This is a genomic window from Sphingomonas spermidinifaciens, from assembly GCF_002351485.1.
Classification (GTDB): domain Bacteria; phylum Pseudomonadota; class Alphaproteobacteria; order Sphingomonadales; family Sphingomonadaceae; genus Sphingomonas; species Sphingomonas spermidinifaciens.
Genome location: NZ_NWMW01000001.1, coordinates 617,220 through 846,781, shown reverse-complemented (window position 1 = coordinate 846,781; position 229,562 = coordinate 617,220). Strand labels below are relative to the sequence as shown.

Annotated in this window: 201 protein-coding genes, 4 tRNA genes, 1 other RNA gene, 1 pseudogene and 1 riboswitch (2 of these 208 cut by a window edge); of the genes and pseudogenes, 117 read left to right on the top strand and 90 right to left on the bottom strand. The window is 68.6% G+C overall.

All coding sequences use genetic code 11. The features are described 5' to 3' along the window. The 3 genes from COC42_RS03980 to proS form a co-directional block, all read left to right on the top strand. Positions 1-1,622, top strand: partial view of a S9 family peptidase gene (locus COC42_RS03980; protein WP_096341942.1) — the 3' portion only. 613 nt of this gene lie to the left of the window's left edge; 1,622 of the gene's 2,235 nt are visible here — the last part of the coding sequence; its start codon lies beyond the left edge, outside the window; it ends in the stop codon at positions 1,620-1,622. Continuing rightward, positions 1,619-3,061 carry an ATP-binding protein gene (locus COC42_RS03975; RefSeq protein ID WP_096341941.1) on the top strand — a complete coding sequence of 481 codons (1,443 nt, stop codon included), beginning with the start codon at positions 1,619-1,621 and terminating at the stop codon, positions 3,059-3,061. Before COC42_RS03980 ends, COC42_RS03975 begins: the two co-directional genes overlap by 4 nt. Before the next feature lie 109 nt (positions 3,062-3,170). Beyond that, entirely contained in the window at positions 3,171-4,700 is a 1,530-nt protein-coding gene (proS, locus tag COC42_RS03970) for a proline--tRNA ligase (RefSeq protein ID WP_096341940.1), read from the top strand. Positions 4,701-4,728: 28 nt separating this feature from the next. Here proS and COC42_RS03965 read toward each other — a convergent pair whose 3' ends face one another. Together COC42_RS03965 and glpD are read right to left on the bottom strand one after the other, a co-directional pair. Next, the gene (locus COC42_RS03965) at positions 4,729-5,202 is read right to left on the bottom strand and encodes a DUF892 family protein (RefSeq protein WP_096341939.1); all 474 of its coding nucleotides are present in this window, start codon (positions 5,200-5,202) and stop codon (positions 4,729-4,731) included. 48 nt (positions 5,203-5,250) lie between these two features. Beyond that, positions 5,251-6,711 (bottom strand): glycerol-3-phosphate dehydrogenase, encoded by a 1,461-nt coding sequence (gene glpD, locus COC42_RS03960; RefSeq protein WP_096341938.1) that lies wholly within the window; start codon positions 6,709-6,711, stop codon positions 5,251-5,253. A gap of 121 nt (positions 6,712-6,832) precedes the next feature. Between glpD and COC42_RS03955 the strand changes: the two genes are divergently transcribed. Genes COC42_RS03955 through rnr form a run of 3 tightly spaced genes read left to right on the top strand, consistent with a single transcriptional unit; the run spans position 6,833 to position 10,473 of the window. After that, on the top strand, positions 6,833-7,690 hold the full coding sequence (locus COC42_RS03955) for a hypothetical protein (RefSeq protein WP_096341937.1): 858 nt from the start codon (positions 6,833-6,835) through the stop codon (positions 7,688-7,690). Between the two features lie 43 nt (positions 7,691-7,733). Next, positions 7,734-8,168 (top strand): hypothetical protein, encoded by a 435-nt coding sequence (locus COC42_RS03950; RefSeq protein WP_141395776.1) that lies wholly within the window; start codon positions 7,734-7,736, stop codon positions 8,166-8,168. A gap of 46 nt (positions 8,169-8,214) precedes the next feature. Further along, positions 8,215-10,473: a ribonuclease R gene (gene rnr, locus COC42_RS03945; RefSeq protein WP_096341935.1), complete on the top strand. Its 2,259-nt coding sequence runs from the start codon at positions 8,215-8,217 to the stop codon at positions 10,471-10,473. A gap of 39 nt (positions 10,474-10,512) precedes the next feature. Here the strand turns inward: rnr and COC42_RS03940 are convergent, their stop codons facing one another. The 4 genes from COC42_RS03940 to COC42_RS03925 form a co-directional block, all read right to left on the bottom strand. After that, positions 10,513-11,112: a L,D-transpeptidase family protein gene (locus COC42_RS03940; protein WP_096341934.1), complete on the bottom strand. Its 600-nt coding sequence runs from the start codon at positions 11,110-11,112 to the stop codon at positions 10,513-10,515. Between the two features lie 119 nt (positions 11,113-11,231). Then, entirely contained in the window at positions 11,232-11,750 is a 519-nt protein-coding gene (gene moaB, locus COC42_RS03935; protein ID WP_245843829.1) for a molybdenum cofactor biosynthesis protein B, read from the bottom strand. A 130-nt stretch (positions 11,751-11,880) separates the two neighbouring features. Further along, positions 11,881-13,653, bottom strand: coding sequence for a lytic transglycosylase domain-containing protein (locus COC42_RS03930; protein WP_096341932.1), 1,773 nt, complete (start codon positions 13,651-13,653; stop codon positions 11,881-11,883). After that, a complete protein-coding gene (locus tag COC42_RS03925; RefSeq protein ID WP_176484551.1) occupies positions 13,653-14,357 on the bottom strand; it encodes a uracil-DNA glycosylase family protein in 705 nt (234 codons plus the stop codon). Before COC42_RS03925 ends, COC42_RS03930 begins: the two co-directional genes overlap by 1 nt. Positions 14,358-14,474: 117 nt before the next feature. On the opposite strand from COC42_RS03925, the gene COC42_RS03920 reads away from it, so the two are divergent. From COC42_RS03920 to COC42_RS03885, 8 genes are all read left to right on the top strand, one after another. Beyond that, entirely contained in the window at positions 14,475-16,136 is a 1,662-nt protein-coding gene (locus COC42_RS03920; protein WP_096341930.1) for an electron transfer flavoprotein-ubiquinone oxidoreductase, read from the top strand. 22 nt (positions 16,137-16,158) lie between these two features. Continuing rightward, positions 16,159-17,733, top strand: a complete 1,575-nt coding sequence (locus COC42_RS03915) for a tetratricopeptide repeat protein (RefSeq protein ID WP_096341929.1) — start codon at positions 16,159-16,161, stop codon at positions 17,731-17,733. A 1-nt stretch (position 17,734) separates the two neighbouring features. Next, the gene (locus COC42_RS03910; protein ID WP_096341928.1) at positions 17,735-18,559 is read left to right on the top strand and encodes a 4-(cytidine 5'-diphospho)-2-C-methyl-D-erythritol kinase; all 825 of its coding nucleotides are present in this window, start codon (positions 17,735-17,737) and stop codon (positions 18,557-18,559) included. A gap of 203 nt (positions 18,560-18,762) precedes the next feature. Next, a complete protein-coding gene (locus COC42_RS03905; RefSeq protein WP_096341927.1) occupies positions 18,763-19,494 on the top strand; it encodes an enoyl-CoA hydratase/isomerase family protein in 732 nt (243 codons plus the stop codon). Then, positions 19,491-20,204, top strand: a complete 714-nt coding sequence (locus COC42_RS03900) for an N-formylglutamate amidohydrolase (RefSeq protein ID WP_096341926.1) — start codon at positions 19,491-19,493, stop codon at positions 20,202-20,204. Before COC42_RS03905 ends, COC42_RS03900 begins: the two co-directional genes overlap by 4 nt. Beyond that, the gene (locus COC42_RS03895) at positions 20,201-20,623 is read left to right on the top strand and encodes a hypothetical protein (protein WP_245843827.1); all 423 of its coding nucleotides are present in this window, start codon (positions 20,201-20,203) and stop codon (positions 20,621-20,623) included. The genes COC42_RS03900 and COC42_RS03895 overlap by 4 nt, the downstream gene beginning before the upstream one ends. Continuing rightward, complete coding sequence (locus tag COC42_RS03890) at positions 20,610-21,974, top strand: NAD(P)H-hydrate dehydratase (protein ID WP_096343079.1); 1,365 nt, start codon at positions 20,610-20,612, stop codon at positions 21,972-21,974. The genes COC42_RS03895 and COC42_RS03890 overlap by 14 nt, the downstream gene beginning before the upstream one ends. Then, a complete protein-coding gene (locus COC42_RS03885) occupies positions 21,965-23,167 on the top strand; it encodes a class I SAM-dependent RNA methyltransferase (RefSeq protein WP_096341925.1) in 1,203 nt (400 codons plus the stop codon). Before COC42_RS03890 ends, COC42_RS03885 begins: the two co-directional genes overlap by 10 nt. A 46-nt stretch (positions 23,168-23,213) precedes the next feature. On the opposite strand, the gene truA is transcribed toward COC42_RS03885, so the two are convergent. Next, a complete protein-coding gene (truA, locus tag COC42_RS03880) occupies positions 23,214-23,972 on the bottom strand; it encodes a tRNA pseudouridine(38-40) synthase TruA (RefSeq protein WP_096341924.1) in 759 nt (252 codons plus the stop codon). Then, positions 23,969-24,880, bottom strand: a complete 912-nt coding sequence (fmt, locus tag COC42_RS03875; RefSeq protein ID WP_096341923.1) for a methionyl-tRNA formyltransferase — start codon at positions 24,878-24,880, stop codon at positions 23,969-23,971. Before fmt ends, truA begins: the two co-directional genes overlap by 4 nt. A 54-nt stretch (positions 24,881-24,934) precedes the next feature. On the opposite strand from fmt, the gene recR reads away from it, so the two are divergent. From recR to COC42_RS03860, 3 genes are read left to right on the top strand one after another with little or no spacing between them, the layout of a single operon-like run. Beyond that, positions 24,935-25,531, top strand: a complete 597-nt coding sequence (gene recR, locus COC42_RS03870) for a recombination mediator RecR (protein ID WP_096341922.1) — start codon at positions 24,935-24,937, stop codon at positions 25,529-25,531. A gap of 45 nt (positions 25,532-25,576) precedes the next feature. Then, the gene (gene def, locus COC42_RS03865; RefSeq protein ID WP_096341921.1) at positions 25,577-26,104 is read left to right on the top strand and encodes a peptide deformylase; all 528 of its coding nucleotides are present in this window, start codon (positions 25,577-25,579) and stop codon (positions 26,102-26,104) included. Positions 26,105-26,162: 58 nt separating this feature from the next. Then, complete coding sequence (locus COC42_RS03860; protein WP_096341920.1) at positions 26,163-27,563, top strand: DNA recombination protein RmuC; 1,401 nt, start codon at positions 26,163-26,165, stop codon at positions 27,561-27,563. 227 nt (positions 27,564-27,790) lie between these two features. Here the strand turns inward: COC42_RS03860 and COC42_RS03855 are convergent, their stop codons facing one another. Both COC42_RS03855 and COC42_RS03850 read right to left on the bottom strand, forming a co-directional pair. Next, positions 27,791-28,489 carry an META domain-containing protein gene (locus tag COC42_RS03855; protein WP_096341919.1) on the bottom strand — a complete coding sequence of 233 codons (699 nt, stop codon included), beginning with the start codon at positions 28,487-28,489 and terminating at the stop codon, positions 27,791-27,793. Between the two features lie 75 nt (positions 28,490-28,564). Further along, complete coding sequence (locus COC42_RS03850) at positions 28,565-28,765, bottom strand: hypothetical protein (RefSeq protein WP_096341918.1); 201 nt, start codon at positions 28,763-28,765, stop codon at positions 28,565-28,567. Between the two features lie 155 nt (positions 28,766-28,920). On the opposite strand from COC42_RS03850, the gene COC42_RS03845 reads away from it, so the two are divergent. Then, positions 28,921-31,311 carry a glycoside hydrolase family 3 N-terminal domain-containing protein gene (locus COC42_RS03845; RefSeq protein WP_096341917.1) on the top strand — a complete coding sequence of 797 codons (2,391 nt, stop codon included), beginning with the start codon at positions 28,921-28,923 and terminating at the stop codon, positions 31,309-31,311. A gap of 9 nt (positions 31,312-31,320) precedes the next feature. Here COC42_RS03845 and manD read toward each other — a convergent pair whose 3' ends face one another. Then, a complete protein-coding gene (gene manD, locus COC42_RS03840) occupies positions 31,321-32,532 on the bottom strand; it encodes a D-mannonate dehydratase ManD (RefSeq protein ID WP_096341916.1) in 1,212 nt (403 codons plus the stop codon). Between the two features lie 115 nt (positions 32,533-32,647). Here manD and COC42_RS03835 point away from each other — a divergent pair, with 115 nt between their 5' ends. From COC42_RS03835 to COC42_RS03815, 5 genes are all read left to right on the top strand, one after another. After that, the gene (locus COC42_RS03835) at positions 32,648-34,789 is read left to right on the top strand and encodes an alpha-glucuronidase family glycosyl hydrolase (protein WP_425442799.1); all 2,142 of its coding nucleotides are present in this window, start codon (positions 32,648-32,650) and stop codon (positions 34,787-34,789) included. 25 nt (positions 34,790-34,814) lie between these two features. Then, complete coding sequence (locus COC42_RS03830; RefSeq protein WP_096341915.1) at positions 34,815-36,389, top strand: aldehyde dehydrogenase (NADP(+)); 1,575 nt, start codon at positions 34,815-34,817, stop codon at positions 36,387-36,389. A gap of 115 nt (positions 36,390-36,504) precedes the next feature. Beyond that, on the top strand, positions 36,505-37,650 hold the full coding sequence (locus COC42_RS03825) for a fumarylacetoacetate hydrolase family protein (RefSeq protein ID WP_096341914.1): 1,146 nt from the start codon (positions 36,505-36,507) through the stop codon (positions 37,648-37,650). A 32-nt stretch (positions 37,651-37,682) separates the two neighbouring features. Then, positions 37,683-38,477, top strand: a complete 795-nt coding sequence (xylB, locus tag COC42_RS03820; protein ID WP_096341913.1) for a D-xylose 1-dehydrogenase — start codon at positions 37,683-37,685, stop codon at positions 38,475-38,477. A gap of 11 nt (positions 38,478-38,488) precedes the next feature. Continuing rightward, complete coding sequence (locus COC42_RS03815) at positions 38,489-39,367, top strand: SMP-30/gluconolactonase/LRE family protein (protein WP_176484550.1); 879 nt, start codon at positions 38,489-38,491, stop codon at positions 39,365-39,367. 100 nt (positions 39,368-39,467) lie between these two features. On the opposite strand, the gene COC42_RS03810 is transcribed toward COC42_RS03815, so the two are convergent. Both COC42_RS03810 and COC42_RS03805 read right to left on the bottom strand, forming a co-directional pair. Continuing rightward, a complete protein-coding gene (locus COC42_RS03810; RefSeq protein WP_096341912.1) occupies positions 39,468-40,442 on the bottom strand; it encodes a Gfo/Idh/MocA family protein in 975 nt (324 codons plus the stop codon). Beyond that, entirely contained in the window at positions 40,439-41,404 is a 966-nt protein-coding gene (locus COC42_RS03805; protein WP_245843825.1) for an MDR/zinc-dependent alcohol dehydrogenase-like family protein, read from the bottom strand. Before COC42_RS03805 ends, COC42_RS03810 begins: the two co-directional genes overlap by 4 nt. Before the next feature lie 134 nt (positions 41,405-41,538). On the opposite strand from COC42_RS03805, the gene COC42_RS03800 reads away from it, so the two are divergent. After that, positions 41,539-42,018 carry a DUF1003 domain-containing protein gene (locus COC42_RS03800; protein WP_217991256.1) on the top strand — a complete coding sequence of 160 codons (480 nt, stop codon included), beginning with the start codon at positions 41,539-41,541 and terminating at the stop codon, positions 42,016-42,018. Between the two features lie 5 nt (positions 42,019-42,023). Here COC42_RS03800 and COC42_RS03795 read toward each other — a convergent pair whose 3' ends face one another. Genes COC42_RS03795 through COC42_RS03785 form a run of 3 tightly spaced genes read right to left on the bottom strand, consistent with a single transcriptional unit; the run spans position 42,024 to position 44,934 of the window. Continuing rightward, complete coding sequence (locus COC42_RS03795; protein WP_096341909.1) at positions 42,024-43,127, bottom strand: inositol-3-phosphate synthase; 1,104 nt, start codon at positions 43,125-43,127, stop codon at positions 42,024-42,026. Then, positions 43,127-44,137 (bottom strand): glycosyl hydrolase, encoded by a 1,011-nt coding sequence (locus tag COC42_RS03790; protein WP_096341908.1) that lies wholly within the window; start codon positions 44,135-44,137, stop codon positions 43,127-43,129. Before COC42_RS03790 ends, COC42_RS03795 begins: the two co-directional genes overlap by 1 nt. Then, the gene (locus tag COC42_RS03785) at positions 44,134-44,934 is read right to left on the bottom strand and encodes a TIGR04290 family methyltransferase (protein ID WP_096341907.1); all 801 of its coding nucleotides are present in this window, start codon (positions 44,932-44,934) and stop codon (positions 44,134-44,136) included. Before COC42_RS03785 ends, COC42_RS03790 begins: the two co-directional genes overlap by 4 nt. Positions 44,935-45,127: 193 nt before the next feature. On the opposite strand from COC42_RS03785, the gene COC42_RS03780 reads away from it, so the two are divergent. Together COC42_RS03780 and COC42_RS03775 are read left to right on the top strand one after the other, a co-directional pair. After that, entirely contained in the window at positions 45,128-46,111 is a 984-nt protein-coding gene (locus COC42_RS03780; protein WP_141395775.1) for a glycosyltransferase family 9 protein, read from the top strand. Beyond that, positions 46,047-46,415: a DUF6165 family protein gene (locus tag COC42_RS03775; protein ID WP_245843823.1), complete on the top strand. Its 369-nt coding sequence runs from the start codon at positions 46,047-46,049 to the stop codon at positions 46,413-46,415. Before COC42_RS03780 ends, COC42_RS03775 begins: the two co-directional genes overlap by 65 nt. Here the strand turns inward: COC42_RS03775 and COC42_RS03770 are convergent. Next, complete coding sequence (locus tag COC42_RS03770) at positions 46,412-46,978, bottom strand: histidine phosphatase family protein (RefSeq protein ID WP_096341905.1); 567 nt, start codon at positions 46,976-46,978, stop codon at positions 46,412-46,414. The two genes, COC42_RS03775 and COC42_RS03770, sit on opposite strands and share 4 nt — an antisense overlap. Further along, a complete protein-coding gene (locus tag COC42_RS17355) occupies positions 46,972-47,208 on the bottom strand; it encodes a hypothetical protein (RefSeq protein WP_141395774.1) in 237 nt (78 codons plus the stop codon). The genes COC42_RS03770 and COC42_RS17355 overlap by 7 nt, the downstream gene beginning before the upstream one ends. On the opposite strand from COC42_RS17355, the gene COC42_RS03765 reads away from it, so the two are divergent. From COC42_RS03765 to COC42_RS03735, 7 genes are read left to right on the top strand one after another with little or no spacing between them, the layout of a single operon-like run. Next, positions 47,207-48,322: an SDR family NAD(P)-dependent oxidoreductase gene (locus tag COC42_RS03765; protein ID WP_096341904.1), complete on the top strand. Its 1,116-nt coding sequence runs from the start codon at positions 47,207-47,209 to the stop codon at positions 48,320-48,322. The genes COC42_RS17355 and COC42_RS03765 overlap by 2 nt on opposite strands. After that, complete coding sequence (locus COC42_RS03760) at positions 48,319-49,380, top strand: SDR family NAD(P)-dependent oxidoreductase (protein WP_096341903.1); 1,062 nt, start codon at positions 48,319-48,321, stop codon at positions 49,378-49,380. The genes COC42_RS03765 and COC42_RS03760 overlap by 4 nt, the downstream gene beginning before the upstream one ends. Further along, positions 49,377-50,459 (top strand): glycosyltransferase family 4 protein, encoded by a 1,083-nt coding sequence (locus tag COC42_RS03755; RefSeq protein ID WP_096341902.1) that lies wholly within the window; start codon positions 49,377-49,379, stop codon positions 50,457-50,459. Before COC42_RS03760 ends, COC42_RS03755 begins: the two co-directional genes overlap by 4 nt. Beyond that, positions 50,456-51,565: a CgeB family protein gene (locus COC42_RS03750; protein ID WP_096341901.1), complete on the top strand. Its 1,110-nt coding sequence runs from the start codon at positions 50,456-50,458 to the stop codon at positions 51,563-51,565. The genes COC42_RS03755 and COC42_RS03750 overlap by 4 nt, the downstream gene beginning before the upstream one ends. Next, on the top strand, positions 51,562-52,650 hold the full coding sequence (locus COC42_RS03745) for a CgeB family protein (RefSeq protein WP_096341900.1): 1,089 nt from the start codon (positions 51,562-51,564) through the stop codon (positions 52,648-52,650). Before COC42_RS03750 ends, COC42_RS03745 begins: the two co-directional genes overlap by 4 nt. Beyond that, on the top strand, positions 52,647-53,720 hold the full coding sequence (locus COC42_RS03740) for a CgeB family protein (RefSeq protein WP_096341899.1): 1,074 nt from the start codon (positions 52,647-52,649) through the stop codon (positions 53,718-53,720). Before COC42_RS03745 ends, COC42_RS03740 begins: the two co-directional genes overlap by 4 nt. Next, positions 53,717-54,715: a UDP-glucuronic acid decarboxylase family protein gene (locus COC42_RS03735; protein WP_096341898.1), complete on the top strand. Its 999-nt coding sequence runs from the start codon at positions 53,717-53,719 to the stop codon at positions 54,713-54,715. The genes COC42_RS03740 and COC42_RS03735 overlap by 4 nt, the downstream gene beginning before the upstream one ends. Before the next feature lie 251 nt (positions 54,716-54,966). On the opposite strand, the gene treY is transcribed toward COC42_RS03735, so the two are convergent. The 5 genes from treY to glgB are packed head-to-tail and all read right to left on the bottom strand — an operon-like array spanning position 54,967 to position 65,152. Beyond that, on the bottom strand, positions 54,967-57,327 hold the full coding sequence (treY, locus tag COC42_RS03730; RefSeq protein WP_096341897.1) for a malto-oligosyltrehalose synthase: 2,361 nt from the start codon (positions 57,325-57,327) through the stop codon (positions 54,967-54,969). Continuing rightward, a complete protein-coding gene (gene malQ, locus COC42_RS03725) occupies positions 57,324-59,213 on the bottom strand; it encodes a 4-alpha-glucanotransferase (protein WP_245843821.1) in 1,890 nt (629 codons plus the stop codon). Before malQ ends, treY begins: the two co-directional genes overlap by 4 nt. Next, complete coding sequence (gene treZ, locus COC42_RS03720) at positions 59,210-60,907, bottom strand: malto-oligosyltrehalose trehalohydrolase (RefSeq protein WP_096341896.1); 1,698 nt, start codon at positions 60,905-60,907, stop codon at positions 59,210-59,212. The genes malQ and treZ overlap by 4 nt, the downstream gene beginning before the upstream one ends. Beyond that, the gene (gene glgX, locus COC42_RS03715) at positions 60,904-63,006 is read right to left on the bottom strand and encodes a glycogen debranching protein GlgX (RefSeq protein ID WP_096341895.1); all 2,103 of its coding nucleotides are present in this window, start codon (positions 63,004-63,006) and stop codon (positions 60,904-60,906) included. Before glgX ends, treZ begins: the two co-directional genes overlap by 4 nt. A gap of 4 nt (positions 63,007-63,010) precedes the next feature. Then, positions 63,011-65,152, bottom strand: a complete 2,142-nt coding sequence (gene glgB, locus COC42_RS03710) for a 1,4-alpha-glucan branching protein GlgB (RefSeq protein WP_096341894.1) — start codon at positions 65,150-65,152, stop codon at positions 63,011-63,013. A 180-nt stretch (positions 65,153-65,332) separates the two neighbouring features. On the opposite strand from glgB, the gene glgC reads away from it, so the two are divergent. Continuing rightward, positions 65,333-66,556 (top strand): glucose-1-phosphate adenylyltransferase, encoded by a 1,224-nt coding sequence (gene glgC / locus COC42_RS03705; RefSeq protein WP_217991255.1) that lies wholly within the window; start codon positions 65,333-65,335, stop codon positions 66,554-66,556. Further along, positions 66,553-68,010: a glycogen synthase GlgA gene (gene glgA, locus COC42_RS03700; RefSeq protein ID WP_245843818.1), complete on the top strand. Its 1,458-nt coding sequence runs from the start codon at positions 66,553-66,555 to the stop codon at positions 68,008-68,010. Before glgC ends, glgA begins: the two co-directional genes overlap by 4 nt. On the opposite strand, the gene COC42_RS03695 is transcribed toward glgA, so the two are convergent. Continuing rightward, the gene (locus COC42_RS03695; RefSeq protein WP_096343074.1) at positions 67,985-68,287 is read right to left on the bottom strand and encodes a DUF2934 domain-containing protein; all 303 of its coding nucleotides are present in this window, start codon (positions 68,285-68,287) and stop codon (positions 67,985-67,987) included. The two genes, glgA and COC42_RS03695, sit on opposite strands and share 26 nt — an antisense overlap. Positions 68,288-68,415: 128 nt before the next feature. Between COC42_RS03695 and COC42_RS03690 the strand changes: the two genes are divergently transcribed. From COC42_RS03690 to COC42_RS03675, 4 genes are all read left to right on the top strand, one after another. Then, entirely contained in the window at positions 68,416-69,309 is an 894-nt protein-coding gene (locus tag COC42_RS03690; RefSeq protein ID WP_096341892.1) for a hydrogen peroxide-inducible genes activator, read from the top strand. Positions 69,310-69,397: 88 nt separating this feature from the next. Further along, complete coding sequence (locus tag COC42_RS03685) at positions 69,398-71,086, top strand: ABC transporter transmembrane domain-containing protein (RefSeq protein WP_096341891.1); 1,689 nt, start codon at positions 69,398-69,400, stop codon at positions 71,084-71,086. After that, on the top strand, positions 71,070-72,128 hold the full coding sequence (locus COC42_RS03680; RefSeq protein WP_096341890.1) for an efflux RND transporter periplasmic adaptor subunit: 1,059 nt from the start codon (positions 71,070-71,072) through the stop codon (positions 72,126-72,128). Before COC42_RS03685 ends, COC42_RS03680 begins: the two co-directional genes overlap by 17 nt. Beyond that, on the top strand, positions 72,125-73,516 hold the full coding sequence (locus COC42_RS03675; protein WP_096341889.1) for a TolC family protein: 1,392 nt from the start codon (positions 72,125-72,127) through the stop codon (positions 73,514-73,516). The genes COC42_RS03680 and COC42_RS03675 overlap by 4 nt, the downstream gene beginning before the upstream one ends. A 42-nt stretch (positions 73,517-73,558) precedes the next feature. Here COC42_RS03675 and COC42_RS03670 read toward each other — a convergent pair whose 3' ends face one another. The 3 genes from COC42_RS03670 to copC form a co-directional block, all read right to left on the bottom strand. Next, the gene (locus tag COC42_RS03670; RefSeq protein ID WP_096341888.1) at positions 73,559-74,587 is read right to left on the bottom strand and encodes a methionine synthase; all 1,029 of its coding nucleotides are present in this window, start codon (positions 74,585-74,587) and stop codon (positions 73,559-73,561) included. Positions 74,588-74,615: 28 nt separating this feature from the next. Further along, positions 74,616-75,593, bottom strand: a complete 978-nt coding sequence (locus tag COC42_RS03665) for a putative oxygenase MesX (protein ID WP_096341887.1) — start codon at positions 75,591-75,593, stop codon at positions 74,616-74,618. 122 nt (positions 75,594-75,715) lie between these two features. After that, positions 75,716-75,936: riboswitch (cobalamin riboswitch) on the bottom strand. Between the two features lie 147 nt (positions 75,937-76,083). Next, complete coding sequence (copC, locus tag COC42_RS03660) at positions 76,084-76,452, bottom strand: copper homeostasis periplasmic binding protein CopC (protein ID WP_425442795.1); 369 nt, start codon at positions 76,450-76,452, stop codon at positions 76,084-76,086. Positions 76,453-76,600: 148 nt separating this feature from the next. Here copC and COC42_RS03655 point away from each other — a divergent pair, with 148 nt between their 5' ends. The 6 genes from COC42_RS03655 (at position 76,601) to COC42_RS03630 (ending at position 81,740) form a co-directional block, all read left to right on the top strand. Beyond that, the gene (locus COC42_RS03655; RefSeq protein WP_141395772.1) at positions 76,601-76,876 is read left to right on the top strand and encodes a hypothetical protein; all 276 of its coding nucleotides are present in this window, start codon (positions 76,601-76,603) and stop codon (positions 76,874-76,876) included. Then, entirely contained in the window at positions 76,873-77,313 is a 441-nt protein-coding gene (locus COC42_RS03650; protein WP_096341884.1) for a periplasmic heavy metal sensor, read from the top strand. The genes COC42_RS03655 and COC42_RS03650 overlap by 4 nt, the downstream gene beginning before the upstream one ends. Next, entirely contained in the window at positions 77,310-77,876 is a 567-nt protein-coding gene (locus COC42_RS03645) for an RNA polymerase sigma factor (RefSeq protein WP_096341883.1), read from the top strand. Before COC42_RS03650 ends, COC42_RS03645 begins: the two co-directional genes overlap by 4 nt. 82 nt (positions 77,877-77,958) lie before the next feature. Next, entirely contained in the window at positions 77,959-79,827 is a 1,869-nt protein-coding gene (locus tag COC42_RS03640; RefSeq protein WP_096341882.1) for a copper resistance system multicopper oxidase, read from the top strand. Continuing rightward, positions 79,824-80,969, top strand: a complete 1,146-nt coding sequence (locus COC42_RS03635; RefSeq protein WP_245843815.1) for a copper resistance protein B — start codon at positions 79,824-79,826, stop codon at positions 80,967-80,969. The genes COC42_RS03640 and COC42_RS03635 overlap by 4 nt, the downstream gene beginning before the upstream one ends. Positions 80,970-81,002: 33 nt before the next feature. Beyond that, positions 81,003-81,740: a PepSY domain-containing protein gene (locus COC42_RS03630; protein WP_096341881.1), complete on the top strand. Its 738-nt coding sequence runs from the start codon at positions 81,003-81,005 to the stop codon at positions 81,738-81,740. A 70-nt stretch (positions 81,741-81,810) separates the two neighbouring features. On the opposite strand, the pseudogene COC42_RS03625 reads toward COC42_RS03630, so the two are convergent. Together COC42_RS03625 and COC42_RS03620 are read right to left on the bottom strand one after the other, a co-directional pair. Continuing rightward, a pseudogene (locus COC42_RS03625) lies at positions 81,811-82,124 on the bottom strand (transposase family protein); the annotation flags it as partial. 183 nt (positions 82,125-82,307) lie between these two features. After that, positions 82,308-82,383 (bottom strand) — tRNA-Glu (locus tag COC42_RS03620). 95 nt (positions 82,384-82,478) lie between these two features. Here COC42_RS03620 and COC42_RS03615 point away from each other — a divergent pair. Then, complete coding sequence (locus COC42_RS03615; RefSeq protein ID WP_096341880.1) at positions 82,479-83,570, top strand: mechanosensitive ion channel family protein; 1,092 nt, start codon at positions 82,479-82,481, stop codon at positions 83,568-83,570. Here the strand turns inward: COC42_RS03615 and COC42_RS03610 are convergent. Genes COC42_RS03610 through COC42_RS03600 form a run of 3 tightly spaced genes read right to left on the bottom strand, consistent with a single transcriptional unit; the run spans position 83,556 to position 86,805 of the window. Beyond that, positions 83,556-85,370, bottom strand: a complete 1,815-nt coding sequence (locus COC42_RS03610; protein WP_096341879.1) for a DUF885 domain-containing protein — start codon at positions 85,368-85,370, stop codon at positions 83,556-83,558. The genes COC42_RS03615 and COC42_RS03610 overlap by 15 nt on opposite strands. A 9-nt stretch (positions 85,371-85,379) precedes the next feature. Further along, positions 85,380-85,838 (bottom strand): NfeD family protein, encoded by a 459-nt coding sequence (locus COC42_RS03605; protein WP_096341878.1) that lies wholly within the window; start codon positions 85,836-85,838, stop codon positions 85,380-85,382. Between the two features lies 1 nt (position 85,839). Continuing rightward, entirely contained in the window at positions 85,840-86,805 is a 966-nt protein-coding gene (locus tag COC42_RS03600; protein ID WP_176484549.1) for an SPFH domain-containing protein, read from the bottom strand. A 103-nt stretch (positions 86,806-86,908) separates the two neighbouring features. Between COC42_RS03600 and COC42_RS03595 the strand changes: the two genes are divergently transcribed. From COC42_RS03595 to COC42_RS03580, 5 genes are all read left to right on the top strand, one after another. Continuing rightward, positions 86,909-87,748: an HpcH/HpaI aldolase/citrate lyase family protein gene (locus tag COC42_RS03595; protein ID WP_096341877.1), complete on the top strand. Its 840-nt coding sequence runs from the start codon at positions 86,909-86,911 to the stop codon at positions 87,746-87,748. Between the two features lie 42 nt (positions 87,749-87,790). Next, positions 87,791-89,248 (top strand): IMP dehydrogenase, encoded by a 1,458-nt coding sequence (gene guaB / locus COC42_RS03590; RefSeq protein ID WP_096341876.1) that lies wholly within the window; start codon positions 87,791-87,793, stop codon positions 89,246-89,248. Between the two features lie 220 nt (positions 89,249-89,468). Beyond that, on the top strand, positions 89,469-89,609 hold the full coding sequence (locus COC42_RS17585) for a hypothetical protein (RefSeq protein WP_176484548.1): 141 nt from the start codon (positions 89,469-89,471) through the stop codon (positions 89,607-89,609). Beyond that, on the top strand, positions 89,606-90,778 hold the full coding sequence (locus COC42_RS03585) for an RsmB/NOP family class I SAM-dependent RNA methyltransferase (RefSeq protein ID WP_096341875.1): 1,173 nt from the start codon (positions 89,606-89,608) through the stop codon (positions 90,776-90,778). The genes COC42_RS17585 and COC42_RS03585 overlap by 4 nt, the downstream gene beginning before the upstream one ends. A gap of 31 nt (positions 90,779-90,809) precedes the next feature. Continuing rightward, positions 90,810-91,331 (top strand): hypothetical protein, encoded by a 522-nt coding sequence (locus COC42_RS03580; protein ID WP_176484547.1) that lies wholly within the window; start codon positions 90,810-90,812, stop codon positions 91,329-91,331. Between the two features lie 113 nt (positions 91,332-91,444). Here COC42_RS03580 and COC42_RS03575 read toward each other — a convergent pair whose 3' ends face one another. Then, positions 91,445-92,476: a phosphotransferase family protein gene (locus COC42_RS03575; RefSeq protein WP_245843811.1), complete on the bottom strand. Its 1,032-nt coding sequence runs from the start codon at positions 92,474-92,476 to the stop codon at positions 91,445-91,447. Positions 92,477-92,643: 167 nt separating this feature from the next. Here COC42_RS03575 and COC42_RS03570 point away from each other — a divergent pair, with 167 nt between their 5' ends. Then, positions 92,644-92,823, top strand: a complete 180-nt coding sequence (locus COC42_RS03570) for a hypothetical protein (protein ID WP_096341872.1) — start codon at positions 92,644-92,646, stop codon at positions 92,821-92,823. A gap of 3 nt (positions 92,824-92,826) precedes the next feature. Here COC42_RS03570 and COC42_RS03565 read toward each other — a convergent pair whose 3' ends face one another. The 11 genes from COC42_RS03565 to COC42_RS03515 form a co-directional block, all read right to left on the bottom strand. Beyond that, complete coding sequence (locus tag COC42_RS03565) at positions 92,827-93,687, bottom strand: FAD:protein FMN transferase (RefSeq protein ID WP_096343071.1); 861 nt, start codon at positions 93,685-93,687, stop codon at positions 92,827-92,829. A 92-nt stretch (positions 93,688-93,779) separates the two neighbouring features. After that, positions 93,780-94,622, bottom strand: a complete 843-nt coding sequence (locus COC42_RS03560) for a DUF4198 domain-containing protein (RefSeq protein ID WP_096341871.1) — start codon at positions 94,620-94,622, stop codon at positions 93,780-93,782. A gap of 11 nt (positions 94,623-94,633) precedes the next feature. Continuing rightward, complete coding sequence (locus COC42_RS03555) at positions 94,634-95,116, bottom strand: DUF2271 domain-containing protein (protein ID WP_096341870.1); 483 nt, start codon at positions 95,114-95,116, stop codon at positions 94,634-94,636. A gap of 17 nt (positions 95,117-95,133) precedes the next feature. Beyond that, positions 95,134-95,766 (bottom strand): PepSY-associated TM helix domain-containing protein, encoded by a 633-nt coding sequence (locus COC42_RS03550; RefSeq protein WP_217991254.1) that lies wholly within the window; start codon positions 95,764-95,766, stop codon positions 95,134-95,136. After that, entirely contained in the window at positions 95,763-96,446 is a 684-nt protein-coding gene (locus COC42_RS03545; protein ID WP_096341869.1) for a Fe2+-dependent dioxygenase, read from the bottom strand. The genes COC42_RS03550 and COC42_RS03545 overlap by 4 nt, the downstream gene beginning before the upstream one ends. Before the next feature lie 19 nt (positions 96,447-96,465). Then, positions 96,466-98,856 carry a TonB-dependent receptor gene (locus tag COC42_RS03540; RefSeq protein ID WP_096341868.1) on the bottom strand — a complete coding sequence of 797 codons (2,391 nt, stop codon included), beginning with the start codon at positions 98,854-98,856 and terminating at the stop codon, positions 96,466-96,468. 66 nt (positions 98,857-98,922) lie between these two features. Beyond that, on the bottom strand, positions 98,923-99,519 hold the full coding sequence (locus tag COC42_RS03535; protein WP_096341867.1) for a DUF1989 domain-containing protein: 597 nt from the start codon (positions 99,517-99,519) through the stop codon (positions 98,923-98,925). Then, positions 99,516-100,214, bottom strand: coding sequence for a guanitoxin biosynthesis heme-dependent pre-guanitoxin N-hydroxylase GntA (gntA, locus tag COC42_RS03530; RefSeq protein ID WP_425442841.1), 699 nt, complete (start codon positions 100,212-100,214; stop codon positions 99,516-99,518). The genes COC42_RS03535 and gntA overlap by 4 nt, the downstream gene beginning before the upstream one ends. Positions 100,215-100,259: 45 nt before the next feature. Then, complete coding sequence (locus tag COC42_RS03525; protein WP_096341866.1) at positions 100,260-101,210, bottom strand: aldo/keto reductase; 951 nt, start codon at positions 101,208-101,210, stop codon at positions 100,260-100,262. Beyond that, positions 101,207-101,389: a hypothetical protein gene (locus tag COC42_RS03520; protein WP_096341865.1), complete on the bottom strand. Its 183-nt coding sequence runs from the start codon at positions 101,387-101,389 to the stop codon at positions 101,207-101,209. Before COC42_RS03520 ends, COC42_RS03525 begins: the two co-directional genes overlap by 4 nt. A gap of 77 nt (positions 101,390-101,466) precedes the next feature. Next, positions 101,467-101,811 (bottom strand): hypothetical protein, encoded by a 345-nt coding sequence (locus COC42_RS03515; protein ID WP_096341864.1) that lies wholly within the window; start codon positions 101,809-101,811, stop codon positions 101,467-101,469. A 136-nt stretch (positions 101,812-101,947) separates the two neighbouring features. On the opposite strand from COC42_RS03515, the gene COC42_RS03510 reads away from it, so the two are divergent. The 10 genes from COC42_RS03510 (at position 101,948) to COC42_RS03465 (ending at position 113,412) form a co-directional block, all read left to right on the top strand. Further along, positions 101,948-102,910, top strand: a complete 963-nt coding sequence (locus tag COC42_RS03510) for an ArsR/SmtB family transcription factor (RefSeq protein ID WP_096341863.1) — start codon at positions 101,948-101,950, stop codon at positions 102,908-102,910. Beyond that, a complete protein-coding gene (metF, locus tag COC42_RS03505; RefSeq protein WP_096341862.1) occupies positions 102,907-103,848 on the top strand; it encodes a methylenetetrahydrofolate reductase [NAD(P)H] in 942 nt (313 codons plus the stop codon). Before COC42_RS03510 ends, metF begins: the two co-directional genes overlap by 4 nt. Before the next feature lie 77 nt (positions 103,849-103,925). Next, complete coding sequence (locus tag COC42_RS03500) at positions 103,926-104,975, top strand: homocysteine S-methyltransferase family protein (protein WP_096341861.1); 1,050 nt, start codon at positions 103,926-103,928, stop codon at positions 104,973-104,975. Positions 104,976-105,046: 71 nt separating this feature from the next. After that, positions 105,047-107,641 carry a methionine synthase gene (gene metH, locus COC42_RS03495; RefSeq protein ID WP_096341860.1) on the top strand — a complete coding sequence of 865 codons (2,595 nt, stop codon included), beginning with the start codon at positions 105,047-105,049 and terminating at the stop codon, positions 107,639-107,641. 60 nt (positions 107,642-107,701) lie between these two features. After that, positions 107,702-107,962: a hypothetical protein gene (locus tag COC42_RS03490; RefSeq protein WP_141395771.1), complete on the top strand. Its 261-nt coding sequence runs from the start codon at positions 107,702-107,704 to the stop codon at positions 107,960-107,962. An 88-nt stretch (positions 107,963-108,050) separates the two neighbouring features. Next, positions 108,051-109,037 (top strand): porphobilinogen synthase, encoded by a 987-nt coding sequence (gene hemB / locus COC42_RS03485; protein ID WP_096341858.1) that lies wholly within the window; start codon positions 108,051-108,053, stop codon positions 109,035-109,037. After that, a complete protein-coding gene (locus tag COC42_RS03480) occupies positions 109,034-109,558 on the top strand; it encodes a GNAT family N-acetyltransferase (protein WP_245843809.1) in 525 nt (174 codons plus the stop codon). The genes hemB and COC42_RS03480 overlap by 4 nt, the downstream gene beginning before the upstream one ends. Continuing rightward, on the top strand, positions 109,555-110,085 hold the full coding sequence (locus COC42_RS03475; protein ID WP_096341856.1) for a GNAT family N-acetyltransferase: 531 nt from the start codon (positions 109,555-109,557) through the stop codon (positions 110,083-110,085). Before COC42_RS03480 ends, COC42_RS03475 begins: the two co-directional genes overlap by 4 nt. After that, positions 110,063-111,127 carry an OpgC domain-containing protein gene (opgC, locus tag COC42_RS03470; protein WP_096341855.1) on the top strand — a complete coding sequence of 355 codons (1,065 nt, stop codon included), beginning with the start codon at positions 110,063-110,065 and terminating at the stop codon, positions 111,125-111,127. Before COC42_RS03475 ends, opgC begins: the two co-directional genes overlap by 23 nt. A gap of 32 nt (positions 111,128-111,159) precedes the next feature. Continuing rightward, positions 111,160-113,412 carry a spermidine synthase gene (locus COC42_RS03465; protein ID WP_096343068.1) on the top strand — a complete coding sequence of 751 codons (2,253 nt, stop codon included), beginning with the start codon at positions 111,160-111,162 and terminating at the stop codon, positions 113,410-113,412. A 4-nt stretch (positions 113,413-113,416) separates the two neighbouring features. On the opposite strand, the gene COC42_RS03460 is transcribed toward COC42_RS03465, so the two are convergent. Continuing rightward, positions 113,417-113,884 carry an Lrp/AsnC family transcriptional regulator gene (locus COC42_RS03460; RefSeq protein ID WP_096341854.1) on the bottom strand — a complete coding sequence of 156 codons (468 nt, stop codon included), beginning with the start codon at positions 113,882-113,884 and terminating at the stop codon, positions 113,417-113,419. Between the two features lie 177 nt (positions 113,885-114,061). On the opposite strand from COC42_RS03460, the gene COC42_RS03455 reads away from it, so the two are divergent. From COC42_RS03455 to COC42_RS03440, 4 genes are all read left to right on the top strand, one after another. Next, on the top strand, positions 114,062-115,846 hold the full coding sequence (locus COC42_RS03455; protein ID WP_096343067.1) for a sensor histidine kinase: 1,785 nt from the start codon (positions 114,062-114,064) through the stop codon (positions 115,844-115,846). Positions 115,847-115,871: 25 nt separating this feature from the next. Next, positions 115,872-116,900, top strand: coding sequence for a polysaccharide deacetylase family protein (locus COC42_RS03450; RefSeq protein WP_096341853.1), 1,029 nt, complete (start codon positions 115,872-115,874; stop codon positions 116,898-116,900). A 24-nt stretch (positions 116,901-116,924) separates the two neighbouring features. After that, positions 116,925-117,000: transfer RNA gene (locus tag COC42_RS03445), tRNA-Ile, on the top strand. Between the two features lie 52 nt (positions 117,001-117,052). Next, positions 117,053-117,129 (top strand) — tRNA-Pro (locus COC42_RS03440). Positions 117,130-117,206: 77 nt separating this feature from the next. Here COC42_RS03440 and COC42_RS03435 read toward each other — a convergent pair. After that, positions 117,207-117,281: transfer RNA gene (locus tag COC42_RS03435), tRNA-Gln, on the bottom strand. 57 nt (positions 117,282-117,338) lie between these two features. Then, entirely contained in the window at positions 117,339-118,442 is a 1,104-nt protein-coding gene (locus tag COC42_RS03430; RefSeq protein WP_096343066.1) for a branched-chain amino acid aminotransferase, read from the bottom strand. 60 nt (positions 118,443-118,502) lie between these two features. On the opposite strand from COC42_RS03430, the gene COC42_RS03425 reads away from it, so the two are divergent. Next, positions 118,503-119,024 (top strand): MarR family transcriptional regulator, encoded by a 522-nt coding sequence (locus tag COC42_RS03425; RefSeq protein ID WP_096341852.1) that lies wholly within the window; start codon positions 118,503-118,505, stop codon positions 119,022-119,024. A 21-nt stretch (positions 119,025-119,045) separates the two neighbouring features. Here the strand turns inward: COC42_RS03425 and COC42_RS03420 are convergent, their stop codons facing one another. Continuing rightward, entirely contained in the window at positions 119,046-120,065 is a 1,020-nt protein-coding gene (locus tag COC42_RS03420; RefSeq protein WP_245843806.1) for a YihY/virulence factor BrkB family protein, read from the bottom strand. A gap of 207 nt (positions 120,066-120,272) precedes the next feature. Here COC42_RS03420 and COC42_RS03415 point away from each other — a divergent pair, with 207 nt between their 5' ends. The 6 genes from COC42_RS03415 to COC42_RS03390 all read left to right on the top strand — a co-directional run bounded on the left by COC42_RS03415 (position 120,273) and on the right by COC42_RS03390 (position 132,282). Further along, the gene (locus COC42_RS03415; protein ID WP_245843804.1) at positions 120,273-122,507 is read left to right on the top strand and encodes an autotransporter assembly complex protein TamA; all 2,235 of its coding nucleotides are present in this window, start codon (positions 120,273-120,275) and stop codon (positions 122,505-122,507) included. Further along, positions 122,507-126,712 (top strand): translocation/assembly module TamB domain-containing protein, encoded by a 4,206-nt coding sequence (locus COC42_RS03410; RefSeq protein ID WP_096341851.1) that lies wholly within the window; start codon positions 122,507-122,509, stop codon positions 126,710-126,712. The genes COC42_RS03415 and COC42_RS03410 overlap by 1 nt, the downstream gene beginning before the upstream one ends. Before the next feature lie 94 nt (positions 126,713-126,806). Beyond that, positions 126,807-128,279, top strand: coding sequence for a flavin-containing monooxygenase (locus COC42_RS03405; protein WP_096341850.1), 1,473 nt, complete (start codon positions 126,807-126,809; stop codon positions 128,277-128,279). A 72-nt stretch (positions 128,280-128,351) separates the two neighbouring features. After that, positions 128,352-129,107: a trehalose-phosphatase gene (gene otsB, locus COC42_RS03400; protein WP_245843802.1), complete on the top strand. Its 756-nt coding sequence runs from the start codon at positions 128,352-128,354 to the stop codon at positions 129,105-129,107. Further along, entirely contained in the window at positions 129,104-130,900 is a 1,797-nt protein-coding gene (locus COC42_RS03395) for a glycoside hydrolase family 15 protein (RefSeq protein ID WP_096341848.1), read from the top strand. Before otsB ends, COC42_RS03395 begins: the two co-directional genes overlap by 4 nt. Continuing rightward, complete coding sequence (locus tag COC42_RS03390; RefSeq protein WP_096341847.1) at positions 130,882-132,282, top strand: alpha,alpha-trehalose-phosphate synthase (UDP-forming); 1,401 nt, start codon at positions 130,882-130,884, stop codon at positions 132,280-132,282. Before COC42_RS03395 ends, COC42_RS03390 begins: the two co-directional genes overlap by 19 nt. A 15-nt stretch (positions 132,283-132,297) precedes the next feature. On the opposite strand, the gene COC42_RS03385 is transcribed toward COC42_RS03390, so the two are convergent. From COC42_RS03385 to COC42_RS03375, 3 genes are all read right to left on the bottom strand, one after another. Then, on the bottom strand, positions 132,298-132,654 hold the full coding sequence (locus COC42_RS03385) for a DUF952 domain-containing protein (RefSeq protein WP_096341846.1): 357 nt from the start codon (positions 132,652-132,654) through the stop codon (positions 132,298-132,300). After that, on the bottom strand, positions 132,644-135,439 hold the full coding sequence (gyrA, locus tag COC42_RS03380; RefSeq protein WP_096341845.1) for a DNA gyrase subunit A: 2,796 nt from the start codon (positions 135,437-135,439) through the stop codon (positions 132,644-132,646). Before gyrA ends, COC42_RS03385 begins: the two co-directional genes overlap by 11 nt. Before the next feature lie 190 nt (positions 135,440-135,629). Then, positions 135,630-136,313 (bottom strand): SDR family NAD(P)-dependent oxidoreductase, encoded by a 684-nt coding sequence (locus COC42_RS03375; protein WP_096341844.1) that lies wholly within the window; start codon positions 136,311-136,313, stop codon positions 135,630-135,632. Positions 136,314-136,487: 174 nt separating this feature from the next. Between COC42_RS03375 and COC42_RS03370 the strand changes: the two genes are divergently transcribed. The 4 genes from COC42_RS03370 to COC42_RS03355 all read left to right on the top strand — a co-directional run bounded on the left by COC42_RS03370 (position 136,488) and on the right by COC42_RS03355 (position 141,280). After that, entirely contained in the window at positions 136,488-137,744 is a 1,257-nt protein-coding gene (locus COC42_RS03370) for a hypothetical protein (protein WP_096341843.1), read from the top strand. Between the two features lie 114 nt (positions 137,745-137,858). Then, positions 137,859-139,802 carry a glycoside hydrolase family 127 protein gene (locus COC42_RS03365; protein ID WP_096341842.1) on the top strand — a complete coding sequence of 648 codons (1,944 nt, stop codon included), beginning with the start codon at positions 137,859-137,861 and terminating at the stop codon, positions 139,800-139,802. 175 nt (positions 139,803-139,977) lie between these two features. Next, complete coding sequence (modB, locus tag COC42_RS03360) at positions 139,978-140,670, top strand: molybdate ABC transporter permease subunit (RefSeq protein WP_096341841.1); 693 nt, start codon at positions 139,978-139,980, stop codon at positions 140,668-140,670. After that, positions 140,660-141,280, top strand: a complete 621-nt coding sequence (locus COC42_RS03355; RefSeq protein WP_096341840.1) for an ATP-binding cassette domain-containing protein — start codon at positions 140,660-140,662, stop codon at positions 141,278-141,280. Before modB ends, COC42_RS03355 begins: the two co-directional genes overlap by 11 nt. A gap of 137 nt (positions 141,281-141,417) precedes the next feature. Here the strand turns inward: COC42_RS03355 and rpoC are convergent, their stop codons facing one another. Beyond that, the gene (rpoC, locus tag COC42_RS03350; protein ID WP_096341839.1) at positions 141,418-145,701 is read right to left on the bottom strand and encodes a DNA-directed RNA polymerase subunit beta'; all 4,284 of its coding nucleotides are present in this window, start codon (positions 145,699-145,701) and stop codon (positions 141,418-141,420) included. A gap of 82 nt (positions 145,702-145,783) precedes the next feature. Next, positions 145,784-149,929 (bottom strand): DNA-directed RNA polymerase subunit beta, encoded by a 4,146-nt coding sequence (gene rpoB, locus COC42_RS03345; protein ID WP_096341838.1) that lies wholly within the window; start codon positions 149,927-149,929, stop codon positions 145,784-145,786. A gap of 289 nt (positions 149,930-150,218) precedes the next feature. Here rpoB and COC42_RS03340 point away from each other — a divergent pair, with 289 nt between their 5' ends. From COC42_RS03340 to COC42_RS03325, 4 genes are all read left to right on the top strand, one after another. Next, positions 150,219-151,544, top strand: coding sequence for an LPXTG cell wall anchor domain-containing protein (locus COC42_RS03340; protein WP_141395770.1), 1,326 nt, complete (start codon positions 150,219-150,221; stop codon positions 151,542-151,544). Positions 151,545-151,626: 82 nt separating this feature from the next. Then, the gene (locus tag COC42_RS03335) at positions 151,627-153,048 is read left to right on the top strand and encodes a M16 family metallopeptidase (RefSeq protein ID WP_096341836.1); all 1,422 of its coding nucleotides are present in this window, start codon (positions 151,627-151,629) and stop codon (positions 153,046-153,048) included. After that, positions 153,048-154,463, top strand: coding sequence for a M16 family metallopeptidase (locus COC42_RS03330; RefSeq protein WP_096341835.1), 1,416 nt, complete (start codon positions 153,048-153,050; stop codon positions 154,461-154,463). Before COC42_RS03335 ends, COC42_RS03330 begins: the two co-directional genes overlap by 1 nt. Before the next feature lie 51 nt (positions 154,464-154,514). Next, on the top strand, positions 154,515-155,756 hold the full coding sequence (locus COC42_RS03325; RefSeq protein ID WP_096341834.1) for a threonine synthase: 1,242 nt from the start codon (positions 154,515-154,517) through the stop codon (positions 155,754-155,756). A gap of 48 nt (positions 155,757-155,804) precedes the next feature. Here COC42_RS03325 and COC42_RS03320 read toward each other — a convergent pair whose 3' ends face one another. Beyond that, on the bottom strand, positions 155,805-156,266 hold the full coding sequence (locus COC42_RS03320) for a GFA family protein (RefSeq protein WP_096341833.1): 462 nt from the start codon (positions 156,264-156,266) through the stop codon (positions 155,805-155,807). Between the two features lie 2 nt (positions 156,267-156,268). Further along, positions 156,269-156,925 (bottom strand): alpha/beta hydrolase, encoded by a 657-nt coding sequence (locus tag COC42_RS03315; RefSeq protein WP_096341832.1) that lies wholly within the window; start codon positions 156,923-156,925, stop codon positions 156,269-156,271. A 106-nt stretch (positions 156,926-157,031) separates the two neighbouring features. Here COC42_RS03315 and COC42_RS03310 point away from each other — a divergent pair, with 106 nt between their 5' ends. The 4 genes from COC42_RS03310 (at position 157,032) to ffs (ending at position 159,695) form a co-directional block, all read left to right on the top strand. After that, on the top strand, positions 157,032-158,138 hold the full coding sequence (locus COC42_RS03310; RefSeq protein WP_096341831.1) for a cysteine desulfurase family protein: 1,107 nt from the start codon (positions 157,032-157,034) through the stop codon (positions 158,136-158,138). Continuing rightward, the gene (locus COC42_RS03305) at positions 158,135-159,226 is read left to right on the top strand and encodes a cysteine desulfurase family protein (RefSeq protein ID WP_096341830.1); all 1,092 of its coding nucleotides are present in this window, start codon (positions 158,135-158,137) and stop codon (positions 159,224-159,226) included. The genes COC42_RS03310 and COC42_RS03305 overlap by 4 nt, the downstream gene beginning before the upstream one ends. Continuing rightward, a complete protein-coding gene (locus COC42_RS03300; RefSeq protein WP_096341829.1) occupies positions 159,223-159,561 on the top strand; it encodes a 2Fe-2S iron-sulfur cluster-binding protein in 339 nt (112 codons plus the stop codon). The genes COC42_RS03305 and COC42_RS03300 overlap by 4 nt, the downstream gene beginning before the upstream one ends. A gap of 36 nt (positions 159,562-159,597) precedes the next feature. Continuing rightward, an RNA gene (gene ffs, locus COC42_RS03295) (signal recognition particle sRNA small type) lies at positions 159,598-159,695 on the top strand. 101 nt (positions 159,696-159,796) lie between these two features. Here the strand turns inward: ffs and COC42_RS03290 are convergent. Further along, entirely contained in the window at positions 159,797-160,753 is a 957-nt protein-coding gene (locus COC42_RS03290) for a cupin domain-containing protein (protein WP_096341828.1), read from the bottom strand. After that, positions 160,750-162,060, bottom strand: coding sequence for an MFS transporter (locus tag COC42_RS03285; RefSeq protein WP_096341827.1), 1,311 nt, complete (start codon positions 162,058-162,060; stop codon positions 160,750-160,752). Before COC42_RS03285 ends, COC42_RS03290 begins: the two co-directional genes overlap by 4 nt. 106 nt (positions 162,061-162,166) lie before the next feature. On the opposite strand from COC42_RS03285, the gene COC42_RS03280 reads away from it, so the two are divergent. The 3 genes from COC42_RS03280 to COC42_RS03270 are packed head-to-tail and all read left to right on the top strand — an operon-like array spanning position 162,167 to position 164,466. Next, complete coding sequence (locus tag COC42_RS03280) at positions 162,167-163,036, top strand: cupin domain-containing protein (protein ID WP_245843800.1); 870 nt, start codon at positions 162,167-162,169, stop codon at positions 163,034-163,036. An 18-nt stretch (positions 163,037-163,054) separates the two neighbouring features. After that, a complete protein-coding gene (locus COC42_RS03275; protein WP_096341825.1) occupies positions 163,055-163,471 on the top strand; it encodes a hypothetical protein in 417 nt (138 codons plus the stop codon). An 11-nt stretch (positions 163,472-163,482) separates the two neighbouring features. Next, positions 163,483-164,466 (top strand): SMP-30/gluconolactonase/LRE family protein, encoded by a 984-nt coding sequence (locus tag COC42_RS03270; RefSeq protein ID WP_096341824.1) that lies wholly within the window; start codon positions 163,483-163,485, stop codon positions 164,464-164,466. A 78-nt stretch (positions 164,467-164,544) separates the two neighbouring features. Here the strand turns inward: COC42_RS03270 and COC42_RS03265 are convergent, their stop codons facing one another. Genes COC42_RS03265 through COC42_RS03255 form a run of 3 tightly spaced genes read right to left on the bottom strand, consistent with a single transcriptional unit; the run spans position 164,545 to position 167,299 of the window. Next, complete coding sequence (locus COC42_RS03265; protein WP_096341823.1) at positions 164,545-165,069, bottom strand: gamma carbonic anhydrase family protein; 525 nt, start codon at positions 165,067-165,069, stop codon at positions 164,545-164,547. Beyond that, positions 165,069-165,380, bottom strand: a complete 312-nt coding sequence (locus COC42_RS03260) for a hypothetical protein (protein ID WP_096341822.1) — start codon at positions 165,378-165,380, stop codon at positions 165,069-165,071. Before COC42_RS03260 ends, COC42_RS03265 begins: the two co-directional genes overlap by 1 nt. Positions 165,381-165,391: 11 nt before the next feature. Further along, a complete protein-coding gene (locus COC42_RS03255; RefSeq protein ID WP_245843793.1) occupies positions 165,392-167,299 on the bottom strand; it encodes an outer membrane protein assembly factor BamB family protein in 1,908 nt (635 codons plus the stop codon). Between the two features lie 137 nt (positions 167,300-167,436). Between COC42_RS03255 and COC42_RS03250 the strand changes: the two genes are divergently transcribed. Next, positions 167,437-168,621 (top strand): CaiB/BaiF CoA transferase family protein, encoded by a 1,185-nt coding sequence (locus COC42_RS03250; RefSeq protein WP_096341820.1) that lies wholly within the window; start codon positions 167,437-167,439, stop codon positions 168,619-168,621. Beyond that, positions 168,618-169,397: an enoyl-CoA hydratase gene (locus COC42_RS03245; protein ID WP_096341819.1), complete on the top strand. Its 780-nt coding sequence runs from the start codon at positions 168,618-168,620 to the stop codon at positions 169,395-169,397. The genes COC42_RS03250 and COC42_RS03245 overlap by 4 nt, the downstream gene beginning before the upstream one ends. Positions 169,398-169,439: 42 nt before the next feature. On the opposite strand, the gene COC42_RS03240 is transcribed toward COC42_RS03245, so the two are convergent. From COC42_RS03240 to COC42_RS03200, 9 genes are all read right to left on the bottom strand, one after another. Beyond that, on the bottom strand, positions 169,440-170,915 hold the full coding sequence (locus COC42_RS03240; protein WP_096341818.1) for an NAD-dependent succinate-semialdehyde dehydrogenase: 1,476 nt from the start codon (positions 170,913-170,915) through the stop codon (positions 169,440-169,442). 16 nt (positions 170,916-170,931) lie between these two features. Next, complete coding sequence (locus COC42_RS03235) at positions 170,932-172,152, bottom strand: iron-containing alcohol dehydrogenase (RefSeq protein ID WP_217991253.1); 1,221 nt, start codon at positions 172,150-172,152, stop codon at positions 170,932-170,934. Beyond that, on the bottom strand, positions 172,149-172,517 hold the full coding sequence (locus COC42_RS03230; RefSeq protein WP_096341817.1) for a c-type cytochrome: 369 nt from the start codon (positions 172,515-172,517) through the stop codon (positions 172,149-172,151). The genes COC42_RS03235 and COC42_RS03230 overlap by 4 nt, the downstream gene beginning before the upstream one ends. Positions 172,518-172,531: 14 nt before the next feature. After that, positions 172,532-174,310: a GMC family oxidoreductase gene (locus COC42_RS03225; protein WP_096341816.1), complete on the bottom strand. Its 1,779-nt coding sequence runs from the start codon at positions 174,308-174,310 to the stop codon at positions 172,532-172,534. After that, complete coding sequence (locus tag COC42_RS03220) at positions 174,310-175,104, bottom strand: gluconate 2-dehydrogenase subunit 3 family protein (protein WP_096341815.1); 795 nt, start codon at positions 175,102-175,104, stop codon at positions 174,310-174,312. Before COC42_RS03220 ends, COC42_RS03225 begins: the two co-directional genes overlap by 1 nt. Further along, positions 175,101-176,405: an MFS transporter gene (locus COC42_RS03215; RefSeq protein WP_096341814.1), complete on the bottom strand. Its 1,305-nt coding sequence runs from the start codon at positions 176,403-176,405 to the stop codon at positions 175,101-175,103. The genes COC42_RS03220 and COC42_RS03215 overlap by 4 nt, the downstream gene beginning before the upstream one ends. Then, positions 176,402-177,811: an amidohydrolase family protein gene (locus tag COC42_RS03210; protein ID WP_096341813.1), complete on the bottom strand. Its 1,410-nt coding sequence runs from the start codon at positions 177,809-177,811 to the stop codon at positions 176,402-176,404. The genes COC42_RS03215 and COC42_RS03210 overlap by 4 nt, the downstream gene beginning before the upstream one ends. 74 nt (positions 177,812-177,885) lie before the next feature. Next, on the bottom strand, positions 177,886-178,641 hold the full coding sequence (locus COC42_RS03205) for a GntR family transcriptional regulator (RefSeq protein ID WP_245843788.1): 756 nt from the start codon (positions 178,639-178,641) through the stop codon (positions 177,886-177,888). Positions 178,642-178,695: 54 nt separating this feature from the next. Beyond that, positions 178,696-179,382: a class I SAM-dependent methyltransferase gene (locus COC42_RS03200; protein WP_096341812.1), complete on the bottom strand. Its 687-nt coding sequence runs from the start codon at positions 179,380-179,382 to the stop codon at positions 178,696-178,698. Between the two features lie 179 nt (positions 179,383-179,561). On the opposite strand from COC42_RS03200, the gene COC42_RS03195 reads away from it, so the two are divergent. Then, positions 179,562-180,689: a ThuA domain-containing protein gene (locus tag COC42_RS03195; protein ID WP_176484546.1), complete on the top strand. Its 1,128-nt coding sequence runs from the start codon at positions 179,562-179,564 to the stop codon at positions 180,687-180,689. A gap of 19 nt (positions 180,690-180,708) precedes the next feature. On the opposite strand, the gene COC42_RS03190 is transcribed toward COC42_RS03195, so the two are convergent. The 6 genes from COC42_RS03190 to COC42_RS03165 all read right to left on the bottom strand — a co-directional run bounded on the left by COC42_RS03190 (position 180,709) and on the right by COC42_RS03165 (position 187,461). Continuing rightward, complete coding sequence (locus COC42_RS03190) at positions 180,709-181,236, bottom strand: Ros/MucR family transcriptional regulator (protein WP_096341811.1); 528 nt, start codon at positions 181,234-181,236, stop codon at positions 180,709-180,711. Positions 181,237-181,483: 247 nt separating this feature from the next. Then, complete coding sequence (locus COC42_RS03185; protein ID WP_096341810.1) at positions 181,484-182,665, bottom strand: BaiN/RdsA family NAD(P)/FAD-dependent oxidoreductase; 1,182 nt, start codon at positions 182,663-182,665, stop codon at positions 181,484-181,486. A 1-nt stretch (position 182,666) separates the two neighbouring features. Further along, positions 182,667-182,846: a hypothetical protein gene (locus COC42_RS03180; protein ID WP_096341809.1), complete on the bottom strand. Its 180-nt coding sequence runs from the start codon at positions 182,844-182,846 to the stop codon at positions 182,667-182,669. A gap of 10 nt (positions 182,847-182,856) precedes the next feature. Further along, positions 182,857-183,312: a YaiI/YqxD family protein gene (locus COC42_RS03175; protein ID WP_096341808.1), complete on the bottom strand. Its 456-nt coding sequence runs from the start codon at positions 183,310-183,312 to the stop codon at positions 182,857-182,859. Continuing rightward, positions 183,312-185,027 carry a DEAD/DEAH box helicase gene (locus COC42_RS03170; RefSeq protein WP_096343060.1) on the bottom strand — a complete coding sequence of 572 codons (1,716 nt, stop codon included), beginning with the start codon at positions 185,025-185,027 and terminating at the stop codon, positions 183,312-183,314. The genes COC42_RS03175 and COC42_RS03170 overlap by 1 nt, the downstream gene beginning before the upstream one ends. A gap of 58 nt (positions 185,028-185,085) precedes the next feature. Next, the gene (locus COC42_RS03165; RefSeq protein WP_245843786.1) at positions 185,086-187,461 is read right to left on the bottom strand and encodes a hypothetical protein; all 2,376 of its coding nucleotides are present in this window, start codon (positions 187,459-187,461) and stop codon (positions 185,086-185,088) included. Between the two features lie 374 nt (positions 187,462-187,835). On the opposite strand from COC42_RS03165, the gene COC42_RS03160 reads away from it, so the two are divergent. From COC42_RS03160 to COC42_RS03090, 17 genes are all read left to right on the top strand, one after another. Beyond that, complete coding sequence (locus COC42_RS03160; protein WP_096341807.1) at positions 187,836-188,336, top strand: RNA polymerase sigma factor; 501 nt, start codon at positions 187,836-187,838, stop codon at positions 188,334-188,336. Continuing rightward, on the top strand, positions 188,333-189,283 hold the full coding sequence (locus COC42_RS03155) for a FecR family protein (protein ID WP_096341806.1): 951 nt from the start codon (positions 188,333-188,335) through the stop codon (positions 189,281-189,283). Before COC42_RS03160 ends, COC42_RS03155 begins: the two co-directional genes overlap by 4 nt. Continuing rightward, complete coding sequence (locus tag COC42_RS03150; RefSeq protein ID WP_245843785.1) at positions 189,280-191,685, top strand: TonB-dependent receptor; 2,406 nt, start codon at positions 189,280-189,282, stop codon at positions 191,683-191,685. The genes COC42_RS03155 and COC42_RS03150 overlap by 4 nt, the downstream gene beginning before the upstream one ends. A gap of 51 nt (positions 191,686-191,736) precedes the next feature. Further along, positions 191,737-192,990, top strand: coding sequence for a glycosyltransferase family 4 protein (locus tag COC42_RS03145; protein ID WP_096341805.1), 1,254 nt, complete (start codon positions 191,737-191,739; stop codon positions 192,988-192,990). Continuing rightward, positions 192,990-194,087, top strand: coding sequence for a KpsE/RkpR family capsule polysaccharide export protein (locus COC42_RS03140; protein WP_096341804.1), 1,098 nt, complete (start codon positions 192,990-192,992; stop codon positions 194,085-194,087). Before COC42_RS03145 ends, COC42_RS03140 begins: the two co-directional genes overlap by 1 nt. Continuing rightward, entirely contained in the window at positions 194,084-194,875 is a 792-nt protein-coding gene (locus COC42_RS03135) for an ABC transporter permease (protein WP_096341803.1), read from the top strand. The genes COC42_RS03140 and COC42_RS03135 overlap by 4 nt, the downstream gene beginning before the upstream one ends. Then, positions 194,872-196,269, top strand: a complete 1,398-nt coding sequence (locus COC42_RS18150; protein WP_096341802.1) for an ABC transporter ATP-binding protein — start codon at positions 194,872-194,874, stop codon at positions 196,267-196,269. Before COC42_RS03135 ends, COC42_RS18150 begins: the two co-directional genes overlap by 4 nt. Continuing rightward, positions 196,266-197,558 carry a glycosyltransferase family 4 protein gene (locus COC42_RS03125; protein WP_217991252.1) on the top strand — a complete coding sequence of 431 codons (1,293 nt, stop codon included), beginning with the start codon at positions 196,266-196,268 and terminating at the stop codon, positions 197,556-197,558. Before COC42_RS18150 ends, COC42_RS03125 begins: the two co-directional genes overlap by 4 nt. Further along, entirely contained in the window at positions 197,558-198,718 is a 1,161-nt protein-coding gene (locus tag COC42_RS03120) for a polysaccharide biosynthesis/export family protein (protein ID WP_096341801.1), read from the top strand. Before COC42_RS03125 ends, COC42_RS03120 begins: the two co-directional genes overlap by 1 nt. A gap of 7 nt (positions 198,719-198,725) precedes the next feature. Then, positions 198,726-199,910 carry a glycosyltransferase family 4 protein gene (locus tag COC42_RS03115; RefSeq protein WP_176484545.1) on the top strand — a complete coding sequence of 395 codons (1,185 nt, stop codon included), beginning with the start codon at positions 198,726-198,728 and terminating at the stop codon, positions 199,908-199,910. 18 nt (positions 199,911-199,928) lie between these two features. Continuing rightward, positions 199,929-201,059: a CDP-alcohol phosphatidyltransferase family protein gene (locus tag COC42_RS03110; RefSeq protein WP_096341799.1), complete on the top strand. Its 1,131-nt coding sequence runs from the start codon at positions 199,929-199,931 to the stop codon at positions 201,057-201,059. Positions 201,060-201,072: 13 nt separating this feature from the next. Beyond that, complete coding sequence (locus COC42_RS03105) at positions 201,073-201,969, top strand: CDP-alcohol phosphatidyltransferase family protein (RefSeq protein ID WP_096341798.1); 897 nt, start codon at positions 201,073-201,075, stop codon at positions 201,967-201,969. After that, positions 201,966-203,057 carry an inositol-3-phosphate synthase gene (locus COC42_RS03100; RefSeq protein ID WP_096341797.1) on the top strand — a complete coding sequence of 364 codons (1,092 nt, stop codon included), beginning with the start codon at positions 201,966-201,968 and terminating at the stop codon, positions 203,055-203,057. The genes COC42_RS03105 and COC42_RS03100 overlap by 4 nt, the downstream gene beginning before the upstream one ends. Position 203,058: 1 nt before the next feature. Next, on the top strand, positions 203,059-203,805 hold the full coding sequence (locus COC42_RS03095; RefSeq protein WP_096341796.1) for a phosphocholine cytidylyltransferase family protein: 747 nt from the start codon (positions 203,059-203,061) through the stop codon (positions 203,803-203,805). A 93-nt stretch (positions 203,806-203,898) separates the two neighbouring features. Beyond that, positions 203,899-204,024 (top strand): hypothetical protein, encoded by a 126-nt coding sequence (locus tag COC42_RS18060; RefSeq protein ID WP_281253070.1) that lies wholly within the window; start codon positions 203,899-203,901, stop codon positions 204,022-204,024. Positions 204,025-204,027: 3 nt separating this feature from the next. Further along, positions 204,028-204,168 (top strand): hypothetical protein, encoded by a 141-nt coding sequence (locus COC42_RS17580; RefSeq protein ID WP_176484544.1) that lies wholly within the window; start codon positions 204,028-204,030, stop codon positions 204,166-204,168. 418 nt (positions 204,169-204,586) lie between these two features. Continuing rightward, positions 204,587-206,647 (top strand): TonB-dependent receptor, encoded by a 2,061-nt coding sequence (locus COC42_RS03090; protein WP_096341795.1) that lies wholly within the window; start codon positions 204,587-204,589, stop codon positions 206,645-206,647. A gap of 176 nt (positions 206,648-206,823) precedes the next feature. Here the strand turns inward: COC42_RS03090 and COC42_RS03085 are convergent, their stop codons facing one another. Beyond that, complete coding sequence (locus tag COC42_RS03085) at positions 206,824-207,183, bottom strand: site-specific integrase (RefSeq protein WP_096341794.1); 360 nt, start codon at positions 207,181-207,183, stop codon at positions 206,824-206,826. A 497-nt stretch (positions 207,184-207,680) separates the two neighbouring features. Between COC42_RS03085 and COC42_RS03080 the strand changes: the two genes are divergently transcribed. Beyond that, positions 207,681-208,865 (top strand): DUF3644 domain-containing protein, encoded by a 1,185-nt coding sequence (locus COC42_RS03080; protein ID WP_096341793.1) that lies wholly within the window; start codon positions 207,681-207,683, stop codon positions 208,863-208,865. Positions 208,866-208,905: 40 nt separating this feature from the next. On the opposite strand, the gene COC42_RS03075 is transcribed toward COC42_RS03080, so the two are convergent. From COC42_RS03075 to COC42_RS03010, 14 genes are all read right to left on the bottom strand, one after another. Then, positions 208,906-209,145: a helix-turn-helix domain-containing protein gene (locus COC42_RS03075; RefSeq protein ID WP_096341792.1), complete on the bottom strand. Its 240-nt coding sequence runs from the start codon at positions 209,143-209,145 to the stop codon at positions 208,906-208,908. Beyond that, entirely contained in the window at positions 209,142-209,357 is a 216-nt protein-coding gene (locus tag COC42_RS03070) for a DUF2274 domain-containing protein (protein ID WP_096341791.1), read from the bottom strand. Before COC42_RS03070 ends, COC42_RS03075 begins: the two co-directional genes overlap by 4 nt. Before the next feature lie 7 nt (positions 209,358-209,364). Next, entirely contained in the window at positions 209,365-210,507 is a 1,143-nt protein-coding gene (locus COC42_RS03065; protein ID WP_342747280.1) for a TraB/TrbI/VirB10 family type IV secretion system protein, read from the bottom strand. 56 nt (positions 210,508-210,563) lie between these two features. Then, complete coding sequence (trbG, locus tag COC42_RS03060) at positions 210,564-211,412, bottom strand: P-type conjugative transfer protein TrbG (protein WP_096341789.1); 849 nt, start codon at positions 211,410-211,412, stop codon at positions 210,564-210,566. Continuing rightward, positions 211,409-212,227 carry a conjugal transfer protein TrbF gene (gene trbF, locus COC42_RS03055; protein WP_096341788.1) on the bottom strand — a complete coding sequence of 273 codons (819 nt, stop codon included), beginning with the start codon at positions 212,225-212,227 and terminating at the stop codon, positions 211,409-211,411. The genes trbG and trbF overlap by 4 nt, the downstream gene beginning before the upstream one ends. A gap of 3 nt (positions 212,228-212,230) precedes the next feature. Next, positions 212,231-213,532 (bottom strand): P-type conjugative transfer protein TrbL, encoded by a 1,302-nt coding sequence (gene trbL, locus COC42_RS03050; protein WP_096341787.1) that lies wholly within the window; start codon positions 213,530-213,532, stop codon positions 212,231-212,233. Positions 213,533-213,645: 113 nt separating this feature from the next. Beyond that, complete coding sequence (trbJ, locus tag COC42_RS03045; protein WP_096343057.1) at positions 213,646-214,398, bottom strand: P-type conjugative transfer protein TrbJ; 753 nt, start codon at positions 214,396-214,398, stop codon at positions 213,646-213,648. A gap of 2 nt (positions 214,399-214,400) precedes the next feature. Continuing rightward, the gene (trbE, locus tag COC42_RS03040; RefSeq protein WP_096341786.1) at positions 214,401-216,848 is read right to left on the bottom strand and encodes a conjugal transfer protein TrbE; all 2,448 of its coding nucleotides are present in this window, start codon (positions 216,846-216,848) and stop codon (positions 214,401-214,403) included. After that, complete coding sequence (locus COC42_RS03035; protein ID WP_096341785.1) at positions 216,842-217,111, bottom strand: VirB3 family type IV secretion system protein; 270 nt, start codon at positions 217,109-217,111, stop codon at positions 216,842-216,844. The genes trbE and COC42_RS03035 overlap by 7 nt, the downstream gene beginning before the upstream one ends. Next, on the bottom strand, positions 217,108-217,440 hold the full coding sequence (locus tag COC42_RS03030) for a TrbC/VirB2 family type IV secretion system protein (RefSeq protein WP_096341784.1): 333 nt from the start codon (positions 217,438-217,440) through the stop codon (positions 217,108-217,110). Before COC42_RS03030 ends, COC42_RS03035 begins: the two co-directional genes overlap by 4 nt. Positions 217,441-217,443: 3 nt before the next feature. After that, entirely contained in the window at positions 217,444-218,442 is a 999-nt protein-coding gene (trbB, locus tag COC42_RS03025) for a P-type conjugative transfer ATPase TrbB (protein ID WP_096341783.1), read from the bottom strand. Further along, positions 218,439-218,843, bottom strand: a complete 405-nt coding sequence (locus tag COC42_RS03020) for a CopG family transcriptional regulator (protein WP_096341782.1) — start codon at positions 218,841-218,843, stop codon at positions 218,439-218,441. Before COC42_RS03020 ends, trbB begins: the two co-directional genes overlap by 4 nt. Before the next feature lie 3 nt (positions 218,844-218,846). Next, on the bottom strand, positions 218,847-220,865 hold the full coding sequence (locus COC42_RS03015) for a conjugal transfer protein TraG (protein ID WP_096341781.1): 2,019 nt from the start codon (positions 220,863-220,865) through the stop codon (positions 218,847-218,849). Positions 220,866-221,004: 139 nt separating this feature from the next. Continuing rightward, complete coding sequence (locus COC42_RS03010) at positions 221,005-221,925, bottom strand: nucleotidyltransferase and HEPN domain-containing protein (RefSeq protein WP_096341780.1); 921 nt, start codon at positions 221,923-221,925, stop codon at positions 221,005-221,007. A 333-nt stretch (positions 221,926-222,258) separates the two neighbouring features. On the opposite strand from COC42_RS03010, the gene COC42_RS03005 reads away from it, so the two are divergent. From COC42_RS03005 to dpdE, 8 genes are all read left to right on the top strand, one after another. Beyond that, positions 222,259-223,182, top strand: a complete 924-nt coding sequence (locus tag COC42_RS03005) for a hypothetical protein (RefSeq protein WP_096341779.1) — start codon at positions 222,259-222,261, stop codon at positions 223,180-223,182. Continuing rightward, positions 223,179-224,300, top strand: coding sequence for a DGQHR domain-containing protein DpdB (dbpB, locus tag COC42_RS03000; protein ID WP_096341778.1), 1,122 nt, complete (start codon positions 223,179-223,181; stop codon positions 224,298-224,300). The genes COC42_RS03005 and dbpB (COC42_RS03000) overlap by 4 nt, the downstream gene beginning before the upstream one ends. Continuing rightward, on the top strand, positions 224,297-225,628 hold the full coding sequence (gene dpdA / locus COC42_RS02995) for a tRNA-guanine transglycosylase DpdA (RefSeq protein ID WP_096341777.1): 1,332 nt from the start codon (positions 224,297-224,299) through the stop codon (positions 225,626-225,628). The genes dbpB (COC42_RS03000) and dpdA overlap by 4 nt, the downstream gene beginning before the upstream one ends. Further along, a complete protein-coding gene (gene dbpB, locus COC42_RS02990) occupies positions 225,591-226,679 on the top strand; it encodes a DGQHR domain-containing protein DpdB (protein WP_096341776.1) in 1,089 nt (362 codons plus the stop codon). The genes dpdA and dbpB (COC42_RS02990) overlap by 38 nt, the downstream gene beginning before the upstream one ends. Beyond that, the gene (gene queE / locus COC42_RS02985; protein ID WP_096341775.1) at positions 226,676-227,308 is read left to right on the top strand and encodes a 7-carboxy-7-deazaguanine synthase; all 633 of its coding nucleotides are present in this window, start codon (positions 226,676-226,678) and stop codon (positions 227,306-227,308) included. The genes dbpB (COC42_RS02990) and queE overlap by 4 nt, the downstream gene beginning before the upstream one ends. Further along, positions 227,308-227,682 (top strand): 6-pyruvoyl trahydropterin synthase family protein, encoded by a 375-nt coding sequence (locus tag COC42_RS02980; protein WP_096341774.1) that lies wholly within the window; start codon positions 227,308-227,310, stop codon positions 227,680-227,682. Before queE ends, COC42_RS02980 begins: the two co-directional genes overlap by 1 nt. Next, positions 227,679-228,389, top strand: coding sequence for a 7-cyano-7-deazaguanine synthase QueC (gene queC / locus COC42_RS02975; protein WP_096341773.1), 711 nt, complete (start codon positions 227,679-227,681; stop codon positions 228,387-228,389). The genes COC42_RS02980 and queC overlap by 4 nt, the downstream gene beginning before the upstream one ends. Before the next feature lie 61 nt (positions 228,390-228,450). Then, on the top strand, positions 228,451-229,562 hold the 5' portion of the coding sequence (dpdE, locus tag COC42_RS18055; protein WP_096341772.1) for a protein DpdE. Its footprint extends 2,134 nt past the window's final position; 1,112 of the gene's 3,246 nt are visible here — the first part of the coding sequence; its start codon is at positions 228,451-228,453; its stop codon lies off the right edge, out of view.

Here is a 229,562-nt window from a genome sequence, read left to right as displayed (position 1 = left end):
AGGCCGAGTTCGTCGCGCAGGAGGAAATGTCCCGCTTCACCGGCTATTGGTGGTCGCCGGGCGACAAGTACGTCGCGGTCGAGCGGTTCGACGAGGCCCCCGTCCGCGTCCTCACCCGCGCGTCGATCGGCGCCGAGGGTACCAAGCTCTACGAACAGCGCTATCCGCTTGCCGGTACGCCCAATGTCGAGGTCGCGCTTTACGTCATGGCGCCCGATGGGTCGGGGCAGGTTAAGGTCGATCTGGGTAGCGACCCCGACATTTACCTCGCCCGCGTCGACTGGAGCGCGGACGGCAAGACGCTCTATGTCCAGCGCCAGAACCGCGCGCAGACCGTGCTCGACATGCTCGCCGTCGATCCGGCGACGGGCAAGTCGCGGGTGCTGTTCACCGAAAAGGCCAAGGCCAAAAGCTGGATCAACCTCTCCGACAACTTCAACGCGCTGTCGGACGGCAGCATCCTATGGTGGTCGGAGCGGAGCGGCAACGGCCATCTCTATCGCTTCGACAAGGGCCGCTGGACGCAGCTGACCACGGGCGACTGGGAAGTCGCCGACGTCATCGGCGTCGATGAAGAAAAGGGCCTCGTCTACTTCACCGGAAACAAGGACGGGGTGCTCGAGCGCCACGCCTATTCGGCGTCGCTGAAGAAGGCGGGTACGGTCACACGGCTGACCGAGCCGGGATACTGGAACAGCGTGTCGATGTCGGGCGACCGGCTGATCGTCGCGCGGTCGAGCCCGAGCCAGCCGCCGCAGAGCTATCTTGCCGACGCAAGCGGCAAGCGGACGCAGTGGCTCGACCAGAATGCGCTCGGCCCGAACCATCCCTATGCGCCGTATCTCGCCAGCCATGCGATCCCTGAGTTCGGGACGCTGAAGGCCGCCGACGGCAGCGCGCTTCATTACAAGCTGCTCAAGCCCAAGATGGAGCCGGGCAAGCGCTATCCGGTGTTCTTCACCTATTATGGCGGTCCGGGGGCGCAGCGGGTGATGCGCGGCTGGACCGATCCGCTCCAGCAGGCGATCGTCGACAAGGGCTATATCGTCTTCGTGATGGACAATCGCGGCACCGCCAACCGCAGCCGCGCCTTCACCGACCAGATCTGGCACGCGATGGGCACGGTCGAGGTCGAGGATCAGGTGATGGCGGCCAAGTGGCTGAAGCAGCAACCCTTCGTCGATCCCGACCGCCTCGTCATCCATGGCTGGTCGTACGGTGGCTATATGACGCTCAAGCTCCTTGAAAAGGCACCGGGCGTGTTCGCGGCCGGGGCGGCGGTGGCGCCGGTGACCAAGTGGGACCTCTACGACACCCATTATACCGAGCGGTACATGGGCGACCCGCGCAAGGTGCCGGAGGCTTATGCCAGGTCGGGGACGCTCGGCGATGCGGGCAAGATCAAGGACCCGCTGCTCGTCATGCACGGCATGGCCGACGACAATGTGTTCCTCGACAACACGACCGCGATGATCGGCGCGATGCAGCAGGAAGGCGTGATGTTCGACACGCAATTCTATCCGGGTCAGACGCACTCGATCAGCAACCCGGCGTCGCAGCTTCACCTGTGGAACACGATGTTCGACTTCTTCGAGCGCAGGGCGCCCGCCAAGACCCCATGACCGCACAAGTCGACATGGGGGTCGACGGCAACGGCAAGCCCGTCGCCATGGACCTCGAGGAACTGCTGGCCACCCGATTGCTCGTCCAGGGCAATTCGGGATCGGGCAAGTCGCACCTGCTTCGCCGCCTGCTCGAGAAATCGGCGGGGCGCGTGCAGCAGGTGGTGATCGATCCCGAGGGCGACTTCGTGACGCTCGCCGACGCATACGGCCATGTCGCGATCGAGGCGGGCGATTATGACGAGCGCGAGATCGCGAGGATGGCGGCGCGCATCCGCGAGCATCGCGCCTCGGTCGTGCTGAGCCTCGAGGGGCTGGAGGCGGAGGGGCAGATGCGCTGCGCCGCCGTCTTCCTCAACGCGCTGTTCGATGCGCCGCGCGACCATTGGTATCCCGCGCTCGTCGTGGTCGATGAGGCGCAGCTCTTCGCGCCCGCGGGCGGCGGCGAGGTGGCGGAGGAAGTGCGCCGCGCGTCGCTCGGCGCGATGACCAACCTGATGTGCCGCGGTCGAAAGCGCGGCCTTGCGGGCGTGATCGCCACGCAGCGGCTGGCGAAGCTGGCGAAGAACGTCGCGGCGGAGGCGTCGAACTTTCTGATGGGGCGCACCTTCCTCGACATCGACATGGCGCGCGCCGCAGACCTGCTCGGCATGGAGCGGCGGCAGGCGGAGACGATCCGCGACCTCGCCCGCGGCCATTTCCTCGCGCTCGGCCCCGCGGTGTCGCGGCGGCCGGTGGCGGTGAAGATCGGCGCGGTCGAGACCTCGGCGCGAAGCTCCAGCCCCAAGCTGATCCCGCTGCCCTCGGCCCCGGCCGACATGCGCGACCTGATCGAGCGCGGCTCGCCCGAGCCCGGGCTGCCGCTAATGCCGCCGCCCCCGCCGCCGCCGATGCCCGCCGACGAGGTGATCGAGGCGCTCGCCGCGCCGCCGCCCCCCCCCGAGGCGCCCGCGCCCGCGATGCCGCCCGAACGCGTGGCGGAGATCGTCGCCGACGTGCTCGCCGCGATCGTGGCGGAGGCGGGGTCGGCGAGCCGTCCTGCCGCGGTGCTGTTCCAGGACTATCAGGTTCGCTGCCGCATGGCCGGGCTGTCAAAGCCGCCGCTCGACCTCGAAGCGTTCTCGCGCCGGCTCGCCGCGGCGCGGGCGGGGATCACCCACGGGCTGGAGGACGAGTGGGCCGGCGCACTGTCGGTCGCGCGCGAATTGCCGAGCGAGATGCTGGGGCCGTTCCTCCTCATCGCCCGCGCGGCCAAGGAAGGAGAGGCCTGCCCACCCGACGAGCGGATTGCCGAGGTCTATGGCACCTCGTCGCTCGGCCGCGCGCGGCGCCTGGTGGGGTATATGGAACAGCGCGAGCTGATCGTGTGCCGCACCGATCTGGGCGGCAAGCGCTCGATCGCGATACCGGCGCTGGGGTGGACGACGGCGGCGGCTTGAACGCCCTTTCCGTTTGCTTCGCTCGAACATGTGTCTCGCCTGCGCTCGACACGAACGGAAAAGGGCGAGCCGCTTGTCCGCCCTGCCGCCCCCCGCTATCGGCGCCCCCATGAAACACGCCCTGTCCGTCACGCGCGCCGAGGATTTCTCGCGCTGGTACCAGACCGTCATCGCCGAGGCCGACATGGCCGAGGAGAGCGGCGTGCGCGGGTGCATGGTCATCCGGCCTTGGGGTTACGGCATCTGGGAGCGGATGCAGCGGCTGCTCGACGACCGCATCAAGGCGACCGGGCATGAGAACTGCTATTTCCCGCTGTTCATTCCGCTGTCCTACTTCGAGAAGGAAGCCGAGCATGTCGATGGCTTCGCCAAGGAGATGGCGGTCGTCACCCATCACCGGCTGGTCCAGAAGGACGGCCGGCTGGTCCCCGATCCCGAGGCGAAGCTGGAGGAGCCGCTGGTCGTCCGCCCGACATCGGAGACGGTGATCGGTGCCGCGTTCAGCCGCTGGGTTCAGTCCTGGCGCGACCTGCCCGTGCTGATCAACCAGTGGGCCAACGTCGTCCGCTGGGAGATGCGCACCCGCATGTTCCTGCGCACCGCCGAGTTCCTGTGGCAGGAGGGGCATACCGCGCACGCGAGCGAGGCCGAGGCGCGCGAAGAGACGCTGAAGATGCTCGAGGTCTATCGCGCCTTTGCCGAGGATTGCTGCGGCATTCCGGTCGTAGCGGGCGAGAAGCCCGAGAACGAGCGCTTCCCGGGTGCGGTGGCGACATACAGCATCGAGGCGATGATGCAGGACGGCAAGGCGCTGCAGGCCGGCACCAGCCACTTCCTCGGCACCAATTTCTCCTCGGCACAGAATATCCGCTTCCAGAACGCGGCGGGCGAGCTGGAGCTCGCGCAAACCACGAGCTGGGGCGTGTCGACGCGGATGATCGGCGGGCTCATCATGGTGCATGGCGACGACGATGGCCTGCGCGTGCCGCCGCGCGTCGCGCCGTGGCAGGTCATCATTGTCCCGATGCTGCGCGACGCGCCCGAGGATGAGGCGGTGCTCGACTATGCGCGCAGCCTCCAGGCCGAGCTGTCGCGCCAGACCGCGCTCGGTGAGCCGATCCGGGCGATGGTCGATGCCCGCGCGCAAAAGGCGGGCAACAAGCGCTGGGGCTGGGTCAAGAAAGGCGCGCCGATCGTCGTCGAGGTCGGTCCGCGGGACGTGGCGGCGGGCAATGTCGCGGTGATCCGCCGCGACCGGCTCTATCAGGAGAGCGGCAAGCTCGACACCGCGTTCGTGGCGCGCGACGGATTCGTCGATCAGGCAGCGGGCCTGCTGGCCGAGATACAGGAGGCACTGCATGTCGAGGCGCGCGCGCGGCTTGACGCGGGCGTTCGCCGCGACGTGACCGACTTCGCGGGCCTCGAGACGCATTTCGCCGAGGGCGAGCGCAACCCCGGCTGGGTCGAGGTGGAGTGGGCGAGGCCGACCGGCGTCGCGCTCGATGCGGTGGTCGAGCGGCTAAAGGCCCTGAAGCTGACGATCCGCAACGTGCCGGGCACGGCGGCGCCCGCGCAGGGACCGTGCATATTCACCGGCGAGCCGGCGGTCGAACGCATTCTGGTGGCGCGCGCATACTGACGCCCCAGCCGTCATGAGTGAACGGCCGTTACGCCGCTTCTGTGCATTCGCTCAAGATCGCCGCCAGTCGGTGATCGCTCGCCGCTTCCTCGTCGCGGCAGCGGCGGAGGCGGGCGGCGAGAGCGGGTTCGTCGAGCCGCTCGGCGAGCGCGACCGCGGTTTCGTAACTGACATGCTTGGCCGCCAGCGCCTTGCGCACCGCGCCGACCAGCGCGGCGTCGAGGAGCGGCCCAGCATCGATCGTCCGCGTGTCCCTGTGCGCATCGTCGATGATGCCCTGCATCCAGAGATTGGGCGGCCCACCGTCGGCACGCGAATCTTCGGCGAGCGCGGCGGCTTGCAGGCGCGCCCGCTCGACCTCGCGCGCCAGCGCCTCGGTCAGCGACACCGCACGCGAATGCGCGGCGATTGCGGGCAGATGCTCGGCGAACAGGCGCTCGCCGGCGAGCATGTCCTGAAGCGCGGTGGCGAGCAGGCTCTCGGCGTCGTCGGTCTTGTCCATGTCCGTTTCAGCGCGCCGCCGCGCGGGCGGTTCCAAAGCTGATCGCGATCAACCCGCCGGAAACGCGGTCGCCCACCAGTCGGCGAACGCCCGCCGCTCTTCCTCGGACATGCCAAGCCCGAGCTTGGTCCGCCGGTCGAGCACGTCGTCGGCCGCGCGCGCGAACTCGGTTTCGTGCAGGAACCGCGCCTCCCGCTCGGTCATGCCGCCGGGCAATGCCCGGCCCAGGTCGCGGACGCTGTCGACGCCATCCAGCAGCTCGATGAGCCGGCTGCCATAGGCGCGGGCCATGCGGTCGATGTCATGTGGGTCGAGGAACGGCCAGCGCTCCGCCACCTGGCGCGCGAGCGTCTCGATATCGGCGATCATCGCGCCCGGCAGGACCCGCGCGCGGCTGACCGGATGTGCATCGAAGCCGAGCACGGGCGCGAGTCGCCCCAGCGCGTCTTCCGCCAGGGCCCGCGCGGTGGTGATCTTGCCGCCGAATACGCCCAGCACCGGCGCGCCCTTATCATGCAGTTCGAGCACATAGTCGCGCGTCACCTCGGCCGCGGAACCCGCGCCGTCGTCGTAGAGCGCGCGGATGCCCGACCAGTCGCTCACCACCTCGGCCGGGCTCACCTGCCGCCGGAAATAGCGGTTGGCGGCATCGCAGAGATATTGCGTTTCCTCCGGCGAAATCCGCGCGTCGGAGGGATCCTCGACAGCCACGTCGGTGGTGCCCAGCATCGTTCCGCCCGGATAGGGGATGGCGAAGACGATCCGCCGGTCGGGCTGCTGGAGGATATAGGCGTGGTCGCCCTCGAACAGTTCAGGCACGACGATGTGGCTGCCGCGGACGAGCCGTAACTTGCCGCGCGGGGGCACGCCCATGGCGGTCATCGCCTGCGTCGTCCAGCCGCCGGCGGCGACGACGATCGCGCGCGCTTCGAGCGTGCGCCCGTCCGAAAGCGTCACGCGCCAATGGTCGCCCGCCTGCTCGGCAAGCTCGAAGCCGGTGCGCGTCAGGATTTCCGCGCCGTGATCGGCGGCATCGACGGCGTTGAGCACCGTCAGCCGCGCGTCATCGACCCAGGCGTCTGAATAGACGAAACCGCGATACGCCTGGCGAAGCGGCGTCTGATAGCCAGTGTCGTCGCGCCTCAGCGAGCGCGAGCGCGGCAGCGAGCTGTCAAAGCCGAGCGCGTCGTAGAGCCACAGCCCCGCGCGCACCAACCACCACGGTCGCACCGCATGGTCGTGCGGCAGCACGAAGGTGAGCGGGTGGACAAGGTGCGGGGCGATCGCCAGCATCCGTTCACGCTCGCCCAGCGCCTCTCGCACCAGCCGGAACTCATACTGCTCCAGATAGCGCAGGCCCCCGTGGATGAGCTTGGTCGAGGCCGAGGAGGTATGGCTGGCAAGGTCGTCGCGCTCGACGAGCAAGACGCTCAGGCCGAGCAGCGCTGCCTCGCGCGCGATCGCGCAGCCGTTGATGCCACCGCCGATGACGAGGAGGTCGTGGGTCACGCCCCAATGGCTAGCAGATGCGCGTGCGGGCCGGGAGGGCGCGCCGGCATCTAATCGATGTGATTATCGCGGCGGGGGCCGGAAGCGGTCAAAAGGCTTGCAACAGCCACGGAGGCCGACCATGCTCGATTCGATCGGAAACGCCATCTCGGACGCCGCGCGGGGCGTTGCCGACTTCGCCGGCCGAGTATTCGATACGAGCGATGCACGCTTGTCGGACACGCGCGACGATGTGCGCGGCACCGGGCGCGATGGCCTCCGCCCCAGCCTTGGCGACGGACCGGCGACGCCGCAAGAGAGCACGATCACCCCGTCGCCCGGCATGCCCGGCTATCCGACGCCGCCCGCCGCGCCGACCACGGGCGACGGGTCGGGCGCGCACGCCAGCGAAGGTGCCTCGATCGCCGACCATATAAACGAGGCCGCTTTCTACCGTGTCGCCGATGCCGCCGACGGGCTCGGCCTCAACAATGCCGCGCGGCACATGCGCCATTATCTGGGCAACAGCGGCGAGACGCTGTCGATCGATCCCAATGCGATCCGAAACGACATCCCGGCGATCCGCGACGAAATCGACGCCTCGTTCGAGACAAACGTGCGCGCCGCGGCCGAGGCGCATGTCCGCGCCAACTACACCGGCGAGCCAATGACGTTTCAGGTGACGACGCCCTGGACCAGCACCTATGCCACCAAGGAGCTGTCGCAGGACTGGTTCTTCGCGGTGGGCGGCTTTAGCTATGCACACACCGCGACGGTCACCGTCACGCCGGGCGCGGACGGCGCGGCGCAGGTGTCGATAGAGAGCGACCTGCACGTCTTCGATCGCTATAACTGGGACGAGGGCAAGGGCGTCGATATCGGCCCGCTGCGGATCGGCGACGAGCAGCTCGGCCAGCTGCACCAGGCGGGGCTGGCACAGGAGTTCGAGGTGCGCGGCAGCGCCGACGGCCCCTCGGCCAGCTTCACGGTGACGCCCTGAGCTTCGCGCTTGACCCGGCGCGCGGCGCGCGGGACGGTAGGGCATGACTTCGCGCTTCGCCCTTGCTGCCCTGCTGATGGGGCTTGGCGCTTGTGGAGAGACGGGCATGGCATCGGCCGACAGCATCGACCCCGCTGCCGTCGAGCGGTTCATCGGCGAGCCGCTGCCGCGCGGCGCGACCGCGATCCGCAGCGACGGGGAGAGCGGCGTCGATACGCGCACGCTGCTGCGCTTCGACGCGCCGCTTGTCGACGCGACAGGCTTCGCGGCGCGGCTGCTGGGCCGCGATCCGAAGCCGGGCGAGGACCCGGTGCTCGGCCATTTCGGCACCGGCATCGACTGGTGGAGCCCCGCCGCCGGCCCCGGCAGCGCAGGCGGGCGGGCCGACGACCGCGCGCGCAACCGCAGCTACCGCGTCCTCGTCGTGCCGAAGCAGGGGGGCATGGCGACGGTCTGGCTGGTGGCGTTCAGCAGCTGACGCGAAAGTCCGTGCGCGGCGGGGCCTGACGCCCTATCTCGGGGCCATGCGACGCCAGAACGGGCTCCCGAGCCGCCAGCAGATCCTCGATTTCATCGCGAGTTCGGACAGCCCCGCGGGCAAGCGGGAGATCGCCAAGGCGTTCGGGCTGCACGGCGCCGACAAGATCGCGCTCAAGGCGCTGCTCAAGGACATGACCGACGAGGGGCTGGTCGACATCGCCCCCGGCCGCGCCTTCCACAAGATGGGCGGCGTGCCCAAGGTAACGGTGCTGCGGGTGACCGACGCCGATGGTGATGCGGTCTGGGCGGTGCCCGAGCGCTGGGAGGCGGAGGGCATTCCCCAGCCACGGCTGCGCGTGATCGAGCGCGGGCGGCGGCAGTCGGCGCTCGGCCCCGGCGACCGCATCCTCGCTCGCACCGAGGAGGCTGGAAACGGCTGGATCGCGCATCCGATGAAGACGCTCGCAAGGGGCGAGGAGCAGATCCTCGGCGTGTTGCGCGAGGAGGGCGGGCGGCTGTTCCTCGCCGGGCTCGACAAGAAGGCGGCGCGCGACCTGCCGGTGGTCGATCGCGGCGAGGCGGAGCCCGGCGATCTCGTTCTCGCCGAGAAGACCGGGCGGCCCCCGCGGATCATGGCCAAGGTGGTCGAGCGGCTGGGGGACCCGTTCGCGCCGCGCAGTTTCTCGATGATTGCGATCCACAAACACGGCATTCCCAACGTCTTCTCTTCCGACCTGATCGCCGAGGCGGAGCGGGTGGCGCGTCAGCCGCTCGGCGACGACCGGGAGGATTTGCGTCATCTGCCCATCGTCGCGATCGACCCCGCCGACGCGCGCGACCATGACGACGCCGTCTGGGCGACACCCGACGACGATCCGGCCAACGAGGGCGGGTTTCGCGCGATCGTCGCGATCGCGGATGTCAGCTTCTACGTCCGCCCCGGCTCGCTCCTCGACAAGGAAGCGAGGAAGCGCGGCAATTCGGTCTATTTCCCCGACCGGGTCGTGCCGATGCTGCCGGAGGTGCTGTCGGCCGACATCTGCTCGCTGAAGGCGAGCGAGGACCGCGCGGCGATGGCGTGCCACCTGCGCATCGGCAAGGATGGCGATATCCGCGACTGGCGCTTCACCCGTGCGGTGGTGCGGATCGCGGCGAACATTGCCTATGAGGACGCGCAGGCGGCGGTGGATGCGGTGCGGTCGGACGCGGCGCCGGAGATGGTCGATCCGGATCTCACCCGCACTGCCTTGCTCCCCCTATGGGACTGCTGGGCGGCCCTCTCCCGCGCGCGGGACAAGCGCAGCCCGCTCGACCTCGACCTGCCGGAGCGGCGTGTGGTGCTCGACGAGAAGGGGCGCATCCTGTCGGTCGCGCCGCGCGAGCGGCTCGACGCGCACCGGCTGATCGAGGATTTCATGATCGCCGCCAACGTGGCCGCAGCCAAGGCGCTCGAGCGCAAGAAGGCGCCGGTCATGTACCGCATCCACGAGCCGCCGAGCCGCGAGAAGCTGACCGCGCTCAAGGACTATCTCAAGACCTTCGACATGAGCTTTGCGCTTGGACAGGTGATCCGCCCCGCGACGTTCAACCACATCCTAGGCACGCTGGGCGAGCACGAGGCGCGTGAGGAGATCATGACGCAGGTGCTGCGGACGCAGACCCAGGCCTATTACGGGCCGCAGAATGCGGGGCATTTCGGCCTCGCGCTCGGCAGCTATGCGCATTTCACCTCGCCGATCCGGCGTTATTCGGACCTGATCGTCCACCGGTCGCTGGTCGATGCGTACAAGCTTGGGCCGGGGGGGCTGTCGGCCGAGGATGCGGCGAACATGGAGCGGGTGGGCGAGGTCATCTCCAGCCTCGAGCGGCGGGCGATGGAGGCCGAGCGCGAGACGATCGACCGCTATGTCGCCGCCTATCTGGCCCAACATGTCGGCGAGGTCATGGACGCCAAGATCACCGGCGTCGCCGCCTTCGGCTTCTTCGCCACGGTCGAGGGGGTGGGGGGCGACGGCCTGGTGCCCGCGCGCGACCTGGGCCGAGAATATTTCAGGCACGACGAGGCGAGCCAGCGGCTGATCGGCGAGGAGACGGGCGAGTATTTCGCGCTCGGCCAGCGGCTGAAGCTGCGGCTGGTCGAGGCGAACCCGGTGTCGGGGGCGCTCCGCTTCGAGCTGCCCGACGGCAAGGGGTCAGGGAGCGGTGAGGGCGGCGACGACCGCCGCCGTGGCGGCCCGCCGCGGGTGCTGAAGCGCCGCGGACGACCGGCGAACATCCGGCATCAGGGTAAGCGCAAACGCTAACTCACTTAACCCCGGGTCATGCCCGAGGTGACGGGTTGGTCAAGGCGTGACGATTTCCTCGGTCACGATGGTCTCGCCGCCTTGGTCCGTGTCCAGCCGCTCGGCCGCGGGGGCTTCGTCCTTGTACAGGTCGGGGCGCCAGCCTCGCGTCACCAGCACTGGGTCGCCCTTCTTCGCCTGCGCGAAGAGGAGCGCCGCGAATTCGTCCGGCACGCCGACGCAGCCGTGCGTCGCGGCGTTCGCCTCGACCTGACTGCCATGGATGGCGACGCCGCCCCAGGTCAGGCGCAGCATGTACGGCATCGGCGCGCCATAGAGGTTCGAGACGTGATCGCGATCCTTTTGCAGGATCGGGAAAGTGCCCGTTGGCGTCGGCTTGTGATCGGCGCCGTAGAGGATGTAGGCACGGCCGATCTCAACGCCGCTGCGATAGACGTGGATCTTCTCCGTCGACAGGTCGACGACGATACGGACGGGACCGGCGGGAACGCCGGCGTCGTCCCAGGCATATTCGCCGGGGGCGAGTGGGCTTTCGAGCGAGATGACGCTGGTCACGGCGGGTCCCCGCGCATGGGCCGCGGCCGGCACCATCGCAATCGCCAGTCCCGCCGCCAGAATCCGAAGAAGCCCGTTAATCATCTTCGCGCCCCTTTACCGATCGTTAGGCGCGATTATCGGGATTGGGACGGCGCTTGACTAGGCACGGATTCGGCGTGTCCCGGCGCGGGACGAATCGACAGTTGAGCAGGATTGAAAGGTTAACGCTCCTCGAGCCGCGACATCAGCTCGACGAAGTTGCAGGGCTTGTGGTCGATGTCGAGCTGGCTCGCGAGGATGCCGTCCCATCCGTCCTTCACCGCGCCGGTCGAGCCGGGCAGCGCGAAGATGTAGGTGCCGCGCGCGACGCCGGCGCAGGCGCGCGACTGGATCGTGGAGGTGCCGATCTTGGCATAGCTCTGCCACCGGAACAGCTCGCCAAACCCGGGGATCAGCTTGTCGCACACACGCTCGACCGCCTCGGGCGTCACGTCGCGGCCGGTGACGCCGGTGCCGCCGGTCGTCACGACGACCTCGACGGCAGGATCGTCGATCCAGGCGTGAAGGCGGGCGACGATGACGTCCGCCTCGTCCTTCACGATCGCGCGGTCGGCTAGGATGTGGCCCGCGCTCGTCAGCCGCTCGACCAGCGTGTCGCCCGAGCGGTCGTCGGCCGGACCACGGGTATCGGAGACGGTAAGGACGGCGATGCGGACGGGGCGGCGGACGATGGTCGGCACAAACAAGCTCCGTTCGCGCTGAGTAGGGGTTGAGCCTGGCGAAGACCCGTATCGAAGCAGTTTCAACGTCCTTCAATACGCCGCTACGCCTTCGCTCGGCGGCCTATCGGGAAGAACGGCGGTCTGGGAATCACCGCCGCCGGGCATTGCCCTTTCGCGAGTTGACCGCCGTCGCCCCTTTCATGCCAGGAAAGCGCGGCCACATGCCCTGCGACAGAGCATGGCGGCTGTCCGACGCCTTGCCCGCCTGCATCTCGTACATCCAGTAGTTGCGCAGCACCGTCATGACATAGCCGCGCGTCTCCCAATAGGGGATGCTCTCGATATAGAGCAGCGGGTCGCCGCCGTCCTTCGACGACAGGTTCCATGCGGCGACGGGCGAGGGGCCGGCGTTATAGGCGGCGATCACCTTGGGCAGCAGGCCGCCCGTCGCTGGCATGTCGCGTAGCTTTTCGAGATAGGACTGGCCGACCTCGATATTGGTCGAGGGACGCGACAGCGCCGAGCGGTCAATGACCGCCGCCATCCCCTTGGCCTTGGCGATGTCGCTCGCGGCCGAAGGCATGATCTGCATCAGGCCGTAAGCACCGGCGGGGCTGACCACGGTCGAGCGGAAGCGCGATTCCTGTAGTGTGTGGGCATAGACCAGCGCCTTGTCGACGCGCCAGCCGCCGTCGGGCGTCCAGTTCGGCGCGGGATAGCGCGTCGCGACCTGCGGCGTCGCGCCGGGCGGGCAGTTGTGCGACAGCCAGATCTGCGTCGCGGGCAGGTTGAGCGCCCCCGCGATGCGCGCGAGCGACGCATAGTCGGCGGCATCGCCGATCCTTGCCTGGTGCTTGAGGAGCTCGGCGGCGGCGTCGTCCTCGCCGATCTCGACTAGGGCGGCGGCGACGCGAACATTGGGGCGGCGCTCCAGCGCCTTCCAGTCGGCGCCGGCGGTGCGGTCGGGCAGGCGGTCGGTCGCCTCGGCGATGCCCAGCGTCTGGCGCGACAGCATGCCGTAAAAGGTTTCGTTATACTGGGCGGCGGCAGTCAGGCGGGCCTGGATCAGGTCGGGGCGGGCGCAGGCCATGTCGGCGCGCGCGGCCCAATAGTGGCCAGCGGCGCGCAGATCGACGTCGCGCGCACGCTGCGCCACTGCGGCAAAGGCGATCTGCGCCGCCTTGCAGTCGTTCTGCCGCCACGCGGCGAGGCCCTGCACCCAGTCGGCCTGCGGCACCCATTCGCCGGTGCCGGTCTGGGCGGCGGCGGCGACGCGCCGCGTGTTGGAATCGTCGCCCATCAGGAAATAGATCCAGGCGACGCGCTGGCGCCATTCGGTCAGCGCCTCGGGCGTCAACCGGCCTTCATATTCGCGGACCAGCGCCTCGGCCGCGGGACCGTCATCGGCCTTGATGAAGGGCTGAGCGCGGTTGGCGAGTTCGGCGGCGGCGGCGTCGCTTGCGGTGCCTTTCACGCGGATGCGGTTGGGCGCGCCGTCGACCCAGATCAGCCGCTGCGGCGCCGGCAGCGTCGGCAGCGTCTCGGCCCCGCGCAATTTGGCGAGGCGGGCGAGGTCGGGCGCCTGTGGCAGTTCGGGCGCCTCGGCCAGCAGCGCCATCAGCGGCGTCAGCTCGACCTTTGGCGATCCCTTGGCGGTATAGAGCTGAGCGCGGGCCATTGCGTGCAGCGGGCCGGGACGCATCGCGTCGAGCCGAAGCTGCGCATCGGCCCAACGGCTCTCGCGGATCGCGGCGAAAACGGCGCGATAAGCCTCGCGCTGGGCATCGTCGAGCTGGGCGGGGATGCCGCCGTTCGCCGCGGCACTGCGGATCGGCAGCTTGTCGTCGTTGCCGTTTGCCAGCGCCATGCCGGGCAACGCGATGGAAGCAAGAAGCGCAACGGCGCCCAGACGAATACGCATCAGGCTTGTCCCCCCAGGAGCGACTGCAAACAGCGCCACGCTTCTCGCTTCACCCGCGGATGCTTCATCATGAAGCGCGGGTGCGCGATGGCGAGCGCCTGCAACTCTCGGCCGGCTTGGTTAATGCCATGTAAAGCACGTGGAACGGGAGCACCGTCCGCCGCGAGCAGCGCACGGCTCGTCGTATGTCCAACGATCAGCACCGTTTTTGCCGGCGCGAGCGCCAACAGGCGGCCAGCGGCGGCGGCCAGCGGCGGCAGCGCCTCGGGCGAGATTGTGTCGGCCGGTGGCCGCGCCATCGCAAGCGCCGCGACCAGCGCGTCGCCGCGCGACCGCCCGATCGACGCGAGGATGCGGTCGAACATCGCCCCTTCCACCCCATCGATCAGCGACTCGTCGCCCGGTTGATCGAGCAGGATCAGGAGATCGGCGTCGCGCGGCCCCTCGGGCGGCAGAATCGGGTTGCCCCAATTGCGCTCGGGTGCGTCCGGCCCAAGCCGCCAGTCCCAGAAGCTGGCATAGTCGTCCGGCCCGGCTGCCCCCGGTGCGGGCGTCGCGGCAGCGGACGCTACGGCCGCGCGGTTCGGACGGGCGAGCCAGTCGCGCGGTGCGTCATCGGTAAGGACATCGACCCCGGCATCGGCCCACCATTCGAGCGCGCTCGCCGCCAGTTCGTCCCATCGGTGGTATTGGTCGGCCCCCATCGCCATCTCAAGCTATCAACTTGACGCCCGCGTCAATGATCGGGCAGCGCAACTGCGGCCAGACCGCCCCGCGCATGCGACGATGCGGAGGAACCGGCAGGCGACGGAGAGACGGGAATGAGCGAACGCGAATCGATGCCCTATGACGTGGTGATCGTCGGCGCCGGGCCGGCGGGCCTGTCGGCGGCCATTCGCCTGAAACAGCTCGCGAACGAGGCCGGGGCCGAACTCGCCGTCTGCGTGCTCGAAAAGGGCTCCGAGGTCGGCGCGCACATCCTGTCGGGCGCGGTGATCGATCCGCGCGCGCTCGACGAGCTGCTGCCTGAGTGGCGGACGATGGGCTGCCCGCTCGCCGAGACGCCGGTGACCGAGAACCATCACTGGGTGCTGTCGAAGACAGGCAAGCGTTCGCTTCCCGAAGCGGCACTGCCGCCGTTCATGCATAACGAGGGCTGTTACACCGGCTCGCTCGGCAATCTCTGCCGCTGGCTAGCCGAGCAGGCCGAGGGGCTGGGGGTGGAGATCTTCCCCGGCTTCGCCGCGGCCGAAGTGCTGTTCAACGAAAACGGTTCGGTCAAGGGCGTCGCGACCGGCGACATGGGCATCGCCCGCGACGGCACGCGCAAGCCCGACTGGCAGCCGGGCCTCGAACTCCATGCGCGCTACACCTTTTTCGCGGAGGGGGTGCGCGGGCATCTGTCGAAAGAGCTGATGCGCCTGTTCGACCTGCGCGCGAACTGCGACCCGCAGGTCTATGGCCTCGGTGTCAAGGAGCTCTGGGACATCGATCCGGCCAAGCACGTGCCGGGCCGCGTCATTCATACCCAGGGCTGGCCGCTCAGCGAGACGCCGGGATCGAACGGCGGCGGATTTATCTACCATCAGGCGAACGGGCAGGTCGCGCTCGGCTATGTGACGTGGCTCAGCTATCGCAACCCCTATCTCTCGCCTTTCTCGGAGATGCAGCGCTGGAAGACGCATCCGGAGATTGCCGAGCTGCTAAAAGGCGGCAAGCGCGTCTCCTATGGTGCGCGTGCGATCAATGATGGCGGGTTCCAGTCGGTGCCGAAGCTCGTCTTCCCTGGCGGCGCGCTGATTGGCTGTTCGGCGGGCTTCCTCAACGTGCCTCGGATCAAGGGCACGCATACCGCGATGAAGACCGGCATGATGGCCGCCGAAGCCGCGTTCGAGGCGGTGCGGGCCGACCGCTCCGGCGACGAGTTGGTGGCCTATGCCACCGCGTACGAGAAGAGCTGGGTCCGCGACGAGCTCTACCGCGTCCGCAATGTCGTGCCGCTGGTGAAGAAATACGGCGACTTCTTCGGTTCGGGTCTGTCGGGCGTCAACATGTGGCTTGAGCATTGGGGGCTGAAGCTGCCCTACACGATGCATCACAAGCCCGATCACGAGAGCCTGTGGGGCAGGAACGAGGTCCAGCCGATCGACTATCCCAAGCCCGACGGCGTTCTGACCTTCGATCGCCTCTCCTCGGTGTTCATCTCGAATACCAATCACGAGGAGGATCAGCCCGTCCACCTGACGCTCAAGGACCCGGACGTGCCGATCGCGCACAACCTGCCCTTGTACGACGAGCCGGCGCAGCGTTACTGTCCGGCCGGCGTCTATGAAGTGGTGGGCGAGGAAACGGGCGATCCCAGGTTCGTCATCAACGCCCAGAACTGCGTCCACTGCAAGACGTGCGACATCAAGGACCCCACCCAGAACATCAACTGGGTGGTGCCCGAGGGCGGCGGAGGGCCGAACTATCCGAACATGTAACGCGCTCATCTTCGCCGCCGGTGTGAGTTTCGCCGCACCGGCGTTCGCGTCGGATCCGCCACGCGGCAGCGATCTGGCCGCCTATGTCCGCGCCCGCGCGGCAGATGCGGACGGCGCGGCCGACGTCGCGGCGCGCGGCTATGCCGTCGCGCTCGCTGCCGATCCGGGCAACGAGGTGATCGCGATCCGCGCCTTTCGCGAGGGCGTGTCGGTCGGCGACATGGCGCTCGCCCGCCGCGCGCTGGCGGTGCTCGAAGCGTCGAAGGTCGCGCCTGCCGATGCGGCGCTCTTGCGCTTCGCCGATCAGGTCGCGGCGCGCGACTGGGCGGGCGCGCGCGTCACCGCGACGCGGGTGGGGCAGGGGCCGCTGTCGTTCGTCGGCCCGGTGCTGCGCGCCTGGATCGCGCTCGAGACCGGCGCCGCCGATCCGCTCGCCGAACTCGGGGCCGACGCCGACAACGCGATCGAGCGCCGCTATTCGGCGGAGGCCAAGGCGCTGATCCTCGTCGCCCTGCGGCGCGACGACGAGGCGAACCCGGCGCTTCGGGCGCTGCTGGCCGAGGGCGGCGCCCTCGACATCCGCATCGCCGCGGCGCGCCTCTATGCCGGGCGGGGCGACATGCGCACCGCTCGCGCGTTGCTGGCGGGCGAGGACCCGGCGGCGCGCGCCCAGTTGGCGGCACTCGGCCGCGGGGTGAAGCCCGGCGCGGCGTTCGGCGCATCGACCCTGTTCACGCGCCTGGCCGCCGACTTGTCGGGTGACGAGCCTTCGCCGCTGGTTATCCTCCTTACCCGCACGGCACTGCTGCTCGAACCGCTGAACGACCGCGCGCGGCTACTCCTCGCCGACGCCTTATCGCGCGACGGGTCGGCGCGGCGCGCGCTGGCGCTGATCCAGGAAGTGAAGCCCAAGAGCGCCTGGGCAAACGGGGCCGAGGCACTGCGCATTGCCGTGCTCGACCGGATGGGCGAGCGCGACGTTGCGATTTCGCTCGCCGCCAAGCGATCGGCGGCAAAGGACGCCGATGCCAACGAAGCGCGGACGCTCGGCGACTTGCTGATCGCCTCCAACCGTTTCGCCGAGGCGGCAGACGCCTATGCCGCGGCGATGACGCGGGCGGGCGGCACGGGTGACTGGGTGCTCAACCTCCAGCGCGGCGGCGCGCTCGAGCAGGCCGGGCGGTTCGACGAGGCGCTGCCCTATCTGCGCCGCGCGGTCGAATTGGCGCCCGACGAGCCGGTGGCGCTCAACTATCTGGGCTATGCCCTGGCCGAGCGCGGGCGCGACCTGCCGGAGGCGCAGGCGCTGCTCGAAAAGGCGCGGCGATTGAAGCCTGACGACGCCTCGATCACCGATTCGCTCGGCTGGGCCTATGTCCGGCGAGGGCAGGTGCCAAAGGCGTTGCCCCTCCTCGAACAGGCTGCCGCCGCCGATCCCGGCAATGTCGAGATCAACGAGCATCTGGGCGACGCCTATTGGGCCAGCGGGCGGCGCTACGAGGCGCGCTACGCCTGGCGCGCGGCGTCGGTCCATGCCGAGGGGGCGGACAGGACGCGCCTCGCCGCCAAGCTGGAGCGCGGCCTTTCCGCCGAGTGACATGATCGAAGAAGCCGCGCCCGCCAAGCTAAACCTGGCGCTGCACGTCCGCGCGCGGCGGCCCGACGGCTATCACGAGCTCGAGACCTTGTTTGCTTTCGTGGCCGATGGCGACACGATCCGGCTCGACACGGCGGGCGCGCCGGGGCTGACGATCACCGGGCCCTTCGCCGGCGGTTTGTCGGGCGAGGCCGACAATCTCGTCCTGCGCGCCGAGCGGCTGTTCGCCAAGCGCGTGAAGCCGGTGCCGCGCGCGGCGATCGAGTTGGTCAAGCGGCTGCCCGTTGCCTCGGGCATCGGCGGCGGGTCGGCTGATGCCGCCGCGACGCTTCGCGCACTGGCGCGGGCGCATGGCGTGGCGAACGATGATCCGCGTCTGGTGGCTTGTGCCGAGGCGCTCGGCTCCGACGTTCCGGCTTGCCTGCTCGGCCGCGCGGCGGTGGGGCGTGGGCGCGGGGAGCGGCTCGAACCGCTGCCGCCGCTGCCGCCGCTGCCGGTACTGCTCGTCAATCCGCGCGTGCCGGTTTCGACCGCGGCGGTGTTCGCGCGCTGGGATGGGACGGATCGCGGACCGGTCGCGAGCGGCGATCCGATCGCGGCGGCGCTCGCGGGGCGCAACGATCTCGAGCCACCGGCCCGCGTCCTCGCGCCGGCGATCGAGCGTGTGCTGGCGCTGCTCGCGGCACAGCCGGGCGTGATCCTCGCCCGGATGTCGGGATCGGGGGCGACCTGCTTCGCCCTCTTCGACGATCGTGCGCGGTGCAGCGATGCGGCTGCGGCGCTGGCGCCCGATGGCTGGTGGTGTCTCGAAACGGCACTCGCGTGACAGACGGAGTCCCTTCACGGGACGCCTCCCGCGCCGCCGCGCTGGACGAATCGGTCGGCACGGGTCTTGCTGATTGCGGGGAAGCGGGCCGTACGCCGGGAGCGGATCGCCTGCCGGTGGCCGGGTCTTCGGACCCCGCCACCTCCCCCGCCTCGTTCACGGCGGCGTGACACGCGCCGCGCGATGCGGCATCGCGGGCGGCGATGTTCTTTCTCGACACGCCCGAGCCGGGCATCGCCCGCCTGACGATCGACGCGCCCGAGCGCCGCAACGCGATCCCCGTCGCCGAATGGGACCGGCTGGCGTCGATCCTGGCGGCCATGCCCGCCGCGACGCGCGTGCTGCTGATCGGGGGCGAGCAGAACTTCTCCGCAGGCGCGGACCTGCGCGAGTTTGCGGGGTTCGTCGATGATCCTTCGGCGGCTGCTGCTTTCCGGCCGGCCATGCGGCGAGGGATCGAGGCACTGGCGACGGTCTCGGTGCCCGTCGTCGCCGTAGTCGTGGGCGGCTGCTATGGCGCTGGAGTCGCGCTGGCGCTCGCTGCCGATCTTCGCGTCGCGGGCGAGGGCGCGCGCCTGGCGGTGACGCCCGCGCGGCTCGGCATCGGCTATCCGGCCGCGGACGTGGCGCGGCTGACGGCGCAGGTCGGGCGCGGACGGGCCGCGCGACTGCTGTTCACCGGCGAGGTGCTGGATGCACCCGCCGCCGCCGCGATCGGCCTCTTCGACGCGGTCGCGACCGATCCTTGGGACGAGGCGTTCGTGCTGGCAAGAACGATCGCCGGCAACTCAATGGCTTCGACAAGAATGCTCAAGGCCGTGCTCAACGACCCGACGGCCGACCACGACGCCGCGTTCGACAGGCTGTTCGCAGGCGATGACGTGGTCGAAGGATTGGCGGCCTATCGCGAGCGCCGCTCGCCGCGCTTCGCATGAACGCGCCTCTCTTGGTCGAGGGCGCGGGCGACGTGCTGCTGCTGTGCGACCACGCCTCAAACCTCGTGCCGGCCGGCATCGAACTGGGCGTCGCCTCCGAGGTGATGGGCGAGCATGTCGCGGTGGACATCGGCGCCGAGCCGCTGACCCGCGCGCTCGCGGCGCGGCTGGGAACGCCGGCGATCCTCGCGACCGTCTCGCGCCTCGTCATCGAGCTGCATCGCGAGCCCGATCATCCGGCGCTGATCCCGGTCGAGAGCGATCAGGTCGCCGTCCCCGGCAATGTCGGTGCCGACCGCTTCGATCGCATCGCCCGTTTCCACGCACCTTATCACGCGGCCGTGGCAGCCGAGGTCAAGGCGCGCCGCCCCCGGCTGATCGTCGCGATCCACAGCTTTACCCGCCAGCTTCGCGGCGCGCCGCCGCGCACGCTCGAGGCCGGCATCCTCTACAACCGCGACGACCGAGCGGCGCGGGTGATGATCGCCGGGTTGCGTGCTGCCGGGATCGAGACGGGCGACAACGCGCCCTACTCGGGTCGTCTGCTCAACGCGACGCTCGACCGGCATGGGGAAGGGCGGGGGATCGCTTGTGTGTCTATCGAGGTGCGCAACGACCTGATCGCCGACGATGTGGGGGTTGCGCGCTGGGCCGGCTTGCTGGCACCCCTGATCGAACAGGCGCGCGGCGTGGTCGGAGGGGGCGGATGAAACGGACGATCTTCTTGGGGCTGCTGTTGCTGCCAGGCTGCAACGCGGGCGAGCCTGCGGCGGAGGGCGATACGACCACCGCCGCCGCACCCACGGGCAAGCCGGGCGGCCCCGACGGTCGCATCTTCTGCGCGCCGCCGGGGGAGGCCGAGTTCCGGCGCACGTGCAGCGTCGATCGGATCGCCGACGACCGGGGCACGCTCCTGACAGTCCGCCTTCCCGACGGCGGCTTTCACCGGCTGCGCGTCGGTGCCGATGGGCGCGAGATCGCTGCCGCCGACGGTGCCGAGCCGGCGATCGTGCGAAGCGACGGCCGCCGGATCGAGGTCGAGGTGGGGGGAGCGCGCTATCGCCTTCCCGCCGCCGCGGCGCCGACCGAGGCGCCGGGCAATGCGACCGGGGCGGATGCGGGCGACTGACGCCCCGATCCTGACCGCGGCCGAGATGCGCGCGGTCGAGGCCGCGTGCTTTGCCCGCGGGACCAGCCAGGCCGAGCTGATGGAATGCGCCGCCGCCGCGGTGGCGCGGGAGGCGGCCCGATTTGCGAGGGGGCGATCGATTCTTGTCCTCGGGGGTCCCGGCAACAATGGCGGCGATGCGTTCGCCGCAGCCCGGTTGCTTGCGGCGGCGGGCCATGACGTGACGGTCGGGGCGCTGGGCGGGCGCTGGTCGGGTGCTGCGGAAGCGATGCAGGCGGCGTGGCGCGGGCCAACGGTCGATCTTGCCGACGCGCCCGCGCAGCCGGTCGTCGTCGATGGCCTGTTCGGCATCGGCCTGTCACGTCCGATCGAGGGCGAGGTCGCCACCGCGATCGCCCGGCTGCGTGCCGCGGCGGGGTTCGTGCTGGCAATCGACATCGCCTCGGGCCTCGACGCCGATACGGGCGCGGCGGCGGGCGCGGTGCTGCGCGCTGATGCGACGCTGGCGCTGGGGGCGGTCAAGCGCGGGCATCTTCAGGGCGAGGGCGTCGCTGCGACGGGAGCGCTGCTGGTGGACCCGATCGGGCTGGCGGTCCGCTCGGAGGTGCGCATGCTGGCGCAGCCGCGTATCGCGCCGCCCGGATCCGACGATCATAAGTATACGCGCGGGCTGGTCGGCGTCGTCGGCGGGGCGATGCCGGGCGCGGCGCGGCTGGCCGCAACGGCGGCGGCACGGGGCGGGTCGGGTTATGTCGTGCTGGCAAGCGCCGATGCGCGCGTGCCGCTCGATGCGGTGGTGCATCGTGAAGAGATCGACCCCGACCGCGCCGCCGCGGTACTAGTCGGGCCGGGGCTTGGCCGCGACGACAAAGCTCGCCGGACATGCGAGCAATGGCTGACAAGCAACTGTGCACTTGTCATTGACGGTGACGCCCTCGCGCTCGTCGATGTCGACTCGTTAGCCCGGCGACCTGCCCCGACGATCCTGACCCCACATGCCGGCGAGTTCGCGCGCCTGTTCGGACCGCCTGCGGGCGATCGCATCGCAGCCGCGCTCGAAGCGGCACGCCGGAGCAAGGCAATCGTCGTGCTCAAGGGTGCGGCGACCGTCATCGCCGCGCCCGACGGCAGTGCACGAGTCGTGCAGCCGCCCGCCTGGCTCTCGACCGCCGGTACGGGCGACGTGCTCGCGGGCCTCGTCGCCGCTCGCCTTGCCGCCACCCGCGCGCCGATGCGCGCCGCTTGCGAGGCGGTATGGCTGCATGCGCGCGCGGCACGCCTTGCGGGACCGGCGCTGGTCGCCGATGATCTGCCGATGCACATTCCCCACGCGATCGCCGAATGCCTGTAGGGTCCGACGAGGAAATCGTCCGCGTGGCCGCGCGCGGCGAGGGCGTGACCGCCTCGGGCCGGCACGTGCCGCTCGCCGCGCCCGGCGACCGCGTGTTCGAGGACGGCAGCGTCGCGCCGGGCGCGCATCGCCGGGCCGCACCGTGCAAGCATTATCCCGAATGCGGCGGCTGCCAGCTCCAGCATCTCGATGAGGCGGCCTATGCCGCGTACCTCCACGATCGCGTCGAGGGCGCGCTCAAGGCGCAGGGCCTCAACGCCCCCATCCGCGCGCCGATCGTCAGCCCGCCGCGGACGCGCCGCCGCGCGACGCTCCATGCCGAGCGGCGCGGGCGCCAGGTGCATCTTGGCTTCACGCGTGCGCAGAGCCATGCGCTGATCGACCTCGACGAATGCTGGATCCTCGCGCCTGAGCTGTTCGCGCTGCTCCAACCATTGCGAGGACTGCTGGCGGCGCAGCTGCCGCAATCGGGGCGGGTCGACGTCCACCTGACGCTGGCCGATCAGGGCATCGACGTCGTGCTCAAGGGACGGTTGAGTGAGGGGCTTGCCGCGACCGAGGCGATCACGGCGTTCGCGCGGCGGCATCATCTGGCGCGGCTGTCGATCGACGATGCCTATGGCCCCGAGGCGCGCTGGGCGCCCGAGCCGGTGACGGTGACGCTGGGCGGAGCCGCGGTGCCGCTGCCCGCCGGCGCGTTCCTCCAGGCGACGCGCGAGGGAGAGGCGGCGCTGATCGCTTCGGCGCGGGAGGCGATCGGGGAAGCGCGCAACGTCGCCGACCTGTTCGCGGGCCTCGGCACCTTTGCGCTCGGCCTCGGCGACGGCATCCGAGCCTATGCCGCCGAGGGCGCGCGAGAGGCGGTGCTGTCCCTGAAGGCCGGAGCCGCACAGGCGGGGCGGGCGGTGTTCGCCGACCATCGTGATCTTTTCCGTCGGCCGCTGACGGTGGAGGAACTCGACCGGTTCGACGCGATCGTGCTCGATCCGCCGCGAGCGGGGGCGCGCGAGCAGGCGGCGAACCTGGCCGGCGCGCGGGTGCCCCGGATCGCCTATGTATCCTGCAATCCCAGCAGCTTCGCGCGCGATGCGAAGATGCTGTGCGAGGGTGGATACCGCCTCGACTGGGCGCAGCCGGTCGGCCAGTTCCTGTGGTCGACGCATGTCGAGTTGGTGGGGTCGTTCAGCCGCTGACGCTCGATCCGGCTGCGCCCGTCATTCCAGGCTTCGCGGTTGACGCTCAATCGCTGGCAGCGTCAGACGGATAGTCTGCGCGCACGAAGTAGAGCCCGTCCGGCGGCGCGTTCAGCCCCAGCGCGCCGCGGTCCTTTGCCGCCAGCGCCGCGCGCACGTCCTCCGGCGACCAGCGGCCTTGCCCCACCAGCGCAAGGCAGCCGACCATCGAGCGCACCTGATGATGGAGGAACGACCGCGCCGAGGCGAACACGCGGATCAGGTCGCCCTCGGCCACCACGTCGAGCCGGTCGAGCGTGCGCAGCGGACTGTCCGCCTGGCAATGCGCCGAACGGAAGGTGGTGAAATCGTGCCGCCCGACCAGCATCGCCGCGCCCGCCGCCATCGCATGCGGGTCGAGCGGCGGAGCGATGCGCCATGCAAACCCCTTTTCGAGGGTCAGCGGCGCGCGGCGCATGCGGATGCGGTATTCATAGTGGCGCGCGACGCACGAGAAACGCGCGTGCCAGTCGCCCGGCACCACTTCGCACGCCAGCACCGCGACGGGATTGGGACGGAGGCGCGCGTTGAGTGCCTCCATCAGGCGGAAGGGCTCGATGGGCTTCTCGATGTCGCAATGCGCGCGCATGCCGAGCGCGTGGACGCCGGTGTCGGTGCGGCCGGCGGCGTGGACGAGCACGTCCTCGCCGGTAATTGCGTGCGCGGCATCCTCGATCGCTTCCTGAACGCTCGGCCCGTGCTTCTGGTGCTGCCAGCCCATGAAGGGGCGGCCGTCCCACTCAATCGTCAGGGCAAAGCGCGTCACGACAGGATCTTGCCCTCGGGCAGGGGGAAGCCGCGGATAAGCTCGTCGGGCCGCATTGCCGCGCGGCCCGCGCGCTGGACGAGCGTGGGGACGAGCAACCCTTCGCCGCAGCCGATCGCGAAGCCGCTGCGGTCGCCGATGATCGCGCCCGCCGGGGCGCCGCCGGTCGAAACGGTCGCGGCCAGGACACGTATGCGCTCGCCCTCCACCTCGAAGAAGGCGCCGGGCGCGGGGTTGAACGCGCGGACCTGTCGCTCGGCCTGCGTCGCCGACCCTTTGAAGTCGAGGCGCGCCTCGGCCTTGTCGATCTTGGCGGCGTGGGTGACGCCCTCCTCGGCCTGCGGCACGGGCGGGTAGGCGTCTGGATCGGTGAGCACCTCGACCATCGCCGCCGCGCCCAGTTTGGCGAGTTCGGCGGTCAGGTCGCCCGCGGTCTTGTTGCCCACCGGCGTGCGGCGCTCGAGCCGCACGGGTCCGGTGTCGAGCCCGGCCTCCATCTGCATGATGCCGACGCCGGTCTCGGCATCGCCCGCCAGGATCGCGCGCTGGATCGGCGCTGCGCCCCGCCAGCGGGGCAAGAGCGAGGCGTGGACGTTGAGGCAGCCGAGCCGCGGCGCATCGAGCACCGCGCGCGGCAGGATCAGGCCATAGGCGGCGACCACAGCGACGTCGGCGTCGTGTGCGGCGAACGTCGCCTGCGCCTCCGCATCGCGCAGCGTCAGCGGCGTCAGCACCGGCACGCCCATCGCCTCGGCCCGCGCATGGACGGGCGAAGGGGTCAGTGCCTTGCCACGCCCTGCCCGGCGGGGCGGCTGCGAGTAGCAGGCGACGATCTCATGCCCCGCATCGGCCAGCGCCTCGAGCACCGGCACCGCGAACTGGGGCGTGCCCATGAAGACGATCCGCATGACCCCCCTTCACCGCTTGGCAGGGGGCGGCGCAACCCCCTATCTTGGAGCCAGATGGCTTCTCCCGAAATTGACGCGCTGACGCAGGCGCTCTCGCGGCTTCCCGGCCTCGGCCCCCGATCGGCGCGGCGCGCGGTGCTGCACCTCATCAAGCGGCGGGAGACGGCCCTGGTGCCGCTCCTCTCGGCACTGAGTGCGGTGGGAGAGCGGCTGGCGACCTGCGGCGTCTGCGGCAATGTCGATACGACCGATCCCTGCGCGATCTGTGCCGACGCGCGCCGCGATCCCCGGTCGCTGTGCGTGGTCGAGGAAGTGGCTGACCTCTGGGCGCTGGAGCGTTCGCGGCTGTTTCCGGGTCGCTTCCACGTGCTCGGCGGGCGACTGTCGGCGCTGGAGGGCGTGCGGCCCGAGGACCTCACCATCGACGCGCTCATCCGCCGGATCGAGGCGGGCGGGGTGGACGAGGTGGTCCTCGCCATGAACGCGACGCTGGAGGGGCAGACGACCGCCCACTATCTTGCCGATCGCCTCGAACGCTTTCCCGTCCGCGTGACGCAGCTGGCGCATGGCCTGCCGGTGGGCGGCGAACTCGACTATCTCGACGAGGGAACGCTGGCGCAGGCGCTTCGCGCACGGCGGCCCGTGGCCTGACGCACCTTTCTTGACCCGCGGGCGGCCAATGGCCATTTTAGGCTCATGGCCGTCCTCCCGATCATCGAAGTCCCCGACCCCCGCCTCAAGCTCGTCTCCGAACCGGTCGAGACGATCGACGACGGCGTGCGCCAACTCGTCGCCGACATGTTCGACACGATGTACGACGCGCCGGGCATCGGCCTCGCCGCGATCCAGGTGGCGGTCCCGAAGCGCGTGCTCGTCATTGACCTGCAGGAAGACGAGGACGAGGAGGGCAAGCCGATCCGCAGCCCCCACGCCTTCATCAACCCCGAGATCCTCGAGGTGTCGGAGGAGAAGCGCTGCTACCAGGAAGGCTGCCTCTCGATCCCCGAGATGTTTGCCGAGGTCGAGCGTCCCGATCGCTGCCGCGCGCGCTGGCTCGACCTCGACGGGAACACGCAGGAGGCGTGGTTCGACGGGCTGATGGCGACCTGTCTCCAGCACGAGATGGACCATCTGAACGGCGTCCTGTTCATCGACCACCTCTCCCGCCTCAAGCGGGACATGGTGCTGAAGAAACTCGCCAAGCTGAGAAAGTCGGCGGCTTGAGGCGATAGGCCCAAGCGTTTAGGTTCGCGCTCCGTTCACCTTTTTCCGGAAGCGCGTCATGGACCCGATTCTCGCCATCCTGCTGGTCGTCGCCGCGCTCGTCGTGGGTGCGGTGCTCGGCTGGTTCCTCGGCAATCGCGGGGTGGAGGGGGTGCGCGCCGAACGCGATGCGCGCGAGGAGGATTTCAAAAAGGCGATCACCGACCTCGCGCTCGCCAGCGACCGGGCGGCGCGGATGGGCGAGCTGGTCAGCGAGAACGAGACGCTGCGGATCGAACGTGACGCCGCCCGCCTCGACCTCGCGACATTGAAGGCCGATGCTCGCGCATTCGAGGCGCGGCTTGAGGAGTTCAAGGCGGCCAAGGACATGATGGCTGCGCAGTTTGCCGAGGTGTCGAACCGCCTGCTCGGCGAGGCGCAGAATGCCTTTCTCGCCCGCGCGCAGGAGCGCTTCCATCAGGCGAGCGACAGCAACGAGGTCAAGATCAAGGCGCTGCTCGCCCCCGTCGAACAGACGCTCAAGCGTTACGAGGCGCGGATCGAGAGCGTCGAGAAGGAGCGGACCGAGGCTTACGGCCAGCTCAAGGGGCTGATGGAGGGAATGCGCGCCGGGCAGGAGGGCGTGCGCGCCGAGGCGGCAAAGCTCGTCAATTCGCTCCGCGCCGCGCCCAAGGCGCGCGGCCGCTGGGGCGAGCAGCAGCTGCGCAACGTGCTCGAAACCTGCGGCCTTGCCGAGCATACCGACTTCTTGATGGAGGTGTCGGTCGATGCGGAAGGTGGCCGGCTCCGCCCCGACGCGATCGTCAAGGTGCCCGGCAACTCGATCCTCGTGATCGACGCCAAGGTGTCATTGAACGCCTATCAGGACGCCTACGGCGCAGTGGACGAGGTGGAGCGCGCGGGCTTCCTCGCGCAGCACGTCGCCTCGATGAAGGCGCACGTCAACGCGCTCGGCAACAAGGCCTATCAGGGCCAGTTCGAGAATACGCCCGAGTTCGTCATCATGTTCGTGCCGGGCGAGCATTTTCTGTCGGCCGCGCTGGAGCATGAGCCGCAGCTCTGGGACTATGCGTTCGATCGCCGCGTGCTGATCGCGACGCCCACCAACCTGATCGCGATCGCGCGCACCGTCGCTGCGGTCTGGCGACAGGAGAAGCTGGCGGGCGAGGCGCGGCAGATCGCTGAGCTCGGCCGCGAACTCCATGCGCGCGTCTGCACGATGGGGATGCACATCGCCAAGGTCGGCAAGAACCTCGAAACCGCGACGACGGCGTACAACGCCTTTGTCGGCTCGATCGAGAGCCAGGTGATGAGCCAAGCCAAGCGGTTCGAGGCGCTCAACATAGACACCGGCGCCAAGTCGATCGAGCCCCTGCCGATGGTAGAGGCAAGCCCGCGGCCCTTGAGCAAGCTCAAGGTCGAGCCAGAGACGCCGGCGCTGCCCGAGGCGGCGGAGTAGAGCGGCTCGCTGTCAGGTCTATACACGAGCGTTTCGTATCTGGCCCACGATCCCGGCGTTAGCCGGGGTACATCGCGACGGTCGTCAGCCAAGCCAAAAACAGCGACCGGCCCATGCGAGGTGCCGCTCGACCTGCCCGCAATTACGCCGGCGAAGGCCGGGTCCAGGATCAAGCAGCATCCAGTTAGCGATGTGGACCTTCTCGGTCGGCTGCCAAGTCTTTCTCGTCAGGGCCGAACCGGCACCAGCGTCACCGCCGCCGACCCGTCCGCATTCGCCAGCATCACGCCATCCTTGCCCTGCACGAGTGTCAGCGGGCCGCGCAGCGCCGCCGTCAGGCGCTGTTCCTGAGCCATCGCAGGCCCGGGGCAGGCCATGCGCGTGGTCGCCGCGGCCTCGATCGTCACGGTTTCGCCGGCCATCGAATAGCGTGCTGTCAAACGGTTGCACCCTGTAGTGCCGGTTAACCGCCCACCCTCGAAGCGGAGCGTTGCGGGGCGCGGGCCGCCGGGCGCCGCGCCGCCGATCGCGCTCACCTGCCAGTCGTGTCCCTCGAGCGCGTTGTCCGCCATCGCCTCGCCGCATCCCTTCAGTTCGCGCCCGTCGGCGATGACGAGCACCGTGTCGGAATAGCGTTTGTCGCTCATGCCGTCGCTGCAGGGCGTATGCGTGATGTCGAGGGTCAGGCGGGGAGTGACGTAGCGCTCGCCATTGAAGCTGGGCCGTGCAGGCGGCGCGGGGATGTCGATGCGGCGACCTTCGGCATCGTCATAGGTCAGCCGGCCACCGCTCAGCTTGGCCGACCAGAAGGGCTCGGTCCCGACCGCGCGGTACTGCGGGGCGACGGTGGCGGGGGCAGGCGTTTCGGGCGCGGCGACCGGGGCGCAGGCGGCCAGAGCGAGCAAGGGGGCGAGCCGGGTGAACATCGTGCCATACTGCGCGCATGGCGATGAACGGGCAATGTCACCGCAGCGCCTCGATGCTCGAGCAACCGGGCGGCGTCAGGGCTCGCGGGGCGGGCTGTGCCCCGGCGCCGGGCGACCGGCGTCGAGGTCGCGGGCGACGTTGCGCTCCTCGCGCCCCTCCAGCGGGTGGGCGTTCGAGCGCCGGCGCAGGAACAGGAGCAGCATCACCGCCGCGACCGCAAGTACGATGACCAGCGTGGTGAGGTTGAGCGAGGCGAGGAAATCGGTGCGGGCCATGGATCATCCTTCCGTTGCCCCGCCGATGCTGAAGCGTGCCAACGGGCCGACCGGTTCCGCATTGCTGCGATAAGTCATTGAAGTCGGGCATCAACTTAACGCGGTTGACCTGCCCGCTGATAGCGGTAACCGTCGCGCTGCAAAGGGAGAGGGCAATGGCAAACCGGCGCGCGGCGCTTCGATCGATCCTGGGCGCGGGTGCCGCCCTCAGCCTGCCGATGCTGGCACGGGCGGGAGTGCCGGCCGAGCAGCGCGGCCGGCCGCTCTACCGCGATCCGCGCGCCCCGGTGCCCAACCGCGTGCGCGACCTGATCGGGCGTATGACGCTCGAGGAAAAGGTCATGCAGATGATCGCGCTGTGGCAGACCAAGCGCGAGATCATGTCGGGCATGGACTTCGATCCGGCCAAGGCCTCGGCCGCCTATCCTGACGGCTTCGGCCAGCTCACGCGCCCTTCCGACAAGGTGGGGGTGGCGGGCGTTGCCGGCGCGGCGGGGGCGACGGTCAACAACGGGCGCACGCCGGCACAGACGGTCGCCTTCATCAACGCGGTGCAGGACTGGGCGGTGAAGCGCACCCGCCTCGGCATCCCCGTCCTTGTCCACGAGGAGTCGCTTCACGGCTATATGGCCAATGACGCGACGATGTTCCCGCAGGCGATCGCCATGGCGGGCAGCTTCGAGCGCGACCTGATGCGCCGCGTACAGGGGCAGATCGCGCGCGAGGCGCGGGCGCGGGGCGTGCCGTTCGTCCTGTCTCCGGTCGTCGACATCGTCCGCGATCCCCGCTGGGGCCGGATCGAGGAGACGTTCGGCGAGGATCCCTTTCTGGTCGGCGAAATGGGCGTCGCCGCGGTCGAGGGGCTGCAGGGCACGGGCAAGGGGCCGATGCTGCCGCCGGGCAAGGTGTTCGCGACGCTTAAGCACATGACGGGCCACGGCCAGCCCGAAGCGGGCAACAACGTCGCCCCCGCGCAGATCAGCGAACGCGAGCTGCGCGAGAACTTCTTCCCGCCTTTCCGCGAAGTGGTCGAGCGCACCGGCATCGCCTCGGTCATGCCGAGCTACAACGAGATTGACGGGGTGCCGAGCCACGGCAATCGCTGGCTGCTGGAGACGGTGCTGCGCGGCGAGTGGGGCTTCGACGGCGTGATCGTCAGCGATTACGGCGCGGTCGCCGAGCTGGCGAGCCTCCACCACGTCGCGACCGACAAGGAGGATGCGGCGCGGCAGGCGTTGGCGGCGGGGGTCGACTGGGAGCTGCCCGACGGTGAATGCTATCGGACGCTGGTGGCACAGGTGCGCAGCGGCAAGGTCAGCCAGGCGCTGATCGACCGGGCCGTCGAACGCATCCTCGCCTTCAAGTTCCGCGCGGGGCTGTTCGAGAACCCCTATGGCGACCTGCGCACGGCGCTGCGCGTCACGGGTAATGCCGAGGCGCGCGCGCTGGCGCTCGAGGCTGCGCGCAAGTCGCTGTGCCTCCTCAAGAACGACGGCACCCTGCCGCTCGCGACGACGGGCGGGGCGGTCGCGGTGATCGGCCCCAACGCGGCGATCGCGCGGCTGGGCGGCTATTCGAGCGTGCCACAGCAAGCGGTGTCGCTGCTCGAGGGCGTGCGCGCGCTGGTGGGGAGAGGGCGGCCGATCGTCCATGCGCAGGGCGTGCGGATCGTGCAGTCCGACGATCGCTCGGCCGACGAGGTGCTGCTCGCCGACCCTGCCGAGAACCGCGCACTGATCGCCGAGGCGGTCGAGGTGGCGCGCGGGGCCGAGGTCATCGTGCTCGCGATCGGGGACACGGAGCAGACGAGCCGCGAGGCCTATGCGCGCAATCATCTGGGCGACCGCACCGACCTTGACCTCGTCGGCGAGCAGAACGAGCTGTTCGCGGCACTCAAGGCGCTCGGCAAGCCGATCGTCGTCGCCGCGATCAACGGTCGCCCGCCAAGCTGGCCGCAGGTGGCAGAGGGCGCCAACGCGATCCTCGAATGCTGGTATGTCGGGCAGGAGGGCGGCACTGCGATCGCCGAGGGTCTGTTCGGCCGCGTCAATCCGGGCGCCAAGCTGCCGGTGACGGTGGTGCGCAACGCCGGGCAGGTGCCCTTCTACTACAACCACAAGCCGACGGCGAGGCGCGGCTACCTTTTCGACGACGCGGCACCCCTGTTCCCGTTCGGCCACGGCCTCAGCTACACGCGGTTCGAGATCGCGGCGCCCACACTGTCCGCCCCCCGGATCGCGCCCGACGGCGAAGTGCGCGTTGAGGTTGAGGTGGCGAATGTCGGTGACCGGGCGGGCGACGAGGTGGTGCAGCTTTATATCCGACGCCGCTCGGCCAGCGTCACCCAGCCGGTGCTCGAGCTCAAGGGCTTCGAGCGAGTGACGCTCGCCCCCGGCGAGCGACGGCGTGTGGCGTTCACGCTGGGACCGAAGACCTTTCGCCTCTGGAACCGCGAGTTGCAGGAAGTGGTGGAGAAGGGCGAGGTCGAAATTCTCGCGGGGCCAAGCTCGTCGGTGCTGAAGGGTACGGTGCTGACGATCAGCTGACCGCGCGCGTCACCAACTCCACAAGGTGCCGTCCTCAAGCCGATTCACGGGCAGGAACGCGCGCTTGTAGTCGTAGCCGACCGCCAGCGCCTCGTCGATATCGACGCCGAGGCCCGGCGCGTCGCCCGGATGCATCATCCCGCCCTCGAAGCTGTAGGCATGGGGGAAGACCGCATCCGTCTCGGGCGTGTGGCGCATATATTCCTGGATGCCGAAATTTGGCACCGACAGGTCGAAATGGAGCGCCGCGGCCATCGCGACCGGCGACAGGTCGGTGGCGCCGTGGCAGCCGGTGCGCACCTGATAAAGATCGGCGAGCGCGGCGATGCGGCGAAGATGGGTGATGCCGCCGGCATGGACGACAGTCGCGCGGATATAGTCGATCAGCTGTTCCTCGATCAGCGTCTTGGCGTCCCAGATCGAGTTGAAGATCTCGCCCACCGCCAGCGGTGCAGTCGTGTGCTGGCGGATCAGCCGGAACGCCGCCTGGTTCTCCGCGGGCGTCGCATCCTCGAGCCAGAAGGGGCGCCAGGGTTCGAGGTCGCGGCCGAGCCGCCCTGCCTCGATCGGGGTCAGCCGGTGGTGGATGTCGTGGAGCAGGTGGACGTCCCAGCCCAGCGCCTCGCGCGCGGCGGCGAACAGCTCTGGCACGACTCTCAGATATTTCGAGGTCGACCAGACGTTTTCCGTCGGGAGGTCGGCGTCGGCGGGCTCGTAGAAATAGCGGTCCTTGGACACGCCATAGCTCGAGGTCATGCCGGGTACGCCGCATTGCAGGCGGATCGCCTTGTACCCCTGTCGCTGATACTCGCGCGCGACCTCGACCGTTTCCTCGATCGTGGTTCCGTTGGCATGGCCATAGACCATCACGCCCTCGCGGCACGCGCCGCCGAGCAGCTGATAGACGGGCAGGCCGGCGACCTTCCCCTTGATGTCCCAAAGCGCCATGTCGACCGCGGCAATCGCGGTCATCGTCACCGGTCCGCGCCGCCAATAGGCGCCCTTGTAGAGATACTGCCAGATATCCTCGATCCGGTGCGCGTCGCGGCCGATCAGGCAGGGGACGACATGCTCGGTGAGATAGGTGGCGACCGCCAACTCGCGCCCGTTGAGCGTCGCGTCGCCGACTCCGGTGGTGCCGTCGTCGCACTCGATCTTGAGCGTGACGAAATTGCGCCCCGGACAGGTCACGATCACGCGCGCGGCCACGATCTTCGGCATCGACTCTCCTCTACGGACCGGCGGCTCGATCGGCGCGCGTGTTGATAGCGGTATCACTATTCGCTATTGCCAGCGTTAGACAAGGGGTTGCGCCCCAGGTGCGATTGGAGAGGCGATGCGAGCGATGCTGATGGCCCGGCTGGCGGCGGCGATCGCGATGCTGATCGCCTTTGCCCAGCCCGCGCTTGCCGAGGATGGGTATGACCTGTGGCTGCGCTATCGGCCGCTACCCGCCGATCGGGCGAGCGCGCTGGCCGCACGGGCGGGGGCGGTCGAAACCGACGAAGCGTCCGATCCGACGATCGCCGCTGCGGTCGCTGAACTGCAACGTGCGCTGCCGTCGATGACGGGCGGGGGTCCGGAGCAGCAGGGCGGCGTGATCCTGATCGGCACGACCCGATCGCGGCGCATCGCCGCGCTCGGTCTCGAACCGGCTGGCGAGGATGGCTTCATCATCCGCGATGTGACCGCGAACGGGCGACGTCTGCTGGTGATCGCGGGCAATCGGCCGGTCGGGGCGCTCTACGGCGCGTTCCACTTCCTGCGGCTGGTGCAGCAAGGTCCGCTCCCGGCAAAGCTCGACATCGCTGAAAAACCCAGAGTGAAGCTCCGGCTGCTCAACCATTGGGACAATCTCGATCGCACGGTCGAGCGCGGCTATTCGGGCCAGTCGATCTGGGACTGGTGGAAACTGCCGACCGCGACCGACCCGCGCTACACCGACTATGCGCGCGCCAATGCGTCGCTCGGGATCAACGGCGCGGTGCTCAACAACGTCAATGCCAAGCCCGACAGCCTGACTCCCCAGTGGATCGCCAAGGCGGCGAAGGTCGCCGACGTGCTCCGCCCCTACGGCATCCGCGTCTATCTGTCGGCGCGCTGGTCGGCGCCAGTCGAGCTCAAGCAGACCGCGACCGCCGACCCGCTCGATCCGGCGGTCGCAGCGTGGTGGCGGGCGAAAGCCGACGAGATCTACCGCGCGATCCCCGATTTCGGCGGCTTCCTCGTCAAGGCGAACTCAGAGGGGCAGCCGGGGCCGCAGGATTACAAGCGCAGCCATGCCGAGGGCGCGAACATGCTCGCCGCGGCGGTGCGCCCGCATGGCGGCATCGTGATGTGGCGCGCCTTCGTCTATTCGGAGGTCGATCCCGACGACCGCGCCAAACAGGCGTACAGCGAGTTCAAGCCGCTCGACGGCAAATTCGCCGACAATGTCATCGTCCAGGTCAAGAACGGCGCCATCGACTTCCAGCCGCGCGAGCCCTTCCACCCGCTGTTCGGCGCGATGCCGAAGACGCCGCTGATGCTGGAAGTGCAGATTACCAAGGAATATCTCGGCTTCGCGACGCACCTCGCCTATCTCGCGACGATGTGGGCGGAGGTGCTGGAGGCCGATACCTTTGCCAGGGGCAAAGGATCGACCGTCGCGAAGGTGATCGACGGGAGCCTCGAGGGGCATGCGCTGACCGGGATGGCGGGGGTCGCCAATATCGGCAGCGACCGCAACTGGTCGGGCTCGATCTTCGATCAGGCGAACTGGTACGCCTTTGGCCGGCTGGCATGGAACCCCGACCTGACGCCCGTTGAGATTGCGAGGGAATGGGCGCAGCAGACGTTCACGCCCGATCCGGGCTTCGTAGATCCGACGGTTGCCATGATGCTCGAGTCGCGGCAGGCGGTGGTCGATTACATGACGCCAATGGGCCTCGCGCACCTGATGGCGACGGGGCATCATTACGGGCCGGGGCCGTGGGTGGGCGATCTTGCGCGGCCCGAATGGAATCCGACTTATTATCATCGCGCCGACAAGGGCGGCATCGGCTTCGACCGGACGCGGAGCGGTTCCGACGCGGTCGCGCAATATGCGCGGCCGGTCGCGCGTCGCTTCGCCGATCGGCGCACGGTGGGCGACGATTTCCTGCTGTGGTTCCACCATGTCGGCTGGGACGAGCGCATGGCGTCGGGCCGGACGCTGTGGGAGGAGATGGTCGCGCGCTATGACCGCGGCGTCGCCGCCGTCGAGGGCATGAACCGGCGCTGGGCGATGCTCGGCCCGTTGATTGACAAGGAACGCGCCGATCAGATCGCGTCTTTTCTTGTCATACAAAAAGAAGAGGCCATATGGTGGCGCGACGCCAGCCTGGCTTATTTCGGGTCGGTGTCGGGACGGAAGCTGCCCGCCGGCGTTCGTCCGCCTGCCCATGATCTGCAATATTACGAGGCCATCCGGCACCCCTATGCCCCCGGCCACCATTGATGCGACCACGAGGAGACGCGATCCCATGACCCTGACCGGCGATCTGTTCATCGCAGGCGAGCGCCGCTCGTCCGAGCAGCGCTTCCGCGCCTATGACCCCGCCAAGGGTGCCGAGATCGAGGATGTGGCGTTCGCCGGCGCGAGCGAGCAGGACGTCGCCGACGCCTGCGCCGCCGCCGAGGCAGCGTTCCTCCCTTACTCGACCAAGCCGCTCGAAGAGCGAGCCGCCTTTCTCGAGGCGATCGCCGACGAGATCGAGGCGCTGGGCGACGCGCTGGTCGAGCGGGCGAGCCGCGAGAGCGGGCTTCCCGCCGCGCGCATCACCGGTGAGCGCGGGCGCACTGCCAACCAGCTGCGCCTGTTTGCCAAGGAAGTGCACGACGGCGCGTGGCAGAAGCTGCGCATCGATCATGCCGATCCCGCGCGCACGCCGCCCAAGCCCGACCTGCGCCTGCGCACCGTGCCCGTCGGGCCCGTCGCGGTGTTCGGCGCGTCGAACTTTCCGCTCGCTTTCTCGACCGCGGGGGGTGACACCGCCTCGGCGCTTGCCGCCGGCTGTCCGGTGGTGATGAAGGGGCACAGCGCGCATCCCGGCACCGCCGAACTGATCGCGAGCGCGATCGCGCGCGCGGTCGAAAAGACGGGGATGCCTTCGGGCGTCTTCAGCCTCGTTAACGGCATGGGGCGGCATGTCGGCCAGAGCCTGGTCGCCGATCCGCGCATCCAGGCGGTGGGCTTCACCGGCAGCCGCGCGGGCGGCGAGGCGCTGATGAAGATCGCCGCCGCGCGTCCGCGTCCGATCCCGGTCTATGCCGAGATGTCGGCGATCAACCCGGTCATCCTGATGCCCGAGGCGCTGAAGGCCCGCGGCGACGCGCTCGCCAAGGCCTATGTCGCGTCGATGGCGATGGGAGCGGGGCAGTTCTGCACCAATCCCGGCCTCGTCCTCGGCATCGCCGGCCCCGAGCTCGACGCCTTCTCTCAGGTGGCGGCCGAGACGCTGACCGGCCAGGCGGCGCAGGTCATGTTGACCGAGGGCATCTATAAGGCGTTCGAGGAGGGCAAGGAGAAGCTTGCCGCCAGTCCCTATGTCGAGAAGGTGGCCGAGGGTGCCGAGCCCGCCGGCCCGACCCAGGGTCGCGCCGCGCTGTTCACCGTCGCGGGCAAGGACTTCCTGGCCGATCCGGTTCACCTGCACGAGGTATTCGGCGTGTCGTCGGTGCTCGTCCGCTGTGCCGATCTTGAGGAACTCAAGTCGGTGCTGTCGCAGCTCGAGGGCCAGCTCACCGCGACGATCCAGGTCGACGAGGGTGATTACGAGTCGGCACGCGCGCTAATGCCCGTGCTCGAGCAGACGGTCGGGCGCATCCTCGCCAATGGCTGGCCGACGGGCGTCGAGGTGACCCACGCGATGGTGCATGGCGGCCCGTATCCGGCGACCTCGGACGGTCGCACCACCTCGGTCGGCACGCTGGCGATCGAGCGCTTCGTGCGGCCCGTGGCCTATCAGGACCTGCCCGAGGCGCTGTTGCCGCCGGTACTGCGCGAGGGTGCGCAGGACGGCGTGCTGGCGCGTATCGACGGGGCATGGACGCTCTGAAAGCCGGCGTCATCGGGTGCGCGGGCGATTGCAACCGCTCCGCGCACCTGATAGCGCTACCAGCTACAGTTCTGCGGCAACCGAACCGGGCCGCGATGAGGAGGGGGTCGAGGCGATGACGCTGGAATGGAGCCGATCGGCATTGCCCGCCGATCTCGACGATGCGGTGCTGGCCGGACGCGTGGCGGTGCGCGGAGAGGTGGTGCCGGTGATCGTGCGTGGCGGCGTGGTGCATTCGGCGTTCGACGCCGCGTCGACCAGCGCCGACCTGTTCGACCTCGACGATCCCGCGAGCGCGGCAGGCGATGCGATCTGCGACGTCGATGCGCTGGGGGCGGAAGGGTCGGGGGCCGAGGTCGAATTCCGTTCGCCGATCGATCTGCAGTGCGTGAAGGCCGCCGGCGTGACGTTCGCCGTGTCGGCGATCGAGCGCGTCATCGAGGAGCGCGCGCGTGGCGACTCGAGCGCGGCGGCGGCGCTCCGCGGCGAGCTGGAGGCCAAGGTCGGCGGTGGCATCCGCTCGGTGAAGCCCGGCAGCGAGGAGGCCGCGCGCCTCAAGACCGCGCTGATCGAGGCGGGACTCTGGTCGCAATATCTGGAGGTCGCGATCGGCCCCGATGCCGAGGTGTTCACCAAGGCGCCGATCCTGTCGACGATCGGTTGGGGCGGCGAGATCGGCATCCGGTCCGACTCGCACTGGAACAATCCCGAGCCCGAGGTGGTGATCATCGTCGATTCGCGCGGCCGCCCGGTCGGCGCGACGCTCGGCAACGACGTCAATCTCCGCGATTTCGAGGGGCGCAGTGCCCTCCTGCTCGGCAAGGCAAAGGACAACAACGCCTCCTGCTCGCTCGGGCCGTTCGTGCGGCTGTTCGGGCATGGCTTTACGATGGACGATGTGCGCGCCGCCGAGCTCGACCTCGTGATCGAGGGAACCGACGGCTATCGCCTCGACGGGCACAGCTCGATGCGCGAGATCAGTCGCGATCCGGAGGATCTCGTCCGCCAGACGCTGTCCGAGCATCAGTATCCCGACGGTTTCGCGCTGTTCCTCGGCACGCTGTTCGCGCCGGTGCAGGACCGCGACGAACCCGGCCGCGGCTTCACTCACAAGGTGGGCGACGTGGTGACGATCCGGAGCGACGCGCTCGGCACCCTGTCGAACACGGTCGTCACGTCGAAGGACGCGGCGCCCTGGACTTATGGCGTGCGCGCGCTGATGCGCGACCTCGCAGCGCGGCGCACCACGGTGCTCGCGTGAGCGACGACCCTCTCCAACCGAAAGACACTCCCGTGGCCGAGGCCGATCCCAGTTTTGACGTTCAGCCCGACGCCGCGACGCGCGCCATCTACCCCAGCCTTGCCGGCAAGCGCGTGCTCGTCACCGGCGGCGGGTCGGGGATCGGGGCGGGGATCGTCGAGGGGTTCGCGCGGCAGGGTGCCGACGTCACCTTCTTCGACATCGCCGAGGCCGATTCGCGCGCCGTGGTCGAACGGCTCGATTCGGCTCGCGTCCATTTCGAGGCGGTCGACCTGACCCGCGTCGCCGACTTGCAGGCGACGATCGCGCGGTTGATCAAGGCGGGCGGGGCGTTCGACATTCTGGTCAACAACGCCGCCAACGACGACCGTCACGCGATCGAGCAGGTGGACGAGGCCTATTGGGACAACCGCCTTGCGGTGAACCTCAAACACATGTTCTTCTGTGCGCAGGCGGTGGTGCCCGCGATGCGCGCAAAGGGCGGCGGCGCGATCGTCAATTTGGGCTCGATCTCCTGGCATCTCGGGCTGCCGGGCCTCACCCTCTATCAGACGTGCAAGGCCGCGATCGAGGGCTTGACGCGCAGCCTCGCGCGCGAGCTCGGCCCCGACAATATCCGCGCGACCTGCGTCATCCCCGGCAATGTCCGCACGCCGCGCCAGCTCAAATGGTACACCCCCGAGGGCGAGGCGGAGATCGTCGCCTCGCAATGCCTGAGCGGTCGCTTGCTCCCACACGACATCGCCGCGATGGTGATGTTCCTGGCGTCAGACGATGCCGCGCTCGTTACCGGGCACAGCTATTTCGTCGACGCCGGCTGGCGATAAGGGAGAGGGTGATGGGCGTGGTGACGAGCGAGCCGACGAGCATCTGGGCGCTGGGCGGCCCGCTGCTCGAAGGTCCGGTGTGGGTCGCGCGCGAGAAGGCGCTCTACTTCGTCGATATTAAACGGCACCGTATCTATCGCCTCGATCCCGCGACCGGAGAGCGGGCCGAATGGGGCGCGCCCGATCAGGTCGGCTTCGTCCTGCCGATCGCCGGCGGCGGCTTCGTCGCGGGGCTCAAGACTGGATTGTCGCGCTTTGACCCCAAGGACGGCAGCTTCACGCCCATCCTCTCGCCCGAGCCCGATCTGCCGACCAATCGCCTCAACGACGGTACGGTGGATAATGCAGGGCGGCTGTGGTTCGGCAGCATGGATGATGGCGAGAGCGCCATCACCGGCACCATCTATCGCTATGACGGCAAGAGCTGCACCGCGACCACGCCCAAGGTTTCGATCACCAACGGCCCTGCGGTCAGCCCCGATGGGCGGACGCTCTATCACGTCGATACGCTTGGACAGGTCATCCATGCCGCGACGCTTGGTGAGGACGGCGACTTGAGTGACCCGCGGGTGTTCGCGCGCATCGCCAAGGGCGAGGGGTTTCCCGATGGCCCGGTCTGCGATGCAGAGGGGTGCCTGTGGATCGGGCTCTATACCGGCCATGAGGTGCGCCGCTATTCGCCCAAGGGTGAACTGCTCGAGAAGGTGCGCTTCCCGGTGAGCGCCATCACCAAGATCGCGTTCGGTGGCCCGGACCTGAAGACCGTGTATGCCACCACTGCCGCCAAGCATCTCGACGCCGCCGCGCGCGAGAAGGAGCCACTGGCGGGGGATCTGTTCACCTTCACCGTCGATGTGCCGGGCATGGTGCTGCCCGAGGCGCGCATCTGAGAGCGGAAACGCCGCCCTTTCAAGGGGCGGCACCGGAAAACCGAAAGCCGTGCACCCGGTCGGTGCGTGGCGCCTTCTTGCGTAGATCGGCGTCGTACGCCTATCGCCCGTAGATCAGGTCGAGCACCTCCGCTGACGCGACGAACCGCTCAGCCTCCGCATCGAACCGAGGATTGGCCGCCAGCGCCGTCGCCCAGTCCGCGGCCGCCCGGCCGCCCCAGTCGTCGGCCCCATCGCTCAGCTCGGCCCGCTCCGTACGGTCGAACCGCTCGGCGATGAAGTCGTAGAAGGAGCCGCCGACATTGCGCAGCGCCGCGCCGCCCCCGGTCCCGTAGAACGCCGCCTCGATCACCGCCTCGCGTCCGGCGTGGAGTCGCCACGAACAGGCGAGGCGAACCTGCGCGCCACCGGCGGTGAATTGCGCGATCGCGTGATCCTCGACCTCTCCTGGGCGAAGCGGCCTGCCTGCATGCGTCAGCCGCGCATCGACCGCCTGGACCGGCGGGAAGCCGAGCGTCCAGAGCGCCAGGTCGACGAGATGCACGCCCAGATCGACGACGCAGCCACCGCCAGAGAGCGCGGGGTCGTAGAACCACGGCTTGTCGGGCCCATAGGCGTTGTGGAAGGTGAGATCGACGGCGAACACCTCGCCCAGCGCGCCATCGCGCACCAGCGGCGCGATCGCCTGCATCCCTGCGGTATGGCGATAGGACAGGTCGAGGCCGAGGCGCCGGTCGGTGGTGCGTGCGGCATCGACCACCGCGCGGGCTTCGGCCGCCGACCGGCCAAGCGGTTTCTGGCAGAATACCGCGATGCCTGCACTCAGCGCCGCGATCGACTGCTCGGCATGCAGCGCGCTCGGCGTCGCGATGACGATCCCGTCGAGGCCGAGCGCCAGCATCGCGTCGAGCCTGTCCACGTGCACCGCATTCGGGGCGAGCGCCGCCGCCTCGGCCAGGCATTCGGGCGCGGGATCGGCGATCGCCGCCGCCTCGATCGCGCCGGTCGCCAGCATCGCCGCCATCCGGTGCCGACCGATCCAGCCGGTGCCGAGAAAGCCGACACGCGGCCTCATGCGAACATCACCAGCGCCTTGACGAAGCCCGCGGGCTTGTCGCGCGTCGCATCGAGCGCGTCCGCCAGCCCGTCGAGCGGATAGCGATGCGTGTAGAGCGGCGTGGGATCGAGCTGGCCGCTCGCCACCGCCTCGATCGCCTCGCGCAGGCCGCGCATCTGGACCGCCGGGTCGCGCTCATGCGCGTTGATGACGTCGATGCCCTTCCAGTTCCAATTCTGCATGCCCACCTGACGCGGGCCATCCTGATGATAGCCGGCGATCACCAGCCGCCCGCCGAACCCGATCAGTTCGCCGGCCAGGTCGAGGGGCCATTGCTTGCCCACGGCCTCGATCACCCGCTCGCACATCGCGCCATCGGTCAGCGCCTTTACCTGGTCGATGATGGCATAGTGGTCGTCCATCACGATCGTCTCGGTCGCGCCATAATGTCGCGCGAGCTCAAGCGACTCCTGTCGCCGCGAGATCGCGATGACGCGCGCGCCCGCATCGCTTGTGAGCTTGGTCAGCACCGCGCCCAGAAAGCCGATGCCGATGATTGCTGCCGTCTGGCCGGCTCGGATGTCGCTGCGGCGGAAGATGTTGAACGCGCAGCCGAGCGGCTCGCCGGGGAAGGGGTGGCCGGCAAGGCTGTCCGGCAGTCTCAGCGCCATATCGGCGGGCACCACGTCATAGTCGGCGAAGCTGCGATAGGAGAGCGCGGCAACGCGGTCACCCGGGGCGAAGCCGGTAACGCCGGCGCCGACCGCGTCGACCACGCCCCAACCCTCGTGCCCCAGATCGCCGGGCGGCGTCGGATAGGTCATCCATTCGAGCCCTGCCCAAGGCTCGAGGTTCGAGGCGCAGACGCCGCACCCCTCAAGCCGCAGGCGAAGCTCGCCTGCGCCGGGTTCGGGCCGGTCGACCTCGGCGATTTGTACCGTCCCGGGCGCGGTGACGATCGCGGCCCTCATCCTTGTCATGCAGATCCTTTCGCCAACCCAGGTTGTACATCGCAACCAACTGAAACAGTGCTGGTTTTCGGGTGATGGATGATGGGCAGAACCGGGACACGCTGGCAGCGGAGGCGGCTCGCGAGGGAGCTGCTACCCCCGGCATGACCGCGACGCTTGCCGCCAACATCGCTCGCCTGCAGGAGCGTCGCGCGGCCGAGCAGCGGCATGCCTCGCTGAGCGAGCGGGTTGCGGAGGCGATCACCGCCTTCACCGGATCGATGACGTTCGTCGCGCTTCATCTGATCCTGTTCGGCGGCTGGATCGCCGCCAACACGATCGGCTTGCCCGCCGTGCCGCGTTTCGACCCCAGCCTGGTCGTTCTTGCGATGGCCGCGTCGGTGGAGGCGATCTTTCTGTCGACGTTCGTCCTCATCAGTCAGAACCGCATGGCGGCGGCCGCCGCGCGCCGCGCCGATCTCGACCTCCATATCGGACTGCTGGCCGAGCATGAGCTGACGCGCGTCGCCGCGCTCCTCGAAGCGGTGGCGACGCATCTGGGCGTCGGGGCGGTCGATCCCGAATTCGCGGAAGTAAAGCGCGACGTCGAGCCCGAGACGGTGCTCGATACGCTGGATGGATGAGTGCGTCACCCCGCGATGAACGCCTCGACCGCGGCGCAGGCCTCGTCGTCGGTCATCTGGACGGGCGGGTGCTTGCAGAACCAGGCAGCGGCGGGGAGCAGCGGGCCGGCGATACCGCGGTCGCGCGCCAGCTTGGCACAGCGCACCATGTCGATCGCGACGCCCGCCGAATTGGGACTGTCCTCGACCGAGAGGCGCAGCTCGAGGTTCATCGGCACGCCGCCGAACATCCGGCCTTCCATGCGCAGGAAGCAGACCTTGTTGTCGTTCTGCCACGCGACATAGTCGCTGGGGCCGACATGGATGTTCTCGTCCTCCAGCCGCACCGCCGCCGCCGACTGCACCGCCTCGGTCTTCGAGGTCTTCTTGGAGGCGAGGCGCGACCGGTTGAGCATGTTGGCGAAGTCGGTGTTGCCGCCGGTGTTGAGCTGATAGGTCCGATCGAGCTCGACCCCGCGTTTCTTGAACAGATCGGTCAGCACGCGGTGGACGATCGTCGCGCCCAGCTGCGCCTTGATGTCGTCGCCGATGATCGGCACGCCCGCCGCCTCGAACCGCGCGGCCCATTCGGGATCACTGGCGATGAAAACGGGGATGTTGTTGACGAAGGCGACGCCCGCCTCGAGCGCGCATTCGGCGTAGAACTCGGTCGCTTCCTGCGAACCGACGGGCAGGTAGTTCATCAGCACGTCGGCCTTGGCATCGCGCAGTGCAGCGATCACGTCCTCGGCGCTCGGCTCTGGCGCGTCGGAGAGGCGGAAGCTGCGCGCCTCGGGCAGGTCGGCCATGTGGTCGGCGACGCCGTCGAGCACACGGCCCATCCGCACCACCGCGCCCGTTTCCTCGACCCGGTCGCAGAAGACCGCGGTGCAGTTGGGCGGGGCGAAGATCGCGTCGGCGACGTCGCGGCCAACCTTGCGCCGGTCGACGTCCCAGGCGGCGACGACGCGGATGTCGCTTGGGTGATAGCCGCCGATCGCCTCGTGCATCAGGCCGGTCATCTCGTTCGCGCCCGCGCGGTAGTGCGAGAGGCCCTGGACGAGCGAGCTGGCGCAATTGCCGACGCCGACGATGGCGACGTTGATTCCACGGCGGTCGGGCGAAAGCATCAGGCGGCGCTCCGTTCGGCGGCGAGACGCTCGTCGCGGTTGAAGGCGAGGGGAGTGAGCTCGGGCGCGCGCGGCGCCTCGGCGGGTGCGGGCGGGGCGACGAGTCCCTGCGGCTGGCCCGTGGCGGGGGCGTAACGGTCGATCATCCAGGCGCAGAAGTCGGCGAACGCCTGCGGATCGCGCGCGGGGCTGGTGTGATGCGGCGCGACGCCCAGATGCTCGGGCGTGAAGCAGAAGGTGACAGTCACGTCGAAATCGGCGAGCGCTTCCATTTGCCGGTCGAACCAGTCGACCGCGTTGGGGCGGAAGCTGTCGGCCCACGAGAGCCCGGTGCGGATGCGACGGGTGCCGAGTCGCTTCATCCACGCGACCGCCTCATCCAGGCGCGGATCCTCGAAATGGAACCACTGCATCAGACCGATCTCGGCGGCGTGGCGGGCATAGACGTCGAGCGCGGGTTTGGGACTGCCGTCCTCGCGGATCAGGCCGAGATAGAAGTGGCGGTAATAGGACGATCCCTCCGCCTCGCGGTGACGCGTCTCCGCCCCCCAGCTCTTCGGCAGGTCGAAGAGCGAATACCAGAAGACGCGCTCCGCCTTGCCTCTAAGTAGCGCGGCAGTGCGCTCGAGGCCGAACACCTGCACCTCCTCGGCGCCGAACGAACTGACGCCGACCTCGGTCACCCAGATGGGCTTGTCCGTGACGGTGGCGATCTCGTCGATCTTGGCGGGCCATTGATCGAGCGGCCAGAGATTCCAGTCGAGCGGGAAGCCATGGACCGCGACCACATCGACGGCATCCAGCGCGCCATGCGCCTCGATCTTCTTCAGCCAGTGTGGGTCAATCGGCGACATGCCGCCCAGCACGCGCGTCATCGCCGGGTTGACGGCGTGGATCGCGTCGCCCGCAGCCTTCACATGCGCGGCGAAATGCGACCAGTCGGGGTCGAGACCCATGTCCCAGTGCGACTTGTTGTTGGGCTCGTTCCAGAGCATCGCGGCTTCGATCAAGGCTGTGCTCCTCGCGCGGGATAGACGGCGGCGGGGCCGTATTCGGCATAGGGGACGGGCGCCGTGCGGCAGAGATAGACGTCGGGCTCGGCGGTCCGCTCGGGCGTGAAGCCGGCGGCGCGCAGCATCGCCATCGTGCCGGCGGGATTGGGGGCCCACCAGTTGGTCCAGTCGCCTGCGAACTGCCGCTCGATGAAGTGGAGGCGCGGATAGCCCGGATCGTCGAAATAGGCGGGCGGGGCGGTCGTACCAGGCACGAAGAATGGGTGGTCCTCGGGCACGTCGATCGGATCGCCCGTTCCCTGCTGCATCGTTTGGAAGAGCATGAGGTCGCCCGCGACATGCTCGCGGATAAGGTCAAGCGCGAGCAGCGGGTGGCGAAGGTGATAGAGCACGCCCATGAAGACGACGAGGTCGAACCGCTCGCCCAGCGCCGCGACGTCGTAAACCGACAGCTCGGCGAACTCGATCGCGGCATGGCCCAGCGCGTCGGCAGCGAAGCGCGCCTGTGCCAGATAATGCGGGTCGCTGTCGATGCCGAGCACGCGGTCGGCCCCGCGCCGTGCCATCTCGATCGAATAGAAGCCCGCGTTGCAGCCGATGTCGAGCACGCTCCTGCCCTTGAGGTCGGCGGGGATCGCATCGGCGAAGCGGCGGAACTTGTCGCCCGGATAGTCGCCCAGGAAATGATCGGGCGCGGTCCAAACGCCGCCCAGGTCGATATTTTGGAACCATGGCCCGAGCGCGGTCGCACGCGCCGCCAGCGATCCGTCATCCCGTTGCAGTCGCTGGTGCAAGCTTGGCCCTTCCAATCGATCGGCCGATCGAGGTGGGCAGCGCCGGCTCGATTGGTTTCGCTTGAAGAACGGCCATTATGCGCCCGCTGTTCCGTCGATTGCAACAAAGATGCGCTTCTTGATCTGAGTTAAGCTATTCTAACAATTGTAGTTTTTTGGAACCGGCCGGATCGCGGCGCCGTTTGCGGCAGTGATGAAGAAGCCGCCCGATGCCTGGATTTCGGCGATGCGCGCAGGGAGTTTCGAGCGTGCCTGGACGCTTGCCGACGCGGCGATTGCAGCGCGCGATCCGGCAACGCGCGACGATCCGCGTGAGCCCTATCATCGGCGTTGGATCTGGGACGGCCGCGCGTTCGACGGGCGCGACGTGGTGGCGCGTTGCTATCACGGCCTTGGCGACACGATCCAGTATGCCCGATTCCTGCCGCCACTCGCCCGCCGTGCGCGATCGCTGACAGTCGAGGTACAGCCGCGCCTGTTGCCGTTGCTTGAGCCGCTGGTGCCGGGCGCGCGCTGGGTCGGGTTTCGTCCGACGCATCCGATCGCGCACGGTGAGGTTGATATCGGCATCACCGAGCTCGATCACGCGCTGCGGATGCGGCCCGACCTGCCGGCGGTTCCTTATCTTCAGGCGGCGCCAGCGGTGCTGCCCGCGGGCACGATCGCGCTGTGCAACGGGGCGGGCGACTGGGATGCCGAGCGGTCGCTGCCCGCCGACCTGCTCGCGCCGCTTTCGAAGCTTGCGCCCTGCGTCACGTTGATGCCTGGGCCGTCAGCGCTGCCCGTGCTCAATCCCGAGGGCTGCCCGCTCGACATGGCGGCGACCGCCGCGCTGGTCGCGGGCGTGTCGCTGGTCGTCACCGTCGACACGATGATCGCGCATCTGGCGGGCGCGCTGGGGCGGCCGGTGTGGCTGATGCTCAAGGCCGAGCCCGACTGGCGCTGGAACCCGGCCAGTCGCCGCAGCCACTGGTACCCGACCGCGCGCCTCTATGCACAGCCACGGCCGGACGACTGGGGGAGCGTCGTCGCCGCCATCCTTGCCGATCTCAAAGAGGAGCGTGCCCATGGACCCGCAATCGACCCCGCTCGTCCCCGTCTCCTGGGGGGAGTTGCTCGACAAGCTGACGATCCTCGACATCAAGCGCGTGCGGCTGGTGCAGCCCGAAGCGCGTAGTAACGTCGAGCGCGAGGTTGCGGCGCTGCGGCCGATCGGGTCGGCGGCGCTCGCGCACCCGGCGGTGAGCGCGGCGTTCGGCGAACTGCGCCGCGTCAACGAGCGGCTGTGGGATATCGAGGACGCGATACGCATCGCCGAGGGCGAGGGCCGCTTCGGTGCCGATTTCGTCAGTCTCGCCCGCGCCGTCTATCAGCGTAACGACGAGCGCGCCGCGATCAAGCGGCGGATCAACGACCTGCTCGGCTCCGAACTGATCGAGGAGAAGAGCTATGCCAGCTGCATGCCGACGATCCCGGCCTAGCGGAGGTTGAGCGCGACGAGACGGATGGCGTCGCCCTCGATCGACAGCGTCGTCACCGATGCCGGGTCGCAGTCGAAACGCAGCAGATGGTCGAGATTGAGGCCGATCGCCCGCGCCACGACCCCGCGGATGACGTCACAATGGCTGACACACACCGCCTCGCCCTCAAGCTGGCGCACGAAGTCGAAGGCACGCGCGGCGGCCTCGGCCAGGGTCTCGCCGCCCGGCGCGCAGGCGCTGCCGCGGCGGGCGTTCCAGTCGAACCAGCGCGGATCGGCGTCCAGCGCGGCGAACCGCTGGCCGGTCCACTCACCGAATTCGATTTCGTCGAGTGCCTCGGCAATCGTCGGCTCGAGACCATGTGGGGCGGCGACGATCGCCGCGGTCTGCCGCGCGCGCTCGCGCGGGCTGGTCCAGACCGCGGCGATCGAGCGCGCGGCGAGCCGCTCGGCCGCGCCCGCCGCCTCCGCTCGCCCCGCGGCGTTGATCGAGATGGCCGACCGGCCGCTTAGCACGCGGCCGACTTCGTCGTGGCTCGCGTGACGGACGAGGTGGATCAGCACCGCTCAAACTCAGCAAAGCTGATGCAGGTGAGAGGATCGCCATGATCGAAGTTAAGTATCGAGAAATATTGTACAAAAACAACAATCGTGCGGAACGAAGAAGTTGAAGAAGCTTTTTCGTCCATATCCGCCAGCTTCGGCAAAACCGTAGGAAAAGCAAGTACTTCTGCGGACCTCTGAGGCTGCGCCAGATCAATGATCTGCAGCAGGGATTCGGGAGGGAAGTGCATGGCCGAGACAATCCTGATCACGGGCGGGGCGGGCTTTATCGGCCGCTTCGTCGCCGACGAGCTCCTGGCGCGAGGGAACCGCGTCCGCGTGCTCGATAATCTGATCGATCAGGTCCACGGCGCCGCCGACGGCGCGGCGATGCTGAACAATGAGGCCGAGCTGATCCGCGCCGACGTGCGCGACAAGGCCGCCGTCTCGCGCGCGCTGAACGGCGTCGATGCCGTCGTCCACCTCGCGGCCGAGGTCGGCGTCGGTCAGTCGATGTACGAGGTCGAGCGCTATACCTCGACCAACGACGTCGGCACCGCCGTCCTGTTCGAGGCGCTGATCGACGCGCCCGTTCGCCGCGTCGTCACCGCCTCCTCGATGAGCATCTATGGCGAGGGACTGTACCGCGACGCCGAGGGCGAGCTGGTGCAGGACGCCGATCGCCCGACGCTTCGCGACGGACAGGCCAATTGGGAGCCGGTGGACGATCTCGGCCGGCCGCTGACGCCGGTGGCGACGCCCGAATGGAAGCGTCCCAACCTCGCCTCGATCTATGCGCTGAACAAGTACGTGCAGGAGCGCACGACGCATATCATGGCCGCCCCCTATGGCATGGAGGGCGTCTGCCTGCGCCTCTTCAACGTCTATGGGCCGGGCCAGGCGCTGTCGAATCCCTACACCGGCGTGCTCGCGATTTTCGCCTCGCGGCTGCTCAACGGGCAGCAGCCGATGATCTTCGAGGATGGCGAGCAGCGGCGCGACTTCGTCCATGTCCGCGACGTCGCGCGTGCCTTCGCCGACGCACTCGTGCTGCCGCAGGCGGCGGGCGGCACCTTCAACATCGGCTCGGGCCACCACCGCTCGGTGACTGAGGTCGCGACCGAGCTCGCGCGTGCGATGGGCAAGAATGCGATCGAGCCCGAGATCGTCGGCAAGGCGCGGATCGGCGACATCCGCCATTGCTTCTGCGACACCAGCCTCGCCGCCGATCGCCTGGGCTTCCGCGCCGAGGCTGATTTTCAGGCGGGTCTCGCCGAACTGGCCGAGTGGGTTGCGCAGCAGACCGCGCATGACCGCGTGGCCGAGATGCGCGCGCAGCTCGAGGCGCGGGGCCTCGTCGCATGAGCGACACGCGCCCGATCCTTGTCACCGGCGGCGCCGGCTTCATCGGCTCCAACCTCGCCGACCGGCTGGCGGGCGAGGGGCATCGCGTGCGCGTCTACGACGCGCTGACGCGGGCCGGGGTCGAAGGCAATCTCGACTGGCTCAAGGCGCGGCACGGCGACCGGATCGAGGCGGTCGTCGCCGATGTGCGCGACCGCGACCGGCTGGCCGAGGCGGCGGCGGGGGCCGGGGCGGTGTTTCACCTCGCCGCACAGGTGGCGGTGACGACCAGCCTCACTGACCCGCGCGAGGACTACGGCGTCAACGTCGCCGCAACCTTCGACCTTTTGGAGGCGCTGCGCACGCGAAACCCCGACGCGCCACTGGTCTTCGCCTCGACCAACAAGGTGTACGGCGACCTTGCCGATCTCGACTTCGCGGTCGAGGGCGATCGCTACGTGCCGGTCGACGCCTATGTTCGCGCGCATGGCGTGGGGGAGGGGCGGCCGCTCGATTTCCACACCCCCTATGGCTGCTCGAAGGGGGCGGCCGATCAGTACGTCCTCGACTATGCCCGCAGCTTCGGCCTGCGCGCCGCGGTCCTTCGCATGAGCTGTATCTATGGCCAGCGGCAGATGGGCACCGAGGATCAGGGCTGGGTTGCGCATTTCCTGATCCGTGCGCTGGAGGGCGCGCCGATCACGCTCTACGGCGACGGGCGGCAGGTGCGTGACATCCTCGACGTGAGCGATGCGGTCGACGCCTATGTCGCCGCGTGGCGCCGAATCGACGACGTGGCGGGACGCGCGTTCAACCTGGGCGGCGGGCCTGACAATGCGGTGAGCCTGCGCGAATTGCTCGCCCATGTCTCCGCGCTGATCGGCCGCGATCTCGACATTGGCTATTCGGACTGGCGCGCGGGCGACCAGCGTTATTTCGTCGCGGATACGCGCGCGGCCGGGGCGGCGCTGGGGCTGGGGTCGAAGCGGCCGTGGCGCGAGGGGGTGGCGGCGCTCGCCACCTGGCTTGCCGACGCGCGGGGGCTCGACCTGCCAGCACATGAGCGGGTGGCGGCATGAGGCGGCTGTTCATGACCGCCGATGCGGTGGGTGGGGTATGGCAATATGCGGTCGATCTCGCCGCTGCGCTGGCGCCGCTCGGCACGCGTACGACGCTGGCGCTGCTTGGTCCCGGCCCGAGCGAGGCGCAGCGGCGCGCGGCGGAGGCGGTGCCTGGGCTGCGGCTCATTGAGACGGGGCTGCCGCTCGACTGGCTGGCACGCGACGAGGCGGCGGTGCGCTATGCTGCGCGATCGGTCGCGCGGCTGGCGCGCGAGGATCGCGCCGACGTGATCCAGCTCAACCAGCCCGCGCTGGCCGCGGTGCCGATGCCCGTGCCCGTGGTGGCGGTGCTGCACAGCTGCCTCGCCACCTGGTGGGCGGCGGCGGGCGAGGGGCCGATGCCCGAAGCCTTTGCTTGGCAGGCACGGCTGACCGCCGAGGGGCTGGCACGCGCCGATGCCGTGGCGTGCCCCAGCCATGCCTTTGCCGAGGCTGCGATGCGCGCCTATGCGCTTCCGCGGCTGCCGGCGGTCGTCCATAACGGTCGCGCACCTTCGGGTGTCGAGGCGCAGCCGATGCGCGACTTCGCCTTCACCGCCGGTCGGCTCTGGGACCACGGCAAAGATGCCGCGACGCTCGACATGGCGGCGGCGCGACTGTCGGTGCCGTTCGCGGCGGCGGGACCGGTAAAGGGACCGGGCGGCGACGGCGTTCGGCTCGCGCACCTTGAACAGCTCGGCACGCTGGACGACGCTGCGGTGGCCGAGCGGCTGGCGGCGCGGCCGGTATTCGTGTCGGCGGCGCGCTACGAGCCCTTCGGCCTCGCGGTGCTGGAGGCGGCGCAGGCGGGCTGCGCGCTCGTCCTGCCGGACATTCCGACCTTTCGCGAATTGTGGGGCGAGGTCGCGACCTTCGTGGCTCCCGGCGATGCGGCAGGTTTCACCGCAGCGGTCGAGGATCTGATCGCCGATCCCGACCGCCGCGTCGGCGCGGGCGAGGCTGCGCGGCGACGCGCCCAAGCCTTCACCCCCCTGCGGATGGCGGCGGGCATGGCCGCGATCCACGCCGCCGTCGCCGATCGGGTGGTGGCGGCATGAGGATCGCCTATTTCACCCATTCGCTCGCTTCGTGCTGGAACCACGGCAACGCCCACTTCCTGCGCGGTGTGCTCCGGTCACTCATTGCCAAGGGCCATCAGGTGCGCGCGTTCGAGCCGGCGGGCAGCTGGAGCCTCGCCAACCTGCTCGCCGACCACGGCCCGGCGGGGCTGAGCGCTTATGAGGCGGCCTATCCCGACCTCGCCTCGATCGCGTTCGAGGCGGATGCGGATCCCGCCGCGCTGATCGGCGATGCCGACCTCGTCATCGTCCACGAATGGAACGAGCCGGCGCTGGTCGCCGCGATCGGCCGCGTTCGGGCAGCGGGCGGGCGCTTCCGCCTGCTGTTCCACGACACCCATCACCGCGCGGTCAGCGATCCCGATGCGATCCGAGCCTTCGACCTGTCGGGCTATGACGGTGTGCTGGCGTTCGGCGAGGCGCTGTCCGAGGTTTATCGCCGCTGGGGCTGGGGCGACCGCGTCTGGACTTGGCACGAGGCGGCGGACACCCGCCACTTCCACCCGCCTGTCGAGGCGGGCGAGCGCGAGGGGCTCGTCTGGATCGGCAACTGGGGCGATGGCGAGCGGACCGAGGAGCTCGAACGCTTCCTGTTCGAGCCCGCACAGGCGGCGGGGCTGCCGCTCGACCTCTATGGCGTGCGTTATCCGGCCGTGGCGCTGGCGACGCTTCGTCGCTATGGCGTCGTCTATCATGGCTGGGCGCCGAATGCCGCCGCGCCGGGCATTTTCGCGCGGCATCTCGCGACGGTCCATGTACCCCGCCGCTACTATACGACGATCCTCCCCGGCATTCCGACGATCCGCGTGTTCGAGGCGCTGGCCTGCGGCATCCCGCTGGTCAGCGCGCCGTGGGACGATGCCGAGGGCTTGTTCACCCCCGGCTCCGACTTCCTGTTCGCCGCCGATGGCGTGGAGATGGCGCGCCATCTGAAGGCGCTCGCCGCCGATCCGGCGATGCGCGCCGAGTTCGCGGCGCACGGCCTCGCCACCATCCGCGCCCGTCACAGCTGCGACCACCGCGCCGACGAACTGCTGGCGATCGCCGCCACGCTCGACACCCCCGATCTGGAGACCGTCGCTTGAAAATTGCATTCTACGGATCGAGCCTCGTCTCCTCCTACTGGAACGGTGCCGCGACCTATTATCGCGGCATCCTGCACGCGCTCGCCCGGCGCGGCTACGACATCACCTTCTACGAGCCCGACGCCTTTGACCGGCAGCAGCACCGCGACATCGACGCGCCCGACTGGTGCCGCTCGGTCGTCTATCCCGCGACTGAGGAAGGACTGCGCGGCGTGCTGGCCGAAGCCGGCGGCGCGGACATTGTCGTCAAGGCGAACGGCGTCGGCGTGTTCGATCGCGAGCTGCTGGAGGGCGTGGTCGCGCGTGCTCGCCCGGGCGCACTCCGGCTGTTCTGGGACGTCGATGCGGCGGCGACGCTCGACGAGATGCGCGCCGACGCCTTGCACCCGGTGCTCGCCGCACTGCCAGATCTCGAGATGGTGCTCACCTATGGCGGCGGGCCGCCGGTGGTCGGGGCCTATGAGGGGTTCGGCGCCGCCGCGTGCGTGCCCGTCTACAACGCGCTCGACCCCGCGACGCACCATCCGGTGCCGGCCGACGACCGCTTCGCCTGCGACCTCGCCTTTCTCGGCAACCGCCTGCCTGACCGCGAGGCTCGGGTTGAGGAGTTCTTCCTGAGGCCCGCCGCGAGCCTCTCCGACCGCCGCTTCCTGATCGGCGGCAATGGATGGGAGACGAAGGCGATGCCCGCCAATGTCCGCCACCGCGGCCATGTCTACACCGCCGAGCACAATGCCTTCAACGCAAGCCCGCTGGCGGTGCTCAACGTCGCGCGCGATTCGATGGCGCATGTCGGCTTCTCCCCGGCGACCCGCGTGTTCGAGGCGGCAGGCGCAGCCGCCTGCCTCATCACCGACGCCTGGGAGGGGATCGAGCAGTTCCTCAAGCCCGACGATGAGGTGCTGGTCGCCCGCGACGGGCAGGACGTCGCCGATCACCTCGCCGCGCTCACGCCCGAACGCGCGAAAGCGATCGGCGAGGCGGCGCTCAGGCGCGTGCTCGCCGAGCACACCTATGAGCTGCGCGGGGCGCAGGTCGATGCGCTGTTCAAGGCGGCGATGGCCGAGCGTCGGGTGGCGGCATGAAGCTCGTCGTCCTCGGCCTCAGCCTGTCTTCCTCCTGGGGGAACGGCCACGCCACCACCTATCGCGCGCTCCTGAAGGCGTTCGCCGCGCGCGGGCAGGAGGTCACGTTCCTCGAGCGCGACGTGCCCTGGTATGCCAGCCAGCGCGACCTGACCGACCCGGCCTGGTGCCGGCTCGACTATTATGCCGATCTCGACGAGCTCGCGCGCTGGCGGGGCGAGATCGCCGCCGCCGATGCGGTCATGATCGGCTCCTATGTTCCCGACGGCGTCGCGGTCGCGCGGCTGGTGCGCGAGTGGGTGGGCGGCACGCTCGCCTTCTACGACATCGACACGCCCGTGACGCTGGCGAAGCTCGAGCGGGGCGATGAGGAATATCTGTCGGCGGCGGTGATCCCGCTCTATGACCTCTATCTCTCGTTCACCGGCGGGCCGACGCTCGACCGGCTGGAGCGGCAGTACGGCTCGCCGCGAGCGCGGGCGCTCTACTGTTCCGTCGACCCAACGGCCTATGCGCCGTTGGCGGTGCCGAGACGGTGGGACCTCTCTTATCTCGGCACCTACAGCCCCGATCGCCAGCCAACCGTCGAGCGTCTGCTGATCGAGCCGGCGCGGGCGCGTCCCGATCTGAACTTCGTCGTCGCTGGCCCGCAATATCCCGCCGACATCGAATGGCCCGCCAATGTCGAGCGGATCGAGCATTGCCCGCCCGCCGACCACGCCGCCTTCTATTCGGCCTCGCGAGCGACGCTCAACGTCACGCGCGCCGATATGATCGCCGCGGGCTGGTCGCCCTCGGTCCGGCTGTTCGAGGCTGCCGCTTGTGGCACGCCGATCGTGTCGGACCGCTGGGACGGGATCGAGGACCTGTTCGCACCCGGCCGCGAGATCGTGCTCGCCGACACGGGCCAAGACGTGCTCACCGCGCTCGAACGCGATCTCGCGCTGATGGGCGAGGCCGCGCGCGCGGCGGTCTTGGCCGCCCACACCGCCGACCACCGCGCCGCCGAGCTCGAAGCCGAGCTGGCCGCCGCCGCATCCGAACAGACAAGAACGAGGGAGAGCGTATGAGCGATCATCAACCGGGCGTCGCCGTGGTCGCGGGCGGCGCGGGGTTCATCGGCTCGCACCTGTGCCAGGCGCTGGTCGCGCGCGGGCACGAGGTGCTGTGCGTCGACAATCTCCAGACCGCGCGTCCTTCGAACCTCCAGACGCTGGAGGGGTTGCCCGGCTTCACCTTTGTCGAGGCCGATATCGTGCGGCCCCTGCCCGAGGCGGTGTTGGGCGCGGCCGAGCGGGTGACGCGCGTCTACAATCTCGCCTGCGCCGCCTCGCCGCCGCAGTACCAGGCCGATCCCGAGCACACGATGCTGACCAACGTCGTCGGCACCCACCACCTGCTCCGACTGGCCGAGCGGGCGGGGGCGCGGTTCCTGCTCACGTCCACGAGCGAGGTCTACGGCGATCCGGAGGTGCACCCGCAGCCGGAGGGCTATCGCGGCTGGGTCAGCTGCACGGGGCCGCGTGCCTGCTATGACGAGGGCAAGCGTGCGGCAGAGGCGATGACTTTCGACTATGCGCGGATGGGCCGGGCGGAGGTGCGCGTTGCACGCATCTTCAACACCTATGGCCCGAACATGAGCCCCGATGACGGGCGCGTGGTTTCAAATCTCATCTGCCAGGCCCTGGCCGACTGCGAGATTACCGTGTTCGGCGACGGCAGCCAGACGCGCAGCTTCTGTTATGTCGACGACATGGTGCGCGGCCTGATCGCGCTGATGGAAAGCGACATCGACGGGCTGGAGCCGGTCAACCTCGGCAACCCGGTCGAGCTGACCGTCGGCGATCTGTGCGACCGGGTGCTGGCGTTGACCGGCGCGGACGCGCGGCGGGTGGTGTTCAAGCCGCTCCCGACCGACGACCCCCGCCGCCGACGCCCCGACATTGGCCGCGCGCGCGACCTGCTCGGCTGGACCCCGCGGGTCGGGCTGGAGGAGGGGCTGGCGGCGACGTGCGAATGGTTCGGTCGCGAGCTGGCGACGCCGGTCGAGGCGGCGCGGGTTTAGCGAGTTCGTCGCCCCGGGGCTCGACCCGGGGTGGCGGGCCGGGAAGGTGAGACACGGGAAGGAGAGACGATCGCCCGGCGGAGGTCGCGGGCTGAATCGGAACGCCCGGGAAGCTTGAATCACCTGAGCCTGAACCTCGTCGCCCCATCGAGCGCTGGGATCGCTTGATGAAGAAGCGCTGCACGAGCCGCGGGCAGCTCCAGACTTCGCTGGGGCGACGGGTGAGGGGCGGCCTGGGTGGGAAACGTGGGTCAGAGCACCGCGATATGGACCGGCCTCTCCCCCAGCAGAGCAGCAACACCGCGCTGCTCGCCTCCGACTTTTATCGACGTATCGCCCCACCAATCCGGCTTTACGATCGGCCGCTCGCCAACCCCCGCGCTCGCCCTGAGCGGCGCGACAACCACCAGCGCCTGCTCACCCGCACGCCGCTCGAACGCCACCACGTTCCCCGCCCGCGCACCGGTGACGGCAAGTGGTGTTACCGGCGCCTCGAACATCGCAGGATGTGCACGTCGCAGCCCGAGCGCATGGCCGATCAGCGCCTGCTTGATCCGTCCGCTCGCCCAGTCGTCCAGCCCGACCTCCTCCCACCGCGCGACCGGCCGCCGCGCGGCATAGTCGACCGGGCGGCGATTGTCGGGATCGACGAGGCTCAGGTCCCAGAACTCGGCGCCCTGATAGGTGTCGGGCACCCCCGGCAGCGTGCATCGCAGCGCCGCCTGCATGAGGCCGTTCATTGCCCCCGCCGGTGCGATGCGCTGCGCGAAGGTGCCGACCGCGGGCGCTCCGATCATCTGCGTCGCCGCGCTGATCGCACGCCGTTCGTACGCCTCGTCAGGCGCGGTCCAGGACGAGCGTAGCTTCGCCTCGCGCAGTGCCTTCGTCGTCCAGGCCCCGATCCGCTCGGCGAAGTCACTCGTCGGCGGGCCCGCCATCGGCCAGGCACCGACGATCGTCTGGAGGATCATGGACGCATCGCCCGCGTCGATCCCGGTCCCGGCGAGGTCGATCCCCTCGACCAGCGTGCGCCACTCGTCCGGCACCTCGCTCAGCACCGCCAGCCGCGCGCGCACATCTTCGCCGCGCTTGTGGTCGTGCGTCGCGGTGGCGAGCATCGCGTTTGGAAAGTCCCGCGCACGCGCGTCGACGCGGCCGAGGAACTCGGCCGCCGGCTGCGAGAACCGCGCCGGATCGAACCCTACATCGGTTCGCGAGAGGAGGCGGCCATAGCGATAGAAGGCGGTGTCCTCGACCGCCTTGGCCGCGAGCGGGGCGCTCAGCTGCTCGAACCGGCGGGCGGCGTCGCGCGCCTCGGGCCGGGTCAGCATCCATTCGGCCAGGCGGGCGGGCAGGTCGTCCTCGCCCGGCGCCGTCACCGCGCGTGCGGCGGCGGCGCGGAGGCGCTCGCCATTGTCTGACTCGCTGCCGGCATAGCTGCGATAGGCAACGAACTCGAGCAGGATCGCCGTCAGTGCGCGGCGGATCATCCCCTGCGTAAGGTCGCGAGGCGCGATCGCGTGGAAGGCAGTGACCACTGTGTCGAGCTGGCCGGGAAAAGTGCGGTCCAGCGTCTCGATGCGCGCCCGATGCTCTTCCGCATGGAAGTCGCCTGGACGGCCGCTGATCTCGGTCCAGAGCTGCGTTAGCGGCGCCTCGCCCGCGGGATCGTGGAGCAGTGCCGCGACCTCGTTCATGAAGTCGTAGCCGCTGGTGCCGTCAGTCCGCCAGTCGGTCGGCAGCGCCTCGTCGGCGGCGAGGATCTTCTCGACCACCAGATAGCCGCCGGGCCGGACTGCCTCCATTGCGGCGCGCAGCCGTCGGCAATAGCCCGGCGGGTCGGCAAGGCCGTCGACATGATCGATGCGCAGGCCGTCGATCAGGCCCTCAGAATACAAGCGCAGCGGCAACGCATGGACCGCGTCGAACACTGCCTGATCTTCGATCCGCAGCGCGGCGAGTTCGGTGATATCGAAGAAACGCCGCCAGTTGATCTCGTCCGCGGCGGTGCGCCACCAGGCGAGGCGGTAACGCTGGCGCTCGAGCAGGTCGTGGAGCCGGTCGGGGTTGGCAAAGGCGCCCGGATCGGCGGCGACCTCCGCGCGATCCTCGGGGCGGATCGGGAAGCGGTGCGTGCCATGAGCGATCACCGCGGTGCCGTCGTCACTCAGCTTGAGCGCACCCGACGCGAGCGCCTCGCCATAGGGCAAGCCGAGGAATGGCGCGAGGAGCTGGCCCGTGGGCTGCCAGTCGATGTCGAAGAAGCGGGCGTAGCGGCTGCCCGGCCCCTGTTCGAGCACGTCCAGCCACCATGCATTCTCATCGCCGCCGACGCCCATGTGATTGGGGACGATATCGAGAATAATGCCGATCCCGCGCCCGCGCAGCGCCGCCGCCATCGCACGAAACCCGTCCTCGCCGCCCAGCGCCGGGTTGATCGTCGTCGGATCGACCACGTCATAGCCGTGCATCGACCCGGTCTTGGCGGTGGTAATCGGCGAGGCGTAGAGATGGCTGATGCCGAGATCGGCGAGATAGTCGGCCAGCCCTGCGGCATCGGCAAAGGTGAAGCCTGCATGGAACTGGATACGATAGGTCGCTCGCGGGATCATCGGCCACGTCCCTTGATGATGCGATCAATGCGGGCAGCCACCTCGGGGCGGGCGAACAGCTCTGCGGCGGGGGCGGGCAGGCGGCGGCGCCAGTTGGGATGCTCGTCCACCGTGCCGGGCAGATTGGGGGCCTGATCGACGCCGAGCAGATCCTCAACCGGCACGATCGCGAGCCGCGCGGGCGTGGCGGCGATGAAGGCGACGGCGGCGTCGACCGCGGCGTCTGGCGCGTCGGGCGGCGGACCCTCGGCCACGCCTGCCCCGACCGCGGCAGTCCAGAACGCTTCGCGCTCCTTGGCGCGCGGCGCGAGGTCCGATGCCTCGCCCGCCAGCTCCGCACGCCATTCGACGTCGGTGCCGCGCCACCAGCCGGCGACGGGGGCGAGGTCGTGGGTGCTCGTCATCGCTGCGACGCCCGCGTCATAGTCGGCCGCCGCCACGAAACCACAGTCCTTAGTCCGTTCAAACGGCAGCACGCGCATGCCGAGGATGCCGCGGTCGTCGAGCGCCTCGCGCAGGCCCGGCGGCACCACGCCCAGATCCTCGCCGATGACGATCGCTCCTGCCCGAACCGACTCGAGCGCAATGAGCCGCAGCAACTCATCCTCGGGCTGGCGGAGATACGCGCCGTCGAGCGGCGAGGCCCCGTTTGGCACCACCCACAGCCGGCGAAGGCCCAGCGCGTGGTCGATGCGGATGCCGCCCGCATGCGCCATCGCGCTGCGGAGGAGGTCAATGAAAGGGCGATAATGCTTGGTGCGCAGCGCGAAGGGCGAGAAGCTGGTGATCCCCCAATTCTGTCCGGCGGCCTGAAAGGCATCGGGCGGCGCGCCGATGCCGATGCCGAGCATCAGCTCGTCGCCCGCGGTCCAGGCATGGCTGCCGCCCACGTCGATGCCGACGGCGATGTCGGTGACGAGGCCGATGCGCATGTCCGACGCGGCATCGGCGGCGCGAGCGAGGCCCTGCTCGGCGCGCCACTGGGCGTAGAGATGGAAGTCGATCTCGCCAGCATGCTCGCGCGCAAACGCGGAGGCAGCGTCGCCGGCGGGGTCATGATAGGCCGCGGGCCAGTCCTGCCAGCCGCGCGTACCGAAATGGGCGAACAGCGCCTCGAACAGCGCGTGGCGCTTCAGATCGGCACCGGCGCTCGCCAGATAAGCGGCGAATGCGGGCGTCTCATGCTGCGCAGCAAAGTCGCGCCGCAGCGCCGCCATCCGCGCATCGACAGCGGCTTGCCAGTCGATGAGTTCGCCGCCTGGATCGGCCGTATCGACGGGTGCGTACCACGGGTTCAGGAAGCGGCGACTTGACGGGGAGTAGGGACTATAGCGCCCCGGATCGGCGGTGAAGAGCGCATGGACGGGGCTGAGCATCAGCGCGTCGGCGCCCGCGCGCGCCGCCTCGCCCGCAAAGTCGGCGAGCGCGGCAAAGTCGCCGATCGCGCCGCCGCCGCGGAGCGAATAGAGCTGGACCGCGGTGCCCCACAGCCGCTCGGCCGGCTCGATCCCGACACCCCGTGGGGGCGCGACGATCAGCTCGATCTCGCCGCCCGCATGCTCAAGCCGATGGTAGCCGATCGCCCGGGCCGGATCGCCCGGCCTCACGTCGATCGCCGTGCCGCTCTCCAGCGTCAGTCGCCCGCGTCCTTCGAACCCGGTCAGCGGCGTGCCGGCATCGACGACGCAGCAGGCGTCGGCGACCCCGGCGTGCAATCGCGCAAGGCTGTCGGCGCACTGCCCGGCATTGTCGCAGTCGAAGCCGAGGCCGGAGAGGACCGCGCGAAGGCTGTCGATCGACACGCGGCGAGCGACGCCGCCGGCATCCTCCCAATCGACGAGCATGCCCGCCGCCTCGGCCAGGTTAAGAACCGCGGCGTCGCTCACTTGAGCCACGCGGCGAAGGAGGCTGGCTCGCCGACTTCGCCCGTGGCGAACAGCAACTCGGACTCGCCGGAGACGGCTACCGCCGTGTCGCTCAGGTTGATGGCGAGCGTCAGCACCGCCTCGCCCAACCGCCAGCGCGCGCGGACCGCGCGGTCGCCGATCACCTCCGCCCCGATCGCCGCCGTGTCCCCCAGCAGCGGCACGATCCGCTCGCGCCGGATCGTCAGCAGCTCGCGATAGAGCGCATGCCACTCGGCCGCATCGGGGCCAGGTATCGGATCGGACGCCTCGAAGGTCGAGCGCGCATTGGGATCGGGAATCGCCTCGCGCGCCGCCTCGTCGCCGAAGCCCGGATGGCCCGCGAACTCGGCGCGGCGGCCGTCGCGGACGGCATCGGCCAGCTCGTCGTGAAAGTCGGTGAAGAAGAGGAACGGCGCCTCCGAGCCCAGATCGTCGCCCATGAAGGTCAGCGGCACCTGCGGACACAGGATCAGCAGTGCCGTCGCCGCGCGCAGCCGCGCCTTGTCGGTCAGCCGCGTCAGCCGTTCGCCGAGCGCGCGGTTGCCGATCTGGTCGTGGTTCTGGAGGAAACTAACGAACCGGATCGGGGAGAGATGACCGCTGGGGCTCCCGCGCGGCTTGCCCTTCTGGTTGGGCGAACCCTGGCCCTGATAGATGAACCCCTCGGCCAGGCAGCGGGCGAGCTTTTCCGCCGGATCCTCGGCGAAGTCGCGATAATAGCCGTGGGTTTCGCCGGTCAGCAGCACATGGAGAACGTTGTGGAAGTCGTCGTTCCACTGCGCGTCATACCTACCCGCCAGCCGGTCGGGATCGTTATCCTCGTTTTCGAGCACCAGATGGACGTGGCGATCGGGAAAGGCTGCGCGAACCTCGCCGGCGAGCTGGTCGAGAAAGTCGTTGTCGCCGATCGCATGGACGGCATCGAGGCGCAGGCCGTCGAAGCCGAACTCGCCCAGCCAGTAGAGCGCATTATCGATGAAGAAGCGCGCCACCGGCTCGCGCGCGAAGTCGATTGCGCCGCCCCATGGCGTGTGGACATCGGCCTTGAAGAACTGGGGCGCATAGGTGGGAAGGTAGTTTCCGTCCGGCCCGAAGTGATTGTAGACGACATCGAGGAAGACCATCAGCCCGCGTTGGTGCGCGGCGTCGATCAGCGCCTTCAACTCGTCGGGGCTGCCATAGGCGGCATTGGGCGCATAGGGCAGCACCCCGTCATAGCCCCAGTTGCGCAGGCCGCCGGTCGCGGCAAGGGGCATCAGCTCGATCGCGGTGAAGCCCGTCGAGGCGATCTCGTCCAGCCGTCCGGCGACGCCCGCATAGCCGCCGAGCACCCCGACATGCACCTCCTGGATCACGGCCTCGGTCCATGGCCGTCCGCGCCAGTCAGCCTGCCGCCATTCGTACGCCGCGCTATCGGTGACGACGCTCCATCCATGCACGTCGCCCGCCTGCGCGCGCGACGCCGGGTCGGGGACCGCGGTGCCGCCTGGCAGGCCATAGCGATACTTCGTGCCCGGCCCGGTATCGGTGTCGGCGGTGAACCAGCCCTCCATCTCGGGCGTCATCGGCAGCGGATCGCCGCCCTCGATCTCGAGCGTCAGCGCCTCGACGCCCGGTGCCCAGATCGCGAAGCGCGTCCCGCCGCCCGCCAGCGGTTCCGGCCCCCACCTCATGCGACGGGGCCGGTGGCGTGGATCAGGATCGCAGCTCGATCCTTCACCTCGATCGTCGAGCCCTCAAGGTCATATTCGCCGATCTCGGTATCTGCGCTGTCGACGAGCAGCCGGCGGTGGTGGTGCGGTTCGGGCAACTGGAACTCGAGCGTCGCCTGCGACCCGTTCATCAGCATCGTGATTGCCTCGAAACTGCCGTCGTCGAGGATGCGGGCGCGGCGCATGACCAGTGCCTTGCCCTCCGGGTTCTGCCAGTCCTCGGGGGAGAGTTGCTGGCCGCGTTCGTCGAACCAGTCGATGTTGCGGATGCCGGGGGCGATTTCCTCGCCATAAAGGAACGTCGCTGACCGGACGAGCGGATAGTGCCGGCGGATCAGGATCAGGCGGCGCACGAAATGGGCGAGGTTCTGGCCCTCCTCGGTCGCCGCCTGTTTCCAGTCGAGCCAGCTAATCTCGTTGTCCTGGCAATACGCGTTGTTGTTGCCCATCTGCGTCCGCCCGAACTCGTCGCCCGCCAGCAGCATCGGTGTGCCGAGCGAGGCGAGCAGGGTGATGAGCATCGAGCGGCGCACGCGGTCGCGAATGGCATTGATCGCGGGATCGTCGGTCGGCCCCTCGACCCCCCAGTTGCACGACAGGTTCTCCGAATGGCCGTCGCGATTGTCCTCGCCATTGGCCTCGTTGTGGCGCTGTTCGTAGCGGGTGATGTCGGTCAGTGGCTGGCCGTCATGGCTGGCGACGAAGTTGACGCTCGCCCAGGGCCGCCGCGCGCGCCGGTCGAACAGGTCGCCCGAGCCCAGGATGCGCGCCGCAAACTCGGGCCGGACGCCCGCATCGCCGCGCCAGAAGCGGCGGGTCGAATCGCGGAACTTGTCGTTCCATTCGGCAAAGCCCGGCGGGTGATTGCCGAGCTGATAGCCGCCCGGCCCGATATCCCACGGCTCCGAGATCAGCTTCACCCGGCCGAGCACCGGGTCCTGCCTGAGCGCGTCGAAGAAGCTCGCACCCGGATCGAATCCGCCGTCCCCGGTCCGGCCGAGCGTCGCGCCCAGGTCGAAGCGGAAGCCGTCGATTCGATAGCTCTCGGCCCAGTGGCGAAGCGAATCCATCACCATCTGGAGCACGCGCGGCTGGTCGAGGTTGAGCGTGTTGCCTGTGCCGGTGTCATTCACGCAGTAGCGCGGATTGTCCTTCTGCAGCCGGTAATAGGTCGCGTTGTCGAGGCCGCGAAAGCACATCGTCTGACCGAGCTCGCTCCCCTCGGCGGTGTGGTTGTAGACGACGTCGAGGATCACCTCGATCCCCGCGGCGTGCAGCCGTCGCACCGCAAGGCGCAGGTCGTCGGCATCGCCGCGGCCCAGATACCGGCCCTCGGGCGCGAAGAAGGCGAGGGTATTGTAGCCCCAGTAATTGACCAGCCCCTTTTCCTTGAGGAACCGGTCCTGGACGAAGCCGTGGACGGGCATCAGCTCGATCGCGGTGATGCCCAGCCGCTGGAGATGGGAGATGACGTCGGGGTGGCTGAGCGCGCGATAGGTGCCGCGCTCGGCGGCGGGCACGCTCTCCATCAGGCGGGTGAGGCCCTTCACATGCGCCTCATAGATCACCGTTTCCGACCAGGGCGTATTGGGCCGTCGGTCGTCGCCCCAGTCGAAGCTGTCGGAGACGACCACCGACTTGGGCATGGCGGGCGCGCTGTCGCGGCGATCGAAGCTCAGGTCCGCGCGGGGGCTGGCGACCCGATATCCGTGTAGCGCATCGCTCCAGCGCACGCGGCCGAAGGTGCGCTTGGTATAGGGGTCGAGCAGCAGCTTGTTGGGATTGAAGCGGTGGCCCTGCTCGGGCTCATAGGGCCCGTGCGCGCGAAAGCCGTAGAGCAGCCCCGGCCGCGCATCGGGCAGGTATCCGTGCCAGATCTCATCGGTCCATTCAGGGAGTTCGAGCCGCGCGATCTCCTGCCGCCCGCTTTCGTCGAACAGGCACAGCTCGATCTTCTCGGCATGGGCGGAGAAGACGGCGAAATTGACGCCCAGCCCGTCGAACGTTGCGCCCAGGGGGTAGGGGACGCCGCTTTCGAGGCGATCGGGGATGCGGGTCAAAGCCTCAGGCTCCTTGATGGCGGAGAACGAGCGTGGCGAGCGGGGGTAGCACCAGCTCGACCGAATGGGGGTGGCCGTGGGCGGGCACGGGCTGCGCCTCGGCCGAAGACGCGGTTTCGAGGCCGCTGCCGGCATAGCACGGGTCGTCGGAGTTCAGCACGACGTCCCACGTGCCGGCTTCGACACCGATGCGATAGCTATGGCGCGGTACCGGCGTCAGGTTGACGACGCAAAGGAGCGGCGACGCGCCATAGGCCGATCGGCGGTGAAAGGCGAAGACGCTGTTCTCCGCATCGTCACCCACCGCCCAGGCGAAGCCGCGCTCGTCGGCGTCGCTCTGATGCAGCGATCCCTCCGCTCGGTAGAGTGCGTTAAGGTCGCGGACCAGCGCCTGAACCCCGGCATGATTGGGATCGCCGAGCGCCGCCCAGTCGATCTGCCCGTCATGATGCCATTCGTGCCACTGTGCGATCTCGCCGCCCATGAAGAGCAGCTTCTTGCCCGGATGCGCCCACATGAAAGCGAGGTACGCGCGCAGATTGGCGAACTTCTGCCAGGGGTCGCCCGGCATCTTGGCGATCAGCGATCCCTTGCCGTGGACGACCTCGTCATGGCTCAAGGGCAGGATGAACTTCTCGGAAAAGGCATAGACCGGGCCGAAGGTCATCAGCCCGTGATGCCAGCGGCGATTGATCGGATCCTCCTCCATGTAACGCAGGGTGTCGTTCATCCACCCCATGTTCCACTTGAAGGTGAAGCCGAGGCCGCCATGCTCCGGCGCGGCGGTCACGCCGGGAAAGGCGGTCGATTCCTCGGCGATCGTGATCGCGCCGGGACAGCGTTCGCGCACCATCGCGTTCATGCGGCGCAGAAAGTCGATCGATTCGAGATTCTCGCGCCCGCCATGGACATTGGGCACCCACTCGCCCTCACGCCGCGAATAGTCGCGGTAGAGCATCGAGGCGACCGCATCGACGCGCAGGCCGTCGACGTGGAAATGCTCGAGCCACCAGAGCGCCGAGGCGATCAGCATCCCCGCCACCTCGCGCCGGCCGAGGTTGAAGATCAGCGTGTTCCAGTCGGGGTGAAAGCCCTCGCGCGGGTCCTCATGCTCGTAGAGCGCGGTGCCGTCGAAGCGTGCGAAGCCGTGCGCGTCGGAGGGGAAGTGCGCCGGCACCCAGTCGAGGATGACGCCGATGTCCGCCGCGTGGCAGCGATCGACGAAGCGCGCGAACCCCACCGCGTCGCCGTATCGGGCCGAGGGCGCAAAGGGCGACAGCGGCTGATAGCCCCAGGAGCCGCCGAACGGATGCTCGGCGATCGGCATCAGCTCGACATGGCTGAAGCCCATGTCGGTAAGGTACGGGATGAGCTGGTCGGCAAGCGCGTCCCAGTCATGCTCGCCGCCATGCCAGGGCCGCCGCCACGACCCGGCGTGAAGCTCGTAGATCGAGATCGGCGCGCCGGGATGCTGCCGTTCGCCCCGGTCCGCCATCCAAGCGGCATCGGTCCACGCGAAGTCGGGCGGCGGCGCGACGATCGAGGCGGTGGCGGGCGGATGTTCGGTCGCGCGGGCGAGGGGGTCGGCCTTTTCGCGCAGCACGCCGTCGGCCCCGAGAACCGCATATTTGTAACGCGCGCCTGCGCCGACGCCGGGCACGAACAGTTCCCAGATGCCGCCATCGTGGCGCAGCCGCATCGGCAGCCGCCTGGTGTCCCAGCTGCAGAAATCGCCGACGACGCTGACGCTCTGCGCATTGGGTGCCCAGACGGCGAAGCGCGTGCCCTCGACGCCGTCCACCGCGTCGATGTTCGCGCCAAGGCGCAGGGCAAGGTCCCAGTGCGATCCCTCGCGCAGCAGATGGAGGTCGAGATCGCCTAGCTGCGGCGCGAAGGCATAGGGGTCGGCCGCCTCGCTCGACCCGCCGCCGGGCCATTGCGTCCGGACCCGGTAATCGCCCGCGGGCGCGGGGCCGGTGAAAAGCCCTTCGCTTCCCTCGGCCTGAAGATCGGATTCCGCACCGCCCGCGATCAGCGTCACCCGCTCGGCACCCGGCTGGAATACCCGCACCATCCCGTCATGCCGCCCCAGAAAGGCGAACGGATCGCGCAGCCAATGCAGTGACGAAGAACCCGCTTGCCCCATGCGACCCCCAATCGCGCCAAGACCCCCGAACGCCGCAGGTGCGAAGAAGTGCCATGCCTGAGGATTTATCGTGAGAGACATGGAACTTGCAGGCTGTCGCCGCGCTCTATCGCCGACAGGCGTGGGGGAGCGACGATGCCGCCGAGTGCAACATTAAGGGGCCTGGTCACGCGCCAGGCAATGGCGATCGTGCTGGCCGGAGGTCGGGGCAGCCGGCTGATGGAACTGACCGACATCCGCGCCAAGCCAGCGGTTTATTTCGGCGGCAAGACCCGGATCGTCGATTTCGCGCTGTCCAATGCGCTGAATTCGGGCATCCCGCGCATCGGCGTCGCGACGCAGTACAAGGCGCACAGCCTGATCCGCCACCTCCAGAACGGCTGGAGCTTCTTTCGTAACGAGCGCAACGAGAGCTTCGATATCCTGCCAGCCAGCCAGCGCGTGTCGGAAGAGAACTGGTATCTCGGCACCGCCGATGCCGTGTATCAGAACCTCGACATCATCGGCTCCTATGCGCCGCGCTACACGCTCGTCCTGGCGGGCGACCATATCTACAAGCAGGATTACGGCGTGATGCTCGAGGAGCATTGCGAAACGGGTGCGAGCGTCACCGTGGGCTGTGTCGAGGTGCCGCGGATGGAGGCGGTCGCGTTCGGCGTGATGCACGTCGACGAGAATGACCGGATCGTCGACTTTCTCGAAAAGCCCGCCGATCCTCCGCCGATGCCCGGCCGCCCCGACCTCGCGCTCGCGAGTATGGGCATCTACGTCTTCGAGACCGAGTTCCTCGCACAGATCCTCGAGGAGGACGCGGCGGACCCCAACAGCAGCCATGATTTCGGCAAGGACATCGTGCCCAAACTGGTCCGCGACGGGAATGCCCGCGCGCATCATTTCAGCAAGTCGGCGCTGCGCTCCGGTCCGGAATCGGAACCCTATTGGCGCGACGTCGGCACGCTCGACGCCTATTTCGCCGCCAATATCGACCTTACCAATACCGTGCCCGCCCTCGATCTTTACGATCGCGAATGGCCCATCTGGACCTATTCGGAAATGACCGCACCCGCCAAGTTCGTCCATGACGAGGACGGGCGTCGGGGCGAGGCGATCTCGTCGCTCGTTTCGGGTGACTGCATCGTCTCGGGCGCACAGCTTCGCCACTCGCTGCTCTTTACCGGATGCCGCATCAACAGCTTTTCGACGATCGAGAATGCGGTGATGATGCCGCGGGTAAAGGTGGGGCGGTCGGTGAGCCTGAAGAACGTCATCGTCGATCGCGGCGTCGAAATTCCCGAGGGGCTGGTCGTCGGCGAGGACCCGGTGCTCGATGCCAAGCGCTTTCGCCGGACAGAGAACGGCATCTGCCTCATCACCGCCAAGATGATCGAGGCGCTGAAGGCGTGATCCGCCTGCTGTCGGTCGCGTCGGAGGTCTATCCGCTCGTCAAGACCGGCGGCCTTGCCGACGTGGCAGGTGCGCTGCCCGCGGCGTTGGCGCAAGAGGGCGTGGTGACGACGACGCTCGTGCCCGGCTATCCTGCGGTGTTGGCGGCCATCGAGGGCGAGCGGCTCCACGCCTATCCGGATCTGGCCGGCGGGCCGGCGACGCTGGTGCGCGCGAAGGCAGCGAACCTCGACCTCATCGTCCTTGACGCGCCGCACCTGTTCGAACGGCCGGGCAACCCGTATCTCGGCTTCGACGGCGAGGACTGGCCCGATAACGCGCACCGCTTCGGCGCCTTTGCGCGCGCGGCCGCCGATCTTGGTTCGGGGCGGGTTGATGGGCTGGTCTTCGACGTGCTCCAACTCCACGACTGGCAGGCGGGGCTCGCGGCGGCCTATCTCCACTACGACCCGCCCGCGCGCCGGCCGGGGGTGGTGGCGACGATCCACAATCTCGCCTTCCAGGGCGTGTTTCCCGCCTGGCTGCTGGGGCCGCTGGGATTGCCGGCCGAGGCGTTCGCGCTCGACGGGATCGAGTATTACGGCCAGATCAGCTTCCTGAAGGCCGCTTTGATCTTCGCCGACCGGATCACCACCGTTTCGCCCACCTATGCGACCGAGATCATGAGCGAGGCGGGCGGCATGGGCCTGCACGGCCTGCTTGCCGGGCGCGGCGAGGTGGTGTCGGGCATCCTCAACGGCATCGACACCGAAGTTTGGAACCCGGCGACCGACCCGGCGCTGGCGGTGACCTTCGATGCGGCCGACCTCGACAGACGCGCCGCGAACAAGGCGGCGCTGCAGCGTGTCTTCGGCCTTGACGAGGATCCGGGCGCCTTCCTGATCGGCTCGGTCGGGCGGCTGACCGAGCAGAAGGGCATGGACCTTCTTCCTCCGCTGATGCCCGAGCTGATCGCCGGCGGCGCGCAGTTCGCCATGCTGGGAAGCGGCGAGGCGGGGCTCGAAGCGGCCTTTGCCGACCTCGCCGCTGCGCACCCCGGCGCGGTCGGCGTCCGTATCGGCTATGACGAGGCGCTGGCGCACGCGATCGAGGGTGGCGTTGACGCCTTCGTCATGCCCAGCCGGTTCGAGCCGTGTGGCCTCACCCAGATGTATGCGCTGCGCTATGGCGCGGTACCGATCGTCGCGCGCGTGGGCGGGCTGGCTGACACGGTGATCGACGCAAGCCCCTACGCGCTGGCGCAGGGCGTCGCGACGGGCTTTCACTTCGCGCCCGGTTCGGACGCATCGCTTCGCGCGGCGCTCGCGCGGGCGATGGCAATGTTCGCGGCAGAGCCCAAAGCCTGGGCGCGGCTCCAGCGCAACGGCATGGCGACCGACGTGTCGTGGGCAAGCGCGGCGCGTCAGTACGCCGCGCTGTTCGCCGCCATCACTCCCCCGCCTTTTTCGGCCTGATCCCGGCGGGCGCGCGCTTGCGCACCGGGGTGGGGGCGTCGCCGGTCGCGACCTTCTTCGGCGCGCGCTTCGGCTTCGACGGTTCGGCGGTCGCCTCGCGTTCGGCGATTGGGATCGCCTCGGGCACGGCACCGGCAATGGGGTCGGCGTCGATCTCGCGCGCGGCATCGTGCCAGTGATCGTCGTGCCGGCCGGCGGGGCGCCCCTCCGCTTCCCACTTGGCATAGGCGCGCTCGGCCACGCGGGCGTCGCGGTCGGAAGCGGGCTTGTCGTTCATTTGCTTGGCCTCTTCGAATAGGAGCGTCCGGTTGCCGAACCGACGACGGGCGGGTCCGTTGCATCGCGCCGCGGCGGCGGGCAGCATAGCGACCCTGCGACGATGTGCGGGGGGCCGAACGAAGTGCGATGCGACTGACATTCCGCCAGCTGCGCTACCTCGTCGCGCTGGCCGACACCACCAGCTTCACGCGCGGCGCGGCGGCGGTCGGCGTCTCGCAGCCGTCCTTTTCGCAGCAGATTCAGCTGCTTGAGGCGGCGCTGGGCGGCCGCGTGGTCGAGCGCGGCAGCAGCGGCGCGATCCTGACGCCGCTGGGGCGAGAGGCGGTGGCGGGCGCGCGGCGCGTCCTGGCAGAGGTGGCCGCGGTCGAGGCGCTGGCCGATCGACGCAGCGACGCGCTGTCGGGGACGATCCGCCTCGGCGTCTCGCCGACGCTCGGTCCCTATATCCTGCCACAGCTCGTCGCGCGGCTGCACGCGAACAGCCCCGATCTGCGCGTTCATGTGCGCGAGGGGCTGCCGAACCGGCTGGTCGAGCTGCTTGCTGACGGCACGCATGACGTCATCCTCGTCCAGCTCCCCATCGACGACCGCGGCCTTCACGTCGAGCGGGTGTTCCGCGAGCCTTTGTTCCTTGGCATGGCCGCCGACGATCCGCTCAGGAAGTGCGAGGAAATCGGGATCGCCGATCTGAAGGGGCGCGGTCTCCTGACCCTGCAGCCCCAGTACCGGATGAGCGAGCAGGTCGCGGCGCTCGCCCAGGCGGCGGGCGCGCATGTGCTGCGTGATTATGAGGGCACCAGCCTCGATGCGATCCGGCAGATGGCGGGGATGGGCATGGGACTTGCCCTGCTGCCGCGGCTCTATGTGCGGCAGGAGGTGCGCGGCGGTGACGACCTGATCGTGCGCCCGTTCGCTGGCGGGCGGCAGTATCGCGAGATCGGCTTGGCGTGGCGCGCAGGGGCCGGACGGGCGCCCGCATTTCTGACTCTTGCGCAATTGCTTCGCGATGTTGCGCAATAGGAAAAACCTATCGTCAATATAGCCCACCCTCAGTTGATCCGATGGACGCTTGGGCACAGATGGCCGTTCGAACAGGGGAGAACAGGGAATGGCGGCCACGCGCCCGGGCATCCGGGCCTTTGCAGGATGGATAGGGCTGGTGTTGGCCCCCGACGCCGCCTTCGTGCGGCTGGCGGTGGTGTATGGCGTCGCCATCTCGCTCCTGTCGCTGGCGACGCCGATCTCGGTCCAGCTGCTCATCAACTCGGTCGCCAATACTGCGCTGCCGACGCCCTTGTTCACGCTGGCGGGGCTCCTGTTCCTCCTGCTCCTGATGGCAGGCGTCCTCGCGGCGTTCCGCGTCCATCTGCTCGCGCTGTTCGAGCGGCGGCTCTATGCGCGCGTCGTCGCAGAGATCACGCTGCGCGCCGTCCATGCGCAGAATCCCTTCTTCGCCGATGCGCGTAACGGCGACCTGTTCAACCGCTATTTCGACCTGATGACGGTGCAGAAGGCGCTGCCCAGCCTGCTGATCGGCGGCTTCACAATCGTGCTGCAGGGCGCCGTCGGCCTTGTCGTCACGAGTTTCTACCACCCCTTCTTCCTCGCCTTCAACGCCGTCCTCGCGCTCGCGCTGTTCATCGTCTGGCAGCTTTGGGCCTCCGGCGCGATCCGCAGCGCCGTCGCCAAGAGCCAGGCCAAGCACGAGGCGGCGCACTGGCTGGAAAGCGTCGGCGGCTCGAACGGCTTCTACAAGTCGAGCCGGCATCTCGACTTCGCGATGGACCGGTCGGAGGCGGTGACCGCCGCCTATGTCGCCGCGCACCGCCGCCATTTCCGCTACACCTTCGCGCAGACGCTGGCGCTGCTCCTGATCTACGCGATCGCCAGCGCCGCGCTGCTGGCGCTGGGCGGCTGGCTCATCATCCAAGGCCAGCTGTCGATCGGCCAGCTCGTCGCCGCCGAGCTGATCCTGTCGGGCGTCTTCTACGGCATCGCCCAGTTCGGTCCCTATCTCGAATCGCTCTACGATCTCGCCGCCGGCCTCGAGGAGCTGTCGCGCTTCTGGGACGTGCCGCAGGAACCGGGGCAGGCGACCGGCGAGGGGGAGGGGCCGGCCGACGGCGCCATCCGCCTCGCCCGCGCCGAGCACGACGGCCACCGCTTCGACTTCGAGGTTGCCGCCGGCGAACAACTCGCCGTCGTCGCCGCGCCCGGCGCCGACCGGGTGCTGGGCATGATGCTCAAGCGGCACCTGACGCCCGCGCGCGGCCTTGTCGTCATCGGCGGGCGCGATATCGGCGGGTTCGATACCTATCGCCTGCGCGCCGAGGTGATGGTGCTCGACCGGCCGAGCTTCGTCGAGATTTCGATTCGCGACTATCTGACGCTCGCCGCCTCGGGCGATGCGGCGCGGATGGTCGACGCGCTGGAGACGGTGGGGCTGGCCGAGCGGCTGGCCGGCCTGCCCGACGGGCTCGACACGATCGTGTCGACCTCGGGCTGGCCACTGTCGGTCGGCGAGCTGATGGCGCTCAAACTTGCCGCGGCGCTGCTCGCCCGGCCCAAGCTCCTGTTCCTGTCGCCCCTCTACGACCTGTTGCCGCCTGAGCGCGTCGATGCGGTGCTCGCACGGCTGCGCGGTGACACCACCGTGCTCCAGTTCACCCGCCGGCCACAGGGGCTGGCGCGCGACGGCGCACTCTGGCTCGGCTCGCGCGAGCAGCGCCGTTGCGGGACCGAGGCCGAGCTGATTGCCCTTGCCAGCGAAGGAGGCGGCGATGCCCTTTCGGCCTGACCATATCGTCCATTTCCCGACGCTGGCGGGCATCCGCCCGCCACGCGTCACGCGCGTCATCGCCTGGCTCATCGCAATCGGCATCGGCGCGGTCGCAGCGATCCTGTTCTTCGTCCCCTGGGTTCAGACCTCGCCCGGCGCGGGTCAGGTCGCCGCGCTCGACCCGCAGGACCGGGTCCAGGCAGTAACTGCGCTCGTCCCCGGCCGGGTCGAGCGCTGGTACGTGCAGGACGGCGATCGCGTCCGCCGCGGCGATCCGATCGCGCGGATCGTCGATAACGACCCCAATCTCCTCGCCCGCCTCGCCGCCGAGCGTGCGCAGGTGGTGGCGGAAATCGCCGCCGCCGAGCAGGCGATGGCCGTGGCGCAGATCGACGTCGGGCGCTCGGCGCAATTGCTGGCCGAAGGACTGGCCGCGCGCCGTGATTACGAAGCCTCGCAGATCAAGGTCGCGGACCATCGCGCCAAGCTGGCCGAGGCGCGCGCCAAGCTCACCCGCGTCGATGTGACGCTCAACCGCCAGTCGGTGCAGACCGTCCGTGCGCCCCGTGACGGACGCATCCAGTCGATCAACGCCGCCGCGGGGGCGACGCTGGTCGCGGCCGGTGACATCCTCGCGATGATCGCGCCCGAAACCCCGGTCCGCATCGTCGAGCTGATGGTGGATGGTCGCGACATTGCCGTCATCCGCCCCGGTCGCCCCGTCCGCCTGGCGTTCGAGGGCTGGCCGGCGATCCAGTTCAGCGGCTGGCCTTCGGTCGCGCAGGGCATGTTCGACGGGCGCGTGCGCTCGATCGACCCCTCGGCACAGGCGACCGGCCTGTTCCGCGTCCTTGTCGAGCCGATGCCCGGCAAACCCGCCTGGCCCGACGCCGACTTCGTCCGGCTGGGCGGCAAGGTGCGCGGCTGGATACAGATGGAAACCGTCAGCGTCGGCTATGAGCTGTGGCGCCAGCTCAACGACTTCCCGCTCGAGTTCCGCCGGCCCGCCGACGATGCCAAGGGGCCGGCGCCCGACCCGGTGGTCAAGGTGAAGAAATGATCCGGCTGCTCGGATTGATCGTCGCCCTGATCGCAGCCGCTCCCGCCGCGGCTCAGACGCTCACGCTCGACGAGGTGCTGCGCTCCTCGGCGACGCACGCGCCTGCGATCCTCGAGGCAATCACGCGCGAGCGGCAGGCGGACGGCCGCCGCCTCTCGGCGGAGGGCGCCTTCGATCTGTTGTTCGAGGGCGATGCGCAGTCGCGGCTTGCGGGATATTATGACGGCACCGTCGTCGAGGGGAAAGCGACGCGCCCGCTTGCCAACAATGGCGGCTATCTCTTCGGCGGCTATCGCGTGTCGCGCGGCGACTTTCCGATCTATGAGGACAAAGCCTTCACCAATCGGCTTGGCGAGGTGAAGGTGGGCGCCGTCTTCTCCCTCATGCGCGACCGGTTGATCGACGAGCGGCGCGGACGGCTGGGCCTTGCCGGCGGGGACATCCAGCTCGCGCGGCTCGACCGGGAGATGGTGGCGATCGGGGTGCAGCGGCGCGCGATCGACGCCTATCAGACCTGGGTCGTCGCGGGTCTGCGGGTCCAGGTCTATCGCGACCTCCTGTCGCTGGCGAGCGAGCGGCAGGCGTCGATCGAGCGTCAGATCGCGCTCGGTGCACGGCCGCAGATCCTGGGGACCGAGAACCGCCAGAATATCGTCCGCCGCCAAACGCTCGTGGTGCGCGCTGAACAGGATCTTGCCGCCGCCGCCAACGCGCTTTCCTTCTATCTGCGGGACGAGAACGGCGAGCGCCTCGTTCCCGCCGCCGATCGCCTGCCCGGTCGCTTCCCGGAACTGCGTCTGCCCGCGCTCGGTCCCGACCTCGCCCGGCGGATCGAGCGGCCCGACCTCGAGGCGATCCTCGTCAGGCTCGATCAGGTCGAGGTGAAGCGCCTGCTGGCCGAGAACGAGCTTCGCCCACGCCTCGACATCCGCGCCGAAGCGGCGAAGGACGTGGGGCCGGTGGGCCTCGGCGGATCGTCGCGCACACCGGCCGAGGGGATCGTCGGCCTGCGCTTCTCGCTGCCGCTCGAACGGCGCGCGGCGCGCGGCAAGATCGCCGAGGCGGCGGCCGAGGCCGATGGCCTCCGCCTTCGCCGCAAGCTGATCGAGGACCAGATCCTCGTCGAGGTGAACGGCCTCGCGATTCAGGCGGGTGCCGCCGACCGCCTCGTCGCGCTTGCCGCCGACGAAACCGCGCTCGCCGACCGCATGGCCGCGGCCGAGCGCCGCCGCTTCCAGCTCGGCGCCAGCGACTTCATCCTCGTCAACCTGCGCGAGGAAAGCGCCGCCGACGCCCGGCTGCGCCAGCTCGACGCCGAATTCCGCCGATCCGCCGCCCGCGCCGAGCTCGTTGCCGCAACGGTGGACCGCGATCAGCTCGGGCTCTGAGCGTTCGAGCATTGCGCCGCGTCGAACGCTGCGGGCTGCCGGTTAGGCGGCCAGTTCCCGGCGGACGATCTCCGCACCGGCACCCAGCGCTTTCAGCTTGCCCCAGGCGACATCGCGAGGCAGCGGCGCCATCCCGCAATTGGTGGCCGGATAAAGCTTGTCGGCATCGACGAAGCGAAGCGCGCGGCGCAGCGTGTCGGCAACCTCCTCCGGCGTTTCGATCACATCGGTCGCAACGTCGATCGCGCCCACCATCACCTTCTTGCCGCGGATCAGTTCGATCAGGTCCATCGGTACGCGGGAGTTACGACACTCGAGCGAGACGATATCGATCTTCGACGCCCGGAGGTTGGGGAAGGTCCGCTCATATTCCCTCCATTCGGACCCCAGCGTCTTCTTCCACTCGGTATTCGCCTTGATGCCGTAGCCGTAGCAGATGTGGACGGCGGTTTCGGCCTTGAGTCCCTCGGCCGCGCGCTCCAGTGCAGCGATGCCCCAGTCATTGGCCTCGTCGAAGAAGACGTTGAAGGCGGGTTCGTCGAACTGGATGATGTCGACGCCCGCAGCCTCCAGTTCGCGTGCTTCCTCGTTCAGGATGCCGGCGAACGCCCAGGCGAGCTTCTCTCGGCTGCGATAATGCGCGTCGTAGAGAGTGTCGATCATCGTCATGGGGCCGGGCAGCGTCCATTTGATCGGCCGGTCCGTCTGCGCGCGCAGGAAGCGGGCATCGTCGACAAAGACGGGGCGGGGGCGCGAGACGGCACCGACGACGGTCGGCACGCTGGCGTCGTAGCGGTTGCGGATCCGCACGACCTCGCGCTTCTCGAAATCGACGCCGTCCAGATGCTCGACGAAGGTCGTAACGAAGTGCTGGCGGGTCTGTTCGCCGTCGCCCAGGATGTCGATTCCCGCCCGCTGCTGGTCGTCGACCGCAAGACGCAGCGCGTCGCGCTTGCCCGCGATCAGCTCGTCGCCCGCCAGCTTCCATGGCGCCCAAAGGGTTTGGGGCTCGGCAAGCCATGCGGGCTTGGGCAGGCTGCCAGCCGTCGTCGTCGGCAACAAAGTCGTCATGATCTAATCACCTGTCTTGCAAGGGAAATCAAAAGGTGTCGGTCGCGAGCCAGCGGCGAAGCGCGTCGCCATGTGGCTTGATGAGATGCTCTTCGGCGAACCTGCCTTGCTCGGCGGCGAGCCGGCTGCGCTCCTCTCGATCGTAGACGATGCGGGTCAGGGAATAGTCCTGATATTCCAGACTGGGTCTGTAATGCGCGGCCGCAACGGAGTTGGCGTTGTAGATCTCCGGACGGTAGATCTTCTGAAATGTCTCCATCGTGCTGATGGTGCTGGCCAGTTCGAGGTTCGAATAGTCGCAGACCAGGTCCCCGATGTGATAAAAGGCGAGCGGCGCAACGCTGTGCGGCGGCATGAAATAGCGGACGCTCATGCCCATCTTCTCGAAGTAGCGGTCGGTCGGGGACGTTTCGTCGTTTCGATATTCGACGCCGAGGACAGGGTGCACGTTCGCGGTTCGATGATAGACCTGGCGAGTGGACACGCTCAGACAGATGACAGGCGCTTTCGGGAATCGATCGCGATAGGCGCTGGAATCGAGGAAGTGCTTGAACAGATTGCCGTGCAGATCGCCGAAGCCCGCTGGCAGCCCGTCGCTTCCGGTCCTCAGGTGATCCGGCAGGACGATGCTGAAGTCGTAGTCGCGAACGTAGGACGAGAAGTTGTTGCCGATCAAACCAGCGTAGGACGAACCGCTGGACGTGTCGGTCACGCGGGTGTGCAGCATCTCCATCAGCGGAAAGGCTCCGCCGCCGTGCCCGATCTTTAGCGATGCCGAGATGATCTCGAGCGCCACGCGATATCGATCGCCGTCCGGATTGTCCCAGTGCATCAGCGCGTTGAAGCGGCGGTCGATCATCACCAGCGTGTTGCGCAGATTTTCCCGGCGGCGTTCGCCGCGTGCCAGGTTCGCAAAGTTTGTGGTGATGCGCGTGTTGTCGGCCGGACGATATTCCTCGTCGAACGGGATGCTGCCGACTGTGAACGTGAACCCGCTGTTCGTCATGACCCACCTGCTGTTGCGGGCAGGGGCCGGGCGAGAGCGCGCCATGAATCGGACGGGTCCGGATGGCAGGTACCGGGGACCGTCGCGTCAAGCGCGATCCACCGGAGGACCCCCGTCCGAGGAACGTTATGGCGTCGGAGGCAGGTCTCCTGGCTCACGGGTCAACGCGGGGCTCCGGCCTTCCCAGGCTTGTCGCAAAGCCCAGTGACACGAGATGGAGCGTCCGCTCGCCGCTTACAGTTGCGGGGGCAGCGCCGGATTCTGCCCTTGCGGACACCACCGGCTTCCCGTCTTAGCCGCATCGCCATGCCTGGGATGCGGAACCTCGACCCCCGCGATCAACACCATCGTCGACGCGGTGTCAAGGCGGAATATAAAGATATCTTTATGTCGTGATGTGTGTTCGGAGTGTGACCCGTTACTTGGTCGTTCCGCACGCGAGGACCGGCGCGCGCATCGGCATGGCGCGCGCCGCCCGGCAGATCCTCTCTCAGGCCACCTTGAAGGCGTAGCTGCCCTTCGCCTGATGGGTGTCGGCAGACACGCCGTGCCAGTCGAGGCGATAGGTGCCCTTTGGCAGCGGCTTCGCCAGCGTGAGGGTCATCGTCTTGCGGTCGGGGCTGACGTTGACCTTCGCGGCCATCTTCATCGGCGGGTGCGAGTCCATGCCGGGCATGCCGGTCATCACGATGTCCGCGCCCGAGCCGTCGGGCAGCAGCGCCTCTGAAAAGGTCACCTGGACTCGCGTGGTCGGCGCGACCGTGGCGTTCGGCGCGGGGGTCGCTGAGACCAGTTTGGGGTGCGCCGTGACGGGGGCCGCCATCACTAGAACGGCGGCGGCAATCGCTTTGAAATGCATCATCTACTCCATCGGAAACGTTGGCGGGATCGTGGTCGAATACGCGCGAAAGCCCCTGGCCCCTCGCGGAGGTCCTCGTGTTTCGCGACTGTGCGCTTCCGCGAGGGCTGCTAGCGTCCCAGCCGTATTCCACGACATGGAGAACCAGATGGACCTAGACTTCGATACCGCGCTCCGCCGGGTCGCCGATCAAGATCATCCCGGACTGGACTCGATCGACGCGACCGTATTCGAGCGGGTGCGGGTCAACCGCACGAGCGCACGGACCGGAATCGGTGCCGTGGCGCTCGCGGCGGTCGGCGCGATCGTCTTGGGAACGATGACCGCTGGTCCGACGGCCTCGCCGGCAAGCGCGGCCCCGATCGATCCCTTTGGTGTGGCGGGTTCGTTCGCCCCATCGACGCTTTTGCTGGCCGATCGATGACCCGCGGACGCTGGACCGCGCTGGTCGCGGTCGTCGCCTTTGTCGCGGCGATCGGCGGCGTGTTCGTCGGTCGCGCGATCATACCGGAGCGCCATGCCCAGTCGTCCGAACTGCATGCCCTGCTCCACAACGACCTCGACCTCGACGCCGGCCAGGCGGCCGGGATCGAGCGGCTCGAACGCGAATTCGCCGAGCGGCGCGAGGCGCTCGAGGCCGAGCTGCGCGCCGACAATGCGCGGCTCGCGGCGGCGATCGAGGCCGAGCACGCGAACGGACCGAGGGTGGCGGCGGCAGTGGATGCGTCGCATCGCGCGATGGGCGAGCTTCAGAAGGCGACGCTCGCGCACGTGTTCGCCATGCGCCAGCTGCTGCGCCCCGATCAGCAGGCGGCGTTTGATCGCGCTGTCACGAAGTCGCTGACCACCGGCGCCCGGTGAGGTCGGACCTAGCGGCACTCTCGGATGGCGACCTCGCTCGCCGGTCCGCGGTCGGGGACGACGATGCCTTTGCCGAAGTCATGCGACGCCACCGGCGGCGCGTCTATCGCCTCATCCTCGCCAACGTCGCCGATCCTGACGAGGCGCTCGATCTCGTGCAGGAGACGTTCGTGTCGGCTTACGGTGCGCTTCGCCGGTTCGATCCGGAGCGACCGATGTCGGCATGGCTCGCGCGCATTGCGCTCAACAAGGCACGCGACTGGGCGCGCCGGCGTGCCGTGCGGCGCATGCTCGGTCTGTCGATCCCGGTCGGGGAGATTGCCGAGTTGCACGCCGACGATCGTCCCCTGCCGGACGCAGAGGCGATCGACCGCACCGAGCTTGCCCGCCTTTCCCGCGCGGTGGCGCAGCTTCCGGCATCCCAGCGCGAACCCCTGGTCCTGTGCGTGGTAGAGGGACTGAGCCAGGCCGAGGCGGCCGAACTCCTTGCGATCAGCGAAAAAGCCGTGGAGACGCGCATCCGGCGCGCCCGTGCGCGCCTGGCCCAGATGCTCGGCCGTTAAACTGAGAATCGCCGAGGGGTGCTCCGCCGCGGCGCGTATCAAGGACAGAGATCGTTTGCCGAACCGAGAGACGAAAGCCCTGATGAACGCAACCATCGACCGCCGGCGCCTGCTGCGCGGCGCCACGCTCGCGGGCGGGGGACTGGCCATCTCCGCCTGGATGCCGGCCTGGGCGCAGTCCGTGTCCGCCGGCATCGTGAAGCCGCTGCCCACCGTGTCGGGCGAGGACATCAATCTGCGCATCGCGCATCAGATGATGACGATCGACGGGCGGGAAAGCCACGCGATCGGCATCAACGGCACCGTCCCCGCGCCGCTCATCCGCCTGCGCGAGGGGCAGACCGTCCGCCTGCACGTCGAAAACGCTCTCGACGAGGACAGCTCGATCCACTGGCACGGCCTGATCCTGCCGTTCCATATGGACGGCGTCCCGGGCGTGAGCTTCCCCGGCATCAAGCCGCGTTCGACCTTCACCTACGAGTTCCCGATCGTCCAGTCGGGCACCTACTGGTATCATAGCCATTCAGGGCTTCAGGAGCAGCTCGGCCATTATGGCCCCATCGTCATCGATCCCGCGGGCGACGATCCCATCCAGTCGGATCGCGAGCACGTCATCGTGCTGTCCGACCATAGCCAGATGCACCCACACACCATCTTCAAGAAGCTGAAGCAGCAAGGCGGCTATTTCAACTTCCAGAAGCAGACGCTTGGCGGGATGCTGGCCGGCCGCGACCAGTCGGCCAAAGAGCGTCGGGCCTGGGGCGCGATGCGCATGGACCCCACCGATGTCGCCGATGTGACCGGCAGCACCTATACCTATCTCGTCAACGGGCATGGCCCGCGCGACAACTGGACGGGCCTTTTCCGACCGGGCGAGCGCGTGCGCCTGCGGCTCATCAACGCCTCGGCGATGACGACCTTCAACTTCCGCATCCCCGGCCTGCGGCTGACCGTCGTCCAGGCCGACGGCCTGCCGGTGCGGCCGGTCGAGGTGGACGAGATGCAGATCGCGGTCGCGGAAACCTATGACGTGATCGTTCAGCCTGCGGACGAGCGTGCTTATACGATCGTTGGCGAAAGCGTCGACCGCTCCGGCATGGCGCGCGCGACACTCGCGCCGCGTGAAGGTATGGCCGCGGCCGTTCCCGCGCTGCGCCGCCGGCCGCTCGCCGACATGAAGGACATGGGCATGGGCAGCATGAACCATGGCTCGGGCGGCGCGATGGCTGGCATGGACCATGCGGCAATGGGCCACTCGGCGCCGGCACCGGCGGCTCAGGCCTGTCCGCCGGAACACGCTGCCATGGGTCACTGCACGCCGGCGGCGGCCGCCCCGGCGACCGGGAACACCGGCCAGCATGCCGGCATGGATCACGCCGCGGGCGGCATGGACCACTCGATGCGCGACTTTTCCGTCGCGCCGGAGGTCAAGAAGACGCCGACCGTCCAAACCATCTCGCCGATGCCGGTCGACCGCATGGGCGAACCCGGCCAGGGACTGGAGAATGTCGGTCACAAGGTGCTGGTCTATACCGATCTGATGGCCGTCGATCGCAATCCTGACGTGCGCGCGCCCGACCGGTCGATGCGCATTCACCTGACCGGCAACATGGAACGCTATATGTGGGCGTTCGACGGCGAGAAACTGAGCGAGGTGAACAAGCCGATCCCGTTCCTCAAGGACGAGCGAGTACGCATCACCTTGGTCAACGACACGATGATGGGGCATCCCATCCACCTGCATGGCCACTTTTTCGAGCTGGTCACGGGTCATGGCGAGTATGCGCCGCGCAAGCATACGATCCAGGTTCAGCCAGGTGGAACGGCGACGTTCGACGTCACGACCGATGCGGTCGGCGACTGGGCGTTCCACTGCCATATGCTCTATCACATGCACGCAGGCATGATGCAGGTCGTCTCGGTCCGCCCGCGCGGGGGAGACGCCGCGTGAGCCTCACCCTCGGCGCCATCCTCCTGGCATCGGCGAGCCAGTGCACGCCCGAACATGCCGCGATGGGCCATTGCGCCATGCCCGCGCCGGTCAAGCCCAAGGCCGCGACCAAGCCGAAAGCAGTGACGTCGCCGCCGCGTCCAAAGCCGGCGGCGGACCCGAGCGCTGCGCCGGCTGCCGGCACCGCCGATCCGGCTTGCGCCCCGGAACATGCCGCGATGGGCCATTGCACGCCCAAGACCTCGGCGCCGGCGGCACAAGCGGCGCCCCCCTCATCCTCGCCGGCGGCCCCAGCCGATCCTGACTGCCCGGCGGAGCATGCCGCGATGGGGCACTGCACGCCAAAGCAGTCCTCAGCGAAAAGGGCCGCTCCTGCGATGGGGATGGCGGGCACTGCACTGCCCGCCGGCAATGCACCCGCACCAGCGGCGCCGGAGGCGAGCTATGCCGACCGGATCTGGGGCCGTGAGGCGATGGCTCCGGCGCGCGCCGCCCTGCGCCGCGAGCATGGCGGCATGTCCTTCTCCCAGCTGATGCTGAACCTCGCCGAGGTGCAGCTTCGCGAGGGGCGCGACGGATATCGATGGGACGGCGAGTTCTGGTATGGCGGCGACATCAACCGCCTGACCATCAAGAGCGAGGGCGAAGGCACCTTTCGCGAGGATGCGGAGGGCGAGGTGCAGGCGCTCTACAGCCGGGCTATCGGACCCTATTTCAACCTGCAGGCCGGCGTTCGCCAGGATTTCGCGCCCGGCCCTGATCGCACCTATGCCCAGATCGGGTTCGAGGGTCTTGCGCCCTATTGGTTCGATGTCGAAGGCGCGCTGTTCCTGTCCGACAAGGGCGACGTGTTTGCCCGGCTGGAGGGCTATTATGACCAGCGCATCACCCAGCGCCTCGTGCTGCAGCCGCGGGTCGAGCTCAATCTGTCCGCGCAGGACGTGCCCGATAGCCGGCTCGGCTCGGGCGTGACCGATGCCGAGGCGGGCCTGCGCCTGCGCTACGAGATCGCCCGCGAGTTCGCGCCCTATGTCGGCGTTTCGTGGGAACGCAGGCTCGGCGAGACGGCGCGTTATGCCCGAGCGGCGGGCGAGGGCACGGGCGGCTTCAGCTTGGTGGCGGGGATCCGCGCCTGGTTCTGACGATGGCCGCAGGCCCGGGCAACAGGGGGACAAATGCGAAGCAACAGGATGCGGCTCCACATCGGGGCGAGCCGGCTCCACCGATGGCTGGCACTGATCATCGGCGTGCAACTGCTGCTCTGGTTCACAAGCGGGCTGGTCATGAGCCTGCTGCCGATCGACCGTGTGCGCGGGGAGCACCTGGTCGAGCGTGACGCAGCTGGCGTGCTGCCGGTGCAAGCCTATGCGCCGCTAAACCAGATCGCCTCCGGCATGCCGCTGCGAGGTGCGCGCTATCGGCTGCTGCTCGGGCGTCCCGTGGTCGAGGTCGAAACCGTGTCGGGCGAGTTGCGGCTCCACGATGCGGCGACCGGCGCTCCGCTTCGTGCGGTCGATGCGGCCATGGCGCTCAGGATCGCCTCGGCCGCTTATAAGGGGCAGACCCGATCCAAACCGCAGGTCATTCGCATCACCGCCGCCAGCACCGAATACAAGGGACGGTTGCCGGCCTGGCAGGTCGCGTTCGCCGATGACGAGGCGACGCGAGTCTATGTTGATGACGCCGGCCGCATCGCCGCCGTCCGCACCGGAACCTGGCGGTTCTACGACTTCTTCTGGGCGCTCCACATCATGGACTGGAGCGAGCACGAGAACTTCAACACGCCCTGGCTCAAGGCGTTCGCGGTTGGTGGGCTGATGCTCGCGATCGCCGGCACGATCCTTCTCTATCTGCGCTGGCCGAGAAAACAACGGCGCAAAACGGCGGGTCAGGCCGCGCCTATGAACCGATGATCACAGCCGGATGATGCCGGTGGCAGCAAGCGCGACGGTGGAGAAGAATGCGGTCGGGCAGCGACCCGGGGCGGGTCGCGACGCGGCGCCAATCGGCGTCGTAGCCGCGATCACCCACCAGCCACTGCGCCTTTGCATATTATCGAGGAGTGCTGCCGCGCCGGCATAGTCGCTGACCTGGCCCGCCGTCGTGAAGAATCATCACCGTCTTTGGCTCGGCGCCCGCTGCGGTAAGCCCTGCCATCATCCGCGTCGACACGCCCGCTGCACCCCAGCGCTTCCAGCGGTCGTATATCCTCCACGAACACGATGCCGCTCACATCCGTCGATCATCAACGCGCGGCTTGCCGTGGCTCCTGGGAACGAACGACCGCAGCGCTCCATCTGACCGTCCGTCAGCTAAGACAGGTCGCTCATCCCGATCTCCTCGCGGAGTCTGAATCAGGCCGTGACGCTCACACCAATGGACCCTGATCCTCGAACCAACAAAAGCGCGGGAAAAAAGGCGGGAGCCGCTTTCACCAGATCGTCTGAAATGGCGAAATCCCGCCATTTCTAATTTGACGCTGGTGACCCCTACGGGACTCGAACCCGTGTTTTCGCCGTGAGAGGGCGACGTCCTAGACCGCTAGACGAAGGGGCCGTCGTTGCGAGAGGGGCGCGGATAGCGGGGGGTCGGGCGGGCGTCAAGCGGGTTGTGGCGCGGGGAACTCGGGCGCGCCCATGCGTTTCTCGCATATGCAGCAGATCGAGCTTCTTGGCACGCGCGTGCCGGCATTTGTCATCGATATCGGCCTCGTTGCGCTTTCGATCCTGATCGCGATCGTGGTGCATGGGCTGGGCATGCGCGTGCTCGACCGGATCGCGCGGCGCACGCCGGGGTCAACCGACGATATCTTCGTCGAGCATGCGCGCCGACCGCTGCGCTGGATCGCGGTCGGCATCGCGCTGGCGACGGTGCGGCGGTTCCTCAATCTGCCGCCGACCGCCGACGCGGCGTGGACGCAGGCAGCGGGACTGATCGTCCCGCTGCTGGTCGGCAGCCTTGCGATCCAGATGATCCGCGCGACCGGCAAGGCGATCGAGCTCGACGCCGATATCAGCGTCGCCGACAATCTGCGCGCGCGGCGGCGGCGGACGCGGAGCGCCATCCTCGTGCGCATCGCCGTGTTCGGGGTTGGGTTTCTGACAATCTGCCTGATGCTGCTGAGCATCCCCAGCATCCGCAGCGTCGGGGTGACACTGATGGCGTCGGCGGGGCTCGCGGGCCTGGCGGTGGGTGCCGCCGCGCAGCCGCTGCTCAAGAACCTGATTGCCGGCATCCAGATGGCCTTTACCGAGCCGGTACGGCTGGACGACGTCGTGATCGTCGAGGGCGAGTGGGGACGGATCGAGGAGATCCGGCTGACTTACGTGGTCGTCGCGCTGTGGGACGAGCGGCGGCTGGTGGTGCCCGTCTCGCAGTTCCTTGAAAAGCCCTTTCAGAACTGGACGCGCAATACCAGCCAGCTGCTCGGCTCGGTGTTCCTGATGCTCGATCCCGCGGCCGATATCGACCGGCTGCGCGCCCATGCCGAGCAGGTCGTGAAGGCCAATCCGCGCTGGGACGGGCGCGCCTTCGTGCTGCAGGTCACGGACTCGAAGGCCGATGCGATCGAGGTCCGCATCCTCGCCACCGCGCGCGACGCGGCGACGGCGTTCGACCTTCGCTGCGACATTCGCGAGGCGCTGCTCGCCTATGTCCGCGACCAGATGCCCGAGGCGCTGCCGCGGCGGCGCGTGGCGATGGACGCGCCCCTGAACCATCGAGCCGCCTCAGGCGCGGCGTGACGCCTCCCACCGCTCGACATTCTGCGCAAGGACGTTGAGCGGCACGCCGCCGCCCCGCACCACCACGTCGTTATAGCCCCGGAAGTCGAACCGATCGCCCAGCCGGCCCTGCGCCTGCGTGCGGAGGCGATTGATCTCGCTGTGCCCGACCTTGTAGCCGCATGCCTGGCCCGGCCACGCGCAATAGCGATCGACCTCGCTCGTCACTTCCTCGATGCCCGAGCCGTTGGTCTCGGCGAACCACTGGATCGCCTTCTCGCGGGTCCAGCGCTTGGCGTGGAGGCCGGTGTCGACGACCAGGCGGCAGGCGCGGAACGCGATCGACTGGAGATAGCCCAGGCGCCCCACGGGATCGTCGTCATAGACGCCGAGCTCGCCCGCCAGCTGCTCGGCATAGAGAGCCCAGCCTTCCGAAAAGGCATTGAAGCCCATCTGCGTGCGGATCAGCGGCAGCTTGTGCGTGTACTCGCCTTGCCAGACATGGCCGGGGATGGACTCGTGATAGGTCAGCGTCGGCAGGCTGTATTTGGTATGCAGGTCAGTGGTGCGCAGGTTGATCCAGAAGCGGCCGGGCACCTTGCCGTCGATCGACCCCGCGCCGCCATAGGCGCCGGGCGCGCCGATCTCCTCCGCGGGGGCGATGCGCCGCACCTCGACCCGGCCATCAACCAGCGTCGCGAAAGCGCGGGGCAGGCGGGTGCGTATATCCTTCAACCGGTCCTGAATCAGCGCCATGATCTGGGCGCGGCCGGTATCGTCGTTGGGGAAGGTGTAGCGCGGGTCCTTGCCCAGTGCGATCATCCGCGCGCCGACCGAGCCCTGGGTGTAGCCAAGCTTCTTGAGGATCGTGTCCATCTCGGCCTGGAGCCTGGCGAGCTCCGACAGGCCCATTGCATGCACCTCGTCCGGGGTCATGCGCGTGGTCGTCGAGGCCCGCAGCGCCCAGGCGTAATAGGCGTCGCCGTCCCTGAACTTCCACACGCCCGCGTCGGTCGTCGCGACCTTTGCATGCTGTTCGAGCTCGGCGATCTGGCGGTCGAGCGCGGGTGCGACGCGGCCGGCGGCGATCTTCTCGGCGCGCGCGGCCCAGTCGCCCGGGATCGAACCGGTGCGCTTGGCGAGCGAGGTGACGACGTCCCAGTCCTTCGGCGCGCCCTTGCGCGACAGGCGGATGCCGTCGAGCGTCTTCTTCATCAGGACTTGCGAGGCGATGATGCCGCGGCCACGCGCGTCCTTCAGCCGCCCGGTCTCGCCGTCGAGCTGGTCGGCGAAGCTGTCGAGGCGGGCGAGATAGGCCTCGGCATCGGCGGCGGTCTCGACCGTGTGGCTCGAATCGAGGAACTTGGGGACGTCGAGATAGGCGCCCATGTTCTGCGCCACGACATAGGGCCCGTTACGCCAGCCGCCGATATCGACCGCGCCATAGGGGAAGCCATAGCCGTCGAGCGCCGTCGAATAGGCGGTGCGCGCGACGGCCACGTCGGTGCGCGTGTCTTCGCCGGGCTGGAGCGTGTCGATGCGGGCGAGGGCGGTGCGCAGCCACGCCGCTTCCTTCGCGCGGCCCGCCGCCGAACGGTCGGTCAGCCTGGACTTGAGCGGCGCTCGTTTGCCCGTGTCGATGCCCAGGCCCGTCGCCCCCTCGGGCTGGAGCACGAGGAAGCTTTCGGCGATCGCGTCGAGCGCCACGGCAGCGGGATCGGTCGAGGCGGCCGCCTGCATCGCGCGGGCGGGAATGGCGGCGAGCGCGGCGCTCGATCCGGCGGCGGTCATCAGGTCACGGCGCGACAGCTTGAACGACATGGGGCTTGGTTACTCCGGGAACGATGATTGAGGTTCGACGACCAACGTCACCCCGTCAATGGCGACGACGCGCGCCGCGGTGCCCGCTGCCATCGCGGGGCCGCGCGCGGGCCACTCGCCATCGCCAAGGCGCACGCGCCCCTCGCCATGCGCGAAGTCGGTGACGGCGACGACGGTCCGGCCGATGTTGCGCGCGGCGCGGTCGTTGAGGAGCGGGTCGGCGGAGGCGACCGCATCGCCCCCGTACCAGCGCCGCCCGATCGCGACGGCGACCGCCGCCCAGACCGCGAAGCTCGCCAGCTGTCCGCCGAGGCCGAGGTCGGGGAATAAGAGGGTGAAGGCGCCGGTGATTGCCGCCGCGACGGCGATGAAGACGAGGAACACGCCCGGCACCGCCAGCTCGATCCCCGCGAGCAGCGCCGCGGCGATCAGCCAGAGGATGCCGGGCTCGGTCAGCCAGCCGGGCAAGTCAGCCCTCGCGGACGACGGGCACGCCGGTGCGCGGCGCGGGGGCGGGGGCGTCGCGGCCGAGTGCTTCCTTCGCCAGCTCGCCGATGCCGCCGAGCGTGCCGATCAGCTGCGTCGCCTCGACGGGGAACAGCACGGTCTTGGCATTGGGGCTGGTCGCGAACTTGCCGATCGCCTCGACATATTTCTGGGCGATGAAATAGTTGATCGCCTGTGCCGACCCCTGCTCGATCGCGTCGCTGACCAGCGCGGTCGCCTTCGCCTCGGCCTCCGCCGCGCGCTCGCGTGCCTCCGCATCGCGGAAGGCGGATTCGCGCCGCCCCTCGGCCTCGAGGATGCGGGCCTGCTTCTGGCCCTCGGCGCGCAGGATCTCGCTGGCGCGCGCGCCCTCGGCCTCGAGAATGTTGGCGCGCTTCTCGCGCTCGGCCTTCATCTGGCGGCCCATCGCATTGACGATATCGGCGGGTGGGCGAATGTCCTTGATCTCGACGCGGGTGATCTTGACGCCCCACGGATTGGTCGCGTGATCGACGACCGAGAGGAGGCGCGCGTTGATCTCGTCGCGCTTCGACAGCGTTTCGTCGAGGTCCATCGAGCCCATGACGGTGCGCAGGTTGGTCGTCGTGATCTGTTGCAGTGCGACGAACATGTCGGAGACTTCGTAGGCCGCCTTGGCCGGGTCGAGCACCTGAAAGAAGACGACGCCGTCGGTCGACACCATCGCATTGTCGCGGGTGATGATCTCCTGCCCGGGAATGTCGATCACCTGCTCCATCATGTTGACCCGGCGACCGACGCGATAGAAGAAGGCGGGATAGAAGTTGAAGCCCGGTTTGGCGACGCTGGTGAAGCGGCCGAAATGTTCGATCGTGTACTGATAGCCTTGGCGCACGATCTTGATGCTGGCGAACAGATACATGAGCGCGACCAGCACGACGATGGCGAGTACGCCGACGATACCTTCCATGTCCGAGCCCCTCCGGTGTTGCGGTCGCAGTCTAGCCGGGCGTCCGGCGAAGTCGAGCAGAACCGGGATGACGAAGGGGGCGGGGGCAGGGTAGTCGGATCGCATGACCGCCCCTTCGAACCTGCCGCCGCGTACTGCGCTGTTCCTCCCCGCCTCGAACCCCCGCGCCATCGAGAAGGCGCGAGGGCTGGCGGCCGAGATGATCGTCCTCGACCTAGAGGATTCGGTGCGGGACGAGGATAAGGCTGGCGCCCGCGAGGCCGCCGTTGCCGCCGCGGCCGAGGGATTCGGCGATCGGCTCGTCGCGATCCGCGTGAACGGAGAGGAAGACGCCGGCCACGCCGCCGATGTCAGGGCGGTCGCCGGGTCGGCGGCCGATTTCCTGGTGGTGCCCAAGGTCGAGACGCCCGACCTTGCCGCCAGGGTGGCCGCCGCGGGCAAGCCGGTGCTGGCGATGATCGAGACGCCTGCGGGCGTCCTTGCCGCGCCTGCCATCGCCGCGGTGCCGGGGGTCGAAGGGCTGATCGCCGGGGTCAACGACCTGCGCGCGACGCTGGGCGTGCCGGCTGACAGCGGACGGGCGGGGATCGGGTATGCGCTGCAGGCGATCGTGCTCGCCGCGCGCGCGGGCGGCGTCTGGGCGCTCGACGGGGTCTATAATGCGCTGGAGGACGAGGCGGGGCTGGCGGAGGATTGCGCGGCGGGGCGCCTCATCGGCTTTGACGGCAAGACCTTGATCCACCCGAATCAGATCGCCGTCGCCGCGCGTGCCTTCGGTCCCAGCGAGGTGGAGGTTGCCGAGGCCGAGGCGCTGGTCGCCGCCGCGACCGGCGGGGCAGAGCGCTTTCGCGGGCGGATGATCGAGACGATGCACGTCGATCAGGCGCGGGCGCTGCTGGCACGTGCGGGCAAGGGGGTAGCGCACTTCGCCCCCCGCGTTTAGATGGGCCGCCAATCCTCGACTCGAACCGGATCCGGCGCCCCCATGGACATCACCCTCGGCCTCACTTTCGACGACGTCCTCCTCTATCCGGCGGAATCGGAGGTGCTGCCGAGCATGGCCGATACCCGGACGAAGGTGGCGCGCGGCCTCGACCTCAACATCCCGGTGCTCTCCTCGGCCATGGATACCGTGACCGAGAGCGACATGGCGATCGTGATGGCGCAGATGGGCGGGATCGGCGTGCTCCACCGCAACCTGTCGGTCGAGGAACAGGTGGCGGCGGTGCGCCAGGTCAAGCGCTTCGAAAGCGGGATGGTCGTCAATCCCATCACCATCGACCCCACCGCGCCGCTCCGCGAAGCGCAGACGCTGATGCAGCGCCACCGGATCAGCGGCATCCCGGTCGTCGAGTCATCGGGCCGGCTCGTCGGCATCCTGACCAACCGCGACGTGCGCTTCGCCGAGAACCCCGATCAGCCCGTGTCCGAGCTGATGACGCGCGACAACCTTGCCACGGTCAAGGTCGGCGTGACGCAGGAGGAGGCGCGGCGCCTGCTCCACCAGCGGCGGATCGAGAAGCTGCTGGTCGTGGACGACGCCTATGCGTGCGTCGGCCTCATCACCGTCAAGGATATCGAGAAGGCGGTCCTTTATCCCGAGGCGACCAAGGACGCCGCCGGGCGGCTGTGCGTCGCGGCGGCGACGACGGTCGGCGACAAGGGCTTCGACCGCACCGCCGCGCTGGTCGACGCGGAATGCGACCTGATCGTCATCGACACCGCGCACGGTCACAACCGCGACGTTGCGCGGGCGGTCGAGCGGGTGAAGAAGCTTTCCAACTCGGTCCAGGTGATCGCCGGCAATGTCGCCACCGCCGAGGCGACCAAGGCGCTGATCGATGCGGGTGCGGACGGGATCAAGGTTGGGATCGGGCCGGGCTCGATCTGCACCACCCGCGTCGTCGCGGGCGTCGGCGTGCCGCAGCTCACCGCCGTGATGGACGCCGCGAGCGAGGGCGCGAAGGCGGGCGTGCCGGTGATCGCCGATGGCGGCATCCGCACGTCGGGCGATGTGGCCAAGGCACTGGCGGCGGGCGCGTCGGCGGTGATGATCGGCTCGCTGCTGGCGGGGACCGAGGAAGCGCCGGGGGAGACGTTCCTCTATCAGGGCCGCGCCTACAAATCCTATCGCGGCATGGGCAGCGTCGGCGCGATGGCCCGCGGCTCCGCCGACCGCTATTTCCAGCAGGACATCAAGGACCAGATGAAGCTGGTGCCCGAGGGGATCGAGGGTCAGGTGCCATTCAAAGGCCCGGCGCGCGACGTCATCCACCAGCTGGTGGGCGGGGTGAAGGCGGCGATGGGTTACACCGGCAGCCTGACGCTCAAGGACCTTCGCGAGCGGGCGCGCTTCGTGCGGATCACCGGCGCCGGCCTGCGCGAGAGCCATGTCCACGACGTGACGATCACGCGCGAGGCGCCGAACTATCCGACGCGGTAACTTTGGGCTCACGCAAAGGCGCGGAGAAGATCGAGTTGAGTTCGCGCGGAGGCGTACGGAGCGCAGAGATGTCGGATTTCGCCGCGCCGGTAGCGCTATCAAACTTCGCGTGCGATGAAAGTCACCCCGCGGCGGACGCAACCGCTCTGCGCTCCTTCGCAAGCACCTATTTTGCGCCTTCTTGGCTTCTCTCGCCTCCCCATTCTTGTTGGCAAGAGCGATGACCGATCAGCAGAAGATCCTGCTGATCGTCGCGATCACCGGCCTTTACGTCTTCCTGCGCATTCGCTGGTTGCGGCGCAAATGGCATGTCACGCGGGCGAAGCTGGCGGCCGAGCAAGCAAGGGAGCGCGGCGAATGACGCCGGGTGCGCGGGTGCAGTCCGCGATCGAGATCCTCGACCTCGTCATCGGCGCGGCGAAAAGCGGCGGGGCGGCGGCGGACACGATCCTCGCGCGCTGGTTCGCAGGGCATCGCTTCGCCGGATCGAAGGACCGCCGCGCGATCCGCGAGCTCGTCTACGCCGCCATCCGCCGCTGCGGCGAGGTGCCGGCAAGCGGCCGCGCCGCGATGCTCTCGGTCGCCGAGATCGACGCAAACGTTGCGGCGGCGTTCGATGGATCGACCTATGGCCCGGCGCCGATCGGCCCGGGCGAGGCGGCGGCGGTTGCTGGCGCGGTGCCGGCGTGGCTGGCCGAAGCGCTGGCCGCATCCGGGCTGGATGAAAGCGCACAGGCCGCGCTGCTCGAGCGCGCGCCGCTCGACATTCGCGTCAACCGGCTACGCGGCGGTACCGTCGCGGTCGAGGGTGCCGAGCCGATCGATGGCCTGCCCGATGCGCTCCGCCTGCCGGCTGATACGCAGATCGAGCGATTGCCCGAATATGCCGCAGGCGCGATCGAGGTGCAGGATGCGGGCAGCCAGATCGTCGCGCTGGCCTGCGGTGCGAAGCCCGGCGATCATGTGATCGACCTGTGCGCCGGCGCCGGGGGCAAGACGCTGTCGCTCGCGGCTGCGATGGCGAACGAGGGAACGATCCTCGCTACCGACACCGACCGCGCCCGGCTCCAGCGACTGCCGCCGCGCGCCGAGCGGGCAGGGGTGACGATCGCCGGGACGCGGCTGCTCGACCCCGGCAGGGAGGCCGTGGCGCTTGAGGACTGGCGCGCGGCCGCCGATGTGGTGCTGGTCGATGCGCCCTGCTCGGGCACGGGGACATGGCGGCGCAATCCCGAGGCCCGCTGGCGGCTGACGCCCGAGCGCCTCAACCGGCTGACCGAGACGCAGGCGCGGCTTCTGGACATCGCCGCCGATCTCGTCCGGCCGGGCGGGCGGCTGATTCATGTCGTCTGTTCGCTGCTCGATGCCGAAGGGCGCGATCAGGTCGATGCGTTCCTCGGGCGCCATCCTGGATGGTCCACCGCACCGCTAGACGTGCCGTTCGGCAGCCCACACGGCCTTGGAATCCGGCTCGATCCCGCCCATCATCGGACTGACGGGTTTTTTGTCGCAGGGCTCACAAAGCCGTGATAGCCCTATGAGCGTGGTTTCGGAGAGCATCATGCGGTTCACCAGCGTTTCGGTCGCCCTTGCCCTGACAGCGGTCAGCATCTCGACCTCGCTGCACGGACAACGGCCCGACGATCAGATCGACCCAAGGTCGATGGCGCTGGTGGAACGGGCAAAGGCGGCTCGGGCGGCGGGCAATCTGTCCGGCGCCAACGACCTGCTCGAGAGCGCGACGGTCGTCGATCCGCGTAACCGGCAGGCATTTATCCTTCTTGCCGAGGTTGCGCGCCAGCAGGACCTGCCCGGCAAGTCGATCCGCTTCTATCGCGAGGCGCTGACGATCGAGCCCAACGACGCCGCCGCGCTGGCGGGGCAGGGGCAGGCGCTGGTCGACAAGGGCGCGGTATCGCGTGCTCGCGAGAACCTTGCCAAGATCAAGACGCTGTGCGGCGCGAAGCCCTGCGGTGAGGCGACCCAGCTCGCCGCCGCCATCGCCAAGGGGCCGCCGGTCACGGCCACCGCACAGCAGTCGGTGGCGCCCAGCCCCGCGGCGACGCCACCCGCGAAGAACTGAACGTCCCGTCTATAATCCCCTCCCGGGAGGGGGGCTGTCTGCGATGATAGGTATGGCTTGGCCCAGGCAGGGCCGACCCACCGGCGTCCCCTTCTTCCAGGCGGGGCAGAAAGCTAGCTGGCCCCCGCCAGCCGCGCCTGTTCCCACGCCGCTTTCGCCAGCGGCACCACCCGCTCCGCCATCGCTGCCGCGCCCGCGTTAGAGGCGTTGCCGTCGATGACGCGCTTCTTGATCCCCTGTACGATGCCGGTCAGGCGGAAGAGGTTGAAGGCGAAATACCAGTTGAGGTTGGGTAGGCCCTCTCGTCCCGTCCCCTCGCAATATTGCGCCACCGCCTCCTCCATCGTCGGAATACCCTCGGCGGCGAGGTCGAGCCCGGCCAACCCCGATCGCCCGTCGCACGGCATCGCCCAGTTCATCGCCAGGTAGGCGAAGTCGGCGACCGGATCGCCGAGCGTCGCCAGTTCCCAGTCGAGCACCGCGCGCACCCGTCCGTCCTCGCCGTAGATGAGGTTGTCGATTCGATAGTCGCCGTGGATCACCGACACCCGGTCCTGCGCGGGCAGCGTCTGGGGCAGCCACTCGATCAGCCGCTCGACCTCGGCCACTTCGTCGGTCTGCGCGGCGCGGTACTGGCGGGTCCAGCGCGCGACCTGCCGCTCGATATAGTTTCCCGGCGGAGCGAAGTCGGCGAGGCCGATCGCGGCGGGGTCGAGCGAATGGAGTGCCGCCATCGTGTCGATCATCGAAAGATAATGCGGCCGCCGCGCCTCGACCGGCAAGTCGGGCAGCGCGCCGTTCCAGAAGGTGCGCCCCTCGACCATTTCCATCAGGTAGAAGACCGCGCCGATCACCCCCTCGTCCTCGCACAACGCGATCGGGCGCGGGACGGGAAAGCCGGTCGGGTGGAGCGCGCTCAGCAGCCGGTATTCGCGATCGACGGCATGCGCGGAGGGCAGGAGCGGGCCAAAGGGCTTGCGGCGCAGCACGATGTCGCCGACGGCGGTCGTCACGCGATAGGTCGGGTTCGACTGGCCGCCTGCGAACTTCTCGATCGCTTCGACCTGCCCCAAGGCGGGTAGGGCGCCAGCGATCCAGCGGGCGAGCGCTTCCGGGTCCAGATCGGCCGATTGGGGCATACTCATCCTTCGATCGCGTACTTTATTTGCTCTGTCTGCTGCATACCGACCGCTCCAATCACCGCGCAAGCCGGACACAAAACGAAACGCGCGATTTATGGCACCGCGCGCGCCGTCCGACGTTCTATCTTCATGGAGAGCCGGGCTTTTTTCCGGGCACAAGAGCAGCGAAGATGACCGACGAGCACAGCGTGAACGATGCCGAATATCTCTATCGACGAGCGGAACAGGAACTGCTTCAGGCGCAGCGTGCCGAACATCCCGCGGTGGTAAAGGCGCATTACCTGCTCGCCGGCTACTATCTCGATCTGGTCTACGGCCCCGGCGAAGACGAAAAGGCGGCGGCCGAATAGCGGCTAGCCGTCGAGCATCGCCTGAAGCGGAGTCGTGAGTATTTCCGCCGTGTGGGTCACGATCCGCGCAGCGGGCTTGAGCGGTTGCAACATCGACAAGTCTGGCCAGGCGACGGCAATCGCGGTCGCGAGCGCGTCGGCGGCCATCGCGCTTTTCGCGACAACGCTGACGCTGACGACGCCGTTGCCCGGCGCGTGGCCGGTTCGCGGGTCGATCGAATGGGCACCGCGCACATAGGTGCCGCTCGTCGCGACGCCGAGCCCGTGCAACGCGATCCTGAGCGGCGCCGGCGCCAGGCTGCCGGTCGGCGGTTCGAGATCGACCCACCAAGGCTCGCCATCGGGCCGGATGCCGCGGCCCACGAGCTCGCCGCCTACTTCGACCAGGCAATGCGCGATCCCCGTGCCGGCCAGAAGGTCGGCAAGTTCGTCGGCGGCATAGCCCTTGGCGATCCCCGACAGGTCGAGCTGGAGCCCGCCGGGCTGGCGCAGGCGGCGCGCGTCGCGGTCCCAGTCGAGCCGCTGCCAGCCCGACCGCGTTCGCGCTGCCTCGACCACGGCGTCATCGGGGTCAGGCATCGGACCCGGCGGCCCGAAGCCCCACAGATCGACCAGCGCGCCGATCGCAGGATCGAAGGCGCCGCCGCTCAGCTTCGCCAGATGAAGCCCGGCATCGACGACGCGGGCCAGGTCACGCGGCAGTGTCACCCACTCGCCCGCGCTGCGATTGAAGCGGCAGAGCGCGGAGTCCGCCTCCCAATGGCTAAGCGCCGCGACCAGCTCGGCGAGCCGCGCCTCGACCTGCGTGCGCACTCCGTCCGGAGAATGGCGCGCGGCGTAGAGCACGCGCCACGTCGTCCCCATCGTCTCGCCCGCCAACGCTTCTACCGGCGCGCCGGGGTCGTGGCCCGCCAGCGCCGCCGGGTCGATCCGCGGCGGGAGGGCGATGCGCGGGGTCAGGGCGTCATTACCTCGACCGTCGAGGTAAAGCTCATCCGGCGCCCGGTCGCGCGCGGCTGCGTCACGGTTCTGTCCTCGGCCACGGCGTTGAGCCAGTACATCCCCGCCGCCGGCCAATCGAGCGCCACCGTGCCGTCGGCCGCCGTCACCAGCTCGCGCGCGCCCTCGGCATCGCGGTAGCGCTTGCCGCCGGGAACGAGCGTGACCTTAAGGTTCGCGGCGGGCTTGCCGTCGATCAGGAAGCGGACGCGCGCCGGCTCGCCAGCGACGAGCTCGTCGGGATGCGTCTGCCAATCGGCCTCGAGGCCCCTGCCGACGGGCTTGAGCACCGTCGTCGTCGGCTCGCCCGCGGTCACGTAGATCTCGTTGCGGCTCGACACCTCGGTCAGCTTGACCTCGGTCGCGTCGGCGGGGATGTCGGCGGCGGTGAGGGGGGGCAGGCGCTTGCCGTCGGGTCCCATTTGCGGCCGACCCCCGACGCGCTTCTCGACGCCGCCGACCTTGAAGCTGCCCATCAGCCCGTCCTGCACCATGCCGATCTTCCACGTACCCGGCGCATCGAGCGCCACGTCGAAGACCGAGCGATAGCGGCCGGTCGAGCCGTTCTGCATCCGCCCCTCGCTGCCATCGGGGCGCCACACCTTTACCCCCTCCAGCCGGCCGGGCTGGTGGTCGGCGTAGAACAGGTCGTTCGACGCCGCCATGTCGACTGTCACCCAGCTGTCGGTGCCCGAAAAGATCGTGCCCGAGGGGAGAAACCACAGCCGGTGCGCCGACACGCCGACCGGGATCGAGGCGAGCGCGGCGGCGGCGAGCAGGCGAAGGGTGAGCTTGTTCATCGGACGGGTCCTCAGCGGGCGGAAAGGGTGACGGTGCCGAGTTCGTGGCTGCCCGCGGCGCGCGCGGCGGCTTTCGTCGGCACCGAGAGCGGTACGCGGACGAGTTCGCGACCGCCGGTCTCGCGCGCGGCCTCGACGTTCAGGACATAGTCGCCGGGCTTCAGGTCGGCGGGCAGCGGGATGGTGTGGCTGCCGGGCGCGCGGGTGGCGCCGCTGACGCCGTTCGCCGGCATCTTCATCGACCGGCCGCCCTTGCGCCACCAGGCGCGCAAGTCGGCGAGCCATTTCGTACCGGGCTCAGCCCCCGCCTTCTTGATGTCGTACCAGATCGCGATCGTACGCGCGGGGCCACCGGCGGCGGGCTCGACCCACACCGCCACATAAGGCCGGTGATATTCGGCGACCTTGAGCCGCGGGATGGTGATCGTCACCGAACCGGCCACCGCTGGCACGGCAAAGGCACCGCCGAGCAGGACGAGCGAGGAAAGGCGCATGGGGGTCAAGGCTCCGGTCAATGGATGAAGAAGATTGCGAGGATCAGCGGCAGGACGAGGCCGGCCGCCACGATCGGCCACGTCGACGGGCGGCGACGGGCATGCATGTAAAGGAGCAGCAATCCGGTGATCGAGAAGACGACGCACGCAACCGCGAAAACGTCGATGAACCAGAACCAGGCCGCGCCCGAATTGCGCCCCTTGTGCAGGTCGTTGGCCCAAGCGATCCAGCCGCGGTCGGTCACTTCCGCCTCGACCGCGCCCGTGGTGCGATCGATGCTGATCCAGGCGTCGCCGCCGGGGCGGGGGAGGGCGACATAGACCTCGCCGTCCGACCACTCGCCTGCGCGCCCACGCGCGTCGAGGCCGACGGCATTCTCGACCGCGTCGGCGACGACGGGGGCGAGCGGCTCGGCCCCGCTGCCGGTCAGGCGGCGGACGAGTGGGGCCGGAAGCTGGCCGGTGCGCTGGGTGACGACGGGCTCGGCAGAGATCGTCGCGGCGTGGTTGAGCGTGATGCCCGTTACCGCGAAGAGCAGCATCGCCGCGAGGCTGATCGCGGCGCTGATCCAGTGCCAGGCGACGAACTGCCGCATCCAGAAGCTGCGCAGGTTGCGCTTGGCGGGTCGAACGGGGGTCTGCGCGTTCACGCGTCGGCCCAGCGGCGCAGGAGGTTATGATAGACGCCGGTCAGCTCGACGACGGCGCGGTCGCCTTGGCCCTTGTCGGCGGCCACCCGCTGGATCGCGCGGTCGAGGTCGAACAGGATGCGTCGCTCGCCGTCGTCGCGGACCATCGACTGGACCCACAGAAAGGAGGCGAGGCGGGTGCCGCGCGTCACCGGCTCGACCCGGTGGAGGCTGGAGGCCGGGTAGAGCACGGCGTCGCCGGCGCCGAGCTTCACCCGCTGCTCGCCGAACAGGTCCTCGACCACCAATTCGCCGCCGTCATAGTCGGCGGGGTCGGCGAGAAAGACGGTCATCGAGAGGTCGCTGCGCAGCCGGAACTCGCTGCCCCGCTTCAGCCGCACGGCATTGTCGACATGCGCGTCGAACGCCTGCCCGCCGGCATAGCGGTTGAACAGGGGCGGGAAGACCTTGAGCGGCAGCGCCGCGGCGACGAACAGGGCTGAGCGACCGAGGCAGTCGAGGACGATCCGCCCCGCCTCGATCCCCGCGGCATCGTCCTCGGCCAGCTGCTCGTTCCGCTTGGCGAGCGCCGCCTGCGGCCCCGACGTGGCGTTTCCATCGACCCACGCGCCGCCCTCCACCAGCGACCGCACATGGGCGAGGGTGGGGGCGTCGAGCAGGTCGGGGATGGCGAGGAGCATTTGCGACTGCTTATCGCGATCAGAAGCTGTAGAACAGGCTCAGCGTCGCTTGCCGCCGGTCGCCCGGCGTCGCCCAGCCGCCCGCCACCACGCCGGTCGTCGCGTTGAGGTTGTTGCGCACGCCGGTCAGATACTGCTCGTCGGTGAAGTTCTGGACATTGAGCTGAAGCGTCCAGCGGTCGGCGAGCGTATAGGCGGCAAAGGCGCGGTGGATCAGGTAATCATCGACGCGGAACTGGACCGGGTTGGCGGCGACGATCGCATTGGTCGCGAAAGCGCCCTGATAGGTCAGGCCATAGCCGATCTCGAGCCCGAACGGCAGCTTGTAGGTGGTGAACAGGCTGCCCGAATGCTCGGGCGTCTGGAACAGGCGGCTGCCCGCCTGCGGATCGGCGATGCCGGCGGCGAGGTCGCGGTTCGAGATGCTCTGGAGCACCTTGCCGTCGAGATAGGTATAATTGGCGAACACCGTCCAGGCGGGCGTGACGTTGCCCGACAGGCCAAGCGCGATGCCGTCCACCCGGCTGCGCCCGTCGAGCACCTGAAGCCCCGCGGGCAGCGCCGGATCGTTCGAGGGGACGCGGTAGTTGGTCCGCTCGTTGCGGAAGACCGCGGCGGTCAGCTGGAGCGTGTTGGCGAACAGCCCGGCCTTCACCCCCGCCTCGAAGTTCTTGGCGGTTTCCGGTGCGACGGCGCACGGATCGGCGGCGGTAGGCGAGGCGGGGACGCCGCAGCCGAGGCGGACGGTCGCCGACGAAGGCGTCCTGGCATTGCCATAGCCGGCATAGAGGCTGACGTCCCTCACCGGGTGGAACACCGCGCCGACGCGCCAGGAGAACAGGTCCTCGCGGCTCTCCTGCGGCTGCTGCTGGAGCGGCGTCAGCGGCGTCGTGCCCGGCGGCACGAAGGTAAGGGGCACGTTGCGGAACACGGCGTTCTGCCGCTCGAACCGGACGCCGCCGTTCAGCTCGAACATCGGCCCGATCTCGAGCGTATCGAAGGCATACACCGCGATACCCGAGGTTTCGCCGCGCGCCTGCGAGGTCAGCGTGAAGTTGATCGGTCCCGTCCAGTTCGTGTCCGGATTGGCGATCTCGATCAGCGGCGCGGTCACGGTGCTACCGTCGGGATTGCGCAGGAGTGATCCCTGCGACAGGCGATAGCTTTCCCAGATCGCCGCGACGCCGATGTTGAGGACGTTGTGCACGCCGCCCTTCGACCCCGCTTCGTGGCGCAGGTCGGTCTGGTTGTAGAGCAGCTGGTTCTCCTGGTCGCGCACCAGCCCGCGCGGGCCGGAGGGCGCATAGAAGCCGGGCGGCACGTTGGCCGGGCACGCCGCGCCAACCGTGTCGCCGGGCCGCGCAGTGATCGGCTGGCGCCCGGTCGAGGCGAGGCAGTAGGTCCCTTGCGGTGCCGAGGTGACGCTCGCCTGCTCGACCCGCTGCCAGCGGCTGAGGTTGCGGACCCCCAGCGCATCGCTGATCCGGTGCGCGAAGGTCGCGGTCAGGCGATCAACGGTTACGTCCTGCCGGTCGAGATTGACGATGCCGAAATAGTCGCTGCGGTCGACGCCGGGCAGCACGCCGCCGGTGATCTCGTTGTCGACATAGGGGACGCCGAACACGGGCGTGTTGCGATCCTCCTGGTGGACATAGGCGAGCGTTAGGCTGGTCGGCCCGCCGACGCCGAAGGTGATCGATGGCGCCACGCCCCAGCGCTCGAACCGCTCGACGTCGCGGCCGGGCACGTCGTTGCGGTGGACCATCGCGTTGAGGCGGACGGCAGTGAAGTCGGACACGCGGACATTGCTGTCGATCGACCCGCGGACATAATCGTCCGTGCCGATTGCGCCCTGCACGATTGTCAGGGTCTCGGCCTGCGGGACCTTCGAGACCAGATTGATCGTCCCGCCGACGCTGCCCGAACCGTTGAAGACACTGTTGGCGCCATTATAGACTTCGACCTGCTGCAGGTTGAACGGGTCGGTGCGGCTGTATTGCGCGCTGTCGCGAACGCCGTCGATCGTGATGTCGTTGTTCGCCGAATAGCCGCGCAGGTTGATGCTGTCGCCATATCCGCCGCCACCCTCGCCCGCGCCGAAGGTAATGCCGGGGATCGTCTGGAGCACGTCGCGGAGCGTCTGGAGGTTCTGCTTGCGGATCGTCTGTTCGCTGACGACGGTGATCGTCTGCGGCGTGTCGATGATCGCCGAGGTTGCCTTGGGACTTTCGACCTGCTGCGGCGCGCCGAGTTTCTGGCCGGTAACGACGATGTCGCGCTCGGCCGGCCGCGACTGAGCCGCCGGATCGTTTACTGCCGCCTTGTCGTCAGCGGCCGCATGGGCAGGCGCCGTCGCCAGAAAGCCGACGCACGACAGCGCGAGAAAATGATTGGACACCCTGAACCCCATATCTTGTGTGAGGTCCGGCTATTGCGAGTCACTCTCACTGTCAAGACAGTTGCGAACGATTATCGTTTACATCTTTGTCGCACGCACCACGTTCCAGTCGATCGGCTTGAAGCTGCCGCCGTTGCTCGCCGGCGCCGAGCAGGCGGTGAGGCCGATGATCAGATCCATCGCCGCCCGGAACCGGATGGTGTCGCCTGCCTTGCTGAGCGGGGGCAACACCTTGAACCGGCCCGTTTCGCCATCGACGGGCACGTTCATGAAGCAGTTGAACGCAACCGGGATCGCGTCGTCGGCGATGCCATAGGGCGCAAGTGCGGCCGCGAGGTTGCCGTGACAGCCGCGGTGCGGCGGCTCGTTCTCGTAGCACAGGCGAAACGTCGCCTCGCTGCACGGGGTCAACAGGAAGTCGTGGCGGCCGACATCGTCGTGAGTGATCTCGAGCATCACGTTCGAGCGATTCGAATAGAGCTTGTCGCCCGCGGTCAGGTAGATCCGCTCGGCGTAATCGAGCGTGCGGCCCGATGACAGCATCTCCCGCACGTCGGCGCGCGAGACGGCGAGCAGATCGGCGACCTGTCCGCCCAGCGGATCGATGACGATCAGCTCGTCGCCGGCGTCGAGCTCGAATGCGGTGCCGCTGCGCGGTTCGATGCGGCCGTTCATGACAGGATCTCCAGCCCCGAATCGCCGCCCGACCTGCGCGAGAACGGGCATCGCCAGTCTGCCCCGACTGCGCGGCCGCTATACTGACGCGCCTCCGACGTTTCGCCGTGGCGCGACAGCATCGGGTTGGGACTGCCGGCGAGCGCCACATCGCGCTCGATGATCGAGGCGCGCAGTTGTTCGTAGCGGTTCTGCTCGCGCAGTGTCTCGAACTGATCGTGAAGGTTGAAGACGAGCGCGGGCCGCTCGAACCGGCGCGCGGGTCGGCTCGCCTGCGGGTGCAGGCCGACGATGAAGAAGGCCTCGCCGCCGAAGCTCATGCCGAAATGCGGGTCGGCGGGGTCGCTGCTGACGCGGGGATCGGCCGCCTGGCCGCGCCACTCGTCCTTGTCGGCCAGCGACTGCAGCCGCGCCCACATCGCCGCCTCGAACCCCGCTTCGTCGAGGTCGTCCGGCCCTTCGAACAGCACGGCGAAGCTGCGGAACAGGCCCGGATCCTCGCGATAGGCCCAGGCGAAGCGCATCAACGCATCGTGGATCGCAAGATCGTCCCACGCGCTGGTGATTGATCGTGCAGAAAGGAGGTCGAGCGTGCCCCGACCCAGCGCCGACTTGGCACCGACGCAGGGGAACGACTTTTCGAGGATCATGGCCCGGAATGCCTCGGCGAGGTCGGGCGCGTGCGCTGTCTTAATCACACGCTGATAAAGTTTAAGGCAATCAATGGGTTCCGAAAAACTTCAAACGCCCGCTTCTGCCAACCTGCGTAATTGATCCTGGTCAAGATCGAGCTGCCAGGCCCCGATCAGCTCGTCGAGTTGCTCGACGCTGGTCGCGCTGGCGATCGGCGCGGTGACCCCCGGTTGCGCGGCGAGCCAGGCAAGGGCGACCTGCGCATGGGTCGCGCCGGTCTGATCAACGACTGAGTCCATCGCCGCGAGCACCGCCGCGCCCTTGCCCTCGAGCAGCTTGGCCATGTTGCCGCCGCGCACGCTCTGCCCAAGGTCGTCGGGGGTACGGTACTTGCCTGTGAGGAAACCCGCCGCCAGCCCGAAATAGGGCAGCACGCCAAGGTTGTGCGCCACGCACAGGTCCTGCAACTCGCCCTCGAACTTGCGGCGGCTGACAAGGTTGTACTCGGGCTGGAGCACACGGAAATGCGGCAAGCCCTCGGCGGTCGCGAGATCGAGCGCCGACTTCAACCGCATCGCGTGGAAGTTGGAGGCGGCGATGTGGCGCATCTTGCCCGCCTCGATCAGTCGCTGGAACGCGCCCAGCACCTCAGCCTGCGGCACGCTCTCGTCATCGCAGTGTGCGTAATAGAGATCGATCGTCTCGACCCCGAGCCGCCGGAGCGAGGCTTCGCACGCGGCGGCGATGCGGTCGGGGGCAAGGCCCTTGCCGCCTTGGCCGGGCAGCATCCCGACCTTGGTGGCGATCGTCACGTCACCGCGGCGGCCCGACGCCTTGAGCCAGCGGCCGATCACCGCCTCGCTTTCGCCGCCCGAATGGCCGGCGACCCAGGCCGAGTAGACGTCGGCGGTATCGATCATCGTCCCGCCCGCGCCCACGAACCGGTCAAGGATCGCGTGGCTCGTCGCCTCGTCGGCGGTCCAGCCGAACACGTTGCCGCCCAGTACCATCGGCGGTGTGTGGAGGTCGGTCGCGCCGATGCGGCGAAGCGCGGTCATTCCGCGGCCCCGCTGTCGTTGAGCGCCTCAGCAGAGACGGCATTCACGTCGAGCATCTCGGCGGCCTCGTTGAGCTCGCGTGCCTCGCTCGTGGTCACGCCGCCGGGGCCGGGGTCGTTATCGCCCGCACCGCAGGCGGCGAGCGCGAGAAGGGGCAGGGCGGCGAGAAGCGGGCGCATGGAAGCTCCGGAAAGCGACAAGGGGGTCGCGCCGCGGTTAAGCACGGTGCGACCCCCTTCGACAATTGCGTGCGGGATCAGTTCTTCTGCATGTCCTGACCAGCCTCTTCGAGCTCCTGGCCCGCCTCGCGCCGCGCATTGTCGGCGGCGGCGTCGGCCTTCTCGGCGCCGCGGTCGATCGCCGCGCCTGCGCGGTCGGCGCCGTTCTGGATCGCCGCGCCGGCCTCGTCGGCGGTCTGCTCGGCCGCGTCGAACGCCTCGGCGCTGGCGTCGCGCACGTCGCGTGCAGCCTCGCCCACCGTCGAGTTGACGTCGGCGGCGACGGCGCCCGCGGCCTCGCCCGTCTGCTGCTGCGCGTTCTCGCTGCATGCGGCCAGCGCCAGCGCGGTGAGGGCGGGAAGGATCAGCGCGGTCTTCTTCATCGGTCGTCCCTTTGTCGTCATGATAGCTGGCGAGCACGACGCACGATCCCCGCGCTTCGTTCCGCTTTTGCAAACATGGATCACGCACGGCATTCCGCGTTGACCGCATATAAAGATATCTTTATATGTTCATTCCATGTCCGGTGCGGTCGAAATCTTCCAGGCGCTTGCCGACCCGACGCGGCTCCGCATCATCGCGCTCCTGCGCGCGATGGAGCTGTCGGTGGGCGAGCTGGCGCAGGTGCTGGGCCAGAGCCAGCCACGCGTCAGCCGCCATGTGAAGATCCTGTGCGACGCCGGCCTCGCGCGCCGCCGCAAGGAGGGCAGCTGGGTGTTCGTCGCGATGGGCGAGGGGGCGGCGATGCCCGATCTGCTCGCCGCGGTCGATGCCGTGTGGGAAGCCTCGGGCAGCGATCACTGGGCGGTTGCCGACACCGCGCGTCTCGCCGCCGTCCGCGCCGACCGCGCAGCGGCCGCGGCCGAATGGTTCGAGGCGAATGCCGGATCGTGGGACGCGATCCGCAGCCTGCATGTGGCCGACAGCGAGGTCGAGGCGGCGATGGCCGCGGTGCTGGGCGAGGGCGAGATCGGCCAGCTGATCGACATCGGTACCGGCACCGGCCGCATGCTCGAACTCTTCGCCCCGCAGGCAAGTCGCGCGCTCGGCATCGACCGCTCGTCGGAGATGCTGCGGCTGGCCCGCGCCAAGCTCGCCGAGCAGGGCCTTTCACGCGCCGAGCTGCGGCAGGCCGATCTCTATGCGCTGCCGCTCGCCGACGGCGCGGCGGACGTCGCGATCCTGCACCATGTCCTTCACTTCGCTCAGCAGCCGGGAGCAGCGATCGCGGAGGCGGCGCGGGTGCTGGGGGCGGGCGGTCGGCTGCTCGTCGCCGACTTCGCGCCGCATGAGCGCGAGGAGCTGCGCACGCGCGACAATCACGCGCGCCTCGGCTTCTCGGACGAGCAGATGCTCGGCTGGTTCGCCGCCGCCGGCCTGTCGCCGGTGCGGACCGAGACGCTGGAGGGCGGCGAGCTCACCGTGAAACTATGGCTGGCGCGCCGGACGGGCGACGCCAAATTGGAGGTCAAGGCGGCATGACGCTTTCCGTTGGACAGCTCGAGGAGGCGCGACGCGCGCTCGACGGCCCGCTGTTCGCCGACGTGGCCGGCGACGCCGACGTGTCGTTCGAATTCTTCCCGCCCAAGACCGACAAGATGGAAGCGGCGATGTGGGAAGCGGTGCAGACGCTCGCGCCGCTCGGCCCTCGCTTCGTCAGCGTCACCTATGGCGCGGGCGGGACCACCCGCGACCGTACTCACGGCACCGTCGCCCGCATCGCGCGCGAGACGAGCGTTCCCGCCGCCGCGCACCTCACCTGTGTCGAGGCGAGCCGCGACGAGGTTGATGCGGTGGCGCGCGAATATTGGGCCGCGGGCGTTCGCCACATCGTCGCGCTGCGCGGCGACCCGCCGACGCTGGGCGACAAGTTCGTGCCGCACCCTGAGGGCTATGCCAGCGCCGCCGATCTGGTGGCGGGCCTCAAGCGCCTGCACCCCTTCGAGATCTCCGTTGCCGCCTATCCCGAGGCGCATCCCGAGGCGGCGAGCGCGTCGGCGGATATCGACAACCTCAAGCGCAAGCTCGACGCAGGTGCCACCCGCGCGCTCACCCAGTTCTTCTTCGAGCCCGAGACGTTCTTCCGCTTCCGTGACGCGGCGGCGGCGGCGGGGATCGGGGCGGAGATCGTGCCGGGCATTCTGCCCGTCTCGAACTTCGCGCAGACGCAGAAGTTCGCTGGGATGTGCGGCGCGGCGATCCCCGACTGGATGGGGCGGTTGTTCGACGGGCTCGACGCGCATCCGGCCGCGCGTCAGCTGGTCGCTGCGACGATCGCGGGCGAGCTCTGCCGCCGCCTCTATGCGGGCGGCGTGCGGCACTTCCACTTCTACACGCTCAATCGCGCCGAGCTGAGCTATGCGATCTGCCACCTCTTGGGCTTGCGCCCCAAGGCGGAAGAGACGCGGGCGGCGGCTTAATCCGTCACTCAAGCCAAGGCTGGGGTGACGTGGAACACAAACAAGGAGATCCCGGCCTGCGCTGGGGTGACGTACATATGACCAACGCCCGCGACCGCCTGTTCGCCGAAGCCGCCAAGCGCATCCTGATGACCGACGGGGCGTTCGGCACCGAGATCCAGAACTGGAAGCTGGCCGAGGCCGACTATGCCGGCGACCTTGGCCTGACCCACGACCAGAAGGGTAACAACGACATCCTCGCGCTGACCAAGCCCGAGGTGCCGCGGATTATCACCGAAAGCTATCTGAAGGCCGGGTCGGACATCGTCTCGACCAACACTTTCTCCGCCAACAAGATTAGTCAGGCCGATTATGGCGCCGAAGCGCTGGTGCGCGAGATCAACGTCGCCTCGGCCCGGATCGCACGCGAATGCGCCGATGCGTTCGAGGCCGCCGACGGCCGCCCCCGTTTCGTCGCCGGCGCGATCGGGCCGACCAACAAGACGTTGTCGCTGTCGCCCGACGTCAACGATCCCGGCTTTCGCGAGATCGACTTTGACTATCTCAAGGACGTGTACCGCGAGCAGGTGGATGCGCTGATCGAGGGTGGGGCCGACTTCATCCTGATCGAGACGGTGTTCGATACGCTTAACGCCAAGGCGGGCGTGATGGCGGTGATCGAGGCGGGCGAGGCGCTGGGGCGCGAGGTGCCGATCATGCTGTCGATGACGCTGACCGACCTGTCGGGTCGCAACCTCTCGGGGCATACGGTGGAGGCGTTCTGGCACGCGGTCCGCCACGCGCGGCCGGTGACGATCGGCCTGAACTGTTCGTTCGGGGCCGAGCAACTCCGCCCGCACGTCGCGACGCTGTCGAAACTCTGCGACACGCTCATCATGGTCTATCCCAATGCGGGGCTGCCCAACGAGCTTGGCGCCTATGACGAGGCGCCGGTGACGACCGCCGGCCTCGTGCGCGACTGGGCCGAGCAGCGCCAAGTGAACATTCTCGGCGGCTGCTGCGGCTCGACGCCCGCGCATATCCGGGCGATCGCCGAGGCGGTGGCCGGCCTGCCCCCGCGACCGCTGCCCGTGTCGCCGGTACAGACGCGACTGGCGGGGCTCGAGCCCTTCACGATGGCGGCCTGATCGCCGCGACGACGATCCGAATTGATGACTGACGGCCGGGCCAGATCCGCCCGACCCGAACGGAACCCTTGATGACCAATCCCACGCCCATCTTCGTCAATGTCGGCGAGCGCACGAACGTCACCGGCTCGGCCAAGTTCAAGAAGCTCATCATGGCCGGCGACTACACGGCCGCGGTCGAGATCGCGCGCGACCAGGTCGAGAACGGCGCGCAGGTCATCGACGTCAACATGGACGAGGGGCTGCTCGACGCGCACCACGCGATGACGACCTTCCTCAAGCTCATCCAGGCCGAGCCCGACATCGCCCGCGTGCCGGTGATGGTGGACTCGTCGAAGTGGGACGTGATCGAGGCGGGGCTGAAATGCGTCAGCGGCAAGCCGATCGTCAATTCGATCAGCATGAAGGAGGGCGAGGCCCAGTTCCTTTCGCACGCCCGCAAGTGCATGGCCTACGGTGCCGCGGTCGTCGTGATGGCGTTCGACGAGGTGGGGCAGGCGGACACGAAGGACCGCAAGGTCGAGATCTGCGAGCGCGCCTACAAGCTGCTCACCGGCATCGGCTTTCCCCCTGAGGACATCATCTTCGATCCCAATGTGTTCGCGGTGGCGACCGGGATCGAGGAGCACGACAACTACGCCGTCGATTTCATCGAGGCGTGCCGCGAGATCAAGGCGCGCTGCCCGCACGTCCATATCTCGGGCGGGCTCTCCAACCTCTCCTTCAGCTTTCGCGGCAACGAGCCGGTGCGCCGGGCGATGCACAGCGTGTTCCTCTATCACGCGATCCCCGCGGGCATGGACATGGGCATCGTCAATGCCGGCCAGCTCGACGTCTATGACGCGATCGACCCCGAGCTTCGCACCGCATGCGAGGACGTCATCCTCAACCGCGATCCGGGGGCGGGCGAGCGGCTGGTGGCGCTCGCCGAACGTTTCCGTGGCACCGATGCTGTGGCGGAGAAGGCGGCGCAGGAATGGCGCGGGTTCGAGGTGCGCAAGCGGCTCGAATATGCGCTGGTCAAGGGGATCGACGCCTATGTCGTCGAGGATACCGAGGAGATGCGCCAGGCGATGGATCGTCCGATCGAGGTGATCGAGGGGCCGCTGATGGACGGGATGAACGTCGTCGGCGACCTGTTCGGGTCGGGCAAGATGTTCCTGCCGCAGGTGGTGAAGTCCGCGCGCGTGATGAAGAAGGCGGTCGCTCACCTTCTCCCCTATATCGAAGCAGCGAAGGAGCCCGGCGCCAAGGGCAAGGGCAAGGTCGTGATGGCGACCGTCAAGGGCGACGTCCACGACATCGGCAAGAACATCGTCGGCGTCGTGCTTCAGTGCAACGGCTTCGAGGTCGTCGACCTCGGCGTCATGGTGCCCTGGACGAAGATCCTCGAGGCGGCGAACGAGAACGACGCCGACATGATCGGCCTGTCGGGCCTCATCACCCCCAGCCTCGACGAGATGGTGACGGTGGCGGAGGAGATGCAGCGTGCCGGCATGGCGATGCCGCTGCTGATCGGCGGGGCGACCACGTCGAAGGTTCACACCGCACTCCGTATCGCACCGGCGTACAAGGGGCCGGTCGTCCACGTCCTCGACGCCAGCCGCGCCGTCGGCGTGGCGACGACGCTCGTCTCCGACACCCAGCGCGACGCCTATGTCGACAAGATCGCCGACGAATACGAAGCCGTCCGCCGCGCGCGCGAGGGGAAGGGCCAGTCGGAGCTGATCCCGATCGAACAGGCGCGCGCGAACGGCTTCAAGGCCGACTTCGCGATCAAGCCGCCCGCGCCTGTGCAGCCGGGGCTCCATGTGTTCGACGACTGGGACCTGTCGGACCTGCGCGAGGTGATCGACTGGACTCCCTTCTTCCGCTCGTGGGAGCTCGCCGGCAATTTTCCCGCGATCCTCGACGACGCGGTCGTAGGGGAAAGCGCGCGATCGCTGTACGAGGACGCGCAGGCAATGCTCGACACGATCGTCGCCGAGAAGTGGCTGACCGCCCGCGGTGTTGCGGCCCTCTGGCCCTGCCGCCGCGAAGGCGATGACGTGGTCGTGAGCGGCGACGACGGCGAGACCCGCTTCCCGTTCCTGCGCCAGCAGATCGCGAAGCGCGAGGGGCGACCCAACATGTGCCTCGCCGACTTCATCGATCCCGCCGGCGACTGGATCGGCGGCTTTGCGGTGGGCATCCACGGCATCGACGACCATATCGCGCGGTTCAAGGCGGGGCATGACGACTATCAGGACATCCTCCTGAAGGCGCTTGCCGACCGCTTCGCCGAGGCGTTCGCCGAGCGGTTGCACCAGCATGTCCGCACGACGCTGTGGGGCTATGCCGCGGGCGAGCAGCTGGACAACGAGGCGCTGATCCGCGAGCAGTATCGCGGTATTCGCCCGGCGCCCGGCTATCCGGCCTGCCCCGACCATTCGGCCAAGCCGATGCTGTTCGAACTGCTCGGCGCGTCCGCGAAGGTGGGGCTCACGCTGACCGAAAGCTTTGCGATGTTGCCGACCGCCGCGGTGTCGGGCTTCTATTTCGGCCATCCGGACGCGAGCTATTTCGGCGTCGCGCGCGTCGGCCGCGACCAGCTGGAGGATTATGCCGTCCGCCGCGGCGTCGATCTGCGGTTGGCGGAACGCTGGCTGCGGCCCAATCTCGACTAATCGGAACGCTTATGGCCGCCTTGCCGTTCAACGATTAGCGGCTGATCGCGGAGGCCGACGGTGCGTAAGCCATTGCTGATCCTGTTCTCGCTCACGTCCGCCCCTCTTGCCGCGCAGGAGGTGGGGCCGGCGCTGGACCCCACGGTGATGACCGGCTGGACCGCCGGCGAGGCCGTGCAGCACGATCTGGAGCGGCGCGCCCGCAGTCCACGCGCGCGGCAGGCTGAGAGCCGTTACGAGCGCTGGCGCAATCGTCCGGGCAAGCGCGATTGCGGCGCCTATAACTGGAAATGCCCCGCAAAGGCGCGGCGCGCACGCTGAGGGTCGGGCGGGTCGCGCGGTGCACCGACAGGCCGTGAGCGCGCCTTGATGGTTGCGTGCGATGGGCGGCAGGGGCAAATGAACGGCCATGTCGACCTATCCCGCGCTCCGCCTGCGCCGCACGCGCGTTTCCCCGTGGAGCCGCGCGCTTCATGCCGAAAGCGTGCTGACCCCCGCCGATCTCATCTGGCCGCTGTTCGTGACCGAGGGGGCGGAGGAGGAGCCGATCGCCAGCCTGCCGGGCGTGTCGCGCTGGTCCGTCGCGCAGATCGTCGAGCGGGCGCGGGAGGCGGCGGTGCTCGGCATTCCCGCGGTCGCGCTCTTCCCCAACACGCCCGAGCATCTGCGCACCGACGACGGGCGCGAGGCCGTCAATCCCGACAATTTGATGTGCCGCGCCATCCGCGCGATCAAGGATGAGGTGCCGGGCGTCGGCGTGCTGACGGACGTGGCGCTCGACCCCTATACCGCGCACGGCCATGACGGGCTGGTGGATGCGGCGGGCTATGTCCTCAACGACGCGACCGCCGACGTGCTGACCGAGCAGGCCTTGGTACAGGCAGCCGCCGGCGCCGACATCGTCGCGCCCAGCGACATGATGGACGGCCGTGTCGGCCTGATCCGCGCGGCGCTGGAGGCCGGCGGCCACCACAATGTCCAGATCATGGCCTATGCCGCCAAGTACGCCAGCGCCTTCTACGGCCCGTTCCGCGACGCGGTGGGTAGCCGCGGGCGCCTGAAGGGCGACAAGAAGACTTATCAGATGGACCCGGCGAACGCGGAGGAGGCGCTGCGTGAGGTCGCCGCCGATCTGGACGAGGGTGCCGACAGCGTGATGGTCAAGCCGGGCCTCGCCTATCTCGACATCGTCCGGCGCGTGAAGGAACGCTTTGAAGTCCCTGTTTTCGCTTATCAGGTGTCGGGCGAGTATGCGATGATCGAACATGCCGCGGCAGCCGGGGCGGGGGATCGTGACGCGCTGGTGCTCGAGACGCTGATGGCCTTCAAGCGCGCGGGATGTTCGGGCGTCCTCACCTATCACGCGGCGCACGCGGCGCGCCTGCTCGGCGCGTGATCCGAACCGCGCGGCTGGCGCTGCGCCGGCCCGAGCCCGAGGATATCGACACGCTCGCCGAGATCTGGGGCGACCCTCGCGTTATGAACGATCTCGGCCCCGTCAAGGACCGCGCGATGAGCGAGGCAACGCTCGCCCGGCATCTCGATTATTGGGACCATGGCTATGGCTTCTGGCTGGTCGAGCGGGACGGCGCGCCGGCGGGGTTCGCGGGGCTGAAGCCCGGCGCGCCGGACACGCCGATCGAGGGAGAGGTCGAAGCCGGCTGGATGTTCGCGCCCGCTCACTGGGGACAGGGCCTCGCGCAGGAGGCGATGGCGGCGGCACTCGCCTGGGGCTGGGCACATCTCGCGCCGCCGCGCATCGTCGCGATCACCGCCGAACGGAACGCTGCCAGCCGCCGGCTGATGGCACGGCTCGGGATGGCGCATCTGCCCGAACTCGCCTTCGAGCATCCGCTGTTCGCCGCCGACGACCCGCTGCGCCACACTGTCACCTACGCCATCGACCGGCCGGCATGATCAGAACCGAGCGCCTGATCCTGCGCGACTGGCGCGAGGCCGATGTCGCGCCCTTCGCCGCGATGGGCCGCGATCCCGAGGTCATGGCCTATCTCGGTCCCATGCTGGACACGCACGAGGTCCGCGCCGCCATCGAGCGCCAGCGGGGCTATCAGGCGACGCTCGGCCATTGTTTCTGGGCGCTGGAGCGGCTGGAGGACGGCGCGTTCCTCGGCTTTTGCGGGCTCAAGCCGGGGGCCGCGGGCACGCCGATCGAGGGCGAGGTCGAGATCGGCTGGCGGCTCGCCCGCGACGCCTGGGGCCAAGGCTATGCGCGCGAGGCGGCGGCGGCGAGCCTCGACTGGGGCTGGGCGCGGGGCATGCCGCGGATCACCGCGATCACCGTGCCCGCCAATGTACGAAGCTGGGGGCTGATGGAGCGGCTGGGCATGCGGCGGCTGCCCGATCAGGATTTCGCTCATCCCGCGCTCGCGCCCGACGATCCGCTGTCGCGTCACATCGTCTATGCCATCGACCGTCCGGCCTGAGCGTCCCGGGCGGGAGCCGCGGATCGTTATCGTCCGGGGCGTTGCGATCTTCGTGATCCTCGTGAACCATTTGAGCCAAGTGGCTGAACTCGGCGGGATCCGGTCGGGCCTGATCCCCACGCCGACGCGGTTCGGCTGGTCGACCGCGGCCGAGCTGTTCGTGATGCTGTCGGGCTATATGGTCGGACTCGTCTATCTTCGCCGTCCGCGGCCCGCGCTTGCGGTCTGGAAGCGGGCGGGGCGGCTATGGGTCTATGACCTCGTGCTGCTCGCGCTCGTCGCGCCGCTGATCGCAATCATGCCGCCGGCCGAGATCGCCTTTTGGGGGCTGACCGGCTTTGCCGCCGATCCTGCCGCGGCGCTCCTGCGGTTCGCGCTCCTCCTGTCGGCACCGCCGCTGCTTGATATCCTCCAACTCTACATCGTCCTGATGCTCGCCACACCCATCGCAATCGCCGTGCAGCGGCGGTCGAACGCGCTGCTGATCGTGCTGTCGATTGCGATCTGGGCGGCGGCGCAGCTCTGGACGCTGAAGCTGGTCGGCGCGGGCGGGGTCAAGGACGGGCTGCCCGACCGGCTCGCGTGGCAGATGCTGTTCTTCGTGCCGATGGCGCTCGGCGCGATGCGGGTGCACCTGCCGCTGCTTGCCTGGCTCGACCGGCACCGCTGGGTCGCCGCGCCGCTGCTCGCGCTGTTCGTCGCGGGCGCGGTGCTGAGGGCCAAGGGCATGACGCCCGCGATCTTCGAGCCGCCCTACGGCCTCACGCTGCTGCGCGTCGCCCATGCGGTGCTGGTGCTGCTCCTCTACCTCTCGCTGCTGACGCTCGCCGGCCGGTGGACGCAGGTGCAGCCGCTGGCGGCGGCGGCGATGGTGGGGCGGCACAGCCTCGACTGTTTCGCGGGCGGGGTGCTGCTCACCTACAGCCTCGGGACCCTTTGGCTGCGACTGGAAGGGGGCTATGCTGGCTATCTGCTGGCGGTCGTCCTGGGCGTCGCCGCGACGATCGCGCTGGCCGCATGGCGCGACCGCCGACGCGGCTAGCTTTCGCGGCCCGCGCCGCTAAGCTTCGGCGCATGCGTATCGAGCCCGACGGCGGGGCGGGCGGCGAGCCCGTGTCCACGAGCCTGCCCTTCCGCCCCCTGTTCGTCGCCGCAATCCTGTCGGGGTCGTTCCTCCTGTTCCTCGTCCAGCCGATGGTCGCGCGGATGGCGCTGCCGCGGCTGGGCGGCGCGCCCGCCGTCTGGAACTCCGCGATGCTCGTCTATCAGGCGCTGCTGCTCGGCGGCTATGGCTATGCCCACTGGCTGGGCCGGTTCGGGGTGCGGCGACAGGCGGGCATCCACCTCGCGCTCTTGGCGGTGGCGGCGCTATGGCTGCCGATCGGTCTGATCGAGAAGGCGCCCGGCGTCGGCGATGCGCCCGTCCTGTGGGTGCCATGGCTGCTCTTTGCCTCGATCGGGCCGCTGTTTCTGGCCGTGTCGGCGCAGGCGCCGCTGCTCCAGCGCTGGTTCGCGGCGTCGGCGCCGGGGGTGAACCCCTATGCGCTCTACGCCGCCTCGAACATCGGCAGCTTCGCCGGGCTGATCGCCTATCCGCTGCTGGTCGAGCCGAACATGGGGCTGTCGTCGCAGAGTTGGCTGTGGACGGCGGGCTATGCGCTCGTCGCGCTGCTTGTCGCCGGCTGTGCCCTCCGCCTGCCTCGGGGCGGCGCGGCCGCTCGGGTTCAGGCCATCAGCCCGGCGCCGACCCGTGGCCGCGTCGCGCACTGGATCGCGCTGTCGCTCGTGCCCTCGGGTCTGATGCTCGCGACTTCGACCTTCCTCACCACCGATATCGTCGCGGTGCCGATGCTGTGGGTCCTCCCGCTCGGCCTCTATCTGCTGAGTTTCAGCGTCGCTTTTGCCGGCGGGCGGCGGGTCGCCGACTTCCTCACCACCTTCGCGCCCGTGACGATCCTCGTCTTCGGCGGGGTGATGATCGGCGGGACGCACGAATATCCCTACCTCAATGCCGTCATCGCGCTGGCGCTGCTGTTCATGGTCGCGACGGCGCTGCACACCGGGCTCTATCGGCTACGGCCCGAGCCTGACCGGCTGACGGGCTTCTACCTCGCCATGTCGGTTGGCGGGGCGTTGGGCGGCGTGTTCGCCGCGCTCGTCGCGCCGGTGATCTTCGACTGGACCTATGAATATCCCATCCTGATCGTCGCCGCCGGGCTGCTGGTGCCGCAGGAATGGCTGCTGCCGGTGCTCCGCTGGGCGTGGGAGGCGAAGCGTACGCTGACGCTCGGCCTCGTCGCCGCGGCGGCGGTGGCAGTGATGGCCGTCGGGCTGGAGAACCCCGGCAATCTGCTCGGCTCCAAGCACGAGAGCACCGCCTTCCTCGTGTTGGCCGCGATCGGCATCCTCACGATCGGCGCGCGGCCGGCCTTCGTCGCGGTGCTCGTCGCCTCGCTCCTCCTGTTCGGCGGCTGGCGGGCGTTGGCGATCAGCTTCGAGGGCGACAGCCGAACGCGCAGCTATTTCGGCGTCTACACGATCCGCGACTATCCGGAGACGGGAACGCGGACGCTGGCGCACGGAACCACGCTGCACGGCGTCCAGTTCGTCGACGATCCGGTCAAGGCGCGCGAGCCGACCAGCTATTACGTCCCCGGATCGGGCGTCGGACAGGCGATGCAGGCGCTGCCCGCGCTCTACGGCCCCAAGGCGCGCGTCGGCGCGGTAGGGCTGGGGACGGGGACGCTCGCCTGTTATGCGCGGCCGGGCCAGGACTGGCGCTTCTACGAGATCGATCCCGCGGTCGTCCGCATCGCCCGCGACAGCGGCAAGTTCGGCTTCCTCGCGCGTTGCCTGCCCGACCCGAAGATCGTCATCGGCGACGCGCGCCTGTCGATCGCCGCCCAGCCGGCGAACAGCCTCGACCTGCTCGCGCTCGACGCCTTTTCGTCCGACGCGGTGCCGATGCACCTGATGACGCGCGAGGCGATGGCGGCCTATGCGCGCGTGCTCGGCCGACGCGGGCTGCTGCTCGTCCACGTCTCCAACCGCTTTCTCGACCTTGAGCCGGTCGTGACGGCGACAGCGCGTGGGCGCGGCTGGTATGCGGCGGTGCTTCATTATGCGCCGGGCGTGACCGACAATTCGGAAGCGACGATGTCCGACTGGATCGCGCTGACCCGCGACCCGGCGGTGTTCGCCGAGCTGCTGACCACGGGCGGCGACTGGCAGCCGCTGCGCTATCGCCGCGACGTGACGGCGTGGACCGACGATTATTCGTCAATCGTACCGGTGCTCAGCGACCCACTCGCCGAACTCAAGGACTGAGGGGTCAGGCCTCGGGCACCGGGATACCGGGCAGCGCCTTCGACGTGCGGATCGTCAGCGACGTTTTGACGCTCGCCACATTCTCCGCGGTGGTCAGCTGCGTCGTCAGCATTTCCTGAAAGCTCTTGAGGTCGGTGGCAACGATCTTGAGGATGAAGTCGATCTCGCCGTTCAGCATGTGGCATTCGCGAACTTCGGGAATGTCGGCGACATGCCGCTCGAACGCGGCAAGATCGCTTTCCGCCTGGCTCTTCAGGCTGACGAGCGCGAAGACGGTGATCCCGTAGCCCAGCGACAGCGGATCGAGCGACGCATGATAGCCGCGGATCGCGCCCCCTTCCTCCAGCGCGCGCACCCGGCGGAGGCAGGGCGGGGCCGTCAGGCCGACACGCTCGGCGAGTTCGACGTTGGTCATGCGTCCATCCTGTTGCAGCAGCGACAGGATTTGGCGATCGATGCGGTCGAGACTCATGAAAACTCCGAAACTGTGGCACAAACAGCGCGACGTGCGCGGCCTCTTTAGAAGAAAATTGCTTGGCAGCGCAATTGTCCCACAATGCGACGTGCCGTTTTTGGTGGTTCCTGTGGCGAGTCCCAAGCGTTAAGGATTCCTTGACGGCGCCCCCCGGTGGCCAAGGAACCGATCCCGTTGCGCTTTGACGACACCCTCGACACCGTGCTCGCCGCCGACCTGTCGACGCCGCTCGGGCGCCAGTCGGTCTACCGGCAGCTGGTCGACCTGATCGGCAGGCGACGGGTGCCGGCAGCGGCACGCGCGATCGAGACGCTCGAGGCGATCGCGCCCGCGGTGCCGCTAGCGCATAGGACGGCGGCGGCGCGGGGTCTAGCCTTTGCACAGCCGCCCTTCGAGCTCGTCCGCCTGTTCGCCCGCGATACGCTGGCGGTCGCTGCACCGGTGCTGCGGACGGCGACGCTCGAGCCCGGCGAATGGCAGCGACTGCTCGGCGAACTGGCGCCGCCCGCGCGCGCAATCCTGCGCCACCGCCGCGACCTTGGCAGCGAGGTCGAGCGCGCACTTGCGGCGTTCGGCTCGACCGATTTCGTGCTCGCTGACGATCGGGTGGGCGGGGCCGACGCCGTGGTCCCTTCGCCCGCGCCCGTCGTTCTCGACCCGCCTATGGCCGAGCCGCTCGAGGCCGAGCCGGTCACTCCGCCACCCGTCCGCGCGGTGCCGTCCGTCCCCTCGACCTTCGCCAGCCTCGGTTCCGTCGCCCTTACGCTGCCCGTCGTCGCCGAGGCCGTGCGCCGCGCCGAGATCCAGCCCGCGCCGCCGCCTGCCGAGCCGGTACCCGACGGCCCCTTCCGCATCGCCGACGTGGTCGCGCGCATCGATGCCTTTCGCGACGCGCGCGAGCGGGCGCGGCCGCACGCCAATGACGGACCGCCGCCCGCAGGCGAGGCGCGGATGCGCTTCGAGACCGATGCCGAAGGGGTCGTTCGCTGGGCCGACGGGACCGGCCGCGCGGCGCTGATCGGCCTGTCGCTGCGGCTCGCGGGCGGCGGGGCGATGGCTCGGGTGGACGGAGTCGCCGCGGGCGCGTTTCGCCAGCGCGCGCGCTTTCGCGACGCGCGGCTGCGCATCGACGGCAACGGCCCCGCGGCGGGCGACTGGCTGATGTCGGCGATGCCGGCCTTCGACCCCGCGTCGGGCCGGTTCACCGGTTATCAGGGTACCGCGCGTCGTCCGCATCCGGGCGAGCTCGCCGCGCCCGCCGCGCCCGCTGCTCCTGCACCCGATGCGCTGCGGCAGCTCGTCCACGAGCTGCGCACGCCGACCAACGCCATCATCGGCTTTTCGGAGATGATCTCGCTCCAGATGCTCGGCCCCGTCGCCGACGTCTATCGCGACCGTGCCGGGGCGATCCATCGTCACGCCCGCGACCTCCTCGGCGCGATCGACGATCTCGACCTCGCCGCCAAGATCGAGAGCGATGCGCTGACGCTCCGGCCCGAGGCGGTCTCGCTGCGCGCGGTGCTCGGCTCGGTCGCGCACGACCTCGCGCCGCTTGCCGAGCTGCGCGGCGCGGCGATCGCGCTGCCCGAGCGCGATGCGGCGGTCGAGGGCGACCGGCACGCGATCGAGCGGCTGTTCGGCCGCCTGATCGCAACGCTGCTCGCCGCGACTACGCGCGGGGAGACGCTGGCGATGGCGATCGAGGAGGCGGGCGAGCGCCGCGTCCTGACGATCACCCGCCCCGCCGGACTGCCCGACCGGGTAGAGGCGGGCGGCGAGGTCAGCGAGGAGGAGGATGCCGCCTTCGCCGCGCTGCCACTCGGCACCGGCTTCGCGCTTCGCCTCGCGGACAATCTCGCGCATGAGCTGGGCGGTGAGATCGGCTTCGGCGACGCCGCCATCCGCGTCAGCCTGCCGGCGGCCGGCGGCGGAACGGGGCGCGCAGCAACCAATTCTTGACACAGGTCGCGTAGGGAAGGGCTCCATGTCGCCCGCCCCCTGGCCTGCCGCGGTCGCCCCGCCGACCGGCCCCCGCTTTCGCTGGCCCGCCGATTTCGGCACACGCTTCGCGATCTGCGTCGATACAGAGGAGGAGTTCGACTGGGAGGCGCCCTTTGATCGCGCGTCGACCGCCGTCACCGCGATCCGCGCGCTGCCCGACCTCCATCGCCGCTTCGCCGATCGCGGCGTGCCGCTCACCTACCTCGTCGACTATCCCGTCGCCGCCACAGCAGAGTCCGTCGACACGATCAGCGCGCTCCTTGAGGATGGGCGCAGCGCCGTTGGAGCGCATCTCCACCCTTGGGTCACGCCGCCGCACGACGAGGAGGTGAGCCGCCCGCACAGCTTCGCCGGCAACCTGCCCCCTGCGCTCGAGGGCGCCAAGCTCGACGCGCTGGGCGCTGCGATCGAGGCCGGGTTCGGCCGTCGCCCGCGCATCTTCCGCGCCGGTCGCTACGGCATGGGGCCGGCGACACTCCGCCTCCTGGCCGAGCGCGGCTATGTCATCGACAGCTCGATGCGATCGGGCTTCTGCTACACGAGCGAGGGCGGGCCGGATTTTCGCCACGTCGGCAACCACGCCTTTCGCGCCGGGCCGGGCGGCGCGCTCCTCGAGCTGCCGCTGACAACGGTCTGGCTGGGAGTGGCGCGGTCGGGCGGGGCGGGGCTCTACGACCTGCTCGGCCGTTTGCCGCGCGGCCGCGGCGTCGCCTCGCGCCTCGGGCTGCTCGATCGCATCGCCCTGACGCCCGAGGAGATGCCGCTTCCCGAAGCGCTGCGCGCCATCGATCAGGCGATCGAGGATGGCGTCACGCTCCTGAACTTTTCCTTCCATTCACCGACGGTCGCACCCGGCATGACGCCGTATGTGCGCAGCGTAGAGGGTCTCGCGCGCTTCCACCGCTGGTGGACAGGCGTGCTCGACCTGCTCGAACGGCGCGGCGTCCGCCCGGCGAGCGAGCGCGATCTCGTCACCGCTGCCAACGCACCTGCGCTTGCTGTCTCGGCCTAAGCTGGGCTAGGCCGGGCGGGCTGGGGGCCTGTAGCTCAATGGTTAGAGCTGGCCGCTCATAACGGCTAGGTTGCGGGTTCGAGTCCTGCCGGGCCCACCAGCGCCGATCGGCTTTGACGTACGCGGCTTTTGGTCTAAGGCCCCGCCACGGTCGGGGAGTGGCGCAGCCCGGTAGCGCGCTTGCTTTGGGAGCAAGATGTCGCAGGTTCGAATCCTGTCTCCCCGACCAATTTCTTCCGCTTTTCAGCAAAAATCGCTGATCCGGGGGCCTGTTACGTCAGGCCGACGCCGTCGTTGATCATCGGCTGGCTGGGGCGGGAGGATTCGAACCTCCGAATGACGGTACCAAAAACCGTTGCCTTACCGCTTGGCGACGCCCCATCGCTGCCCGTGGCGAGGGCGCGCTTATAGCGTGCCCTGTGCCCGAGGAAAGAGGGATCAGAGGATGCGGCGTACCCAGCCATGCGGGTCGGGCGCCTGCTGCTTCTGGATCGCGACCAGCCGCTCGCGAAGGCGGCTGGTGAGCTCGCCGGGGCCACCATTGCCGATGCGAAAGTCACGGCTGCGCCCGCGCACACGCCCGATCGGCGTCACGACCGCGGCGGTACCACAGGCAAAGCTCTCGCGCAGTCGTCCGCTTGCGGCATCCGCTTCCCACGCGTCGATCGAATAGGGCGCCTCGCGCACGCCGAGGCCTTCGTCGCGGGCGAGCGTCAGGATCGAATCGCGGGTGATGCCGGGCAGGATCGTGCCGGTGAGCGGCGGCGTCTGGATCGAGCCGTCGTCGAACACGAAGAAGGTGTTCATGCCGCCCAGCTCCTCGACCTCGGCGCGCTGCACCGCGTCGAGGAACACGACCTGGTCGCATCCCTCGCGGATCGCCTCGGCCTGCGCCTGGAGGCTGGCGGCGTAGTTGCCGCCGCACTTGGCCGCGCCGGTGCCGCCGGGGGCCGCGCGGGTATAGTCCTCGCTCACCCAGACGGTGATCGACGGTGCGCTGCCTTTGAAATAGGCGCCCGCGGGCGAGGCGATGACCATGTAGAGATATTCGGCCGATGGCTTGACGCCCAGGAACACCTCGCTCGCGATCATGAACGGCCTGAGGTATAGCGAGCCGCCCTCGATCGCCGGGATCCACTCGCGGTCCGCGGCGACCAGCGCGTCGATCGAGGCGAGGAACAGGTCCTCTGGCAGCTCGGCCATCGCCATGCGACGGGCGGATTCGCGAAAGCGGCGCGCGTTGGCGTCGGCGCGGAACAGCGTCACCCCGCCATCGTCGGTGCGATAGGCCTTGAGCCCCTCGAAGATCTCCTGCGCATAGTGGAGTACGGCGCAGGCGGGGTCCATCTGCAGCGACGCGCGCGGCTGGATGGCCAGGTCGTGCCAGCCCTTTTCGGCGTTCCAACGCGCCACCGCCATATGGTCGGTGAAGATGCGGCCGAAGCCCGGATTCTCGAGCAGTCCCGCGCGCGTGGTGGCATCGACGGGGCTCGCATGGCGTTCGAGCGGGAAGGTCGTGGTCACGTCGAGCGTCGGGGTCATGTCGTCCGTCCAGGCCAGCAAGGTTGCGGGACGCTAGGAGCGCTGGCAGAACAGGTCAACATGGCTGGCCCAACTGCACCCGAACCGTTCCGCCCCGCCTCGCCGCTGTTCCTGCGCGAGGCCGAAATCCGGAAGGGCGTCGAGCTTCTCTATTTCGGCTACAGCCACATGACCCGTGCGATCGACGAGGGGTTGGCGGCCAAGGGGCTGGGCCGCGCCCATCACCGCGCGCTCTATTTCATTGCACGCCAGCCGGGGCTGACGGTCAGCCAGCTTCTGAGCCTGCTGGCGATCACCAAGCAGTCGCTTGGCCGCGTGCTGACCGAGCTGACAGAGCGCGGGCTGGTCGAAATGCGCCCCGGCGACCGCGACCGGCGCCAGCGGCTGCTTCGGCTGACGGCGGAGGGGGCGGCGTTGGAGGCGGCCTTGTTCGAAGCGCTGCGCGAGCGCCTGTCCGCGGCGTATCAGAGCGCGGGGCAGGGGGCGGTCGGCGGTTTCTGGGCTGTCCTCGAAGGGCTGATCCCCGCCGACGAGCGCGCGAAGGTGGCGGCGCTGGGCAATCTTGCTTCACCCCGGACTTGATCGGAGAGGGGCCGGGATCGCCTAATACTGACCTCGCTTGGGCTTGTGCTGGCGCTTACTTGGCAGGCTGTCGGCCATGCGGGCGCCGCGCTGGCCCATCGGGCGTTCAGGGCCGGTGGTCGAATCGATTGCGGTCTGGCGCTCGGCCTCGGCATTGAGCTCGGCGCCGATCAGCACGGCATAGCTCGACACGAACAGCCACATCAGCAGCACCACGACCGCACCCAGCGCGCCATAGGTTGCGTTGTAATTGGCGAAATTGGCGGCGTAGAGGCCGAAGCCCAGAGTTGCCGCGAGCCACAGCAGCGTCGCCGTGACCGACCCGATCGTCAGCCACTGCCAGCGCGCGGGTGCGCGGTCGGGGCCGAATCGATAGATGAAGCCAAACGCGGCGCTCGCGATTGTCGCGGCAACGACCCAGGTCAGGACCTGAAGTGTCGCGACGCCCGCCGACCCTAGATAATGGGTGAGGAAGCCGAGATAGCCGAGCGCCACGGCCGACAGGAGCCCGACGATCGCCGCCAGCACCGCGCCCACCGTCAACATCGCGGACAGCAGCGTCGTGACGACGATGTTGCGGCTCTCCTCCTCCTCATAGATGACGTTGAGCGCCTGAATGATCGCGCTCGACGCGCGCATCGCACCGTAGATTGCGAGCACCAGCGCGATCAGCAGGCCGATCCCCGCCTTGCCCGAAGTGGTGGAGACGACAGCGATCAACTGATCGGAGATGAGCCGCGCGGCGTCGGCGGGCACGAGCTCGAAGATCGTCTGCATGTGATCGACGACGGTCTGCGGGTCCGCGAACAGGCCATAGCTCATCACGATCGCGCCGAGCAGCGGGGCAATCGACAGGAAAGCGTAAAAGGCGACGCCAGCCGCCATCAGCGACAGGTTGTGATAGCCGGTCATGATATAGACGCGGCCCAGGATCGATCGCCACGCGCGCCACGGATGATGCCATGGGCGTTTCGATTGGGCACCCGGCCGCGCGGCTGGGTCGAGCTCCTGCCTGTTCGTTTCAATCGTCGCGTCGGCCACCGAACCCCTTTCGCCGTGCCATCCGTTCAAGGGAATGAACGATCCACTCGCCGTCAGGATGCAGCTTGGTCGCTGATCTTCCGCCGAAAATTCACATTCGTTGTGGGAGCGAAACGCGAACCGGATCGTTCAGTGCTGAAATGGGGGATCTTGCGAGCCCCGGTCAGGGACGACGGGGACGACGTGGCGAAGCGGGGATCGAAGGGGTTGCGTATTGCGCTATGCGCCGGGAGCGCGCTGATCGCCGGACCACTTGCAGCGCAGATCACCCCCGATCCGACCCGGCCCGGACAGTCTGCACCCGCCGCGGCATCGACCCCCGCCGCCGAAGCGCCGGCGCCGGCGACGCCGACCGCACCGATCGTTCCCGACACGCAGTTCGAGGCGGAATTGCCGCCGCTTTCGAGCGACCTTAACGCGCCGCTCGAATCGATGCAGTCATTCGAGACGCCGGCAGCGCCGACGCCTGCCGCCCCCTCGCGCCCCGGCACCACCGCGGCCCCGGCACCCCTTGCCCCGCAGACCACCGACCCCGCTGCGATCCCGCCCCAGCCCCTTCCGGGCGAGCCGGTGCTAGCGCAGCCGCTGCCGCCGCTCGCGACCTTCGATGTGACGCCCCCGGCCGAGGTGGCGGGCGGCCCCGATCCACGCACGGTCGAAATCCGCTACACGGTGGTGCTCGAAGGGCTCAAGGACGCCGGCGTCGAGGCGCAGTTCAAGGACCTGTCGGCGCTCGAGGATGGCGACGGCAAGGCGGCGAACGCGACGATGGTGTCGGCGCGCGCGCGCGAGGACGAGCAGCTGGCGGTTCGCCTCCTGCGCTCGCTTGGCTATTACGACGCGACCGCGGTCTCGACCGTCGAGCAGAACCCGGCCAATTCGGGCAATCTGCGCGCCACGATCAGTGCGACGCCGGGGCAGCGCTACAAGCTGGGCGACATCACGGTCAGGGCGAACGCGACGATCCCGCCCGACCTGATCCGCCGCGAGCTGCCGCTGAAGTCGGGCGACCCGCTCGAGGCGACGCGGATCCAGGGCGCCGAGGCCAACGTCTCGCTCAAGCTGCCGCAGCAGGGCTATCCCTTCGTCAAGCTTGGGCAGCGCGACATCCTGCTCGACGAGCGCGACTTCACCGGCGACTATACGCTGCCCGTCGAAACCGGGCCGCGATCGTCGTTCGGCACGATCTCGACCGAGGGCGATCTCGCCTTCGATCTCGACCATGTGCAGATCTTCCCGCGCTTCAAGCCGGGCCAGCTCTATGACGCGCGGCTGGTCGACGACATGCGCGAGGCGCTGATCGCGACGGGCCTGTTCTCGACCGTCTCGGTCGAGCCGCAGCGGACCGGCGTGCCGGGGCCGGACACGACCGAGCAGGTCAATCTGCTTGTCCGGCAGAACAAGGGACCGGCTCGCCGGCTGACCGGCGAAGCTGGCTATGGCACCGGTCAGGGCGTTCGCCTTGAGGGGACGTGGCAGCATCGCAACCTTTTCGCACCGGAAGGGGCGCTGATCGTCAACGCGGTCGCGGGGACGCAGGAACAGGGCGCGGGCGTCACCTTCCGCCGCTCGAACGCCGGGCGACGCGACCGGACGTTCCAGGTGGGCGCCTCGGCCAACCGCTCGAACTATGATGCGTTCGAGGCGTTCACCGGCACGCTTTCGGCGCGCTGGAGCTATGATTCGACGCCGATCTGGCAGAAGAAGTGGACCTATTATTACGGTGGCGAGCTGATCGGCACCAACGAGGACGTGTTCGACTTCGAGCGGAACGAGCGCGTGCGGCGTACCTATGGCATTGCCGCGATCCCGCTGTTCCTCGGCCTCGACACGTCGGACGACCTGCTCAACCCGACGCGCGGCTTCCGCGTGAAGCTCAACTTGTCGCCCGAGACCTCGGTACAGGGGTCGGTGCGCCCCTATATCCGCTCGATGCTCGAGGTGACGGGCTATTTTCCCGTCATGGACAATCTCGTCATCGCCGGGCGCGCGCGCGCCGGGTCGATCGCGGGGATTTCGCGCGACGATCTCGCCCCCTCGCGGCGCTATTATGCCGGCGGCGGCGGATCGGTGCGCGGCTTCGGCTTCCAGGAACTCGGGCCCCGGACCGAGGAGGCGAACCCCGACTTCGATCCCGAGGAGGAGGTGTCGGACGACAATTCGCCGACGGTGTTCCGCCCGATCGGCGGGCGCAGCCTCAACGAGTTCGCGCTCGAGGCGCGGTACCGCTTTGGCAATTTCGGGATCGTGCCGTTCATCGACGCGGGCCAGGTCTATGACTCGACCCTGCCCAAGGGGCGCGACCTGCGCTTCGGAGCGGGTATCGGTGGGCGCTTCTATACCAATTTCGGGCCGATGCGCGTCGATGTGGCGACGCCGATCAACCGGCGCGAGGGTGAATCGCTGATCGCGCTCTACATCTCGATCGGGCAGGCGTTCTGATGGCCGAGGACACGCCCCCGCCCGTCGAGAACCCGACCGAAACCGTCGTCGTGATCGACCGCCGCCCGCTTTGGCAGCGCATCCTGAAGTGGATCGGCATCGCGCTGGTGGCCATCGCGCTGCTGCTCCTTGCCGTGGTGCTGGGGCTCAACACCTCGCCGGGCAAGCGCTTCCTCGCCGACCGGATCGGCGGATTCACGACTGCCTCGGGCCTCAACGTCAAGGTCGGGCGGATCGACGGATCGATCTATGGCGCGATGGTGCTGCGCGACGTGCGGGTCAGCGACCCACGGGGCGTGTTCGCCACCTCACCGCGGCTCACCGTCGACTGGCGGCCCTTCGCCTTCGCACGCAATCATGTCGACGTGCGCAGCCTGACCAGTCCGCTGGTCCGGGTCGGCCGCCTGCCCGAACTCAAGGAAGTGCCGAGCGACCCCAATGCGCCGTTGCTTCCCGACCTCGACATCGACGTCAACCGCCTCGCGATCGACCGCATCGACCTGGCCCCGCCGGTCGCGGGCAGGCGCTATCTCGCGCGGATCGAAGGCAACGTCCACATCGCCGACCGCCGGGCGCAGCTGACCGCCAATGCCGCAACGCTGAACGGCCCCGGGATCGCTGGCGGCGACCGGGTGACGGTCGCGCTCGATGCGGTCCCCGATGCCGACAAGTTCGACCTCGACCTCAAGCTCAACGCGCCTGCGACAGGGCTGGTCGGGTCGATGGCGGGGCTCAAGGCGCCGCTCTATGCAACGATCGACGGCGCCGGCAGCTGGAAGCAGTGGCAAGGGCGCCTCGCGGGCACGCTGGGCAACGCACAGCTCGCCAACCTCGCCATTACCGGCCGCGATGGCCTGTTCCAGGTACGTGGTGCCGCGCGGCCGGGCCTCTACCTGCAGGGGCCGGTTGAGCGGCTGACCAGCCCTGACCTCCAGATCGCGCTCGACGCGCGCCTGCTCGAGGCGCGGCGGCTCGACACCCAGCTGCGCCTGCGCTCCTCCGCGCTCGCCGTGGCGACGGCGGGCCTGCTCGACCTTGGCCGCAGCCGGTTCGAAAATTTCCGCGTCGAGGGCCAGCTCCTCACCCCCGGGGCGATCGCCGAGAATCTGAACGGTAATGCCGTGCGCGCCGCCGTCGCCCTGAACGGCGCGTTCGCGACTCCGACGGTCGACTACAAGCTGACCGCCGCCGCGATCGGCTTCGGCGAGACGGTGGTCGAGCGGCTCTATGCCGAAGGCAAGGCGACGGTCGACGCCGATCGTATCCTGATCCCCGTCAATGCCCGCGCCGCCCGGATTGCCGGCCTCAACGCCGCGGTCGGCGGGCTCGTTACCAACGTGGCGCTCAACGGCGACGTGGCGATCAACGGCGATCAGATCCTGTCGGACAATATGCGCATCCGATCCGACCGGATCGATGCGACGGCGATCCTCGTCGCCGACATGGGCACGGGGCGCTACACCGGCGCGCTCAAGGGTCGGGTCAACGATTACGAGGTCGCCTCGATCGGGATCATCGACCTGCAAACCGACGCCGACCTCGTGATGACCCCCGCCGGCTATGGCATCAAGGGACGCATCGTCACCCAGACCAAGCGGCTGTTCAACGACGGGATCCGCAACTTCCTGGGCGGCAACGCGACCGCGGCGGTGAATGTCGCGCTGACGCCGAACGGGATCGTCAATTTCCACGATCTCCGTCTCAACGCCCCGCAGTTCCGCATCACCCGCGGGCGCGGCAGCTACAATTTCGCGGGCCCGCTCGCGGTGGAGGCGGACGCCTATTCGACGCAATACGGCCCGCTCACCGCGCGCGTGTCGGGCAGCGTCGCCCAGCCCGTCGTCCTGCTGCGCGCGCCGCGACCGGGTGTCGGCGTCGGGCTCGTCAATCTCGAGGCGCGAGTGCGCGGGCAGGGTGAGGCCTATGCCATCGCCGCGACCGGGGGCACCAATTACGGACCGTTCAACGCCAACGTCCTGTTGCGGACCAGTCCGCGGCTGACTGCCGACATTCGCAACAGCGTGTTTGCGGGCATCACCTTCAACGGCCGCGTCGCCGCCACGCCGGCTGGGCCGTTCGCTGGCGCGCTCGACTTTGCGGGCTCGGGCGTCAACGGCCGGGCCGTGCTCGGCGCGGTTGGGCGTTTCCAGTCGGCGACGGTCGCCGCGCGCGCGGCCAACGCGACGATCCCCGGCGACATGGGCCTGACAATTGGTCAGGCACAGGCAAACGCCCGCGTCGTCCTTTATGACGATGCGCCGGCCGTCACCTTCGACGCGCAGGTCGCGAATCTGCGCCAGGGCGATTACGTCGTCACTCGGGCCCGTGCGCGCGGCGACTATCGCGGCGGCAACGGCTATGTGCAGGCGGTCGCGCGCGGCACCACCGGCGTGCCGTTCGAGCTCGCCGCCAATGCCCGGCTCAGCCCGGCGCTGTGGGTCGTCGCGCTCAAGGGCAAGGGCAATGGCGTCAACTTCCGCACCGCCAGCCCCGCGCGGATCGAAGTGGCGGGCGGCGGCTATCGCCTTCAGCCGACGCGCATCGACTTTGATCGCGGCTCGGCGCGGCTCGCCGGGCGCTACGGCAACGGCTATGCGCTTCAGGGGCGGCTTGACAGCCTCGACCTTCAGATCGCCAATACCTTCGTCCCCGGCATCGGTCTGGGCGGCACCGCAAATGGCAGCTTTGAGGTCAATCAGGCCGCGGGTGCAGCGGCGCCGACGGGCAACGCCCGCATCCTTGTCAACAATTTCACCCGCTCGGGCCTGTCGACGGTCTCGACGCCGGTCGATATCCAGTCGATCGTCGGCCTGACCGGCGGCCGCGCCGACATCCGCGCGCTGGTCCAGCGCCAAGGCGCGACGATCGGCCGCGTCGCGGTGCAGACGGGCATGAGCGCAGGTGCGCCGTTATCGGGCGGCATCCGCTATAACGGCCCTGCGGAGGTGTTGTGGTCGCTGGGTGGCATCGCCAACCAACAGCTTGCCGGACCGATCGGCATCGCTGCCGACATGAGCGGGACGCTGGGCAGCCCGCGCGTCGCCGGCCTGATCCGCGCCAACAACCTCGTCTATGAGAACGAGACCTACGGCACGCGGCTGTCGGCGATGCGGCTGACCGGGCGCTTCACCAACGATCGCTTCGAATTGCAGGAGCTGCGCGCGACCGCGGGCGAGGGGACCGTGACAGCCCAGGGCAATGTCGGCCTGGCCGCCAATAGCGGCTTCCCGATCGATGTGCGCGCCACCCTCGACAATGCGCGCCTTGCCCGCAGCGACATGATCGGCGCGACCGCGACGGGCAATGTCCGCGTCACCAACGGCGCGAACGGCGGCCTGATCGAAGGCGACATCCGCATCCCCGAGGCACGTTATCAGGTCATCCGCCAGGGATCGGCCGAAGTGCCGGAACTGACGGGGGTGCGCCGTCGCGGCGCGCCGCTCGAGGCCGCCAATGCTGAGCGCGGCAGCACGCCTGCGCCCTCGGCCGGGCTGTTCCGCCTCAATATCCGCGTCAGCGCCGACAATCGGCTCTACGTCTCGGGCATGGGGCTGGAGAGCGAGTGGCAGGCTGACCTGCGCATCACCGGCACCTCGGCCAATCCGCGCATCTCGGGCGAGATCGAGGCGATCCGAGGCACCTACAGCTTTGCGGGCAAGCGCTTCGAGCTCGACCGCGGCCTCATCACCTATGAGGGCAACGAACTCACCAATCCCAACATCACCATTTCGGCCTCGACCACGACCGAGGGGGTGACGGCGACGATCAATGTGACGGGCACCGCGCAGCGGCCGCGCCTGTCCTTCACCTCCACGCCCGCGCTCGCGCAGGACGAGGTGCTCGCCCGCATCCTGTTCGGCCGGTCCGTCACCAACCTATCGGCGATCCAGGCGATCCAACTGGCCAGCGCGCTCAATTCGCTGCGCGGGTCGGGCGGCGGCCTCAATCCGCTGGGCGAGCTGCGTCAGGCGGGCGGTATCGACCGCCTGCGCATCCTCGGCGCCGACGAGGCGTCGGGCCGCGGGACGGCGCTGGCAGCTGGGCAGTATCTGACCGACGACATCTATGTCGAGATCATCACCGACGCCCGCGGCTTCACCGCAACCCAGCTCGAGATCGCGCTGACAAAGGCGCTGTCGGTACTGTCGCAGACGGGCAGCTTCGGCGGATCGAGCGTGAACCTGCGGTATTCGCGGGATTATTGAGGCACTGCTCCTCTCCCCCAGGTGGGGAGGGGAGCAGGTTGCGCTTCCCCCGTCGTCCCCGATCGAATATCCGGTACGCTCGGGAGAGCGCTTGATGGCCGACGAGTGGTTCGACGTTGTGGTGGTGGGGGCCGGCCTGTCGGGCATCGGCATGGCGCGCCATTTGAAGGTCGAGTGTCCCGATCTCAGCTTCACCGTCCTTGAGGCGCGCGCGCGGCTGGGCGGCACCTGGGACCTGTTCCGCTATCCCGGCGTGCGGTCGGACTCCGACATGTACACGCTCGGCTACAGCTTCCGGCCCTGGACCGAAGAGAAGGCGATCGCCGAGGGCGGGTCGATCCTCTCCTACCTTCAGGACACCGCCCGCGAAAGCGGGGTCGAGCCGCATATCCGCACCCGCACGCGCGTCGTCGCCGCCGACTGGTCGAGCGCGGACGCCGCCTGGACGCTGACCGTCGACGTCGCGGGGGAGCGGCGGACCGTCGCCTGCCGCTTTGTCGTGATGTGCACGGGTTATTACGACTATGCACGCGGCCATGCGCCCGCCTTCGCCGGCGCGGACGATTTCGCCGGCCAGATCGTCCACCCGCAATTCTGGCCCGAGAACCTCGACGTTTCGGGCAAGCGCGTCGCGGTGATCGGCAGCGGCGCGACCGCGGTGACGTTGGTCCCCGCGCTCGCCGACCGCGGGGCGCAGGTAGCGATGGTGCAGCGCTCGCCCAGCTATGTCGTCGCGCGGCCCGCGTCCGATCGGATCGCCAACGGACTCCGCCGCCTCATCGGTGCGCGGCGCGCGACCGATGCGATCCGCTGGCGCAACGCCCTCATCGGCCAGTTCTTCTACAGCCGCATGCGCAAGCACCCCAAGGCTGCGGCCGAGAAGCTGATCGGCTGGGTGCGCGACCATCTCGGCCCCGATTACGACGTCGCGACTCACTTCACGCCGCGCTACGACCCGTGGGATCAGCGCCTCTGCCTCGTCCCCGACGGGGATCTGTTCGAGGCGATCAAGGCCGGCCGCGCAGAGGTGGTGACCGGGACCATCGACCGGTTCGAAGCCGAGGGCATCGTCATGGAAGACGGCACCCGCGTGCCCGCCGATATCATCGTCACCGCGACGGGCCTCGAACTCAAGCTGATGGACGACATGCCCGTCCGCATCGATGGCCGTCCGGTCGACTTCGCGCGGACGCTCAATTACAAGGGAATGATGTTCAGCGACGTACCGAACCTCGCCTACACCTTCGGTTATACCAATGCCTCCTGGACTCTGAAGGCCGATCTGACCGCCGCCTATGTCTGCCGCCTGCTCAATGCGATGCGTGCCCGCGGCATGCGCTCGGCGACGCCGCGGGTGGGCGAGGGGGAGGCGGGGGACGAGGCGTTCCTCGATTTCACCTCGACCTATGTCCAGCGCGCGATCGACCGCTTTCCAAAGCAGGGCAAGCGCGCGCCGTGGCGGCTGCACCAGAATTACCTCAAGGACCTGATGGCGCTCCGCTTCGGCCGGGTCGACGATGCGATCGAGTTCGCGCACCCCGAACGCGGTGAGCAACGCGCCGCCTGACAAAGCCGAGAAAATGCCGCAATGCGGAACCGCGTTCGGGGGCGAAACATTCCTTTGGCGCGGGAGGCAGACTTGAACGACACCACCACCCTGTTGCCGACGCCGCCGCGCGACCTGCTCGGTGGCGCCAGCCTGTTCCTCGATTTCGACGGGACGCTCGTCGAGTTGCAGGACCGACCCGACCTCGTCCATGCCGATGCCGAACTGATCCGGCTGCTCGCGCGCGTAGGCCATGCGCTCGACGGGCGTCTGGCGATCGTGACCGGCCGGGCAAGCGAGCGCATCGTCGAGATGTTCGGCGGCATCCCCTTCGTCATCGGCGGCAGCCATGGGGTCGAATTCCGCTATCCGGGCGGCCGCACGGCCGGGCCCGAGCTGCCCGCGGGGTTGCCCGACGTCATCGACCGGCTGCGCGCCTTCGCCGCGGCGCATGACGGGGTGCTGGTCGAAACCAAGCCCTATGGCGCCGGCCTCCACTATCGCATGGCGCCCGATGTCGAGGATGAGGCAAACTTGCTGGCCGAGGCGCTCGCCGCCGCACACGGCCTTCGCGTCCAGCCCGGCAAGATGATGGTCGAGCTACGCGCCGCCGCCGGCGACAAGGGCGCGGCGATCGAGCGGCTGATGGGTGAGGCGCCGTTCGCGGGCAGCCGGCCGGTCTTCCTGGGCGACGACGTGACCGACGAGGACGGCTTCCGCGCGGTGGCGGCGCTCGGCGGGGCAGGCATCCTGATCGGGCCCGAGCGGGGCACCGCCGCCCGCTATCGACTGGAGGGCGTCAGCGCCGTCCGCACCTGGCTCTCGCGCGCAGTGGAGGCATATCTGTGAACCCGACCCTCGATCTCTGGCCGATCGGCAATTGCCAGGTCTCGGCGCTGATCGACACCTCGGCGCGCTTCATCTGGGGCTGTGTCCCGCGCGTCGATGGCGACCCCGTTTTCTCCTCGCTCCTCGACGGCCGCGATCCCGAGAGCGACGATGCGGTGGGGCTGTGGGCGATCGACCTTCAGGACCTTGATCGCGTGGAGCAGCAATATCGCCGCAACACGCCCATCCTCGTCAGCCGGATGACCGACGCCAACGGCAGTGCGATCGAGGTGATCGACTTCTGTCCGCGGTTCGAGCGGCTGGGCCGCACCTACCGCCCGGTCGCCTATGTCCGCATCATTCGCCCCATATCGGGCAGCCCGCGCATCCGCATGCGCCTGCGCCCCACGCGCGGCTGGGGCGATGCAGCGGTCGAGCGCACTTCGGGCTCGAACCATATCCGCTTCCTTCTCGAAGGGATGCAGCTGCGCCTCACCACCAATGCCGCGGTCGGGCAGTTGTGGGACGAGCGGCCCTTCCGCGTGGAACGTCCGCTCTATTTCTTCCTCGGGCCGGACGAGAGCTTCGGCGGCGACATCGCTACTGCGGTCGAGGAGATGCTGAGCTACACGACACAGCATTGGCAGCACTGGTCGCGCGGCCTTGCGACGCCGCTCGAATGGCAGGACGTGGTTATCCGCGCGGCGATCTCGCTCAAGCTGTGCCAGCACGAGGAAACCGGCGCGATCGTCGCGGCGCTGACCACCTCGATACCCGAGCATGCCGGGTCGGAGCGGAACTGGGACTATCGCTACTGCTGGATCCGCGACGCCTATTATACTGTCCAGGCGCTCAACCGTGTCGGCGCGCTCGACGTGCTGGAGGGGTATCTCGGCTATCTGCGTAACATCGTCGACGATGCCAAGGGTGGCGCGATCCAGCCGCTCTACGGCGTGCTCGGCGAGAAGCGCCTGCCCGAGGTGCAGGCACCGCGCCTCGCCGGCTATCGCGGCATGGGGCCGGTGCGCGTGGGCAACCAGGCCGCCGAGCAGATCCAGCACGACGCCTATGGCCAGATCGTCCTGTCGAACGTCCAGGCTTTTTTCGACGAGCGCCTGTTCCGCATGGCCGGGGTCGAGGATTTCGAGGCGCTGGAGCGCGTCGGCGAGCGGGCGTGGGAACTCTACGACAAGCCCGATGCCGGCCTGTGGGAACTGCGCACCCGCCAGTCGGTCCACACCTATTCGGCGGCAATGTGCTGGGCCGCGTGCGATCGCCTCGGCAACGCCGCCGAGCGGCTGGGGCTGCCCGAGCGCGCAACCTTCTGGAACGACCGCGCGGCGATCATGCGCGACCGGATCGAGACCGCCGCGTGGCGCGAGGAGACCCAGCGCATGTCGGCGACCTTTTCGGGCGACGACCTCGACGCCAGCCTGATCCAGCTGCTCGACCTGCGCTTCCAGTCACCCGACGACCCGCGTTTCCGCGGCACGCTCGACGCGGTCGAACATGGGTTACGGCGCGGCAGCCACATGCTGCGTTATGACACCGAGGATGATTTCGGCCTGCCCGAGACGGCGTTCAACGTCTGTACCTTCTGGCTTATCGAGGCGCTGCATTTCACCGGCCGGGATGCCGATGCGCGTGCGCTGTTTGAGGAGATGCTGTCGCGCCGCACCGCCTCGGGCCTGTTGTCCGAGGACATCGACCCGCAAACCGGCGAACTTTGGGGCAACTACCCACAGACCTACTCGCTGGTCGGGATGATCAATTGCGCCGTCCTTCTTAGCAAACCATGGAGCTCGATCCGTTGAGTCGCCTCATCATCATTTCCAATCGTGTGTCGGCACCCTCGGATTCGCATTCGGGGGCGCAAGGCGGGCTGGCGGTGGCGCTGTCGGCGGCATTGCGCGAATACAAGGGCATCTGGTTCGGCTGGTCGGGGGAGACGACCGAGCAGTTCAACGGCCATATCAACTTCCAGCGTTCGGGCGGCGTAACGACGGCAACGGTTGATCTGGAGGAACAGGACGTCGACGAATATTACAACGGCTACGCCAACCGGACGCTGTGGCCGCTGTTCCACTATCGCATCGACCTCGCCGAGTATGAGCGCGACTTCGCCGGCGGCTACAGCCGGGTCAATGACCGCTTCGCCAGCACCGTCCGCCCGTTGATCGAACCCGACGACGCGATCTGGATCCAAGACTATCATATGTTTCCGCTGGGCAGTGCGCTGCGTGAGCGCGGGTGCCAGAACCGGATCGGCTTCTTCCTCCACATCCCCTGGCCGCCGCGCCGGCTACTCGCCGTCCTGCCCGAGGCGGCGGAGTTGGTCAGCCACCTGTTTGCTTATGACGTGGTCGGCTTCCACACACAGGAATGGCTCGACAGCTTCTGCGATTACGCGATCGACGAGATGGGCGCGGTGCTCGACGGCGACCACCTGCGACTGGGCGACCGCAGCGTGCAGGTGATGGCGAACCCGATCGGCATCGACGCCAAGGAATTCGCCGAGGCGTCGCGCAGTCCGACTGCTCGCCTCGCCTATCGCCGGATGCGCGACAGTGCGGTTGGCCGCGACCTGATCGTCGGCGTCGACCGGCTCGACTATTCGAAAGGACTGGAGGAGCGCTTTCTCGGCTATGAGCGCTTCCTGCAGGAGCATCCGGAGGAGCGCAAGGAGGTCTTCCTGCTTCAGATCGCGCCGCCGTCGCGCGGGGCGGTCGGCAGCTATCAGAAGATTCGCACGACGCTGGAAGGGCTGTCGGGTCGGATCAACGGCGCCTATGCCGATACCGATTGGGTGCCGATCCGCTACGTCAACCAGGGCTATCCGCGCGAGCAGCTCGCCGGCATCTATCGCGCGGCGAAGATCGGGCTGGTGACACCCTTGCGTGACGGCATGAACCTCGTCGCCAAGGAGTATGTTGCGGCGCAGGATCCCGAGGATCCCGGTGTCCTCATCCTCTCGCGCTTCGCAGGCGCGGCGGCGCAGCTGCAGGTGGGCGCGCTGCTCATTAACCCCTACAGCGCCGAGGAGATCAGCGACGCGATCATCGCCGCACTCAAGATGCCTCGGCACGAACGGATCGACCGCTGGCGCGCCATGATGGACAATGTCGAGGCCGAGGACGTGGTGTGGTGGCGCAAGCGGTTTACCGATGCGCTGATCGAGGAGAGAGTCGCGGGCTGATCGCGCCCGCCCGCCTCAGCCGGCGACGGGCAGCCGGACCTTCCCGTTCGTATCGCGCTCCAGCGACCCATAGGCCACCACCGCCGCCAAGGGCAAAGCGGCATAAAGATGCGGGAAAAGCGCGCCCCCGCGGCTCTCCTCCCATTTCACCGCCTCGCCGAGCGCCTCGAGATCGACCGCCGCCACGTGCAGGTCGGTCTGCCCCGCGAAATGCTTGTCCACCGTTTCCGTCAGCTGCGCCGCGGTCGACAGGTGGATATAGCCGTCCGCAACATCCACAGGCGCGCCCGCGAACGCGCCCTCCGTCTCAAGCGCCGCCATCTGATCGGCGGTCAGCACCTTGTAGGCGAGGGCGGGGCGATCACTCGCCATCGTCGTCCTCTTCCTCGACCCGCTCGCTGAGCGTCGCCTCGCTGGTGCCGTCATCGAGCGTGATCGCCTTGTCGGCCTCGACCTCGGCGATCGTTTCGAGCTCGTCGGCGACGGCGGCCTCGGCGGCGTTCTCGGGCTCGGGCTCTTCATCGATGCGCGCGACGCCGACGACGTGTTCGTTATCGGCGACGTTGAAGAGGCGAACGCCCGCCGACCCTCTGCCGATGACACGCAGCGAGGTGAGCGGCATGCGGATCATCTTCGCCTGATCGGTGACGAGCATCAGCTGGTCGGCTTGACGCGCGGGGAAGCTCGCGACGACCGGGCCATTGCGGCGGATGTTGTCGATGTTGGTGATGCCCTGACCACCGCGGCCCGTCCGGCGATACTCATATGCGGACGACAGCTTGCCATAGCCGTTGGCACAAACGGTAAGGATGAACTGTTCCTTCTCCGCCAGCTCGGCAAGGCGCTCGGGATTCGCTGGCTCGCCCTCGCGCTCGGGCTTCCAGGGGGCGAAGCGCAGATACTCCTCGCGCTCCTCCTGCGTGGCGCCGGCGCGGTGGAGGATCGACAGCGAAATCACCTCGTCGCCGTCCTTCAGGCTCATGCCGCGCACGCCGGTCGAGTTGCGGCTCTGGAACTCGCGCACATCCTCCCCGGGGAAGCGGATCGCCTTGCCGTTTCGGCTGGCGAGGAGCACGTCGTCGCCCTCCTCGAGCAGCGCGACGCCGATCAGGCGGTCGTCGGCATCCTCGCCCTCGAACTTCATCGCGATCTTGCCAGCGGTGGGCACGTTGGTGAAGGCGTCCATGGAATTGCGACGGACGCTTCCCCGTGCGGTCGCGAACATGACGTGGAGCTTGCCCCACTCGGCCTCATCCTCCGGCAGGGGGAGGACGGTCGAGATCGTCTCGCCCGCGGCCAGCGGCAGCAGGTTGACCATCGGCCGCCCGCGCGTCGCCGGGCCACCCTCGGGCAGGCGCCAGACCTTCATGCGATAGACCCGGCCGAGCGTGGAGAAGAACAGCACCGGCGTGTGCGTCGAGGTGACGAACAGGTTGGTGACCGCGTCCTCGTCCTTGGTCGCCATGCCCGCGCGGCCCTTGCCGCCGCGCGCCTGGGCGCGGAAGGCATCGAGCGGGGTGCGCTTGATATAGCCCTGCATGGTCACGGTAACGACCATGTCCTCGCGCTCGATCAGGTCCTCGTCCTCGATCCCGTCGGCGGCGGCGGCGATCTCGGTCCGGCGCGGCGTCGCGAAGGCGTCGCGCACCTCGACCAGTTCGCCGCGCATCACCTCGTAGAGTTTGACGCGGTTGCCGAGGATCTCGAGCAGCTCGGCGATCGAGGCGGCGAGTTCGGCCAGTTCGCCGCCGATCTCGTCGCGGCCGAGCGCGGTCAGCCGGTGGAGGCGCAAGTCGAGGATCGCGCGGACCTGAACGTCGGACAGGCGATAGACCTCGCCCTCGACTTCCTGCTCCATCGCCTCGACCAGCCGGATATAGGGCGCGATCTCGGCGATCGGCCATTCGCGCATCAGGAGCGCGTGGCGCGCCGCCGCCGGGCTCTCTGAGCCACGGATGATCCTCACTACCTCGTCGAGGTTGGTGACCGCGATAACGAGGCCCAGCAAGATGTGTGCGCGGTCGCGTGCCTTCGCCAACTCGTACTTCGAGCGGCGGGTGATGACCTCCTCGCGGAACCGGACGAAGCTCTCGATGATATCGCGCAGGTTGAGGAGCTCTGGCCGGCCGCCGCGGATCGCGAGCATGTTGGCGGCGAAGCTCGACTGGGCGGGGGTGTGGCGCCAGATCTGATTGAGCACCACCTCGGGCGTCGCGTCGCGCTTCAGGTCGATGACGATCCGAACACCCTCGCGGTTCGATTCGTCGCGGATGTCGCTGACGCCCTCGACGCGCTTGTCCTTGGCGGCCTCGGCGATCTTCTCGACCAGCGCGTTCTTGCCCTGCTGGAAGGGGATTTCGGTGAGGACGATCGAGCGCCGCTCGCCGCGCTGCTCGAAGGTGTGGCGGCTCCGGAGGATGATCGAGCCGCGGCCGGTGCCGTGAGCGCTCCGAATGCCCGAACGGCCGAGGATGATCGCGCCGGTCGGGAAGTCGGGACCGGGGACGATCTCCATCAGCTCGTCCGCCGTCACCGCACCCTGGCTGTCGACATAGGCGAGGCAGGCGTTGACGACTTCGCCCAGGTTATGCGGCGGCACGTTGGTCGCCATGCCGACGGCGATGCCGCCCGCGCCGTTGACGAGCAGGTTGGGGAAGCGCGCGGGCAGCACCGACGGCTCACTTTCCGACCCGTCGTAATTGGGCTGGAAGTCGACGGTATCCTTGTCGAGATCGGACAGAAGTTCGCCTGCGACGCGGGCGAGGCGCGCCTCGGTATAACGCATTGCCGCGGGCGGATCGGGGTCCATCGAGCCGAAATTGCCCTGACCATCGATCAGCGGCACGCGCATCGACCAGTCCTGCGTCATGCGCGCCAACGCGTCGTAGATCGCGGTGTCGCCATGCGGGTGATACTTACCGATCACGTCGCCGACGATGCGCGCCGACTTGCGATACGGCTTGTTGTAGGTGAAGCCGCTCTCGCTCGCCGAAAACAGGATGCGGCGATGGACGGGCTTCAGCCCGTCGCGCACATCGGGCAGCGCGCGCGCAACGATCACCGACATGGCATAGTCGAGATAGCTCGACTTCATCTCGTCGACGATCGAGATGCGGGAAATGTCCGAAGGGTCGGCGAGCAACGTCTCGTCGGTCAAGGCAGGCTTTCGCTTTCGTGTGGAGGTTCTGTGACGGTCCTAGACCCCTTGGGGGCACCGAACAAGTCTCGCGCGCTCGCGTGCGCGAGGGGAGGTGGTCACTTCGCGGGGGAGGGGAGGCGGGTCTGTTGGTGAGCGGCACCACGCCTCATGGCCGACCAATCACGGGCCTTCTCAATCCCGAAAGGGGTTAGAACGGCACTTCCGCCCCGTCCCAGGCGAAGACCTTGCCGCTGTCGTGCGGCTTCAGCCCGTCGATCACGTCGAGGAGCTGTACCGCGGCACGGTCGGGCGCGAACAGCTTGCCCGGCGCGACATTGCCTTGGAACGGCTTGGACAGGCCGGTATCGACCGTGCCGGGGTGCAGCCCGACGACGATCGTGCGATCGTACTTCCGCCGCGCCTCGATGGCGATGTTGCGCAGGAGCATGTTGAGCGCCGCCTTTGACGCGCGATAGCCGTGCCAGCCGCCGAGCGCATTGTCGCCGATCGAGCCGACCCGCGCCGACAGCGCGGCGAAGACCGGCGTGCCGGTTCGCGGCAGCAGCGGCACGAAATGCTTGGCCACCAGCGCTGGGCCGATCGTGTTGACGGCATAGACGCGCGACAGCCATTCGGCATCGAGATCCTTCAGCGCCTTTTCCGGTCCGCGCTGGCCCTCGTGCAGGATGCCCGTCGCGACAACGACGAGGGCGGGCGCCGGTCCCTCGGCCACCCGCGCGGCGGCGGCGGCGATGCTCGCCTCGTCGGTAAGGTCCAGCCCGTTCGCCCGGGAGAAGCGCCAGACGCGATCATACGCGCCTTCTTCCTCGATCGCATCGGCGAGCGCGCCGCCGATCCCGCCCGAGGCGCCGATGATGACTGCCGATTGCATGACCCCGCGGCTAGGCGCGCGATCGACGCGGGTCAATTCGGTCCAAAGGGATAGGTCGCGTTCAATATGCGTTCAGTGGGTTGGTGCCACGGGCAGGAGCGATCCGGTGTCGGCTTGTCTGGCGGCGCTCGGGCATTTAGGGGCTTGAAAACCCCCGAGAGGAGATTTCTGAAGATGTCGATCGTGTCCAAGGCCGCACTCACCGCGATGCTGGCGCTCGGCGGCGTCGCCGTGGCGACCGCGGCGCCGGCGGCCCCCGTGCAGAAGAAGGGCAAGGAGGGCGAGGCCCCCCAGCTCAAGGTCGGCGAGGAGTTCCGCAAGGCGGCGCTCGCCGCGCAGACCGCGCTCCAGGCAAACGACCTTGCCACCGCCGACACGCAGCTGACCGCCGCCGAAGCGCTCATCAAGAATGATGACGAGAAGTACTTCGCCGCGCAGCTTCGCCTGCCGCTCGAGGCGCGCAAGAAGAACAACGCCGGCATGAAGGCGGCGATCGAGACGCTGCTCGCCGACCCGCGCACTGCAGACAAGGCGAAGATGGCCTTTGTGCGCGGCGACATCGCGCGGCAGGAGAAGGATTATCAGGGCGCGCTCCGCTATTTCCAGCAGGCGCAGCAGCTCGGCTACAGCGATCAGGAAAACCTGACGCTCAGCATGGCGCAGACGCAGTTTGACCTCGGCAACTCGGCCGGCGGCGTCGCCGAGCTCGAAAAGGCGGTGCAGGCCAAGAAGGCCGCGAACCAGCCCGTGCCCGATGCGTGGTACGACCTCGCCGTCGCCAAGCTCTATGCCGCGAAGGATTCGGCGGGCGTCAGCAAGTGGCTGCGCCTCCAGCTCAACGACTATCCCAATGCCAAGAACTGGCGCCGGTCGCTGCTCGTCTATCGTGACAGCGCCAAGCTCGACGATCAGGGCAAGCTCGACCTGTTCCGCCTGATGCGCCAGACCAAGGTCCTGGCCGATCAGGGCGACTATGCCGAATATGCCGACATCGCCTATCGCGTCGGCCTGCCGTTCGAGACCAAGTCGGCGATCGAGGAAGGCCGCGCGCAGGGCAAGATCCAGGGGAGCGGACTGGGGCAGCTGCTGACCGACGCCAACACGTCGATCAAGAGCGAGGGCGCGCTCTCGACGCTCGAGGGCAAGGCGAAGGCGGCCGCCAATGGCCGCGCCGCGGCCCAGCTGGCCGACGCCTATCTGGGCAGCGCGAGCTATGCCAAGGCGGTCGAGTTCTACAAGCTGGCACTGCAGAAGGGCGGTGTCGATAACGACACGGTAAACCTGCGCCTCGGCAACGCATTGGTCGGCGCGGGCAACCGGGCCGAGGCCACGGCGTCGTTCGATGCGGTCAAGACCCAGCCCAAGGCCGAGATCGCCACATTCTGGAAGCAGTGGCTGGCGACCAGCGGCACCGCGACCGCCGCCAACTGATCGGACGATCCGACGCATGAAGGGCCGGGGGGCGACCTCCGGCCCTTTTTGCATGCCCTAGGTTGCGGCGGCCTCACTCTTTGATTAGTCAGACTAAAAGGCAGGAGAGGCGGCATGGACGGCGGACGCACGGGGCAGTCGAGACGAGGTTTCCTCGCGAGTGTGGGCAGCGGCGCCATCGTCGCGACCGCGGGTTCGCCTGCCTTCGCATTGCAGTCTGCGCCCGATGCGCCGCCGCGCGCGGTCAAGCCGCGCCTGACCGCCTTCGATATGGCCGATGTCGACCTTCACGACAGCCCGTTCCTCCACGCCCAGCGCATGACCGAGGCGTATTTGCTACGCCTCGATCCCGACCGGATGCTTCACAATTTTCGCGTCAATGCCGGGCTGAAGCCGCGCGCGCCGGTCTATGGGGGCTGGGAGTCGGAAGCGACCTGGGCCGACATCAACTGCCACGGCCACACGCTCGGGCACTATCTCTCGGCATGCGCGCTCGCCTGGCGCAGCACGCGCGACAAGCGGTACCAGCAGCGTATCGAGCATATCGCCGCCGAGCTCGCCGCGTGCCAGGCGGCGGCGAAGAGCGGGCTTGTCACTGCTTTCCCCGACGGCGCGGCGCTGCTCGCGCGGCATCTGGCGGGACAGCCGATCACCGGCGTTCCTTGGTACACTCTCCACAAAATCTATGCCGGGCTGCGTGACGCGGCGCTGCTGGCGGACAGCGCGGCCTCGCGCGAAGTGCTGATCCGTCTTGCCGACTGGGGCGTCGCGGCGTGCCGGCCGCTGAATGACGCCCAGTTCGAGGAGATGCTGGCGATCGAGCATGGCGGCATGAATGAGGTCTATGCCGATCTCTATGCAATGACCGGCAACGCCGACTATCGCGACCTGTCGCGCCGCTTTTCGCATAAGGCAATCCTCGACCCGTTGACAAAAAACCGCGACCATCTCGACGGGCTCCACGCTAATACGCAGGTGCCCAAGATCACCGGTTTTCACCGCGTCTATGAAACGACGGGCGAGACCAGATACCGCGACGCCGCCCGTTTCTTCTGGCGCACGGTCGCGCGCACGCGCTCCTTCGCGACGGGCGGGCATGGTGATGCCGAGCATTTCTTCGCGCCGGTCGACACCGCGCAGCACGTCTTCTCGCCCAAGGCGTCGGAGACTTGCTGCCAGCACAATATGCTGCGCCTGACGCGCGCGATGTTCCTTGATGATCCGCAGGCCGAATACGGCGATTACTATGAGCGGACGCTCTACAACGGCATCCTCGCCTCGCAGGATCCCGACAGCGGCATGGCGACCTATTTCCAGGGCGCGAAGCCAGGATACATGAAGCTTTATCACACACCCGAGCACAGCTTCTGGTGCTGCACGGGGACGGGGATGGAAAACCACGTCAAGTATCGCGATTCGATCTACTTCAAGGGCGACCGCGCACTCTATGTGAACCTGTTCATCCCCTCGAGCGTGCGTTGGCGTGAGGCGGGTGCGTCGCTCACCCAGACAACGCGCTTTCCCGACGAGGCGACGACACGGCTGCGCTGGTCGATGAAGGCGCCGCAGACGCTGACCCTGGCGCTCCGCCACCCGGGCTGGAGCCGGACGGCGGTGGTGCGCGTCAACGGCGCCGAGGTGATGCGGTCCGATGCGCCCGGCCGCTATATCGACGTCTCGCGCGAATGGCGTGATGGCGACGAGGTGACGCTTGAGCTGGCGATGGAGCCGGGGTTCGAGGCGATCCCCGCCGCGCCCGACATCGTCGCCTTCACCTATGGCCCGCTGGTGCTCGCGGGGGCGCTCGGGCGGCAGGGGCTGAAGCCCGGCGACGACGTCGTCGTCAACGAGCGCAAGTTCGGCGAGTATAACGACGCGCCCGTCACGGTACCGCAACTGGCAGGCGATCCGCGCGCTCTGGCCGGGGCAATCCGCCCGGCGGGTGCGCCGTTGACCTTCACGCTGGCCGCGGCGGACGGGCAGGCGGTGCGGCTGGTCCCCTATCACCGGATCGCTCATGAGCGGTACGCAACCTATTGGAAGCTCGCGCGCGCCTGACGCGGCGGAAGAAGAAGCGGGACAACGATTCAAGCCTGACTGGGCCGTTCGAAGCGTCCGGGTGACGGGACAGGAGAGGCCATCTCTTCACAAAACTCGTCGCCTCGGATCCAGAGAGGCTGAGTTCCGCTTCTTCCTTCTTTTACCGCGCGCTGCGCCACTTTAGACAGACTGCGTGCCGCTCGCTCTCTCCCCCGACGAATGGGAAGTCGTTCGCCTGTCGCTGCTCGTCGGCGGTGTCGCGGTGGCGGCGACGCTGCCGGTGGCCTTCGGACTCGCCTATCTCCTTGCGAGGGGGCGCTTCCCCGGTCGCCTGCTGCTCGACGGGATCATCCACCTGCCGCTCGTCCTGCCGCCCGTCGTCACCGGCTGGCTGCTGCTTATCGCCTTTGCGCCCCGGGGCATGATCGGCGGTCCGCTCGAGCGATGGTTCGGCGTGAGCGTGCTCTTTCGCTGGACCGGCGCGGCGATCGCGGCAGGGGTAATGGCGCTCCCCCTCATCGTTCGCGCGATCCGCTTGTCGATCGAGGCGGTCGACCGGCGGATCGAGGGTGCGGCGCGGACGCTCGGGGCGGGGCGGCTAGATACCTTCCTGACCGTTACGCTGCCGCTCAGCCTGCCCGGCGTGCTGGCCGGCACGGTGCTCGGCTTTGCGCGTGCGCTCGGCGAATTCGGGGCGACGATCACCTTCGTCTCGAATGTGCCGGGTGAGACGCGGACGCTGCCCATTGCCATCTATTCGGCGCTGCAGGTGCCGGGCGGCGATGCGCAGGTCTGGCGGCTTGCGGCGATCTCCGTCGTACTCTCACTGGCGGCGCTCGTGGTGTCGGAGGCGCTGACACGGCGGCGGAGCGGCCATGTCGTTTGACCTGTCGCTGGTGAAGCGGCGTGGCGACACGCTAATCGCCGCGCATGTCGAGGGCGGGGAGGGGGTGACGGTCCTGTTCGGCCCGTCGGGGGCGGGCAAGACCAGCGTGCTCGACATGGTCGCGGGGTTGCTTCGCCCCGATGAGGGGCATGTGCGCGTCGACGGCGTGACGCTGTTCGATCGTGCCGCGCGTATCGACCTGCCGCCCGAGCGGCGGCGTGCCGGCTATGTGTTTCAGGACGGGCGACTGTTTCCACACCTGAGCGTCGGCGCCAACCTGCGCTATGGCGAGCGGCGGGCGCCGCCCGAGGCCCGCTGGATCGGGTTCGAGGCGGTGGTGGACCTGCTCGGCATCGGCCACCTGCTCGCGCGCCGCCCCCGCACCCTGTCGGGCGGCGAGGCGCGGCGCGTGGCGATCGGCCGCGCGCTGCTGGCGGCGCCGCGCTTCCTTCTACTGGACGAGCCGACGAGCTTCCTCGACCGCGCCCGGCGCGAGGAGGTGGCGCGGGCGATCGAAGATGTGCGCGACCGGCTCAAGCTGCCGATCCTCTTGGTGACGCACGACCAGGGGGAGGCCGAGCGGCTGGGGACGCGGATCGTGCGGATGTAGCCTGGGAAAGGCCCAATTCCCCCGCGTCGCCCCGGGCTTGATCCGGCGGTCGCGCTGCCTCCCGTCTAACGAAGCCAAAGAAGAAGCCGCCGCCCGGCATCCCGGACGACGGCTTTCCTTCACTCAGACCCGAACGATCAGTCGTTCAGATATTCGCCCGCATCGGCGTCGGTGCCATGGCCCGAGGGGGCGAGCTCGGCCAGCGGGTCGTTGCCGGTGCCCTGCGCGTCGCGGACCGAGCGCGCCAGTTCGGCGGCGTGCTCTTCCTCGGCCGAATTGGGCGCGATGATCGTCGCCTCGGCCATCCGCCGCTGCGCGACGCGAAGCGCGGCATCACGCGACGAGGCGGCGACGCGCATCCGGTTCATGCCCGCGCCGGTGCCCGCCGGGATCAGGCGGCCGACGATGACATTCTCCTTCAGGCCGTTCAGCGTATCGACCTTGCCCTGCACCGATGCCTCGGTGAGGACGCGCGTCGTCTCTTGGAACGACGCGGCCGAGATGAACGAGCGCGTCTGGAGCGAGGCCTTGGTGATACCGAGCAGGACCGGCTTGCCCTGCGCGGGCTGCTGGTTCTTCTCGAGCTTCGAATTGGCCTCGTCCATCTCGTCGCGGTCGAGCTGCTCGCCCTTGAGCAGCGTCGTGTCGCCGCCGTCGGTGATCTCGACCTTCTGCAGCATCTGGCGAACGATCACCTCGATGTGCTTGTCGTTGATCTTCACGCCCTGCAAACGATAGACTTCCTGGATCTCGCTGACCAGATACTCGGCCAGCGGCTCCACGCCCATCGTCTCGAGGATGTCGTGCGGATCGGGCGACCCGCCGATCAGGTTGTCGCCGCGCTTGACGTAATCGCCTTCCTGCACGTCGATGACCTTCGACTTGGGGACGAGATACTCGACCACCTCGCCGCCGTCGTCGGGCTGGATGCCGATCTTGCGCTTCGCCTTGTAGTCCTTGCCGAACAGGACGCGGCCCGAAACCTTGGCGATGATCGCCGAGTCCTTGGGCGTGCGTGCCTCGAACAGCTCGGCGACGCGCGGCAAACCACCGGTGATGTCGCGAGTCTTGGCCGATTCGCGGCTGGCACGGGCGAGCACGTCGCCCGCCTGTACCTGCGCACCGTCCTCGACCGACAGCACCGTGCCGGGCGCGAGCATGTAGCGACCGCTCTCGCCCGAACCCTCGTCGAGCAGCGTCAGGCGCGGACGAAGATCTTCCTTCGCCTTCCCGCGATACTCGGTCACCACGCGCTGCGTGATGCCCGTCGCATCGTCGGCCTGTTCGGTCAGCGTCTTGCCGTCGAGCAGGTCCTGATACTTCACGACGCCGGGGTTCTCGGTAATGACCGGCATGGTGAACGGGTCCCACTCGGCCATGCGGTCGCCCTTGGCCACCACATGCCCGTCGTCGAACAGCACATAGGCGCCGTAGGGGATGCGGTGCGTCGAGAGCTCGCGACCGTCCATGTCGACGATCGCGATCTCGCCCGAACGCGAGAGCGTCACGCGTCGGCCGCGCTGGTCGACGATCAGGCGCAGGTCGCGGAACTCGACGGTGCCGTCGACCGGCGCCTCGAGGTTCGACTGCTCGTTGAGCTGCGCCGCGCCGCCGATGTGGAAGGTCCGCATCGTCAGCTGCGTGCCCGGCTCGCCGATCGACTGGGCGGCAATGACGCCCACCGCCTCGCCGATATTGACCGGCGTACCGCGGGCGAGGTCGCGCCCGTAGCACTTGGCGCAGACGCCCATCTTCGCCTCGCAGACCAGCGGCGAACGGATCTTCATGCCCTGGATGCCCAGCGCCTCGATCTGCGCGATCATCGGCTCGTCGAGAAGCGTGCCCAGCGGGATCGCCACCTTGTTGGTCTTGGGATCGACGACGTCCTCGGCCGTGGTGCGGCCCAGGATACGCTCGCCGAGCGAGGCGATGACCGACCCGCCCTGGACGATCGCGCGCATCTCGAGCGCGCGCTCGGTGCCGCAATCCTCCTCCATGACGACGCAATCCTGCGACACGTCGACGAGGCGGCGGGTCAGGTAGCCCGAGTTCGCCGTCTTGAGCGCCGTGTCGGCCAGACCCTTGCGGGCGCCGTGGGTCGAGTTGAAGTATTCAAGGACGGTCAGGCCCTCCTTGAAGTTCGAGATGATCGGCGTCTCGATGATCTCGCCCGACGGCTTGGCCATCAGGCCGCGCATGCCGGCGAGCTGCTTGATCTGCGCCTGCGAACCGCGGGCACCCGAATGCGCCATCATGTAGATCGAGTTGATCGGCTTCTCGCGGCCGGCCATCGGGCCGTCCTCGTAGCGCTTCACCGCCTTGATCTCGTCCATCATGGCGGCCGCCACCTGGTCGCCGCAACGGCTCCAGGCGTCGATCACCTTGTTGTACTTTTCCTGCTGGGTGATGAGGCCGTCCTGATACTGCTGCTCATAATCCTTCACGAGCGCGCGCGTCTCATCAACCATCCCTTCCTTGGCGGCGGGGATGATCATGTCGTCCTTGCCGAACGAGATGCCGGCGCGGAACGCGTGCCGGAAGCCGAGCGCCATGATCGCGTCGGCGAACAGCACGGTCTCCTTCTGGCCGGTGTGGCGATACACCTCGTCGATCACGTCGCCCACGTCCTTCTTGGTGAGGAGGCGGTTGACGATCTCGAACGGCACCTTGTGGCTCTTCGGCAGCGTCTCGCCCAGCAGCATGCGGCCCGGCGTCGTCTCGAAGCGCTTGAGGTACTGGTTGCCGTCCTCGTCGGTCTGCGGCACGCGGCTGACGATCTTGGTGTGGAGCGTCACCGCGCCGTTGAACAGCGCCTGATGCACCTCTTCCATGTCGGCCAGCACCATGCCCTCACCCGGCTCGCCCGACTTCTCGAGGCTGAGGTAGTAGAGGCCCAGCACCATGTCCTGCGACGGCACGATGATCGGCTTGCCGTTCGCGGGAGACAGGATGTTGTTGGTCGACATCATCAGGACGCGCGCTTCCAGCTGCGCCTCAAGGCTCAGCGGAACGTGCACGGCCATCTGGTCACCGTCGAAGTCGGCATTGAACGCCGAGCAGACCAGCGGGTGGAGCTGGATCGCCTTGCCCTCGATCAGCACAGGCTCGAAGGCCTGGATGCCGAGGCGGTGGAGCGTCGGCGCGCGGTTGAGGAGGACGGGGTGCTCGCGAATGACTTCGTCGAGGATGTCCCAGACTTCTTTGCGCTCCTTTTCGACCCACTTCTTGGCCTGCTTCAGCGTCATCGACAGGCCCTTGGCGTCGAGCCGGGCATAGATGAACGGCTTGAACAGCTCGAGCGCCATCTTCTTGGGCAGGCCGCACTGGTGCAGCTTGAGCTCCGGCCCGGTCACGATGACCGAACGGCCCGAATAGTCGACGCGCTTGCCGAGCAGGTTCTGGCGGAAACGGCCCTGCTTGCCCTTCAGCATGTCGGACAGCGACTTGAGCGGACGCTTGTTGGCGCCGGTGATCGTCCGGCCGCGGCGGCCGTTGTCAAACAGGGCGTCGACCGCTTCCTGCAGCATTCGCTTTTCGTTGCGGACGATGATGTCCGGCGCGCGCAGCTCCATCAGGCGCTTCAGGCGGTTGTTGCGGTTGATGACGCGGCGATAGAGATCGTTGAGGTCCGACGTCGCGAAGCGGCCGCCGTCGAGCGGCACCAGCGGGCGCAGTTCGGGCGGGATGACCGGCACGACGTCGAGGATCATCCACTCGGGACGGTTGCCCGATTCGATGAAGCTCTCGACCACCTTCAGCCGCTTGATGATCTTCTTGGGCTTAAGCTCGGACTTGGTGGTCGCGAGTTCCTCGAGCAGGTCGCGGCGCTCACCCTCGAGGTCGAGGTCCATGAGCATCGCCTTGACCGCCTCGGCGCCGATTCCGGCCGAGAACGCGTCCTCGCCATACTGGTCCTGTGCGTCGAGCAGCTCGTCCTCGGTGAGGAGCTGAAACTTCTCGAGCGGAGTGAGGCCCGGCTCGGTGACGATATAGCTCTCGAAATACAGCACGCGCTCAAGCTGCTTGAGCTGCATGTCGAGGAGCAGGCCGATGCGGCTCGGCAGCGACTTCAGGAACCAGATATGCGCGACCGGGGCGGCGAGCTCGATATGGCCCATGCGCTCGCGGCGGACCTTCGAGACCGTGACCTCGACGCCGCACTTCTCGCAGACGATGCCCTTGTACTTCATGCGCTTGTACTTGCCGCACAGGCACTCGTAATCCTTAATCGGACCGAAGATGCGCGCGCAGAACAGGCCGTCACGCTCGGGCTTGAACGTGCGATAGTTGATCGTCTCGGGCTTCTTGATCTCGCCGAACGACCACGAGCGGATGCGCTCGGGCGAAGCGATGCCGATCTGGATCTGGTCGAAGGTCTCCGGCTTGGCGACCGGGTTCGCGAAGTTGGTCAGTTCGTTCATTTTTTCTGTCCCTCTGAGGGGTCAAATTCGTCGCGTGCGGAAGGGAAGGGGCAGCGGTCCGGAAACCGCTGCCCTGTCCTCGTTACTCCGCCGCCTCGGCCAGCTCGTCGCCTTCGTCCATCGACTTCAGCTCGACGTTGAGGCCCAGCGAGCGCATTTCCTTGACGAGCACGTTGAAGCTCTCGGGAATGCCGGCCTCGAACGTGTCGTCACCCTTGACGATCGCCTCATAGACCTTGGTGCGGCCGACCACGTCGTCGGACTTCACCGTCAGCATTTCCTGCAAGGTATACGCCGCGCCGTACGCCTGCAGCGCCCAGACCTCCATCTCGCCGAAGCGCTGGCCGCCGAACTGCGCCTTACCGCCCAGCGGCTGCTGGGTGACGAGGCTGTACGGCCCGATCGAGCGCGCGTGGATCTTGTCGTCGACGAGGTGGTGGAGCTTGAGCACATACTTGTACCCCACCGTCACCTTGCGATCGAAGCGATCGCCGGTCCGCCCGTCGTAGAGATCGACCTGACCCGACTCGTCGAGGCCCGCCAGGCGGAGCATTGCCGTCACGTCCGCCTCGACCGCGCCGTCGAACACCGGGGTGCCCATCGGCACGCCCTTGCGAACATGGCTCGCGAGGTCGGCGATCTGCTCGGGCGTCCGCGCCGCGATCTCTTCGGCGTAGTTGTCGCCGTAGATCTCGCTCAGCAGCTCACGCACCGCTTCGGGGGGCTGGCCCGCCTCGGGGTTCGGATTCGCCTCGCGCCAGGCATCGAGCGCCGCACCGATCTTGCGACCGAGGCCGCGCGCGGCCCAGCCGAGGTGCGTCTCGAAGATCTGCCCGACGTTCATGCGGCTCGGCACGCCTAGCGGGTTGAGCACGAAGTCGACCGGCGTCCCGTCCTCGAGGAACGGCATGTCCTCCTGCGGCAGAATGCGGCTGATGATGCCTTTGTTGCCGTGACGGCCGGCCATCTTGTCGCCCGGCTGCAGCTTGCGCTTGATGGCCACGAAGACCTTGACCATCTTGAGCACGCCCGGCGGCAGCTCGTCGCCGCGCTCCAGCTTCTCGCGGCGATCCTCGAACTTCTCGCGGATGCGCTTGGCCGCCTCGTCATACTGGGCCTTCACGCCCTCGAGATTGGCCTGCACGGCGTCGTCGGCGACGGCGAACTTCCACCACTCGTGACGCTCGACGCTTTCGAGCAGCGCGTCATCGATGACCGAGCCCTTCTTGAGGCCCTTGGGCACCGCGGTCGCGGTCTGGCCGATCAGCATGTCCTTCAGGCGCGACCAGGTCGCACGGTTGAGGATGCCGCGCTCGTCGTCCGAGTCCTTCTTCAGGCGCTCGATCTCCTCGCGCTCGATCGCCATCGCGCGCTCGTCCTTGTCGATGCCGTGGCGATTGAAGACGCGAACGTCGACGATCGTGCCCGACACACCCGGGGGCAGGCGCAGCGACGTGTCGCGCACGTCGGACGCCTTCTCGCCGAAGATGGCGCGCAGAAGCTTTTCCTCCGGCGTCATCGGGCTCTCGCCCTTCGGCGTGATCTTGCCGACCAGGATGTCGCCCGGCTCGACCTCGGCGCCGATATAGACGATGCCCGCTTCGTCGAGGTTGCGAAGCGCTTCCTCGCCGACGTTCGGGATGTCGCGGGTGATGTCCTCCGGCCCGAGCTTGGTGTCGCGGGCCATGACCTCGAACTCCTCGATGTGGATCGAGGTGAAGACGTCGTCCTTGACGATGCGCTCGCTGATGAGGATCGAGTCCTCATAGTTGTAGCCGTTCCAGGGCATGAACGCGACGAGCACGTTGCGGCCGAGCGCCAGCTCGCCGAACTCGGTCGAGGGACCGTCGGCGATGACGTCGCCCGCACGCACGGTGTCGCCCACCTTCACCAGCGGACGCTGGTTGATGCAGGTCGACTGGTTCGAACGCTCGAACTTCATCAGCGTGTAGATGTCGACCCCGCTCTCGCTCGCGTCGACGTCGCCCGTCGCACGGATGACGATACGGGCCGCGTCGACCTGATCGACGATGCCGTCACGCTTGGCCGCGATCGCTGCACCGGAGTCGCGCGCCACCGTCTCTTCCATGCCGGTGCCGACGAACGGCGCCTCTGCCTGAAGCAGGGGAACCGCCTGGCGCTGCATGTTCGAGCCCATCAGCGCACGGTTGGCGTCGTCATTCTCGAGGAAGGGAATGAGCGAGGCCGCGACCGACACGAGCTGCTTCGGCGACACGTCCATGAGCGTGATCTGCTCGGGGAGCGCCATCAGGAACTCGCCGCCCTGGCGGGCCGAGACCAGCTCCTCGGTGAAGCGACCCTCGGCGTCGAGCGCCGCCGACGCCTGTGCGACGGTGTGCTTCTGCTCCTCCATCGCCGACAGATAGACGACCTCGTTGGTCACCTTGCCGTCGATGATCTTGCGGTACGGCGTCTCGATGAAGCCATACTTGTTGACGCGGCTGAAAGTCGCGAGCGAGTTGATGAGGCCGATGTTCGGCCCTTCGGGCGTCTCGATCGGGCAGATACGGCCATAGTGCGTCGGGTGGACGTCGCGAACCTCGAAGCCCGCACGCTCACGCGTGAGGCCGCCCGGCCCGAGCGCCGACACGCGGCGCTTGTGGGTGACTTCCGACAGCGGGTTGGTCTGGTCCATGAACTGGCTGAGCTGCGACGAGCCGAAGAACTCGCGCACCGCGGCCACCGCGGGCTTCGCGTTGATGAGGTCGTTCGGCATCACCGTCGACACGTCGACCGACGACATGCGCTCCTTCACCGCGCGCTCCATGCGGAGCAGGCCGACACGGTACTGGTTCTCGAGCAGCTCGCCCACCGAACGCACGCGGCGGTTGCCGAGATTGTCGATGTCGTCGATCTCGCCCTTGCCGTCCTTCAGGCCGACCAGCGTCTTGATGACCGCGAGGATGTCCTCGGTGCGGAGCGTCGTCACCGTGTCGGGCGCGTCGAGGTCGAGGCGCATGTTGAGCTTGACGCGGCCGACGGCCGACAGGTCGTAGCGCTCGGGGTCGAAGAACAGGCCCGCGAACAGCGACTCCGCGGTCTCCAGCGTCGGCGGCTCGCCGGGGCGCATGACGCGGTAGATGTCGGCCAGCGCCTGCTCACGCTCCTCGGCCTTGTCGGCCTTGAGCGTGTTGCGGATCCAGGGGCCGGTCGAGACATGGTCGATGTCGAGCAGCTCGACGCGGTCGATGCCGGCCTTGTCGAGCTTTTCGAGATTCTCGGCCGACACTTCGTCGCCCGCCTCGATATAGATCTCGCCCGTCGTCTCGTTGATGAGGTCGAACGCCGAATAGCGGCCGAAGATCTCCTCGGTCGGGATCAGCAGTTCGGTCAGGCCGTCCTTCGCCGCCTTGTTCGCGGCGCGCGGGCTGATCTTCTGGCCGGCGGGGAAGATGACCTCGCCCGACTTGGCGTCGACGATGTCGAACATCGGCTTGGTGCCGCGCCAGTTCTCCGCCGCGAACGGAATCTGCCAGCCGTTCGGGCCGCGGACATAGGTCACGCGGTTGTAGAAGTGGTTGAGGATGTCCTCGCTGTTGAGACCGAGGGCATAGAGCAGCGACGTCACCGGCAGCTTGCGCTTGCGGTCGATGCGGACGTTGACGATGTCCTTGGCATCGAACTCGAAGTCGAGCCAGCTGCCACGGTAGGGGATGACGCGAGCGGCGAACAGGTACTTGCCGCTGGCATGGGTCTTGCCGCGGTCATGGTCGAACAGCACGCCCGGCGAGCGGTGCATCTGGCTGACGATGACGCGCTCGGTGCCGTTGACGATGAAGGTGCCGTTCTCGGTCATGAGCGGCATGTCGCCCATGTACACGTCCTGCTCCTTGATATCGAGGACGCTGCGCGCCTCGGTATCGGGATCCACCTCGAACACGATGAGGCGCAGGGTGACGCGCATCGGCGCGGCATAGGTGATGCCGCGCTGGCGGCACTCTTCCTGGTCGAACTTGGGGCTCTCGAGCTCGTAGTTCACGAAATCGAGCTCGGCGGTGCCGGCGAAGTCGCGGATCGGGAACACCGACCGCAGAGTCTTCTCGAGGCCCGAGACATAGCCGATCGAGGGATCGGAACGCAGGAACTGTTCATAGCTCTCGCGCTGCACCTCGATCAGGTTCGGCATCTGCACCACTTCGTGGATGTCGCCGAAAACCTTGCGGATGCGGCGCTTGACGGTGCCGCTCTCGATTGCCTTGGTTGCCATAAGCTGCTGTTCGCCTCGCTCAGCCGGAATGTCGGGCGCAAATGCCTTTCGGGACGCAAAAAGCCGCGTGCCCCGGATGGGACCGCAGCTTCATGGGGCGTCCTGAAATAACCTGTCAGACCCATTCTTGGGCGCGCTGCGCGACGGCGCACCCTATCCCGGTCGTGAAGGCAGAGGCGCGATATAGGGGCGGGGGGTGAGGCTGTCAAACCACGCGCACGCCAAAAACGGCCGCACGCGCGAGCGGGGGCTAGCGGCGGGGGCCACAAGGGCGATAAAGCGCCCGGCCATGTTCCGGTTCCCCCTGTTGGTCCTTGCCGTCATCCCCGCGGCCGTCCCTGTCGCCGCGCAGCAGACGCCCGCGCCCGAGCGCATCCTGCCGCCGATCCGCTATTCGCTGCCGCCGGGCGAGGGGCAGGAGGCGCCCGCGCCGACGCCGACCCCCACTCCCGTCCCGACGCCCGCGCCCCCGCCCATCGTGGTCCCGACCGTCACCCCGACGCCCCGCGCCGCGCCGACGCCGCGCACGACCCCCAGTCCGGTCGCCACCGCCACGCCGCGCGCGCAGCCCACGGCTACGCCAGCGCGCGAACCCGAGGTCGTCGAGCCTGCGGCCCAGCCCGGCCCGGCACCGATCGAGTCCGCACCGCCCGCACCCGTCGCCACACCCGAGGCGGCACCTGTCGAAGACGCAGCGCCAGCCACCGCGGCCCCGGCGGAGACCGGCGGCAACGGCACGCTCTGGGCGGTCCTCGCCGGTCTCGTCATCCTTGCAGGGGTGGCCTTGTTCTTCTGGCGCCGCCGTGGGCGTAACGACGGCTTCGTCGAAGTCGAGGCGCCGATCCCCGCGCCAGAGCCCGCCCCGCGCCCGGTGACGCCGCCGCCCGCGCCGCGCCCCGCGACCCCGCCCCTCGCCACGCCGCCGCCCGTCGCGCCGACGCCCGTCGCGCCGCCGCCCGCGCCCGAACCGGCCGAGCCGCCGCAGTTCCTGTCGCGGCCTGCCGGTGCGCCGCTCGGCCCGCGGCCCGACATCCCCGCGGGCACCATCACCGCCTTTCGCGCTGCCCCCGCGACCCCGGCGGGCACGCTCACCGCGTTCAGCCGCCCGGCACCCCAGCTTGGCATCGAGCTTCAGCCGATCCGCGCAGGCCTTCAGGAGGACGCGGGCTTCGTCGAGTTCCAGTTCGCGATCCTCAACCAGAGCGATCAGGCGGTCTCGGACATGCTCGTCTCGGCATGGATGCTGACGGCCAGCGCCGATCAGGACGAGCGCATCCTCGCGCACCTTGCCGAACCCGTCGATCCGGCGCAGCACAGCCGCTACACGCTGCGTCCGCAGGAGCATCGCGAGCACCGTGCGGCGATGGGCGCGCCGCTCGATCAGCTCAACGTGGTCGAGGCGGCGGGGCGCCGCTTCTTCGCGCCGATCATCCTTGTCGACGCGCGCTACCGCGCCGAGGGGGGCGGGCAGGGGCGCAGCAGCGCGGCGTTCATGGTCGGCCGGCCGAACCCGACCACGGGCAAGCTTGTGCCCGTCTATGTCGATCGCGGGCCGCTCCTCGTCGAGGGGCTGACCGCACGTCCCTATCCGATCCGGCGATCGCAGGCGGCCTGACGGTAACGGCGGCAACGAAAAGCCGCTTGCGGGCGGCGACTGTCTTGCTAAGCTGATACAGTCACCTTCTGGGGGAAGTATCATGAAGCTGAGGCAGATGACCGCCGCGCTCGCGCTCGCGGCGTGCTGGCCGGGAATGGCCGCCGCGCAGGCGCAGCCCGCCGCCGCCGCGCCCGCGCGGCTCAACGTCGACATGCAGTATTTCACGCTGCCCAACGGCCTGCGCGTGGTGCTCGCCAAGGACACGATCGCCCCGACGGTGACGGTCGGCGTCTATTACGGCATCGGTTTCCGCGTCGAGCCGCGCAACCGCACCGGCTTCGCGCATCTGTTCGAGCATCTGATGTTCCAGGGGTCGGCGAACGCGCCCAAGGGCGTGATGATCGACACGATCGGCGCCAATGGCGGCATCCTCAACGGCTCGACCCGCTTCGACTTCACCAACTATTTCGAGGTCGTTCCCTCGAGCGCGCTCGACCGGATCCTGTGGCTCGAGGCCGACCGCATGGCGCGCCCCGTCATCAACGAGGAAGTGCTCAAGAACCAGCAGGGCGTCGTCGGTAACGAGGTCAAGGTCAACGTCCTCAACCAGCCCTATTCGACCTGGCCGTGGATCGACCTGCCGATGCTCGCCAACGAGAACTGGCACAACGCGCATAATTTCTACGGCGATCTGACCGAGATCGAGGCCGCGACGGTGGCCGACGCCAAGACCTTCTTCGACAGCTATTACCGGCCGTCGAACGCAGTGCTCGTCGTGGCGGGCGACATCGACTATGCGGCGACCCGCGCCACGGTCGAGCGGCTGTTCGGGCCCATCGCCTCGAAGCCGCGCCTTGCCCAGCCCGACATCAGCGAGCCGCGCCAGACGCAGGAGAAGTTCCGGAGCCGCGTCGACAAGCTCGCGCCGCGCCCCGGCTATGCGGCCGCGTACAAGGTGCCGCCGCGCGGTACGCCCGAATGGTATGCGATGGGCCTGATCGACCAGATGCTCGTCCAGGGCGAGGACAGCCGTCTCTATGCCGAACTCGTGCAGAATCGCGGGCTGACCGGCTCGATCAACGGCGGCATCAATGCGCTGCTCGGCGACATGTTCGACTATAACGGGCCGATGCTGTGGAGCTTCAGTTTCCAGCACGATCCGAAGACCACGCACCAGGCCATCACCGCGGCGGTGAACGGCGTCGTCGAGGGGCTGCGCACGACGCCGGTGTCGCAGGCCGAACTCGACCGTGCGCGCACCAAGCTGCGCTCGCAGCTCTATTCGAGCGTCGATGGTCTCGGCCGCATCGGCCTCATCAACCTGCTCGCGGTCTATGCGCTGTTCGACGACGACCCGACCAAGGTCAATCAGATCGAGGCCGGCTTCGCGCAGGTGACGCCCGCCCTGATCCAGAAGGTGGCGCAGGAATATCTGCGTCCGACCAACCGCTCGATCTACGTCATCGAACCCGGCGCCGCGCAGCCTGCCACCGCTGCTGCCCAGCCCAAGGGAGCCCAGTGATGCGCCGTCCGCTGATCTTCGCCACTACCGCCGTCGCCGCGCTGGCGACTTCCATGCCGCTCGCCGCGCAGACCGCGACCCCGCCGCCGCTCGGCACGCCCAAGCCTTTCGCGGTGCCGGCGAGCGAGACCTACACGCTGCCCAACGGCATGGCGGTGACGCTGATCCCCTATGGCACCACGCCCAAGGCGGTGATGATGCTCGACGTCTATGCCGGCGGGATCAACGAGGCCGACAGGGTCTGGCTGTCGCAGCTCGCCGCCGAGATGACGAAGCAGGGCGCGGCGGGCAAGTCCGCCGGCCAGATCGCGACCGCCGCCGCCGACATGGGCGGCAGCCTCAACGTCGTGCCGGGCGAGGAGAAGACGAGCTTCGCGATCGACGTGCTGTCCGAACATGCGGGCCATGCCGTCGCATTGCTCGGCGACGTCGCGACCCGGCCCGACTTCCCCGCGGCCGAGTTCGACCGGGTGAAGGCCGACGCCGCCCGCCGCCTTGCCATCAGCATGTCGCAGCCGGGCACCCTGGCGACCGCGGCGCTGTTCAAGCGCTATTACGGCGCCGAACATCCCTATGGCCGCTACGTGCCGAGCCAGGCGCAGCTGGAGGGCTATACGCTCGCCGACGTCAAGGCCTTCCATGCCGCCAATTTCGGGGCGAAGCGTGCGCATCTCTATGTCGCCGGGCGGTTCGACGCGGCGGCGGTCAAGGCGGCGGTGACGCAGGCGTTCGGCGGCTGGGCGGCCGGACCCGAGCGGGCGAAGGCGCCCTACACGCCCGCGCCCGGCCCCGTCGTGCTGCTGGTCGATCGCCCCGGTGCGCCGCAATCGACGCTGCGGCTCGCCTTCCCGGCACCCGCGGGCGCGAGTGCCGGCGACGTGCCCGAGCGCGTGTCGAACGCGATGCTGGGCGGCATGTTCAGCTCGCGCATCACCCGCAACATCCGGGAGGACAAGGGCTACACCTATTCGCCCGGCTCCTCGATTCAGTTCTGGCCGGGGGCGGGTACCTGGGTGTTCCAGGCCGACGTCACTACCGCTTCAACCGGCGCTTCGGTGACCGAGGTGTTCAAGGAGATCCGCGGGCTCCAGACGACGACCCCACCCGCGGCCGAGGTGACGGGCGCGCGCAACTACCTCGCCGGGCTGTTCGTCATCCAGAACGCGACCGCGCAGTCGCTCATCAACTCGATGGCGCAGCGCGACGGGCTGGGCTGGCCGAAGGACTGGCTTCAGACCTATGTCCCCGCGGTGCTCGCGGTGACGCCGGCACAGGTGCAGCAGGCGGCGGTCTCGACCCAGCCGATCGACAAGGCGACGCTGGTCGTTGTCGGCGACCTCGCCACCGTCGAGCCGCAGCTCAGGGCGCTTCCCGAGCTGAAGGGGGTGACGTTCCAGCGCGTGACCGTGCCCTGATCCGGGCTGCCCCGGCTTGACCGCCGCCGCCGCGGTGGCCAAGCCGGGGGCATGATCTGGAACGACAATCTCACCGCCGACCGCCCGAGCTTCGTCACGCATCTCGAATGCGGGCTGACCGGCGAGCGGTACGAGGCCGATGTGGTGCAGGGCCTGTCGCGCGCCGGACGGCCGCTGCTGGTCCGCTATGATCTGGGCGGCGTGCGGGGGGCGCTGACGAAGGAAGCGCTCGCCGCCCGCCCGCGCGACCTGTGGCGCTGGCGCGAGCTGCTGCCCGTACGCGACAAGGCCAACATCGTCAGCTTGGGCGAATGCGAGACGCCGCTGATCCCGCTGCTCGCCGCCGGCGAGCGCCTCGCGGCGCGGCCGCCGCTGGTGAAGGACGAGGGGCGGCTGCCCACCGGCAGCTTCAAGGCCCGCGGGCTGGTCATGGCGATCAGCATGGCCAAGGCGCTGGGCGTCCGGACGATCGCGATGCCGACCAACGGCAATGCCGGCGCGGCGGCGGCGGCTTATGCCAGCCGCGCAGGGATCGAGAGCGTGATCCTCTGTCCCGACGACACGCCCGAGATCAACGTGCGCGAGATCGCCGCGCAAGGGGGCCGGGTCTACCGCGTCAACGGCCTGATCGACGATTGCGGCGCGATCGTCGCGAAGGGCTGCGCGGAGAATGGCTGGTACGACCTGTCGACGCTTAAGGAGCCGTACCGGATCGAGGGCAAGAAGACGATGGGGCTGGAGCTGGCCGAACAGCTCGCCTGGGAGCTGCCCGACGCGATCTTCTATCCGACCGGCGGCGGCACCGGCCTCATCGGCATGTGGAAGGCGTTCGACGAGCTGGAGGCGATCGGCCTGATCGGCCCGCGGCGCCCGCGCATGTATGCGGTGCAGGCGTCGGGCTGCGCGCCCATCGTCCGCGCGTTCGAGGCGGGCGAGCGCCACGCCGAGCGGTGGGAGGACGCACACACCGTTGCCGCAGGTATTCGCGTGCCCAAGGCGGTGGGCGACTTCCTGATCCTCGACGCGGTGCGCGAGAGCGGCGGCAAGGCGCTGGCGATCGGCGACCCGGCGATCGTCGCCGCGACCGAGCGCGCCGCGATCGAGGACGGGCTGCTGCTCTGTCCGGAGGGCGGCGCGACGCTGGCGGCCTACGAACAGGCGCTGGCCGATGGTGAGGTCGGGCGCGACGAGCAGGTGGTGCTTTTCAACTGCGCGACGGGCCTCAAATACCCGATGCGCGACCGGTCGAAGACGCTTGACCGGCATGGGGCGATTGATCTGGCAGCGCTCTGATCGGCGTCACGCCGATCATCGGGCGACAGCCAGGCGAAGGTTTGCCCGTTAGTCCGGTTGATACTGTCGATTGCTCGCCGCGATCCGCTCCGCCCATTCGGCATCCTCGCTACCCGTCTCGCCACGCGAGGGCAGCGAGGGCAGCGCGTCAAACCATGCAAGCTTGCCTTCGACGCCCATCTGCGTTTCCGGCGCAAACACCTCGGGATCGTCGAGCGAGGCGATCGTCAGGTTGAACCGGCCGCTGTCGTCGCCGTGATAGAAGAGCGGCGTTCCGCAATTCGCACAGAAGCCACGCGTCGCAGCCGCGGAGCTTCGCCACACGGCGGGCGCGCCGTGCGTCCATTCGATCGCCTCATCCGGAACGCCGAAAAGCGCCGCGAACGGCCCCCCGACCGCGCGCTGGCACATGCGGCAATGGCAAATATGGGGGCTGCCGGCGTTCACCGCGGTGATGCGATAGCGGACCGCGCCGCACTGGCATCCACCGCTCGCCGGCAGCGCACCCATGGTCAGCGGATCGGCGAGTTGGGGTCGAGCCGCATGTCGAGATAGCGATCGACGCTCCCCATCAGCTGCGGCATCTCGTGCTCGAAGAAGTGGTTGGCGCCGGGGATGGTGTCGTGATGGATGGTGATGTGCTTCTGCGTACGCAGCTTGTCGACCAGCTTCTGCGTGGCGCTTGGCGTCACCACCTCGTCCGCGTCACCCTGGATGATGATGCCCGAGCTGGGGCAGGGGGCCAGGAAGGTGAAGTCGTACATGTTCGCCGGCGGCGCGATCGAGATGAAGCCGCGGATCTCCGGCCGGCGCATCAGTAGCTGCATGCCGATCCACGCGCCGAAGCTGACGCCCGCGATCCACGTCGTCTGCGCCTCCGGGTGGAAGCTTTGCACCCAGTCAAGCGCGCTCGCCGCATCCGACAACTCGCCGATGCCGTTGTCGAACGTCCCCTGGCTCTTGCCGACGCCGCGGAAGTTGAACCGCAGCGTGGCGAAACCGCGGCGCTGGAAGGTCTTGTAAAGCTCCTGCACGATGCGGTTGTTCATCGTGCCGCCCGACTGGGGGTGCGGGTGGAGGATCATCGCGACGGGCGCGCGGGGACGGGGGGCGGGGGCGAAGCGCCCCTCGAGACGGCCTTCGGGGCCGGGAAAGATCACTTCGGGCATCGGTTTCCTGTTACGACTGCCGGCGCCGCCAATGGTAGCGCCCACCAATGCGTGGGCTATATAAGCCGGGCGGCCCGACAAGCAACGCCGCCGGGAGACGAAGCGCTTGGGCAATCGCCTCTATCTGGATCACGCCGCCGCGACGCCGATGGTCGAGCCCGCGATGGCCGCCGTCGCGGGCGCCATGGCCGACTGGGCCAACCCGTCGTCCCCCCATGCCGAGGGGCGGGCGGGGCGCGCGGTGCTCGAGGGCGCGCGGACGCGGCTGATCGCCGCCTATGGCTGGGCCGGCGACCTCATCTTCACCAGCGGCGCGACCGAGGCGCTGGGCATCGCACTGACCCGCGCCGAGGCAGCGCGCGTGCTGGTCAGCGCGACCGAGCATGAGGCGGTGTTGCGCGCCGCGCCCGAGGCCGAGCGGCTGCCAGTGATCGAGGACGGGACGCTCGATCTCGACGCGCTCAGGGCCGCGCTTGCCTCGGGGCCTTCGCCTGCGCTCGTCGCCGTCCAGTGGGGGAACAACGAGACCGGTGTTCTCCAGCCGCTGGGCGAGATCGCAGCGATCGTGCACGAGGCGGGCGGGCTGCTGCTCGCCGACGCGGCGCAGATGCCGGTGGGATGGGACGACGACGACCTGCCGCAGCATCATGCCGATTTCGTCGCGCTGTCGGGGCACAAGCGTGGCGGGCCGCCGGGCGTCGGCGCGCTGTTGGTCCGCGACTTCGCGGCGCTGCGCCCCTCGGGCGGGCAGGAGCGCGGCTATCGCGGCGGGACCGAAAATGTGCCGGGCGCGGCGGGCTTCGTCGCGGCGGTCGGCGTGCCCGAGGACCTGATCGACCTGGCCGAACTGCGCGAGCGGCTCGACCATGGGCTCGCCGCGGCGGGGGCGGAGCGGATGGGGGCCGACGCGCCGCGCCGGACGCCGACGATCGCCGCCTATCGGATGCCGGGCGTGACCGCGGCGACGCAGCTCATCCGCTTCGACCTGATGGGCATCTCGGTGTCGGCCGGTGCGGCCTGCTCGTCGGGGACGATGCGGCCGAGCCATGTGCTGGCGCAGATGGGCGTCGCGCCGGAGGCGGCGGCGGAGGTGATCCGCGTGAGCTTTGGCCGCACGACCACCGCCGCCGATGTCGAGCGCTTCCTCACCGCCTGGACTGCGATCAGGCGCGAATCGGGCGGCACCGTCACGGACGGTGACCTCCGCATATGATCTATCTCGACTATCAGGCAACGACGCCGCTCGCGCCCGAGGCGCTGGCGGCGATGCTGCCCTGGCTCGAGCGCCAGCACGCCAATCCCCACAGCCCCCATGCCCCCGGCCGGGCCGCGCGCGCGGCGGTGGAGGTGGCGCGCGATGCGGTCGCCGCGCTGCTGCCGCCGGGCGGGCGCGTCGCTTTTACGAGCGGTGCGACGGAGGCGCTCAACTGGGCGATCAAGGGCACCGCCGGCCCGATCGTCACTTTCGCCACCGAACATGCCGCGGTGCTCGACACCGTTGCGGCAGAGGCCGCGAAGGGAAGGGCGGTGACGGTGCTGCCGGTCGGAAGCGACGGGATCGTCGACATGGCGGCGGCGCGGGTGGCGATCGGGCCGGGCACCGGCATCGTCGCCGCGATGCTCATCAACAACGAGATCGGCGTTGTCCAGCCGGTCGCCGAACTCGCGGCGCTGGCCCGCGCGGCCGGCGCGCGGATGCTGTGCGATGCGGTGCAGGGCTATGGCCGGGTGGTGATTCCCGAGGGCTGCGACCTCGTCGCGGTGTCGGCGCACAAGATCCACGGGCCGAAGGGCGTCGGCGCGTTGTGGGTGCGGGATGGCATCGAGCTCGGCCCGCTGCTCCACGGCGGCGGACAGGAGGCGCCGGGGCGCTCGGGCACGCTCAGCCCCGCGCTCTGCGCCGGGTTCGGTGCGGCGGCACGGCTGGCGGCGTCGCGGATGGGCGAAGATGCCGCCCATGTCGCGCGGCTGTTCGACCGGGCGATCGGTCTTGTGGGCGACGGCTGGACGCTCAACGGATCGGCGACGCGGCGCTGGTTCGGCAATCTCAACGTGCGGCGCGCGGGGCTCGACGTCGCGCGGCTGATGTCAGAGTGCCGCGACATCGCCTTTTCCGCGGGATCGGCCTGTGCGAGCGGATCCGGGCGCTCCAGCCATGTGCTGCGCGCCATCGGCCTTGCCGAGGCGGAGGCGCGGTCGAGCATCCGCATCGGCTTCGGCCGCGAGACGACGGAGGAAGAACTGGTCGAGGCCCTGACCCGGATCGACGCCGCAGCCGCGGCGCAAAGGCTGGCGGCGTGACCCGCATCCGCTTCGTCGCCGCCGATGGCGAGACCGTTCGCGAGGTGACGGGCGCGCCCGGCGATCGCCTGCTCGACCTTGCCCAGAATGACGGCCAGCCGCTCGAGGGGACGTGCGAGGGGCAGATGTCGTGTTCCACCTGCCACGTCATTGTCGCGGGCGAGGATTTCGACCTGCTCCCACCGCCGAGCGAGGAGGAGGAGGACATGCTCGACCTTGCCGCCGGGGCGACGCGGACCAGCCGGCTCGCCTGCCAGATCTGGATCGAGGCGGGGTGGGAAGCGCTGACCGTCCGCATCCCGCCCGAACGCCGCGATATGCGCGGGCGCGGCTGACCGCTTGCCATGTCGCCCGCGCGCCGCCATATGGCGCGCGGGAGTCGGGCGGACGTAACTGTCGCCAACCCGGTCAGGTCCGGAAGGAAGCAGCCGTAACGACCTCGTTGCGGGTCGTTCCGGCTCCCACCCTTTGAAATCGTGATGTGCCGTCGGCAGTCGCCTTCTGCTCCCCTTCCTGTCGGGAAGGGCTGAGAAGTGCGGCATCTTGGCCGATGCCCGATGCCTCAGCCCCTCACTGCCGCCCGCCGGACTCCTCGGTATAGGCGTGCCCGCCCGCCGGATACGGGTTGATCGCCACTCGAGTGCCCCATTGCCCCTCCGGCCCGCCGAAGCTCGCGCGGTGCCAGTGGCCCTGCGGCGCGGAGATGATGTCGCCGGCGGCGGCGGTGAAGACGGGCTGGCCCTCGACCTGAAGAGTCACATTGCCCTCCATCACAAACCAGAACTCGTCATAGCCGACATGGAAGTGGCCGAGATTGCTGGCGGGCGGTGTCGGCGTCGCCCGGCCGCGGATGTTGTTCACGAACATGTGCTGGTCGGCGATGAAGGCGCCGGGCCGTGCGCCCTTCCCGACGATCTCGCCATAATAGTCGAGGAATGGGTGGTGCCGCTCGTCATAGCCGCCGGGTCCACCGGTGACGATCCGCTTCTCATAGGCCCAGCCCGCGACCTTCGCCGGGGCGGGAGCGTCGGCGGGGTAGAGCGGCATGTCGCTCGCGGCGTTGAGCTGGAAGTAGAGTGCGGGCGTGCTGCCTACGCTCTCGAGCGTGAAGGGGACACGGAAGGGTACGTTGATCTCGAACCCCTTGCGCGCGGTGAAGGGTTCCTGCCCCGCCATCGTCACGCGCAACTCGCCCTCCCACACGATGATCGCAGTGCGGTTATCCGAATAGGCGAGCGTCGTCGTCCGCTTGCCCGGCGAAAGCTGGTGCCAGTCAGCGACCAGGTCCTTGTTGCGGATGACCGGCTGCGTCCAGTCCGCCTTGCCGCGATGGAGCGCCTTCACGTCGGCGAGCTTCCACCACGCGCGGTTGGGCGCGCGCCAGGGATTGGGCGGCGTCTTCTTCGGTGTCCAGGCGACGAGCGGCGGGGGCGGGGCGGGGCGCTGGCCCTGCGCCAGCAGCGGTGCCGCGATCGTGAGCCCGAGGATTGCCGCCAGTGTCGTCCGCATCGTCTCTCCCTTCGTCATGCCGTCACCGCTTCGCCGAAGCCCTCGTCCGCGGCAGGCTCGATCAGGCGGTTGGGATCGACCACCGCCCAGGCGAGCGTGCCCACCAGCACGATCGCCGCGCCCGTGCCGAACGCCGCGACCCAGCCATATTGCGCCGCGATCCACGGTGTCAGCGACGATGTGATCGCGCCGCCCACCTGACAACCGACGTTCATCAGCCCCGAGACGACGCCCGTATGCCGCCCGGCGATATCCGCTGTCACCGACCAGAAGCTGCTCTGCGACAGGTAGATCGCGCCGCCGCCGAGGGCGAGGACGAGCACCGCGAGCGGCGCATTGTCGACGCGGCTGCCGACCAGCAGGAACAGCCCCGTCAGCACGAACGCGACCATCGCGAGGCCTGACCGCCCCGCATAGAGCCCGCGCCGCTTCGAGATCGCGTCGTTGAGCACGCCGCCGCCCAGGCACCCGACCGTCATCGCGAGGAACGGGGCCATGCCGTAGAGCGCGCTCGCTTTCAGATCGAGGCCGCGCGCCTCGGCCAGATAGATGAAGAACCAGGAGAAGAAGATCCAGATGACATAGCCGAACGCGAAATAGCTGAGGAACAGGCCCCAGACGTTGCGGCTCGACAGGATCGCGCGCCACGGGATCGCCACGCGCTCCTGGGCGGGGGCGGGGGGCAGGCCCGCCTCGATATGCGCGAGCTCTTCAGGCGAGACCCCCGCATGTTCCTGCGGCCGGTCGCGGGCGACGACGTACCAGATGACCGCGACGATCAGGCCGATCGCCGCGCAGACATAGAAGGACGCGCGCCAGCCGGCGAAGGCGATCACCGCGGTGATGAGCGGCGGGGTGAGGCCCGACCCTGCGCCGACGCCCGCGAAGATCAGGCCGTTGGCCTTGCCGCGCTCGCTCGCCGGCACCCAGCGCGAGACGAACTGGTTGGCCGAAGGATAGACCGCCGCCTCGCCGATGCCGAGCGCGAAGCGGACGATCGCGAGCATCAGGATCGCATGCGCGCCCTCGGGCGGCACCAGCGCGGTCGCGACGCTGAACAAGCCCCACCAGACGAGCGCCCAGGTGAGGAGCCGGCGTGGGCCGTAGCGCGCGGCGAGCCAGCCCGCCGGCACCTGAAACGCGGCATAACCGATCAGGAAGGCGCTGAAGACCCAGCCCAGCTGGATCTGGTCGATGCCGTATTCCTGGCGCATCTGGACGCCGGCGACCGAGATGTTGGTGCGGTCGAGGAAGGCGATTGCGCTGATGACGAAGAGCAGGAAGACGAGCCCCACCCGTATGCGCGTCCGCCGGCCAGTCGCCATCACCCTCTCCCTCGCTTGTCGCGAAATATCCTATATGATTCTCGTGTAGAGCGGTTATATCCTTGCGTAAAGGCCGCAATGGCCGTTCATGGAGAGGGGAGCGGCGATGATCCGACTGGCGATGGGCGCCGCGCTGTTGATGGCGCTGCCGGCATCCGCACAGACGCTCGAAGCGCGGATCGGGCGCTACGATCCGGCCAAGGCACGCGAATTGAGCGCGGTGCACGGCGGGGCGGGGACGATGCGCTTCGCCGGGCTGCTCGGACCGGAAGCGCTCTCCACCAACCTCATCTTCGTCCATCGCGGCGTGATCGCGCCCAAGAGCAGCATCGGCCAGCATTTTCATAACCAGTGCGAGGAGATGTTCGTCATCCTCGACGGCGAGGCGCAATTCACGATCGACGGACGCACTTCGACCATCAAGGGCCCGGCGGCGGTGCCCGACCGCATGGGACATTCGCACGCGATCTACAATCCGACCGACAAGCCGTTGCAATGGCTCAACATCAATGTCGGGGTGACCAAGAGCTACGACAATTTCGACCTGGGCGACACCCGCGAGGGGGCGGCGCTCGACCGGGTGCCGCAGTTCGTCTCGATGCGTTTCGATCGCGCGCTCCTTAAGCCGGTCGAAGGGAGCACCGGCGTGCTTGGTCGCCGCGCGCTCGGGCCGGAGATCTTTTCGACGACATGGACCTATGTCGATCACCTGCTGCTCCAGCCCGGCGCCCGCAGCGCGCCCGCCGCGGCGCCGGGGATGAGCGAGATGCTCTACGTCATGAGCGGCGCGGGCGAGATCGAGGTGGCGGGCGAGCGCGCAGCAATCCGCGAGGGCGACGCGATCCCCGTTGAGGTCGGACAGGCGCGCGCAATCCGACAGACCGGCGACGCGCCCCTCGAATTGATGGTCGTCGGCGTGGCCAGGGACCAGGCCGCCAAGGCTGCCTTTGCCGCGGCCGCTCGCGCCAGGCGCTGAACTTCAGGGAGAGTGGAAATGAAGCGACGCAATCTGTTGAAACTGCTGGGACTGGCCGGTGTCGCCAGCACCGCACCTGCAATCGCGATGCCGCAGGCACGTGGGCGCAAGCCGATCGTGCTCTATTGCGACCTCGCCATCGACCCCGCGCGGGAGGCCGAGATGCTCGACCATTTCCACAAGCGCTTCCGACCGGCGGCCGAAAGCTTTCGCGGGCGCGGCTTCCTCGACCTCAAGATGCTCAAGATCCGCACCGTCATCCAGGGCCAGCCGGCGCCCGCGAACGGAATCAACTATCGCTTCCAGCTTACCTATGAGAGCGAGGAGCAGCGGCAGGTGTGGGTCAAGTCCGACCTTCACCAAAAGGTCTGGCCGCTGATCGAGGACACCGTCACCAACAAGGACTATCTCGTCCTCCTGACCGACGCCGTTTGAGGAGCCACCGCATGCGTTTCGCCCTGCCGATCGTCGCCGTCATCTGCGCCGCGCCGGTGCTCGCCCAACAAGCGCCCGCGCCGCGGATCGAGCGCGCCGACGCGGCGCTCGACGCGCTGATCGCTCCCGATGCCAAGGTCGAGCGGGTGGCCACCGGCTTCACCTTCGTCGAGGGGCCGCTCTGGCATCGCGGCAAGCTCTGGTTCTCCGACGTCAACGGCGACAAGCTCCGGACGGTGACGCGCGACGGCAAGGTGGTCGAGCTGCTCGACAATTCGGGCGGCCTGCCCAACCCGCCCAAGGGCAAGAGCATCGGCTCCAACGGCCTCGTCCCCGCTGCCGACGGGCGCGTGCTGATGGCGCAGATGGGCGCGCGGCGGATCGTCAAGGTGGACGAGGCGGGCCGCGTCGAGCCGTTCCTCGACCGGCTGGACGGCAAAAGGCTGAACAGCCCGAACGACATGGTCCATGCCCCCGACGGGTCGCTGTGGATCACCGATCCGCCGTTCGGCCTCTACAACGGCATGGACAAGGACCCGGCCAAGGAGCTGCCCTTCAACCCGGTGCTCCGCTACGCCGACGGCAAGCTGACCGCGCCGATCACCGACCTGGTGCTCCCCAACGGCATCGGCCTCTCGCCCAAGGGCGACACGCTGTACATCGCCGATTTTGGGCAGGCGACGATCTTCGCCTATCCGATCGCGCGTGGCGGCAAGCTCGGGACCCGACGGACGGTGTTCACCTTCCCCAAGGAGCCGGGCGGCGGCGCCGACGGGCTGAAGGTCGATAAGCGCGGCAACATCTGGGCGACGGGGCCGGGGGGCATCTGGATCATGACGCCCGCGGGCAAGCAGCTCGGCCGCATCCGGTTGCCGGAGGTAGCCGCCAACATCGCATTCGGAGAGGGCGGGAATGCAGCCTGGATCACGGCCTCCAAGAGCGTTTACCGCGTGCCGATCAAGGGTGTGGGGATGCTGCCGCGGTTCGCGAAGTAGAGCAATGGGCTCCCGCAAAAGCGGGAGCCCATAGTCAGGCAGGGGGAGCATCCTTTGTCGACGACGCCGGCGCGCGCCTCAATCGACCCGCGTCAGGTTTGCCCTGAAATGCGCCTGCCGCGCGGCGTAACCCGCCGCCGACGCCTTGAGCGCTGCAATCGCCTCGGGCGAAAGCTCGCGCACCACCTTGGCCGGCGATCCGACGATCAGACTGCCCGGCGGAAAGGTCTTGCCCTCCGTCAAAAGGGCGCCGGCGCCCACCAGGCAATCGTCGCCGATCACCGCATTGTTGAGCACCGTTGCGCCCATGCCGATCAGCACCCGGTCGCCGACCGTGCAGCCATGCAGGATCGCGTGATGCCCGATCGTGCAGTCCGCACCGACGATCAGCGGCACGCCGGGGTCGGAGTGGAGCATCGCCCCCTCCTGAACGTTGGTCCGGTCGCCGAGGACGATCGGCGTGTTGTCGGCGCGAATGACGGCGCCGAACCAGATACCGACCTCGTCGCCCAGCACCACTTCGCCGATCAGGTCGGCCGAGGGCGCGACCCAGCTCGAACCCGGCACCACCGGCGCGTGGCCATCGATCGCGTAGAGCGGCATCAGTTCTTCGCGGGCGCCGAGGCGTCGCCGCCGGCGAGGTTGGCGGCCAGGTAATCGGTCATCACCTTCTGCTCCTCGGGCTCGAGTTCCGCGCCGCGGTCGATCATCGACTGCACCGTTGCGGCCCAGGCGGCGGGCGTCTTTCGCACGCTCGTCACCTGTGCCGTCGAATGGCAGAAGCCGCAACGCTCCTTGATGAGGTCGAGGCCGGGGCCAGGTGGCGGCGGCGCGGCGGCCTGTTGCCCGGCAACGGCGCTGCCGATGCCGGCGCCGGCGAGCGCGAGGGTAAGGGCCAGGTCACGGATACGCATGGGATACCTCGTCACGGAAGCGTGTAGACGACCACCTCGTCGGCGGTCGCGGGCTGGAAGGCGAAACCGCCGGTGGCGACGACGCCGAGCGCCTGTTTGCCGCCGGGCAGCGAGAAGGTCATCGGCGTCCCATAGTTGGAGGCGGGCAGCTTGTCCTTCCAAAGGAGCTTGCCCGTCTTCGTCTCGAACGCGCGGATCATCGAATCGCGGGTGGCACCGATGAAGGTGAGGCCGCTCGCCGTGGTGATCGGCCCGCCTGCGCTGATGCCGCCGGCATCCTTGAGTTCGGGCTCCTCGTTGTCACCAAGCACGCTCCGCCACGCGACGTCGCCGGTGTTCACGTTGACCGCCACCAGTTCGCCCCACGGCGGCTTGCTGCACGGATTGCCCGTCTCCGGATCGAGGAAATAGGCATAGCCGGCCTTGAGGCCCCAGGTGCCGTCCTCCTGTTTCGCCATCTGCTGTGGGCTGGCGAGGTTGTTGATGTTGACGACGTAGAGCCCGCTCGACGGGTCGAACGACCCGCTGCCCCAGTCGATGCCGCCGAAGCTGCCGGGGAAGAAAGCGACCGCCGAATCGGCGCGGAGCGGCTGGAACATCTTCGAGCCGACCACCTTCATGTCGGCAACGATTTTGTCGCAGGTGGCGCGAAGCGCCGGCGGGCCGGCGACCATCTCGCTCATGTCGAACGACAGGCGGCTCAAGGGCGCGGGCTTGGCCGGCATCGGCTGGGTCGGCCAGGGATGCTCGCCGGTGTCGTTGTCGGTCGGAACCGGCACTTCCTTGACGTCGTACAGCGGCTTGCCCGTCACGCGATCGAGGATGAACATGATCGCCATCTTGTTCATGACGGCAATGGCGGGGATCGTCTTGCCGCCGCGCTTCACGTCGATCAGCGTCGCGGCGGGCAGGTCGACGTCCCAGATGTCGTGATGGATCGTCTGAAAGTGCCAGAGATACTTGCCCGTCGCCGCCTCCACCGCGACGATCGAGTTGCCGTACAGGTTCTGCCCCTTGCGGTCGCCGCCCCAGCGGTCGAACGTCGGCGTGCCGATCGGGAGATAGGCGATGCCGCGCTCGTCGTCGACGAGCGTGAAGGTCCAGATGTTGGCGCCCGAGCGCTCCTTCCAGCTGTCACCCTCCCACGTTCCGAAATTGGGCTCGCCGGGGCGGGGGATGGTGTGGAAGGTCCAGACGAGCTTGCCCGTCCGCGCGTCCCAGGCACGTACGTCGCCCGATGCGCCCTTGACGGGCATTTCCTGTACGCGGCTGCCGGTGATGATGAGGTTCTTGTAGATCGCCGGCGGGCTGCTCATGCCGAGCGGTGCACGAGTGCCGTTCATCACCTCCGGGGTCTTCATGTCGACGATGCCGGCGGTGCCGAAGTCCGCGGCCGGCTTCCCCGTTGCGGCATCGAGCGCGTAGAGCTTGCCCGTGCGCGTGCCGAAGACGATCCGTGCGCCTGTCTTGCCGTCGCCAGGCCAATAGGCGACGCCGCGGGTCGAGGCCTGATCATTGGTCGGGAAGGTGAAGACCCACTTCTCCCTGCCCGTTGCGGCGTCGAGCGCAACGACGCGGCGGTAGGGGGTAGAGAGATACATCGTCCCGCCGACAACCAGCGGCGTCGCCTCCGACGCCGAAAAGCCGGTCTTGAACTTTTGCGGCACGCCATCGGGCATCGGGATCGTGTCGGCGGTCACGCCCGCGGGGCGCATGTGATAGGTCCAGAGCCGCTTCAGACTGGCAACGTTGCTCGGCGTGATCTGGCGCAGCGGCGAGTGGCGTGCATGGCTTTCGTCGCGGCCGTAGCTGGTCCAGTCCCCTTGGCCTTGCGCAGCGGCAGGGAGTGCGGGCAGGGTACAGGCGGCGATCGCGCCGAGGAACATCAGGGGGGCGGGTCGCACGGTGCGGATCGTCAAGCAGGCTCTCCTTGTCGTTTGCCTGTGCGGGCCAACCCGGCGGCAAATCGCGTTGCGCCGCAGATTAGACCGACTATAGATCATATACAATATGATCCGAGCGGATTTGGTCCGCATCAACAAGGGGAGGGACACCGATGTCCGATCTGCCGCTCGCTGGCCTCCGCGTGCTCGACATCTCGCAGGTGATGGCCGGGCCGTTCTGCTGCATGCTGCTGGGCGACATGGGCGCCGACGTCATCAAGATCGAGCCGCCGAAGACGGGCGATTCGACGCGCCATTCGATGGGTTTCCGCCTGAAGGGGGAGGATAGCCCCGGCTTCCTCGCGCTCAACCGCAACAAGCGCAGCATCACCCTGAATCTGAAGGACGAGGACGACCGCAAGGTGCTGTACGCGCTGGTCAAGACCGCCGACATCCTCGTGGAGAATGCGCGGCCGGGCGTCGCGGCGCGGCTGGGGATCGATTACGACACGCTGGCCGCGATCAATCCGCGGCTCGTCTACGCCTCGATCTCGGGCTTTGGGCAGACGGGGCCGTGGGCGCAGCGGCCGGGGTTCGACCTGATCGCACAGGCGATGTCGGGCATCCTCTCCTCGAACGGCTTTCCGGGCATGGAGCCTGCCAAGAACTCGATCGCCGTCGCCGATCTCGGGGCAGGGCTGTTCAGCGCCTATGCGATCCTGTCGGCGGTGATCGGCCGGCAGACGTCGGGCAAGGGCCAGTATATAGACGCCTCGCTGCTCGAGGCCGCGATGGGCCTGTCGATCTGGGAGACGACCGAGTTATGGGGCACGGGCAAGGCGCCCACGCCGATCGGCTCGGCCAACCGCATGTCGGCGCCCTACCAGGCGGTCGAGGCGTCTGACGGCTGGTTCGTGATCGGCGCGGCCAATCAGGGGCTGTGGCTGACGTTCCTTCAGGTGATCGGCCGGCCCGAATTGCAGGATGACCCCCGCTATTCGACCAATGCCGCGCGGGTACAGAATCGGCTCGAATTGATCGACGATCTCGCGCCGACGTTCAGGACGCGCACCAAGCAGGATTGGATCGACGCGCTGCTCGCCGCCGGCGTCCCCGCCGCGCCGATCCTCGATTATGGCGAGGCGGTGGAAAGCGAGCAGGCGGTCGCGCGCGACATGGTGCAGATGGTCCCGCACCCGGTCGAGGGCGAGTTCAAGGCGCTGGGCTTCCCGGTCAAGATGCGCGGCACCCCGCAACAGGTGCGGATGCCGCCGCCGCTCCTCAACGAGCATGGCGCCGCGATTCGCGCCGAGCTGGCCGAAGCCGGCCTGTTGCCCGCGCGCGAGGCGGCCGAATGAGCGGTCAGGTTCTCGTCGCGCGCGACGGCGCGGCGGCGCATGTCCGCTTCGACAACCCGGCCGCGCACAATGCCCTGACGAGCGAGATGTGGCTGGCGCTGCGCGACGCGGCGCTTGGCTTCGCGCAGGACCCGTCGATCCGCGTCGTCACCTTTCGCGGCACGGGCGGCAAGGCGTTCATCTCGGGCACCGACATCTCGAAGTTCGCCGATTACACGACCGGCGAGCAGGGGGTGGATTATGAGCGCGGCATCGACGAGTGCATGGCAGCCGTCGACGCGATCCCCTGCACGACGATCGCGGTGGTCGAGGGATGGGCCGTGGGCGGCGGGATCAACATTGCATCGGCCTGCGACTTCCGCATCGCGACGCCCGACGCGAAGTTCGGCTCGCCGATCGGCCGGACGATCGGCAACTGCCTGTCGGCCGCCAGCGTCGCGCGGATCGGCGCAGCGGTCGGCGTGCAGTTCGCCAAGCGCATGGTGCTGCTGGGCGAAATGCTGACCGCCGAGCAATTGCTGGCGAGCGGTTTCCTGTTGAAGGTGGTCGAGCGCGAGGCGCTGGACGACGAGCTCTACGCCCTTGTCGCGCGCGCGGCGGAGAATGCCCCGCTGACGACCCGCACTACCAAGGCGACGATCCGTGCGATGACCTTCGGCGCGTTGCCGGAGATCGAGGAGCTTATCGCGGAGGTTTACGGAAGCGCCGATTTCCGGCGGGGCGTGAGCGACTTCCTGGTCAAGACGAAGCGGGTGCCGGACTGGGAAGGGCGATAGATCTCAACCCCTCCCCTTCAGGGGAGGGGGTTCAGCCAGGTGTTACCAACTCACCGCGATGTACTTCGCCTCGCAATATTCGATCAGGCCGTGGTGCGAGCCTTCGCGGCCGAGCCCGCTCTGCTTCACACCGCCGAACGGTGCCGCGGCGTCCGACACCAGCCCGCGGTTGACCGCAACCATGCCGCACTCGATCCGCTCGGCGACCTGCAAGGCGCGCTTGAGGTCGTCCGAATAGACATAGGCGGCAAGGCCATATTCGGTCGCGTTGGCGAGGGCGACCGCCTCGTCCGGCGCCTCGAAGGGGATCACCGCGGCGACCGGCCCGAAGACTTCGGTCGAGAGGATTTCCGACCCCGGCTGGACATTGGCGATGACGGACGGGGGATAGAAATAGCCCGGCCGGTCAAGCGTCTTGCCGCCCAGCTTCACCTCCGCCCCGCGCGACACCGCGTCGGCGACCAGTCGCTCGATCTTGTCGATCGAGGCCTTGTTGATCATCGCGCCGCACTGCGTGCCCGCCTCGGTCCCCGGCCCAACGGTCAGCGCGCCCATCGCCGCCGATAGCCGCTCGACAAAGGCATCGTGAATGCCGCGCTGGACGTAGAAGCGGTTGGCCGCGGTGCACGCCTCGCCGGCGTTCCGCATCTTGGCGACCATCGCGCCCTCGATCGCCTGGTCGAGGTCGGCGTCGTCGAAGACGAGGAAGGGCGCGTTGCCGCCGAGTTCCATCGACGAGCTGATGACCTGATCCGCCGCTTCGCGCAGAAGGATGCGGCCAACCTCGGTCGAGCCGGTGAAGCTCAGCTTACGGACGCGCGGGTCGTGAAGGATCGCGCTGCACACCGGGCCAGGGTCGCTGGTGTTGACGACGTTGACGACGCCCGCCGGCACGCCGGCGCGGCGCATGATCTCTGCGACCGCAAGCGCGGTCAGCGGCGTCTCCTCGGCGGGCTTGAGGATGACGGTGCAGCCCGCTGCCAATGCCGGCGCGATCTTGCGCGTCGCCATCGCCGCGGGAAAGTTCCAGGGGGTGATGAGCAGCGCGATGCCGATCGGCTGATATTGAACGAGGATGCGGTTGCCGCCCGACGGCGACACCGACAGCTCGCCGTTCACGCGCACGGCCTCTTCGGCATACCAGCGGAAGAACTCGGCGGCATAGGCGACCTCGCCGCGCGCGTCGGTCAACGCCTTGCCATTCTCGAGCGAGATGAGGTGGGCGAGCCATTCCTGATCGGCCATCATCGCGTGGAAGCAGGCGAGGAGGATGTCGGCGCGCTTGCGCGGGGCCGTCGCGGCCCAGGCAGCGGCCGCGGCGTCGGCGGCATCGACGGCGGCAATCGCTTCTTCGACGCTGCAATCCGCGACGCTGGTCAGTACGCTGCCGGTCGCGGGATCGGCGATGTCGATGCGCTTGCCGCTCGCCGAAGGGGTCCACGCATCGCCGATCAGATTATCGGTCGGAACGGCGAACGGGCCTTCCCGCCCGGCGGGCGTGTAGCTGTTGACGGTCATGGTTCGGTCGGTCCTGTCAGATCGCGGCGAGGCGCTGGCGCTCGCCGGCGAACGCCGCTTCGGTGATCGCGGTCATCGCCGCGAGGTCGAGCGGGCGGGGGTTGTTCTTGACGAGGCGCTGCGCGTTCAGCGACGCCTCCGCGACATAGCCCTGCTGGTCGGCGGCAAGGCCGAGGTCGGCGAGCGAGCGGGGAATGCCGATCTCCGCGAACAGCGCGGCGATCGCGTCGATGAACCCCTGTGCGCCGCCTTCGACCCCCACCAACTCGGCGAGTTCGGCAAAGGCGGACTCGGCGGCAGGGCGATTGAACTGCATGACGAACGGCAGCAGCGCCGCCACCCCGGCACCGTGCGCGGTGTGGGTCAGGTTGCCGATCGGGTACTGTAGCGCATGCGCCGCCGCCGTCCCCGCGGTCCCGAACGCGCAGCCGGCCATCAGCGAGGCGAGCATTACGCCCTCACGCGCTTCCATGTCGCTTCCGTCCCTGACCGCGCGCGCGAGGAACTTGAACAGGTTGGCGACCGCGAGGCGCGCGAACTGGTCGGAGATCGCGTTCTTGCCGACGAAGACGTGATCCTCGGTCAGGCGCGGGTCGATCGGCCGCGCGGCGTTCGAGAAGGCCTCGACCGCATGCGTCATCGCGTCGGCGCCCGAGATCGCGGTGAGATAGGGCGGGCAGGTGGCGGTCAGGTCGGGGTCGCAGACCGCGACCTCGGGGATGAGGTAGGGGCTGGCAATGCCGATCTTCGTCCCGCGCGCTTCATCATGGACGACCGCGACGGGCGTCGCCTCCGAACCGGTTCCCGCGGTCGTCGGCACCGCGATCAGCGGCAGGACGGGGCCCGGCACGGCGAACTCGCCATAATAGTCGCTGACCTCGCCGCCATGCGTCAGCAGGACAGCGGCGACCTTGGCATGGTCGATCGCGCTCCCCCCGCCAATGCCGATGACGACGTTGGGCATGAACGCGCGCGCCGGCGCGACGCAGGCGTCGATCGCCGAGACGGGGAGGTCGGGGATGACGCCCGCGAACACCTGCACCTCGACGCCGTGCGCCTCCAGATCGGACAGGATTGCGGCGAACTCGGGCTGCGCGGCCTGGCGCTCGTCGGTGACGACGAGGGCACGGCGGCCGATGCGCGCACTCGCCGCGCCGATCGCCGCGCGCTGGCCGCGCCCGAAAAGGATCGCGCGCGGCAGGCGGGCCGCGCCGAAAACGGGGGGCAGGCCGGTCACTTGCCCGAGACCGTCTTCAGATAGGCGACGATGTTCGCCTGATCCTGCGGATTGGTGACGGGCGGGGCCATCATCTTGGTGCCGGGCACGACCTTCGACGGCGCGGCGATGAAGCGCGCGATGGTGGCCGCGTTCCAGGTCAGCCCCGACTTCTGCATCGCGGGGGAGTAGCGATAACCGGGCACGCTCGCGGCCTTTCGTCCGACGACGCCCGCAAGGGTCGGACCGACGCCGTTCTTGCCCGGCGCGACGCTGTGACAGGCGGCGCAGCGTGCGAAGGTCGCCTTGCCCTTGGCGGGGTCGCCCGTCTGCGCGGCGGCGGCGGTGCCGCTCAGCGCGAGCGCGAGGATGAAGGTGCGAAACATTGTCTTCTCCAAAGTCACACGAGGCGCCCGGGGCGCTTCAGATATCGCTGGCGGATCGCGTCGGCCGCCCAGAAGGCGAGCGCGCCGACCGGCCCGGTGGGATTGCGCGAGGCGTTCTGCGGCAGCGCGCTGGCGCCCAGCACGAACACGTTGGGCACGTCCCACGACTGCATGTACTTGTTGACCGCGCTGGTCCGCGGGTCGTCGCCGAACACGGCGCCGCCGGTATTGTGCGAGGTCTGGTAGGGCACCGAGCTGAAGCGCCGCCCCGCCATCGCCCGGCCGGGCGTCGCGGTCGAAGGCGCCCTTCCGCTGATCTCGCCGGCGATCCGCTGGCAAGTGGCAAAAGTCGCCGCCATGATCTTGTGCTCGTTCGCCTGCCAGTCGAAGGTGAGGCGGAGGAGCGGCCGGCCCCAGGCGTCGCGATAGGTAGGGTCGAGGTCGAGATAGTTCTGCCGGTACGACATCACCGCGCCCTGGAACCCGACGCTCATCGTGTGCTGGTACGCCTCGACCAGCCCCTTCTTCCACCCCGCACCCCAGCGCGGCGCGCCAGGCGTCGAGGGGCGGTAGGTGAGGGGGTCGCCGCTGTTTTGCCCGGCGCTGATCCCCGCGCCGCCGATGAAGCCGACCTTTGCGAAGTCGTAATTGTCGGCGGCAAAGTCGTCGATCCAGGTGCCGAGTGCGCCCGATCCCATGAACGGGTTCATATAGACGTCGCGCGGCACCTCGACCCGCGCCCCGCCCAGGCTCTGATAGGCATAGTTGCGCCCGACGACGCCCTCGCCCGTCTGCGGGTCATAAGGCTTGCCGATGCCCGAGAGGAGCATCAGCTGAACGTTGTTCATCACGAACGCCCCGAGGACGACCAGGTCGGCGGGCTGCTCGAACTCGCGCCCGCGCGCGTCGGCATAGGTGACGCCGGTCGCCTTCTTGCCCGTCGAATCGAGGTTGACCTTGAGCACCATCGCATTGGTGCGCAGCTCGAAATCCTTGTTCGCGCGCGCCAGCGGGATCATCGTGAAATGCGGGCTGGCCTTGGCGTTCGCCTCGCAGCCGTAATTGGTGCAATGGCCGCAATAATGGCACTGGCCGAGCGCGACGCCGTCGGGATTGACATAATCGGTCGAGCAGTTGGCGGCGGGAATGGGGAAGGGGTGGTAGCCGAGCTTCTTCGTCGCCGCCTCGAACATCGTCATGCTCTGCGTCGGCGTCATTGGCGGCAGGGGAAACTCGTTCTGGCGCCGCGCCTCGAACGGGTTGCCGCCCGGCTGGATCTTCCCGCGCAGATTGCCGGCCTTGCCCGAGACGCCGCAAACCTTCTCGAAACGGTCGTAATAGGGCTCGATGTCCTTGTAGCTGATCGGCCAGTCCTGGATCGTCATGTCCTCGGGGATCAGGCCGGCGCCGTATTTCTCGATCGTCCCCGAGCGCATCCGGTGTTCCCACTCGGCCCAACGCCAGGTGAGGCCTGACCAGTGCGCACCCGACCCGCCGACGCCCGAACCCGGGATGAAGAAGCCGTATTGCCGCATCGGCAGCGCGGTCTGGCCGCGGTCGTTGCGGAAGGTAATCGTCTCCTTCGACAGGTCCTGCGCGAGGTCGAGGCGGCGCGAATATTTGAGCGCGTCGTGCGACTGCGGCGCGAGGAAGTCGGGATTGGTGTCCTGGAACTTGCCGCGTTCGAGCATCAGGATCTTGAGGCCGGTCTGCGCCAGCTCCTTGGCGACGATGCCGCCGGTCCAACCGGAGCCGACGATCACCACGTCTACGGGGGGAAGACGGGTGGCCATCAGCTAAGATCCAGAATCGATTGGGGGTCGTCGACGCGAAAGGGCTTGCCGCGCCATTCGGCGATCTTGTCGGCGAACATCTCGCCGACCCCGGGATAGCCGACCATCTTCCACGACGCCTTGCCGCGATTGCCGCCATGCACGGGGTCCGCAAAGAAACCGTCGGTCGTCACCTGATACAGCATGTTGAAGAAGACCGGCGTCGGCACGGCGGACAGTTCGATCTTGTTCGCCTCGAGCGCGGTGACGATCTCGATGCGCTGGGCGTCCGACACCGTGTCGAAGCTGTTGTCGGCATAGGTCTTGCGAACCCAGGCGTTGAGGTCGGCTATGCCGTGCCGAACGATGTCGGCGGGAGCGAGCGCCATCTGGTATCCTTGCTCGGGCGTTCCTTCCTGGAAGGGACCCTGGAGATACATGTTCCGGCCCTGGCCCCAGGCCGAATAGAGCTGGCGATCGACGAAGGTCGCGACGCCCAGCTCCGTGCCCTTCGGGCTATATTCGTCGGCGGGGATGATCGTGTCGACGAACGCCTCGACGAACGCCGCTTCCTCGGCATCGAGGAAGACGTAGCCGAAGCGGGGGGCGTCACCCGCGGGCTTGGGCGCAGCCGCGTGAGCCGCCATGTCATGTGGCTGGGGCGGGGCGGGCGGGGCAGGGACGGGGGCGGCGCCCGGCTGCGGGATCGGATCGGTCTGCTGTGCGGCGAGCGGAACCGCCGCCGCGCCCATGCCGAGCCCGGCAAACTTCAGGATCGTGCGCCGATCGGCGCGCGTGCGGTCGTCGTCGCTCATGCTTCAGGTTCCGGGACGTAGAGCGGACGCGAGGCGTCGATGCGGGTGAAGAGGAGCGCCGCGATCACGCAGAGCACGGCAAGCACCGCGAAAGCGGCGAACCACCCGCTTGCGGCGACGATGTAGCCCGTCACCGCCGCGGCGATCGCCGCGCCGCTGTTGCCCAGCGTGTTCATCACCGCCGATACCGACCCCGCATATTCGCCGCCGATGTCGAGCGTGACCGCCCAGCTGACGCCCACCGTCAGCTCAAGCCCGAACAGCGCGATGCAGAAGAACAGGATACTGGCGACATGCTCTTCCGAGGCGGCGGCGAGGGGGATCATCACAGCGGCGATCGTGAAGCCCGCAATCGCGACGACACGGCGACCCATCTTGAGGCCGGCGCCGCGCTTGACCAGCAGATCGCTGAACCACCCGCCCGCCATGTCGCCGACGACCCCCGCGGCGAGCGGCGCGCTGGCGAACAGGCCCATCGCGACGATATCGAAGCCGCGGGCGTCGGCGAGATACTTGGGAAACCAGGTCAGGAAGATGTTGATGCAATAGGCGTAGCAGAAATACATCGCCGACAGCGTCCAGAGCTGGGGGCGGGCCAGCAGCCGCTTCCACGGCACGCTGACGCGCGCCTTGCCCTGGCCCAGCGCCCCTTCGATGAGCGCGAGCTCGCTTGCGTTCACCGACTTATGCTCGCGCGGCGTGTCGCGATAATACCAGAACCAGAGCGCGGCCCAGCCGAGACCGATCAGTGCGAAGAGGAAGAAGGGCATTCGCCAGCCGAAGGCGAGGATGAGCGCCGCGACGATCGCCGGCGTCACCGCGCCGCCAAGGCGCGCACCGGCATGCGTCACGCCCTGCGCCCAGCCGCGCTCGGCCGGCAGCATCCAGCGCGACAGGCTTCGCGTGGCGATGGGAAACGCACCCGCCTCGCCCATGCCGAACAGGAAGCGCGTGACCATCATCGACCCCGCCGACCAGGTGGTGGCGGTCAGCGCGGTGAAGGTCGACCACCAGACGACCACGCCGGTCAGCGCGCGGCGCGGTCCGAACCGGTCGCCCAGCCAGCCGCCGGGGATCTGGAACAGCGCATAGGCGATCGAGAAGGACGCGAAGATCCAGCCCAGCGTCTTGTCGGAAAAGCCGAACTCCTGCTGGATCGACGGGGCCGCGGTCGCGATGACGACGCGGTCCATATAGGTGATGAGGTAGGCGAGCACCGTCAGCCACAGCACGACGTGCCGCGCGCGCGTGGGCCGCGCGCCGGTCGCCGCAGTTTCGGGGGCGAGGGCGTGATCGGTCACTGCGGCGCCGGTCCACAGGCATCGGCGGCGCGGCCGGTGCAGGTCTGCCAGATTGTCGGCTGCTTGCGCCCGGCGACATAGACCGCGCGGATGCTGCGCGTGTTCCGGATGTCGGCGGTGGGATCGCGGTCGAGGACGAGCAGGTCGCCCCATTTGCCGCGCTCGACGGTGCCGATGTCGCGGGCATTGAGAAACTTCGCATTGGTGCCGGTGGCGGCGGTCAGCGCCTGGAGCGGCGTGACCCCCGCCTTGACCATCAGCTCCAATTCCCAATGCGCGAAATAGCCTGGAAAGCGTGCTGTCGGGCCGCTGTCGGTGCCCATGCCGAAAGGAATGCCCGCCTTCGCCATCGCCCCGAAGTTCTTCAGCGCCATGTCGAGCACCGCTGGATACTTGCCGAAGTGCGGGCCTGCGGCCAGGCGCGCCTGACGTTCGGGGCTCTTGAGCGCCGCGATCGTCGTCGGCGCGACCCCTCGCAGAAAGAATGGATCATCGACGAAGGGGAGGAGGCGGTACGTAAACGAGGCTTCGCGGCTGAGCGTCGAGGCGAGCTGCCACGTGCCCTTGGTCTTCATGTCGGCGATCAGAGCGACATCGATGGGCTTGTCGCGCACCTGATGCATGAAGCCGTCGACGCCCTGGCCGACAAGGCCCGCGGCATTTTCGGCATAGAAGATGTGGCCGACCGCCTTCTTGCCGAGCGCATGCGCGGTATCGATCGCCGCCTTGCTGATAGAATAAGGCATGCGTTCGGCAACGTCGCCGAACTCATCATCCATCCACAATTTGACGAAGTCGTCGCCCTTGGCGACTTCGCGCCGGACCATCGCCTGCGTCTCGGCGGGGGTAGAGACCTGCTGGTCTAGGCCGGGAACGCCGCCATAGCTGCCCTTGTAGACGACGCCGCGCCCCGCGGTGAACGCCCGCGCGCCGTCGATCCGGCCGATCCGGCGCTGGTCGGCAATGATCGTGTGAATCTCGTCGCCGTCGGTGCCGAGCGTGTAGACCGAGGTGACGCCATAGGCGGCATAGAGCTTCAGCTGCTGCTCGACATTGGCGCGGTCGTAGTATTTGGGGAAGCTCTGCTCGATGCCGTCGACGAGCCCCAAATGAACGTGGCTGTCGATGATGCCGGGCATCAGGAACTTGCCGCGAAGGTTCTCGCGCACTGCGCCCTTAGGCGCCCTGACGCGGGCCGCGGGGCCGACCTGCGTCACGCGGCCATCGACCATGACGAGCGACTGGTCGCGCTGCGGCGCGCGGCCGGTCCCGTCGATCAGCGTGAAATGCTCGAGCACTACGGTCTCGGCGCTTGCGCCGCCCGCCATAAACGCGATGATGGCGATGCCGGCACCCAGCCGCCCCAATGTTGCCCTTCGCAGGCTGTGCCGCAGTCGCCGCCGCATCCGCCTCTCCATTTCCTATCCTATAGGATTTGGGTACGCAGCGCGCCCTAGGCTGTCAAGCGATCATCTGCCGATCAGGCGGTCGTAGCGCTGTCGCCGGCCAGCACCCGGTCCATTCGCTGCTGCGAGCGTTCGAGGTGAGTGCGAACCGCCTTGCTCGCCGTCGCGCCGTCGCGGGCGATCAGCGCGTCGATGATCGCGCGATGCTCCGCAGCCGCCTCGGTCGGGGCGTTGGTGCTGTAGAGCGCGCGAAAGATATGGAGATGCGCATGGAGCCGCTCAACCGTGTCGGCGATCAGGCGATTGCCGCTCAACGTCGCGATCAGCCGGTGGAGCCGGTCGTCGGCCTCGGCGAAGCGCGAATAGCCGCCGGCGGCGTCCTCCCCCACGTTCGACATCGCCTTGTCGATCGCCTCGAGTTCCTCGACTGCTGCCTCTGTCATTGCCTCGGCTGCGCGGGCGGCGGCATAGGGCTCGATCAGCTGGCGGAGCGTGTAGAGGTCGCGAACCTCCTCGCGCGTCATCTGCGCGCTCGCGCGATACCCGACATTGGGCAGCTTGTGGACGAGCTTCTCGGCCTCGAGCTGGCTCAGCGCCTCACGGATCGGGGTCTGCGAGATGTTGAGCCGGCGCGCGACCTGATCGATCGCAATCCGCTCGCCCGGCGCGATCTGAAGCGTCATCAGCGCCGTCAGCAGGTGGTCATAGGCCTGCTGCACCATCGTAGGCCCGGCCGCAGGGCGACCGACGCGCGGCCGCGGCGCGACGCCGGCGGCCAGCGTGGAAAGATCGTCATTGCCGTGCCGCATCGCGAGGTCACCCATCTTCATTCCGTCATCCTATAGGACCGACGGCGGCGGCGAAAGGCTTGTCGATCGGACCGTTCAGCTCCGGGTCAGCCTGAAGACCGAGGCGGGCGGCAGGTTGCGATAGGCGATGCCGATTCGACGGGCGTGAAGGCCGAGCCGGTCGAGGATTTCGCCGGGCACCGAGCAGCGCCGGCCATAGGTGAAGAGATAGAAGGCGGCGCCAGGGCGCATACGGGCGAATGCGCCCGACAGGATCGCCTCGATCAGCGCCGGCTTCATGTTGCGCAACCCCAGGCCGCAGACGACCGCGCCGAACGGCGACACGTCGGCGCCGATCGCCGTCTGCAGCTCGCCGGCATCGGCGACGAGGATCGAGGCGTGCGGATGCCGCTCGCGCAGCAGCTGGGCAAAGGCCGGATTGCGCTCGACCAGCGTCAGGTTCCGCTCCTCGACCCCGCGCGCAATAAGCGCACGCGTGAACACGCCCGTGCCCGGCCCGAGTTCGAGCACCGGCCCGGTCCAGCCGCCGATCTCGCGGGTGATGAGGGCGACCAGCGCATCGCCCGAGGGGGCGACGGCGGCGGTCGCGACCGGATTGCGCAGCCATTCGCGAAAAAAGCGCGCGCTGTCGTTGCCGCGCTGGCCGGGCTTGCACCGGCGCGATGTCCGGCCGCGACGTTCGCGCAGGCGGGTACGGCTGTCGATGCCGAGCCACACGCGCTTCCATCGTGGAAGATTGAGGCCAGGGTCGAGGTCGGTCATCGTCGCTCCGCTCAAGAAACCCGGCGTGGCCGGGCGCGGCAGCGGCTTTAGCGCGGCTTGCCCCGACAAGTCACGATCCAAGCGACGATCATGTGAGACGAACTGACCGGCGTTGCGCCGAAGGGAAGCTGGGCTATGCTCGGACAAATGGCGCACGGCGCCATCAGGGAGAGGATCGCATGACCATCGCGCTGTCGCGCCACCTTCGGATCGCCGTCGCCGGGCTCGGCCTGATGACCGCCGCGTTGCCAGCTGCGGCGCAGCCCGTACCCGACTGCCCGCTCGCCACGACGCCCTATTCGATCGAGACGCCGCTGATCGACTTGCTGATCGACCCGCGCGCGCGGGCGGTGCTCGATCAGGCGGGAATCCTCGCGAAGCTGCCGCCCTTCTTCAGCGGCACCCAGTTGCCGACCTTCTCGGCAATCGTGTCGCTGAGCGGGATGGGCGACTATAAGCAACTCGCCCCGGCGCAGCAGGCCGACCTTCGCGCGAAGCTCGCGGCGATTCCGATCGATGCGGAGGCGACCCGCCGCCGCTGCGCGCGCTACAGCGACGGGCCGCCGCCCGCCGACCGCGTGCAGCCGGGGCGGCCGGCAATCCTCGTCTTCGACCGGATCATCGGGTTCAAGGATACCCCGTCGGTCAACGCCGCGACCGCCGCGCTCAAGGCGATGGCCGCGCGCAAGGGGTGGCAGGCGGTGTTCACCGACAATCCCGGTGCGATCACGCCCGGCTATCTCAAGCAGTTCGGTGCCGTCGTCTGGAACAATGTGAGCGGCGACGTGCTGACCGTACGCCAGCGACAGGCGCTGCGCGACTATGTCGAGAAGGGCGGGGGCTTTGTCGGATTTCACGGCGCGGCCGGCGATCCGCACAATATCTGGGACTGGTATTCGGACGTGCTCGTCAGCGCCCGCTTCGGCGGGCATCCGAGCAAACCGCAGTTCCAGACCGCGCGGCTGCGCGTGGAGGACCCCGCCAGCCCGTTAACGAAGGGGCTGGGCGACGGCTGGTCGCTCAACGAGGAATGGTATTCCTTCCCCGCCAATCCACGCGACAAGGGCGTCCATGTCCTGCTGACGATCGACGAGGCGACCTATCAGCCCGGAAAGCTGGAGATGGGCGATCACCCGATCGCCTGGACGCGCTGCGTCGGTAACGGCCGATCCTTCTATTCGGCGATCGGCCACCGGACGGAGAGTTACACCGATCCGAAGAACGTGACGCTGCTGGAGAATGCGATCGGCTGGGCGCTGGGCCGGACGGGGCCGGCATGCCGCGGCGGACGCGAGGTGAAGCGCTGACGTCCGCCGCGGCCGGGGATTACTCGGCGGCTGCCTCGGCCTTCTTGCGGCGGCGCGGGGCGGGGGCGGCCGACGCGGTGGCAGCGGCGTCCTTGGCTGCGCCGGCGCGCGCCTGGCGACCCTTGGAGCCAAGGCCGATCTGCTTCGCCATCGCGCGGCGTGCGTCCGAATAGCTGGGCGCGACCATCGGATAGTCGGGCTTCAGATTGTAGCGCGCACGATATTCCTCGGGCGTCAGGCCGTGCGTCGACAGATGGCGGCGCAGCGTCCGATAGGGCTTGCCGTCGATCATCGACAGGATGTGGTCCTTTGACGCCAGCGACTTGCGAACCGAAACCGCGGGGACATACTCGCCGTCGGTGGCAGCGGCATCAGTGGTCGGCTCGCCCGCCGGGCCCCCCTCCGACAGTTCATTGATGGTCGAGTGCATCGTGCGCAGAAAAGCGGGCACGTCCTCGGCCGACACGCGGTTGTTCTGATTGCCGAGCCAAGCGATCGTCAATTCGGTGGCGAGCTCGACTGCGTTCAGCGTGACGTCTTCGGACATGAGGAAATCCTGTATTTGGTTGGATGGTAAACGGGGCGACCCGATTTCAGTCTCTACGATATGCAACTTTTTGCCGGCGAAGTCGATCCTAATAGATTTCCCGACATATCATTGATTTCCAGCTTCTTGGATCATCTGACTTTGATCTGGGTTGCGCCGAAGTCGCACAGTCTCAACCGTCGATCTTGCGCGCGAGCAGCCTGGGGGCGCGACTGACGGTATTACCGCAGTCTTCGCCCTTGCTGCATCACGCGGCGGCGATCGCCTGTCCCGCTGCAACGCCGCTCGCCCAGGCCCATTGGAAATTGTACCCGCCGAGCCAGCCGGTCACATCGACGGCCTCGCCGATGGCGTACAGGCCGGAGAGGCGGCGGGCTTCCATCGTTTTCGACGACAGCTCGGCGGTGCTGATGCCGCCGACCGTGACCTCGGCCTTGGCGAAGCCCTGCGTTCCCGTGGGGTTGAAGCGCCATGCGCCGAGCTGCGTCTCGGCCGCCGCCAGCTTGGCGTCAGAGAGGTCGGCGAGGGTGCCTGTCAGCGCCAGCCGCTCGCCGAGCGCCGCCGCCAGCCGCTCGGGCAGCGCGGCGCCGAGCGTGCGGGCAACCGTGGCGCGGGGCGCGTCGCGCTTGAGCTGCTTGAGCCAGCCGAGCGCGCGACCCGGCAGGAAGTCGATCGCGATCGGATCGCCGTGCCGCCAATAGGTCGAGATCTGGAGGATGGCGGGGCCGGACAGGCCGTGATGCGTGAACAGCGCCGCCTCGCGGAAAGAGGCTGTGCCCGCGCGCGCCACCACCTCGGTTGCGACCCCGGACAATTCGCGGAACAGGAGTTCGTCGCCGCCGAGTGTCAGTGGGACAAGGGCGGGGCGCGGCTCGACCACTTTGAGCCCGAAGCGGCGCGCGAGGTCATAGGCGAAACCGGTCGCCCCCATCTTGGGGATCGAAGGACCGCCGGTCGCGATGACGAGCGCTGGGGCGCTGACGGTGCGCTCGCCATAGGTCACGCGGAAGCGGCCATCGCCATGATCGACGCCGGTGATCGGCCGGCCGAGCGCGACCTCGACCCCGCCCTTGGCGCACTCGGCCATGAGCATCTCGACGATCTGCCGGGCGGAGCCGTCGCAGAAGAGCTGGCCGAGCGTCTTTTCGTGCCAGGCGATGCCGTAGGCCTCGACCAGATCGAGGAAGTCGGCGGGCGTGTAGCGGGCGAGCGCCGAGCGGGCGAAATGCGGGTTGGCCGACACGAAGCGGTCGGGGACGGTGCCGGTATTGGTGAAGTTGCAGCGCCCGCCGCCCGAGATCAGGATCTTCTTGCCCGGCCGGTCGGCATGGTCGATCACCAGCACGTGTCGGCCGCGCTGCCCCGCGACGCCCGCGCACATCAGGCCGGCGGCACCGGCCCCCAGCACGATCGCGTCATAGTCGCTCATGTCAGCGCAGCTTGGCGATCGACAGTCCGTCGGCCTTGGCGCGCTCCTTCACCGATTCTTCGCTGCGAGTCAGCGCCTTGGCGATCGCCTTCAACGCCATGCCCTTCTTGGCGAGGGTGTGGAGCTTCTGGATCTCGTCGGCGGTCCAGGGCTGGCGGTGTCGTTCGAAGCGTTCGGCCATGCCGCCGCCCTTATCCCTTGCGCTTCAGGCGTACCAGCGCCTCGTCGAGCGACTGGAGGAAGCGCGAGCGGTCTGTCTTCGAAAACGGCGCCGGGCCGCCGAGCTGGTCGCCCCCGGCGCGCAGGTCGGCCATGATCGCGCGCACGGCCACCGCCGAGCCGATCGAAGCGGCAGTGAAGGGCTTGCCATTGGGCGCGATCACCGTGCCGCCTGCCTTGAGGCAGCGATCGGCAAGGAGGATGTCGGCGGTGATGACGATCGTGGCCGCACCGACCCGCTCGGCGATCCAGTCGTCGGCGGCGTCGAAGCCGTCGCCCACTACCTCGCGGCCGATCAGCTCGTGCTGGGGCACGCGGATCGGACTGTTGCTGACGATCGTCACCGGCACCTCGTGGCGGAGCGCCACGCGGTACACCTCGTCCTTCACCGGGCAGGCATCGGCATCGACGAGGATGCGTAGCGGCATCAGCGGGGGCGGCGGGGCTTGTGCTGAGGGCGACCGCCCGCGGGCTTGGCGCGATAAGGCGGGCGACCCTGCGGCGCGCCGGTGCGCTCACCGCGAGGACCGCCGGGACTGGGCGGCTGGCCCTCGGCGCGCTCGATCCGGACGCCGCTCTCGTCATCGGCCTGCGGGTCGCCGCTCCGCTGGACGGCGCTGGCGAACTTGGGCGCGATGGCGCTCGGAACCTGGAACCAGGTCTCGGCCGGCAGGATGCGGATCGCGCCGATCTCGTTCTTGGTGATCCGCCCGCGACGGCAGAGCAGGGGGAGGATCCAGCGCGGATCGGCATTGTGACGCCGGCCGATGTCCATGCGGAACCAGACCACGTCGTCGAAGCCCGGGCGGTGATGCGCGGTCGCCGGATCGCGCGGGGCCGCCTCTACCATTTCCTCGGGCGCGGGGAGCTTGGCGCGGACGCTCTGCACATATGCGGCGGCGATGTCCTCGGCGCTCATCGCCTCGAGGAGCTGCGCCGCGAGCGCGCGATCGTCCTCGTCCGCCTCGACGGGGATGAGCAGCGTCGCCAGCATCCGCTCGCGGTCCTTGGCGCGAATGTCCTCGGGCGTCGGCGCGGTCGTCCATTCGGCGGCGATGCGAGCCGAGCGCAGCATCATGTCGACGCGGCGGCGGCGGGGATAGGGGACGATGAGCACCGCGGTGCCCTTGCGCCCCGCGCGGCCGGTGCGACCCGAACGGTGCTGGAGTGTCTCGGCATCGCGCGGTAGCTCGACATGGATGACGAGGCTGAGAGTCGGCAGATCAATGCCCCGTGCGGCGACGTCGGTCGCGACGCAGACGCGCGCGCGGCCGTCGCGAAGCGCCTGAAGCGCGGCGTTGCGCTCATTCTGGCTGTGCTCGCCCGACAACGCGACCGCAGCGAACCCCCGCTCGGTCAGGCTGGCGTGGAGGTGGCGGACATTGTCGCGCGTCGCGCAGAACAGCATCGCCGTCTCCGCCTCATGCAGACGGAGGAGGTTGATCGCGGCATGCTCGATATCGGCGGGGGAGATGGCGACCGCCTGATATTCGATGTCGCCATGCCCGCGATCCTCGCCGACGGTCGAGATCCGTTCGGCATCGCGCTGATAGCGGCGGGCCAGCGCGACGATCGACTTGGGCATCGTTGCCGAGAAGAGGAGCGTGCGGCGGTGCTCGGGCGTGAGGTCGAGGATCTCTTCCAGATCCTCGCGAAAGCCCATGTCGAGCATCTCGTCGGCCTCGTCGAGGACGACGGCGCGCAGGGCGGAGAGGTCAAGGGCGCCGCGTTCGAGATGGTCGCGCAGGCGGCCCGGCGTGCCGACGACGATGTGCGCGCCGCGCTGGAGCGTGCGGCGCTCCTTGGCGGCGTCCATCCCCCCGACGCAGGTGGCGATGCGGGCGCCCGCCTTTTCATAGAGCCACGTCAGCTCGCGGCTGACCTGCAGCGCGAGTTCGCGCGTGGGGGCGACGACGAGCGCGAGCGGCGTGTCGCTGCGGACGAGCGCGTCATTCTCGATCAGCTGCGCGGCAAGGCCGAGGCCGAAGGCGACGGTCTTGCCCGAGCCGGTCTGGGCCGAGACGATCAGATCGCGCGCGGGGTCGGGCTGTTCGAGGACGGCGGCCTGGACGGCGGTCAGCGTGTCATATCCACGCGCGGCGAGCGCTTCCGACAGAAGCGGGGGGAGGGTTTCGATTGTCATGAACGCCGCCCCCATGCGCCTTTGCGCGCCGCAACGCAAGCGCCGGGCGCGGGCGGCGTCACTGCGCCGTACCCGCGCCGTCGCCGACCGGCAGCGTCAGGGTCTTCGCCGGTGCATCGCGCAGCCGCGCGAACAGCGGCCCTTTCGCCGGCGCGGGCACCTCGATCGAACCGCCGGTGAAGCCGTCGGGCAGCTTGACCGGGTCGGCGAAGTCGCGCGTCGCGGCGATTGCATCGATCAGGAACAGCGCGTCGCCGGTAACGGTGCAACGCCCGCGCGGCTCGCCGCAGCGCACCGACTCGATCGCGGGCAGGCGGGCGAGCTGCGCCAGCGGCTGCCAGTCGCTCGCCTCGTCGCCATGGACTACGCGAAAGCGGAGCGGGCCGAAGGCGGCGGGGCCGAGCGCCGCAGGATCGAGCGTCGCGACCAGCACGTCGCGCCCCTGAAGTGCGAGTTGCGGCCCCATGGCGATCCGCAGCGGGTCGCCCTGCGGCGCGGCGACCTCGATCGCGTCGGTCGCGGCGAACGAACCGCCGACCGCGCGGATCGAAAAGCGCAGCTGGCCTGATGCGGGCAGCAGCGGTTCGCCGCCGTCGTCGGCCACGGTCAGGCGGTCCGCCGCGCCCGGGCGGACGCTGCGGTCGATCAGCGCGACGCGGATGCGGGGGGCACGCACCGTCACGGGGACCGACAGCGTGCGCCCGTCGCTCAGCGCCACGCGGGCGGTGACGCCACCGGGTTCGGGTGCCGCGCCGCTCCCCTCGACACGCAGCCGGTCGAGCCGGGCGTCGCGCGTCAGCCCCGCGGGCCGGGCATCGAGCGCGCCGATCTGTACGCGCTCGACCAGGTCGAGGCGCTGACCCGACAGCTCGGCCGCGGCGTCGCCGGCATGGATCTTGACCGCATCGATGCGACTTGCCTCGCGATAGGCCTTGATCGAGAGGGTGGCGGGGGTGGCTCGGCCATGCTGGCGCACCTCGATCGCGACGGTGCCGGGCCTCACGTCCTTGAGCGGCAGCTTGAGCGCCAGCGCGCGCTCGCCCCGCGCCTCGAAGGCCACGGTCTGCGCGGGGCCGTCGCCCACGCGCATCGTGACGCCGGTGACGCAGGCGGGGGCGGTGCCCCGAACCTCGACGCTCTCGTCGCGCCCGACGACCAGCGACGCGCCATCGGCGGCGGCCCAGCCGCGATCGTCGGGGAATTGCAGCCGGAACGCCGGGCCGTCGAGCGCGTCGAAGCCCCAGCGGCCGCGTAGCCGAGCCTCGACGCTGCCGCCCGATGCCACGGCGATCGGCGACTCAAGGACATAGCCGCCTCGATCGGCACGGGCGCGCACCGGCGTGTCGGCAGTGCCGATCCGGAGCGTCATGTCGCGCGCGAAGGCGGTGGAGAAAACGAGCGGCGCGCCCTCGACCGGGAGGACCAGGTCGGGATCAGCCCCGCAAAGCGGTGCGTCGCCGGCGGCGCGCAGGCGCGGCGGGCTGTCGGCGCCGATCGCGGGCAGCGCCGCCGCGAGCACCGACTTTGGCTTGGCGAAAGAGGGCGCGGCGTTGAGCAGCAGCGACAGCCGGTCGCCCTGCCGGATGCCGAGCGCTGGCAGGTAGCGGAATTGCGGATTGCCGAACGCGCCGAACAGCCGGGCGATGTCGCGCACGACCGCGATATACTGGCTGTAATAACCGAACCCCGCCTCGCGCGTGTAGCTTAGTTGCAGCGCGAGATTGGTCGGCGCGCCGGCGAGCGTTTCGGCGAGCGAGCTGCTGTGGACGTCGGCGAGCACCAGCGCGTCGCGGTTCTCGAGCAGACAGGCGACCTGGTTCTCGATCACCTTGTCGACGCATTCGGCATTGAGCTTGATCGACAGGCTCTTGGCGAGCGTAGGGGCGATGCGGCGCAGCTGCGCGGGATCGGCGTCGCCCTCCGCCCGGACCGCCGCGACGAAGGCGTCGAGGCGTGAGCGGTCGAGCGAGGCGCGGTTCATCGCCTGGAGCGCGCGGACGAATTCGCCCGGCTTGCCGCGAATCGCGCCGGCGATCGTCCCCTCGGCGCCGCCGGTCTGGGGCACGAGGAACAGCGCGACCTGGCGCGCGCCCTTAGGGACCGTCAGGGAGAGAATGCGGTCCTTGTCCTTGCGCTTCCAAGTCTCGGCCGAGCGGATCCAGTCGCGCGGCGGCGGATTGGTCGCGCCGCTCAGGAAGGCGGAGACGAGGACGAAGCGCGCGCGCTGATCCTCGGGCAGATCGGCGGCGATCTCGATCCGGTCGCCTGGCGACAGTTCGGGCACCTCGGCGATCGGCAGCGTCATGTTGCCGCGGGTGACGCGGATGCGCAGGTCCGGCCCCTGCAGGTCGAACGGTGCGGTGTCGGCTGCGAGCAGCGGCGCGGTCGCGCTGCCGGAAAGCAACAGGGCCGCGGAAGCAAGGAGGCGGAACATCATCGACCTCTAAAAGCCTTGAATCGGCAAGGGTTCAACCCGCCAGCGCATGGGGCATGCGGTCGGTGGAGGGGCGGTCGGACGGTTGGGCGGCGTGCATTCGGTCAACGCATGCCGCGGGCGCATCGGCTGCCAAGGTCCGGCATCCGCGTCTCCGTCTTTCGTGCGAGGACAGGGACGTTTCGATGTATGCGCGCGGATTAGGGATGACGACCATCGACCGGAGCGACGCGGGCGACGCCGTGCCGGCATCGACTCGCCGGACAGAGGCAGGGCGGGGACCGGCGGGGATTCGTCCTTTATCGCCCGACTTTCCCGAGCGGCAGTCGGCCGTTAGAAGCGCCGCTTCCTCATCAAGGATCGCGCCGCGCGCCATGCCGCCCACCGGCCTCGAAGCCGTCTTTCTGGACCATCGCGACAAGCTGCTGCGCTTTCTGCGCGCGCGCGGTGCGGGCGAGGCAGCGGAGGATCTGGTACAGGACCTTTGGATCAAGCTCGGCACGCGCGCCGACGGTCCGATCGCCAACCCCGTCGCCTATCTCTATCGCGCTGCCGATCTCCTGATGATCGACCGCTATCGCTCGCGCCGACAGGCCGAGCGCCGCGATCAGCTGTGGGAGGAGGATCGCCACCCGCTCGACGGCCGCGCGCCCAGTCCCGAACGCGAGGTCAGCGCGCGCCAGGAAACCGCGCGCGCCGCCGCGGTGCTGGCGGCGATGGGGGAGCGCAAATCGGCGATCTTCCGCCGCGTCCGCCTCGATGGCGTGCCGCAGCGCCGGGTGGCCGAGGAGTTCGGCGTCAGCCTGAGTACCGTCGAGAGCGACCTGCGCGACGTCGCGCGGGCCTTGCTGAAGCTGAAGGACGAAATCCGATGACCGCGTTCGGGGGCGAAGGCGACACGGGACCGGTCGATGGCGAAGCGCTCGACTGGGCGCTCCGCATGACCGATCCCGAGGCCGATTGGGAGGCGTTCACGGCCTGGCTCGAAGGCGACCCGGCGCGTGCCGGGCGCTATGACCGCGCGGTGGTCGAGCTCGAGCGGATGACGCGCGCGATTCCCGTGGCGGCACCGCCCGCGAGCGAGGATCGCCGCCCGCTCGCCGCCCCGCCGCCGCCGCGCAGTCGCCGCGGCTGGATGAGCGCCGCAATCGCGGCCGCGCTGGTCGGGAGCGTCGGCCTCGGCGTCTGGAGCCAGCGCGACCAGAGCTACACCGTCGCCACCCGCCCCGGCGAGCAGCGCACCGTCGAGCTGGCCGACGGCAGCAGCATCACGCTGGCGGGCGGATCGCGCGTGCGCCTCGACGGCGCCGACCCGCGCAGCGCCGCGGTCGAGGCGGGCGACATGCTGTTCACGGTGCGGCACGACGCCGCCATGCCGTTCCGGGTGCGCGCGGGCGACCTGACGCTCGTCGATCTCGGCACCGTGTTCGATGTGCGCACGGGCGGTGGCCGCACGCGCGTCGCCGTTTCCGAAGGCGCGGTGATGGTCGGCGGCGGCGGGCGCAGCCTGCGGCTCGATCCGGGGCAGGCGGTGGTCTCCGACGGCCGGGCGCTCCGCCGCGAGCGACAGGATGTGGCCGAGATCGGCGGCTGGCGCGAGGGACTCCTGACCTTCAGCGATGCGACGCTGGACGAGGTGGCGGCGGCGCTGTCGCGCCATCTGGGCGTCGCGGTGGCTGCTGCACCCGCGGTCGGCACCCGGCCTTTCAATGGCTCGATCGAGCTGGCGCCGCTGCGCCGCGATCCCCGGTTGCTCGGCGAGCTGCTGGGCGTCGAGATACGGCGCGACGGGGGTGGCTGGACGCTGGACGCGCCGCGGTGAGGCGCGTGGCCGGTGGCGTGGTGGCGGTCGCGCTGCTGGCGGCGGCGCCGGCGGTGCGCGCCGACTCGCTGGCGCTTAATCTGCCGGCTGGCACGCTGGGACAGCAGGTGACGGCGCTCGCGCGGGAGGCGCGATCGAGCATCGTCGTGCCCGATGCGGGCCTCTGGGCGCGCCGCATGCCCGCGCTGCGCGGGCGGCTGTCGATCGAGGCGGCGCTTGCCGCGCTCGCCCGGCGCGCGGGTGCCAGGGTCGAGCGGATCGGCTCGGTCGGCTGGCGGCTGGTTCCCGCCCCGGTGGCGCGGGTCCGGCCGCCGCGCCCGCGCCGGTCAGGTCGCGCCGTCGCTCCGGCCCCGCCGCCGCAGCCCGCCGATATCATCGTCACCGCCAGCAAGCGCGACACGACGCGAGATCATTTCGCCGGGCAGGTCGCGACCGTCTCCGGCAAGGAACTCGAGCGCGGCGGCGCGGGCGGCACCAACCGCCTCGTCCAGCGGCTGACCAGCGTCACCTCGACCTATCTGGGCGCGGGACGCAACAAGCTGTTCATCCGCGGCATTGCCGATTCGAGCTTCACCGGCCCCACCCAGGCGACCGTCGGCCAATATTATGGCGACCTGCGCCTCAGCTACAACGCACCCGATCCCGACCTGCGCCTCGCCGACCTCGCGTCGGTCGAGGTGCTGGAGGGGCCGCAGGGGACGCTCTATGGCGCCGGGTCGCTCGGCGGCCTCATCCGGCTGGTGCCCAATCCCGTCGAGCTGGACCGGGCGACCGGCAGCATCGTCGTCGGCGCGGTGGCGACCACGCACGGACGGCCCGGCTATGACGCGCAGGCGGTCGTCAACCTGCCGATTGTCGCCGATCGCGTCGCCGTGCGCTTGGTCGGCGGCCACAATGTCGAGGGCGGCTATATCGACAAGCCGCTGCTCGGCCGCACCGACGTCAACCGCACGACGATCGACGGCGGCCGCGCGACGTTGCACGTCGACCTGGCCGGCGACTGGAGCGCCGAGCTGATCGGTATCGGCCAGCGCATTCGCGGCGACGACAGTCAATATGCCGACCGGGACGGCCCGCCGCTCACCCGCTCGGCGCCCGTGACCGAGGGGTTTAGCGCCGATTATGCGCAGGGACAGCTCGTCGTGTCGGGTCGCATCGGCGAGGTGAAGCTGCGTTCGACCAGCGGCATTACTGCGCACGACCTTCGCGAACGCTATGACGCGACGGCGCCGGGCGGGCCGCCGCGCGTGTTCGAGCAGACCAACCGGACGCGAATGCAGGCCAACGAGACGCGCGCTTGGCAGACCGCCGAGGACGGGTCAGGCTGGCTCGCCGGGATCAGCTATATCCACAATCGCTCGCGCCTGCTGCGGCTGCTCGGCGATGCGAATGGGCGGCGCCAGCCGACGACGGGCGTAATCAACGGCGTCACCGAATGGACGGCGTATGGCGAGGGCAGCTTCCGCCCGATCGGTCGGCTGCTCGTCACCGCGGGTCTTCGCGCCACGCACTCGCGGCTCGACGGGCGCGGCGCGGACGTGGCGGTCGATCGGCGGCCCGTCTTCCTCGCCGATGCCGAGGCGCGGCGAACGCAGACGATCATCCTGCCCGCCGCCGCCGCGCTGTTCGACGCCTCGCCGCGGCTGAAGCTGTTCGCGCGCTACCAGCAGGGCTTCCGCCCCGGCGGCCTTGCCATCGAGGGCGATACCGTCCGCCAATTCCGCAATGACCGGGTTGCGACGATCGAGGCGGGGGCGCGTTATGTCGCGCCCGCCTTCGACCTGCGCCTGACCGGCGCGCGCGCCGCGTGGCGCAACATTCAGGCCGATTTCATCGATGGCACGGGCCTGCCGAGCACCGCCAATATCGGCAACGGCCGCCTGTGGACGCTCGAGGCGGCGGCGGGGGTGCGGCCGATCGACGGACTGCGGGTCGAGGGCGCGCTGTCGCTCAACGACGGACGCATCAGCGAGCCGTCGAGCGAGTTGGTCGCGCTCGCCGTCGCCACGCAGGCTGCGCCCGGTCCCGAGTCCGCCCGCATGATGGCGCTCGCCCGGCTGGAGCAGATCCCGAACATCGCCGGCGTGACAACGCGGCTCGGCGCGATCTACGAGGCACGGGTGGGCGAGGGCGACCTGACCGTCGATGGCTGGGCGCGCTATATCGGCCCGTCGCGGCTGGGTGTCGGCCCCGTGCTGGGCCAGCGCCAGGGCAGCTATGTCGATACCGAAGTGACGGCGCGCTTCGCGATCGGGCGGTTCGGCCTGTCAGCGACGGTGGCCAACCTGCTGGACACGCGCGGCAACCGGTTCGCGCTCGGCACGCCGTTCACCACCGGGCGCGACCAGGTGACGCCGCTGCGCCCGCGCACCTTCCGGATCGGCATCGACGCGCGCTTTTAGCCGCCAAGGTTTCGCCCAAGGTTTCACGGGCCCGGCTCCGTCTGAGCGAGGATGGATCGGCAATCTCGCAGCTATCTCGGGCCGGGGGCGAATCCCGTGCTCCTCGACGTCACCCGACTGGTGTCGCTCCGCTGGACCGGTCGGCGGGCGAACGGCATCGACCGCGTGTCGCTGGCGTATCTCGACCATTTCGGCCAGCGTGCGCAGGCGGTCGTGCAGCATCGCGGCTTCGTCCGGGTACTCGGCCGCGACACATCGTGCCGGTTGTTCGAGGATCTGGCTCGCGAGCGCGTGCATGGCGCGCGGCTCCGGCTCGTAGCGCATCTCGCGGGTGCGCTTGCAGGGTCAGAGCGGGCCGTGTCCGGCAGCCTTTACCTTAACACGTCGCACACCGATTTCGATCTGCCGGCGCATGCCCGCTGGACGCGGCGGCACGGGCTCCGCCCCATCTATCTTCTCCACGACCTGATCCCGCTGCTACATTCCGAGCATTGCCGCCCGCACGCCGTGATGCGTCACGCCGGCCGGGTGGAGGGTGCGCTGCGTCACGGCGCGGGGATCATCGTCGGGAGTGCAGCGGTCGCGCGCGACCTCGCCAACTATGCCGACGCGGCGAAGCTCGCGCTCCCCGATCTCGTCGTGGCCCCGCTCGCAGGCGCGAAATTGCCGACAAGTGCGCCGGCGCCCAAGTCCGCGGCACCCTATTTCCTCTGCGTCGGCACGATCGAGAGCCGCAAGAACCACGCGCTCCTCCTCGAGGTTTGGGAACGACTTGCCGCGCGCGGGGAAGCCTCGCCGCGGCTTGTCATCGTCGGCCGCTGGGGCAGCGGCAGCGGCCCCGTGCGGGCCGCGCTCGCAGCCTCGCGAATGGCGGGCGGTTTGATCGAGGTGATCGAGGATTGCGATGACGCCCGCCTCGCCTCGCTGATGCGGGGCGCTCGCGCGATGCTGATGCCCACCCTGGCCGAGGGGTTCGGCCTGCCGATGGCGGAGGCGCTGACGCTCGGCGTGCCGGTGATCGCCAGCGACCTGCCCGTCTTCCGCGAAGTGGGGCAGGGCATTCCCCACCTGATCGACCCGCGTGATGTCGAGGCGTGGACCGCCCGGATCGCCGCGTTCGACGAGGCGGCGGCCGCGCGCCAGCGCCGCATCGACGCGCTGCGCGGCTATTGCCCGCCCGTCTGGGAAGAGCATTTCGAGCGTGTCGATGCGTGGCTGGCGACGCTGGGCGGCGCGCGCCAGGACGCCTCCACGCCGCGCGGGCCGGCAACCGGGCGTGCGCTTCGGCTGGGGATCGAGCTTTAGTGCGACCCCTTGGCTGGCGGCCGTCGCCGCTGTTCGTCCTTTGCGTGATCGTCCCCACGGTCGCCGCCTTCCTCTATTTCGCGGTGTTCGCGAGCGACGTCTACGTGTCCGAGGCGCGCTTCGTGGTTCGCAGCCCGAGCAAGGCTGCGGCGACCTCGCTCGGGCAGGTGCTGGGCGGTGCGGGCCTGAGCGGCGTGACCGAGGAAAGCAACGCTGTCGTCGAATATCTCGAATCGCGCGCGGCGCTGGCCGACGCCGACCGCGATGGGTTGCTGACGCGCGCCTATTCAGCGCAGGGCGTGTCGCGCTTCGACCGGTTCGGCGGCCTGCTCCCCGCCAATCGCGAGCGTTTCTTCGACTATTATCTGGGCAAGGTCGAGGTCGAGCCCGACACCACGACGCAGGTCCTGCACCTGACCGTCAGCGCATTCGGCGCGGCGGAGGCGCGGGCGATCAACGAGCGGCTGCTCCAGCGATCTGAGGCCCTGGTCAACCGGCTGTCATCGCGCGCCCGCAGCGACGCGGTGACCGCCGCCGAGGACGAGGCCCGCACCGCGCAGGCCCGCGCGCGCGACGCCGCGGTCCGGCTCGCCGCCTATCGCAACCGCGCCGGCATCATCGATCCCGAGAAGGAGGCCGAGGCGCGGCTTCAGGGCATCGCCAAGCTGGAGGACGAACGCGTCGCCGCGCGCACCCAGCTCCAGCAGATGGAGGCCTTCACGCCCGAGGCGTCCCAGATCCCCTATCTGCGCACCCAGATCGCCACGCTCGACCGCGAGATCGCGCGGCGACGGTCGGGCATCGCAGGCGGGCGCAGTTCGCTGTCGGCGGCGGCGGCGCGCTATCAGGTGCTGCTGCTCGATAGCGAGCTCGCGGCCAAGAACCTCGCCGCTGCGCTCGCCTCGCTGCAGGACGCGCATGCCGAGGCGCGGCGCAAGCGCGCCTATGTCGAGCGGATCGCGCCGCCCAGCCTGCCCGATTATCCGATCCGCCCGCGGCGGCTGGGCGGCATCCTCGCCGTCCTCGTCCTCGGCCTGCTCGCCTGGGGTATCCTGACCGTGTTGCTGGCGGGCGTGCGCGAGCATCGCGAAGGATGAGCACCGCCCCGCGCCTTCGCGACAGCCTTGCCGTGCAGGGGCGCGTGCTCCACGCGCTGCTGCTGCGCGAGATGCTGACGCGCTATGGCCGTCACAATATCGGCTTCCTCTGGCTGTTCGTCGAACCGATGCTGTTCACGCTCGGCGTCGCCGCGCTGTGGACCGCGGCCAAGGCCTATCACGGCAGCGACCTGCCGATTGTTGCCTTTGCTCTCACCGGCTATTCGAGCGTGCTCCTCTGGCGCAACATGCCGGGGCGCTGCATCGGCGCGCTCTGGAGCAACCTGTCGCTCCTCTATCACCGCAACATCCGCGTCCTCGACATCTATGCCGCGCGCGTGCTGCTCGAGTTCGGGGGCGCGACCATGTCGTTCGCGGGGCTGAGCGTCCTGTTCATCGCGCTCGGCTGGATCGATCCGCCGCGCAACATCCTGGAGGTGGTCGGCGGGTGGCTTCTGATCGCCTGGTTCGGGGCGGCGCTGGCGATCACGCTTGGCGCGCTCAGTCACCAGAGCGAGCTGGTCGACAAGCTGTGGCACCCGGCCTCCTACCTGATCTTCCCGCTGTCGGGCGCGGCGTTCCTCGTCGACGCGCTGCCGTCGGCGGCGCAGGAATATGTGCTCCTCATCCCGATGGTTCACGGGACCGAGATCGTGCGCGAGGGCTATTTCGGCAGCCGCATCCACGCGCATTACGACCTCGGCTACGTTCTGCCCTTCTGCCTCGCGCTGACCTTCGTCGCGCTGTTCGCGGCGCAGTGGACGGCGCGGCGCGTGGTGCCCGAATGATCCGGCTGAGCGACGTCCGGAAGGTCTATCGCACGCGGTCGGGCGACAATGTCGTGCTCGATGGCGTGGGATTCGAGCTGGCGATGGGCGAGCGTCTGGGCGTGCTGGGGCGCAACGGTGCGGGCAAGTCGACGATGGTCCGCCTCATCAGCGGGGCCGAGCGGCCGAGCGCGGGGCGGGTCGAGCGGCAAATGTCGGTCTCTTGGCCGCTCGCCTTTGGCGGCGCCTTCCAGCCCACGCTGTCGGGCGTCGACAATATCCGCTTCATCAGCCGCATCTACGCCCAGGATTTCGAGCGCAACCTCGCCTTCGTTGCCGACTTCTCCGAGCTTGGCGGCTATTTGCGCGAGCCGGTGCGCAGCTATTCCTCGGGGATGCGGGCGCGGCTCGCCTTTGCCATCTCGATGATCATCGAATTCGACTGCTTTCTGATCGACGAGATCGGCGCGGTCGGCGATGCGCGCTTCCACGATCGCTGCAACCATGAGCTGTTCGGCAAGCGCGGCGATCGGGCGATGGTGCTCATCAGCCACGACCCGGGCTATCTGCGCGACCATTGCAACCGCTTCGCGCTGCTCCACGGCGGGCGCCTCGCGCTGTTCGACGAGTTCGACGAAGCCTATGACCGCTTCCGCGAGGCGATCGGGCTGGCGGGGGCGCCGGCGATCGACCGCGCCGCCGCGCGCGACCGCGCCGCGCTGATCGAGGTGGCGCAGCACCGCGCGCTTGCCGACGAGCGGTTCCGCATGGCGGTGCGCGAGGGCGACTGGCGGCGCGACGCGCGCGACTGGGCCGCGGCGGAGGCGCGCTACGCGGCGGCGCTGGCGCTTCATCCCTATCAGCGTTCCTACTGGGTCCAGCTCGGCCATGTCGCCAAGGAAGGCGGGCAGTTCGCGCGCGCCGAACTTGCCTATCGCACCGCCTGCGCGATGGGCGAGCCCGCCGCCGACGTGGCCGAGCATCTGGCCTTCGTGGTCGCGCGGCGCGGCGACGATCCGGCGGCGTGGCCGATCCACCCCTATCGCAAGGGAGTGGCACCGCTTCAGGTGCCGGGCGCCCCCGATGTCGAGGCGCTGGCGCGGCTGCTGTGGCACGGCACCGCGCCCGACGAGGTCGAGGCGGCGGCGCTGCTGCGCGCCAGCCCGACCTGCGACGCACTGGCGGCGGCGATGGTGCGCGACCCGCGTTTCGGCGACCGCGGGAGCGATCGGGTTTCGGTCGACTGGTCGGCACATGGCGAGATCGTCCGCGTCCTCGCGCTCGGTCACCTCGATCCCGACGCCGCCGACACGGTGCTCGCAAGTGTCGCGGGCGGCGAGCCTGCATGGCCGTCGATCCGCGACGCGGGTGCCTTTCGCGACTGGCCCGCGACGCAAGGGGCACTTTCCGAATGAAGCACGTGTTGATTGATGGCTATAATCTGGCGCTGGAGAAGGGGACCGGCGTCGCCACCTATGCGCGCAACCTCGCGCACGAGGTCGGGCGGCTGGGGCACCGCACCTCGGTTCTTTATGGCCATGGCAATATGGGGTCGCGCGAGCCGCTGCTCCGCGAGATCGCCTTTTTCGACGGCGACGGCGGGGGGCGGCGCAACCGGCTTCGCGACGTCGCGCGGATCGTTTCGCCGTTCGCGGTACGCGCGCGGGAGGTACCGCTCTCGGGCACCGTCGTCACTCGCCAGTTCGATGCGCGGCTGCCGCATCACGACGTCCTCTACAACGCGCCCGACCTGTTCCGCCGCGCACACGGCCGCTTCCATGCCTGGGGCAGCACCACGGCCGTCCGCCCGCCGGCGAATGTCGATCTGGCGCACTGGACCTATCCGCTGCCGCTCCGCGTGCCGGGTGCCGCCAATCTCTACACGCTGCACGACCTCGTGCCGCTTCGGCTGCCCTACACCACGCTCGACAACAAGCGCCGCTACCTCGCGCTGCTGCGCAACATCGCGCGGCGGGCCGATCATGTCGTCACCGTCTCCGAATGCTCGCGCCGCGACATCATCGACCTGACCGGCATCACGCCCGAGCGCGTCACCAACACCTATCAGTCGGTGGCGATTCCCGCCCGCCTGCTCGACAAGCCCGAGGCGCAGGTCGCGCGCGAGGTCGAGGGGGCGCTGGGCACCGGGTACAAGAGTTATTTCCTCTTCTGGGGCTCGATCGAGCCCAAGAAGAATATCGGCCGCATCGTCGAAGCCTATCTGGCGAGCGGGATCGAGGCGCCGCTGGTGATCGTCGGCGCGCGGGCGTGGCGGGCGGAGGGCGAACTGCGGCTGCTCGACGCGATGGCGGCGCGGCCCGCTGGGCGCAGGGACCGGCGGCGCGGGCGGGTGATCCAGATCCCCTATGTCCCCTTCGCGCTGCTCGTCAGCCTGATCCGCGGGGCGCGGGCGGCGCTGTTCCCCTCGCTCTACGAGGGATTCGGCCTGCCCGTGCTCGAGGCGATGCTGCTCGGCACGCCGGTGCTGTGCGCCGACACCGCCTCGCTGCCCGAGGTGGCGGGCGACGCGGCGCTAAAGGTCGATCCCTATGACACCGCCGCGATCGGCGCGGGAATGCGTGCGCTTGACGCCGATGCCGACCTTCGCGCCGACCTTGCGCGGCGCGGGCTCGACCAGGCGGCGCGGTTCTCGCCCGAGCGCTATCGCGCCCGATTGGACACGCTTTACCAGAGGTTCCTGTGATGGCCTTCGTCACTTCGGGCGGGCGCGTTGCGCTGATCGCCCTGCTGCTTGCCGGCTGTTCGAACATGAGCGGCGCCGGGCCGTCGGCAGGGGCGATCGAGCGCGCCGGGCGCCCCGCCGCCTCGGGGGAGGGGATCAGCATCGTCACCCTCGACGAGGGCGCGGCGCGGCGCACCGCCAGCTATGCGCGCTCGCAGGCATTCGGCGACCTGTTTGGCGGCGCGTCGCCTAGCGGCACGGTGATCGGCACCGGCGACGTGCTCGACATCGCCATCTGGGAAGCGCCGCCCGCGGTGCTTTTCGGCACCACAGCGCCAGGTGCGGGCGGCGGCGGGCTTGCCCAGAGCGCCGGCATCCCGCAGCAGATCGTCGGCGAGGATGGCACCGTCACCATCCCGTTCGTCGGCAGCCTCGCGGTGCGCGGCCGCACACCGCAGGACGTGGGCCGCATGATCGTCGCGCGCCTCGCCGGGCGGGCGCACAACCCGCAGGCGGTCGTCCGGCTTGCCCAGAACGACAGCCGCGCCGTCACGGTGATGGGCGAGGTGGGGGCGACGCGCCGCGTGCCGCTGACGCCGCGGGGTGAGCGGCTACTCGACGCGATCGCTGCCGCCGGCGGATCGCGCCAGCCGGTCGCCAAGACCACGGTCCAGCTCACCCGCGGCGGCCGCACCGGGGCGATGCCGCTCGACGCCATCGTCCGCGATCCGGTGCAGAACGTGGTGCTGGCGCCCGGCGATATCGTGACCGCCATCTTCCAGCCCTATAGCTTCGTCGCGCTGGGCGCGGTCGGGCAGAATGCCGAGGTGCCGTTCGAGGGCGGCGGCATCACGCTCGCCCAGGCGCTCGGGCGGATCGGGGGCCTGCGCGACGAGCGCGCCGACGTGCGCGGCGTCTTCATCTTCCGCCTCGAACAGCCCGAGGCGCTCGATCCCGCCGTTGCCGCGAGCGCGCGGCGCACGGCCGAGGGGCGGGTGCCCGTCGTCTATCGGCTCGACATGGGGCAGGGGACCGCTTTCTTCACCGCGCAGGACTTCGCCATCCGCGACCGCGACGTGATCTATGTCACCAATGCGCCGATCGCCGATCTGCAGAAGTTCCTCAACATCGTGTCGAGCGCGGCCTTCTCGGTCACCGGCATCAACAACGCGGTGCAATGAGCGAGTGGTGGCGACGGTCTGCATCGACTGCCGCTATGTCGGCCAGCGCCCGAGCGGGATCGGCGAGGTGGTGCGCGGGCTGATCGACCATCTGCCCGCGCTCGCACCCGACCTTCATTTTCGGCTGCTGCGCAATCCCGCACATCGCGGTCGGCTGAGCGAGGCGCCGAACGTCAGCGAGCAGGTGGTGTCCCAAGTGGCGAACGGCCCGGCGACGATGTGGTGGCTGCCGCGCGTCGCCGACCTGAGCGGGATCGACCTGTTCCACGCAACCTTCAACACCCTGCCGGCCGGGCTCGCCATGCCGTGCGTGGTGACGGTGCACGACGTGATGCGGCTGACCCATCCCGGCTGGTGCCGCACCGGCGTCCGCGGTGCGGTGGAGGCGGCGTTCTACGGCCACGGCCTTCGCCGCGCGATCCGCTCGGCCGACGCGATCGCGGCAGTGAGCGGGGCGACCGCGCGGGCGATCGCCGACTGGCATCCTGCGGCGGCGACCCGGACCGTGGTGACGCTGTCGGGCGTATCCCCTCGCTTTCGCCCCGGCGACCCCGACCCGGAGCGGCTGGCGGCGCTGGGCCTGTCGCCCGGCCGCCCGTTCGTCCTCACCGTGGGGCAGAACGCGCCCTACAAGAACCAGGGCGGGGCGGTGCACGCCTTCGCCCTCGCTTTTGCCCAAGATCCCGCGTTCGAGCTCGTCATCGTGCAGCGGCAGGGGGCGGGCAGCCGCGCGCTTGCCCGACTGGCGCGCGCGCTGGGCATCGGCGACCGGGTCCGGTTCCTGCGCACTGTCGACGGCGAGGCGTTGTTGACGCTCTACCAAGCCGCACAAGTGTTGCTGCACCCCTCGTTCGCGGAGGGGTTCGGCAATCCCATGGCGGAGGCGATGGCGTGCGGCTGTCCGGTCGTCACCAGCGACGTGTCGGCCATGCCCGAGGTGGCGGGCGGCGCTGCGCTGCTCGCGGACCCGCACGACCCCGCCGCGATCGCCGCCCGTCTCATCGCCGTGACGCGCGACCCGGCACTGGCGGCGTCGATGCGCGAGGCGGGCATCGTGCGCGCCGGGGAGCTGCAGTGGCGCGACTTCGCCGCCGCCAATCTGGCGATCTATCGCCGCGTGCTCGCCCGACGGCCGGTGCAACATTTTCGTCAAAGGTTTTCGGTCGGGCGCTCCGTCAACATCGGGACCTAGTCAGCGGGACCGATCACCTTGCCACAGATCATCGTCGTCTTTTCGAGCGCCGCGACGGCAGAGTATCGCGTCGCCGGCGTACCGGCCGCAGCCCGCGCGGCGCAGGCGCTCGCGGTCCTCGAACGGAGCGGTGACATCGGCGGCTGTGCGGTTGTCGCCGGAACAGGCTGGAGCCCAAGCGACGATCTGGTGTCCGAATGCAGGCGGCTCGCCCCGCGGCTGCGGCTGACCTTCACACCGGCCGGCCATGATGAACAAGTTGTCCGCGTCCGCGGCGAGCGCCTTGTTGCCGAGGTTGCCCGGCATGCGGATTCGCCGGGCCGCGACGCGGTGCTGACGGCGCTCGCCGCCGCGCTGGCGCGGCCGCAGGCGCCGCTCGCCTATCCCGCCGCCGCGCTTCGCGAGCTGCGCCGGGCGGGCCGCGACATTCTGGCTTCGACGGGCAAGGCGGGCGACGGCATCGTCTCGCGCTACGTCAACCGGCCGATCTCGCGCGCGATCAGCGGCCTGCTGCTCAAGGTGCCGGGCCTCACGCCGATGCATGCCAGCATCGGCACGGCAGTGCTCGCCGCGCTGATGACCATCGCGCTGATCCTCGGCGACGGGGCAGGCCTGATCGCCGGCGCGCTCCTGTTCCAGGCCGCTTCGATCTTCGACGGGGTGGACGGCGAGATCGCGCGCGCGACCGCGCGGACCTCGGCAGAGGGCGCGACGCTCGACAGCGTGATCGACGCCTTCACCAACCTCGCTTTCGTTGCCGGAGTGGCGGTCAATGTCGGACTCGCCGGCGATCTTTCGGGCGCGCTGGCGGGCGCCGTCGCGCTGCTCGTGCTCGCATCGGGGTTGTTCCTGATGAGCGCTCGGGCGACCGCCGGCGGCGGCCCGGTCAATTTCGACATCGTCAAGCAGCGGCTGCGTCGCGACGGGCGCGCAGGGCCGATCACCGAATGGCTGATCCACCTGACGATGCGCGACTTCTTCGCCGCGGCCAGCGCACTGATGATCCTGGCGGGGCAAGCGCACGTGCTCCTTCTGATCTTTGCGGCGGCGGCGACGGGCTGGTTCGCGGTGACGGTCGCAGTTCTGCGGTTTGCCGCCCGCCCGGATGACGAACGGGCGCAGCCCGAGCCGGAGCATTCCCTTGCCTGAAGCGGCCGGGGCAATGCGGGGCTGGTGGCGAACGGTCGCGTTTGCAGCCGATCCCTCACGCGATCCGCGGATCGAGGCGCTTTCGAACCGCTATCTGATCCATCCGGTCGCCCGCGCGCTGCTGCCTGTTGCGCTTCGCGCGCGCGTGTCGGCCAACGCCGTGTCGCTGGCGGGGCTGTTGCTCGGGGCGGCGGCGGCGGCATGCTATCTGCGGTGGGAAAGCGCTGCGTTCGCGCTTGCCGGTCTGATCCTCTCGATCGGGTGGATGGTCGCCGACGGGCTCGATGGCATGGTTGCGCGCGCGACCGGCACGGCGAGCGCCGCCGGCCGCTTCCTCGACGGGCTGTGCGACCACGGCGTCTTCGTCCTCATCTATGTCGCGCTGGCGGTGTCGCTGGGGAGCGCAACGGGCTGGATGCTGGCGATCGTCGCCGGCGTCCTCCATGCCGCGCAGTCGAGCCTGTACGAGGGCGAGCGCGCCCGGTTCCAGCGGCGCGCACGCGGGCACGCCAGCACCACGCCGCCGGTCGTCACGGGCCACTGGCTGGTGCGCGCCTATGATCGACTGGCGACGAGCATCGACCACGGCGCCCTGCCGTTCGAGCGGCGCATGGCGGGCGATGCGGAGCCCGCCGCCTTCGGCCAAGCCTATGCCCGCGCGGCGGTGCCGGTCATGCGCGCGATGACGGTGCTCAGCGCCAACATGCGCGTCGGCACGATCTTCGCCGCGTGCCTCGCCGGCAGTCCGACCCTGTTCTGGCTGTTCGAGATCGCCGTCCTCTCGATCGTCGCCGCGGCGACGATCATCGCGCACCGCCGCGTCGAGCGCCGGTTCGCGGCACTTCCCCCCTCTCGCCCGTCGGCCGCGCTGATCGCGGGCGCGGCCTACAAGGAACTAGCTGACCGATGAATGCCATCAGGATCGCCCTCGTCGGCGTTGGAAACTGCGCAAGCTCGCTGGTGCAGGGGCTGAGCTACTACCGGGAGGGGAGCAACGATACCGTCGGCCTGATGCACGACGTAATGGGCGGCTATCGCGCGTCGGACATCGAGGTCGTCGCCGCCTGGGACGTCGACGCGCGCAAGGTTGGCCGCGACGTGGCCGAGGCGATCTTTGCGAGGCCCAACTGCACCGCGGTTTTTGCCCCCAACGTCGATCTTACCGGCACGATCGTGCGGATGGGCAGCGTGCTCGACGGCGTCGCCGACCACATGGCCGACCATGCCGACGAGCGAACCTTCATCGTCGCCAACGATCCCGAGCCGAGCCGCGCCGACGTGGTGGAGGCGCTTCGCCGCTCGGGCGCGGAGGTCATGCTCAACTATCTGCCCGTCGGCAGCCAGAAGGCCACCGAGTTCTACGCCGAATGCGCGCTCGAGGCGGGTGTCGCCTTCGTCAACAATATCCCCGTCTTTATCGCCTCCGACCCCGTCTGGGCCAAGCGCTTCGAGGATGCGGGCGTGCCGATCATCGGCGACGACATCAAGGCGCAGCTCGGCGCGACGATCGTCCACCGCGTGCTGACCGACCTGTTCGCCAAGCGCGGCGTCAAGCTTGAGCGGACCTATCAGCTCAACACCGGCGGCAACACCGACTTCCTCAACATGTCGAACCACCGCCGCCTCGCCTCCAAGAAGATCAGCAAGACCGAGGCGGTGCAGTCGGTCGCGGGCGAGCGGCTGAGCGACGAGAATGTCCATATCGGCCCCTCCGACTATGTGCCGTGGCAGAACGACAACAAGGTCTGCTTCCTCCGCATGGAGGGGGCGATGTTCGGCGGCGTGCCGATGAACCTCGAGTTGCGCCTCTCGGTCGAGGATTCACCCAATTCGGCTGGCGTCGCGATCGACATGATCCGCTGTGCCAGGATCGCGCGGGACCGCGGTCTGGCGGGCGTCATCGATCCGGCGAGCGCCTATTTCTGCAAGCACCCGCGCACGCAGATGACCGACGACATGGCGCGGATCGCGGTCGAGCGCTTCATCGAGGCGGCCTGAGATGATCCGAACCGCGGTACTGCTCGCCGCGGGCGAGGGGAGCCGGCTGCGCGCCGCTGCAGCGTCCAAGCCGCTGTGTCCGGTCGCCGGCCGCGCGCTGATCGATCATGCGCTCGGCGGACTGGCGGCGGCGGGGATCGATCGCGCTATCGTCGTGCTTGGCTATCGCGGCGAGGGCGTCGCCCGCCACCTGGCCGCGCGGCGGCAACCGCTGTCGGTCGAGTGCGTCTGGGCCGACCCCAGCCAGCCCAACGGCGTTTCGGTACTCGCGGCCGAGCCGCTTCTCGCTGGCGGCGACGCGCTGCTGGCGATGTGCGATCATCTCGTCGATCCCGCGCTCTACGCCGCGGTCGCCGCGCACGGGGCGGTCAGCGGGCTGACGCTGGGCATCGACCGCCGGTTGGGTCATGGCTGGGTCGATCCCCTCGACGTTACCCGCGTCGCCACGCGCGGCGACCGCATCGCCGCGATCGGCAAGGGGATGCGGCGGCACGACGCCTATGACAGCGGCGTGTTCGCGATCGGAGGCAAACTGATCGCCGCGCTGAAGACGCTCGCCGCGCCGTCGCTGACAGAGGGCGTGCGCCTGCTGGCGGCACGAGGGGAGGCGGGGTTCGTCGACGTCAGCGGGTTCGACTGGATCGACGTCGATGATCCGCGCGCGCTCGCACTGGCAGAAGCGGCATGGCGCCGCCGCGGCCTTCGCGGCGACACGATGCCCGACTGGCCCTCGACCATCCCGGCCTGAACGCGCCGCGACCGCGCGTTGCGCGGTGCAATAAATGGAGTTGGTTTACCACGCAGCATTGCGATACCCAATCACAGGCGGTTCCCGATCATCATGGCCGGGAGCAATGGGGACGATCCCGAAGGGTCGCTCGCTGAAGTGTTGCTCGACCAGTGCCTCATCACCGACGCGACCGACAAGTCGAACAAGCTGACCGCCGGCCGCCCGCCGAGCATCTAGGCGGTGCACTGCACCTCTAGCTTCGCCGGCAGCACCAAGCTTCAGGGCGGAAGCGATCGCGTCCCGCGCTACGGCGACGACGAGAGCGACAGCTATGGCAACACCCTGTTCGTGGCGGCCGCGGGCAAGCTGCGATCGGGCTGAACGGCCGCTCGGCAGGGAGCGGAACGCCGGCCACGGGGGCGGTTCGCGCCGGTCGATCCCACACAATCCGGTATGTGAGCACGAACTCCGCGCCGTCGTCGGCTCACTCCGGCCTGAAACGCGCGTAGCCGCGCCCACCAACTCCTCCATTTCTCAACGGCCGGGCGACTGGATGCCGCCGATGAGCCGCGCCTCCTGGCGTCGCCGCGCGGCAGTGATGCCAACAAGATGAGCTTTCATTGCCCAAAGGAGACGGCGCGGCGCGCAGGACGGGTCGATTCTCTAGGAGCGCTCGGCTAGGCGATTGGAAACAAAGAGGGGTCGGCATGAAAGTTCGGATCGTGAGTCGCCTGGTCGCGGGCGTTTGCCTAGGTGACGCGGGCAGGGGCGCGCGGCGCACGCGGCGGTACGTCGCCGCATGATCGACCTTTTGTCCGCAGCGCCGCTTGCCCTCGTACTCGCCGCCGCCCAGCCGCAGGAGGTGCCGGCGCCGCCGCCCGAGATCGTTGTGACGGGCCGCGGCCTCTCGCTGCCCTCGACCGGCAGCACCGCGGGCACCGTCATCGAGCGCGAGCGTGCGACGAACACCGCCAGCGGTCGGCTGGAAGACGTGCTCGCCGATGTCGCCGGCCTACAATCCTTTCGCCGTGCGGATTCGCGCAGCGCCAATCCCACCGCACAGGGCATCACGCTGCGCGGGCTCGGCGGCAATGCGGCAAGCCGGGCGCTGCTGATCCTCGACGGCGTGCCGCAGGCCGATCCGTTCGGCGGCTGGATCGCCTTTCCCGGCTTCTCGACCGACCGCATCGGCGCGGTGCGCGTTCGCCGCGGCGGGGGTAGCGGGCGCTGGGGATCGGGTGCGATTGGCGGCGTGATCGAGATCGACAGCGCGACGCCCGACCAGCTTCGTCCCTTCACCGCCGAGGCTCTCTATGGCGAGCGCAACGCGGTCGACGCGCGCGCGACCGCGACATTGGCGCGGGGGCCGGGATTTGCGACGCTGTCGGCGGGCTATGCGCGCGGCGACGGCTTCGCGCCGATCGTTGAGGCCGATCGCGGCCCCGTCGATCGCGCCGCGCCCTATGAGCAGTTCAACGCCGCCCTGCGCGCGGTCGTGCGCGTCGCCCCCGACCTCGAGCTGCAATCGACCGTGCAGGGCTTTACCGACCGCCGCGACCGCGGCCTCGACTTCACGAAGATCGAGAGCGACGGCGCGGATGCAAGCGTCCGGCTGGTGGGCAGCGGCGACTGGCGCTTTTCGGTGCTCGGCTATGTCCAGACGCGCCGCTTCGCCAGCCAGTTCGCGAGCGTCAATGCCGACCGGACGACGGTAACGCCGACGCTCGACCAGTATAACACGCCGGGCACCGGGCTCGGCGGACGGGTCGAGCTGATCCCGCCGCTCGGGCCCGATATCGACCTCGCAATCGGTGCCGACATCCGCGCGCTGAGCGGGCGGACGCAGGAGCTCTATACCTATGTCGCCAGCATGCCGACGCGGCGGCGGCAGGCCGGCGGCGAGACGCGAACGATGGGCGCCTTCGCTAGTCTGTCGGCGCGGCTCGGCCCGGTGCGGATCGAGGGCGAGGGGCGGATCGACGATTGGCGGATCGGCAACGGCTCGCTGTTCGAGGCGGCGCTGGCGGGCGGCACACTGACCGACACACGCTTCGCCGACCGCTCGGGCAGCGAGGCGACGGGCCATGTCGGCATCGCCTGGGCGCTCGCCGAGCCGGTGACGCTGCGCGCCTCGGCCTATCGCGCGTGGCGGCTGCCGACGCCCAACGAACTCTATCGACCGTTCCGCGCGGGCGCCGATGCCACCGCGGCAAATGCCAATCTGCGGCCCGAGACTCTCGAGGGTTATGAGGGCGGCATCGACGTGGCGCTCGGCCGGCGCGTGACGATCGGCGCAACGGTGTTTCGCAATGTCCTGTCCGACGCGATCGCCAATGTGACCGTCGCGCGGGGACCGGGGACGTTTCCGGGCGTCGGGTTCGTGTCAGCGGCGGGCTTCTATCGGCGGCGTGACAATCTGGAGGCGATCCGCTCGACCGGGGTGGAGATCGACGGCCGGCTAAACCTCGGCCCGTTCCACGCGCAGGCGTCCTACGCCTATGTCGATGCCAGCGTTGACGGCGGTGCGCTCGCCCCCGCACTTGATGGCCTCGCGCCGGCGCAGGTGCCCGAGCATCAGGCGTCAGCGACGTTCGGCTGGACGCGCGGTGCCTGGGGGGCAAGCACGACGCTGCGCTATCTTTCGAGCCAGTTCGAGGATGACCAGAACAGCCGCACGCTCGGCGACGCCCTCACCATTGATGCGGTCTTGTCCGCGCCGATCGCGCGCGGCGTGTCGCTGGTCGCGCGCGGCGAGAATCTGTTCGATACGGTCGTGGAGACCGGCTTCAGCAACGCCGCCGTCGAACGCGCCCGCCCACGGCAATTGTGGATTGGCCTGCGGTGGGGCGGGGAGCAATGATGTGACCGTCGTCGAGACGGCTTCGTCACCTCTCGACGCGAACACGGAAATAATGCTGGGGGATCGTCGAAAAGACGGTCTCCAGAGAGCGTTTGCTACACAGAACTGCTACACAGTCCGGGGCACCAATCGTCCCCAAACCCTCGGAAAACTGCCGTAAATGGTCGCGAGGGCTGCTATCTGGCGTTCCACGCCAGATGGGAGATATCTACTTCGCGGAAGGAAAGCTGGCTGACCGCCTCTGCCAGCACCCCCACTCGATGCCCGCTGCCGTAGTTCTCGGATGCTCCCCGCTTCCCCGTTCCGTTCGTCCATCCGCCGAGCGCCATTGCAACGTCATGGTCTGTGCGCGCGGCGCGCAACTCGTCGCGGAAGTTATGACGGAATGAATGGAAGCAGGTGCGAGGTTGATAGGCACCGCAGCTTCGAAGAAACTGCGTGAACCATTTTGAAAACGCGACCGACCGCACGCCCTTGGTGCCGGGGTCGATCTCTTCGAACAGCTTCGTGCGACCGTTGCGGCGCTGCTTGTCCACGAAGTGTAGAAGCCCGCAGTCGATCAGGTTCTTGTGGATCGGCAGGAGGCGCTCACTCGTGTGGTAATCAATGTGGGATCACATTTTCAGGAAATCCACTTTATCGTGTAAAAACGACACGATAAAGTGGTTGACTGGTGCCCAGAAGAGGACTCGAGATCGCCACATAACACACTGTAATTATGGCCGTTTTTGTTTGAGCGACAACATCATACCATGGTCGATACCATGCCCCTCAAATTCTTGCAGTGGTTCGAGTCCTGGGAGCGCTTCGAGCTAGTCTCTTGGAGCGATTCGAAGCGCGGATGCGCGACTGATTGCTAACTGATTGATCTGGGCAACGAGACGAGGGAAAGCTACCCCAAAAGCATCTTCTGGTAACCGGACAATTCAGTATCGCGACCGTTTTCGGCACTGTCCGGGCCCCAGCGGCCGCATCCTAGCTTAGGGCTTGCCGACACACCGTCTTGAGCCAATCATGTGTGTGGGAGGGGCATATGGCGAGACGACCGGGCAATACCCTGGAGCGCTGGGAAGTGGCGTTGGTTAAGGCCATGCTCGCGCGCAATTTCGTGCCGCAGGACATCCAAGCTTATTTCTCTCGCCCCACGCGATCGATCAATCACGCGCGTATCTCGGAAATTCGCGACGGTGCGAAGCACCGCGCGGTCAGGGCAGCGAGCGATACCGAACTCGACGCCTATCTCGCAGCCTGGCCCGATGTCGACCCGGACACCGGCTTAAGCGCTCGCGGCGACGAACTGCTGATAAAGGCGCGAGAGGCCATGATCGCAGCGGTCCACACGTTCAACGGCGCCGGGCTGCTTTTCCGTGCCGAAATCTTCATCGTGACCGCGATCATCGCCTGGACCTACCTGATGCACGCCTACTACCGGCGGGAGGGGGTAGATTATCGCTACCGCCGCGCCGGCGTGGTACAGACCACACCGAGCGGCGCCGAGAAATATTGGGAGCTGGGCCAGTGCATCGCGACGGGCGCATGCCCGCTCGACCGCGGCACGATCAATAATCTGAAGTTCCTGCTCGAGATCCGGCACGAGATCGAGCACCGCTCGACCAATCGCATCGACGACGCGCTCAGTGCCAAGCTCCAAGCCTGCTGCCTTAACTTCAATGACGCCATCAAAGCGCTGTTCGGTGGGCAGTTCGCGCTCGAGCGACGCCTGCCAATCGCATTGCAGTTCGTGACGTTCTACGGCGGGCAGCGCGCGCTGCTCGCCGGAGAGAGCCTGCCAGCGCACATCGCAACCGCAATGGACAACTTCCACAACGCGCTGACTGAGGACGAGCAGAAGGATCCGCGCTTTCGGTACCGCGTCGCCTTCGTTCCCAAGGTTACAGGACGGGCCACCAATGCGGACCTTGCGATCGACTTCGTCCGGCCTGGCTCGCCCGAGGCGCAGGCGGTCGAGCGCGTCCTGCTCAAGGAGGTCGAGCGGCAGAAGTACCTGCCCTCGCAGATCGTCGCCAAGGTGCGAGAGGCAGGCTATCCCAACTTCAACATGTACGATCACACCAAGCTCGCGCAGCAGCTGGAGGCACGCACCCCAGCCAAGGGCTATGGCGTGTCCATCGCGAATGCCTGGTATTGGTATGAGGGCTGGTTCGAGAAAGTGATTGAGAAGCTTGCCGAAGGTTGGACTCGCCCCGTGAATCCTTGAGCTCGGTGGTGCAGGAATCATTGCACTGTACCAATCAGCGCTAGTGCTTCTCGAACAGCCGTTTGAGACTGGCATAAAGGATGAAGGTGGATCTCCCGATTTTAGCGGTTTCGATTTCGCCAGAACCAATCAGCTCATAAAGTGTGGACCGCGGGATACCCGTCAGTTTGACCGCGGCTGCCACCCTGACGCAGATCGGCTCGGTCGGTAGGTCCTCGAACAGGGTAGGCGTTGCCTCTGCCGCACTATGGCGGTCCTTGATGGTTCGCGCTCTGCTCATGGCTTTGCTCGCGAGCGCGAGAACGCGCGATCGCTCTCGACGAAACTCGCGAGCATTGCCGGGATGAGCTCAGTCACAGGTTCTTCGCGACCATAGGTTTCCGCATAGACCTTTGCGTAATCGTTCAGGGCGGCTTGGAGGTCGGGCGTGATGCTGATCGTGAGCCTGACGGGCGTGCGATCAGGCAGCTTGGGCAGCTTCAGGTCTGGCATAGGTCACCTATTCGGATGGTGGAGAGAGCACGAGATCGCGATGCACGACCAAGCGCACTGGCGTGCCTGGCCGCACGGTGATCGTTGGCTGAATCTGGAGGTTGCGCGAGGTGAGCTGGTCGCCGGCGCGCGCGACATTCTGCTGGGTCGATTCCCGGATGGCCTGTACGAGGTCGCTCTCGCCGGTGAAGGTGAGGTTGGAGCCGACGCCGAGCAGGGTCGAGATCGCCACGCCCTTGAGGAGCGTCCAGGTGTGGAAATCAACCTTGTCCTCCAACCCGGCATAGCCGGAGGGATCGGTGGCCGGCACGTTCTCCATCCGGATCGAACGGCCATCCGGGAAGATTATGCGCTGCCAGACGACGAGCGCGCGGCGCTGGCCGAAGGCCACCACGGAATCATAGGTGCCGATCAGGCGCGCGCCCTGCGGGATCAGCGGGATGCGGCCGGTGGCGCTGTCGAACACGCGCTCGGTGACCTGCGCCGTGACTAGCCCGGGAAGGTCGGATCGCAGGCCGGTGATGAGGCTTGCGGCGATCACGCTGCCGGCCGACAGCATGTAGGGCGAGGCGGCGGGGCGGATCAGGTGCGGATTGACGTCGCCGCCGCGGTCCGATGTCGACACGAAATCGGCCTTGCGCTGCTGCGCATTGGGATCGCGATTCGGGTCCAGTGCCAGCTTGGATGCATCGGCATCGCTCGGCGCCGTCGCGACGGCAGCCGGCGCGGCCTCGGCCGACACGGCGCGGGCACCACTATGCACCAGCACGCCGGATTCGCGCGCCGCCTTGCGCTCGGCCGCAGCCTGCTCCTGTGCCGTCCGCGCCGCCTCTTCGGCCGCATTCGGCTGGGGCGGCACGCCTTCCGTCATCGCCTGCTGGTGCTTGAGAATGGGCCGGCCGAGATCGCCGGGAAGCGGCGGGCCGAGCTTGGGCGCATCGCCGTAGCTGGCGGGGAGCCCGCTGAGGGCATCGCCGGGAGCCTTGGCCGGTTCGGCGAGATCGCTCTGCTCGCCCACAAGGTGCAGGTTTCGCGGTTTCAGCGCGAACCAGGCGGCCGCGACCAGCACGATGATGGCGATGGCCGCGAGTCCGACGACAAGCCCGCGCTTGAACCGGATCGCAGGTGCGGGCTGCGCGCGCAGGACCAATGTCTCGGGGTCGATCTTGGGCGCGACCGCGGGTTCGTTCGATATGATGGCGTCAGTCATGACGACCTCCGGCCGATCCGGCTGATCCGCACGACCTGCTGGCGCTTGGCGCCGAGGCGGAGCTCCGCATTATCGAACAGGCGGTCGACGACATAATAGCGTCCGCGCAGGCGGTAGTTGACCAGCTGGGCCTCGCCTTTGCGATCTACCAGGAACAGCGGGGGTGCTTCCCCGACGGCGAGCGACGGCGGGAATTCGATGAAGGTCTGCCGCCCGTCATCGAACGCTCGCAGCGGGCGCCACGAAGGCCGATCGCCTGAAATCGAATAGCCGAAATCGAGGCGTTCAATCTCCAGCCCCGCCGCCACCGGCGCGGCCGCCGCCGCAGCTTCCTGGGCGCGGCGGATCGCGAGGAGTGCATCCTGCGGATAGCTCCACGACAGCGCCGCCATCGCCGGCCCGCCGGTGCTGGCGAGCGCGATGTGATAGGTCCGCCGATCGGTGGTGATCACCAGGTTGGTGCTGAGGCCGGCGGAGAACGGTTTGACTAGGACGTGGACCCGCTTCTCCGCGCCCGTTCCGCTCGCGGTGTCGCCGATCACCCAGCGCACCGTGTCGCCGCTCGCCACCGCGATCAGGATCTCGCCCGGCTGGAGTGCGATGTCGGTCACGCGTTCCGGCGCGGTATAGACGCGGTAGATGGTGCCGTCGGCAAAGGGATAGACCGCAGTTCCGTTGATGAAATCGGGACGGCGCGGTTCCACGGTGGCGTCGGCATTAGCGGCGCCAATCGCGGCGACGCCGTGCGGCGGCCGGCCGGAAGCGAATGATGGATTGGACTGTGCACCGGCGGCGGGGGTGAACGCGAGCGCAGCCATGGCTGTAAGGGCAAGCTGACGGGTCATTGCCGGTTCTCCGGAACAGTGGGGGGTGTCGGTTCGGCGGCGAGCGTCGAGTCGAGCGGAGATCCGCGCGGCACGTTCGCAGGCGGAGGCGATGCAGGGGCCGGCGACGGCGTCGCCGCCGGCGCCGCCGCCGAATCGAGCTCGCGGCTCCAGTCGATGGCGTCGATATAGATGCCGAGCGGGTTGCGGCGGAGCGTCTCCGCCGAAGTCGGGGCCTTTCGCACCACGGTCAGGATGCCGGTCCAGTTCGACGTGCCGGTCCGCACGCCGCGCTCGAACCCGGTCTCGGTCCATTTGACCTGGAAGGAGCGATCCGACGCGCGGACGACGCTGGTCACCTGCACCGAGATCGTCTGCTCGCCCATCCTGCCGAACGGATCGGCGGCGCGCGCATAGTCGCCGAGGAACTGGGCGCCGCGCCTGGTCACCAAATCATAGGCCGACAGCCAGTCCCGGCGCATGAGGACCGGGTCGAGCGACACCGACCGGACGTGCTCGATGAAGCGCGCGAGATGCCAGGCGACCTGGGGGTCGCTCGGCTGGTAGTCGCGCTCGGCTTCGCTGACCGCCCGGGCTTCGCCTAGCCGGTCGACGGCGACCACATAGGGCACGACCTTGCTCTGCAGCGATTGCCAGACGAGCGCCGCGGACATGGCGGTGGTGAGCGCCAGGCCGCCGAAGGCCATCAGCCGCCAGTTCCGCGCCTGGACGCGCGCCGATCCGATGCGTTCGTCCCATAGCTGCCCGGCGCGCTGGTAGGGCGTCTCGGGTTCTGGGGTGCGCCCGTAGCGTTGGACGCTTCGCTTGAAACGCATGGCTTATTCCTCCTTTTCCTTGATGTCGGGGGTGGCCGAGGCGCCGCCACGGTCGCCCTCCTTGAGCGTCTGAAGCGCGATGTGGCGGTGATGCCGCGCGTCCTGCTGGCGCCGCAGCGCCTGTGCCCAGGACGGCGCGGCCTCCGCGCTCGCAGGCGCCGTCGGCTGCGCGCCGCTATTGCCGGAAAGTGCAGACCATGCGGCGGCGCGTCCCGATTCCGCTGCGGCCTTGAGCCCGAAGGCTGATCCGGCGCGCTGCCGGGCCGCGCCGGCGGCCGCCTGACCGACGCCTTTGAGGCCGGCGCCCACGCTTGAGGAGCCGGAGGTCTCCTGACCGAGCTTGTAGGCGGTCGACGCCGCGGAGCCCATCGCCGTCCCGGCGCGGACCGCGCCGAGCGCGCCGGCGCCCGCGAGGCGTGCCGCGCCCATGGCGGCGCCGCCGCCGAGCGCAACCACGCCCGCTGCGCCCAGCGTGGTGCCGACCGCCGCGCCCGCGCCGAGCTGCGGCGCGCCGGCGACGAGACCGGACGCGATGCCCGGGCCGAAGATGCCGAGCCCGAACAGTGCGAGCGCGCCCAGCGTCAGGCTCATGGCCTGGCCGAGATCAGGCTCCTGCCCCTGCATCGACGTCGTGAATTCGGCAAAGAAATTGGAGCCGATGCCGACGATGACGGCGAGCACCATCACCTTGATGCCCGAGGACACCACGTTGCCGAGAACGCGTTCGGCGAGGAAGCTGGTCCGGTTCCACAGCGCGAACGGCACGAGGATGAAGCCGGCCAGCGAGGTCAGCTTGAACTCGATGATCGTGACGAACATCTGCACGGCGAGGATGAAGAAGGCGAGGATGACGATCACCCAGGCGAACAGCAGCACCGCGATCGTCAGGAAATTGTCGAAGAAGCTGACGAACCCCATCATGCTCGACGCCTGGTCGAGCAGCGGCCAGGCCGCGGAGAAGCCGGTGCCCGCGAGGCGGCCGGGCTTGAGCAGGTCGTCGGCGGAAAGCGTGCCCCCGCCGGCGGTGAGCCCGGCCTGCGCGAACGAACGGAAGATGATGTCGGCGAGCGTCGAGAAGCTGTTCAGGATCAGCGCGAACGCGCCGATGTAGAGGATCTTCTTCAGGAAGCGGCCGATCACGTCCTGCTCGCCGCCCATTGCCCAGAACAGCCCGGCGAGTGTGATGTCGATGCCGATCAGCGTCGCCGTGAGGAACCCGACGTCGGGACCGAGCAGCCCGAACCCGCTGTCGATGTAGCGGATGAAGGCGGCCATGAAGCGGTCGATGACGTTGAGATCCTGCACGTGAGCCTTCCTTTGCGGATGAAGGGTGCCGCGGGACGTGGCGGGGGAGCTTGGCCACGCCCCGCGGCGCGGCGGCGGGAGGCGAGACCGCCGCCGCGTCGGGCCGGCCGCGCCTATTGGGGCGTGTAGGCGGAGCCGGTCCCGAGGAACTTCCGGGTGGCGACGCGACCTTCGGCCTCGGCCTGGGCGCGGCGTGCTGCCTCGGTGGCGTCGGCGCGATATTGCGCGGCCATCAGGTTCTGGATCTGGAACTGCTGCTTGGCGCTGAGTGCGAGGAGCTGGTTGGTGGCCTGCGCCGCCTGCAGCGCGCCTTCGGCGCCCTGGCTCTTCGCCATGATCGCGGTCAGCGTCCCTGCGTCGGCCGTGACGTTCTCCGCCACCTGCGCTTGGACCGTCATGGTCTGGCGATACGCCGCCATCGCCGTGTCGAGTCGCTGCCGTGCTGCGAGCACCCGGTCATTGGTGGAGAGCGCCTGGCTGAAATCCTGCGGGAAGAGCCGGCGAAGCTGTTCGTCGAGTCCGGAGACCCGGAAGTTCAGCCCCTGTGCCTGGCCCATCAGCCGGTCGATCTGCTGGAGCCGTTCGGTGATCGCCTGGATTTCCGGGAAGTCGATGCGGCTGAGGTTCTTCGCCTGGTTGAGCAGCATCGTCGCCTCGTTCTGCAGCGACCGGATCTGGTTGTTGATCTGCGTCAGCGTGCGCGCGGCGGTCAGGATGTTCTGGCTGTAGTTGTTGGGATCGAAGACGGTGATCTGCGCCGAAGCCGGCTGCGTGCTCACCGCCATGCCCAGCGACAGAATGGAAGCGGCGGCAAGCGCGGCCGCGATGGCGTGCTTGCGCGAAAGCGTGACGGTAGGACGAGGCATCATCATATCTCCTGTGGGGCTTGCGGTTGGGGACCAGGGAAGCGGACGAGCAGTTCGGCGGCCCAGTCGAGCCCTGCTGCGCGGAAGAAGCGGTCGGCGAAGTCGCCGGGGCCGTGCTCGCCGAGCAGCGCATCGACGCGCTCGACCCATTCGGGACCGGAGGCGCCGCACAGCGCGAGCGCCACAGGGCCGAGGCCGAGCTCGAACAGCCGGTTCCCGCGGGCGGACTGGAGGTAATAGTGGCGCTTGGGCGTGGCCCGGCTGACCAGCTCGACCTGCCGGTCGTTGAGCCCGAAACGCTCATAGGCCTGCCGGCTCTGCGGCTCGATCGCGCGGTCGTTGGGCAGCAGGATGCGCTGCGGGCAGCTCTCGATGATGGCGGGCGCGATGCTGCTTTCGGTAATGTCGGCGAGGGACTGGGTGGCGAAAACGACGGCGACGTTCTTCTTACGCAGCGTCTTCAGCCATTCGCGGATGCGCGCTGCGAACATCGGATCGTCGAGCAGGCTCCAGGCTTCGTCGATGACGAGCAGCGTCGGACGCCCGTCGAAGCGCGCTTCGAGACGATGGAAGAGATAGTTGAGGACCGGGGCGACGACGCCCGCCTGAAGCATCAGCGCCTCGGTCTCGAAGCACTGTACGTCGGCGAAGGCGAGCGTCTCGTCGGCCGCGTCGAGCAGCCGGCCATAGGGGCCTTCGACCGTATAGGGGGTCAGCGCCAGCCGGAGCGGGGCCGACTGCAGCAGCATGCCGAGGCCGGTCAGCGTCCGCTCCTCTACGGGCGCGGTGGCGAGGTTGCCGAGCGCCGACCAGACCGCGTCCTTGACCTGCGGCGTGACCGCGACCTTCTCATGGGCGAGCAGAGCGGCCAGCCATTCGGCCGCCCAGGCACGCTCCAGCGGATCGTGAATGCGGCGGAGCGGCTGAAACGCGAGGCCGATCTCTTCGCCGTGGCCGCCCAGGGCATAATGCGAGCCGCCCATCGCCAGCACCGGCACGCGAGCGGAGAAACCCAGGTCGAACATGATGATCTGAGAGTTCGCGTAGCGGCGGAACTGGAGCGCGATCAGCCCGAGCAGCACCGACTTGCCGGCACCGGTCGGTCCCACGACCAGCATATGTCCGACATCGCCGACATGGGTCGACAGCCGGAACGGCGTCGTGCCCGAGGTCTGCGCATGGAGAAGCGGCGGGCCGCCCAGGTGGCGATTCGTATCCGGTCCCGCCCACACGCCCGAGAGCGGCATGAGGTGGGCGAGGTTGAGGGTATGGACGAGCGGCTGGCGGACATTGGCATAGGCGTGACCCGGCAGCGACGAGAGCCAGGCCTCTACCGCGTTCATGGTCTCGCGCACGCAGGTGAAGCCCAGCCCGTTGACGATCCGCTCGACCGCGCGGACCTTCTCGTCGACCTTTGCGCGATCGGTGTCGGCGACGGTGATCGTCGTCGTCAGATAGCCGAACGCGACATGGTCGCCGCCCAGTTCCTGGAGCGCCAGGTCGGCGTCGAGCACCTTGTTATCGGCGTCGCTGTCGAGGAGTTGGGTCGGCTGGTTGTAGAGCACCTCGCGCAGGAGCGCGGTGATCGACTTGCGCTTGTTGAACCATTGGCGCCGGATGCGGGTGAGCACCTTGGTCGCGTCGGTCTTGTCGAGCGCGATGAAGCGGGTGGTCCAGCGGTAGCCGAAATCCGCCGCGTTGAGCGCGTCGAGGATGCCGGGCCGGCTCAAACTCGGAAAGCCGAGCACGGTCACGGTGCGCAGATGCCGGTCGCCAAGCCTGGGCTCGAGGCCGCCGGCAAGCGGCGTGTCGGCGAGCACGGCATCGATGTACATCGGCGTGTCCGGAACGGCGACGCCGTGGCGGATCCCGGAAACGGTGCCGTGGAGATAGGTCAGCGTCTCCGCGTCGTCGAGCGCGCGCACTTCCGGCATGAAGCCGCCGAACAGGTCGAGCACGCGGTCGGTCTCGGCAATGAAGCGGGCAAGTTCGCCGCGCCAGTCGCGCGTGCCGTCCTGGTCGGGCCGGTCGACCAGCGCGCGGCCGGCGGCATCGCTGCTGTCGGCAGGCGGCAGCCAGAGCAGCGTCATGTAATAGCGGCTTTCGAAGTGCTCGCCTTCGGCCTCGAAGCCGGCGCGGCGCTCCTCGTCGACCAGCCAGGATACGGGATCGGGGAAGCGGCTCTCGGGATAGCCGAGCGCCTCGCGCCGCTCGGCCTCGAAGAACAGCGCCCAGCCGGAGCCGAACCGTTTGAGCACGTTGTTGGCCCGCGCCGATGCCGCGACCAGCTCGGCCTCTGTCGCGCTTTCCAGGTCCGGGCCGCGGAAGGCGAGCGTGCGCTGGAAGCTGCCGTCCTTGTTGAGGACGATGCCGGGGGCGACCAGCGCCGCCCAGGGAAGATGATCGGCGAGGCGATCGGCGCGCCGCCGATATTCGTGCAGCGCTAGCATGCGAGATGCCCCTTTTGGCGCAGATGCCGGATCAGCACCGGCGCGAAGTCGGGATCGCGCCGCGCCGCGAACACCGCGAGGCTGTGCCCGACCGCCCAGATCGCGATGCCCGCCAGCCATTGCTGGAGGCCGAGCCCGATCGCAGCCGCGATTGTGCCGTTGACGATCGCCAGACCGCGCGGCGCGCCGGCGAGCAAGATCGGCTGGCCGAGGCTGGTGTGGACCGGCGCCTCGAAGCCTTCGATATGCCCGCCGCCGGTCATGCGACGAGCGCTCCGCCGCCGAAGCTGAAGAAGGAGAGGAAGAAGGACGAGGCGGCGAACGCGATCGACAGGCCGAACACGATCTGGATCAGCCGCCGGAACCCGCCCGCGGTCTCGCCGAAGGCGAGGGTCAGGCCGGTTACGATGATGATGATCACGGCGACGATCTTCGCCACCGGTCCCTGCACCGACTCCAGCACCTGTTGCAGGGGCTGTTCCCAGGGCATGCCGGAGCCGCTGGCCCAGGCGCTGGTCGAGAGCGCGGCGCAGCCGAGCGCGAGCAGCGGGAAGGACAGGAACGGGCGGATGGATATGCGGAATACGGGCATGGGTCAGTCTCCATGGATCGGGGGTTCGGGAGGGGGCGTGAGGTCGGCGAGGCCGTAGTTGCCGTCCGGATCGAGGCCTGCGAGCCGCGCGATCGTCTCGATCCGCCGGCCTGTGCCGCGTCCGGCGATGAACACGACGACGTCGATGGCCTCGGCGATCAGCCGCCGCGGCACCGTGACTACCGCCTCCTGCACGAGTTGCTCGACGCGGTAGAGTGCGGCGGCGGCGCTGTTGGCATGGACCGTGGCGATCCCGCCCGGGTGGCCGGTGTTCCAGGCCTTGAGCATGTCGAGCGCCTCGGGACCGCGCACCTCGCCGACGATGATCCGGTCTGGACGCAGGCGCAGCGTCGAGCGGACCAGGTCGGCCATGGAGACGCTGCCCGGTCGGGTACGCAGCGCGACGGTATCGGCGGCGGGCGACTGGAGCTCGCGCGTGTCCTCGATCAGCAGCACGCGCTCATCGAGATGCGCCATCTCGGCCAGCAGCGCGTTGGCGAGCGTGGTCTTGCCCGAGCTGGTGCCGCCGGCGATCAGGATATTCCGGCGCTCGACGACGGCGAGCGAGAGCAGGCGCGCCGCATCGGCCGACATGATGCCGTCGTTCACATAATCCATCAGCGTGTAGAGCCGGGTCGCGGGCTTGCGGATCGAGAAGCAAGGGCCGAGCGCGACCGGCGGTAGCAATCCCTCGAACCGTTCGCCGGCCCCTTCGCCATGCGGCGGCAGCTCGGCGGAGACGATCGGCCGGTCGGCATGGACTTCGGTCCGCGCGTGGGAGGCGACCAGGCGGATGATCCGCTCGACCTGCGCGGGGTCGAAGCGGACCAGCGTGTCGGTACGTCCCTCGCCGAGCCGGTCGAGACGGAGCGCGCCGTCGGGATTGACCATCACCTCGAGCACGAGGGGATCGGCGAGCGCCGCCGCGATGGTCGGCCCCATCGCCGTGCGCAGCATCGCGCGGCGCCGGCCCTCGGATACGGTGTCGGGAGCGCCGCTCATGCCGCGCCTCCGGTGTCCGGATCGTGACCGATGGAGCGCTTGCCGCCGGCGAGCTGTCGGCCGACTTGCGCCACGAATTTCTCGAACCGCTCGCGGCCGACGGCGACGGCAGCGGCATCGGCGTCGGGAAGCGGCGCCGTCACCATCAGCTGGTAGCGCACGAACAGCGACAGGCTTTCGAGCAGCACTTCGATGTCGCGGCGCGCATGTCCGATCTCGCGGGTGATCCGGTCGAGGCGGTGCTTGAGAAGGTCATCGATCTCTCGGGTGGCCCGCCGCGCCAGCCAGTCCGCGAGCGCGTCGTTCACCAGCCGCGACTTGTTGCCGACGGTGCCCGCCGCGAGCGCCTCCAGCGCGTCGCTCAGCTCGCGATCGATATAGAGGTTCTGCCGGACCTTCATGGCTTACAGCCCCGGCACGAGATCGCGGTCGCTGCCCTCGTTGAGGGCATAGCCGCGGGCGACGGCGGTGAGACCGCGCGCCTGGTCCATGGCGCGCTGGTCGGCGGCGATGTCCTCGTCGTCGGCGAGCGCCAGCGCCGGATCGGGCGCGGTTTCGGGCTGCGGCGCGGACTGTTCGGGTAGGCCGGGATGGCGCTGCTGCTCGAGGCCGCCGTCCTCGGTGAGCTCCTCGGGCGCGTCCGATTGGCCGAGCCGCACATCCGGGCCGCGGACGATCCCGCTCCAGTCATCCCTCCGGGCGCTGGGTCGGTCGGCATAGCGACCATCGGACAGCGCCGGCGGCGCGGCGACGCGACCGGTGAAGTTGCGATCGGCGAAATAGCGCAGCTTGCGGGCGCGAATCGGCGCCATGCCGGAGACGAGCACCAGTTCCTCGTCGGGCGATAGCTGCATCACCTCGCCGGGCGTCAGCAGTTGCCGAGCGGTCTCCTGGCGGCTGACCATGACGTGGGCGAGCCAGGGCGCGAGGCGGTGGCCGGCATAGTTGCGCATCGCGCGCTGCTCGGTCGCGGTGCCGAGCGCGTCGGAAATGCGCTTGGCGGTACGTTCGTCGTTGGTCGCGAAGGCGACGCGGACATGGCAGTTATCGAGGATCGAATTGTGCTCGCCATAGGCCTTCTCGATCTGGTTGAGGCTCTGAGCGATGAGGAAGGCGCGGATGCCGTAGCCGGCCATGAACGCGAGGCTGGTCTCGAAGAAGTCGAGCCGCCCGAGCGCGGGAAACTCGTCCAGCATCATCAGCAGCTTGTGGCGTCGCTCGGACCCGGACTGATCGAGACGCTCGGTCAGGCGTCGGCCGATCTGGTTGAGCACCAGACGCACGAGCGGCTTGGTGCGGCTGATGTCTGAGGGCGGAATGACGAGATAGAGCGACAGCGGGCGCTCGGCTTCGATCAGGTCGGCGATCCGCCAGTCGCAGCGCGAAGTGACCTCGGCAACAGTAGGATCGCGATAGAGGCCGAGGAACGACATGGCGGTCGAGAGCACGCCCGAGCGCTCGTTCTCGCTCTTGTTGAGAAGCTCGCGCGCGGCCGAGGCGACCACCGGGTGGACCCGCGGCGCATCTTCGGTGCCGAGATGGTTGGTCGTCATCATCCGCCGGAGTGTGGCGACGAAGGGGCGCTGCGGATCGGAGAGGAAGGTGGCGACGCGGGCGAGCGTCTTCTCCTCCTCGGCATAGAGGATGTGGAGGATCGCGCCGACGAGCAGCGAATGGCTGGTCTTCTCCCAATGGTTGCGCCGCTCGAGCGCGCCTTCCGGATCGACGAGGATGTCGGCGATGTTCTGAACGTCGCGGACCTCGTTCGGGCCGCGTCGGACTTCGAGAAGGGGATTGTAGCGGGCGGACCGCGCGTCGGTCGGATTGAACAGCAGCGCGTGGCTGAACCGCGCGCGCCAGCCGGCGGTGAGCTGCCAATTCTCGCCCTTGATGTCGTGGATGACCGCCGAGCCGGTCCAGCTCAGCAGCGTCGGTACGACTAGGCCGACGCCCTTTCCCGAACGGGTCGGCGCGAACGCCATGACATGCTCGGGCCCGTCATGGCGAAGATAGCGGGCGCCGAGGCGCCCGAGCATCACGCCGGCATCGCGCAGCAGCCCGGCGCGCTCGATCTCCTTCTGCGTCGCCCAGCGGGCGGAGCCATAGGTGGTCACGTGCCGCGCCTGCCGTGCCCGCCACAGCGAACCGAAGATCGCGGCGCCGCAGCCGATGAAGCCGCTTGCTCCCGCCAGCGCGCCGGCGCGGTCGAACACATGCGGCGCGTAGGCGTCGAAGTGATACCACCAGGCGAACAGCGCCCAGGGCCGGTAGACCGGCAGGCCGGCGACACGGAACCATGCGGGGCCGAGCTCCGGCTGGTAGCCCAGCATCGCCGCGGCCCATTGCGTCGCCGCCCACAGTCCCGCGACGACGATCGCGAAGACGACCAGGATCTGTCCGATGAGCAATTTGGTGGGCGTCACGTCGAGGGCTCCCGCCGGTCGACATCAGGTCGATCCGGACGGCCTCAAAGTCCGCCCAAGCCCTCGAAAAGAGAATGGCGCTGATGGGCCCCGATGGGCCGGGAACGGTCAGGTTCGGCTGGAAAACCGTCCGTGGCGGCTACAGGCCGGCGACGCTCCGCAGGTGATCGAGCCGCTCGCGCGATACCTGCTCGATGATGTCGCGGAGCTGGCGCACGGAGCCGAGGATTGCGTTCAGTTCCTCGACGGTGATCTCATAGGCGGTGGAGTAGCGCGCCTCGACATAGGCGCGCTTCAGTAGCTGGAAGCGTCGCCGGTCGATCCTGCGCTCGCGCGGCCACGCTTCGATCAGACGCGGTTCGCTGTCCTCGGCGAGCGAGCGCAGGAATTTGATGTTGTGTGAGCGCGGGAAATAGAGCGTTCGCACCAGCAGGAAGCAGATGTAGGCCCGCTCCACTGCTTGGTGCAGCGTAAAGGCGGCATCCTTTCGCCATCCAAGGTCGTCCGCCCCTTTTTGGACTTGGTCACTGGCCGTGGATAAGGCGCGATCGATGCTCGGCAGCCACTCTCCAAAATAGCCAGCTGCCATCTGATAGGCGTCGGCCGACGTGAGCGGCATCGGCGTCGCCAGCGGATGGCATGGCAGCTCGTACAGGATGATCCCGTCGCGGGCGATATCGACCCAGAAATACTCGCCGCGTTTGAGCGACTGGTTCACCTCGTCGAGCGAATGGACGATGATGTTGACGGGGCGCGCGATCGCGGCGTCGCGCAGGATACGGTCTTCGGCCACGTACCAGTAATGCGCAATGTCGGTGAGGTCGTCGTGGTTGACGACGACGAGCAGGTCGAAATCGGACTGGTAACCGTTCTCCGGCTCGTCGACCCAATCGTTCCGGGCGTAGGAGCCGAACAGGATGATCTTGAGGATCTTGCCGTTCTTCCGGCTCTCGGTGGTCGCCCTGCCGATCGCCTCGGCGAACTCCTCCATCAGCACGCACTGGACACGCTCCAGTTCGCCCTGTTGAATCGCCGGTAGGTGATCGACATCCTTTCTCATCAAGAGGAATCTTCGGCGACCGAGTCCCGCTTGGCAAGCACAGGTTGTCGATCCAATGATTTAGGCGCTATGCCTTCCGCGTTCGGCGGCGCCGGATGGCCGTTATCGGCGCGCGTTCTCAAGCGCGGTTCTCACAACTTCCGGGGCCGTCGGACACCCGAAATTTTTGCCCTGCGCCGACAAAATGGGACGCCTGAATCCGCAAAGCATCGCGGAATCGAGCATTTAATGCGCTGATTTGATGAGCGCCTGCCGACATTAATTCTGGCTAAAACCGGCACCCAACGCTATACAAAAATTCAATCGCTCGAGGGCATTGGGGGGCCTCATTTTGTGACGCTTGTCATCACCGCCTGTACGAATCGCAAGCGCAAGCCGGTTTCCGACAGTCTCCATATGGCCGCTCTCCCGGAGGCGGACCTTCCCAATCTCGCCGACGATTGGGCGCGCCGGCTTGCCCGCGAGCGAGCGCGTTTTCGCGGCGACGAAATCTATGGGGGCCGCAGCTTCAGGGAAGCGATCGCCGCGGCTAGGTTACTCGACGCAAGGTTGATGGTTGTCTCCGCGGGGCTCGGCCTTATCGACGCGGAGGCATCGGTACCGCCTTATGCCTGCACCGTGCTGATCGGCGCGCCAGACAGCATTTCTGCCCGGATCATTGGCGAATTTGATTCCGCGGCTTGGTGGCGAAAGCTGAACCAAGCTTCGCCATTCGCCGTCGCGCTGCACGATGTCGCCTCGCGGAACGACGGTTTGATCTGCGCTGCGCTCTCAGAAGCCTATATCGATATGATCGCTGCTGATCTTCTGTCGCTGCCCCGAACCGTGCTGGCGCGATTGCGGCTCTTCACACGCGCACCAGCCGACCAAATTCCGGCGACTTTGCGCGATTTTCTCATGCCCTATGATGACAGGCTCGATGGTCCGGACAGCTCAAATCGCGGAACGCGTAGCGACTTTGCCGGCCGGGCTCTGCGCCACTTCGCCGAGGTGATTGCGGATAACGTGGATGCGCGCGACGCGCACGCGCATGCCGAAGCTGTGTCGCACGCGTTAGAGGGCTGGCGGCTGCCGACGCAGTTTGCTCGGACTCGTCATGACGATGCAGCCTTGCTCGACCTGATCCGCGCGAACTGGGACGCAGAAGGGGGAAGCTCCTCACGGCTGCTGCGCCGGTTTCGGGACGATCTCGGCATAGCATGCGAACAGGGCCGCTTTGCGCAACTGGCGCGTATCGTCCGGCGTGAACGCGCATGAACGGGCGCGAATATCTCAAGGTGCGTGCGGTGCGCGCTGAGCAGGGCTCGGGCACGAGCATATTCGCCTTTTTCCTCTACGGTGCCGACATCAATCGCGTTGCAGACATTAGCCGCATTCGTCGTGATGAGCAGGAATTGAAAGGTTTCCAGCGGCGCGAGATCCGCGACCACGTCAAGGAAATTACCGCCTTTCTTGACAGCGGCCCGGTGCTGTTCCCCAATGCGATCATCCTCGCCCTCTCGCCGGAAGTCGAATTTGCGTCGGCACGCGGGCGTTCGCCCGGCAATCTGTGCGAAGTGGGCGACGCCGGAACGCTTTCGATCCCGATCTACCCGGAGGGACGCCGGGCGGCATGGATCGTCGACGGCCAGCAGCGCTCGCTCGCGCTCAGCGCCGCCAAGGACCGGACGATCGCCGTGCCAGTGGTCGGCTTCGTATCGGATGCGCTCGAGACGCAGCGCGAGCAGTTCATCCTGGTCAACAAGGCGCGGCCGCTGCCCACACGGCTGATCAACGAGCTTCTGCCCGAAGTCAGCGTGCTCCTGCCGCGTGATCTTGCCGCCCGGCAGTTGCCGAGCGCGCTGTGCGAAGCGCTCAACACCGATCCGAACTCGCCCTTCTGTGGGCTGATCAAGCGGGAGTCGGACGCCAAGGATCGGGCCGGGATCGTCACCGACAATGCCCTCATCGAGACGATGAAGGCGAGCCTCAAGACTCCGGCGGGCGCGCTCGGCCAGTTCAAGCACAATGGCGACGGCAACGACACGGCGGCGATGTACGACGCGCTCGTGCTCTACTGGTCCGCGGTGCGCGACACCTTCCCGGAGGCATGGGGCAAGCCGCCGTCGGAAAGCCGGCTCATGCACTCGGCGGGCATCCGCGCGATGGGGGCCTTGATGGACACGATCATGCTGCGCGCCGACGCGTCGCCGGACAAGGCGGCGGCGGTGCGCGCGATGCTCGCGCGGATGGCGCCGCGCTGCTGCTGGACCGGCGGCACGTGGGAGGGCTTGGGGCTCGATTGGAACGAGATCCAGTCGACCTCGCAGCATATCACCAAACTCAGCGATCATCTGATGCATATCGAGCGCGATCTCGCGCGGGCGGCAGCATGAAATTTATCTTCGCCGACAGCCTCGATTATGTGGACCCCGCGTTCGACTTCATCGCCGATCGCAGTCCGGCGGAGCGCCAGCCCTATTGGGACGATGCCTATCCGCACGAGATATTGGGCTATGCCCCTTATGACGGGGTGCTGGTCTCGCGCGGCATTGTCGGCGACCACCGGGTGAAGGGCAAGTATACCGCGAGCCAGGCGCGCCGGTTTCGGCTGGTCGGCGCACGCAAGTTCCTGCGCCTCGACAAGCCGGAATTCGCCCATCTCGAGATATTCGGCGACTGCGGCGCTTTCACCTATGTCCAGGACGAGCGGCCGCCCTACACGCCTGCGGAAATGGCCGAATTCTACGACGAATGCGGTTTCACCCACGGCGCCTCGGTCGACCATATCATCTTCGACTTCGATGCTGGCCTTGTGGGCATGGGCGGCGGGTCGGCCGAGGCCCGGCAGCGCTTCGATATCACGCTGGAGAATGCCGAGGGTTTCCTGCGCGAAGCCAGAGCGATGGACGCGGATTTCACCCCCCTCGGCGTGGTCCAGGGCTGGTCGCCGGACAGCATGGCGGACGCGGCGCGCCGGCTCGTCGCCATGGGCTATGACTATCTCGCGCTCGGCGGCATGGTTCCGCTCAAATCGCCCGAGATCAAGCTCTGCCTGGAAGCGATCCGTCACGCGGTGCCCGCCTCGACTCGCCTCCACATCCTGGGTTTCGCCAAGGCCGACGATATCGACAGCTTCCACGGCTACGACATCTCGAGCTTCGACACGACCTCGCCGCTCATCCGTGCGTTCAAGGACGCGAAGCAGAACTATTACCTGCCCGGTGATGGGCTGGCGCTGCGCTATTTCACCTCGATCCGGGTGCCGCAGGCGATCGAGAATCCCAAGCTGCAACGAGCCGTCAAGAAGGGCATGTTCCGCGCCGAGGACCTGGTCAGGCTCGAAGCGCTGGCGCTCGGTGCGCTGCGCGCCTTCGATCGGGGCGAGGCCGAGCTCGAGGAGACCTTGCACCACGTTCTCGTCTACAGTGCGCCGCTGTTCGAGGAGAAGCCGCACGAGGACTGCAAGGACAGTCCGACACTGGCGCGGCTCGCGCAGCGCTACCGCGCGACCCTGACGGAGCGGCCCTGGAAGCAATGTTCCTGCAAGATCTGCCGGGACGCCGCGATCGATGTCATCATCTTTCGCGGCAGCAATCGCAACAAACGCCGCGGGATCCACAACCTCGCGGTCTACCAAGACCATATCGAACGACTGGATTTGAAGCGTGCTGTTGAACCAAGTGATGACCTACCTCGCCGTCTGTGCGCAGCAGAGCAGTGAGCACAAAGTGCTCAGCTTCGCGGCGAAAGCCGCGGATGTGCTGCGCTTTGCGACCATCGATCGCATCGGGCGGGACGCGCAGGGCGAGCTCAACGGATTTCAGCGCCCGCAGGTCGCGGCCCATATCCGCGAGATTCGCGACTATCTCGAAAAGCCCGACGCCGTTCTTCCCAATCCGATCGTGGTCGCCTTCACCGAAAGGGTTTCGGTGGAAGGGCTGGAAACCGGCGTCGTGCGGCTGTCGATCGACATGAGCGCGGGGGCTCCGGGGCTGGTGGTCGACGGCCAGCAGCGGCTCTCGGCCTTGGCCGATCTGGACCGCGACTTCCAAGTGTTCGTCTCGGCGTTGATCTGCCGAGATGAAGCCGAGCTGCGCCGCCAGTTCGTGCTCATCAACAACACCAAGCCGCTGCCCAAATCGCTGATCTATGAGCTGCTGCCGACGGTCGGGGATCTCCCGCCGCGGCTCAGCCGCCGCTCGACGGCATCCGACCTGACGGCGCTCCTCAACTTCGAGAACACCGCGCTCAGGGGTTATATCAAGCAGCACACATGCCCCGAGGGCATCATCGCCGATACCGTGATGCAGAAGATCATCATGGAATCGCTCAGCAACGGCGTGATGCGCGAACTCATTCGCGGTCCGAAAGGCGTGGAACGCTGCGTTCGCCTCGTGTCGAACTTCTTCGAGGCCGTGAAGAAGACCTGGCCCGAGGCCTGGCACGGCCAGAAGCCGAACTCGTCGCGGTTGCTGCATGGCGCGGGCATTCAGGCAATGGGCGATGTGATGGAAGTGCTTGCCGAGCGCGCCGGCGCACGCAGTGTGGAGGACTTCCGCGATGGCCTTGCATCCCTCAAGGACAAGACCGCCTGGACCAGCGGAGAGTGGCACCTCGAGGGCGAAGTGCGGCGGTGGAACAGCTTGCAGAACGTCAATCGCGACGTCGCGCTCTTGAAGCATTATCTGGTCGGGCTCGTGAAGGCGGACCTTCGGCGCAAGGCCAAGCTCGCCCCGGCTCCGCTGCTCGAACCGACGGCGGCCCCGTCATGAGCTACGCCGTCAAGGAGATCTTCAAGACGCTTCAGGGCGAAGGTGCGCAGATGGGCCGCGCAGCGGTGTTCTGCCGCTTTGCCGGCTGCAATCTGTGGTCGGGCCGCGAGATCGACCGGGGCCAGGCGGTATGCAGCTTCTGCGATACCGACTTCGTCGGCATCGACGGCAGCGGCGGCGGCCGTTTCGCCGATGCAGGCGCCCTAGCTGACGCGGTCGAGGCCGAATGGGGCGACAGCCGTCCGGGCCGCTATGTCGTTCTCACCGGCGGCGAGCCCTTGCTGCAGGTCGATCAATCGCTGGTCGATGCGCTCCATGCGCGCGGCTTCGAGGTCTGGATCGAGACCAACGGAACGCAGGCCGCCCCGGCGGGTCTGGATTGGGTCTGTGTCAGTCCCAAGGCCGATGCCGAACTGGTGCTGCGAGCGGGCGACGAGTTGAAGCTGGTCTATCCGCAGGAAAAGGCGGCGCCCGAGCGCTTCGAGCATCTCGCGTTCGACTATTTCTTCCTTCAGCCGATGGACTCGCCGCAAGCTGCAACCAACCTGGAGGCGGCGATCGCCTATTGCACCAACAACCCGCGCTGGCGCCTGTCGCTCCAGTCGCACAAGATGATCGGGATCCGCTGATGTTCGAACTCAGCAAGCAATTTCGATTCGACGCGGCTCACACGCTCGAACGGTCGATCGACACGGAGTCGAGTCGACGCATTCACGGACATAGCTATCGCGCCGAGGTCGCGGTGCGCGGCCGCCCCGATCCGGTCACCGGCATGATCGTCGATCTCGGTCTGCTCGAACGGTCGATGGAGGATGCGCGCGATGCGCTCGATCATCGCTTCCTCGACGAGATCAACGATCTTGGTCCCGCCACCATGGAGAATCTCAGCCGGTGGATCTGGGATCGGCTGCACCCGGTCGTGCACAATCTCCATAGGGTCAGCGTCCATCGCGACAGCAGCGGCGAAACCTGCTCCTATTGGGGCGAGGAGGCGTCGGCGTGACCCCCGACACGGGCGCGCTGGTGCTCTTCTCCGGGGGGCAGGACAGCGCCACCTGCCTGGCCTGGGCGCTCGACCGGTTCGAAACAGTCGAAACCGTCGGATTCGATTATGGCCAGCGCCACCGCGTGGAACTCGAGTGCCGCGGCGATTTCCGGGCCCGTGTCGCTGAACTCGATCCGGAATGGAGCGATCGGCTCGGTCCCGATCATATGCTCGATCTCTCGGTGCTGGGTCAGGTGAGCGAGACGGCGCTTACTCGAGAAGCGGAAATTGCACTGCGCGACGATGGGCTTCCCAACACCTTCGTGCCGGGGCGTAACCTGCTGTTCTTCACGCTCGCGGCCGCACTCGCGTCACGCCGCCAGCTTCGACATCTCGTCGGGGGCATGTGCGAGACCGATTACTCCGGATATCCGGACTGCCGCGATGACACGCTGAAGTCGCTCCAGGTCACCCTCAACCTCGGCATGGGCAGCCGCGCCGTCGTGCACACGCCGCTGATGTGGCTCGACAAGGCCCAAACATGGGCCCTGGCCGACCGGTTGGGCGGACAGCCGCTCGTCGAACTGATCCGGACGGGTACGCACACCTGCTATCGCGGCGAGCACGAAATTCTGCACGACTGGGGCTATGGCTGCGGTGGCTGCCCCGCCTGCGAGCTGCGATCAAAGGGTTGGGAAGCCTTCGCTTCAGCTGCAGACAGGTGACGATTGGGCAAATGAATCATCAACGATGATGGCATAAGAGGATCGAATAGCGGGGGAATCAGTGTTCGTTCGGTCGACCGGGGGGCAGTATGCATCGCTGGGAATTGGCAAGCAGATCGATCGAAGCGGGTCTTTCTGCGCGGTCGAGTATTTCGATTCGCCGACTTCCGAGCCGGTCGTCCATGAGATCGAACACGATCTGATCGAGCGGGTAACGCTCGCCGAGCAGACCCGCGTCTATCATTTCGACGAGGCAGCCGGCGCGTGGGAGATCGGTCGGCTGCTCGACGATCATGGCGACAGCCAGCTCATCCAGTTTCCGAATGGCAAGGCGAAGCACCTGAAGCTCGAGGCCGTGTTCGTGCGCTGGGCTCGCCCCATCGAGGATCCGACACCGTTTCTCGCCAACCGGATCAATGAGAGCCCGCGCTTCTCCGATGGACGAAGCACCTTCATCCGCTCGCAGACGCGCCAGCGGGCAGCATCGATGGGCATGTCGGCGCTCCTGGCGTCGGCAGTCGAACTCGAGGCGCACCAGATCGAGGTGGTGCGACGCATCCTTCAGGATCCGGTTCAGCGGTATCTGCTCGCGGACGAGGTCGGCCTCGGCAAGACGATCGAGGCCGGCGTGCTGATCCGTCAGTGTATCCTCGACGCGCAGCAGAGGTGCAGCATCCTCGTGATCGTGCCTGCGGCGTTGGTCGGTCAGTGGCGGAGCGAGCTTGCGGGCAAGTTCTTCCTCGAGCGCTGCCTCGATCGCAACCTCCATGTGGTCGCCCTCGACGACGACGACCGCATCCGCGCGCTCCTGCCAAAGGCGACGATGCTGGTCATCGACGAAGCGCACCATCTGACCGAGCGAAAGGCGGGCGGCGTCGGCGGGATTTACGCAGACGTCGCGGCTGCGGCCCCGGCGATCGACCGGGTCTTGCTCCTGTCGGCGACGCCAGCCCTGCACAATGAACGCGGCTTCCTCGAAATGCTGCACTTGCTCGACGCTGCCACTTATCCGCTCGGCGGCGAGGATGCGTTTCGTCGCAAGGTCGAGAGCCGCCAGGCGCTGGCGGAGATCGTCGCGGGCCTGACGCCCGAAAATGCGATGTACCTGGACTATACGATCGACCAGTTGGCGGCTCTCTTCCCCGATGATGAACTGCTGCAGGAGCATGCGAG

Excerpts from the sequence above, each read along its gene's own strand:
- COC42_RS03760 (WP_096341903.1), top strand. The coding sequence starts at position 48,319 with ATGAGCGACACGCGCCCGATCCTTGTCACCGGCGGCGCCGGCTTCATC.
- COC42_RS03105 (WP_096341798.1), top strand. The coding sequence starts at position 201,073 with ATGCGGGGCTGGTGGCGAACGGTCGCGTTTGCAGCCGATCCCTCACGC.
- trbE (WP_096341786.1), bottom strand. The coding sequence starts at position 216,848 with ATGCTAGCGCTGCACGAATATCGGCGGCGCGCCGATCGCCTCGCCGAT.
- COC42_RS03905 (WP_096341927.1), top strand. The coding sequence starts at position 18,763 with ATGTTCTTTCTCGACACGCCCGAGCCGGGCATCGCCCGCCTGACGATC.
- COC42_RS03075 (WP_096341792.1), bottom strand. The coding sequence starts at position 209,145 with ATGAGCAGAGCGCGAACCATCAAGGACCGCCATAGTGCGGCAGAGGCA.
- COC42_RS03855 (WP_096341919.1), bottom strand. The coding sequence starts at position 28,489 with ATGTTCACCCGGCTCGCCCCCTTGCTCGCTCTGGCCGCCTGCGCCCCG.
- recR (WP_096341922.1), top strand. The coding sequence starts at position 24,935 with ATGGCTTCTCCCGAAATTGACGCGCTGACGCAGGCGCTCTCGCGGCTT.
- COC42_RS03390 (WP_096341847.1), top strand. The coding sequence starts at position 130,882 with ATGGAGCTCGATCCGTTGAGTCGCCTCATCATCATTTCCAATCGTGTG.
- dbpB (WP_096341778.1), top strand. The coding sequence starts at position 223,179 with ATGAACGGGCGCGAATATCTCAAGGTGCGTGCGGTGCGCGCTGAGCAG.
- COC42_RS03830 (WP_096341915.1), top strand. The coding sequence starts at position 34,815 with ATGACCCTGACCGGCGATCTGTTCATCGCAGGCGAGCGCCGCTCGTCC.
- COC42_RS03650 (WP_096341884.1), top strand. The coding sequence starts at position 76,873 with ATGACCCGCGGACGCTGGACCGCGCTGGTCGCGGTCGTCGCCTTTGTC.
- COC42_RS03010 (WP_096341780.1), bottom strand. The coding sequence starts at position 221,925 with ATGAGAAAGGATGTCGATCACCTACCGGCGATTCAACAGGGCGAACTG.
- COC42_RS03090 (WP_096341795.1), top strand. The coding sequence starts at position 204,587 with ATGATCGACCTTTTGTCCGCAGCGCCGCTTGCCCTCGTACTCGCCGCC.
- COC42_RS03900 (WP_096341926.1), top strand. The coding sequence starts at position 19,491 with ATGAACGCGCCTCTCTTGGTCGAGGGCGCGGGCGACGTGCTGCTGCTG.
- COC42_RS03410 (WP_096341851.1), top strand. The coding sequence starts at position 122,507 with ATGGCCGAGGACACGCCCCCGCCCGTCGAGAACCCGACCGAAACCGTC.
- COC42_RS03795 (WP_096341909.1), bottom strand. The coding sequence starts at position 43,127 with ATGCTTTCGCCCGACCGCCGTGGAATCAACGTCGCCATCGTCGGCGTC.
- COC42_RS03155 (WP_096341806.1), top strand. The coding sequence starts at position 188,333 with ATGACCGCGTTCGGGGGCGAAGGCGACACGGGACCGGTCGATGGCGAA.
- COC42_RS03195 (WP_176484546.1), top strand. The coding sequence starts at position 179,562 with ATGACCATCGCGCTGTCGCGCCACCTTCGGATCGCCGTCGCCGGGCTC.
- COC42_RS03750 (WP_096341901.1), top strand. The coding sequence starts at position 50,456 with ATGAGGATCGCCTATTTCACCCATTCGCTCGCTTCGTGCTGGAACCAC.
- COC42_RS03160 (WP_096341807.1), top strand. The coding sequence starts at position 187,836 with ATGCCGCCCACCGGCCTCGAAGCCGTCTTTCTGGACCATCGCGACAAG.
- COC42_RS03580 (WP_176484547.1), top strand. The coding sequence starts at position 90,810 with ATGCGGTTCACCAGCGTTTCGGTCGCCCTTGCCCTGACAGCGGTCAGC.
- hemB (WP_096341858.1), top strand. The coding sequence starts at position 108,051 with ATGTCGACCTATCCCGCGCTCCGCCTGCGCCGCACGCGCGTTTCCCCG.
- COC42_RS03680 (WP_096341890.1), top strand. The coding sequence starts at position 71,070 with ATGCCCTTTCGGCCTGACCATATCGTCCATTTCCCGACGCTGGCGGGC.
- COC42_RS03655 (WP_141395772.1), top strand. The coding sequence starts at position 76,601 with ATGGACCTAGACTTCGATACCGCGCTCCGCCGGGTCGCCGATCAAGAT.
- COC42_RS03920 (WP_096341930.1), top strand. The coding sequence starts at position 14,475 with ATGAGCGAACGCGAATCGATGCCCTATGACGTGGTGATCGTCGGCGCC.
- COC42_RS03755 (WP_096341902.1), top strand. The coding sequence starts at position 49,377 with ATGAGGCGGCTGTTCATGACCGCCGATGCGGTGGGTGGGGTATGGCAA.
- COC42_RS03670 (WP_096341888.1), bottom strand. The coding sequence starts at position 74,587 with ATGACGACTTTGTTGCCGACGACGACGGCTGGCAGCCTGCCCAAGCCC.
- COC42_RS03560 (WP_096341871.1), bottom strand. The coding sequence starts at position 94,622 with ATGAACAAGCTCACCCTTCGCCTGCTCGCCGCCGCCGCGCTCGCCTCG.
- COC42_RS03340 (WP_141395770.1), top strand. The coding sequence starts at position 150,219 with ATGTTCCGGTTCCCCCTGTTGGTCCTTGCCGTCATCCCCGCGGCCGTC.
- COC42_RS03230 (WP_096341817.1), bottom strand. The coding sequence starts at position 172,517 with ATGTTTCGCACCTTCATCCTCGCGCTCGCGCTGAGCGGCACCGCCGCC.
- COC42_RS03225 (WP_096341816.1), bottom strand. The coding sequence starts at position 174,310 with ATGGCCACCCGTCTTCCCCCCGTAGACGTGGTGATCGTCGGCTCCGGT.
- COC42_RS03125 (WP_217991252.1), top strand. The coding sequence starts at position 196,266 with ATGAAGCACGTGTTGATTGATGGCTATAATCTGGCGCTGGAGAAGGGG.
- COC42_RS03315 (WP_096341832.1), bottom strand. The coding sequence starts at position 156,925 with ATGCCCGAAGTGATCTTTCCCGGCCCCGAAGGCCGTCTCGAGGGGCGC.
- COC42_RS03190 (WP_096341811.1), bottom strand. The coding sequence starts at position 181,236 with ATGTCCGAAGACGTCACGCTGAACGCAGTCGAGCTCGCCACCGAATTG.
- COC42_RS18060 (WP_281253070.1), top strand. The coding sequence starts at position 203,899 with ATGGCCGGGAGCAATGGGGACGATCCCGAAGGGTCGCTCGCTGAAGTG.
- COC42_RS03860 (WP_096341920.1), top strand. The coding sequence starts at position 26,163 with ATGGACCCGATTCTCGCCATCCTGCTGGTCGTCGCCGCGCTCGTCGTG.
- COC42_RS03035 (WP_096341785.1), bottom strand. The coding sequence starts at position 217,111 with ATGACCGGCGGCGGGCATATCGAAGGCTTCGAGGCGCCGGTCCACACC.
- glgB (WP_096341894.1), bottom strand. The coding sequence starts at position 65,152 with ATGGGGCAAGCGGGTTCTTCGTCACTGCATTGGCTGCGCGATCCGTTC.
- COC42_RS03925 (WP_176484551.1), bottom strand. The coding sequence starts at position 14,357 with ATGGGGGCCGACCAATACCACCGATGGGACGAACTGGCGGCGAGCGCG.
- def (WP_096341921.1), top strand. The coding sequence starts at position 25,577 with ATGGCCGTCCTCCCGATCATCGAAGTCCCCGACCCCCGCCTCAAGCTC.
- trbG (WP_096341789.1), bottom strand. The coding sequence starts at position 211,412 with ATGACCCGTCAGCTTGCCCTTACAGCCATGGCTGCGCTCGCGTTCACC.
- queE (WP_096341775.1), top strand. The coding sequence starts at position 226,676 with ATGAGCTACGCCGTCAAGGAGATCTTCAAGACGCTTCAGGGCGAAGGT.
- COC42_RS03205 (WP_245843788.1), bottom strand. The coding sequence starts at position 178,641 with ATGAAGATGGGTGACCTCGCGATGCGGCACGGCAATGACGATCTTTCC.
- COC42_RS03280 (WP_245843800.1), top strand. The coding sequence starts at position 162,167 with ATGATCCGACTGGCGATGGGCGCCGCGCTGTTGATGGCGCTGCCGGCA.
- COC42_RS03145 (WP_096341805.1), top strand. The coding sequence starts at position 191,737 with ATGGATCGGCAATCTCGCAGCTATCTCGGGCCGGGGGCGAATCCCGTG.
- COC42_RS03540 (WP_096341868.1), bottom strand. The coding sequence starts at position 98,856 with ATGGGGTTCAGGGTGTCCAATCATTTTCTCGCGCTGTCGTGCGTCGGC.
- COC42_RS03805 (WP_245843825.1), bottom strand. The coding sequence starts at position 41,404 with ATGACAAGGATGAGGGCCGCGATCGTCACCGCGCCCGGGACGGTACAA.
- COC42_RS03465 (WP_096343068.1), top strand. The coding sequence starts at position 111,160 with ATGCGTATCGAGCCCGACGGCGGGGCGGGCGGCGAGCCCGTGTCCACG.
- COC42_RS03975 (WP_096341941.1), top strand. The coding sequence starts at position 1,619 with ATGACCGCACAAGTCGACATGGGGGTCGACGGCAACGGCAAGCCCGTC.
- COC42_RS03965 (WP_096341939.1), bottom strand. The coding sequence starts at position 5,202 with ATGGACAAGACCGACGACGCCGAGAGCCTGCTCGCCACCGCGCTTCAG.
- COC42_RS03175 (WP_096341808.1), bottom strand. The coding sequence starts at position 183,312 with ATGCCGCTACGCATCCTCGTCGATGCCGATGCCTGCCCGGTGAAGGAC.
- COC42_RS03330 (WP_096341835.1), top strand. The coding sequence starts at position 153,048 with ATGCGCCGTCCGCTGATCTTCGCCACTACCGCCGTCGCCGCGCTGGCG.
- glgC (WP_217991255.1), top strand. The coding sequence starts at position 65,333 with ATGGCGATCGTGCTGGCCGGAGGTCGGGGCAGCCGGCTGATGGAACTG.
- dpdA (WP_096341777.1), top strand. The coding sequence starts at position 224,297 with ATGAAATTTATCTTCGCCGACAGCCTCGATTATGTGGACCCCGCGTTC.
- COC42_RS03365 (WP_096341842.1), top strand. The coding sequence starts at position 137,859 with ATGGACGGCGGACGCACGGGGCAGTCGAGACGAGGTTTCCTCGCGAGT.
- COC42_RS03250 (WP_096341820.1), top strand. The coding sequence starts at position 167,437 with ATGTCCGATCTGCCGCTCGCTGGCCTCCGCGTGCTCGACATCTCGCAG.
- COC42_RS03630 (WP_096341881.1), top strand. The coding sequence starts at position 81,003 with ATGCGAAGCAACAGGATGCGGCTCCACATCGGGGCGAGCCGGCTCCAC.
- COC42_RS03615 (WP_096341880.1), top strand. The coding sequence starts at position 82,479 with ATGCAGCAGATCGAGCTTCTTGGCACGCGCGTGCCGGCATTTGTCATC.
- COC42_RS03120 (WP_096341801.1), top strand. The coding sequence starts at position 197,558 with ATGGCCTTCGTCACTTCGGGCGGGCGCGTTGCGCTGATCGCCCTGCTG.
- trbF (WP_096341788.1), bottom strand. The coding sequence starts at position 212,227 with ATGCGTTTCAAGCGAAGCGTCCAACGCTACGGGCGCACCCCAGAACCC.
- COC42_RS03210 (WP_096341813.1), bottom strand. The coding sequence starts at position 177,811 with ATGCGGCGGCGACTGCGGCACAGCCTGCGAAGGGCAACATTGGGGCGG.
- COC42_RS03610 (WP_096341879.1), bottom strand. The coding sequence starts at position 85,370 with ATGTCGTTCAAGCTGTCGCGCCGTGACCTGATGACCGCCGCCGGATCG.
- COC42_RS03030 (WP_096341784.1), bottom strand. The coding sequence starts at position 217,440 with ATGCCCGTATTCCGCATATCCATCCGCCCGTTCCTGTCCTTCCCGCTG.
- COC42_RS03270 (WP_096341824.1), top strand. The coding sequence starts at position 163,483 with ATGCGTTTCGCCCTGCCGATCGTCGCCGTCATCTGCGCCGCGCCGGTG.
- COC42_RS03220 (WP_096341815.1), bottom strand. The coding sequence starts at position 175,104 with ATGAGCGACGACGACCGCACGCGCGCCGATCGGCGCACGATCCTGAAG.
- COC42_RS03165 (WP_245843786.1), bottom strand. The coding sequence starts at position 187,461 with ATGTTCCGCCTCCTTGCTTCCGCGGCCCTGTTGCTTTCCGGCAGCGCG.
- COC42_RS03895 (WP_245843827.1), top strand. The coding sequence starts at position 20,201 with ATGAAACGGACGATCTTCTTGGGGCTGCTGTTGCTGCCAGGCTGCAAC.
- treY (WP_096341897.1), bottom strand. The coding sequence starts at position 57,327 with ATGATCCCGCGAGCGACCTATCGTATCCAGTTCCATGCAGGCTTCACC.
- COC42_RS03285 (WP_096341827.1), bottom strand. The coding sequence starts at position 162,060 with ATGGCGACTGGCCGGCGGACGCGCATACGGGTGGGGCTCGTCTTCCTG.
- COC42_RS03780 (WP_141395775.1), top strand. The coding sequence starts at position 45,128 with ATGAAGAAGCCGCCCGATGCCTGGATTTCGGCGATGCGCGCAGGGAGT.
- COC42_RS03370 (WP_096341843.1), top strand. The coding sequence starts at position 136,488 with ATGTCGATCGTGTCCAAGGCCGCACTCACCGCGATGCTGGCGCTCGGC.
- COC42_RS03260 (WP_096341822.1), bottom strand. The coding sequence starts at position 165,380 with ATGCGTATCCGTGACCTGGCCCTTACCCTCGCGCTCGCCGGCGCCGGC.
- COC42_RS03695 (WP_096343074.1), bottom strand. The coding sequence starts at position 68,287 with ATGAACGACAAGCCCGCTTCCGACCGCGACGCCCGCGTGGCCGAGCGC.
- COC42_RS03535 (WP_096341867.1), bottom strand. The coding sequence starts at position 99,519 with ATGAACGGCCGCATCGAACCGCGCAGCGGCACCGCATTCGAGCTCGAC.
- COC42_RS03765 (WP_096341904.1), top strand. The coding sequence starts at position 47,207 with ATGGCCGAGACAATCCTGATCACGGGCGGGGCGGGCTTTATCGGCCGC.
- COC42_RS03640 (WP_096341882.1), top strand. The coding sequence starts at position 77,959 with ATGAACGCAACCATCGACCGCCGGCGCCTGCTGCGCGGCGCCACGCTC.
- COC42_RS03735 (WP_096341898.1), top strand. The coding sequence starts at position 53,717 with ATGAGCGATCATCAACCGGGCGTCGCCGTGGTCGCGGGCGGCGCGGGG.
- metF (WP_096341862.1), top strand. The coding sequence starts at position 102,907 with ATGACGCTTTCCGTTGGACAGCTCGAGGAGGCGCGACGCGCGCTCGAC.
- COC42_RS03685 (WP_096341891.1), top strand. The coding sequence starts at position 69,398 with ATGGCGGCCACGCGCCCGGGCATCCGGGCCTTTGCAGGATGGATAGGG.
- COC42_RS02980 (WP_096341774.1), top strand. The coding sequence starts at position 227,308 with ATGTTCGAACTCAGCAAGCAATTTCGATTCGACGCGGCTCACACGCTC.
- COC42_RS03585 (WP_096341875.1), top strand. The coding sequence starts at position 89,606 with ATGACGCCGGGTGCGCGGGTGCAGTCCGCGATCGAGATCCTCGACCTC.
- COC42_RS03335 (WP_096341836.1), top strand. The coding sequence starts at position 151,627 with ATGAAGCTGAGGCAGATGACCGCCGCGCTCGCGCTCGCGGCGTGCTGG.
- COC42_RS03070 (WP_096341791.1), bottom strand. The coding sequence starts at position 209,357 with ATGCCAGACCTGAAGCTGCCCAAGCTGCCTGATCGCACGCCCGTCAGG.
- COC42_RS03595 (WP_096341877.1), top strand. The coding sequence starts at position 86,909 with ATGACCGCCCCTTCGAACCTGCCGCCGCGTACTGCGCTGTTCCTCCCC.
- COC42_RS03430 (WP_096343066.1), bottom strand. The coding sequence starts at position 118,442 with ATGACCCCGACGCTCGACGTGACCACGACCTTCCCGCTCGAACGCCAT.
- COC42_RS03515 (WP_096341864.1), bottom strand. The coding sequence starts at position 101,811 with ATGAAGAAGACCGCGCTGATCCTTCCCGCCCTCACCGCGCTGGCGCTG.
- COC42_RS18150 (WP_096341802.1), top strand. The coding sequence starts at position 194,872 with ATGATCCGGCTGAGCGACGTCCGGAAGGTCTATCGCACGCGGTCGGGC.
- COC42_RS03185 (WP_096341810.1), bottom strand. The coding sequence starts at position 182,665 with ATGAGCGACTATGACGCGATCGTGCTGGGGGCCGGTGCCGCCGGCCTG.
- COC42_RS17355 (WP_141395774.1), bottom strand. The coding sequence starts at position 47,208 with ATGCACTTCCCTCCCGAATCCCTGCTGCAGATCATTGATCTGGCGCAG.
- COC42_RS03245 (WP_096341819.1), top strand. The coding sequence starts at position 168,618 with ATGAGCGGTCAGGTTCTCGTCGCGCGCGACGGCGCGGCGGCGCATGTC.
- COC42_RS03170 (WP_096343060.1), bottom strand. The coding sequence starts at position 185,027 with ATGACAATCGAAACCCTCCCCCCGCTTCTGTCGGAAGCGCTCGCCGCG.
- COC42_RS03200 (WP_096341812.1), bottom strand. The coding sequence starts at position 179,382 with ATGACCGACCTCGACCCTGGCCTCAATCTTCCACGATGGAAGCGCGTG.
- COC42_RS03095 (WP_096341796.1), top strand. The coding sequence starts at position 203,059 with ATGATCCGAACCGCGGTACTGCTCGCCGCGGGCGAGGGGAGCCGGCTG.
- COC42_RS03265 (WP_096341823.1), bottom strand. The coding sequence starts at position 165,069 with ATGCCGCTCTACGCGATCGATGGCCACGCGCCGGTGGTGCCGGGTTCG.
- COC42_RS03135 (WP_096341803.1), top strand. The coding sequence starts at position 194,084 with ATGAGCACCGCCCCGCGCCTTCGCGACAGCCTTGCCGTGCAGGGGCGC.
- COC42_RS03930 (WP_096341932.1), bottom strand. The coding sequence starts at position 13,653 with ATGCGTATTCGTCTGGGCGCCGTTGCGCTTCTTGCTTCCATCGCGTTG.
- COC42_RS03020 (WP_096341782.1), bottom strand. The coding sequence starts at position 218,843 with ATGAAGGTCCGGCAGAACCTCTATATCGATCGCGAGCTGAGCGACGCG.
- rpoB (WP_096341838.1), bottom strand. The coding sequence starts at position 149,929 with ATGGCAACCAAGGCAATCGAGAGCGGCACCGTCAAGCGCCGCATCCGC.
- COC42_RS03835 (WP_425442799.1), top strand. The coding sequence starts at position 32,648 with ATGCGAGCGATGCTGATGGCCCGGCTGGCGGCGGCGATCGCGATGCTG.
- COC42_RS03600 (WP_176484549.1), bottom strand. The coding sequence starts at position 86,805 with ATGGAAGGTATCGTCGGCGTACTCGCCATCGTCGTGCTGGTCGCGCTC.
- COC42_RS03565 (WP_096343071.1), bottom strand. The coding sequence starts at position 93,687 with ATGGGGACGACGTGGCGCGTGCTCTACGCCGCGCGCCATTCTCCGGAC.
- COC42_RS03910 (WP_096341928.1), top strand. The coding sequence starts at position 17,735 with ATGATCGAAGAAGCCGCGCCCGCCAAGCTAAACCTGGCGCTGCACGTC.
- COC42_RS03810 (WP_096341912.1), bottom strand. The coding sequence starts at position 40,442 with ATGAGGCCGCGTGTCGGCTTTCTCGGCACCGGCTGGATCGGTCGGCAC.
- COC42_RS03525 (WP_096341866.1), bottom strand. The coding sequence starts at position 101,210 with ATGACCGCGCTTCGCCGCATCGGCGCGACCGACCTCCACACACCGCCG.
- metH (WP_096341860.1), top strand. The coding sequence starts at position 105,047 with ATGACCAATCCCACGCCCATCTTCGTCAATGTCGGCGAGCGCACGAAC.
- COC42_RS03450 (WP_096341853.1), top strand. The coding sequence starts at position 115,872 with ATGTCGCCCGCCCCCTGGCCTGCCGCGGTCGCCCCGCCGACCGGCCCC.
- COC42_RS03690 (WP_096341892.1), top strand. The coding sequence starts at position 68,416 with ATGCGACTGACATTCCGCCAGCTGCGCTACCTCGTCGCGCTGGCCGAC.
- COC42_RS03290 (WP_096341828.1), bottom strand. The coding sequence starts at position 160,753 with ATGACGAAGGGAGAGACGATGCGGACGACACTGGCGGCAATCCTCGGG.
- trbB (WP_096341783.1), bottom strand. The coding sequence starts at position 218,442 with ATGAGCGGCGCTCCCGACACCGTATCCGAGGGCCGGCGCCGCGCGATG.
- COC42_RS03845 (WP_096341917.1), top strand. The coding sequence starts at position 28,921 with ATGGCAAACCGGCGCGCGGCGCTTCGATCGATCCTGGGCGCGGGTGCC.
- COC42_RS03740 (WP_096341899.1), top strand. The coding sequence starts at position 52,647 with ATGAAGCTCGTCGTCCTCGGCCTCAGCCTGTCTTCCTCCTGGGGGAAC.
- COC42_RS03385 (WP_096341846.1), bottom strand. The coding sequence starts at position 132,654 with ATGGCGAGTGATCGCCCCGCCCTCGCCTACAAGGTGCTGACCGCCGAT.
- COC42_RS03305 (WP_096341830.1), top strand. The coding sequence starts at position 158,135 with ATGATCTATCTCGACTATCAGGCAACGACGCCGCTCGCGCCCGAGGCG.
- COC42_RS03240 (WP_096341818.1), bottom strand. The coding sequence starts at position 170,915 with ATGACCGTCAACAGCTACACGCCCGCCGGGCGGGAAGGCCCGTTCGCC.
- COC42_RS03325 (WP_096341834.1), top strand. The coding sequence starts at position 154,515 with ATGATCTGGAACGACAATCTCACCGCCGACCGCCCGAGCTTCGTCACG.
- opgC (WP_096341855.1), top strand. The coding sequence starts at position 110,063 with ATGCCATCGACCGTCCGGCCTGAGCGTCCCGGGCGGGAGCCGCGGATC.
- COC42_RS03275 (WP_096341825.1), top strand. The coding sequence starts at position 163,055 with ATGAAGCGACGCAATCTGTTGAAACTGCTGGGACTGGCCGGTGTCGCC.
- COC42_RS03885 (WP_096341925.1), top strand. The coding sequence starts at position 21,965 with ATGCCTGTAGGGTCCGACGAGGAAATCGTCCGCGTGGCCGCGCGCGGC.
- guaB (WP_096341876.1), top strand. The coding sequence starts at position 87,791 with ATGGACATCACCCTCGGCCTCACTTTCGACGACGTCCTCCTCTATCCG.
- trbJ (WP_096343057.1), bottom strand. The coding sequence starts at position 214,398 with ATGCCTCGTCCTACCGTCACGCTTTCGCGCAAGCACGCCATCGCGGCC.
- COC42_RS03815 (WP_176484550.1), top strand. The coding sequence starts at position 38,489 with ATGGGCGTGGTGACGAGCGAGCCGACGAGCATCTGGGCGCTGGGCGGC.
- COC42_RS03955 (WP_096341937.1), top strand. The coding sequence starts at position 6,833 with ATGCTCGATTCGATCGGAAACGCCATCTCGGACGCCGCGCGGGGCGTT.
- COC42_RS03375 (WP_096341844.1), bottom strand. The coding sequence starts at position 136,313 with ATGCAATCGGCAGTCATCATCGGCGCCTCGGGCGGGATCGGCGGCGCG.
- COC42_RS03405 (WP_096341850.1), top strand. The coding sequence starts at position 126,807 with ATGGCCGACGAGTGGTTCGACGTTGTGGTGGTGGGGGCCGGCCTGTCG.
- COC42_RS03180 (WP_096341809.1), bottom strand. The coding sequence starts at position 182,846 with ATGGCCGAACGCTTCGAACGACACCGCCAGCCCTGGACCGCCGACGAG.
- COC42_RS03800 (WP_217991256.1), top strand. The coding sequence starts at position 41,539 with ATGACCGCGACGCTTGCCGCCAACATCGCTCGCCTGCAGGAGCGTCGC.
- copC (WP_425442795.1), bottom strand. The coding sequence starts at position 76,452 with ATGCATTTCAAAGCGATTGCCGCCGCCGTTCTAGTGATGGCGGCCCCC.
- COC42_RS03950 (WP_141395776.1), top strand. The coding sequence starts at position 7,734 with ATGACTTCGCGCTTCGCCCTTGCTGCCCTGCTGATGGGGCTTGGCGCT.
- COC42_RS03100 (WP_096341797.1), top strand. The coding sequence starts at position 201,966 with ATGAATGCCATCAGGATCGCCCTCGTCGGCGTTGGAAACTGCGCAAGC.
- COC42_RS03080 (WP_096341793.1), top strand. The coding sequence starts at position 207,681 with ATGGCGAGACGACCGGGCAATACCCTGGAGCGCTGGGAAGTGGCGTTG.
- COC42_RS03555 (WP_096341870.1), bottom strand. The coding sequence starts at position 95,116 with ATGCGCCTTTCCTCGCTCGTCCTGCTCGGCGGTGCCTTTGCCGTGCCA.
- fmt (WP_096341923.1), bottom strand. The coding sequence starts at position 24,880 with ATGCGGATCGTCTTCATGGGCACGCCCCAGTTCGCGGTGCCGGTGCTC.
- COC42_RS03425 (WP_096341852.1), top strand. The coding sequence starts at position 118,503 with ATGGCTGGCCCAACTGCACCCGAACCGTTCCGCCCCGCCTCGCCGCTG.
- COC42_RS03825 (WP_096341914.1), top strand. The coding sequence starts at position 36,505 with ATGACGCTGGAATGGAGCCGATCGGCATTGCCCGCCGATCTCGACGAT.
- proS (WP_096341940.1), top strand. The coding sequence starts at position 3,171 with ATGAAACACGCCCTGTCCGTCACGCGCGCCGAGGATTTCTCGCGCTGG.
- COC42_RS03355 (WP_096341840.1), top strand. The coding sequence starts at position 140,660 with ATGTCGTTTGACCTGTCGCTGGTGAAGCGGCGTGGCGACACGCTAATC.
- rnr (WP_096341935.1), top strand. The coding sequence starts at position 8,215 with ATGCGACGCCAGAACGGGCTCCCGAGCCGCCAGCAGATCCTCGATTTC.
- manD (WP_096341916.1), bottom strand. The coding sequence starts at position 32,532 with ATGCCGAAGATCGTGGCCGCGCGCGTGATCGTGACCTGTCCGGGGCGC.
- treZ (WP_096341896.1), bottom strand. The coding sequence starts at position 60,907 with ATGAGGTGGGGGCCGGAACCGCTGGCGGGCGGCGGGACGCGCTTCGCG.
- COC42_RS03890 (WP_096343079.1), top strand. The coding sequence starts at position 20,610 with ATGCGGGCGACTGACGCCCCGATCCTGACCGCGGCCGAGATGCGCGCG.
- COC42_RS03570 (WP_096341872.1), top strand. The coding sequence starts at position 92,644 with ATGACCGACGAGCACAGCGTGAACGATGCCGAATATCTCTATCGACGA.
- COC42_RS03510 (WP_096341863.1), top strand. The coding sequence starts at position 101,948 with ATGTCCGGTGCGGTCGAAATCTTCCAGGCGCTTGCCGACCCGACGCGG.
- COC42_RS03575 (WP_245843811.1), bottom strand. The coding sequence starts at position 92,476 with ATGAGTATGCCCCAATCGGCCGATCTGGACCCGGAAGCGCTCGCCCGC.
- COC42_RS03545 (WP_096341869.1), bottom strand. The coding sequence starts at position 96,446 with ATGCTCCTCGCCATCCCCGACCTGCTCGACGCCCCCACCCTCGCCCAT.
- COC42_RS03320 (WP_096341833.1), bottom strand. The coding sequence starts at position 156,266 with ATGGGTGCGCTGCCGGCGAGCGGTGGATGCCAGTGCGGCGCGGTCCGC.
- COC42_RS03460 (WP_096341854.1), bottom strand. The coding sequence starts at position 113,884 with ATGAGTCTCGACCGCATCGATCGCCAAATCCTGTCGCTGCTGCAACAG.
- COC42_RS03520 (WP_096341865.1), bottom strand. The coding sequence starts at position 101,389 with ATGCGCCCGCTTCTCGCCGCCCTGCCCCTTCTCGCGCTCGCCGCCTGC.
- COC42_RS03940 (WP_096341934.1), bottom strand. The coding sequence starts at position 11,112 with ATGATTAACGGGCTTCTTCGGATTCTGGCGGCGGGACTGGCGATTGCG.
- COC42_RS03675 (WP_096341889.1), top strand. The coding sequence starts at position 72,125 with ATGATCCGGCTGCTCGGATTGATCGTCGCCCTGATCGCAGCCGCTCCC.
- COC42_RS03850 (WP_096341918.1), bottom strand. The coding sequence starts at position 28,765 with ATGGCCCGCACCGATTTCCTCGCCTCGCTCAACCTCACCACGCTGGTC.
- rpoC (WP_096341839.1), bottom strand. The coding sequence starts at position 145,701 with ATGAACGAACTGACCAACTTCGCGAACCCGGTCGCCAAGCCGGAGACC.
- COC42_RS03500 (WP_096341861.1), top strand. The coding sequence starts at position 103,926 with ATGACCAACGCCCGCGACCGCCTGTTCGCCGAAGCCGCCAAGCGCATC.
- COC42_RS03665 (WP_096341887.1), bottom strand. The coding sequence starts at position 75,593 with ATGACGAACAGCGGGTTCACGTTCACAGTCGGCAGCATCCCGTTCGAC.
- COC42_RS17585 (WP_176484548.1), top strand. The coding sequence starts at position 89,469 with ATGACCGATCAGCAGAAGATCCTGCTGATCGTCGCGATCACCGGCCTT.
- COC42_RS03475 (WP_096341856.1), top strand. The coding sequence starts at position 109,555 with ATGATCAGAACCGAGCGCCTGATCCTGCGCGACTGGCGCGAGGCCGAT.
- dbpB (WP_096341776.1), top strand. The coding sequence starts at position 225,591 with ATGACCTACCTCGCCGTCTGTGCGCAGCAGAGCAGTGAGCACAAAGTG.